Annotated in this window: 185 protein-coding genes and 15 pseudogenes; 106 read left to right on the forward strand and 94 right to left on the reverse strand. The window is 72.3% G+C overall.

What is annotated here, in order from left to right; translation table 11 throughout:
- A partial coding sequence (locus tag IG64_RS02275; protein WP_199811487.1) for a hypothetical protein occupies positions 1-245 on the reverse strand: 245 nt, incomplete at its 3' end.
- Between the two features lie 231 nt (positions 246-476).
- Here IG64_RS02275 and IG64_RS40975 point away from each other — a divergent pair.
- A complete protein-coding gene (locus IG64_RS40975; RefSeq protein WP_037851361.1) occupies positions 477-719 on the forward strand; it encodes a hypothetical protein in 243 nt (80 codons plus the stop codon).
- Positions 720-985: 266 nt separating this feature from the next.
- On the opposite strand, the pseudogene IG64_RS40000 reads toward IG64_RS40975, so the two are convergent.
- Positions 986-1111 (reverse strand): annotated as a pseudogene (locus IG64_RS40000) (IS481 family transposase); the annotation flags it as partial.
- A 776-nt stretch (positions 1112-1887) separates the two neighbouring features.
- On the opposite strand from IG64_RS40000, the gene IG64_RS02290 reads away from it, so the two are divergent.
- Positions 1888-2835 (forward strand): LLM class flavin-dependent oxidoreductase, encoded by a 948-nt coding sequence (locus tag IG64_RS02290; RefSeq protein WP_037851366.1) that lies wholly within the window; start codon positions 1888-1890, stop codon positions 2833-2835.
- Positions 2836-3297: 462 nt separating this feature from the next.
- Here the strand turns inward: IG64_RS02290 and IG64_RS02295 are convergent.
- Positions 3298-3468: pseudogene (locus IG64_RS02295) on the reverse strand (IS256 family transposase); the annotation flags it as partial.
- A 432-nt stretch (positions 3469-3900) separates the two neighbouring features.
- On the opposite strand from IG64_RS02295, the gene IG64_RS40980 reads away from it, so the two are divergent.
- On the forward strand, positions 3901-4263 hold the full coding sequence (locus IG64_RS40980) for a peptidoglycan-binding domain-containing protein (RefSeq protein ID WP_051812266.1): 363 nt from the start codon (positions 3901-3903) through the stop codon (positions 4261-4263).
- 166 nt (positions 4264-4429) lie between these two features.
- On the opposite strand, the gene IG64_RS02305 is transcribed toward IG64_RS40980, so the two are convergent.
- Both IG64_RS02305 and IG64_RS02310 read right to left on the reverse strand, forming a co-directional pair.
- A complete protein-coding gene (locus IG64_RS02305) occupies positions 4430-5290 on the reverse strand; it encodes a helix-turn-helix domain-containing protein (RefSeq protein WP_037851368.1) in 861 nt (286 codons plus the stop codon).
- Positions 5287-6012, reverse strand: coding sequence for a peptidoglycan-binding protein (locus IG64_RS02310; RefSeq protein WP_051812268.1), 726 nt, complete (start codon positions 6010-6012; stop codon positions 5287-5289). The genes IG64_RS02305 and IG64_RS02310 overlap by 4 nt, the downstream gene beginning before the upstream one ends.
- A gap of 386 nt (positions 6013-6398) precedes the next feature.
- Here IG64_RS02310 and IG64_RS02315 point away from each other — a divergent pair, with 386 nt between their 5' ends.
- Positions 6399-6578, forward strand: a complete 180-nt coding sequence (locus IG64_RS02315) for a hypothetical protein (RefSeq protein WP_037851369.1) — start codon at positions 6399-6401, stop codon at positions 6576-6578.
- 193 nt (positions 6579-6771) lie between these two features.
- On the opposite strand, the gene IG64_RS02320 is transcribed toward IG64_RS02315, so the two are convergent.
- Together IG64_RS02320 and IG64_RS02325 are read right to left on the reverse strand one after the other, a co-directional pair.
- Positions 6772-6972: a hypothetical protein gene (locus IG64_RS02320; RefSeq protein WP_037851372.1), complete on the reverse strand. Its 201-nt coding sequence runs from the start codon at positions 6970-6972 to the stop codon at positions 6772-6774.
- 107 nt (positions 6973-7079) lie between these two features.
- Complete coding sequence (locus IG64_RS02325) at positions 7080-7559, reverse strand: hypothetical protein (protein ID WP_037851603.1); 480 nt, start codon at positions 7557-7559, stop codon at positions 7080-7082.
- 91 nt (positions 7560-7650) lie between these two features.
- Between IG64_RS02325 and IG64_RS02330 the strand changes: the two genes are divergently transcribed.
- The 5 genes and pseudogenes from IG64_RS02330 (at position 7651) to IG64_RS41880 (ending at position 14571) form a co-directional block, all read left to right on the forward strand.
- Positions 7651-8550: a hypothetical protein gene (locus tag IG64_RS02330; protein ID WP_234438355.1), complete on the forward strand. Its 900-nt coding sequence runs from the start codon at positions 7651-7653 to the stop codon at positions 8548-8550.
- Between the two features lie 25 nt (positions 8551-8575).
- A pseudogene (locus IG64_RS02335) lies at positions 8576-11427 on the forward strand (Helicase associated domain protein).
- A 644-nt stretch (positions 11428-12071) separates the two neighbouring features.
- Complete coding sequence (locus tag IG64_RS02340; protein ID WP_037851374.1) at positions 12072-13535, forward strand: amidase; 1464 nt, start codon at positions 12072-12074, stop codon at positions 13533-13535.
- A gap of 348 nt (positions 13536-13883) precedes the next feature.
- Positions 13884-14219: pseudogene (locus IG64_RS41875) on the forward strand (transposase domain-containing protein); the annotation flags it as partial.
- Between the two features lie 52 nt (positions 14220-14271).
- A complete protein-coding gene (locus IG64_RS41880) occupies positions 14272-14571 on the forward strand; it encodes a hypothetical protein (RefSeq protein WP_234438374.1) in 300 nt (99 codons plus the stop codon).
- Between the two features lie 109 nt (positions 14572-14680).
- Here IG64_RS41880 and IG64_RS02350 read toward each other — a convergent pair whose 3' ends face one another.
- A complete protein-coding gene (locus tag IG64_RS02350; RefSeq protein WP_037851376.1) occupies positions 14681-15586 on the reverse strand; it encodes an NADP-dependent oxidoreductase in 906 nt (301 codons plus the stop codon).
- A gap of 114 nt (positions 15587-15700) precedes the next feature.
- Between IG64_RS02350 and IG64_RS02355 the strand changes: the two genes are divergently transcribed.
- A complete protein-coding gene (locus tag IG64_RS02355; protein ID WP_051812275.1) occupies positions 15701-16138 on the forward strand; it encodes a MerR family transcriptional regulator in 438 nt (145 codons plus the stop codon).
- 899 nt (positions 16139-17037) lie between these two features.
- Here IG64_RS02355 and IG64_RS02360 read toward each other — a convergent pair.
- The 3 genes and pseudogenes from IG64_RS02360 to IG64_RS02370 form a co-directional block, all read right to left on the reverse strand.
- A complete protein-coding gene (locus IG64_RS02360) occupies positions 17038-17955 on the reverse strand; it encodes a recombinase family protein (protein WP_037851378.1) in 918 nt (305 codons plus the stop codon).
- A 148-nt stretch (positions 17956-18103) separates the two neighbouring features.
- Positions 18104-19147 (reverse strand): annotated as a pseudogene (locus IG64_RS43175) (IS30 family transposase); the annotation flags it as partial.
- A 383-nt stretch (positions 19148-19530) separates the two neighbouring features.
- Complete coding sequence (locus IG64_RS02370; RefSeq protein ID WP_037851380.1) at positions 19531-19965, reverse strand: MarR family winged helix-turn-helix transcriptional regulator; 435 nt, start codon at positions 19963-19965, stop codon at positions 19531-19533.
- A gap of 108 nt (positions 19966-20073) precedes the next feature.
- On the opposite strand from IG64_RS02370, the gene IG64_RS02375 reads away from it, so the two are divergent.
- Both IG64_RS02375 and IG64_RS38210 read left to right on the forward strand, forming a co-directional pair.
- On the forward strand, positions 20074-20988 hold the full coding sequence (locus IG64_RS02375) for an alpha/beta hydrolase (RefSeq protein ID WP_037851382.1): 915 nt from the start codon (positions 20074-20076) through the stop codon (positions 20986-20988).
- An 8-nt stretch (positions 20989-20996) separates the two neighbouring features.
- A pseudogene (locus tag IG64_RS38210) lies at positions 20997-21371 on the forward strand (PPOX class F420-dependent oxidoreductase); the annotation flags it as partial.
- 102 nt (positions 21372-21473) lie between these two features.
- Here IG64_RS38210 and IG64_RS43180 read toward each other — a convergent pair.
- Positions 21474-24170: pseudogene (locus IG64_RS43180) on the reverse strand (Tn3 family transposase); the annotation flags it as partial.
- A 1133-nt stretch (positions 24171-25303) separates the two neighbouring features.
- Positions 25304-26170, reverse strand: a complete 867-nt coding sequence (locus IG64_RS02395; protein WP_037851386.1) for an SDR family oxidoreductase — start codon at positions 26168-26170, stop codon at positions 25304-25306.
- A 120-nt stretch (positions 26171-26290) separates the two neighbouring features.
- On the opposite strand from IG64_RS02395, the gene IG64_RS38220 reads away from it, so the two are divergent.
- Positions 26291-26707, forward strand: a complete 417-nt coding sequence (locus IG64_RS38220) for a winged helix-turn-helix transcriptional regulator (RefSeq protein ID WP_078883735.1) — start codon at positions 26291-26293, stop codon at positions 26705-26707.
- Here IG64_RS38220 and IG64_RS43185 read toward each other — a convergent pair whose 3' ends face one another.
- Positions 26708-27304, reverse strand: coding sequence for a transposase (locus IG64_RS43185; protein WP_078883736.1), 597 nt, complete (start codon positions 27302-27304; stop codon positions 26708-26710).
- A 118-nt stretch (positions 27305-27422) separates the two neighbouring features.
- On the opposite strand from IG64_RS43185, the gene IG64_RS02400 reads away from it, so the two are divergent.
- The 4 genes and pseudogenes from IG64_RS02400 (at position 27423) to IG64_RS43025 (ending at position 30662) form a co-directional block, all read left to right on the forward strand.
- Complete coding sequence (locus tag IG64_RS02400; protein ID WP_037851388.1) at positions 27423-28022, forward strand: hypothetical protein; 600 nt, start codon at positions 27423-27425, stop codon at positions 28020-28022.
- Between the two features lie 441 nt (positions 28023-28463).
- Positions 28464-28696 (forward strand): annotated as a pseudogene (locus tag IG64_RS43020) (IS630 family transposase); the annotation flags it as partial.
- Between the two features lie 272 nt (positions 28697-28968).
- Complete coding sequence (locus IG64_RS02415; RefSeq protein WP_037851392.1) at positions 28969-29394, forward strand: VOC family protein; 426 nt, start codon at positions 28969-28971, stop codon at positions 29392-29394.
- A 227-nt stretch (positions 29395-29621) separates the two neighbouring features.
- Positions 29622-30662, forward strand: a pseudogene (locus IG64_RS43025) (helix-turn-helix domain-containing protein).
- A gap of 156 nt (positions 30663-30818) precedes the next feature.
- On the opposite strand, the gene IG64_RS40995 reads toward IG64_RS43025, so the two are convergent.
- Together IG64_RS40995 and IG64_RS02425 are read right to left on the reverse strand one after the other, a co-directional pair.
- Positions 30819-31277, reverse strand: coding sequence for a hypothetical protein (locus tag IG64_RS40995; RefSeq protein ID WP_158771452.1), 459 nt, complete (start codon positions 31275-31277; stop codon positions 30819-30821).
- Positions 31165-31764 (reverse strand): hypothetical protein, encoded by a 600-nt coding sequence (locus IG64_RS02425; RefSeq protein WP_037851394.1) that lies wholly within the window; start codon positions 31762-31764, stop codon positions 31165-31167. Before IG64_RS02425 ends, IG64_RS40995 begins: the two co-directional genes overlap by 113 nt.
- A gap of 46 nt (positions 31765-31810) precedes the next feature.
- Here IG64_RS02425 and IG64_RS38240 point away from each other — a divergent pair, with 46 nt between their 5' ends.
- Positions 31811-31960: a hypothetical protein gene (locus IG64_RS38240; RefSeq protein WP_199811488.1), complete on the forward strand. Its 150-nt coding sequence runs from the start codon at positions 31811-31813 to the stop codon at positions 31958-31960.
- A gap of 123 nt (positions 31961-32083) precedes the next feature.
- Here IG64_RS38240 and IG64_RS02430 read toward each other — a convergent pair whose 3' ends face one another.
- The 3 genes from IG64_RS02430 to IG64_RS02440 all read right to left on the reverse strand — a co-directional run bounded on the left by IG64_RS02430 (position 32084) and on the right by IG64_RS02440 (position 34323).
- Positions 32084-32575, reverse strand: coding sequence for an RICIN domain-containing protein (locus IG64_RS02430; protein ID WP_037851395.1), 492 nt, complete (start codon positions 32573-32575; stop codon positions 32084-32086).
- Positions 32576-32675: 100 nt separating this feature from the next.
- Positions 32676-33161: an RICIN domain-containing protein gene (locus tag IG64_RS02435; RefSeq protein WP_158771454.1), complete on the reverse strand. Its 486-nt coding sequence runs from the start codon at positions 33159-33161 to the stop codon at positions 32676-32678.
- Positions 33162-33360: 199 nt separating this feature from the next.
- A complete protein-coding gene (locus tag IG64_RS02440) occupies positions 33361-34323 on the reverse strand; it encodes a response regulator transcription factor (protein WP_051812277.1) in 963 nt (320 codons plus the stop codon).
- A 278-nt stretch (positions 34324-34601) separates the two neighbouring features.
- On the opposite strand from IG64_RS02440, the gene IG64_RS02445 reads away from it, so the two are divergent.
- The 3 genes from IG64_RS02445 to IG64_RS02455 all read left to right on the forward strand — a co-directional run bounded on the left by IG64_RS02445 (position 34602) and on the right by IG64_RS02455 (position 35831).
- Positions 34602-34790, forward strand: coding sequence for a hypothetical protein (locus IG64_RS02445; protein WP_037851398.1), 189 nt, complete (start codon positions 34602-34604; stop codon positions 34788-34790).
- A 174-nt stretch (positions 34791-34964) separates the two neighbouring features.
- A complete protein-coding gene (locus IG64_RS37415) occupies positions 34965-35468 on the forward strand; it encodes a hypothetical protein (protein WP_051812279.1) in 504 nt (167 codons plus the stop codon).
- 138 nt (positions 35469-35606) lie between these two features.
- The gene (locus tag IG64_RS02455) at positions 35607-35831 is read left to right on the forward strand and encodes a hypothetical protein (RefSeq protein WP_037851401.1); all 225 of its coding nucleotides are present in this window, start codon (positions 35607-35609) and stop codon (positions 35829-35831) included.
- 12 nt (positions 35832-35843) lie between these two features.
- Here IG64_RS02455 and IG64_RS02460 read toward each other — a convergent pair whose 3' ends face one another.
- The 3 genes and pseudogenes from IG64_RS02460 to IG64_RS02475 form a co-directional block, all read right to left on the reverse strand.
- Entirely contained in the window at positions 35844-36233 is a 390-nt protein-coding gene (locus IG64_RS02460; RefSeq protein WP_037851402.1) for a hypothetical protein, read from the reverse strand.
- A 1006-nt stretch (positions 36234-37239) separates the two neighbouring features.
- Positions 37240-37475: pseudogene (locus IG64_RS02465) on the reverse strand (hypothetical protein).
- A 1018-nt stretch (positions 37476-38493) separates the two neighbouring features.
- On the reverse strand, positions 38494-38664 hold the full coding sequence (locus IG64_RS02475) for a hypothetical protein (protein WP_234438361.1): 171 nt from the start codon (positions 38662-38664) through the stop codon (positions 38494-38496).
- Between the two features lie 73 nt (positions 38665-38737).
- On the opposite strand from IG64_RS02475, the gene IG64_RS38250 reads away from it, so the two are divergent.
- Positions 38738-39115, forward strand: coding sequence for a squalene/phytoene synthase family protein (locus tag IG64_RS38250; RefSeq protein WP_078883739.1), 378 nt, complete (start codon positions 38738-38740; stop codon positions 39113-39115).
- A gap of 351 nt (positions 39116-39466) precedes the next feature.
- A complete protein-coding gene (locus IG64_RS02480) occupies positions 39467-39748 on the forward strand; it encodes a hypothetical protein (protein WP_037851406.1) in 282 nt (93 codons plus the stop codon).
- A gap of 324 nt (positions 39749-40072) precedes the next feature.
- Here the strand turns inward: IG64_RS02480 and IG64_RS38260 are convergent.
- Together IG64_RS38260 and IG64_RS02485 are read right to left on the reverse strand one after the other, a co-directional pair.
- A pseudogene (locus IG64_RS38260) lies at positions 40073-40333 on the reverse strand (transposase); the annotation flags it as partial.
- Positions 40334-40479: 146 nt separating this feature from the next.
- Positions 40480-41166: a TetR/AcrR family transcriptional regulator gene (locus IG64_RS02485; RefSeq protein WP_107474135.1), complete on the reverse strand. Its 687-nt coding sequence runs from the start codon at positions 41164-41166 to the stop codon at positions 40480-40482.
- Positions 41167-41267: 101 nt separating this feature from the next.
- Between IG64_RS02485 and IG64_RS02490 the strand changes: the two genes are divergently transcribed.
- The 4 genes and pseudogenes from IG64_RS02490 (at position 41268) to IG64_RS02505 (ending at position 44343) form a co-directional block, all read left to right on the forward strand.
- The gene (locus IG64_RS02490; RefSeq protein WP_037851407.1) at positions 41268-42278 is read left to right on the forward strand and encodes a hypothetical protein; all 1011 of its coding nucleotides are present in this window, start codon (positions 41268-41270) and stop codon (positions 42276-42278) included.
- Positions 42279-42552: 274 nt separating this feature from the next.
- A pseudogene (locus tag IG64_RS38265) lies at positions 42553-42843 on the forward strand (MarR family transcriptional regulator); the annotation flags it as partial.
- Positions 42844-43175 (forward strand): annotated as a pseudogene (locus IG64_RS02500) (TetR/AcrR family transcriptional regulator); the annotation flags it as partial.
- A 142-nt stretch (positions 43176-43317) separates the two neighbouring features.
- Positions 43318-44343, forward strand: a complete 1026-nt coding sequence (locus tag IG64_RS02505) for an alcohol dehydrogenase (protein WP_037851408.1) — start codon at positions 43318-43320, stop codon at positions 44341-44343.
- A 467-nt stretch (positions 44344-44810) separates the two neighbouring features.
- Here the strand turns inward: IG64_RS02505 and IG64_RS41000 are convergent, their stop codons facing one another.
- Entirely contained in the window at positions 44811-44984 is a 174-nt protein-coding gene (locus IG64_RS41000; RefSeq protein ID WP_158771456.1) for a hypothetical protein, read from the reverse strand.
- 63 nt (positions 44985-45047) lie between these two features.
- On the reverse strand, positions 45048-45899 hold the full coding sequence (locus IG64_RS02510; RefSeq protein WP_037851409.1) for an NmrA/HSCARG family protein: 852 nt from the start codon (positions 45897-45899) through the stop codon (positions 45048-45050).
- 326 nt (positions 45900-46225) lie between these two features.
- Between IG64_RS02510 and IG64_RS43030 the strand changes: the two genes are divergently transcribed.
- The gene (locus IG64_RS43030; protein ID WP_324609551.1) at positions 46226-46609 is read left to right on the forward strand and encodes a transposase family protein; all 384 of its coding nucleotides are present in this window, start codon (positions 46226-46228) and stop codon (positions 46607-46609) included.
- Positions 46610-47271: 662 nt separating this feature from the next.
- Here IG64_RS43030 and IG64_RS02520 read toward each other — a convergent pair.
- Entirely contained in the window at positions 47272-47871 is a 600-nt protein-coding gene (locus IG64_RS02520) for a TetR/AcrR family transcriptional regulator (RefSeq protein ID WP_037851411.1), read from the reverse strand.
- A gap of 118 nt (positions 47872-47989) precedes the next feature.
- On the opposite strand from IG64_RS02520, the gene IG64_RS02525 reads away from it, so the two are divergent.
- The 5 genes from IG64_RS02525 to IG64_RS02545 all read left to right on the forward strand — a co-directional run bounded on the left by IG64_RS02525 (position 47990) and on the right by IG64_RS02545 (position 52531).
- Positions 47990-48736, forward strand: coding sequence for an SDR family NAD(P)-dependent oxidoreductase (locus tag IG64_RS02525; RefSeq protein WP_037851412.1), 747 nt, complete (start codon positions 47990-47992; stop codon positions 48734-48736).
- Positions 48737-48750: 14 nt separating this feature from the next.
- Positions 48751-49500, forward strand: coding sequence for an SDR family oxidoreductase (locus IG64_RS02530; RefSeq protein ID WP_037851413.1), 750 nt, complete (start codon positions 48751-48753; stop codon positions 49498-49500).
- Between the two features lie 175 nt (positions 49501-49675).
- A complete protein-coding gene (locus IG64_RS02535) occupies positions 49676-50254 on the forward strand; it encodes a TetR/AcrR family transcriptional regulator (RefSeq protein ID WP_037851414.1) in 579 nt (192 codons plus the stop codon).
- Positions 50255-50497: 243 nt separating this feature from the next.
- Positions 50498-51379, forward strand: coding sequence for an alpha/beta fold hydrolase (locus tag IG64_RS02540; RefSeq protein WP_037851415.1), 882 nt, complete (start codon positions 50498-50500; stop codon positions 51377-51379).
- 354 nt (positions 51380-51733) lie between these two features.
- Complete coding sequence (locus IG64_RS02545; protein ID WP_037851416.1) at positions 51734-52531, forward strand: DUF1963 domain-containing protein; 798 nt, start codon at positions 51734-51736, stop codon at positions 52529-52531.
- 93 nt (positions 52532-52624) lie between these two features.
- On the opposite strand, the gene IG64_RS02550 is transcribed toward IG64_RS02545, so the two are convergent.
- From IG64_RS02550 to IG64_RS02560, 3 genes are read right to left on the reverse strand one after another with little or no spacing between them, the layout of a single operon-like run.
- Positions 52625-54235: an FAD-dependent oxidoreductase gene (locus tag IG64_RS02550; RefSeq protein WP_199811489.1), complete on the reverse strand. Its 1611-nt coding sequence runs from the start codon at positions 54233-54235 to the stop codon at positions 52625-52627.
- Entirely contained in the window at positions 54232-54960 is a 729-nt protein-coding gene (locus tag IG64_RS02555) for a class I SAM-dependent methyltransferase (protein WP_037851417.1), read from the reverse strand. The genes IG64_RS02550 and IG64_RS02555 overlap by 4 nt, the downstream gene beginning before the upstream one ends.
- Entirely contained in the window at positions 54957-56240 is a 1284-nt protein-coding gene (locus IG64_RS02560) for a lycopene cyclase family protein (RefSeq protein ID WP_078883740.1), read from the reverse strand. Before IG64_RS02560 ends, IG64_RS02555 begins: the two co-directional genes overlap by 4 nt.
- 307 nt (positions 56241-56547) lie before the next feature.
- On the opposite strand from IG64_RS02560, the gene IG64_RS02565 reads away from it, so the two are divergent.
- Genes IG64_RS02565 through IG64_RS02580 form a run of 4 tightly spaced genes read left to right on the forward strand, consistent with a single transcriptional unit; the run spans position 56548 to position 60855 of the window.
- The gene (locus IG64_RS02565; protein WP_037851418.1) at positions 56548-57057 is read left to right on the forward strand and encodes a hypothetical protein; all 510 of its coding nucleotides are present in this window, start codon (positions 56548-56550) and stop codon (positions 57055-57057) included.
- Positions 57054-58820 (forward strand): phytoene desaturase family protein, encoded by a 1767-nt coding sequence (gene crtI / locus IG64_RS02570; protein ID WP_078883756.1) that lies wholly within the window; start codon positions 57054-57056, stop codon positions 58818-58820. Before IG64_RS02565 ends, crtI begins: the two co-directional genes overlap by 4 nt.
- Positions 58817-59851 carry a phytoene/squalene synthase family protein gene (locus IG64_RS02575; protein WP_037851419.1) on the forward strand — a complete coding sequence of 345 codons (1035 nt, stop codon included), beginning with the start codon at positions 58817-58819 and terminating at the stop codon, positions 59849-59851. The genes crtI and IG64_RS02575 overlap by 4 nt, the downstream gene beginning before the upstream one ends.
- Positions 59848-60855, forward strand: coding sequence for a DUF5914 domain-containing protein (locus IG64_RS02580; protein WP_037851420.1), 1008 nt, complete (start codon positions 59848-59850; stop codon positions 60853-60855). Before IG64_RS02575 ends, IG64_RS02580 begins: the two co-directional genes overlap by 4 nt.
- A 515-nt stretch (positions 60856-61370) precedes the next feature.
- Here IG64_RS02580 and IG64_RS02590 read toward each other — a convergent pair.
- Positions 61371-61835: a hypothetical protein gene (locus IG64_RS02590; RefSeq protein ID WP_037851421.1), complete on the reverse strand. Its 465-nt coding sequence runs from the start codon at positions 61833-61835 to the stop codon at positions 61371-61373.
- A 681-nt stretch (positions 61836-62516) separates the two neighbouring features.
- The gene (locus tag IG64_RS02600; protein WP_234438363.1) at positions 62517-63089 is read right to left on the reverse strand and encodes a hypothetical protein; all 573 of its coding nucleotides are present in this window, start codon (positions 63087-63089) and stop codon (positions 62517-62519) included.
- A 480-nt stretch (positions 63090-63569) separates the two neighbouring features.
- Between IG64_RS02600 and IG64_RS43190 the strand changes: the two genes are divergently transcribed.
- The 3 genes from IG64_RS43190 (at position 63570) to IG64_RS02610 (ending at position 65872) form a co-directional block, all read left to right on the forward strand.
- A complete protein-coding gene (locus IG64_RS43190) occupies positions 63570-63665 on the forward strand; it encodes a putative leader peptide (protein ID WP_420709875.1) in 96 nt (31 codons plus the stop codon).
- Between the two features lie 220 nt (positions 63666-63885).
- A complete protein-coding gene (locus tag IG64_RS02605; RefSeq protein ID WP_037851423.1) occupies positions 63886-65304 on the forward strand; it encodes a sulfatase in 1419 nt (472 codons plus the stop codon).
- Positions 65305-65365: 61 nt separating this feature from the next.
- A complete protein-coding gene (locus IG64_RS02610; RefSeq protein WP_037851424.1) occupies positions 65366-65872 on the forward strand; it encodes a GNAT family N-acetyltransferase in 507 nt (168 codons plus the stop codon).
- Positions 65873-65970: 98 nt separating this feature from the next.
- Here the strand turns inward: IG64_RS02610 and IG64_RS02615 are convergent, their stop codons facing one another.
- A complete protein-coding gene (locus IG64_RS02615) occupies positions 65971-68916 on the reverse strand; it encodes a hypothetical protein (protein ID WP_037851427.1) in 2946 nt (981 codons plus the stop codon).
- A gap of 469 nt (positions 68917-69385) precedes the next feature.
- Between IG64_RS02615 and IG64_RS02620 the strand changes: the two genes are divergently transcribed.
- Positions 69386-69823, forward strand: coding sequence for a hypothetical protein (locus IG64_RS02620; RefSeq protein WP_158771458.1), 438 nt, complete (start codon positions 69386-69388; stop codon positions 69821-69823).
- 355 nt (positions 69824-70178) lie between these two features.
- Here IG64_RS02620 and IG64_RS02625 read toward each other — a convergent pair whose 3' ends face one another.
- Positions 70179-70847, reverse strand: a complete 669-nt coding sequence (locus IG64_RS02625; protein ID WP_037851641.1) for a Type 1 glutamine amidotransferase-like domain-containing protein — start codon at positions 70845-70847, stop codon at positions 70179-70181.
- A gap of 75 nt (positions 70848-70922) precedes the next feature.
- The gene (locus IG64_RS41005; protein ID WP_158771460.1) at positions 70923-71084 is read right to left on the reverse strand and encodes a hypothetical protein; all 162 of its coding nucleotides are present in this window, start codon (positions 71082-71084) and stop codon (positions 70923-70925) included.
- Between the two features lie 125 nt (positions 71085-71209).
- Here IG64_RS41005 and IG64_RS02630 point away from each other — a divergent pair, with 125 nt between their 5' ends.
- From IG64_RS02630 to IG64_RS02645, 4 genes are all read left to right on the forward strand, one after another.
- The gene (locus IG64_RS02630; RefSeq protein ID WP_037851430.1) at positions 71210-72079 is read left to right on the forward strand and encodes a TIGR04222 domain-containing membrane protein; all 870 of its coding nucleotides are present in this window, start codon (positions 71210-71212) and stop codon (positions 72077-72079) included.
- A gap of 387 nt (positions 72080-72466) precedes the next feature.
- Positions 72467-73156 carry a hypothetical protein gene (locus IG64_RS02635; RefSeq protein ID WP_158771462.1) on the forward strand — a complete coding sequence of 230 codons (690 nt, stop codon included), beginning with the start codon at positions 72467-72469 and terminating at the stop codon, positions 73154-73156.
- Positions 73153-75285: a bifunctional serine/threonine-protein kinase/ABC transporter substrate-binding protein gene (locus IG64_RS02640; protein ID WP_037851431.1), complete on the forward strand. Its 2133-nt coding sequence runs from the start codon at positions 73153-73155 to the stop codon at positions 75283-75285. Before IG64_RS02635 ends, IG64_RS02640 begins: the two co-directional genes overlap by 4 nt.
- A gap of 1 nt (position 75286) precedes the next feature.
- Positions 75287-77434 (forward strand): bifunctional serine/threonine-protein kinase/ABC transporter substrate-binding protein, encoded by a 2148-nt coding sequence (locus IG64_RS02645; protein WP_037851432.1) that lies wholly within the window; start codon positions 75287-75289, stop codon positions 77432-77434.
- Positions 77435-78500: 1066 nt separating this feature from the next.
- On the opposite strand, the gene IG64_RS02650 is transcribed toward IG64_RS02645, so the two are convergent.
- Positions 78501-79742: an FAD-dependent monooxygenase gene (locus tag IG64_RS02650; protein ID WP_037851434.1), complete on the reverse strand. Its 1242-nt coding sequence runs from the start codon at positions 79740-79742 to the stop codon at positions 78501-78503.
- A gap of 80 nt (positions 79743-79822) precedes the next feature.
- Between IG64_RS02650 and IG64_RS02655 the strand changes: the two genes are divergently transcribed.
- The 5 genes from IG64_RS02655 to IG64_RS02675 all read left to right on the forward strand — a co-directional run bounded on the left by IG64_RS02655 (position 79823) and on the right by IG64_RS02675 (position 87731).
- A complete protein-coding gene (locus tag IG64_RS02655) occupies positions 79823-80449 on the forward strand; it encodes a TetR/AcrR family transcriptional regulator C-terminal domain-containing protein (protein ID WP_051812285.1) in 627 nt (208 codons plus the stop codon).
- Between the two features lie 347 nt (positions 80450-80796).
- Positions 80797-81831, forward strand: coding sequence for an ArsR family transcriptional regulator (locus IG64_RS02660; RefSeq protein ID WP_037851436.1), 1035 nt, complete (start codon positions 80797-80799; stop codon positions 81829-81831).
- A 96-nt stretch (positions 81832-81927) separates the two neighbouring features.
- Positions 81928-84942: a hypothetical protein gene (locus IG64_RS02665; RefSeq protein WP_158771464.1), complete on the forward strand. Its 3015-nt coding sequence runs from the start codon at positions 81928-81930 to the stop codon at positions 84940-84942.
- Positions 84943-85023: 81 nt separating this feature from the next.
- On the forward strand, positions 85024-86625 hold the full coding sequence (locus IG64_RS02670; RefSeq protein WP_037851439.1) for a DUF5722 domain-containing protein: 1602 nt from the start codon (positions 85024-85026) through the stop codon (positions 86623-86625).
- Positions 86626-86912: 287 nt separating this feature from the next.
- Positions 86913-87731, forward strand: a complete 819-nt coding sequence (locus IG64_RS02675) for an isocitrate lyase/PEP mutase family protein (RefSeq protein WP_037851441.1) — start codon at positions 86913-86915, stop codon at positions 87729-87731.
- Positions 87732-87806: 75 nt separating this feature from the next.
- Here IG64_RS02675 and IG64_RS41945 read toward each other — a convergent pair whose 3' ends face one another.
- Entirely contained in the window at positions 87807-88112 is a 306-nt protein-coding gene (locus IG64_RS41945) for a hypothetical protein (RefSeq protein ID WP_158771466.1), read from the reverse strand.
- A gap of 93 nt (positions 88113-88205) precedes the next feature.
- Positions 88206-88772, reverse strand: a complete 567-nt coding sequence (locus tag IG64_RS02685) for a TetR/AcrR family transcriptional regulator (RefSeq protein WP_037851444.1) — start codon at positions 88770-88772, stop codon at positions 88206-88208.
- A 148-nt stretch (positions 88773-88920) separates the two neighbouring features.
- Here IG64_RS02685 and IG64_RS02690 point away from each other — a divergent pair, with 148 nt between their 5' ends.
- Positions 88921-90390 (forward strand): MFS transporter, encoded by a 1470-nt coding sequence (locus IG64_RS02690; protein ID WP_037851446.1) that lies wholly within the window; start codon positions 88921-88923, stop codon positions 90388-90390.
- A 456-nt stretch (positions 90391-90846) separates the two neighbouring features.
- Here IG64_RS02690 and IG64_RS41010 read toward each other — a convergent pair whose 3' ends face one another.
- Both IG64_RS41010 and IG64_RS38275 read right to left on the reverse strand, forming a co-directional pair.
- The gene (locus IG64_RS41010; protein ID WP_158771468.1) at positions 90847-91041 is read right to left on the reverse strand and encodes a hypothetical protein; all 195 of its coding nucleotides are present in this window, start codon (positions 91039-91041) and stop codon (positions 90847-90849) included.
- Between the two features lie 234 nt (positions 91042-91275).
- Positions 91276-91428 (reverse strand): annotated as a pseudogene (locus tag IG64_RS38275) (transcriptional regulator); the annotation flags it as partial.
- A gap of 163 nt (positions 91429-91591) precedes the next feature.
- On the opposite strand from IG64_RS38275, the gene IG64_RS02700 reads away from it, so the two are divergent.
- Complete coding sequence (locus tag IG64_RS02700) at positions 91592-92032, forward strand: VOC family protein (protein ID WP_037851450.1); 441 nt, start codon at positions 91592-91594, stop codon at positions 92030-92032.
- A 146-nt stretch (positions 92033-92178) separates the two neighbouring features.
- Here the strand turns inward: IG64_RS02700 and IG64_RS02705 are convergent, their stop codons facing one another.
- Positions 92179-93108 carry a LysR family transcriptional regulator gene (locus IG64_RS02705; RefSeq protein ID WP_037851452.1) on the reverse strand — a complete coding sequence of 310 codons (930 nt, stop codon included), beginning with the start codon at positions 93106-93108 and terminating at the stop codon, positions 92179-92181.
- Between the two features lie 97 nt (positions 93109-93205).
- Between IG64_RS02705 and IG64_RS02710 the strand changes: the two genes are divergently transcribed.
- Both IG64_RS02710 and IG64_RS02715 read left to right on the forward strand, forming a co-directional pair.
- Complete coding sequence (locus IG64_RS02710; protein ID WP_234438364.1) at positions 93206-94069, forward strand: alpha/beta fold hydrolase; 864 nt, start codon at positions 93206-93208, stop codon at positions 94067-94069.
- A 327-nt stretch (positions 94070-94396) separates the two neighbouring features.
- Positions 94397-95578, forward strand: a complete 1182-nt coding sequence (locus IG64_RS02715) for a serine hydrolase domain-containing protein (RefSeq protein WP_037851456.1) — start codon at positions 94397-94399, stop codon at positions 95576-95578.
- A gap of 167 nt (positions 95579-95745) precedes the next feature.
- On the opposite strand, the gene car is transcribed toward IG64_RS02715, so the two are convergent.
- From car to IG64_RS02730, 3 genes are all read right to left on the reverse strand, one after another.
- Positions 95746-99327, reverse strand: coding sequence for a carboxylic acid reductase (gene car / locus IG64_RS02720; protein WP_324609554.1), 3582 nt, complete (start codon positions 99325-99327; stop codon positions 95746-95748).
- Positions 99328-99519: 192 nt separating this feature from the next.
- The gene (locus tag IG64_RS02725; protein WP_037851458.1) at positions 99520-100335 is read right to left on the reverse strand and encodes an aminotransferase class IV family protein; all 816 of its coding nucleotides are present in this window, start codon (positions 100333-100335) and stop codon (positions 99520-99522) included.
- Between the two features lie 105 nt (positions 100336-100440).
- Positions 100441-101037 carry a TetR/AcrR family transcriptional regulator gene (locus tag IG64_RS02730; RefSeq protein ID WP_051812292.1) on the reverse strand — a complete coding sequence of 199 codons (597 nt, stop codon included), beginning with the start codon at positions 101035-101037 and terminating at the stop codon, positions 100441-100443.
- Positions 101038-101356: 319 nt separating this feature from the next.
- Here IG64_RS02730 and IG64_RS02735 point away from each other — a divergent pair, with 319 nt between their 5' ends.
- From IG64_RS02735 to IG64_RS02765, 7 genes are all read left to right on the forward strand, one after another.
- Complete coding sequence (locus tag IG64_RS02735; RefSeq protein WP_078883757.1) at positions 101357-102742, forward strand: MFS transporter; 1386 nt, start codon at positions 101357-101359, stop codon at positions 102740-102742.
- Positions 102743-103417: 675 nt separating this feature from the next.
- Entirely contained in the window at positions 103418-104686 is a 1269-nt protein-coding gene (locus IG64_RS02740; RefSeq protein WP_234438365.1) for a transposase, read from the forward strand.
- A gap of 410 nt (positions 104687-105096) precedes the next feature.
- Positions 105097-106299: a 3-deoxy-7-phosphoheptulonate synthase gene (locus IG64_RS02745; protein ID WP_037851460.1), complete on the forward strand. Its 1203-nt coding sequence runs from the start codon at positions 105097-105099 to the stop codon at positions 106297-106299.
- Between the two features lie 201 nt (positions 106300-106500).
- Positions 106501-107178, forward strand: coding sequence for an isochorismatase family protein (locus tag IG64_RS02750; protein WP_037851462.1), 678 nt, complete (start codon positions 106501-106503; stop codon positions 107176-107178).
- Positions 107175-109256 (forward strand): anthranilate synthase family protein, encoded by a 2082-nt coding sequence (locus IG64_RS02755; protein ID WP_078883742.1) that lies wholly within the window; start codon positions 107175-107177, stop codon positions 109254-109256. The genes IG64_RS02750 and IG64_RS02755 overlap by 4 nt, the downstream gene beginning before the upstream one ends.
- A complete protein-coding gene (gene aroC, locus IG64_RS02760; RefSeq protein ID WP_037851464.1) occupies positions 109253-110437 on the forward strand; it encodes a chorismate synthase in 1185 nt (394 codons plus the stop codon). Before IG64_RS02755 ends, aroC begins: the two co-directional genes overlap by 4 nt.
- 220 nt (positions 110438-110657) lie before the next feature.
- Complete coding sequence (locus tag IG64_RS02765; protein WP_037851465.1) at positions 110658-111185, forward strand: shikimate kinase; 528 nt, start codon at positions 110658-110660, stop codon at positions 111183-111185.
- Between the two features lie 376 nt (positions 111186-111561).
- Here the strand turns inward: IG64_RS02765 and IG64_RS02770 are convergent, their stop codons facing one another.
- Entirely contained in the window at positions 111562-112113 is a 552-nt protein-coding gene (locus tag IG64_RS02770; protein ID WP_420709871.1) for a transglycosylase SLT domain-containing protein, read from the reverse strand.
- 723 nt (positions 112114-112836) lie between these two features.
- Here IG64_RS02770 and IG64_RS02775 point away from each other — a divergent pair.
- Positions 112837-113826, forward strand: coding sequence for an aldo/keto reductase (locus IG64_RS02775; RefSeq protein ID WP_037851469.1), 990 nt, complete (start codon positions 112837-112839; stop codon positions 113824-113826).
- Between the two features lie 321 nt (positions 113827-114147).
- Here IG64_RS02775 and IG64_RS02780 read toward each other — a convergent pair whose 3' ends face one another.
- The 5 genes from IG64_RS02780 to IG64_RS38280 all read right to left on the reverse strand — a co-directional run bounded on the left by IG64_RS02780 (position 114148) and on the right by IG64_RS38280 (position 118536).
- Entirely contained in the window at positions 114148-115212 is a 1065-nt protein-coding gene (locus IG64_RS02780; protein WP_037851471.1) for a YihY/virulence factor BrkB family protein, read from the reverse strand.
- A gap of 103 nt (positions 115213-115315) precedes the next feature.
- A complete protein-coding gene (locus IG64_RS02785) occupies positions 115316-115969 on the reverse strand; it encodes a maleylpyruvate isomerase N-terminal domain-containing protein (protein ID WP_051812296.1) in 654 nt (217 codons plus the stop codon).
- Between the two features lie 453 nt (positions 115970-116422).
- Positions 116423-117025 (reverse strand): dihydrofolate reductase family protein, encoded by a 603-nt coding sequence (locus IG64_RS02790; RefSeq protein ID WP_037851660.1) that lies wholly within the window; start codon positions 117023-117025, stop codon positions 116423-116425.
- A gap of 2 nt (positions 117026-117027) precedes the next feature.
- Positions 117028-117921, reverse strand: a complete 894-nt coding sequence (locus IG64_RS02795; protein WP_037851475.1) for a metalloregulator ArsR/SmtB family transcription factor — start codon at positions 117919-117921, stop codon at positions 117028-117030.
- Between the two features lie 102 nt (positions 117922-118023).
- On the reverse strand, positions 118024-118536 hold the full coding sequence (locus tag IG64_RS38280) for a MarR family winged helix-turn-helix transcriptional regulator (RefSeq protein ID WP_078883758.1): 513 nt from the start codon (positions 118534-118536) through the stop codon (positions 118024-118026).
- A gap of 132 nt (positions 118537-118668) precedes the next feature.
- On the opposite strand from IG64_RS38280, the gene IG64_RS02805 reads away from it, so the two are divergent.
- Positions 118669-119211, forward strand: coding sequence for a phenolic acid decarboxylase (locus IG64_RS02805; protein ID WP_037851477.1), 543 nt, complete (start codon positions 118669-118671; stop codon positions 119209-119211).
- Positions 119212-119484: 273 nt separating this feature from the next.
- Here the strand turns inward: IG64_RS02805 and IG64_RS02810 are convergent, their stop codons facing one another.
- Positions 119485-119793, reverse strand: a complete 309-nt coding sequence (locus tag IG64_RS02810) for a hypothetical protein (RefSeq protein WP_037851479.1) — start codon at positions 119791-119793, stop codon at positions 119485-119487.
- A gap of 219 nt (positions 119794-120012) precedes the next feature.
- Positions 120013-121716: a RecQ family ATP-dependent DNA helicase gene (locus tag IG64_RS02815; protein ID WP_037851481.1), complete on the reverse strand. Its 1704-nt coding sequence runs from the start codon at positions 121714-121716 to the stop codon at positions 120013-120015.
- A gap of 287 nt (positions 121717-122003) precedes the next feature.
- On the opposite strand from IG64_RS02815, the gene IG64_RS02820 reads away from it, so the two are divergent.
- The 3 genes from IG64_RS02820 (at position 122004) to IG64_RS02830 (ending at position 125784) form a co-directional block, all read left to right on the forward strand.
- Entirely contained in the window at positions 122004-122843 is an 840-nt protein-coding gene (locus tag IG64_RS02820) for an SDR family oxidoreductase (protein ID WP_037851483.1), read from the forward strand.
- Complete coding sequence (locus IG64_RS02825) at positions 122840-123958, forward strand: class I mannose-6-phosphate isomerase (protein WP_037851485.1); 1119 nt, start codon at positions 122840-122842, stop codon at positions 123956-123958. The genes IG64_RS02820 and IG64_RS02825 overlap by 4 nt, the downstream gene beginning before the upstream one ends.
- Positions 123959-124275: 317 nt before the next feature.
- A complete protein-coding gene (locus tag IG64_RS02830) occupies positions 124276-125784 on the forward strand; it encodes a serine/threonine-protein kinase (protein WP_063758750.1) in 1509 nt (502 codons plus the stop codon).
- Positions 125785-126342: 558 nt separating this feature from the next.
- Here IG64_RS02830 and IG64_RS02835 read toward each other — a convergent pair.
- A complete protein-coding gene (locus IG64_RS02835; protein ID WP_037851487.1) occupies positions 126343-127179 on the reverse strand; it encodes a hypothetical protein in 837 nt (278 codons plus the stop codon).
- A 679-nt stretch (positions 127180-127858) separates the two neighbouring features.
- Here IG64_RS02835 and IG64_RS40045 point away from each other — a divergent pair.
- Both IG64_RS40045 and IG64_RS02845 read left to right on the forward strand, forming a co-directional pair.
- Positions 127859-128482 carry a lasso peptide biosynthesis B2 protein gene (locus tag IG64_RS40045; protein ID WP_107474130.1) on the forward strand — a complete coding sequence of 208 codons (624 nt, stop codon included), beginning with the start codon at positions 127859-127861 and terminating at the stop codon, positions 128480-128482.
- A 1-nt stretch (position 128483) separates the two neighbouring features.
- On the forward strand, positions 128484-130301 hold the full coding sequence (locus IG64_RS02845; RefSeq protein WP_051812298.1) for an asparagine synthase-related protein: 1818 nt from the start codon (positions 128484-128486) through the stop codon (positions 130299-130301).
- On the opposite strand, the gene IG64_RS02850 is transcribed toward IG64_RS02845, so the two are convergent.
- From IG64_RS02850 to IG64_RS02860, 3 genes are all read right to left on the reverse strand, one after another.
- Positions 130285-131508, reverse strand: coding sequence for a hypothetical protein (locus tag IG64_RS02850; RefSeq protein WP_037851489.1), 1224 nt, complete (start codon positions 131506-131508; stop codon positions 130285-130287). The genes IG64_RS02845 and IG64_RS02850 overlap by 17 nt on opposite strands.
- Before the next feature lie 434 nt (positions 131509-131942).
- Complete coding sequence (locus IG64_RS02855) at positions 131943-133499, reverse strand: esterase/lipase family protein (protein WP_037851670.1); 1557 nt, start codon at positions 133497-133499, stop codon at positions 131943-131945.
- 147 nt (positions 133500-133646) lie between these two features.
- A complete protein-coding gene (locus tag IG64_RS02860) occupies positions 133647-134387 on the reverse strand; it encodes an AfsR/SARP family transcriptional regulator (RefSeq protein WP_037851672.1) in 741 nt (246 codons plus the stop codon).
- Between the two features lie 334 nt (positions 134388-134721).
- Here IG64_RS02860 and IG64_RS02865 point away from each other — a divergent pair, with 334 nt between their 5' ends.
- Positions 134722-135285: a PASTA domain-containing protein gene (locus IG64_RS02865; RefSeq protein ID WP_078883744.1), complete on the forward strand. Its 564-nt coding sequence runs from the start codon at positions 134722-134724 to the stop codon at positions 135283-135285.
- 63 nt (positions 135286-135348) lie between these two features.
- On the opposite strand, the gene IG64_RS02870 is transcribed toward IG64_RS02865, so the two are convergent.
- Complete coding sequence (locus tag IG64_RS02870) at positions 135349-136212, reverse strand: hypothetical protein (protein ID WP_037851494.1); 864 nt, start codon at positions 136210-136212, stop codon at positions 135349-135351.
- A 408-nt stretch (positions 136213-136620) separates the two neighbouring features.
- On the opposite strand from IG64_RS02870, the gene IG64_RS37420 reads away from it, so the two are divergent.
- The 8 genes from IG64_RS37420 to IG64_RS02910 all read left to right on the forward strand — a co-directional run bounded on the left by IG64_RS37420 (position 136621) and on the right by IG64_RS02910 (position 149293).
- Positions 136621-139731: a hypothetical protein gene (locus IG64_RS37420; RefSeq protein WP_051812299.1), complete on the forward strand. Its 3111-nt coding sequence runs from the start codon at positions 136621-136623 to the stop codon at positions 139729-139731.
- An 18-nt stretch (positions 139732-139749) separates the two neighbouring features.
- Complete coding sequence (locus IG64_RS02880; protein ID WP_037851496.1) at positions 139750-144228, forward strand: peptidoglycan-binding domain-containing protein; 4479 nt, start codon at positions 139750-139752, stop codon at positions 144226-144228.
- Between the two features lie 42 nt (positions 144229-144270).
- Complete coding sequence (locus IG64_RS02885; RefSeq protein WP_037851497.1) at positions 144271-145155, forward strand: peptidoglycan-binding domain-containing protein; 885 nt, start codon at positions 144271-144273, stop codon at positions 145153-145155.
- A gap of 40 nt (positions 145156-145195) precedes the next feature.
- A complete protein-coding gene (locus tag IG64_RS02890; RefSeq protein ID WP_158771470.1) occupies positions 145196-145720 on the forward strand; it encodes a peptidoglycan DD-metalloendopeptidase family protein in 525 nt (174 codons plus the stop codon).
- Positions 145721-145821: 101 nt separating this feature from the next.
- Positions 145822-146268 carry a hypothetical protein gene (locus IG64_RS02895; protein ID WP_037851501.1) on the forward strand — a complete coding sequence of 149 codons (447 nt, stop codon included), beginning with the start codon at positions 145822-145824 and terminating at the stop codon, positions 146266-146268.
- Positions 146269-146427: 159 nt separating this feature from the next.
- Positions 146428-146655: a helix-turn-helix domain-containing protein gene (locus tag IG64_RS02900; RefSeq protein WP_037851502.1), complete on the forward strand. Its 228-nt coding sequence runs from the start codon at positions 146428-146430 to the stop codon at positions 146653-146655.
- Between the two features lie 341 nt (positions 146656-146996).
- Positions 146997-148370 (forward strand): cryptochrome/photolyase family protein, encoded by a 1374-nt coding sequence (locus IG64_RS02905; protein ID WP_037851503.1) that lies wholly within the window; start codon positions 146997-146999, stop codon positions 148368-148370.
- Between the two features lie 512 nt (positions 148371-148882).
- Entirely contained in the window at positions 148883-149293 is a 411-nt protein-coding gene (locus IG64_RS02910; RefSeq protein ID WP_037851504.1) for a hypothetical protein, read from the forward strand.
- 304 nt (positions 149294-149597) lie between these two features.
- On the opposite strand, the gene IG64_RS02915 is transcribed toward IG64_RS02910, so the two are convergent.
- The 4 genes from IG64_RS02915 to IG64_RS40055 all read right to left on the reverse strand — a co-directional run bounded on the left by IG64_RS02915 (position 149598) and on the right by IG64_RS40055 (position 155333).
- Positions 149598-151970, reverse strand: coding sequence for an Orn/Lys/Arg decarboxylase N-terminal domain-containing protein (locus IG64_RS02915; RefSeq protein WP_037851505.1), 2373 nt, complete (start codon positions 151968-151970; stop codon positions 149598-149600).
- 260 nt (positions 151971-152230) lie between these two features.
- Positions 152231-153382: a glycoside hydrolase family 6 protein gene (locus IG64_RS02920; RefSeq protein ID WP_037851506.1), complete on the reverse strand. Its 1152-nt coding sequence runs from the start codon at positions 153380-153382 to the stop codon at positions 152231-152233.
- Positions 153383-153877: 495 nt separating this feature from the next.
- Positions 153878-154798 (reverse strand): NADP-dependent oxidoreductase, encoded by a 921-nt coding sequence (locus tag IG64_RS02925; RefSeq protein ID WP_051812301.1) that lies wholly within the window; start codon positions 154796-154798, stop codon positions 153878-153880.
- Positions 154799-155114: 316 nt separating this feature from the next.
- A complete protein-coding gene (locus IG64_RS40055) occupies positions 155115-155333 on the reverse strand; it encodes a hypothetical protein (protein ID WP_199811491.1) in 219 nt (72 codons plus the stop codon).
- A gap of 198 nt (positions 155334-155531) precedes the next feature.
- Between IG64_RS40055 and IG64_RS02935 the strand changes: the two genes are divergently transcribed.
- From IG64_RS02935 to IG64_RS02945, 3 genes are all read left to right on the forward strand, one after another.
- Complete coding sequence (locus IG64_RS02935; protein ID WP_234438373.1) at positions 155532-155969, forward strand: pyridoxamine 5'-phosphate oxidase family protein; 438 nt, start codon at positions 155532-155534, stop codon at positions 155967-155969.
- Positions 155970-156232: 263 nt separating this feature from the next.
- Positions 156233-156991 carry a MerR family transcriptional regulator gene (locus IG64_RS02940; RefSeq protein ID WP_037851508.1) on the forward strand — a complete coding sequence of 253 codons (759 nt, stop codon included), beginning with the start codon at positions 156233-156235 and terminating at the stop codon, positions 156989-156991.
- Between the two features lie 186 nt (positions 156992-157177).
- Positions 157178-157369, forward strand: coding sequence for a hypothetical protein (locus IG64_RS02945; protein ID WP_037851509.1), 192 nt, complete (start codon positions 157178-157180; stop codon positions 157367-157369).
- 195 nt (positions 157370-157564) lie between these two features.
- Here the strand turns inward: IG64_RS02945 and IG64_RS02950 are convergent, their stop codons facing one another.
- From IG64_RS02950 to IG64_RS02960, 3 genes are all read right to left on the reverse strand, one after another.
- Entirely contained in the window at positions 157565-158269 is a 705-nt protein-coding gene (locus IG64_RS02950) for a DUF899 domain-containing protein (RefSeq protein WP_037851510.1), read from the reverse strand.
- A gap of 596 nt (positions 158270-158865) precedes the next feature.
- Entirely contained in the window at positions 158866-160008 is a 1143-nt protein-coding gene (locus IG64_RS02955; protein ID WP_037851511.1) for an FAD-dependent oxidoreductase, read from the reverse strand.
- 398 nt (positions 160009-160406) lie between these two features.
- On the reverse strand, positions 160407-161741 hold the full coding sequence (locus IG64_RS02960; RefSeq protein WP_037851513.1) for an enolase C-terminal domain-like protein: 1335 nt from the start codon (positions 161739-161741) through the stop codon (positions 160407-160409).
- Between the two features lie 947 nt (positions 161742-162688).
- On the opposite strand from IG64_RS02960, the gene IG64_RS02970 reads away from it, so the two are divergent.
- On the forward strand, positions 162689-163654 hold the full coding sequence (locus IG64_RS02970; protein ID WP_234438366.1) for a glycosyltransferase: 966 nt from the start codon (positions 162689-162691) through the stop codon (positions 163652-163654).
- 66 nt (positions 163655-163720) lie between these two features.
- Here the strand turns inward: IG64_RS02970 and IG64_RS02975 are convergent, their stop codons facing one another.
- Positions 163721-164143: a hypothetical protein gene (locus tag IG64_RS02975; RefSeq protein WP_037851517.1), complete on the reverse strand. Its 423-nt coding sequence runs from the start codon at positions 164141-164143 to the stop codon at positions 163721-163723.
- A gap of 223 nt (positions 164144-164366) precedes the next feature.
- Positions 164367-165245, reverse strand: a complete 879-nt coding sequence (locus IG64_RS02980) for an SDR family oxidoreductase (protein WP_037851518.1) — start codon at positions 165243-165245, stop codon at positions 164367-164369.
- Positions 165246-165334: 89 nt separating this feature from the next.
- Between IG64_RS02980 and IG64_RS02985 the strand changes: the two genes are divergently transcribed.
- The 10 genes and pseudogenes from IG64_RS02985 to IG64_RS43200 all read left to right on the forward strand — a co-directional run bounded on the left by IG64_RS02985 (position 165335) and on the right by IG64_RS43200 (position 177325).
- On the forward strand, positions 165335-165913 hold the full coding sequence (locus IG64_RS02985; protein WP_037851520.1) for a TetR/AcrR family transcriptional regulator: 579 nt from the start codon (positions 165335-165337) through the stop codon (positions 165911-165913).
- Positions 165914-166267: 354 nt separating this feature from the next.
- The gene (locus IG64_RS02990) at positions 166268-167206 is read left to right on the forward strand and encodes an ATP-binding cassette domain-containing protein (protein ID WP_037851521.1); all 939 of its coding nucleotides are present in this window, start codon (positions 166268-166270) and stop codon (positions 167204-167206) included.
- Positions 167203-168054, forward strand: coding sequence for an ABC transporter permease (locus IG64_RS02995; protein ID WP_037851523.1), 852 nt, complete (start codon positions 167203-167205; stop codon positions 168052-168054). Before IG64_RS02990 ends, IG64_RS02995 begins: the two co-directional genes overlap by 4 nt.
- 95 nt (positions 168055-168149) lie before the next feature.
- Complete coding sequence (locus tag IG64_RS03000) at positions 168150-169424, forward strand: sensor histidine kinase (RefSeq protein WP_037851677.1); 1275 nt, start codon at positions 168150-168152, stop codon at positions 169422-169424.
- The gene (locus tag IG64_RS03005; protein WP_037851524.1) at positions 169421-170089 is read left to right on the forward strand and encodes a response regulator; all 669 of its coding nucleotides are present in this window, start codon (positions 169421-169423) and stop codon (positions 170087-170089) included. Before IG64_RS03000 ends, IG64_RS03005 begins: the two co-directional genes overlap by 4 nt.
- Positions 170090-170602: 513 nt before the next feature.
- The gene (locus tag IG64_RS03010) at positions 170603-172801 is read left to right on the forward strand and encodes a discoidin domain-containing protein (protein ID WP_078883748.1); all 2199 of its coding nucleotides are present in this window, start codon (positions 170603-170605) and stop codon (positions 172799-172801) included.
- 150 nt (positions 172802-172951) lie between these two features.
- Complete coding sequence (locus IG64_RS03015) at positions 172952-175129, forward strand: discoidin domain-containing protein (RefSeq protein WP_037851527.1); 2178 nt, start codon at positions 172952-172954, stop codon at positions 175127-175129.
- A gap of 199 nt (positions 175130-175328) precedes the next feature.
- Positions 175329-176423 (forward strand): DUF1996 domain-containing protein, encoded by a 1095-nt coding sequence (locus tag IG64_RS03020; protein ID WP_037851529.1) that lies wholly within the window; start codon positions 175329-175331, stop codon positions 176421-176423.
- A gap of 153 nt (positions 176424-176576) precedes the next feature.
- Positions 176577-177014 (forward strand): annotated as a pseudogene (locus tag IG64_RS43195) (glycoside hydrolase family 3 N-terminal domain-containing protein); the annotation flags it as partial.
- A gap of 8 nt (positions 177015-177022) precedes the next feature.
- Positions 177023-177325: a fibronectin type III-like domain-contianing protein gene (locus IG64_RS43200; protein ID WP_037851532.1), complete on the forward strand. Its 303-nt coding sequence runs from the start codon at positions 177023-177025 to the stop codon at positions 177323-177325.
- 99 nt (positions 177326-177424) lie between these two features.
- On the opposite strand, the gene IG64_RS03035 is transcribed toward IG64_RS43200, so the two are convergent.
- From IG64_RS03035 to IG64_RS03050, 4 genes are read right to left on the reverse strand one after another with little or no spacing between them, the layout of a single operon-like run.
- On the reverse strand, positions 177425-178786 hold the full coding sequence (locus tag IG64_RS03035; RefSeq protein ID WP_037851533.1) for a GH1 family beta-glucosidase: 1362 nt from the start codon (positions 178784-178786) through the stop codon (positions 177425-177427).
- Positions 178787-178813: 27 nt separating this feature from the next.
- Positions 178814-179695 (reverse strand): carbohydrate ABC transporter permease, encoded by an 882-nt coding sequence (locus IG64_RS03040; protein WP_037851535.1) that lies wholly within the window; start codon positions 179693-179695, stop codon positions 178814-178816.
- A complete protein-coding gene (locus IG64_RS03045; RefSeq protein WP_037851679.1) occupies positions 179688-180680 on the reverse strand; it encodes a carbohydrate ABC transporter permease in 993 nt (330 codons plus the stop codon). The genes IG64_RS03040 and IG64_RS03045 overlap by 8 nt, the downstream gene beginning before the upstream one ends.
- A 14-nt stretch (positions 180681-180694) precedes the next feature.
- Complete coding sequence (locus tag IG64_RS03050) at positions 180695-182011, reverse strand: ABC transporter substrate-binding protein (protein WP_037851538.1); 1317 nt, start codon at positions 182009-182011, stop codon at positions 180695-180697.
- 444 nt (positions 182012-182455) lie between these two features.
- Between IG64_RS03050 and IG64_RS03055 the strand changes: the two genes are divergently transcribed.
- Positions 182456-182815, forward strand: coding sequence for a hypothetical protein (locus tag IG64_RS03055; protein WP_037851540.1), 360 nt, complete (start codon positions 182456-182458; stop codon positions 182813-182815).
- 41 nt (positions 182816-182856) lie between these two features.
- Here IG64_RS03055 and IG64_RS03060 read toward each other — a convergent pair whose 3' ends face one another.
- The 3 genes from IG64_RS03060 to IG64_RS03070 all read right to left on the reverse strand — a co-directional run bounded on the left by IG64_RS03060 (position 182857) and on the right by IG64_RS03070 (position 186979).
- Positions 182857-183918, reverse strand: a complete 1062-nt coding sequence (locus IG64_RS03060; protein WP_037851543.1) for a LacI family DNA-binding transcriptional regulator — start codon at positions 183916-183918, stop codon at positions 182857-182859.
- Between the two features lie 218 nt (positions 183919-184136).
- Positions 184137-185648: a glycoside hydrolase family 71 protein gene (locus IG64_RS03065; RefSeq protein ID WP_037851544.1), complete on the reverse strand. Its 1512-nt coding sequence runs from the start codon at positions 185646-185648 to the stop codon at positions 184137-184139.
- Positions 185649-185803: 155 nt separating this feature from the next.
- Complete coding sequence (locus IG64_RS03070) at positions 185804-186979, reverse strand: LCP family protein (RefSeq protein WP_234438367.1); 1176 nt, start codon at positions 186977-186979, stop codon at positions 185804-185806.
- A gap of 362 nt (positions 186980-187341) precedes the next feature.
- Between IG64_RS03070 and IG64_RS03075 the strand changes: the two genes are divergently transcribed.
- Positions 187342-188745, forward strand: a complete 1404-nt coding sequence (locus IG64_RS03075) for an exopolysaccharide biosynthesis polyprenyl glycosylphosphotransferase (RefSeq protein WP_107474133.1) — start codon at positions 187342-187344, stop codon at positions 188743-188745.
- 80 nt (positions 188746-188825) lie between these two features.
- On the opposite strand, the gene IG64_RS03080 is transcribed toward IG64_RS03075, so the two are convergent.
- A complete protein-coding gene (locus IG64_RS03080) occupies positions 188826-189770 on the reverse strand; it encodes a GDP-L-fucose synthase family protein (protein ID WP_078883762.1) in 945 nt (314 codons plus the stop codon).
- A gap of 152 nt (positions 189771-189922) precedes the next feature.
- Here IG64_RS03080 and gmd point away from each other — a divergent pair, with 152 nt between their 5' ends.
- The 3 genes from gmd to IG64_RS03095 all read left to right on the forward strand — a co-directional run bounded on the left by gmd (position 189923) and on the right by IG64_RS03095 (position 194768).
- Positions 189923-190936: a GDP-mannose 4,6-dehydratase gene (gene gmd / locus IG64_RS03085; RefSeq protein ID WP_037851548.1), complete on the forward strand. Its 1014-nt coding sequence runs from the start codon at positions 189923-189925 to the stop codon at positions 190934-190936.
- A 245-nt stretch (positions 190937-191181) separates the two neighbouring features.
- Positions 191182-193908: a DUF7594 domain-containing protein gene (locus tag IG64_RS43035; protein WP_051812305.1), complete on the forward strand. Its 2727-nt coding sequence runs from the start codon at positions 191182-191184 to the stop codon at positions 193906-193908.
- A gap of 128 nt (positions 193909-194036) precedes the next feature.
- The gene (locus tag IG64_RS03095; protein ID WP_037851549.1) at positions 194037-194768 is read left to right on the forward strand and encodes a hypothetical protein; all 732 of its coding nucleotides are present in this window, start codon (positions 194037-194039) and stop codon (positions 194766-194768) included.
- Here IG64_RS03095 and IG64_RS03100 read toward each other — a convergent pair.
- Complete coding sequence (locus IG64_RS03100) at positions 194747-195874, reverse strand: glycosyltransferase (protein WP_037851552.1); 1128 nt, start codon at positions 195872-195874, stop codon at positions 194747-194749. The two genes, IG64_RS03095 and IG64_RS03100, sit on opposite strands and share 22 nt — an antisense overlap.
- A complete protein-coding gene (locus IG64_RS03105) occupies positions 195871-196410 on the reverse strand; it encodes an acetyltransferase (protein WP_037851554.1) in 540 nt (179 codons plus the stop codon). The genes IG64_RS03100 and IG64_RS03105 overlap by 4 nt, the downstream gene beginning before the upstream one ends.
- 120 nt (positions 196411-196530) lie before the next feature.
- Between IG64_RS03105 and IG64_RS03110 the strand changes: the two genes are divergently transcribed.
- Entirely contained in the window at positions 196531-198054 is a 1524-nt protein-coding gene (locus tag IG64_RS03110; protein ID WP_037851557.1) for a hypothetical protein, read from the forward strand.
- Between the two features lie 78 nt (positions 198055-198132).
- Here the strand turns inward: IG64_RS03110 and IG64_RS03115 are convergent, their stop codons facing one another.
- The 3 genes from IG64_RS03115 to IG64_RS03125 all read right to left on the reverse strand — a co-directional run bounded on the left by IG64_RS03115 (position 198133) and on the right by IG64_RS03125 (position 202327).
- The gene (locus IG64_RS03115) at positions 198133-199371 is read right to left on the reverse strand and encodes a hypothetical protein (RefSeq protein WP_037851559.1); all 1239 of its coding nucleotides are present in this window, start codon (positions 199369-199371) and stop codon (positions 198133-198135) included.
- A 62-nt stretch (positions 199372-199433) separates the two neighbouring features.
- Positions 199434-201125 carry an LPS biosynthesis protein gene (locus tag IG64_RS03120; RefSeq protein WP_037851560.1) on the reverse strand — a complete coding sequence of 564 codons (1692 nt, stop codon included), beginning with the start codon at positions 201123-201125 and terminating at the stop codon, positions 199434-199436.
- A complete protein-coding gene (locus IG64_RS03125) occupies positions 201122-202327 on the reverse strand; it encodes a glycosyltransferase (protein ID WP_051812318.1) in 1206 nt (401 codons plus the stop codon). Before IG64_RS03125 ends, IG64_RS03120 begins: the two co-directional genes overlap by 4 nt.
- Before the next feature lie 248 nt (positions 202328-202575).
- Here IG64_RS03125 and IG64_RS03130 point away from each other — a divergent pair, with 248 nt between their 5' ends.
- The gene (locus IG64_RS03130) at positions 202576-203055 is read left to right on the forward strand and encodes an adenylyltransferase/cytidyltransferase family protein (RefSeq protein WP_037851563.1); all 480 of its coding nucleotides are present in this window, start codon (positions 202576-202578) and stop codon (positions 203053-203055) included.
- Here the strand turns inward: IG64_RS03130 and IG64_RS03135 are convergent.
- Together IG64_RS03135 and IG64_RS03140 are read right to left on the reverse strand one after the other, a co-directional pair.
- Positions 203015-203743 (reverse strand): CDP-alcohol phosphatidyltransferase family protein, encoded by a 729-nt coding sequence (locus IG64_RS03135; protein ID WP_420709873.1) that lies wholly within the window; start codon positions 203741-203743, stop codon positions 203015-203017. The two genes, IG64_RS03130 and IG64_RS03135, sit on opposite strands and share 41 nt — an antisense overlap.
- Before the next feature lie 291 nt (positions 203744-204034).
- Positions 204035-205015 carry an MBL fold metallo-hydrolase gene (locus IG64_RS03140; RefSeq protein ID WP_234438368.1) on the reverse strand — a complete coding sequence of 327 codons (981 nt, stop codon included), beginning with the start codon at positions 205013-205015 and terminating at the stop codon, positions 204035-204037.
- Positions 205016-205320: 305 nt separating this feature from the next.
- On the opposite strand from IG64_RS03140, the gene IG64_RS03145 reads away from it, so the two are divergent.
- Both IG64_RS03145 and IG64_RS03150 read left to right on the forward strand, forming a co-directional pair.
- Positions 205321-206139 (forward strand): helix-turn-helix domain-containing protein, encoded by an 819-nt coding sequence (locus tag IG64_RS03145; protein WP_037851567.1) that lies wholly within the window; start codon positions 205321-205323, stop codon positions 206137-206139.
- 355 nt (positions 206140-206494) lie between these two features.
- Positions 206495-207226 carry an SDR family NAD(P)-dependent oxidoreductase gene (locus IG64_RS03150; protein WP_037851569.1) on the forward strand — a complete coding sequence of 244 codons (732 nt, stop codon included), beginning with the start codon at positions 206495-206497 and terminating at the stop codon, positions 207224-207226.
- A 132-nt stretch (positions 207227-207358) separates the two neighbouring features.
- Here the strand turns inward: IG64_RS03150 and IG64_RS03155 are convergent, their stop codons facing one another.
- From IG64_RS03155 to IG64_RS03175, 5 genes are all read right to left on the reverse strand, one after another.
- Positions 207359-208027, reverse strand: coding sequence for an AAA family ATPase (locus IG64_RS03155; RefSeq protein WP_051812307.1), 669 nt, complete (start codon positions 208025-208027; stop codon positions 207359-207361).
- 51 nt (positions 208028-208078) lie between these two features.
- Positions 208079-209455, reverse strand: a complete 1377-nt coding sequence (locus IG64_RS03160) for a diaminopimelate decarboxylase (protein ID WP_037851571.1) — start codon at positions 209453-209455, stop codon at positions 208079-208081.
- A 308-nt stretch (positions 209456-209763) separates the two neighbouring features.
- Positions 209764-211476, reverse strand: a complete 1713-nt coding sequence (locus IG64_RS03165) for a PucR family transcriptional regulator (RefSeq protein ID WP_037851573.1) — start codon at positions 211474-211476, stop codon at positions 209764-209766.
- Positions 211477-211650: 174 nt separating this feature from the next.
- Complete coding sequence (locus IG64_RS03170) at positions 211651-212421, reverse strand: HAD family hydrolase (protein ID WP_037851575.1); 771 nt, start codon at positions 212419-212421, stop codon at positions 211651-211653.
- Between the two features lie 268 nt (positions 212422-212689).
- Positions 212690-213646, reverse strand: a complete 957-nt coding sequence (locus tag IG64_RS03175) for a ScbA/BarX family gamma-butyrolactone biosynthesis protein (RefSeq protein ID WP_037851576.1) — start codon at positions 213644-213646, stop codon at positions 212690-212692.
- Between the two features lie 110 nt (positions 213647-213756).
- On the opposite strand from IG64_RS03175, the gene IG64_RS03180 reads away from it, so the two are divergent.
- The 3 genes from IG64_RS03180 (at position 213757) to IG64_RS03190 (ending at position 216348) form a co-directional block, all read left to right on the forward strand.
- Positions 213757-214395: a ScbR family autoregulator-binding transcription factor gene (locus IG64_RS03180; RefSeq protein WP_037851578.1), complete on the forward strand. Its 639-nt coding sequence runs from the start codon at positions 213757-213759 to the stop codon at positions 214393-214395.
- A gap of 123 nt (positions 214396-214518) precedes the next feature.
- The gene (locus IG64_RS03185; RefSeq protein ID WP_051812311.1) at positions 214519-215391 is read left to right on the forward strand and encodes an HD domain-containing protein; all 873 of its coding nucleotides are present in this window, start codon (positions 214519-214521) and stop codon (positions 215389-215391) included.
- Positions 215392-215613: 222 nt separating this feature from the next.
- Positions 215614-216348, forward strand: a complete 735-nt coding sequence (locus IG64_RS03190; protein ID WP_037851692.1) for a S1 family peptidase — start codon at positions 215614-215616, stop codon at positions 216346-216348.
- A 73-nt stretch (positions 216349-216421) separates the two neighbouring features.
- Here the strand turns inward: IG64_RS03190 and IG64_RS03195 are convergent, their stop codons facing one another.
- The 5 genes from IG64_RS03195 to IG64_RS03215 all read right to left on the reverse strand — a co-directional run bounded on the left by IG64_RS03195 (position 216422) and on the right by IG64_RS03215 (position 221414).
- The gene (locus tag IG64_RS03195) at positions 216422-217327 is read right to left on the reverse strand and encodes a class I SAM-dependent methyltransferase (RefSeq protein ID WP_037851579.1); all 906 of its coding nucleotides are present in this window, start codon (positions 217325-217327) and stop codon (positions 216422-216424) included.
- Between the two features lie 52 nt (positions 217328-217379).
- Positions 217380-218483: an NAD(P)-dependent alcohol dehydrogenase gene (locus IG64_RS03200; RefSeq protein ID WP_037851580.1), complete on the reverse strand. Its 1104-nt coding sequence runs from the start codon at positions 218481-218483 to the stop codon at positions 217380-217382.
- A gap of 2 nt (positions 218484-218485) precedes the next feature.
- Entirely contained in the window at positions 218486-219889 is a 1404-nt protein-coding gene (locus tag IG64_RS03205; RefSeq protein ID WP_037851582.1) for an aldehyde dehydrogenase family protein, read from the reverse strand.
- A 6-nt stretch (positions 219890-219895) separates the two neighbouring features.
- Complete coding sequence (locus IG64_RS03210) at positions 219896-220651, reverse strand: (5-formylfuran-3-yl)methyl phosphate synthase (protein ID WP_037851583.1); 756 nt, start codon at positions 220649-220651, stop codon at positions 219896-219898.
- A 379-nt stretch (positions 220652-221030) separates the two neighbouring features.
- Positions 221031-221414, reverse strand: a complete 384-nt coding sequence (locus IG64_RS03215) for a VOC family protein (protein WP_037851586.1) — start codon at positions 221412-221414, stop codon at positions 221031-221033.
- Between the two features lie 696 nt (positions 221415-222110).
- Between IG64_RS03215 and IG64_RS03220 the strand changes: the two genes are divergently transcribed.
- Positions 222111-223037 (forward strand): CAP domain-containing protein, encoded by a 927-nt coding sequence (locus IG64_RS03220; RefSeq protein ID WP_037851589.1) that lies wholly within the window; start codon positions 222111-222113, stop codon positions 223035-223037.
- Positions 223038-223127: 90 nt separating this feature from the next.
- Here the strand turns inward: IG64_RS03220 and IG64_RS03225 are convergent, their stop codons facing one another.
- Complete coding sequence (locus tag IG64_RS03225) at positions 223128-223400, reverse strand: hypothetical protein (RefSeq protein ID WP_037851591.1); 273 nt, start codon at positions 223398-223400, stop codon at positions 223128-223130.
- Between IG64_RS03225 and IG64_RS40060 the strand changes: the two genes are divergently transcribed.
- Positions 223375-224046, forward strand: coding sequence for a S8 family serine peptidase (locus IG64_RS40060; protein ID WP_051812313.1), 672 nt, complete (start codon positions 223375-223377; stop codon positions 224044-224046). The two genes, IG64_RS03225 and IG64_RS40060, sit on opposite strands and share 26 nt — an antisense overlap.
- Before the next feature lie 117 nt (positions 224047-224163).
- Here IG64_RS40060 and IG64_RS03235 read toward each other — a convergent pair whose 3' ends face one another.
- Positions 224164-224760: a TetR/AcrR family transcriptional regulator gene (locus IG64_RS03235; protein WP_037851593.1), complete on the reverse strand. Its 597-nt coding sequence runs from the start codon at positions 224758-224760 to the stop codon at positions 224164-224166.
- A gap of 147 nt (positions 224761-224907) precedes the next feature.
- Here IG64_RS03235 and IG64_RS03240 point away from each other — a divergent pair, with 147 nt between their 5' ends.
- A complete protein-coding gene (locus IG64_RS03240) occupies positions 224908-225957 on the forward strand; it encodes an aldo/keto reductase (protein ID WP_037851594.1) in 1050 nt (349 codons plus the stop codon).
- Between the two features lie 66 nt (positions 225958-226023).
- On the opposite strand, the gene IG64_RS03245 is transcribed toward IG64_RS03240, so the two are convergent.
- A complete protein-coding gene (locus IG64_RS03245) occupies positions 226024-227583 on the reverse strand; it encodes a UbiD family decarboxylase (protein WP_078883754.1) in 1560 nt (519 codons plus the stop codon).
- Positions 227584-227701 lie beyond the last annotated feature (118 nt).

Below are 227701 nucleotides of genomic sequence, written 5' to 3' on the forward strand. Positions count from 1 at the left end.
GCGAGGTTCTCCTTGCGCACGGGTGCGTATCCGCTGTCGCACAGGGCGAGGAAGCCGGTCGTGGAGATGACGGTGGTCTCCTCGACCTCGTCCCAGCCGTCCTCGGCTCCGGGATCGGTTCCGGCGTAGAGGGTGACGACGGGGTTCTCCAGGGTGCTGCCGGCGTCGATGTGCAGCCAGTCCTTGCCCGCTGTCAGGAGTCCGTGGCCGTGCGGCTGGGGGCCGCCGGTGTCGGGGTCCATCACGGTCAGGTCGTGACGTCGGCCCAGCCGCGGCGATCCCAGCCGTCAATGCGGCCCCAAGGTGGTGCCGGAGCAGCTGGAACGCACGAGCGCTTGCGCCGAACGGGTGACATCTCGCTCTGTGGATGCACGTTCGGGTGCCTGAGGTGATCCTCGATGGTGCGCTTGCCGGCCTGGGCTTCCCGACCGAGGCCCCGGCGCTGGTGGGCGCGCTGGACCGGAAAGGAGCTGCTCATGACGAGTCGCATCGCACGCAACCTCGCCGCCGGGCTCACGGCGACGATGTTGGTCACGGGCGCAGGTGCCGTAGCGACAGGTACCGCATCCGCGGCGCCGTCGACCACGACGCCACGCCACGCCGCGCTGACCGTCGACAAGAAGTGCCACACGGTCAAGGGCCACTACCGGACGGTCACCGCTCACGGCAAGACCAAGCGGGTCTGGGTCAAGCCCCACCAGGTCTGCACCAAGAAGTAGCCGCTCGAGTTGCTGCCGGAGGCACGCCCGCCGACCCAGCGGTCGGCGGGCGGACGCCACTGCACCGCGCCCCCCTCCTGCCCCACCGCCTGGACGCATACCTGATCGGGGTGGGCGAATCGCCGGCGCAAACGTACCGGCGCCCCAGGGGGCGGCCGACTCGCCCCAGACCTGCGCTGCCCGGACACGTGGGAGGAGTTGGGCGCGTGTGCCGCGGGGTCCGCGTGCCCGCGACCGCCCCTTGGCGACCGGACGACCGGCCAGTTGTATTGGCCCGCAGGGTTGTTCACACGGTTGATCGGTGGCTGGCCTCCGAATGCGGTGTGGCAGCGGTGGTGGTTGCAGGTGGGCAGGAAGTCTGCCAGGGCGTCGGTGCGTTCGGTGTTGCTGGAGGGGGACTCGCTTGCGGAGGAGCGCGAAGCCAGCGAGGCCGAACATCTGACGTTTGAGCACCTTGATCCGGCACTCAACGTGTCCGCTTCACGGAGAGTGAGCCAGAGACTCACTTCGGGAGGCACCAAAGAATCGAACGGTCCGCGACCTACGGTCCACAGGACAACTGCTCAGTCCCACCATTCGTTGCCAGTGTGCCAGCGCCGCGCCCGCTCCTCGAAGCCCCATGCCTGGTCGCCAGGCACCAAGGTGGCGCCGACGTAGGCGATCATCCACACCTCGCCGCGACGGAGGCCGCTGGTCAGCAGGAGCCAAATCGATTGCCCGTGGAGGCCGGCGTGAAGATGGAACGCATCGTCGGCAAGGCCGCCGGCTGACGACCCGCGCCGCGCGCCCCGCCCCACCGGCCCTCCGGGCGGCCCGTGCGCGGCGGGGCCGTTCGGCGCACTCGGTGCGGCCCGGCCGGGGGGCGGCGTGGCGGCCGGAGCCCGCGAAGGCGGTGGCCGCGCCCGTCCCGGGGCCCGGGCGAAAGGCCAGCACAGAGGCTTCGGGCCGGCCCGGCCCGCTTCCGTGGCAGCGATCGCCCCGCCCCGCGCGCCTGCGCCGCTGGGGCCGGTCCGCGGACCTTTGCCCCCCATGGCCCGCTCACCGTCCGGGTCATTTCGCCGGCAACGTGACAACCCGTAGGAAATCGCCAGTTGACCTGCCGCACGACTTCGGCCGACTGCCGCTCGGCGAGTGGCGGCGCGGAGCCCGGCGAAGGCAGGCTGTGCCCATGGTGACGATCTCCATACAGGCGAACCTGACAGATGCGAAGTCTTGGACCGCCCTCGCCCAGCGGTGCGAGGCGGCGGGCTTCGACGCACTGCTCGCTCCTGACCACCCGGGTACGGTGGCGTCCCCGTTCGTCGCCCTCGCGGCGGCGGCATCCGTCACAGAACGCATCGGGCTCGGGTCCTACGTGTCCCACGCCGGCATCCGGGAGCCCCTGCTGCTCGCCAGCGACGTCGCGGCCCTCGACGTCCTGTCGGACGGGCGGTCCCGTCTGGCCCTGGGAGCCGGCCACACCCCGGCCGAGTGGGACATGCTTGGGTCGAGCCGCCCGGACGTGGCCGGGCGCGTGCAGCGCTTCACGGCGGTGGCGGAGGCGTGCCGTGCGCTGCTGGCGGGTGACGAGGTGACCGTCGACGGCCCGTACGTGTACGCACGGGCAGCGCGGTTGGACTCTCCCCGGCCCGTGCAGTCCCGGGTGCCGTTCACCTTCGGGGGCGGCAACTCCGCGCTGCTGCGGTGGGCCGGCCGGCACGCCGACGTCGTCGCCCTGAGCGGCCTCGGCCGGACGCTCGCGGACGGACACAGCCACGAGACGCGCTGGCGGGGTGAGGACATCGACTGGCAGGTGGAGCTGATCGAGCAGGGCGCCGTCGACCGGAAGGCCTCGCCACCTCGCGAGGCACTCGTCCAGGCGGTGGAGATCACCGACGACGCACAGGCAGCCGCGCACCACCTCGCCGAGCGGTTCGGCAGCACCGAACGCGAGGTCCTGTCCTCGCCGTACGTCTGGGTCGGTACCGAGGACGAGATCCTGGCGGCGATGGCGGACCACGAGCGACGCTGGGGCATCACCCGGTACGTTGTGCGCGAGCCCGATCTGGACGCCGCCGAGAGCCTGGTCACTCGTCTCCACGGCGGAGGCGGGACGGTTCAGCAGGCCGCGCACTGATCACCCTGAGAACGGGCCTCCTTCAGCACGTCCGGACGAACCTCCCGCCGGACGATCGCCGTACCGGCCCTCGTCCGCAGGTCCGGGCGAAAACCAGTGGCAGCGCACCGGGCCGGGCCGGTGGGAGCACAGCGGGCTCCGCTCCGTGGTGCGAGCGCGGGCGCACGGACCCGGTCGCACCGGCAGGCCGGCCCGGGGACCGATCGCGTCCGCCGGTGCCGACCGGCGCCGGACAGCGGATCTGCGTTGACCGAGCAGCCCAGCTTTCGGTGCCTTCGGTGACGCAGTCCTGCGGGACTACCGGCGTGAGTAGCGCCTTCGTGGCAGTTGTCGACCTCCACGAACAGCAGCGGCACCCCGGACCCGGGTGCGGTGAGCACGATGTCCGGGATCGCGCCGCCCTTACCCGGCGCGGTCCACGTCCCGGTTGGTGGCAGCGGCACCTCGGTTGCGTAGGAGGCGATGGTGCCCAGCCCGCCCGGCCTCGTCCCGCTCGCCCACCAACTCAGCTACGTACTGGTTGACCTCGGCCTCCAGAGCCGCGGCGAGCATCCGACGGGCGCCCTCACGGACGATGTCGTCCATCAGGGAGCCGCTCTGAGTGGTGCCGTCCTCGGTGACTACGCTCAGCACGGGCGTGCCTTCCCGACCCGCGCTGCAACGCGGGCCTACTCGATGACCAGAAGTCGATCACTCGGGAAGGTACGCCCTCCGCGTTCCGCGAGGCACCCCTCCCGAGTTCGATCCACAGGTCTTGAGCATTGCTCCCAACGTGGCATATTCCGCCCCATACCAGTAGTCAACCTGATGAAGCATTGGAATCATCCAGTACCCGCGGGGCCCGACACAGCTGGCCTTCAGGTCACCCGCCTGTCCACCCGGCATCCCAGCCCGTCCCACACACAGAACCATCCCAGCAGGTCAGCAAGTGGGGCGTCCCTTGAAGCCCTCAGTCTCACGCCATTCCTGGCATCCGACATCGACTCCCCGGCAGTCTCGGTGGTGCAAGCCAGGCGGCACGGTCCGCCCCACCCTCAATTGCCAAAGGGGAAAATGATCATGCGAATGCGTAAGTATCTGGCTGCGCTGACGGCAACCGCAGCGCTGGTCGGAGGGGGCACTCTGGTCGGCGTCGCGGGGGCTACCCCGGCCGCTGCGAGCAACACCTGCAACCTGTACGCCAAGGAGTCCACCATCGGGGTCGGCAACGCCGGATCCTCTGTCGAGCGGGCCCAGTGCGAGGTCAACTACGACATGCGATACCACTCCGGTTACCAGGCCATCGCCGAGGACGGCAAGTTCGGCTCCAAGACCAGGGCTGCGGCGCAAGCCTTCCAGGCCTGCGTGGGCCTCACCACCGACGGCATCGTCGGCCCGAACACCTGGTCTTGGCTGGACGCCTACTACATGGAGGGTTCCAGCTGCTGATCGCGACCCACGATTCCTGAAGCCGCCAGGGGCATACCGCCCTTGGCGGCTTCGGGTACTGCGGGGTGTTGCAATGGCAGGGGGCGAAAAGGGTCGAGATTGACCTCCCCGCCTGCGGGCGGGACCGCCTTGCGGAGCCGGCAGGCCCTGGCGACGTTTCGACCTCTCACCGCAGGAAGCATTCGTTGTGTCCGCCGGCCGGTTTGTAGCACGCCTGAAGTCCGGTGAGGTCACTGCCGTCCGTCATGGGAGTGATGAGGGGGCCCTCCGCGTCGTACTTGTCGGAGACTTCGGCTTGCTGGGGTGCTCTGCCGGGGACGGACACGATGAGTGTGTCTCCGACATGCGCGCTCCCCACCACTGCCCACGCCGCACGGCACTGCGTGCTGTATACGACTTCCAGGCGCACTCCGGGAGAGATCTGTTGACCGCGTAGTATTTTTTCCTGGCTGGGCATGGCGCAGCCCATCGCTGTTGGCTGGTGCCCCGCACACGTCCGGGCGTGGCATCCGGGAGCAGCCGGTGCCGAGGACGCCGACTGCGGGGGCTTCTCTGCGGTTGTACGAAGCAGCGCTGCCACACCTATCGCGGCCGTGATCCCGACCATGCACGCAGCGGCGAAGGCGCGCCGGTGCCGCTGGATGCCCCCTCTGCGCGCCGGACCAGGAGTGGCATGGTCAGGAGATGTTCTGGGATCGCTCGGTCGGTTGCCGTGTGAGGATGTCGCGGCTCTCTCGGCAGTGGGGGGCACTGTCCTGTGGGCGCGTCCGCTCCACTCCAGGTCGGCCAGTTCCCACAGTGCCAGCAGACGCCCCGGGGGTTCTTGCGCCATCGTGCACAGCGCTTCGACGGCTTGTCGCGGGGCAAGCTGCTTGCCGTTGAGGTAGCGCTCCCAGGAGGACTTGCTGTACTTGGTTCGCTCGGCCAGGGTGGCCATGCTCAGGCCCGTCCGGGTCCTGAGCACACGCAGTTCCTTTGCCAGCCGTACGCAGACGGGCTTGGCACTGGGCGGTGCGGTGTCCGTCATTTGCGCAGTGCCTGCCAGGTGTGCGGGCCCACTTGTCCGTCGGGAAGCAGGCCGGCATTGTCCTGCAGGCGCTTGACCGCGCGGATCGTGTTCGGCCCGTAGACACCGTCCACGACGCCTGGGTCGAACCCGTGGTGCCGCAGGAGGCATTGGGCCTCGACGACATCCCAGTCCGGTCCGGAGAGCAGCGCGGTGCTGGTGGTGCTGTAGCCCGCGTAGAGCAGTCCGTTGTGGCGTTTGACCACACAGGTGTACGTCTTGCCCGCCTTGTAGGCGAAGGCTGTGTGAGCCGGGGAGGACGGATGCCCGTGCTCCCACGGCGCGGCGACCAGGACCCCGGCGACCAGCCCGCCGAGAACAACGGCCAGCAGGATGCCGATCGACGCCCTGCGCCGCGCGCCCCGCGCCCGAGGTGGTTCTGTCGTTTCCGAATGGCTGGGTTTCTGCCGCCATGCCTCCTCAGCCACTTCGTGGAGAGCCAGAAGCCGTGTCGGGTCGACACCTCCGACCCGCGCCAGCGCTTCCACCGCCTGCCGCGGCGGAAGCGCCTTCCCGTTGAGGTAGCGCTCCCAGGAGGCGCGGCTGTGACCCGTCTTGGTCTGCAACGACGACAGACTCAGCCCGGTGTGGTCCTTCAGCCTGCGCAGTTGAACGACCAGGCTCCGCACCCGCTCGTCAAGAGATTCGGGTAATTCGCGCCAACGTGGCATGTTCCACCCCATACCAGTAGTCAAGCTGATGAAGCATTGGAATTATCCAGTGCAGGCGGACTCCAATACAGGCTCCCGTCAGGTCAGCCGCATCCCATCGCGTCTCACACACAGAACCGTCATAGCAGGTCAGCCAGCGGGACGTCCCATGAAGCCCTCAGTTCCGCGCCACCGCTGGCAGCCGGCATCGGCTCCCCTGCAGTCTCGGTGGTGCAAGCCGGGCGGCGCGGCCCACCCCGCGCCGCCCTCAACCGCCAAAGGGGAGATCGATCATGGGAATGCGTAAGAGCCTGGCTGCGCTGACGGCAACCGCAGCGCTGGTCGGAGGCGGGGCTGCTGTGGCCCCCGCCGCGAGTGCAGCTTCTGGCGGCACCGCTCCCGCCTGCATCCAGCGAACCGTGTACGCCCACCCCGAGGGTTACACACAGGTGTACCTCTACAACACGTGCGGCAAGACCATGCACGTCAACATCGTGGTGAAGTACGGCCCTGACATGGGGTGCAAGGCGATCACGAACAAGCACCAGCTCTACTACGTGATCAACTGGGGGACGTACCAGAAGACCGTCGTCTGCTGATCGAACCCCGATGCCCACCACCGGCTGACCTGCACACGGACCGCGTCCCCCCTCGTACAACGAAAGCGGCACGTGGTCCTTCGGCGTAGCACCCCCCCCTTGACGCTGCAGCTACCCCGTGACTTGGCGCCAAAGAGGTGTCCGCGGGAGCGCTCTGGCGGCGCTCCGCCGACGGCAGGCCTCCGGCAAAAGGTCAGCAGGGGGCCGCGAGTTCCTCGATCTGGTCGGCCAGCCGCTGGTCGGGATGGTGGAACTCGCCGCAGACCTCCTCGACTCTGAGACGCTCTACAGGTCCCCGCAGAGTGGCAGCCTGCGGGGCGCGCGGCCGGTTCGGCCGGGTGCGGTGGTGGGCGTGGACGACGATGTCGAAGTCCAGGTCGAGAGCCTGGCGCATCCAGTGGTCGGCATCGCGGAGTTCACAGCGGCGCAGCGGGGGGCGAGCGGATCTTCGCTGCCGACGGCGGAGCGGCACCACCACAGCGGCTCTTTGCTCGACGACCGCTATGCGGCAGCCAGTGTGGCTTCAGGTCCGAAGACGTCGTCGAATGGGTGTGCTTGCTCTGTGCGGATGAGGTGGAAGGCCCCGCTGTGGTGGCGGAGGGCGTGGGCGGTGTAGTGGACCACTTCGGCCGGGGTGAGCACTTTGAGGTCGCCGAAGACGTAGTACAGCGGAGTGGGGGCGTGGATCGCGGTGAAGAGGAGACCGGCGTTCACCGTGTCGGTGCTGACCGCGTAGCGGTGGGAGTCGGTGCTGGGCATCCGGTCCTTGGCATCGATGGTGACGAGGTCGGCGCCCCGGGCCGCGATCAGGTCAGGGAACTGCCGCAGGGCGGAGCGGGTTCGGCGCAGGGCTTCCTGTACGGCGGGTGGGAAGGTGCCCTGCCCGCAGGGGTGGACGGTCCAGCCGCGTGCCCGTAAAGCGGCTGACACCCGCCGTTCGTGCGCCTCGCCCACTGCCTGGCGGTCCTGCCACTGCCTCACTGCGGCCCCCTCGGCTACGTTCCACAAGTCATCGGCGTGGTACCAAGTGTTCACTGTTCGTACTACCCATCCGATGACTATGATGCCCCTCATGGCGGCATACGTTGACCCACACTTTCGTCCCACGCTCTGGCCGGGGACGCCCGTGCCCGCACCGCAGTTACGGCCGCTGACCGGCGCGCGGGCAGAGGGCGAGTGGATCGTCTGGGAGCCGCATCTGCGCTCCGAGGTGGAAGGCGTTGCGCTGCCGGAGGACTTCTACCTGCGAGAGTTCATGGAGCTGGAGCCCGCAGATCTCGACGCTGCGGCCGCCCTGATGCGCGCCTACGGACACCTCGGCGGCAGCATCGGCACCGGCAGCTGGGACGAAGACGAGTACGAGCGCCTCAAGGAACTCGCCGAAAGCCTGCACCCGAGCAGCGGACCGTTCGCCCTGCGCGGCGAACTGGCAACGCTGTACGTCACTGAGGCGCAGGCGGCCATCACCACCTGGCTGGCCCTACGGCGCGAGGGCGGCCTCGACGCGCTCGTCGAGGCCGAAGTGAGCGAGGAAGAGCTGGCACGGCTGCAGTCCGAGAACACACACCGGGACGAGGCGTGGCCGCGCGACCTGGACCATCTGCGCGAGATCGCCCTGGACATGAGGGTCAGCGACCTGGTGCATGAGCTGAACGCGGCGCTCAAACCGTTCAGCATCGGCATCGGCAGTCTCGACGACCGCTACCCCAGCATCCTCTCGGTCGTCTTCCTCCAGCTGTACAACCACCTCGCCGAAGGCGCCACGATCCGCGAGTGCGCCAACGAGACCTGTCGGCGGAACTTCGTACGCCAGCGCGGCCGCGCCGAATACGGACAGAACCGCACCAGCGGCATCAAATACTGCACCCGCGAATGCGCACGCGCCCAGGCACAGCGCGAACTTCGACGACGCCGCAAGCAGCAGTCCCCGCCCGCAGCGCCCCACCCCACGGTCAGCGCACCCCAGCCGTGAGCCGATACCCCGCAAGGAGCCTGACGTGATCAGCCTGCGAGAACACCAGGCACATCCGTAAATGGGTGGGGTTTCCTACAAGGTCCTCCGTGCCCCCGCAGGGCGCCCGGGCCACGATCGTCTCCGCCACCGGGTCGGGCAAGACGATCACAGCCGCCGCCTGCGCGCTGGAGCGCTTCCGGGAAGGCCGGCTCCTTGTCACCGTGCCCACCCTGGACCTGCTCGTGCAGACCGCCCAGGCGTGGCGCCTGGTGGGCCACCGCGCCCCGATGGTCGCCGTGTGCTCACTGGAGAACGACGCGGTCCTCAACGCGCTGGAAGTGCGGACCACCACGAACCCGATCCAGCTCGCCCTGTGGGCCAGGTCCGGGCCGGTCATCGTGTTCGCCACGTACGCCTCCCTGGTGGACCGCGAGGATGCCGAAGATCCGACCGGACCGCGGAAGGTTCGCGGGCCGCTGGAGGTTGCCCTGGCGCGCGGGGACCGGCTCTACGGGCAGCGCATGGACGGCTTCGACCTCGCCATCGTGGATGAGGCCCACGGAACGGCCGGTGATCTCGGCCGTCCGTGGGCGGCGATCCACGACAACACCCGGATCCCGGCGGACTTCCGGCTCTACCTGACAGCGACCCCGCGCATCCTGGCGGCTCCCCAGCCACGCAGGGGCGCGGACGGCCAGGAGGCGGAGATCGCGACCATGACCGACGACCCGGACGGAAGGTACTGCGCGTGGCTTCCCGGCGCCGAGCTGGGTCTGTCGGGGGCGATCGAGCGGGGAATCCTCGCCGGGTTCGAGATCGACGTCCTGGAGATCCGCGACCCCTCCCCCGTCCTTGAGGAGTCGGAGGAGGCCCGGCGCGGCCGGCGCCTGGCCCTGTTGCAGACCGCGCTCCTGGAGCACGCCGCCGCGTGGAACCTCCGCACGGTCATGACGTTCCACCAGAAGGTCGAGGAAGCCGCCGCCTTCGCGGAGAAACTGCCCGAGACGGCAGCCGAGCTCTACGTGAACGACGCCTCCGACGAGGACCTGGCCGCCGCGGACAAACTGCCGAAGTCCTCGATCGACGCGGAGTTCTACGAGCTGGAGGCCGGCCGCCACGTACCCCGGACCGGGTGTGGTCGGCGTGGCTGTGCGGCGACCACCTCGTAGCCGAGCGGCGCGAGGCCCTGCGCCAGTTCGCCAACGGCATCGACGCGGCCGGGCGCCGGGTCCACCGCGCGTTCCTCGCCTCGGTGCGGGTGCTCGGAGAGGGCGTGGACATCACCGGCGAGCGAGGAGTCGACTCGATCTGCTTCGCCGACACCCGCGGCTCCCAGGTGGAGATCGTGCAGAACATCGGCCGCGCACTCCGCCTCAACAAGGACGGCAGCACGAAGGTGGCCAGGATCATCGTGCCGGTGTTCCTGGAGCCCGGCGAGGACCCGACGGACATGGTCGCCTCCGCGAACTTCAAGCCGCTCGTGGCTGTGCTCCAGGGCCTGCGCAGCCACGATGAGCGCCTGGTCGAGCAACTCGCCTCCCGCGCCCTCACCAGCGGCAAGCGCACAGTCCACGTGCAGCGGGACGAAAACGGGCGGATCGTCGGGGCCGGCGGCGAGAGCGACGGCGAGGACCAGGAGCAGGACGTCACCGACGCCGCTGCCGAGTCGGCCCTCCTGCACTTCTCCAGCCCGCGCGACGCAGCGACGATCGCCGCGTTCCTGCGCACCCGTGTCTACCGGCCGGAATCCCTGGTGTGGCTGGAGGGCTACCAGGCCCTGCTGCGCTGGCGGAAGGAGAACCAGATCACCGGTGTCCACGCCGTGCCCTACGACGTCGAGGTCGAAGTCGGAGCGACGAAGGCCTTTCCGCTTGGCCGATGGGTCCACCAGCAGAGGAAGGCGCTCCGGGCCGGGGAACTGGAGGAGCGGCGCAAGACGCTGCTGGACGCGCCGGAGGCCGGGATGGTCTGGGAGCCCGGTGAGGAAGAGAACAAACTCGCCGCGCTCCGGTCCTACCGGCGAGCCACCGGGCACCTCGCACCGCGCCAGGACGCCGTGTGGGGCGAGGGCGAGGCGATGGTGCCCATCGGACAGCACATGGGCAACCTCCGCCGCAAAGGCGGGCTCGGGAAGGACCCGAAGCGCGCGGAGGAGCGGGCGAAGCAGCTGGCCGAGATCGACCCGGACTGGAACTGCCCGTGGCCGCTGAACTGGCAACGCCACTACCGCGTCCTCGCCGACCTCGTCGACGCCGACGGCCACCTGCCCCACATCACACCCGGCGTCCACATGGACGGCGACGACATCGGCAGCTGGAGGTGGCGACAGCAGGAACCCAACACCTGGACACAGCTCCTCCCCGAACAGCGCAAGCGGCTCACCGCGCTCGGCATCAAACCGCCGGAGACACCCGCCCCCGCGGTGGCGGCGGCCGGCGCGGCCATGGGCCCCGGGAAGGCGAGGAGTAAGGCTGAGGCGGCGTTCCAGCGGGGTCTGGCAGCCCTGGCGCAGTGGGTGGAGAAGGAGGGGCAACGGTCCGTCCCGCGCAGCACGTGGCGGAGATCACGGTCGACGGCGAAGCGGAGCCAGTGCCGGTGAAACTCGGGGTGTGGATCTCCAACACCAAGAGCCGACGGGACAAGCTCACCGCGGAACAGCGCGCCGCCCTCGCCGCGCTGGGCATGGAATGGGCGGGCGCGGTGCCGGCCATCGAGGCCGCCCCGGAGCCGCCCGCCTCGCTGCCCGCGCCGCCAGCGGCCCCGGCGAAGCGGCGGGTACGGGAACACCACGAGGAGTGCGACGAGGAGCTGTACGAGGGCGGAAACTGCACCTGCTCGTCCATCAAGCGGTTCGGACCGCCCTCCGAACGCGAGAACTACTGGGACAACCTCTGACCTGCAAGGACGCCGCTATGCCAGGGCCGCAGCGAGCGGTCGGGCGCAGGCAGAGGCCCGCGCCCGAGCCGAACAGCAGGCAGCCGACGAAGCCGGGGCACCGAACTGTGCGTACGGCGGGGTGGTGGAGGAACTCGCGGTGGAAGTCATGGCGCAACTGCCGAACGATCAGGCCCGCGCCAGGAGGTGACGGTGCTCGTGGAGATCGCGCGACTCGATCCGCGAACCTGGCCGGTCCGTGACCCCGGTTCGGTAGAGGAGATCCGGGAGGCGTTCGGACGGCGTGCTGGATCCAGTTCATGCCGCACGCCGGTGCGAACGAGGTCCGTGACATCGGGTGGGCGGACTGATCTCAGGGCTGTCGGCGGCGGAGGACCTCGCACCACTCCCGGAGCCGGTCCTCGAGGACGAGGTTGTCGCCGCGGCTGAGGTCTGGAGCAGCTGGGCGTACACGGTTGCTTCGGCGGCGAGACCGGCCGAGCTACCCAGGATGGGGAAGGGGGCGCGGACGCGGGCGGCGACGTTGGGCTCGAGGTGTAGGCGTAGAGGGTGACGCAGTCGACGCCCTGGGGGCTTGGCCGGTTGCCACGAGGGTGCTTCGTGACGTTCCCTGGCAGAGGCAGAACCGAGGAAAGGGTGGGCATATGACGGAGAGCCCCGTGTCGAGCGAGGAACTCGCGTGGCTGGACGCGACGGCGCAGGCCGACCTGGTGCGGCGCGGCCTGCTGACGCCGCGTGAACTCGTCGAGGCCGCCATCGAACGGATAGAGCGGCTCAACGGCACACTCAACGCCGTCATCACCCCCTTGTATGAGAAGGCCCTCGCCGATGCGGAGGCGTCCGGGCTGCCCCATGGCCCGTTCCGCGGCGTGCCGATGCTGCTGAAGGACGCCCTGTGCCAGACCGCGGGTGATCCGTACTACGGGGGGATGCGCGCGCTGCGGGACCGCGGCTGGCGGGCTCGTGAGGACTCCACCCTGGCGGCACGGTTCCGGTCGGCTGGTTTCGTCTTCTGCGGCCGGACGAACCTTCCCGAGCTGGCCACCAGTGTGACCACGGAGCCGTTGGCCCACGGGGCGACGCGCAACCCGTGGGCCCTCGATCGATCGCCTGGCGGCTCGAGCGGTGGGTCGGCGGCGGCGGTCGCCGCCGGCATGGTCCCGGTCGCGCACGGCAACGACATGGCCGGCTCGATACGGATGCCCGCCAGCGCCTGCGGCGTCGTCGGCCTGAAGCCCACTCGGGCACGGTCCTCGTTGGGCCCACAGTACGGCGAGTACTGGGGCGGGGTGACACACGAGCACGTGCTGACCCGGTCGGTGCGTGACACCGCCGCCGTGCTCGACGTGACAGCCGGTGCGGCAGTCGGTGACCCGTACGCGGCGGCGCCCCCGACGCGCCCCTACCGCGAGGAGGTCGGAGTCGATCCGGGCACACTGCGGATCGGGTTCCGTACGACCCCGCCGGGTGCGACCGATCCGGCCCACAAGGAATGTGTGGCAGCCGTCGAGCACGCGGCCCGGCTGCTCGACCGCCTCGGCCACCACGTCGAGCCGACACCGGCGGCGGCGCTGGACGCACCCGAGCTGTTCCAGGCCCTGCCCACCCTCTTCTCAGCCATATTGGCCTGGGAGTTGGGGCAGTGGTCGCAGCGTCTGGGCGAACCGCTCGAACCCGCCGACCTGGAGCCGATGAACGGGGCGCTCGCGGAGGCGGGCCGCTCGGTCACGGCCGCGCAGTGGCTCTCCGGCATACAGGCGTGGCAGAAGTGGGCACGAGGTGTGGCCGGCTTGTGGGAGACCGAGGTCGACGTCCTGCTCACGCCGACGCTGCCCACTCCCCCGCCGCGCCTCGGTGAGCTCGCCCCGAACGCGAAAGCTCCGATGGACCTGGTGGCCGATGTCGCAGGATGTATCGCCTTCACCTTGCCGTTCAACGTCACCGGCCAGCCCGCCGTCTCCCTACCCCTGCACCGCACCTCCGACGGACTTCCCATCGGCGTGCAGCTCGTCGCCGCGCACGGCCGGGAGGACGTGCTGATCCGATTGGCCTCCCAGCTCGAGCGGGCCGCTCCGTGGTCCGGCGCGCACCCTCCGTTCTCCGCCTGAGGGCTTGCAGATCATTACTGACAGTGGCGGTGTTGCCTGGCACGTCGAGGATGCGGGTCTCGACCCTTCCTTCACCGACGACGTATTGGACCCTGTTCACGTCAATGCCGGTGACTTAGGGCATCAGTGCAGGTAGAGCGTGTGTGACGACTGTTCTGGTGAGTAGAACCCTGGGATGCACAGGTGGTCGCCACGAACTGATGATGCGCCAGGTGATCTCGGGACAGGGCAACGGGGCTCCCGGTAGGACAGGAGATCGACCAAGATCCGACTGCCTCGGAGGGAGCCCCGTTGGGCGCTCAGTCTGCCATCGCTGTTGCCCCAGCCGTCACCACGGCGGTCCGTCCGGTGCCATCTCGAAGTCCCCGAAGGCGGTCGGAACCGCAGTTCGGCGACCGGATCCGGCTCGGTGTACTCACCGAGGAGATCACACCCGAAGTAGTCGACGAAGTATTGGAGTTGACCGGCAGGGCCGAGCGCCGCCGCAGGCTTCTGCCGGCCCGCGCGGTGGTCTACTTCGTCCTGGCTCTGTGCTTGTTCAGCAGCTCTGACAGCACCGGGCCGCCGGGATACCGGGCGGTCCTGCGGGCCCTGACCGAGAAACTGCGGCACCTGCCGGGCGGGGTCCTTCAGCGCCTGCCCACCAGTTCGGCCCTCTACCCGAGCCCGCCAGCGCTTGGGAGACAAGCCGTTGCAGGCCCTTTTCGAACGCCGGTGCGGCGCCCAGGCGACACCCATGACCCCAGGAGCATTCGCCTTCGGTTTGCGGCTGGTCGGCTGGGATGGCACCGCGCTGGACGTTCCGGACAGCCCCGAGAACGCCGCGACGTTCGGATTCACCGGCCGCGGCGGCACCAACAAGGGCGGAAACCCACAGGTCAGACTGATGGCTTTGATCGAGTGCGGCACCCACGCCGTCATCGACGCGGCCTTCGACTCGATCGCCAGGATATTGGAGCTTCCGCAACTTCGTGAGCACTTCCGCATGATCCTGGGCACTGATCGAGCATTTCCACGCGATCACGAAAAGCGGTGACTTTCAGTAGCTGTCGACGGTCGTGTGCTAGCGATCTTCCGGTTTGAGTGGCTACCGCTGCCCGCCAAGTCTGAGTCCGTCTCCGTCTTCCCTGTGTACGGCAGGTGGATCAGATGGTGACCACGATCTTTCCCTGCACGTGTCCCCACTCGGAGTGAGCATGCGCCTTTGCGATCTCCTCCAGCAGGTAGGTCTGTTCGATACGCGGCACGTAGCGGCCCTGCTCGCCGAGAGCGCCCGCTTCGGCCAGGAGCGTGGCGTCGTTGACCGCGTTGGCCACCCGGACGCCCAGACGCTGTGCGTTCACGTGGTCGGCGACCGTCACCACGCGGTCCGGGTCACCGACGATGTCAACGAGATCGGCCAGGGAGCCGGAAGCGGCGGCATCGAGGACGAGGTCGACTCCGCTCGGGGTCAGGCTGGCGAGACGTTCCGCCAGGCCCGCGCCGTAAGTCACGGGAAGGGCGCCCAGGGAGGTGAGGAACGCGTGGTTGCGCTCACTGGCCGTCCCGATCACGGTGGCCCCCAGGGCGCGGGCGATTTCGACCGCCGCGCTGCCGACTCCTCCGGCAGCCCCTTCGATCAGGAGGGTGCGCCCCTCCAGCTGACCGAGTGCCTTGAGTCCGCCCAGCGCCGTCACGGATGCCAGGCCGGCCGCAGCGGCCTCCGTGTCGCTCCAGTTGGCGGGGGCGGGAGCCCAGGCCGAGAGGACGGCCAGCTCGGCCGTCGCACCCGTTACTCCGCCCAGGCCGAAGACGCGGTCACCGATCTCGACCGACCTGACCCCCTCGCCCGTCCTGTCCACCAGACCTGCGACGTCGCGCCCCGGGATCGCCGGCAGATCGATCGGGAGGAAGTCGCGCACCGATCCATTGCGCACCTTCCAGTCGACGGGGTTGACGCTGGCCGCCGTGACACGGACGCGGATCTCTCCGGGACCGGGCAGCGGGTCCGGGGCCTGCTCGATGACGAGGGTGTCCGTGCCGCCGTACTCGTGGTAACGGGCTGCGCGCATGATGACCTGCCTTGTTTGTCCGGTTGGCCTGGTATGCCTTGACGTCGACTATGCTAAAACCTGACGTTGACGTGAGGTGCAAGTCGACGCGTCAGCCGGGAAAGCGGAGGACACATGCGGATCGGTGAGGTGGCCCGCCAGGCCGGGGTGAGCGTGAGAGCTCTGCGCTACTACGAGGAGCAGGACCTGTTGCAGGCCGAGCGGAGCTCCGGCGGGCAGCGTCAGTATCCGGACTCTGCCGTCGACCGGGTCCACCTGATCCAGCAACTGTTCGCAGCCGGGCTGCCGAGCAGGTCTGTGCGGGAGGTGCTGCGCTGCGTGCAGTCCGGAACGGTGTTGCCGGGCCTGCTGGATCGGCTGGAGAGCGAGCGTGCGCGGATCGACGGACGGATCAACGAACTTCTCGCTGCGCGTGACCGGCTCGACGGCGTGATCGCCACCACGCGCAACCCTCCACCCGAGTGCACCCACGCCCAGACGTTGGACGGCCCGGCTCTCAGTGCTGCACCGAGCGGCAGCCACAGGTCCGCACTCGGAGCGACGGACAGGTGAGAGCCACTCGTACCACTCTGCGCATGATCGACTGTCGAAGACGATGCCCATGGCGTGCGGAAAGCCGGATCGCCGCAGCAGAAGCCACTCTTGAGCCACTGCAGGCGCCAGCTCTTGAGGGAGGCGGCGACAATGGCCTTGCCACTGCCGTCACGGACGATCTTGTTCGGCAGGGTGGCCCTCTGCAGTATCGGAATCGGCGGTGGCGCGCGCTCTCGCCGCGGCCGGCATCCGCATCCTGGTCGCGGGCAGGAACACGAGCCGCGGTGAGGCCGTGATGGCGGACATCACCCGTCATCATGGGGCGGCCGTCTTCCTGCCGAGTGAGCTGGATCGGCGGCCCGCCGAGGTGCGCCGGTGCAACAGGGCCCTTCCCCTGCCCCGACCCTGTCCGTTGTCCGCTCTGCGCCCCGCTCGCCCCTGAGCGGTCCCTCACCCGACCCGGAAAAGCCCCGGACAGACGCACCACATGGGCGGCTGTGCACCTAACGTGGCGATGATGCCCCGGCCTGGACCGCGCACCTGACACAACCCCTCTCTTCATGAGGAGGATCCATGCTGTCAAGGGGCAGTTCGGCGCTGGGGCGCATCGCCGCGCGGGGCACGGCCATGATCACGGGAGCAGCGATGGACGTCATCACCGGCCTCGCCGCCGCTCCCGCGGTCCATGCGTCACCGTCTGCCGACAGGGGCCCTGCGGTGGGCACCGTGTGACGCCCCGGAGAAGCCGGGAGCCGAGTGCGCCACTCTTTCAGTGCCCGTCGACTGGGCCCACCCGAAGGGTCCGAGACTCGACCTTGCCGTGGCCCGCCGCAAGGCCACCGGCCCCGGCGCACGCGTCGGCTCGATGGTGTTCCGGCCGCGGGGATCAATGGAACCGTGGTTATCGATGAGAACGATCATGATTCGGTCGGCGCGAGCGCGCTGACCCGGTTCTCGTACTCGCGGCGGGCTTTGCGCTGGGCGGGGACGCCCTGGGGGCCGTCGAGCGGCTGGCAGCGATCGAGCAACTGGCGGTGCACCGCGGGGGCGGCGGTGACGCGCAGGGTGTAGCCCTGGCCGCGCCGCACCGCGAGGCCCTGGTCGAGGGCGGCGCGGTGGGCGGGCTCCAGGTCGGTGGTGGGGAGGAAGTCGGCGACCTTGCCGGGCATGTCGAGGGCGACCGGCAGCTCGGGGGCGGTGCCGTCTTCGTTGGCGTCGGTGTGGTCGGGCAGGAGGTCTGCGACGGCGGTGCGGATGGCGCCGCGGCTGACGCCGTGGTCGCGGGCGAGGGCAGCGATGGAGCGGCCTTCCAGGTACGCGGTGCGGACGGCGCTGGTCTTGTCGGCCGCGACGGCGGGGCGTCGGCCGCCCTTGCTGCCCTTGGCCTCGGCGGCGCGCAGGCCATCGTAGGTCAGCTCGCGCTGGAGGTCGCGTTGGAGTTCGCCGGCGGCGGCGAGGGTCTGCACCATGAACTTCACGGTGGACAGCAGCTCTCCGGTACGCGGGTGGCGGGCGGTGAGGTCCATCGCGGAGAACGCGCCGTCGTGGATGCGCAAGGCGAGGCGGTCGCGGTGGAGGACGTCGAGCACGTCGAGGATGTGCCCGGTGCCGCGCACGAGGCGGAACATCTCGGAGATGTGGACGGTGTCGCCCGGCCGCGCGTACGCCAGCAGCTCGGCGAACTTCGGCCGCTGGAGGGGATGGAGGCGGCTGGAGGTGCCGGGGGCCTCCTCGAAGACGACCGGGTCCTCGATGTCGGCCTCGTCCAGGACGAGGTTCTGCCGGGCGGTCGACTGCTGGTCGGTCGAGACCCGCTTGTAGACCAGGTTCGCCACCGGGTACCCCCTCCGCACGGAGGATCGGACCCTATCTGTCGTCAAACCCTGTCAGCAATCACCATCGGATCTGATTGGATCGACGTCGCCCCAATACCCCAAATGTCCGGGTTCATTGGACGCGCTGGCCGCCTGTCGTCAAACGATTGAGGTCCGCGCCTGTGGGCAGGTACTGCCGAAGCAGGCGTCGGCAGCCGGTTGGTGTTCTCGTTGGTGCCGCGCTGCCACGGGCCGCGCGGCTTGCAGAGATAGATCGGCATCCCGGTGTCGGCGGTGATGGCCTGGTGCTCGGCCATCTCCCGGCCCCGGTCCCAGGTGAGTGTTCGTCGTAGCTGGGGCGGGATGCCGAGGAGACCCCTGGTGAGGTGCGGAGTGACCTGCTCAGCCTTGACGCCGTCGGGCAGCACGACGATGGCCGTGTAACGACTGGTGCGCTCGACGAACTTGGCGACGGCCGAGGGCCGGGTGCCCATCACGAGGTCGCCCTCCCAGTGACCGGGAACCTTGCGGTCCTCGACCTCGGCGGGGCATGCGGTGATGGACACCATGCCGCGGATGATGCCTCGCCCGGTGGGCCGGCGGGCGATCTTCGGACGGCGCATGGGCCGACCGGACCGCAGGCGCTGGGTGAGGCTGCGGTCGATCGCCTGGCGCCGACGAGGGTCGTAGAGCGAGAGGTAGATCGCTTCGTGCGAGATCTGCATGGAGGCGTCACCAGGGAACTGCCGTCGCAGCCATCCTGCAATCTGCTCGGGTGACCAGCACAGGGCCAGCTTGGCTTCCACCAGGGCGCGAAGAGCGGACCGTTGGGCGAGCTTGGCCCGCTTGGGCCGGCACCCACGCACGTAGGCGGGGCCGCATCGGCCGAGGCGGCTCGGTAGCGGTCACGGCCGCCGTTGCGGGCGATCTCGCGGGAGACGGTCGAAGGCGATCGGCCCAGCCGCTTGGCCAACTGCCGAGCCGATTCCCCGGCGGCGATGCCGCGAGATATCTCCTCACGCTCGCCGCCACTTAGATGCCGCTCTGACCGCGTTTGCGGGGTGAGGCGGACCCCGCCGCTCTGGTACAGGAAGCGACGGGCGTGCTGCATTGGCGCCCCGAGTGGCCGCCCGATCAAGCTGAACGACTGCCCCTCATGCCAGCGTCTCCAGATCTCGTCCTGCTGAGCTGGCGAAAACCCGTAGTCACGCACCTGTGCCTCGACAGGAACACCCTCGGCGGCACCTGCCAGAAATACCTGCCAGTCCGTCGATGAAGCGCAGAGCGCCGCAATGCGGGATGACGAGCGAGGCGGCCAGCGCATCCGTGAGGGACTCGCCCGGGGGCTTGGCGAGGCCAGTCACCGGCGGTCGGGGCTGGAACTGGCACCGTTGGCAGCAGTGGGACTCCTGGCAGGAAACGGGGCTCGTGACGTTCCCGAACCATCCCGGTGAGCCTCAGCATGTGCGCGCGGAATGCCAGTGCACCTGGCACGGCCAGGCGCGACTGGTGGGCAAGGATCCTGCGACCGCCGCAGCCGTGGTCAGGGCCGACTGGGACAAGCGCATCGCAGCAGCAGAGCATCGGACAGACGAATCACTCGCGCATACTGCCTGACGCGGGCGAGGCGAGCATCGCTTTGAGGATGCGTTGCAGCTCAACGCGGTCCTGGGGGGTGACCCTCGCCAGCCTGCGGTCGTACTCCGCCGCGAGGGCTGCAAGTGCTCGATCGCGTGCTTGCGTGCCCTCAGCGGTGAGTACGAGCCGATGGCGCCGCAAGTCTGCCTCGTCGATCTCGCGGCGGACAAAGCCCTTGGTGACGAGGTTGCGAACGTAGACCGTCACGCTCGCTTTGGGCAGCAGCAGCGCTGTCGCGATCTCGGCCGGGTACGGCGATGTCTCCACCTCGGCCAGGACGAAGAACTCCTTCGTCTCCAACCCGAGCTCGGCCAGCTCCCGTGTGCAGGCATCCATCACGACGCCCAGCAGCCGCTGGTTCAGCGTCCACAGCTGCGCCCCGTCGACTGACATTACGATCCTCCATCCATGTGGTACAGTTTCGTATTAGTTCCAGATCGTACAAGATATCACCTTGTACTGGACTCCTGTGGAACAACAATCCCACGAAGGAAGCCAGGCGTGCTTCAACACCTCACGATCCCGCGCGGTCCCATCAACCTCGCTGCGGACCTCCACCTGCCCGACAACGCCGACAGCAGCGCACCGCTGCGCGCCGTGGTGCTCGCCACCCCGGGCAGCAGCGTGAAGGAGCAGATCGGTACCAACTACGCCTCCCGTCTCGCCGCCCGCGGCATCGCGGCGCTCGTCCTCGACCCCGCCCATCAGGGCCAGAGCGAGGGCGAGCCCCGCGACCTCGAAGACCCCTACCGCCGCGGTGAGGACATCTCCTACGCCATCGACGCGCTCGCGACGATCCCCGGCATCGATCCGCAGCGCATCGGCGTCCTCGGCATCTGCGCCGGCGGGGGCTACGCCGTGCACACCGCCCGCACGGACCACCGCATCAAGGCGGTCGGCACGGTCGTCCCCGTCAACATCGGCGCCGCGTTCCGCAGCTTCTCCCCCGACGGTCCGGCCGCAGCACTCGACGCCCTCGCGGACGCACGGACCGAAGAGGCCCGCTCCGGCGAGACGACCCGCGTGAACTGGCTGCCCGACACTCTTGAGGACGCCGCGTCAGCGGGCCTGACCGACATCGACACCACTCAGGCCGTCACCTACTACCGCACCGAGCGCGGCGGCAACGAACACTCCACGAACCGGCGCCTCCTGCGCAGCGACTCCCTCCTGCTGGGCTACGACGCGTTCCACCTGGCCGATCAGCTCATGACCCAGCCACTGCAGGTCATCCTCGCCGGACGCATCGGCAACACCGGCTCCTACGACATGGGCATGCAGCTGTGGAAGCTGGCCCCCAACCCCGTCGACCTCATGGTGATCGACGGCGCCGGCCACTACGAGATGTACGACGAACCCGCATACGTCGACGCCGCTGTCGAACGACTCATCAGCTTCTACGCGAACAACCTGTGACTGCGGGCATGGACGACGCCTCACTGGACCGGCTCGGTACGGGCAAGTGTCTGCTGGTCATCAGCTACCGCAGGAACGGCACCCCGGTCGCCACCCCCGTCTGGGTGGTGCGTGACGGCGACGCGCTCGGCGTCTGGACGGCCGCGGACTCCTGGAAGATCAAGCGGATCCGGGCCCGCGCCGATGCCCTCGTCGGCCCCTGCGATCTGCGCGGCACTTTGACGGGCGACCAGGTTTCCGCCACCGCCGAGACCTGCGACGCCGCCACCACGGCCCGCTATCGGCAGCTCATCGCCCGCAAGTACGGCATCATCGGCCGCCTCAGCCTCCTCGGCAGCCGACTGCGCCGAGGTGAGGCCGGAACGCTCGGCATCCGGGTGACGCCGACGCCGCGACACGCATGCGGAGCGCGGCGAGTGCATGCTGGTCACTGTCGAGCGCCGAGTGGACCTCTGCCGCCGTCCGGTTGTCGCGGACCGCTGCGACTACTCGTCCTCGCCGTCCTCCTCCCCCTTGGCCTCCGCCGGGTCGCGCAGGGGCCGCAGCGCTCCGCCGGCCGGGCCAGAGCCGCGGAAGCTGTAGCGGCCCAGGACATGCAGGTTGGCGTGCTTGAGTGGGGAGAGCCGGGCGACGTCCTCGTCCAGGACGTCGTGCTCGCGCTGGTCGGCGGGCAGGGCCCGCTGCTGCCCGACGGCGGCGTCCAGGTAGCGGGTGGTCCACAGCACCGCGGCGTTCAGCACCAGGCCGAGCGCGCCAAGCTGGTCCTCCTGCCCCGACCTGTACGCCTGCATGATCTGCCCGCGCTTGCCGTGGCAGATGTCCCGGGCGAGCTTGTGCCGGGACTCCTGGACGGTGAGCTGTCGGTTCATCTGCCGCCGGTAGGTGTCGTCCACCGGGTCGACCATCCGCAGCAGGTGCAGCGTCTTGGCGATCCGCCCGTACTCGGCGAATGCGGTGCCCAGCGGGGTGGGGCGACCCTCGCGGCCGAACATCCGCAGCAGGTCGTAGGCACGGACCTGACCGGTCGCCAGGGAGCCGGCCACCCGCAGCATGTCGGGCCAGTGGGTGACTACCTTGGCGAGGTTGACCCGGTTGCGGGCCAGCGGCTCCAGCGGCCCGTAATCACTGGTGGCCACCCCAGGCAGCTCAGCCCGCCAGAACCGCTGGTCGGCCAGGTCCCGAAAGCGCGGCGAGAAATTGTGGCCCTGCATCGAGAACAGCCCGAAAACCATGTCGGAGTAGGACGCGTTGTCGGTGGCCACCATCTCCGGGCGGGCGCTGGCGTCCAGGTTCAGCAGGGTGTCCAGGATGAACAGCGAGTCGCGCGGGGTGCCGGGCACCACCATCTGCCCGATCCCGGCGACCTGGTCGTTCACCGCGTTCAATCAGGTGATCCCGAGCTTGAAGTGGTAGTACTGCGGCGACGGCCCGGCGCTGATCGTGCGCTTCGGCACCACGAACCGCAGCCCGTCCACCGAGGCGAGCAGGCCCTCGCCCCAGTGCGCGAAGATCGGCACCCGGCCCTGGGCGGTGATCAGCGCGGCGTTCGCGGCGGCGATCGTGTCGGCCCGCAGGTGGTGCTGGTCCACGTGCGCCAGCCGGGCCCTCGTCAGCGCTTCGTCGTCCGCGTCGATGACCGGGGTGTAGCCGATGTTGCACGCCTCGGCGACCAGCAGCGCCACCAGCGAGGTCTTCGCCCGCTCCATCCGGGGCCGGCCGCCGTCCAGGTGCACGAAGGCGGCCAGGAAACCGGTCCAGGAGTTCACCTCGAACAGCAGGTCCGGCAGCTCGGTCCGCGGCAGCATCGCCGCGGTGGTCCGGCGCAGCCACCACAGCGACTTCGACTCCCCGAGTGCGCCGAGCCGGTCCACGTTCAGCCTCAACCGGCCGTTCGCTGCACCTCGAAGGACAGCTTCGCGTCCTGCCCGGCCTCCTCCAGCCGCTCGGCCATCAGCCGCCAGGCCGCGTCCAGCGCGCCGACCCGCTCGGCCAGGTGCTCGGCCACCGGCTGATCCAGGCTCAGGCCGTGCAGCACGTCGGCCTGCACCGCCTCCCACTGCGGCCCGTCCAGCAGCCGCGCCCGCGGGTTGGGCCAGCGGACGGACAGGGAGGCGAACACGTCCCGGCGCCCGAGCGCCTTGTAGAGCTGCTCCAGCACGCACACCACGTAGGCGTCGCGGTCCACCGCCCCCTGCGGCAGCTCGGGGTTGGAGAAGACCGCCTTCTTCCACGCCGGCGGTACCGGCTTCTGGTCGATCTCGCGCGGCAGCAGCGGCTTGGCCTTCACCTTGCGCCGGGCCAGCGCCGGCAGCCGCTTGACCGCCTCCAGCACCCGCCGCCCGCCGGAAGCCGCACCGAGCGCGCTCGACTCCCCGAGCAGCGACAGGAACGGGCGCACCGTGTTGTAGCGGCCGGCCAGCGCACGGCGCATCTCCGCCTCGGCCTCGTCGTCGCCCGGTGGCAGCAACTCGTCCAGCAGCCTCGCGGCGGCCTCGACCTCCGCGCGCGGACCCACCTCCTCTTCCAGGGCCCGGTACATCACCGCCGCGTCCAGGTCGGCGCCCGCCTCGGCGACCAGGTCCCGCTGCCCGCTCCACAGCCGGTACGCCGCCCGCACGGTGCGCGACGCCTTCGCCAGCCCGGGCCGGGAGGCCAGCCAGTCCTTGTCCGTGGCCCCGCTTCGCCGCGTTCAGCAGCTTGATCTGCATCAGCAGCACGAACACGTCCAGCGCGTCGTCGATCGCGGACGCCTCCAGGTGCCGCACCACCGAGGCCAGCAGCGCGGTGCGCTTCGGCTCCGGGGTGCGCTGAAGGATCGGCGCCTTCGACCCCAGCCCAACCCGGGCCAGCGTCGCCAGCCGGTTCGGCGGCACCTTGTCCACCTTCACCCGGCCCAGCCGGAACGCGGAGATCTCCTCCACCCGCTCCAGCGCCTTGGCCATGCTGGTGCCGGTCGTGCGCGTCGGCGGCCGGCGCAGCCGCTCCAGCTCCGACACCCGCCGGCCCTCCGGCACCTCCAGCAGCGCCACCAGCTCCCCAGGCAGCGCGCCGTCCGCCCGCCGAGCCGCGTTGGCCACCGTGGCGTGCAGCCGCGTCTGCGCGACCTTGCGCACCGCGGCGACCTGCTTGGCCAGCACCGAGACGCCCGGCAGCAGCACCCGGTGGCGCCGCAGCCACCCGACCACCTGGTGCTGGTTGCAGTGGGCCGCTGCTTCAGGTGATCCGGCTGCCTTCGCACGTGCGGTCGTGTCGGGGGGCCCGGCCGGAGTGCGGCGGTTCGGCTCCGGCGGCGGGCCGGGGCACGCTGTGCGGGTGCGGTGTCACGACTGACGTTCACCGTGGCCGGCTGTCCACGTGAGCGTCGGAAGAACGGCGGCCGGCACACAGTGCACGATCGAAGAGGGCTGTGACGTCCTGGAGCTGCCGCGCGGCGCTGCTTTCCTCCCCCGGCCGGCTGTGCAAGGAGCCCGTGACGGTGGTCCTGCCGTCCGCAGTCGTGGCGGGCCACACCAGGTATCCGAATCCGTCGCCGCTGTGCCCCCAGTATCCGCCGCCGCAGGACAGCGGCGTCCGGTCCAGGCCGAGCCCGTCGCGCGTGCCTCCTGCCGTTCCTCACCGAGTGCCCGCAGCGCGCCGAGGCCCTGCGGCGGGACGGCGGCCAGGTGGTCTCATCCGTCCTCGCCGGCGACGCAACGCCGATCGCCCTGTCGATCCGGGGAACCCTGCATGGGCTCGTGGCTCTCGAACTGGCCGGGGCCCTCGACGCCACCACGGCCGACGCCGCGTTCCGCTCGACGATCCAGGCCGCGCTGCACAGATGGACGGCCCCGGAGTTGCTCCGCAGCCTTCGCCAAGCCGAACTCGCCCGGCGACAGGAGCATGGCCGGTATGCGGGCTCTCCCGAGCATGGGTGAAGCAGGGCTCCGTGGTGAGTGATGACCGGCATGCCGAGGTCAGCCGCTGCGACCGACCATCGTTCGGAGCTGTCCGCGGCTGCTGCGCTTGGCCATCGCTGCGGCAGAGCCGGCCCGAAGCCGTTCGACTCGGCTACGGAGTCTTCCGCGGACTGCACGGGAGCCGCCGGTCGGCGTCTTGCGGACGGATCGCCGCGAGGCGGCACCGGGACGGCGTTCGCCAGTGACCCACGGCATGAGGCGGGGCATGTGACGACCTGTCCGGGGAGGGTCGCCACACCTCCGGCGCCTCCGGCGCCGACCTCACCCGGGCCTGTGTGATCGCCGTGCGGGTCCTGTTCGACTACCCGTATCGGGGCGAAACGGGCGGCACATGGAACGCGTCATGACTGCCCGCCGGGTCACACGTCAATGATGTACTTGAACGCCGTTACGTGATCCGTGATGAAGGTTCGCAGGCTACGGGGATTACGTCCGGTGAGGGTGGTGACGTCATCGGACAGCCACGCGGCATCTCCTTCAGCGATCAGTCCGAAGACCTGGGCGTTGGAGGCGGCGACCGGCCCGGGAAGCCCAGCTCGGACCATGACCTCGCGATGCTGGTCGGGCGTGAGTCGGCGGTACTCGATCTCCTCGCCCAGGGCGCGGGTCAGCTCGGCGGCGACGTCGGCGTAGGTGACAAGTTCAGGCCCGGTCAGCAAGTAGGTGCGCCCCTCACGGCCCGCGGGGTCGGCTGCGACGGCCACCGCGGCTGCGGACACGTCACGTGAATCGATCATGCCGAACTGGCCGTCGCCGGCAGACATCACGAACCCGTGTGTCTGCTTGATCATCGGAGCCACGGAGAACAGGTTCTGCATGAGCAGGTTCGGGGCAAGCAGTGTGTATGTCAGGCCGCTCGCTGCGAGGTGAGCCTCGATGCGTGCGTGATCTCGGCGGCGGTCGACGGGGGAGTCGTCCGTCGCCTTGTGGTTCGTGATCTTGACGACGTGCTTTACAGCCCGGCGGACGGCACTGTCGATGGCCGCGATCTCCTGGGCGGGGACCGACGGGGTGATCAAGACAAGAGTGTCGACACCGGCCATCGCCGCGTCGAGTGTGTCGGGCCGGTCGAAATCGCCCACCGCGATCTCGACACCACTCCAACTACCGTCCTGCGGCGCACGCGCCGCATCCCGCACCAGCGCCCTCACGGGGAGACGCTCGCTATTCAGGAGCCGCACCGCCTCGGTACCGATCTTGCCCGTCGCTCCAGTCACCAAAATCATGGCACCTCCGTCATCAGCATCAAAGGGGTGGTCCACGCCGCAACGCGTCACAGCACCTCCAGCCTGCCCAGGTGCCGTATCGTTTGTGAAGTAGGCACCGTCTGGATATATAGGTACCTGATGGATACCGACTCGAAGATCACCTACTCGAAGGACTGCCCGTCGCGCACGGTTTTGAGTGTGCTGGCGAACAAGTGGTCGCTCTACGTTCTGGGCGTGCTGGGCCAGAACGACCGTCCGCTCCGTTTCACCGAACTGCGCCGACATGTCGAAGGCGTGACCCAGAAGTCCCTCACGCAGGCGCTCCGCAACCTCGAACGCGACGGCCTGATCAGCCGCACCGTCTACCCAACCGTCCCTCCACGGGTCGAGTACGCCCTCACCGGCCTCGGCCACGAAGCGGAAGCACTCACCACAGCCATCGCAGACTGGTCCCGGGCAAACGCAGCCCGCGTGCATGCAGCACGCGGTGCCTACGACGCTCGTACGGGACAGACAGGAGAGGCCGCTGTCACTCAGCGAGTCCGCGGTGGTTGATCAGGCTGGTGGCGATCGCGGTGAAGGCGAGGAAGCGCTCGGCCTTGCGTTCGTAGCGTCGGGACGGTCGCCCGCTGCCTGCCAGTCAGGACATGGTGCGCTCGACCACCCAGCGGGTTCATCGAGGATCACGCGAGGCAGCCGGGCCAGCACGCGGAGCTGCGACCACTGGGCGAACCTGCGGTGGACTGTCGACCACGCCGGACGGAGCACGTGCGGCAACTGCCGCCAGGAACAGCCAGTCGCCGCCGCGAACACGATCGGCGCCGGCACCTCACGATCACCGGCCCGCCGACGCCGTCGCCCTGCGGACGTACCACCACCCGCCCCGGCACCGCCCGCCGAAACAGATGCCCCACGGCTCTGCACGCAGACTCTTGTCGCCATGTCCGGCCCGGCGAGCTCGGCCCCGAGGGGGCTGTGGTAGGAACGCTTGAAGTGGGCAGCGTGGCCTGGAGGTGGGAGATGCACGAGCGGAACTGCGTGGGGAGAGCGCGTGCCCTGCAGCAGCGTGAGACAGCTCGACGCATGGTTGCGGATGCCCGTTGGATGCGCGCAGGTGCTCAGCGGGCCTTGGTCGCGGGCGAGCGAGTTCATGCGGACCAGAGGAAGATGTCTGCGACATGGAGTCCGGCCAAGTAGATGGTGGCCGTCTTAGCTCTGCGCCCCGGTCGTCAAACACCCAGGCGGCGCTTCAACTACACGGAGGTAGCCCATGGAGTGGGGAACTGTCGTCAGCGTTGCCGTCGGCGGGCTTATAGGCCTCAGCGGCGACACCATCGGAAGGATCGGCGCCCGTCGCCAGGCCCAGAGGGCCCGGCAGGAGTACTTGGAGGACGCGGAGGCGGCCCGGCGACGAGCCATCGAAGACGAGAGCAGGGCCGCCAAGGCAGACCGGGAGCGCAGCGCGGTCGAGAACATCCTGGGCGCCTACTTGGAACATCCCATCATGCTTCTCAACCAGCCGTCCGACGACACTGTGGAGAGCGCCACCAAGATATGCGCCACCCTGGGATTCGAGCAGTCGTTCTTGTTGGACAAAGAGCTACGCCTCCGCATCGCGGAAATCTGCTACCTCGTGGACATGGCCCTGTCCGACAGTGTGCCCGGATACTCCCTGCCGGAAGTTGCGTTCCTGTCCCGGAGCGAGACCCGCATGCTGATGGGGGCTTGGTCGAGGGGAGACGCTCTGCCTGATTCGATTGAGGGCTGGCGGCAAATTCGGCAGCTACGTCCCGACATCGAAGCCCAGTGGCAGGCAAAACTACGAGACAACGGTTCATCGATCGTTGTGCCCCCACTCTCCATCTACTGACGCGCGGGGGTCGCCCTACGAACCGGCGCAGGCCGACCGTGGGACTGGGGCCACAACCCAACCATCACGAGGCGGTCGCCTCGTGATGCCGAACACGACCGCGGCGTAAAAGCCGGGGGCGCCGATGGCGACGGTGACCGGCACAGCGAGCGCCGGGCAGCGGTGGACGGCGTAGCCGAAGCCGACGGCCAGGGCCAGGCCGACGAGGGCCAAGAGCAGCGCGACGAACAGCTGCTCCCCGCGGACGCGGAGAGGACAAGCTGTCCCGTGCGGGCCTGTCCCCGTGGTCCGGCTCACCTCCGCTCGCGCGGAGAGGACGTCACCGCGTGATAGAGATCCTTGGCATCGGCCGGCTCACCTCCGCTCACGCGGAGAGGACTCGGTGGCAACCGGCGCTTGGCGTCCATCGCTGGTCCGCCCAGCCGTGAGCCAGCGGACCACGCGACCTGGAGCCTGACCAAGCTGGCGGACTTCCTGGTCGCCGAGGGAGTGGTCGACGACATCAGCCATGAGGGCCTGCGCATCCCGCTCCGCGAGGAAGGTGTCCCTTTCAGCGCCTGAAGACCTGGGAGACCTCCCGCGGCCCTAACTACGCGGCCAAGCAGGCACGAGTGGAACACCTCCATACCATCGCCGACGGCGAGGTCATACCCGAGGACGATGAGCCCGAACTCGGACGTCCCGCCTGGCAGCCCTCCGGCCAGCCGGGTAGAACTCAGGCCGCCCGTCGGGCAACAGTATTTTTGGCATTGCCGTGACGCACAGTGAGGTAGTAACGTTGATCATGTGACTGCCGGGTCGGCCATAGACCATACACCAGTGAGGCACCCGGCCTCGGCGTGAGCACGAGGCGGGCAAGAGCCCCGCCTCTTCTCCTTGTCTTCCCTCCCAGCGCCCACACGCGGCGCTCCACAGCGGATCCCACAACTCGGAGACACGTCCACACATGTCACATTCCCAGCAGCACCAGCATGAACCCGAACTGCTGTCTACCGTCCAGCTGAACCACACCGCGGTCTACGCTACGGACCGGCAGTTGTCGGCCGAGTTCGTCGCCACAATCCTGGGTCTGAAGGTCGGCGCCCCTTTCGGGCCGTTCTTGCCCGTTGACTTGGGCAACGGCGTGACACTCGACTACTACGAGAAGCGCGACGAGCCGGTCCAGCCACAGCACTACGCGTTCCTCGTGCCCGACAAGCAATTCGGCACCATGATCACCCGCCTGGAAACGGTCGGGGTCACCTACTACGCCGACCCCAACCACACCGAGCCCGGCCAGATCAATCGCCTATTCGGCGGTCGCGGCGCCTACTTCGACGACCCGAACGGCCACAACATGGAGATCATGACTCGGCCATACGCCCGGCCGTAACAGGCCGCCGAGCGGGGTCAGGTCCTCCCCGCCCAACGACTCCCCAGCGCCCCGCCCGAACCAACGCCCGGGATACGCGAGGTAGCTGGGGAGTCGCTTGGCGTCGGTGTCCGCTCGCACTCAGTGGGCCGAATTCGCCAACAGCGCCGTAGCAGCGAACCTTCGCCCTGTTCTGACACACCGTCCGGAAGCTGTGCTGGACGACACGTTGCCGTCATCCTGTCAGGGTGGCGGAACGAGTGCGCGTACGCGAGATCGATGATGCCGAGGGCCAAAAGCTGTTGCAGGTCATCCGCAGGGGCACCGGGTCGGTGGTGACCTGGCGGCGGGCCCAGATGGTGCTGCTGTCCGCGCAGGGCATATGCCGGTGACGAGGATCGCTGAGGTGTCGTTCACTAGCGACGACCGGGTCCGGGACGTGATCCACAACTTCAACGCTGACGACTTCGCCTCGTTGTATCCGAAGTACTCCGGAGGCCGGCCGAAGACGTTCACATTGCCCGAGCGTCGTGAGATCAAGAAGATCGCGAAGTCCAAGCCAGCTGAGCACGACCTGCCGTTCTCGACCTGGAGCCTGACCAAGCTCGCGGACTTCCCGGTCGCCGAGGGGGTGGTCGACGACATCAGCCACGAGGGCCTGCGCATCCTGCTCCGCGAGGAAGGCGTTTCGTTTCAACGCATGAAGACCTGGAAGACCTCCCGCGACCCCGACTACGCGGCCAAGAAGGCACGGGTCGAGCACCTCTACGCGATCGCCGACGGCGAGGTCATACCCGAACAGGGCGAGCCCGACGTCATCTTCTGCATGGACGAATTCGGCCCGCTCAATCTCATGCCCCACCCCGTCCGGCAGTGGGCCGAACACGGCGGCAAGCACAAGGACCCCGACCGCGAACCACGCCACCGGCGCCGGGCCACCTACAACCGCTACGGCGGAGTTCGCCATACGCACTCCCTACCCGCCCTCGGTGCGGATCGCGATCGTGGCCGACAACTTCTCCCCGCACCTGACGACGAAGCGATGCCAGCGCGTCGGTGACTGGGCCACCGCGAACAACGTCGAGATCGCCTACACCCCTACCAACAGCTCCTGGCTCAACCGGATCGAGGCCCAGTTCACCGCCCTGCGCTACTTCACCCTCGACGGCACCGACCACACCACCCACAAAGAACAAGGCAGCATGATCCGCCGCTACATCATCTGGCGAAACCACCACGCCGACGACCGGCGCCTACGCGCCGTCGTCGACAGGGCGAACGTTGCCTGACACGGCACTAGAGACCCGCGGGGCCGGCGGCCCCCACGGCGGCGGACCGGCGCATGGGCAGGCGGCCGCGCCGCACGTACCGCGGGCCGCTCTTCCGGGTGGTGTTCCACCCGGAAGAGCGGCCCGTGATTTGGTTCCCGGTGCGCGGCCGCCGCGTCAGCACCCGAGCCCGGCCGGTGCGGCCTCTTTCCGGTCGGGTGCCGTGTCAGGAAGGGTCGCTGATGCCGTCGTCGCCGTTGAGTTCGCCGGGGTCGGCGGTGTAGGTACGGGGGCTGATCCTGTTGCCTCGTCCCGGACGAACAGTTCGATGTTGCCCCTCTTGCGGGAGACGGCCGCGGGGGCGTCGTCGGTGCCGATGACGCCGAGGTCGAGCCACTCGCTCCATGCCTGCCCATTACAGAAGCGGTGCAGGAGGTTGTGGTCCCAGCTCTTGGCGAACACGTCGAGCCGGTTGGGGCCCCAGGTCGAGACGGCGGGCCCGGACAGGAACCGGGAGCCGATCTCACGCCAGTTCTCCCAGGTGTTCCCGTTCTGGACGCGGTGGAAGAGCTTGATGGAGGAGGCGCCGCGGGCGACCAGGTCGAGCCGGTCGGTGCCCCAGGACGCGGCGCCCATCCGGCCTGCATCGTGGCACGATCGAGGCGTAGGGACCCCAAGAGCGGCTGCCCGGATACGTCGCCTGCAGAACGTTGTTGGTCGCGCCGAGGGTGAACAGGTCGATAGGGCTGTAGCTGTTGTTGCCGGCGTCGTTGGGTGGGGCGGCGGCCAGGCCGCCCCACGCCTCGAGGTTCTCGACCGTCTTGGTCCAGCCGCCCCAGCCGGAGCCCTCGGTGAAGTCCTTGCGGTAGGTGATCTGCTTGCCGCCCACCGCGTAGAGGGCGTAGGAGGTCGAGCGGATGGCGACGAGGGCCGGGTCGTAGGTCGAACTGCCGCCGAGGTCCTCCCAGTCGCCCCAGCCGCCCGTCTCGTCCCAGGACCGGAACCTGATCTCGTTCTTCGCTCCACGTCCCACCACGGCCATGTTCTCCGGGACGCGGGAGGCGGCGCTGGGCGCCGAGATGATGGGGCCCTCCAGCTCGTTCCAGTTGCTCCAGGTTCCCATGGCTTTCACGGCTCCTTGCTGTTCGGTCGGAAACGCCGGCCGCCCCGTGGCCGCCATGCACATCGCCCTGCACGCCGCCCACCGCACCCGCGAGGAATGCGTCTCCGTCCTCCTGCCCGCCCTGCGCCGCACCGCCGCCCGCATCGAGGCCGACCTCCGCACGGACACCCGCTTCACCCGCGTGCCCCTCACCTGACCGGGCCGTCCGGCGCGGCACCGGACACGGTCCCGGAAGGCCGCCGGGCATCGAGGAGCCCCGGCCGGCCGAGGGCGACCAGCCGGGGCGGCACGGCACGGCGAGCGGACGCCCGCCGCCTCGTCAGCCGGGGATCGACGTCGTCAGGTACCACTGCTGGTACGGATTGTCCGGGCCGTACTGGTTCAGGTACGCCTTCCCCTTGGCGTCCGAGTCCAGCGCGTTGCCTCCCGGGCTGATGAGGCGGAGCTTGCCGGAGACGAACACCTCGTCCCAGAGTTCGTTGGCGTCGATGTCGCACGGGCGCGTCTCCAGGAGGAGGGAGAAGGGCGTCGTCGGCTTCAGGCACCGGGCCGAGCTCGTGTTCTTGAGCTGGATCTTCCCGTTGACGACGTGGTACTCCCAGCGCTGGCTCGCCGCGGTGGTCGAACAGGACGAGGTATAGACGCCGCCGATGCCGTTGGCGTCGAGGCAGCGTCCGGTCTGGGCGTTCTGGAGCCGCCAGACACCGCCGCCGGGGCCGCCGGCCGCGTGGGCGGTCGCGGTGCCGGTCAGCAGCAGCGCGGCCGCTCCTGCGGTGGCGGCGACGCCGCCGAGAGCCTTCCGGATGTTCATGGCTTTATCTCCTCGGTGAGCGGGTGACGCTGGGTGCGGGAATCGGTGCGGGGGCTTCTCCGGCCCGCTCGGTGTTCGACGGTGCCGGGCCGGTGTGCCGTCACGCGCTCGTGGCGCTGGGGAGCCACTGCTGGTAGGGATTGTCCGGGCCGTACTCCTTGGCGTAGGCGTTGCCCTTGGCGTTCGAGTCCAGCGCCTTGTCGCTGAAGGGGTCGACGAACCGGTACGTGCCGTCGACCACCAATTCCCACCAGAGCGAGGCGTTGGCGCAGGCCGGAGCGGTTTCGAGCTGCTTGTCCTCCAGATTGAGGGGATTCACCCAGAGGCATCGGCGGGTGGCGACATTGCGGAGCAGTACCTTGCCGTCCTGAACCGCCCGCTGCCACTTCTGGTACGGGTTGTCCGCGCCGCAGGCCTTGGTGTACACGTTTCCCTTCGCGTCGGAGTCGAGGCAGAGTTTGGTGGATGCGTTCTTGTACTGCCAGACATCCCCGGCGGCGTGGGCGGCCGGGGCGGTACCCACGGTGAGCAGAATACTGGCCCCCGCGGTGACCAAAGCGCCCGCGAGCTTCGCGTGAGTATTCATACGACCTCTTTCTCGGGTGAATGGAAACATTGAATCCGCTGAATAGGTTGTCCCCGCGAACTAACGTTTCACTAATGCTCCACAGGGAGAACGAAAGGCGCTTCCGGGGCGAAGAAAACAGGCCCTGCGACACCCTGTGTCCGAATTCAGGACGCTGGCTCGGAATTACCCGTCCGCTCGGGCCGGATCGCTGACCCCCTCAGATCCAGCCGCGCTCCCGGGCGCGCAGCGCGGCCTGGAAGCGGTTGTCGGCGTCGAGCCTCGCCATGAGCCGGGCCACGTACTTGCGGTAGGTCCGCAGCGCCATGTTGAGCTGGCGGGCCCCGGTCTCGTCCTTGTCGACGAGGTAGAGGGTCTGGAGTATCTGCCGCTCGACCTCGGTGAGGGAGGGCAGGGCCTCCTCGGGGAGTTCCTGCGACGCCGCCCACATCCGTTCGAAGAGCGAGACCACCGTGCTCACGAGACCGGGCTCACGTGTCAGGAGCGCCCCGCGGGCCGTGTTCTGCGGGTCGATCGGAGTGAGCGCGACCGCCCGATCGCAGATGATCATGCGCTCGATGGGGTGCGGGGAGATACGGATCTCCGCGCCGCGGGCCACGAGTTCCCGCAGGTACACGAGGGTCGTCTCGTCCTGGAGGCAGGCCGACGCCATCAGCGTCCGCATCCGCACTCCCCGGCGCAGGATCCGCAGGTCGATCGGGCGGGAGATCTCGATCGACTCCGGGGTGAGCACCCCGACCGGGTTGGTCGTCAGGTTCTCCGTGCGCGCGAAGAAGGTCACCTCGTCGATGGCGCTCCGTACGGCCTCCAGACCCTCGATCTGCCGGACCGCCGGACCGCCCGGCCCGGCCGCGTCCGCTGAGGCGTCCACCGTGCTCAGGTGCTCGACCACCCCGGCGCTGCGGACGGACTCCTGGAGCTCGTCCTGGAACTGGCCCACCTGATGCTCGATCAGCCTCTCGACCGTCCGCTTCGGGGAGAGCGGCCGCAGACCGCCGGCCGGGGTGCGCACCGCGATGCCCAGCTCCAGCACCCGCGTGACCACGGCCGGATCGTGCCCGCCGGGGTCCTCGCGGTTTCTCAAAAGCGCCCGGTAGAGCTGCTCCTCCGGCTCGGAGACCCCCAGGAAACCGAGGGTGTTGGGGGCACCGTCCGGCTTCATCGCCACCACCGCGCAGTGACGCACCGGCCTGCGTACGAGGGCCGCGCGGCGGTGCGCCGGACCGCGCATGAGGGCCGCGCGGCGGCAGGGCCCCGCGGCGGGGGAGTGCAGGAAAGTGCACGGGAACAGGGTCGTTTGCTGCACGCCCGAGGCCCGCCAAAGGCCCCTCCCGGCGGGCAACATTCTCGGTGTGAGGGCGGCCCGCCAGAACGAGAACGGCGGGCCGGACCGAGCGAAACGAACCCGCCCAGCGACATCGCCCACCCAGGAGGAAACCCGTGAACCGCATCGCGGCCCGCATCGCGTCCGGCACCATCACCGCACTCCTGGTCGTGGGCGGTGCCGGAGTCGCCCAGGCCGACAGCACCGGCGCGGACGGGGTCAGGCAGCCGGCGAGCGCCACGCAGACCGCGGTGCCCGGTCACGAGGCCGCCCCCGTCTCCCCGCTGACCAACGACTGGGGATGACCGGACCGGGGTGACGGCGGCCGCTCCGACCGGCCCCCCGCCCCCCGGACCCGCCGGCGCCTGCGAGCCGTACCCCCCGGCAGGTCTTCCCAGACTTCTCGTTCCACTCTCCACCCCTCCACCCCTCGTACGCCGGGCATCCCCATGCCCGAAACCACCTCGAAGGAGCACACCATGTCGAAGAACCTCAAGCGCGCCGCCCTCACCGTCGTCGGCGCCGTCGCCGCCTCGGCCCTGCTGCTGCCCGCCACGGCCCAGGCCGCCACGCCGGCCGCCGCCGAAGCCCGGACCGCCACCCAGCAGGTGGGCACCATGGACTCCGGCTGGAAGCTCGACATCGCCGTCGACGCCATGGGCTACATCGGCCCGATCATCGGCAACGTCCTGAACGACATCCGCATGGAGAAGGACCGCTCCGGCTTCGTCCACCGGCAGCTGGACGACACCATGGCGGCGTACTCGGGCTACAACGTGATGATCATCAACGACAAGCTCGACTACTCCATGGACCTGCACGGCGTGGTCGCCAACGCCCGCGTCACCCAGGGCAGCGCCACCTACCGGGTGCTCGCCTTCCAGTCGGGCACGATCGTCAACCGCGGCGACGGCGGCTGGATCAACTGGGGCTTCGGCGGCTGGTTCACCCGCGACGGCGGCACGGTGGTCTTCACCAGCTGAGTCCAACCGCACCGTCCGACCTCCTGTATCCCACTCGGGCTTCGCCACCCACGCAGATGGGCCGGTCTCCTCACGGAAACCGGCCCATGCCGCGTCCACCCAGGGCCGCATGGCCCACGATCCGCAGGAGACAAGACCGTGGAGAACCAGGTCCGACTCACCGGGCCGTCCGAAGCCGCCCCCGAACTGGCCTGCTTGCGCGTCATCGCCCAGCTCCCGCCCCGCTGGTCCGTCCGGATCCTGGAATGCGGAACCGGATACGCGGTCCTCGGCCTGTGCGCGGACGCCTCGGCCGAGGAGGTCGCGGTGGAGATCGACGAGGCGATCACGGCGCTTCCCCTACGGGGCTGGAAGCGGAGCTGACCTGCGGACGCATCAGCTGAACTGGACGGTCACCGTCTGGTCGTTCCAGCTGCCGAGCTGGGGCTCCCAGCCCACGAGCAGCCTGTTCCCGTTCCGGTCCCGCAGCCCCATCTGACAGCCGCCCTCCATGTACTGCACGGAAGAGATGGTCCAGCGGTACTTCTCGGGCAGCGGGAACTGGTAGTCGGGGATGTCTTCCTTGTCGCTGTTGCAGGATTCCCCGCGGAACTCGATGCGCGACCCGGAGTAATTGCTGTCCACATAGGCGATTCCGAGGGTCTTCGTGCCGTGCCCCATGGTGAGCAGATCGTACCCGGGAGCCGTCGCCGCACTGGCCGGCGCGGCCACACCGACCGACAACGTGACAGCGGCGAGAACGCCCAGAACCTTCTTGTCCATCATGCAGAACCACCCTCGCGTAACCGAGCTCGACTGACGGCGAAAGCTATCCGGTCGACTCGCCCACCAGAAAGCCCACTCTCCTCGGAATGGCTTATTCCGCCCAGCCCTCGATCAATCATGACCGAATTCCACACCACGCCAATAAAACGTTAGCGAGACGTTAGCAACACCGGTCAAAATGACGGCTTTCGCTCAATTGAATTCCCGGCCCGAATTCAGGACCGCCACGGCCGTGCGCCTGCCACCAGGCCCCCTACCCAGGGCTTCGGCGTAGTCGCGTGAAGCGGACGGGTCGACCGGGCACTCAACTGCCCAGGTGGTGTGTGCCATGCGGTGGGCCCTAGTGGGTGCCCACGCTCCCGTGGCACCGACCGATGACGCAGGGCGGCTGCCGGCGGTGTGACGCGATGCGGTGGCCCGGACCTCCGCCAGGACAATGCCGGTGGCCGGGTCGCGGTGCACAGGCGCGTACAGGCCCCAGTCGGCGTCACCGACCGTGACCTAGCCGCCGGCCCACGGGGCGTCGGTGGGTCTCCGGCTCGCGCCCGGCGAGCGGGCCGCCCGCGAAGCGAACGATCACAGCAGTACCTCCATCCGGCTGGAGCGTCCCGCCTCACCCCTTGGTGGGACTCAGCGCCCGGAGAACAGCACCGAAGTACCGGCGACTTCCGTCCCGGCCCGGCCGCCGGGCCGTCGACGGGTGCGGCGCGGCGGCCCCGGCCGACGCGCAACCGGCTGAGTGCGCCCCGATCCCGGCCGCGGCCGCACCGCCCATCCCGCCCGTCCCTTACTCCTTCACTCCAGCCAGGAGACACGGGCAGAGCAGCCGCAACGGGGATGTCAGCGATCCGACCACGGCGAAATCGGCGTGGTGACCTGCGCGAACGCGGATGCGGTCCGTCGGGTCGCGCAACAGTAGGCGCAACCCCTGGTGCAACCTCCAGCGCAACAACCAGGCGCAACCCCTGTCACCACCCCGTGCTCCTGGTCGACCGAGGCGCCCGGGTCACGCGGCCCGGACGGCTCCCCGAGCGCGGACCATCTGGCGCAGCTCGGTACGCGCGGCCGGCACCGAGGGGGCGGTCTCCCAGTACGGGTGCCACCACAGCCGTACGGACAGGCTCAGCAGGCGGCGGCGAGGGCGGTGGTGTCGCGGGGGCGGGGCGCGGCGAGCGCGTCGTAGGTGGCGTTCCAGGCGGCTTGCGTCTGCACCAGGTCGTCGGGGAAGTCGATCGCGTCCATACCGGCATTAGATCTCTTGTTCGAATTCGGTGTCACATCAGACACGCCCCGACCGGGGCCGTGGTCGGGGTCAGGGTGGGCGTGGTCGGGGTCAGGGCGGGCGTGGTCGGCCTCATGGCCGGGCCTGCGGCCGGCCCCACCGCGGCGGTCCGGGCCGGTGTGGAGCAGTACCCGGGCGGGTGATTTTCCCTAGCGTACGCGGGCGCAGTCCTAGCGGCGTGCGCCCAACTTGCCTGTTTTCAGGGGGCATTGACATGTATTCGCGTGTTCTGTCATGTTCTGTTCCGCCGCTTCCGGCGAACGAGCGAGAGGTGATCTCATGCGACGAACCGAGTACGACGCGGGCCAGGCCGCCAAGCGCCTGAAGGTGCCCGCAGCGGCCTTCCGGTGGGCCCGGCACACCGGCCTCATCCCCGCCCCCGACGTGTCGTCCACCCGGTGGTCCCGGGCCGCTGTGGAGGCTCTGGACGCCGACGCCATCCGGGCCGCGATGTCGTCCCCGCCGATCGGCAGCGGCGCGGCGGCCGACAAGATCGCCGAGGCGCTCGGCACCCCGAACGTGATCGGCGAGAAGGCGAACGTCACGGCCTTTGTGGTACGGCGGTTCGTCGACCGCGGCCTCCTGGTCGACCTGAGCGCGAACCCCGAGGGGACGCCGCACCACCCCGGCCAGGTCGCGGAGGTCTGCCGCCGCGAGGACGTGGCGGACCTGGTCGCCGCCGACACCCCGCTCGGTCCCGAGCAGGCCGCCGCCCGCCTCCGGATCCGACGCGCCGATCGGGATCACATGGTCCGGCTCGGTTGGGTCCGCTCACCGCAGTCGATCGAGGTGCGCTACGGCACCAGCCGAGCCGGGGCCGTCGACGTCGCGCTCACACCACGGCATCCGTCGACGCGATCGTCCCCGCCCACCCCGAGGTCGACTGGAACCAGCTGCGCACGGTGGAGAAGGGCCGGCGCTCGCCGCTCGCCTCCCTGCGCCCGGCACCCGCCTGAGCGCCCCCGCGTCGGAACAGCACTACGAAGGTGCTCCCCCGGCCGCCGCGCCCCAGCCGCCCAGAAAGGCGGCCAGGGCGCGGCGTGGCTCTTCCTCGCGGGCGATCTGCCGGGCGAGGACGTCGCGGTCGACGTACGGGGCGACGGCGGCGAGGACCAGGCACTGGAGTTCGGCCGGCTCCAGCGCTTCCACCTCCCACTGCACCGGGCGGCGGGGGTCGAAGCCGTAGCGGCGGGCGAAGGCCGGCCAGCTCGGGTCGCCGTGCTTGCCCTCGGTTCTCGACCGCGGCTGCCTCTACCTGCCCCAAGACTTCCTGAAGGCGCACGGCGTCGACCGCTCTCTTCTGGAATGGAGCCGTCGCACCGGCCACCGGGACTACCGGATCACAGCGGCCGGGAAGTCGTTCGCCGGTCTCGCGGACACCGCGTACCGGGACGCGGCCTCCAGCACAGCGGTTCTGGCCCCGCACGTGCGGCCCGCTCTCCACGCCGCGCTGGCCCACTACGCCGCCGTCCTCAAAGAGATCACCGAAAAACGGCTACGACGTCCTCCACCAGCGCGCCCGAGTGCCCCGGTACGACGTGCTGCGCTGGCCGTCACGTGCGTCGCCCGCGTCATCGCCGTCCGTGCGACAACGTCGTAGAGGCTGTGAAGCCGACCCCTCCACCTCTCCATACGCAAACGCCTGCGGGCACCGCCCGCAAGAGTGCCTGTCAGTAGTGCTGCCCCCGGTAGACGCGCGCGGCGCTGCCTGCGATGCGCAAGCCGGGGGATACGGACACAACTGGCGACAGCCGCCGGGAGAGCGAGCTGACAAAGGCCACTTCCTGACGTTGCGTTTACGGGTGGCAAAGGTAAGGTCAAGGCATGGCAATTGCTTGGCCTTCGGTCCGTGGCGGTCGGCCATGCGCAGGACGAAGTCGTCATCTCGGGTTTCCGGAACAGACGTTGCGGCCCGGGCCCACCGGAACCCAACTGAACGGCAGGGGACGTCATGAGCAACGCGACGAGTTACCGCACGCAGGCCGTGGAACTGCCCGAGAGCGGCGCGCCGTTCACGCTGAGCGCCGTGCCGATCGACCCCAAGGTGATAGCGAAGCTCGCCGAGGTCAGGGTGCCGATCCCCCAGTCGGTCCTCCTGGGGTGGGTGGACGTGCCTCCCGGCGACCCCCGCGGGGCGACCAACCACGCGGTCTATCTCACTCCCGGTGGCTATGCCTACCGGGTCACAACCTACCTCGGTGACAACCGGAGCAACGGCGCGGACTCCAACTGACCCTCAGCCCCCGCCCAGATCGACGGCTGGATCGCGATCGAGGAACGGGATGAGGCAGAGCAGCGCCGGGCATGGAGATGCGGCCTGCCCCGCCAGACCGGCTGATCCATTACGGCCTCAACCGCACCAGCGTGGATGCGATGCACACCGGCGACCCGCTGGGCGGCGACCAAGAGCGGCCGGGGCCGCCCGGCAATCCGGCAGCAGGCACTCGACGCCCTGCGGCAACGGGTGCCGTCGTACCTCCACTGCCGACCGCTCTGCATCAACGAACTCGGCTGTGCGCCACAAGACGCTGAGGAATCGGGCGGAAGGAGGAGCCCACCAGTCGATCTCACCTGCCGCATCGGCCGCTGCCTGGACCTGTTGGAACAGACGCTCCCACGTGCCGTCGGCAGACCACAGCCGGTGGCGTTCATAGACGGTCTTCCACGGCCCGAACCGTTCGGGCAGGTCACGCCACTGCACCCCTGTCCGCACCCGGTGCAAGATTCCGTCGATCACCTGCCGGTGATCCCGCCACCTGCCACGACGCCTGTTACTGACCGGCAGGAACGGCCGCAACCGTTCCCACTCTCTGTCAGATCCCCCCGTCCCATGTGCACATCAACGACCCGAGCGCGCAGTGGTCACATGATCGGCCGGACAAGTCCTAGTACTCCAGCCGTAGGTCGCGACCTGTTGCGGTGTCACCTTTGTCGACTCGGCTGACTGTCCCAGTCAGGTCGGCTTCACGGCCGGCTGCGTCGCTCGGCGGCGTCGAACGCGGGCGCGAGCGGGGCCAGTGCCGCGCGGAGCTGGTCGGGCAGTGAGCCGGTGGGCACGATGAGTCCTCCGGCGCCGAAACTCTCGGCGGCCTCGGTGTTCCCGGCCGGCCGGAGCCAGCCTTCCAGCGCGATGCGAACCGCCGCGGCCACGCTTGCCGCGAGAACGCGGGCTGTGTGCGCTCCGGTGTCACCTAGGCGTTCGGCGATCGCCGCCGTGAGCGGGGGCTCGATGTCGGCGGTGGTGTCGAGGAATGCGTCGCGCAGCGCGGTCCGGGTGGTGATCAGCAGCAGCAACTGGTGTTCGTGCTCACTGGTGTTCGTGTACTGCTCGACCACTGCTTGGGTGACGGCGTCGGCCAGGTGCACTCCAGCGGGCCGGGCCGTGACCGCCGCCGCGATGCGCGCCTCCCGGTCTGCGGTGACAGCGGAGACGATCGCCTGCTCGCGGCTGGCGAAGTAGTTGTTGTAGGTGCGAGGCGAGACCCCGGCCGCCTCGGCGATGTCCTCGACCCGTACCTGGTCCGGTCCGCGCTCCACGGCCAGGCGCAGGGCCGCCTCGCGTAGCGCCTCGCGTGTGGCCTGCTTCTTCCGCTCCCGCAGTCCTGGTGGTGGTGTCGTCACGGTGTCAGCGTTCCACACAGGGATGCGCATGCGCAAAATTGCGTGCACGAAAACTTGCGTGCACGCACTTTTCCTGTCAGCCTCGACCGACCGAGACCCACAGAAGGGGCGTCACCATGCGAGCAAGAGGAATGACCTACGACACCGGATTCGTCGTGCACGGCCAGATATCCCGCGAGCACTTCGACCCCGCGGTGGTCCGGCGTGAGCTCGCCATCATCCGCGACGACCTGCACTGCAACGCGATCCAGATCATCGGCGGTGACCCGGAACGACTGGAACTGGCCGCCGGTGCCGCCGCCGAACTCGGCCTGGAGGTCTGGTTCTCGCCCTATCCGCTGGAACTGGATCCGGAGCAGATCCTCACGCTCTTCCGTGACTGCGCAGGGCGAGCGGAACGGCTCCGGCAGCAGGGGGCCACCATCGTGTTCGTCGCAGGGGTCGAGCTGAGCGTGATGAACCGCGGGTTCCTGCCCGGAGAGAGCCCCGAGGAAAGGGTCGAGCAACTGATGGGCCGACCCGAGCGGCGGGCCGAAGCGATGCGCCGGCTCGGTGAGCGCGTCAACGCATTCCTCCGCGACGCCGCGGCCACGGTCCGCGAGCGCTTCCAGGGCAAACTCACCTACGCATCCATCCAGTTCGAGCAGGTCGACTGGACTCCCTTCGACATCGCGACGTTCGAGCTGATCCGCTCCGCCGAGATCGCCGACCGGTTCCGGGAGGCGGTGCGCATCCTGGCTCAAGGCCCGAAGCCGCTCGCCATCACCGGGTTCGGCACCGCGGCCTACCGCGGTGCCGGAGACCGCGGTGGACGGGTGCTGGAAGTGGTCGAGCACGACCCTGAAACCAAGGCCCCAGTACGACTGAACGGCGTGTACGAGCGTGACGAAACCGGGCAGGCCACGTACCTGAGCGAACTGCTGGAGATCTTCGAGACCGAGGGTGTGGACAGCGCGTTCGTGTTCCTGTTCGCCTTGCCCGGCTACCCGCACCGCCCGGACGGCGACCCCAGGGACGACTTGGACCGGGCCGGCCTGGGCATCGTCAAACTGCTCGAAGGACGCCAGGGACAGACCTACCCCGACATGGAATGGGAACCCAAGGCCGCGTTCGCGGCAGTGGCGCAGCGGTACAGGAGCTGACAGGCCCCGAGCAGACAGAAGCGGTACTCGCCGAACTCGCCGCAGACCTCGCGCCCGGTCCACCACCGCTGCGACAGGCCCTGACCACGGCGACGGCCAGGTCGGCTACCGCCCACCAGCCCCTTGTGTGACAGCACCCCGGCCTCATGTCCCGGGTCCAGGAGCGGGCATCAACCGGTGTCCTGGGGCCCGGGTGGTCGGGCGAGATGGGGGCCAGGCATCGGGGTGAGCGGGTGCTGTGGTCGGGTGTGGTGTCCCGGGGCGCGGGACCCCGGTCTGTCCCGCCTCCGTCTCCAAGGTGATCACCTTCCTCGAAGGCCTGGATCTCGTGCGCCGCGAACGCGACGAACGCCGCCGCGAGTGATACGTCGTCGACGACGGCCTCTGGTACCGATCCATGATCCGCAGCGCCCGCACCAACGACCAGTTCATCGAAACCGCACGCCAAGGCGCCGCCGTCCTCGGCCCCGGCACCCCGGCCGCCGCCCGCCCCGAAAACGCCGCCCGCTTCCTCGACTTCGTCAGCGAACACCTCGTCCACGCCGCCGAACAAGACCGCGACGTCACCGTGCTCTTCCGCGCCTACGCCCGTAACGTCACCGGCGATCCGCGCCGCACCCGCACCGTCTTCGTCGAGGTCATCGGCGTCAGTGCCCGGCTGGAGCAGCAGCACCTCGCCCGCCGCGCACGCCGGATCGACCTCATCCGCGCCGCGGCGGAGGCGGCCGCGGCCCGCGGGGAGGCGGCACCGCGCGACTACCGCCTAGCGGACACGGCGTTCATCGGCGGCGTCAAGGCCTGCTGCGCGACTGGAGCGCCGGCCGGGTCGGCGCCAGGCTGGAACAGGTCGCGGACGAGCTGGTGCGGCTGCTGGGCATGCTCCGCCCGCTGGGCCGCCCCGAGCCGGTCCGACGCGCTCTGGGAACGGCAGCGTCGTCGCAGTTCAGGGCCGCCCCGGCCTGCTCGGCGCGCGTGATCGGCCGCGAGCTGCTGTGCTGGATCGGGTGGGGGCCGTCGCATCCGTTCTCCGGAGACACAGATGAGTACCTACCGAGTCGCGCAGGTGACCGCCCCGGACGGCGGTTTCGAGCTGGTCGAGCGCGAGGTCCCGCGGCCCGGCCGGGGTCAGGTGCGGATCGCCGTCGAGGCGTGCGGGATCTGCCACAGCGACGCCCTCTTCGTGAGTGGCGGACTACCGGGAGTGTCGTTCCCGGAGGTCCCCGGACACGAGATCGCCGGGCGCCTGGAGGAGCTGGGGGAAGGCGTGGAGGACCGCGGCTGGCGGACCGGCGACCGGGTCGCCGTCGGCTGGTTCGGCGGTAGCTGCGGCCACTGCCGGCCCTGCCGCGAGGGCGACTTCGTGGTCTGCCCGAACCTGGAGGTGCCGGGCTGGGCCTACGACGGCGGCTTCGCCGAGAAGGTGATCGCGCCCGCCGACGCCCTGGCCCGCGTCCCGGACGCGCTGGCCGCGTCCGACGCCGGGCCCATGGCCTGCGCGGGCGTCACCACGTACAACGGGCTTCGGCGCAGCTCCGCCCGGCCGGGCGACCTGGTCGCGGTGCTCGGCCTCGGCGGCCTGGGGCACCTCGGCGTGCAGTACGCGGCGGCGATGGGCTTCGAGACCGTCGGGATCGCCCGCGGCGCCGAGAAGGCCGACTTCGCCAAGCGGCTGGGCGCCCACCACTACGTCGACAGCACCTCCGGCACCCCGGTCGACGAGGCGCTGCGGTCCCTCGGCGGCGCCAGGGTCGTGCTGGCCACCGCCGGCAACTCCGCGGCCATCAGCGCCACCGTGGACGGCCTGGCCCCCCGAGGTGAACTCGTGGTCATCGGCGCGGACACCGCACCGCTCGGCATCAGCCCGGCCCAGTTGCTGATGACCGGCCGCGTCGTGCGCGGCCACCCGTCGGGTACCTCGCAGGACGTCGAGGACACGATGGCCTTCAGCGCGCTACACGGCATCCGTCCCATGACCGAGACGGTCCCGCTGGACGACGTGGACGAGGCCTACCGCAAGATGCTCTCCGGCGGGGCGCGCTTCCGCATGGTCCTGACCCCCGGCTGACACGGCGCCCGGGCCCGCCCGCCCCGCCGTCCGGCAGTTCTTCGCGCGGGAGGGGCATCTGCGGGCGCCCCCCGGAACGCGGTGGAGGTGCTGCCGGACGGGACCGGGAACAAGCTGGGTGCCGTCGTGGACAACACGCACGCGCCGGATTGACAGCTGACCGATGAACAGCAGGCGGAGTGGACCGCGCTCGGGATGCGCCGGCAGATCACCCTGCACGCCGACGGGCGGCCCGGTCACCATCTGGTGGCGACCGGGCCGCCCCTCCCTTCGGTGCGGGGGCCGGTGCCCTGCGGGACTACGGGTCCGGCTGGTGCCTGACGCTCTCCTGTGCCCTGGTCACGACCTTGATGAGCACGTCATCGGCTCCCGCCGGGGTGCACGCGCGCTCCTGGAACACGGCCCGTCCCGTGGCGCTGTCTGCCCCCGCCGCCATGGTCACGCACGGCCCGGGCGTGTCCGGCGGATCAGGCGTGGCGGCCCTGGTGGACGGCCCGGCCGTCGCGGAGGACTGCGAGGCGGTCGGGGCCGGCTTCCGTCCAGGGTGCCTCGAAGGGGGCGCCGCCGTACAGGTCGGGCGGCCCGGCGAACCCACCGGCCAGGGCGTCGTCTGGGGCGGTGTGGTCGACGAGTCGTGGCACCCACGCGTGAGATCCGGGGCGTCCTCCTGCCGGGCGGCTCGCCGGACAGGAGGACGCACCGGATCAGGCCCCGGTGGCCCAGGTGCGCCTGGCCCAGTCGGCGAAGCCGGTCCAGTGGACCTCCGGGTGGGCGGCATGGAGGGCGGGGATGTCGACGCGGTAGCCGGGTCCGTTCAGGAACGTCCACATGGCGTGCATGTCCGGATTGCCGATGGCCGTCAGCGGGACGTACTCGTGGCGGACCTCCCGTCCCAGCGCCGCGCCGAGCGCCGCCGCCATCTGTGCCGGCGTGGGTGCGTCGCCGGCCAGTTCGATGCGCTGCCCGATGTACCGAGCGGGGTCGAGCAGCACTTCGGCCGCGAACGCTCCGAGGTCGGGCCGGGCGAGCTGCTGCAACGGCCGATCGGACGGCAGCGGCAGATCGAGAACACCGTCGAGGATGCGCTCCGCTCCGCCGAGCGCGTTGTCGAAGAAGTACGTCGGCCCGAGGATGGTGTACGGAACATCGCCCGCGGTCAGTTCCGCCTCGATGCGCGCCTTGCTCTCGAAGTGCGGTACGCCGCTGTCCTGGTCGGCTCCGGCGACCGAGCTGAACACGAGATGCGGGACGCGCTCGCGCGCCGCCGCGGTGAGGATGGCCCGCCCCTGTTCCACCTCCGCCTCGACACCGGCCTCGAAGGGCGTGGTGAACGCGAAGACACCGGCCGCCCCCTTCATGGCCGCGGCGAGCGATCCGGGATCGCTCAGGGAACCCGCCACCACCTCGACACCCCGTTCGGCCAGCTTCCGCGCGGCGCTGCGGCCGGGGTCGCGGACCAGTGCCCTGGTCCGGGCCCCGCGGGCGAGCAGCGCCTCGGTCACGGCACCGCCCTGCCCGCCCGTCGCGGCGAGCACCAGGATCGGCTCATGCGCCATGGTTGAACTCCCTTTCCTGCGGCTGGGCATGTGAGTGCAGTCGGCCCAGAGGGCAACCATCCGTCACGAACGATGGCGCCTGACGCAGACTCGCCCGAGACGTGCGCCGACGGACTCAACCCCGTGCACGCACAGTCATGACGCTTCTCGTGCAGGGATCGTCAGCGACCGGAGAATCACGGGCTTGTCGGCTGAGGTGACTGCAGAACTCGTAGCTGAGACAGAGGGCCTTTGTGGCACGAGCAGCACCGGGCCAGGCTTGTCTCGCGGCTTCGGAAGTGGGCCGTGGAGGGCGGGCCGTGGGGGGCGGTGCGAAGCATCGATTGATGTTCATCGTCCGGCTGCTGGCCAGGCTCGTCCATCTCCGCCACGGGGTCACTCACGACGTACTGGCCTGCTGGTTCGACGTGGACCACTCCGCCATCACCCGTGCCATCGGTGAACTGCGGCCGCTGATCGACGAGCGCGGCTGCACCGTCAGTCCCGGTGTGCGCTTGCGGACCGTCGCCGAACCCCGTCCGGACGGTGCTCACCGAGGCCGACGTGCTCGCCGCGGTCGTGGACGACATCGCGAGCCGCTTCCCCCCGATCGCCGGGAAGGCGTCATGCGCAAGGTACTGGCCGCCGCAGCCGCCCATGAACTCGCCGTCTTCGGCCACCCCATGCAATGGCCACGCCCGAATGGAAAGACAACTATCCGACCGACCTGATCGGCAACCCGGTGGAGACCACGACCGCCGTGGCATCGCTGCTCCTGAGCGGCGTCATGGAAGAACTGCCGCACCTGCGCATCTGCTTGGTCCACGGCGGAGGCTGCGCCCCCTCACTGTTCGGACGCTGCGAACACCGATGGCGTTCACGGCGGATGCCCCCCAAGGCAGCACACGCCCATCCTCGGAGGCCAGTCCCCGTCCTGACGGGCTCGACGTAACCGGCGGCCTGGGGTGCCGTGCCGGTGTGCTGTCCGTGCGGGTCCGGCACCAAGCCGGGAGATCTGCCGCGGGTGCCGGCCAGCCGGTCGGGGCGAGACGTACACGACGTTCCTGCCGCCCGGTGAGATCCTCGACGAGATCCGCGCGGAGGTACTGGCCACCGTCGAGAAGTCGCTGCGGCCGCAGTTCGCCCGCCTGACGGCGGTCTCCCACATCTTCATGCAGCCTGTCTTCGACCTGTCCCCGTACCGGATGGTCGCCGGGCCACACCGCGCTGACCGGCGATGCCGCCGGAACGGTTCGCCCCCACACGGCGTCCGGTCCTCCAAGGCGTCCGGCGACGCCGCCGGCCTCGCGGCGGAACCGCGCGGCTGGACACCGGACCAGGAACCGCCCGATGAGGCCGGCGTCCACGGCGGGCCGGCCGATAGGGGGGTCGGTCATGCCCGCAGTCCGTCCAGCGCCGTGTCGATCGCCGCCAGGGCCGTCGTCCTGTCGAGCCCCGCCCTCGACACGAGCGAGAGGCCCTGGACGATGTACAGGAGGAGTTGCGCCTGGGACTCGGGAGAGCAGGTGTCCGTGACCTCTCCGGCGGCCTGTGCGCGGCGGAGCGCGTCGGCGACGATGCCGGTGAACCGGCGGTAGGAGCGGGTGACGATCTCCGTGGCTTCGCTGTCCTGGGGGACGAGTTCGGCGGTCGTGTTGCCGATCAGGCAGCCCTGTGGCACGCCCAGGTCGGAGATCAGTTCGTCCAGCCTGACGGGGTGGGTCAGGATCTCGCGCAGGGCGGGCAGGAGAGGGCTGGTGTCGAGCGCGGCGATCAGATGCCGCTCGTACACCTCCCAGTAGAGCCTGACGGCTTCGAGGTAGAAGCGGCGCTTGTCGCCGAATGCGCCGTAGAGGCTGCCCCGCTCGACCGCCAGCGCGTCGACCAGGTCCTGGATCGACGTCGCCCCGTATCCCCGGGACCAGAAGAGTTCGAGTGCGCGCTCCAGCGTCCGTTCCTTGTCGAACTCGCGGGGGCGTCCGGTTCTTGCCACGCGGCAGATACTACGACTTCTTGACTCGGCGTTCAAGAAGTCGTAGCTTCCGTTGCGACACTTCTTGAACGGCTGCACAGAAGTCGGTCGCTCACCGGCCGGCATGAAGGGCGAAGCAATGGAATTCGCAGGCAAGACGGCTCTCGTCACCGGATCCGGTGCGATCGGCGGACTCGGGCACGTCACGGCCGAGGTACTGGCCGCGGGCGGCGCCGGTGTGATCCTGACCGGCACCGATCCGCAGCGCGGCGCCCAGGTCGTAAAAGACCTCCGCGCAGGCGGCGGCTCCGCCGGGGCGGTGCGTTTCATCGCCGCCGATCTGTCCGACCCGGCGGGCGTGCGGCAGCTGGCCGAGGACGCCGGCCCCGTCGACATCCTGATCAACAACGCGAGCGTGCTGACGTTCTCCCCGTCCACCGGGCAGGACCTCGCGAGCTACGAGGCCGCCTTCGCGGTCAATGTGCGCGCACCCTTCCTGCTCACCGCCCTGCTCGCGGAGAAGATGGCCGCGCGCGGCGGCGGCAGCGTCGTCAACGTCAGCTCCACCGCGGCCGGCCTCGGCATGCCGGGCATGGCCGTCTACGGCGCCACCAAGGCGGCGCTCGAATCGCTCACCCGCACCTGGGCGGCGGAGTTCGCCGGCTCGAACGTGCGGGTCAACGCCGTCGCTCCGGGCCCGATGCGCACTTCGAAGGTGGTCGCGGCGATGGGCCCGGACATGGGTGGCATGGGCCTGACCACCGCACTCAAGCGCACCTCCGACCCGGCCGAGGTGGCCCAGGTGATCGCCTTTCTGGCCAGCGACCGGGCCAGTTACATGACCGGCGCGGTGGTGGCCGCCGACGGTGGCCGCACCGCGATCTGAAGGGAGACAGGACGATGGACCGTCTTGCGGGAAAGCACGCACTGATCACAGGGGGGACGAGCGGCATCGGCCTGGAAACCGCCCGCGAATTCCTCGCCGAGGGAGCGACCGTTGCCATCACCGGCCGCTCGCGGGAAAAGCTGGACGAGGCGGCACGGGTGCTGGGCGGCCCGCTGCTGACCATCGCCAGTGACGCCGGCGACGTACCCGGCCAGGCGGCGCTCGCGGCGCGCCTGCGGGAGGAGTGGCCGAAGCTCGACATCCTGATGAGCAACGCCGCCGACGTCACCCACCTCCCCATCGAGGCATGGACCGAGGAGGCGTTCGACAGGCTCGTCGCGACCAATCTGAAGTCGCCGTTCTTCCTGATCAGGGACCTCCTGCCGATCTTCTCGCAGCAGTCCTCGGTCATCCTCGTCGGCTCGGTCTCCGCGTACATCGGACACGACAACGCGACGGTCTACGGCGCGGCCAAGGCGGGCCTGCTCTCCTACACGCGAGGGCTGACCCATGAGCTGAAGGACCGGGGCATCCGCGTCAACGGACTGAGCCCGGGCCCGACGATCACCAATGCGTTCGCACCCCTCGGCCCCGAGCGCCAGGCCGCCCTGTACGAGGAACTCCGGCAGACCGTGCCCCTGCACCGCCTGGGAACCGCCACCGAGCTGGCGAAGGCGGCGGTCTACCTCGCCTCGGACGAATCCGCCTACACCGCGGGGACGGTGCTGCGCGTGGACGGAGGCATCGGGCAGCTCGCGTACTAGGTTCCGCCTCCGAACGGATCCGGCCCGGAGCAGGAACGACGTGAGTGTGACCGCCGCTTCGCAGAAGGCGGCGGTCCTGTCACACCCGGCGGGTACGCCTGTTCCTCTGACCGCCGCCGTGCGAGACGCAACCACGTTTCTTGAACGCTAGATCCAGATACGCTACGGTGCAGTCATGGCGAGAACCCGGGAATTCGACACCGAGGCGGCGGTCAGCCGCGCCATGAACCTGTTCTGGGTGCGCGGCTACGAGGCGACCTCGGTACGTGACCTGACCCAGGAACTGGGCATCGGACAGGGCTCCTTGTACGCCGCCTTCGGTGACAAGGAGGGCCTGTACCGGGCGGCCCTGGAGCATTACCGCACCACCCTCGCGGCGGACGCCCTGCGCAGCCTCGAGGAGGGGGCCGACACCCGGTCGGCTGTTCGCGGGATGCTGCTCGGCCGGATCCGGCTCGGCACGCAGGACGGCGGCCGGGGCTGCCTTGCCGTCAACGCCGCCTGCGAGCGTCTGCCGCAGGACCCGTCGGTCAGGCGCGTCGTGCGGGACATGCAGGACGCCAGCCGCGACGCGCTCGCCGAGGTGCTGCGGGTCGCGGTGGAGCGGGGCGAGATCACGGCGCGACAGGACCCGTACACACTGGCGGGATTCCTCGTCACGTTCCTCAACGGGCTTCTGGTCTCCTCCAAGATCACCCCGGATGTGCGCACTCTCGAACCCCTCGTGGAGGTCGCCCTGGCCGCCCTCGGCTGATTTTTTTCACGACCGCAAACTGTATCGTGCGATCCACAAAAAGCTCAGGGCCGGCGCGACCCGGAGTCCGGCGACGACGCCCCTCCCCCGGCAATCACCGGAGGAACGCCCGCCGTTCCACCGCCTGCCCGTCACAACCACGGGCCCGCCGCCGGGCCCCATCCGCCCGATGACTCCCGTCGGGCCTTTGCAGACCACTGCTCTCCCCTCCCATCGCGATCCACAACCGAAAGGCAGACGAACATGATCTTCGATCACCAGGGAACGCCCGTCCGTACGGGTCGAGCCGCCGTCAACGGCACGAGTCTGCACTACCGCACAGCCGGGTCGGGCCCCGCGGTGGTGCTCCTGCACGGTGTACCCAAGACCAGCTACCACTGGCGCCACCTCGTCCCGGCACTGACTCCCCGCTACACCGTCGTCGTGCCCGACCTCCGGGGTCTGGGCGACTCCGCCCGGCCGTCGGACGGCTACGACTGCGCGACGATGAGCGACGACATCGCCGCCCTGATGGCCCACCTCGGGCACGAGACATACGCCGTGGTCGGTGAGGACTGGGGAGCGGTGGTCGGCTACCAGCTCGCCGCCCGCCACCGCGACCACGTCACCGCCCTCGTGTTCGCCGAGGCTCTGTTCCCCGGCTTCGGTTTCGAGGACCACACGGCTCTCACCCCCGAGAACGTCTCCAGCGGCATGCACCTGTGGCACCTGGGCTTCTACTTCCAGCCCGACGTTCCCGAGATGCTGATCACCGGGCACGAGCGCGAACTCATCACCTACATGATCAAGAACGAACGCAGCCGCCCCGACACCGCCACCCCCGACGCGATCGACGAATACGTGCGCTGCTACTCCATGCCCGGCGGCATCCGCGCGATGCTCTCCATCTACCGTGCCATGCTCGTCGACGCCGAACAGAACCGGCAGGCCGCACAGAAGAAGCTGGACATCCCGGTCCTGGCGCTCGGCGGGTCCGCGTTCATCGGCGACCGCAACGAGTCCCAGATGCGGCTCATGGCCCACGACGTCACCGGGCACGTCTTCGACGCGGGCCACGACCTGGCGGAGGAAGTCCCCGATGAGATGGCCGCGGTCGTCCTTCCGTTCCTGGCCGCGCATCTGTGACCAGGCCGCCGGACCGAAGCGGCCCGCAGGCCGGGGAACCTCCTGGCAGAGCGGGCCGGCCCGAACGCGCGCCGCCGGGAGGCCCGTTGCTCAGGACGCGCCGGCGCATCGGCGGCCCGGCCTGCGTATCGGTACAGATACGCGTCCGGTATGCAGGTGGGCGGCGGCCCCCACGGCCCTTGCTCTCAGGGCCCTCTGGGGGCGTCGTCGGCCTGCCGCGCCTTCGGAGCCGGTCTCCCGGCGCACGGAACACGGGACTCAGGACCCGCGGCCAGCTCTGTCGCGCGGACCGCGGTGACCCGCTGCCGCGGTTGTGATGCCTGCGGTGTCCTAGGCCCTGGCTAGGGTGTGGCCGTGATCGATGACTGGAACACCGACAGAGTGCACCGCTTCCGCACCGAGGCAGCGTCCCGTGGGCTGCCGGCGGAGGAGGCCGAGGAGTGGATACGGGCCGCTGTGCCGGGCACGTTCTTCACACAGGGCGGTGACGGGCCGCTCGCGGCACGGACGGGTGGTGATCCGGAACTGCCGGAAGACGCCCCGGATCCGCGTCACCCCCTGATCGCCCGCGTCGACTGCGCGCTGATACCCCAGGGCGCCACCGGACTCCCCCTGCCCTCATCCGGCCACCTGCTGTTCTTCGCCGACCTGGAGCTGGGCCTGCACGGCCCGTCGAGCGACGCGGTGTGCCATGTCCCCGCCGGGACACCGGCGGCCGTCCGGCGTGTGGACACCGGGTACGGGCCGTTCGAGCCGCAGGACATGCGCACGATGTGGCACCACTTGTCCCCGCCGATGCCGGAGAGCTTCGCGGAGGCCAGGTGGGAGGCCCCCGACGACGAGGAGTACGAACTCGCCGAGGAGTTGGAGAGCGCCTGGACGCACGTGGGTGGCTCCTGGCCGATCTGGACGTTCGCACTCGGCGCCCACCCTGTCGTCCTCAACGACGACCCTCTTCTCCTCGCCCGGGACGAGGAGCCGGAGACCGGCGACGCCGCGGCGGACACCGACGACTGGGTCCTGCTGGCCACCTGGCGTGGCGGTGAGCAGGTCCGCGAGCTGGACTCGTACGTCGTCAGCTGGATGATCCGCCGCCAGGACCTGGCGTCCCTGCGCTTCGATCGCGTGTACACCCACGTCGACAGGGCATGACGCCCGGCCCTGCCCACAGCCGTCGGCCGCACACGCGGCCGAGGTGACGGCGCGGCGCGGGCCGGGGCCATGGGGCGGTGCGCTTGGTGCGCCCTACTGGCCCGCGCCGGGGACGCGGTGCGGCAGCCCTGTGCCGGGACGGTGCTTCATGGGCGTCCGTCTCCGGGTCGCCAGGGCTCTGTGCAGCGCGTTCCGTCCCCGGTCCGGCACCGTCCACAGCGTCTGGCCGCGCACTCCCCACTGCTCCAGCAGGGCGTTGGCCGCGAGGAAACCACTGGTCGCCGCCCGTTCCATGAGGGCCACGGGCAGGCCGGTGCGGACCATGTCACCGGCCACCACCAGCCGGGGGTGGGGGGTGCGGACGGTGGGGCGGTCGGCGTAGCCGCCCGGTGGGAAGAGAGGGCAGTCCTCGTGCCACTCGTGGCGGGCGTCGACGATCGCGGCCCGGCCGGTCTCCGGGTAGACGCGGTGCAGTTGGCCGAGGAGGCGTTTCTCCTCGACGTCGCGGGCGGCCGCGGGGGGTACGGCGTAGGCGTGCAGCTCGACGACGGAGCCACCGGTGCGCGCGCTCCAGCGGGCTGCTTCGTTCTCGTAGCGGTCCAGCACGCTGATGTTGTCGAGGGACCCGAAGCCGCTGGTGCCGAGGAAGCCTGGCCGGTCGGCGGCGACCGGCCGGTCCAGCCACAGCCGGCTCACCAGGAAGGGCGGGGCGGTGCGCAGCCGTGCGATCCGCTCGCGCCAGGGCGCGTCGCCCAACTGCGGGCACCGCGCGACCAGTGAGCGCAGCCCCGCGCCGTCCAGGGCCAGGACGACTCCGTCGTGGCGGCGCTCGTCACAGGCGGTGGCGACCACGAAGTGACCCTGCTCGGTGGGCGCGATGTACTCGACGGCCGTGCCGGTGCGCACATCGGCGTGGTGGCGGGCCAGGTAGCCGGCGAGCGGGTCCCACAGGGCGGCCGGGAAGGGCGCCCGGGGCACGTCGAACAGCAGCCCTTCGGCGGAGCCGAGGAAGTAGATGTGGAACATCAGTGCCATCTCGGCCGCCGACAGCTCCCGCGGGTCGGCGAAAAAGCTCCGTGAGAACACCTCGAAGGCCAGGTGGCGGGCCTTCTCGGGGAAGCACACGGCGTCGAGGAAGGCCTGGGCGCTGGTGCCGTCCAGGTCGTCGTAGACCTGGGGCACGCGCACGTCGAGCAGGGGCAGGGCCGCCCGCACGTTCACGGCGCGCAGGTCCGCGGGCCGGAACGTGGGGCTGAGCGCCACGAAGCCGAGCGCACTGAGCGGCGGGGTGCGGGGCAGGTGACGGAAGCTGTCGTGCAGGCCGTCGGCGTTGAGCAGGGGGTAGTCCGGCAGGGCGGTGAGCCGCTCCAGGCCGGGGTCGGTCCGGCGCAGCAGTCCGCGCAGGTTGTAGTACTGGCGGAAGAACGCGTGGAAGCCGCGGCTCATGGTCACCGTCGTGCCGTCGCTCAGCCCGGTCGGCCATCCGCCGACCCGCCCTCCGAGGCAGGTCCGCTTCTCGTACACGGTGACGGCCACTCCGCGCTCGGCCAGTGCGGTGGCGGCGGCCAGGCCGGCGATGCCCGCCCCCACCACCGCCACCGACGGCGGGGGTCCTACGACCCGGTCGGCGCCGGGCGGGGCGGGGAGCACGCGGGCTCGCCGGTCGCGTCCCCGGCGTGCGGTGCCCTGGCGCGGGTTCCTCATGCGTCCAGCCCCTGGTCGTACGCGCGGCGGGCGACGAAGGTGTGGGTGATGCCCGTCTGCCAGCCCGGCAGCGGCAGGACGCGGACCTGGTCGAACCCGGCCGCACCGAGGCGCCGCGAGAAGCGCCCGGCGGTGTCGAAGTCCAGCACGCTGCGCCACAGGTGCCGGTACAGCCGCCCGTCCCCCAGCAGGGCCGCGACGGGCTGTACGAGCCCGCGGCACACCAGCGTCCACACCGCGCGGTCGGCGCGCCGGCCGCGGAGCGTGTACTCGTGGACGCCGAGCCGGCCGCCCGGCCGCAGCAGGGACCTGACGGTGGCGAGGACGGCGTCGGGGTCGGTGACGTTGCGGAGGAGGTAGGCCGCGAACACCGCGTCGAAGGGTCCGGACACCCCTGCCTCGCGCAACCGCTCGGCGGGAGCGTGCACGAAGGTCACCCCGTCCGCCCACGGTTTGGCCGCCGCCCGCCGGAGCATGCCGGCGGAGGCGTCCACCGCCGTGATGCCGGCGGCGGGCAGGACGGACCGCAGCGCGGCGGTGGAGGCGCCGGTGCCGCAGCCGAGGTCGAGCAGCCGCAGTCCCCGTCCCGGTCCGGGCAGGCGGAGCCGGCGCACCGAGCGGCGCAGGTGGGCGTGGTAGCCGGGATTGGCGGCCACCAACGTGTCGTAGCTGCGCGAGGCGTGGTCGAAGGCGGCGGCGAGATGTGCGTCGCGCAGCAGTGTCATGCGGTCTCCGTCGGGGGCGGGAGCGGGGCGGACGGGTCCGGGGCGGCAGGCGGCGGGGTGGCACGGGGCGTCGGCGGTCGCGGCGGCGCGGGCAGGTCGAAGGGGCGGCGGGGCAGGCGGGGCAGCTCCACCGCCGAGCGGAGCATGGGCCCGACGGGCGTGCGCAGGCCGATGGACAGGTCCTCGAGCAGGCTGGTGGCCCCGTCGAGGAAGCGCAGCAGCCGCGGCACGGGCACGCGGCCGAACAGGTGGGTGAACAATGCCGGACCGTCGACCAGGCCGCTGTCCAGGGCGCGCAGCAGGACGGCGTCCATCGCCCGGGAGCGCCGCGAGTGGGCGGCCGGCGGTACCGGACGGCGCCCCCGGCGCAGGGCGTCGGCGACGGCCCGGGTCTGGCGTTGCAGCCCGGCGAAGGTGTAGCCGGTGGCGGGACGGGTCGCTCCGCCGGCGGCCCCGATGCGGAACACCGAGGCTCCGGTCTGCCGCGGGACCGGTGCGTCGGTCATCGGGATGACGCCCGTCTCGGTGGCCAGCACCTCCCGTGCGCCCAGTCCCAGCACCTCGTCGGCGTAGTGCCGTACGGCGCTCTCGTAGCAGTCCGGTGTGAGGACGTCGCGGGAGAACTCGGTGTACTCCACGAGGGCCTCGCACGGCCCGGTGGGCAGGACGTAGCCGAAGGACAGGCCGTGGCCGGGCTGCGGGGTGCGGAAGTCCATCAGCTCCACGGTGGCCGGGTCGAAGGCGGGCCGGGCGGTGCGCACGAACCAGCCGTGGAAGTGCTGGAGCAGGGTGGTGCGGCCGGCCGGCAGGCTGCCCGGGGGGCGGGAGTCGAACACCCAGCGGGCGCTGAGCACCCGTGCCCGGCCGTCGGTGTCCCTCAGATGGACGTGTGCGCCGCCGGGCACGTCCTCCACCGCCTCGACGGTCGCTTCGAGGCGCCGCACACCGGGGCTGCGGGCCAGGTCCCGCAGGACCAGACGCTCGAAGTCCTCGGAGCGGATCATGCGGTACCGCAGGGGGCCGGCGTCCCCGCCGACCGGGGCGCCGGTGGGCGGGCGCACCCTCAGCCGCCGCCATTCGGCCCGCACCGCCGCGTCGAACCGGCCGGGTCCCTGCGCCCAGTAGCACCAGGTCCGCGGTGGCGGGCGCAGCGGGCCGGGCGGGGCTTCCACCAGCACCACGGACGGTGTGCGCAGGCCGGGAACGCACCCGGCGAGCCGGTGGGCCAGCGACAGTCCGGCGGCGCCCGCACCCACGATGGCGACCTCCGTCTCCGGCACGGTGTCCTCCCTTCCCCGGTGTGTTCCCGGCCCTCGATCCGGTCCGGATGCGACGCGCCGCGGCCGGTTCCCGCAGTGCCTGGCCTGCGACCGGTGGTCAGGGGGCCGGCACGGTCGTCCGGTCCCGGGTGCTTTCGCCCGGTGTTCCGGATTGTGTACCCCGGTGGACGCAGGACGCCCCCCGGCGGCGAGCGGACGAGCGCCGGGCACGGCACGGTGAAGGGGGCAGATCCCCGCACTCGCCGCGATCGCACGGGTCGACGGGGCGTCCGTCCGCGCCGTCTCAGGCGCAGCAGACGGGTGAGGCATGCACGGACACGACGGAGGGAACGGGGATGCGTCCCAGCCACACGAAGGTTCGCCCGGCGACCGCACCGCCACCGGGGGCTCCGACCGCGTCGGCGGCCATGGGATCACCCACGGGTGGCCGGGCGCCCGGCTCCGGAAGGGCCGAGGCGACGGCGACGGCGCCGCGACCGCCGCGCCGGGCGAGTGGTCCGGTGACGCCGCCCCCGCCGAGCCCGGTCTGCGGGAGGTGCGGGCCGTGCTGACCGGGACGGGGGCGCGCTCCACCGTGGAAGGCGGCCCCGGCCGGCTCGCCGCGCAGGGGCTGCGGCACTTCGGCGGTGCCGTGCTCGACGTGCAGGGCCGGCGGCACTTCGACGGTGCCGGGTTCGACCTGCAGGCGGCGCCACTGCGCCGGCTGCCGCGCGCTGCCGCCGGAGCGCGACCGGACGGGGACGCCCCCCTGTGGCTGCGGCCGCCGCCAGGTCCGTGCACGGCTCGCGTCCGTCACAGCGCGGGGACCGGCCGGTGACCCGCGCCCTGTCCGGGCCCACCGACCACGTGGTGGTCGTGGGTGCCGGACTGGCGGGGCTGTCGGCGGCGCTGCACCTGCTGGGCGCGGGTCGCCGCGTCACCGTCGTCGAACGCGAGGTCCGGCCGGGTGGCCGGGCCGGGCGCCTCGACCTGGCCGGCTACCGGATCGACACCGGGCCCACGGTGCTGACCATGCCGGAACTGGCCGACGAGGCGTTCGCCGCCGTCGGCGACAGCCTGTACGAGCGGGTGGAGCTGGTCCCCCTGCATCCGGCCTACCGTGCCTGTTTCGCGGACGGCACCAGCCTCGATGTGCACACCGGCGCGGAGGCGATGGCCGCGGAGGTGGAGCGGTTCGCGGGAGCGGCCGAGGCCGGCGGCTACCTGCGGCTGCGCGAGTGGCTCCAGCGGTTGTACCGGGTGCAGATGCGGCGGTTCATCGACGCCAACTTCGACTCGCCGCTCGGTCTGCTCAACGCGGACCTCGCGCGGCTGGCCGCACTCGGCGGCTTCGGCCGCCTCGACGCCCGGATCGCCGGTTTCCTGGGCGACGAGCGGCTGCGCCGGGTGTTCTCCTTCCAGGCCCTGTACGCGGGCGTGCCCCCGGCGCGGGCGCTGGCCGCCTACGCGGTCATCGCCTACATGGACACCGTCGCCGGCGTGTACTTCCCGCGGGGCGGCATGCACTCCCTGCCGCGGGCCATGGCGCAGGCGGCCGCCGAGGCGGGCGCCGAGCTGCGGTTCGGCCGGCGGGTGACCCGTCTGGAACGGTCGGGGGAGCGCATCACCGCCGTGGTCACCGACACCGAACGCCTCGCGTGCGACGCGGTCGTCCTCACCCCGGACCTGCCCGTCGCCTACCGGCTGCTCGGCCGCCGGCCGCGCAGACCGCTCCGGCTGCGCCACTCCCCCTCCGCCGTCGTCCTGCACGCCGGCACCGACCGCACCTGGCCCCAGCTCGCCCACCACACACTCTCCTTCGGCGCGGCATGGGGCACCACCTTCGACGAACTCACCCGCACCGGAGAGCTGATGAGCGACCCGTCACTGCTCGTCACCCGTCCCACCGCCACCGACCCCGCACTCGCGCCGCCGGGGCGTCACCTGCACTACCTCCTGGCCCCCTGCCCCAACACCGAGACCGGCCCGGCCGCGGCCGCCTGGTCCGGCCTCGGCCCCCGTTACCGGGACACGCTGCTGCGGGAACTGCAGCGGCGCGGACTGGACGGTTTCGAAGCCGCCATCGAGGAGGAGTGCCTGATCACCCCGGCCCACTGGCACGCCCAGGGCCATGCCGCCGGCACCCCCTTCTCCGCCGCCCACACCTTCGCGCAGACCGGCCCCTTCCGGCCGCGCAACCTGGTGCGCGGAACGGAGAACGCCGTCCTGGCGGGCTGCGGCACCACCCCCGGCGTCGGTGTGCCGACCGTGCTGCTGTCGGGGAAACTGGCCGCGGCCCGCGTCACAGGCCTGCCCGGGCGCGGGACCGGCCGCTCAAGCGTCCTGGCGTCCGCCGGCCGCCCGGGGCCGGCCGAGGCCCCGGGCGGCGGCAACCTGGCGGCCCTGGGCGGGCGGCGGACCGCCGGACCGGATCCGGCGCCCGAACCGCCGGAGCAGGGGGCGCCCGATGACCGCGCCGCCGCCGTGCCGCGGTCCCCGGCCTCCCCGCCGGGCCGTCGCGCCGCCGAGCGGCGGCCCCCAGCGGCTGAAGGATCCCCCGGAGGTCCCACGGCCCCCATGAGCGAAGGCAGGACAGGATGACCGATCGAGAGCTGGACGCGGCGGGGATCACCGATCCGGCACTGCGTGAGGCCTACCGCCGCTGCCGCGCCCTCAACGCCCGGCACGGCAGGACGTACTTCCTCGCCACCCGCCTGCTGCCCGTGGAACGCCGGCCCGCCGTGCACGCCCTGTACGGCTTCGCCCGCTGGGCCGACGACATCGTCGACCGCCTCGACGCCGACGCCCGAGCGGACGTGCGAGAGCCGGCGCTGATCCGGCTCCAGGAGGAGCTGGAGGACGGTCTGCGGCGGGGCGTCAGCCGCGAGCCGGTGGTACGCGCGCTCGCCGACACCGCGCGCCGCTACGGCATCGGGCCCGCCCACTTCCGGGACTTCCTGTCCGCGATGCGCTCCGACCTGGTCGTGACCTCCTACGCCACCTACGCGGACCTGCGCGTGTACATGCACGGCTCGGCCGCCGTGATCGGGCTGCAGATGCTGCCGGTGCTGGGCACGGTGGTGCCCCGGGAGGAGGCCGCACCGTACGCCGCCGCGCTGGGCGTCGCCTTCCAGCTGAGCAACTTCCTGCGGGACGTCGGCGAGGACCTGGACCGCGGGCGGGTCTACCTGCCGGCCGACCTGCTCGACGGTCACGGCGTGGACAGGGAACTGCTGCTCCACAGCCGCGCGACAGGCCGGCCGGACCGCCGCATCACCGCCGCGCTCAGGGAGTTCGAGGCGCTGACCCGGAGCGTGTACCGGGCGGCGACGCCCGGCATCGAGCTGCTCGATCCGGTGGCGCGGCCCTGCATCCGCACCGCGGCCGTCCTGTACGGCGGCATCCTGGACGCCGTGGCCCGCGACGGCTACGCCGTGCTGCACCGGCGGTCGGTGGTGCAGCGACGGCGCCGGGCGGTGGTCGCTGCCGACGGGCTGGCCCGGGTGGCGGCGGCCCGGCTGCGCTCGCGCGGCGGGCGGGGGCACCGGCCGCCCGTTCGTGCCCTTCACCTGCCCGGTACCGCGGTCCTCGCGCCGCCGGCGGCCGTGCGCCCCGCCGAGGAGGCCGTGTGAACCGCCGGCGCCTGCCGCTGTCGCTGCGCCGCTCCGCCGTGCCCTGGGAGCGTCAGCGGCCCACCTGGAGGGATGCGCGGCCCGCGGTCATCGCAGGCGCGCTGAAGCGGGCACAGGCCCTCCCGTCCGGCAACTGGTACGTCCTCGGCGCCTCCCGTGCCGTGCGCGGGGACGGCAAGCTGGCGCGGACCGTGGCGGGACAGGAGGTCGTGGTGTGGCGCGGCCCCGGTGGGCGCCTCGTCGGCGGACCGGGCATCTGCCCTCACCTGGGGGCACCGCTGCGTGACAGTCCCGTGCGCTGCGGCACGCTGGTGTGCCACTGGCACGGCCTGGCCCTGGACGGCCGCCCCTACGCGGGCTGGTCGCCGCTGCCGGTCCACGACGACGGGGTGCTGGTGTGGGCGCGCCTGGACGCGGTGGGCGGAGAGGAACCGACGGACGAACCGGTCGTACCACAGCGGCCCCAGCCCGCACACGCCCTGACGGCCGTCCACACGGACGTGGGTGTGTGCGATCCGGAGGACATCGTGGCCAACCGGCTCGATCCCTGGCACGGGACGTGGTTCCACCCGCACTCCTTCGTCGACCTGACGGTGGTGGACGCGCCCGGCGGCCCGGTGGACGCGGTGGACGACGACCCTCATTCCCTGACCGTCGACGTGTCCTTCAAGGTGGCGGGCCGGCTGGTCGTACCGGTCCGCGCGGTCTTCTCCGCACCCGAACCACGCACGGTCGTCATGCGCATCACCCGGGGCGAGGGTGCCGGCTCCGTCGTGGAGACCCATGCGACTCCGCTCGGCACCGACGCGGCCGGCCGGCCGCGCACCGCCGTCACCGAGGCGGTGGTCGCCGTGTCCCACCGCCCCGGCTTCGCCGCGGTCCGCCTGGCCGCGCCCCTGTTGCGGCCCCTGGTCCGCGCGGCGGCCGCAAGGCTGTGGCGCGACGACCTGTCCTACGCCGAGCGGCGCCGGCAGCTCCGCTCCACAGGGCTTTTCCCGGGCTGAGCAGGGCACGAGGCGGCCGCGATCCCTTCCGCTCCCGGCGATCCGGCTCGGCGTCTGCAAGGGGGCCGGCTCCCGGCCTCGGCACGACACGGCAGAGCGGGCCGCGGAACATCTGGCGTTGCGGCGGACGAGGGAGGCGTTCAGCGCGGTGGCGAACGCGCACCACGCCGCGTACGGGACCAGGAGCCGGGCGGCCGTCGCATCGTGCGTGCGGTCCGGCGGATCAGGTCGGCGTCGCTCAGGTCAGCAGCAGTGTGCCGGCCAGCCCTGCCCCCGGACTGCGCCGGGCGAAGGACAGCGGGCTCCAGCCCGTGTTCAGCGACAGGTTCACCGCGAGGCTCGCGGCCAACGCACGCTCCTCCCGGCGCGTCGTGGGGGCGCCCCGGACGTCGCGGAGAAGCCGGTGACGACTTGGGGCGCCCTGTGCGGGTGCGCGCAGGAGGTCACGCTGCTGCTGCGCGGCTTCGACCACGCCGGAGAGGCGACCGACTCTTCCGGCGCGCAGGGCGGAAGGCCTACGCGTCGAGCGGGCGGGCCGCGTCCGGGCGGGCGGTGTGGTCGGGGTGGCCTCGCGTGCGGCGATTCTCCTTCAGCTCCGCCTCGTACAAGTGGGGCTTGCCCGCCACCAGCTCCCGCCGCGCCTGTGCCTCGACGTCCTTGAACGGCTGGTAGTAGGTGGCGTCGTAGGCCTCGATGATCTGGAACGTCCAGTGTCCGGGGATGACGTTGCGGCCCAGGATGTCCCGCTCCACCCGCTCCGCCCATCCGTGCTGGCCGGACTCCCGCAGGAGCGCCACAGCACGGTCCAGTGCGAAGTCGGCACCTCCCGTGAGCTGGTGGAAGGAGTAGAGGTGTCCGCGGGCGCGTTCGGTCGTCTCCAGCGCCTCCGACAACGCCCCCAGGGCCTGGACCAGGGTGTCCGACACACCCGGCGGGCGCCGGTGCGCACCGTCGGGGCCGTCGACGTGCTGAGTACTCATACCTGACCTCTCCCCCAGCCGGCGGACCGCCCACCAGCGGTCAGCTCCCGGGCAGGGGTATTCCACCCGCGCGGCGGACATGTCCCGTGCACCGTGACGCTCTCCCTGGCCCGGATCCAGGAAGAGGCCACCGCTCCTCGCGCCGGGCCACCCGGTCCCCGCCCACACCGCAAAGCACTCCGTCAACGCCGCCGGAGACCTCGCCCTGGTCCGTGGCCCCTCTCGGTGAGCGGGACCGCTCCGAGCAGCGACGCGGAAGAGATCCGCTTCCGTGAACAGTTCTCCGGGCCGCCCGCCGGGAGCCGCCGGGACACCGCGGAGGCCGGCCTGTGGGGCATGGGCGCGATTGCGCCGACGGTGCTGATGGCGGTGTTCGGGGGACGGCAGACGGCCTTGACCGCAGTTGTGGCGGAGACTCTGCTCGTAGGACTGGTCCTCCTGCTGAACCACCTCCGGCGAGACGTCCACCACGAGCTCGTCGCCAACGGGCACGGCCCCGGCATCGGCCATGGCAGGCATTCCGCTCACGTGCCCCGGAAAGACATCGAGTGCGCGGGCGTCTTACGCGGGGCGCGCGGAACGACAGTCTTCGAGTCCTGGTTACGGTCCGGCATTTACGGCGAGGTAGTGAGCGGATCACCTCCCGTGGCCTACTCCGGTGGCGAGGACGGGAGCCGGTGATCAGGCCCCTGCCTCGGCTTCGGGCCCCTTGCTGAGGAACTGCTTCGCGGCCTCAACCGCTTCCCTTTCGAGTTCCTCGACGGAGACTCCCCAGCCCTCGTCCCAGCCGTCCAGGCTCAGCGCGCAGTGGACGAGGGGTTCCAGTTCTGTGGGGTAGCCGAGGTCGTAGGCGATGTCTGCCCAGATGTGGTGGGTGCCGACGGCGGGATCCAGGGATCCGTCGGCGATCTGACCGGCGACCCAGTAGGCCATGGCCCACTTCGCGGCCCGGGGGTCAGCGGGCGGGTGGAAGAGCAGGCCCAACTCGTCGAGCACCTGGTCGAAGAGTTGCGGGGCCTCGGGCTCTTCGCTCCGGAGCAGGCCGGCCAGCACGGCGAGGGAGGGACTCCGGACCCCGGCGATCAGCGCGTCCGGCCCGGCCTGGATCAGCCGGTCGGACCCGACGTGCCTGCCGAATGCCCTCTCCCGAGCGATGTGGCTGAGTTGTTTCAGAGCGTCGTCGTGGGTCATCGCATTCTTCTCGATCGACATCTGGGAGAAGGAGACTCGCAGATGTCCAGCCGGTGCTGCCATCGAGTTCCTTCTGTCCGTTCGGTGCTCAGGACGGGGGAACCCGGTTTCTCAGGAGGGAGGCCTGCACGGCCGGACACCTGGCGCTTGAACCTGAAGCCGCCGGGCACGTCCTACGGGCAAGGTGTTCACGGTCCAGCGACTGTGCGAGCCCGGTACTCCCTGTGCCCTCGGTGTGCCGCCGGCGATCCGCTTGCAGCGGTGGCGGCGGTCAGCGCACCGGCCGTGACCGAAGCGACGTCGGCGCCGAGGATCCGGTGGACGCGCCGTCTCGGCTTCGCCGGGCGGGTCTGAGTCTCCCTCCGTGGCTACGAAGCCGTTGAAGCTGGGAGGAACCTACTGGTCAACGCGCCCAGCGCCGACAGGGGTTCGCGGGTCACGAGCGGATTGCACTCGTGATGTGGGCTGCCCGCTTTGGCCGTACGTCCCACGGTGCGGACGTCGCTTGACGCGGCACTTCCCCCGCTGGCAGCCTCCCTGCCCATGAGACTGCCCGCCGATCGTCGACGTGCGCGCGCCACGCTCGTGGAGCGGCGGCACGTCGACCTGTGCCGCCAGTCCAGCGCCCTCTGTCGCTGAGCCCACAGAGCTTCTCTCTCCCCGGGGAACCACGGCTAGCAGCCTCCGAACAGCCCCTGGGGATCCGAGATCCCCGCTCACGGGGGCTGTTTCGCACGCCCCTTCCGCGTCCCTCGTGCGTGCGCGGTCGCGTGACCGCCGACACCGTGAGGTGTGCGAGGTGGTGTGCCGTCCGCTGATCCGCGTCCCGCCACGAGGGCCGCCCGAGCAAGGATGACTCATGCCCGACATATCACATGTTTCCCGTCGCGCCTTCGGCGGTCTGGTGGGTGGCGGTGCGCTCACCGCCGTCGCCGGTCCCGCCGCCGCGGCGTCGTCCCCGGCCGCGCGTGACGAGGCCGAGCGGCCCTTCCGGGCCCGGAGCGGGTACCGGCCCGGACGGCGGCCCAACTTCCTCTTCATCCTCGGCGACGACATGGGCTGGGCCGACCTCTCCTGCTACGGCGCCCCGCACATCCGCACCCCGAACCTCGACCGGCTGGCCCGCCAGGGGGTGCGCTTCACCGACGCCTACTCCGGCTCGGCGACCTGCTCCCCCACCCGGTTCAGCCTCTACACCGGCCGCTATCCGGGCCGCACCGAGGGCGGACTGGCCGAGCCCATCGGCAGCAGAACACAGGGTCTCGACCCTCACCAGCCCACCGTGGCCTCGCTGTTGAAGCGGTCCGGATACGCGACCGCGCTGATCGGCAAGTGGCACTGCGGCTGGCTTCCGGACTACAGCCCCACCAAGTCCGGCTGGGACGAGTTCTTCGGCAACTTCGGCGGCGCACTGGAGTACTTCTCGAAACTCGGCCAGCTCGGCGACTACGACCTGTACGAGGGCGACGCCACCTACAAGGACCTGCGCTACTACACCACCGTCCTGACCGAGCGGGCGGTGGACTACGTGGGCCGCCGCCACGACCGGCCCTGGCTGCTGAACCTCAACTTCACCACCCCGCACTGGCCGTGGCTGACCGAGGAGGACGAGGAGACGGCCGCCGGGATCGCCGCGAAGATCCGCGCGGGGAACGTCCTCGGTGCCCTCCAGCACACCGACGGCGGCTCGGTGGAGAAGTACAGGGAGATGGTGGAGAACCTGGACGCGTCGATCGGCGAGGTGCTCGCCGCGCTGCGCCGCTCCGGGCAGGAGGAGAACACCGTCGTCGTCTTCGCCAGCGACAACGGCGGCGAGCGCTTCTCCTACCAGTGGCCGCTCAGCGGCGGCAAGTCCGAACTGCTGGAGGGCGGCATCCGGGTGCCCACCGTGCTGCGCTGGCCGGCCGCGGTCGACGGTCACCAGGTCAGTCACGAACCCGTCTACTCACCCGACTGGACCGCCACTCTCCTTGATCTGGGCGGCGCCCGGCCGGACCCGGCGTACCCGCTGGACGGGCACAGCCTCGCCGGCTATCTGCTGCGCGGGGAGGACGTCCCGCAACGCGACCTGTTCTGGCGGGTGCGCGGCAACCGCGCGCTGCGGCGCGGCGGCTGGAAGTACTACCAGGACGCCCAGGGCAAGGACCACTTGTACGACCTTGTCACGGACGCCCGCGAGCAGGCCGACCTCGCCGCCGACCGGCCCGCGCTGCTCGCCGAACTCAAGTCGGCCTGGGAGCGGATCGACGGCGGACTCCTGCCGTACTCGGCGGCCTGACCGGGCGGTCAGGGGCGGAGCGCGACCCGGAGCGCCCCGCCCCGTCCCGGACAATGAGCACATGGACATTCGATCCCCGCGCGTGAGCGAGCTGCCCGTCCTCCAGGACATCGAGAGGGCCGCAGGCCAGCGGTACCACGACATCGGGATGCCGGAGATCGCCGAGGACGAGCCGCTTGCGCTGGACGAGCTCGCCCGGTACCAGCGCGACGCAAGGGCCTGGGTGGCGGTCGATGCGGCCGACGTGTCGGTCGCCTACCTGATCGCCGACCGCGTCGACGGCAACTTCCATGTCGAGCAGGTCTCGGTGCACCCGGACAGCGCCCGGCGCGGGGTGGGCAGGTCCCTGCTGGAGCATCTGGCCGACCACGCCAGGAGCCGACGGGCGCCAGCCCTGACCCTCACCACGTTCGCCGACGTCCCGTGGAACGCCTCCTACTACGTGCGCTGCGGCTTCCGGGTCCTGGCGGAGAGCATGCTCACGCCCGGCCTGCGGGAGATCCGGGAGCGCGAGGCGGCCCACGGCCTGGACAGGTGGCCGCGCGTGTGCATGCGCAGAGATCTGTGACGCCGGGGGCGGCCGCCGCGGGCAGGAGGCTGCCGCTCCGCCCACCGCGCCGTCCCGGTGCCACCGCACCGCCCGTGAACCGCTGGGGCGGCCCAGGGTCAGCTCAGGCGGCAGATCGTGTGCGGGTCGGCTCCCTCGGGGCCGGGCGGTGCGGTGAGCGGCGCCTCGCTGCCCGCGGGCCGCCCGCACACGTTCACCGACCGCACCTCACCGCCGTCGTAGCTCACCCGCACGATCTCGTAACCGTGGCCGCGCTGGTCGGCGTAGGGGCGGCTGCCGGCGAAGCCGACCGTGCCGACCGGCAGGTTCGGGTTGGGGTGCCAGCGCAGGTCGGCCCAGGTCTCCGCGGCGGTCTGCGGTGCGTCCCCGTTGCGCGCGGCCCGGTACAGGACGGCCGTGGCGCTGTAGGAGAGCACCGTCTGCCCGCTGGAGAACAGCGCGTCGGTCCAGGGCCGGGCGGGGTCGGCGAGCGCCGTCCGCCGTGCCCCGGCCGGCCGCAGCTCCGTCAGGACGCGGTGGGCGTCGATGTAGAAACCGGTCGTCGCCGCCAGGTCCATGGGCGCGAGGGCGAAGTGGTAGAGGGTGACCTCGTCGGGGATGCGGAGGGCCTCGCCCTCCTCGTAGTTGCTCTTGGTGAGGTCGTCGCCGGTGAACACGGTGATGCCGCGTCCCGAACAGCCGGGGGTGGAGCCGAGTTGGGACATCAGGTTGGGCACGTCCTCGACCCGGCCGGCGAAGTAGAGGGCCTTCGGCACGGGCCGACTGCCGCAGATGTCGCCGATGGGGGTGGTCAGTTCGGGTTCGCCCTCGGCGCTGAGCCGGTACGTCCGCGAGGGCGCGGGGGCGAAGCCCGCCTCGGCCAGCATGCGCTTGCCCACCCTGGCCTGTTCGGTGGTGTAGAAGTCCTTCTCGCTGCCGACCGACCGGGACAGCACGACGCCCTGGGCACCCTTCTCCCGAGCGGCCAGCTGGCGGGCGACGACCCGCAGGGCGTTCGCCTCCTCCTCGTCGGTGGCGGCCAGCCCGAACCAGTTGGACAGCCTGCGCGCCAGATGGCTGCCGGAGTTGGTGGTGCTCACCACGGGCAGACCGGCTCCCTTGAGGATGCGGGCGGCCTGCTCGGTCTCGGTGGTGTCGCGTCCCATGCCCACGACGCCGACGACGGAGCGGTCGCGGCGCGCCAGGTCCGCGATGTGCCGGGCCATCGGGAGTACGTGCAGCATGTTCTCGCCGGCGTTGGCGAGCAGGACCTTGATCTTGGTCGGCTGATCGGTGCTGACGTTGGCGTAGTGCTGGTAGAGGTACACCCCCGTCATCTCCTCCAGCCCCTTGCGGGTGTCGGCCTGTCTGGCGGCGGTGACCGGACCGGCGTAGACGATCGTCACATGGGCGTCGCGCGGTCCGATGGCCGCGTTCTCGGACCTGATCGCCCGCTCCACCGCCTCGGCGGTGACGCCCTTGCCGGCGCCGGACAGACTCAGTGTGTTGCCCTGCGCGAGCCGTACGTTCCCGGTGGCGACGCCGACGCACTGGCCGTCGTAGAGGACGGAGGCGGTGTTGGAGCCGAGCAGCCGGCCCTCGCAGTAGCGCCCGGCGAGGTACCGGTTGCCGAGGAAGCCCGCGGCCAGACCGAGGGCGAGGACCACGGCGAGGCAGGGCCGGGACCACAGGAGCCAGGCGGGCGTCCGGCGGATGCGGTCGGTGGAGTGCTGTGCGGAGTGCCGGTGGCGCAGCTCGTCGCCGGACATCGGGATGTGCAGGATCCACGGCAGGGTGGCGGCCCGGCCCGGGGACTGGCCGGCGTTGAGGTTGGTCACCCACCGCTGGTACCTGGCGTCCGCCCCGAAGGCCCCTTCCTCGTCGTCGGAGCCGGGGCGGCCCGGCGCGGCGGCCGGTTCCGGGCCGGGGGGAGCCTGCGGCCGCAGGCGTTCGGCCGCCGGGACAGCGGCCAGCACGAGCAGCGGATCGACCTCGCTGCGCCGGCTGCGCACGTTGCTGAGGGTGCGCAGCAGGAGCAGACCGCCGTCCTCCTCGGTGGCCCGGGGCAGATACACCACGGGGGGCACGGTGCGTTTGCGGCGGCGCAGGTCCAGCGCCCGCGGGCGGAAGTTCTCGCGCAGGTCCTCCAGTAACGCCAGCACGCGCAGCTCGACGTGGAACTGACGCGCCGTCGGGTCGCCCGCCTGTGCCGCGACCACCTGCTGGGCGACGGCGAAGGCGCGGCCGCGGATGGTCTCCCAGGACTTCGCCGGCCGCCAGCGCGACCAGTCGGCGGCCGCCGGCCGGTCGCTGAGCGGGGCCAGGAAGGTGGTCGTCGCGAACCAGCGGGTGGCCCGGCGCAACCACAGCAGCGGCGGCGCGCTGCGCGCGAGCAGGTGCACCAGGCCGAACACCGTCAGCGCCAGGGCGCCGCCCCACACCGCCGTGCGCCAGCCGCCCTCGCCCAGCAGCACGCTGAGGCAGGCGATGAACATCGCCCCGACGAATCCGGAGGGGTTGACGACGGCGCCGAGGGTCTCCGCGAGCACCGGCACGCGGCGCCTGCCCTCCTCGCCCTCGGGTCCGCCGCCGGGACGCCAGCGCAGCTCGGCCAGTCGGCGCATCAGGCGCTCCCGGCGCTCCGCCGCCGTCCACACCGTCGTCACCTCGGCGCCGACCTCGGGCGCGGCCTGCTCGATGGCCCGCAGCAGGCGTGAACGCGGGAAGCTGAAGGGTTTGTACTGCGACTGCCGTGCGTTGTCCCAGGAGTGCTCGCACAGTTGGCGCACCATGTCGACGGCCGAGGAGTACGGGTCCGGGCCGCCCCCGCCGTCGAGCCGCTTGGCGATCAGCCCCCTCGGCTGCTGGCTCTGGCGCACGAACTCCACCACCTGGGCGACCCGCCGGTCAAGGGTGCCGGTTTCGTCCTCCTCGGTGGCCTGCAGCACTACCAGCGGGGTCACCGGAGGGTTCGCCCGGAAGCCGTCGATGAGCCGTCTCATCAGCGCGAAGACCGCGTCGGCGGCCTCCACTCCGGCACTGCCGGTCCACACCCGTCTTCCCATGTGCTCCGCCCCCGTCGCATCGGCCTGATCGAACATCGAGTTCGATGGGGATACCCGGACCGGAGCGCCGCTGCACCCCTGGCGCCCGGTGAATGTCGGGGCGCCCCGGGGCCGGTCCGGACGCCACCGTTGCGCGGTTCGCGCCGCATCGGCCGGTGCAGCCTTCTTCCGGCTGCTGCGCATTTCCGCGCGCCCGGGGAGGGGGCCGGCCCGCTGCGGGGTGCTCGTCGAGGCCGTACAGTGCCTTCGCCCGTCCGTCAGCGCCGGCGGCAGCGCGGTGATCGCGGCCGGCGTCGCGAGCACCGGCACCGGCAGGGCCACACGCCCGCGGACTCCTTCCTGCCCGTCACCGCGCAGCACGACGCCGAGAGGACGATCCCCGCCCACGGCGTGCTGAAGCTGACCGCGGCCACCGTGCACGCCGACCCCGACGGCGTCGACGCGGCGCGCCTGCAGGTCGTCACGAGCGGTGCCAAGGCGAGGGACACCCTCACCCTCTTACACCGACGGCACCACCCGGCCGGGCACCTCCACCATCGGCTTCGAGCCCGGCCGGAGGGTCTCCGACCAGGCCACGGTGAAGGTCACTCCCACCGGTGCGATCGACCTCTGCAACGGCAGCTCCGGCCCGGTGACCGTCAACGTCGCGACGCTCGGCCTCCAGCCGCACGCGCAGTCCGGCCGTACCTACCATCCCGCCACGCCGATCCGTCTGCCCGACACCCGCGGAGCCACCGGCGGTCACACCGGGGCGGGCGCCGGCGGTCACTCGGTCACCCAGACCGTCTCCGGCGCCCACGGCGTCCCGGCCGACGCGAACGCCGTGGTACTCAACATGGTGGCGCCCCCACCAAGGGCTCAGGCAGCCTCACCGCCTCCCCCGCCGGAACCGTCGACTCCGGTGTGAGCGGCCCGTACCGGGCCACGGGGCAGACCGCCTCCGCCCAAATCGTCGTCCCTTGTTCCTGAACGGCGGCGGCCCAGAGGCGAGCGGGCGCGGGGCGTCGTGGCCGGGGATGCCGGATCCGGCGCTCCAGACGGTCTGGGTGAGGCCGGGCCGGGCGGGCAGGCACATGGCGTCGGAGTCGAGGGTGCTGTCGCCGATGGCCGGCTGGTGGAAGGGTTTGCGGCCAGTGGGGTGCAGGCGCACATTGTGACTGGCCAGGCGGAACGGAACTGACGCAGGTGCCTCCCCCGGCGGCTCCGCATCAGTGCACCCCTGGGTGCCGAACTGCCCTGTCCGGGCCCCAGCGCACGTCGAGTCACGGATGGAACCGCCACCGGCCTTCAGAAATGACATCCACTTCGCCGTCCCTGACACGAACAGCCGTCTCGTCGTCGATGAAGTAGATCGGGAAGTCCGCCCGCGCAGCGATGCGATCGGCCCAGGCGTCGTCCCGCTCGGGGAAATCCGGTGAGTACAGGTGCGGCTTGAGATACCAGTCGAAGAGGCCGAACGGCGGCTCCACGGTCGTCGCGCCGAGCACGTGGAGGTCCGTGGTGTCCCCGATGACGTCGGCAGAGTGTCCGGTGAGATTGCGGCTGAAGATCATTGATCCGGCGCTGAACCCCACATAGACCCGGCTCTCCAGCGCCTCCAGGAAGCCGTCGGCCAGGCCGTTGCCGGTGATGCTGCGTGCGAGGTGGTAGTGGCTGCCGCCCCCGACATGGATGACGTCGGCGTGCAGCAGCCGGTCGAGCACCATCTGCCGGGGCAGGCCATTCAGCTCCAGGACGTCGAACTCCCGCCAGCCGAGGCCGTGCAGCCGGTTCATGTCCGCGAGGAACCACCCATGGTCCCCGGGCTCGGCGAGCGATGCCGTGGGAATGTACACGACGTTCGCCGATCCGAACGGCCTGCCCAGCATGTCCCGCAGCGCGTCCCGCTGTGTCTCGTTACGCAGACCACTCGCCGTCAACAGAAAGTTCATCGGGTGAGCCAAACACGACTCACGCACCCGCGCAACAAACCCGGGATCCATCGGCACGGTCATGGCATGGCCGCATCAGAGACAGGCGCTCACGGCGTGGCGGCCGGCCGCCACCGGGCCGGTGTCGTGCAGGGCGCGGGTGAAGCCGGGTGCGGACCGGTCGCCCGTCTCCAGGCCGCGGTGATCAGGAGCCTTGACCGTCACGGTGACGATGTCGGCCGAGGGGGCCTGGATCACGGCGAGCGGGCCGGTGTGCCAGGTCTGCCGCGGGAACCGCCCGGGTGCCCGTCGGCGTCGTGTTCGACGCCATTGCCCGCAGCGCATCGCCCGACAGCGCTTCGACACCGTTCAAGGAGGCAGCGATGGACGCCCCCTGGGGTTTCACCGGCCCCGAGTTCCTCGGCGTGTACGCCGCAGGTTTCGTGGTCGCCGTGCTGCTCGGCGTGGCCGTACGGAAAGCAGCCCGCCGCTTCCGCCCCGCCACGGAAACGGCCTTGGCACCGGACGTCTACACCATCGCCTGGATCGTCGGCGGGGCGCGCCAGATGGCGAACACCGCCGTCTTCGCCCTCATCCAGCGCGGACATCTGCGCAGAGCCCTGGACGGCACCCTCACCTTCTGCGGCGGCCTCCCCGACGAACCGGTGCAGCGGGCCGTCCTGGAGGCCGCACGGACCCAGGGGGCCACCAGCACCCCGCTGGTGCACGAGGCCGCCCGACAGCTGCCGGAGATCCGCCGGGCCGGGGAGGCCGCGCGCAGGCTCGGTCTGCTGCCCAGCCGCCGACGCCGTCTGGCCGGGCGGCTGGCCGGGCTGCCGATGCTGGTGCTGACCGGGGTCGGCATCGCCCGGGTGGTGAACGGCGTCCGCCTGGGCCGCCCGGTGGGCTGGCTGGTGATGTTCCTGCTGGTCTCCCTCGTGGTCGCGGCGGTCTTCGTCTGCACACCGCCCCGGATCACCCCCGCGGGCTGGTACGCGGTGCGCAACTCCGGAAGGTCGAGCCACCCGGTGCACTGGGGACCGGCCGGCGACGGTCCGAAGGTGCCGGCCTCGATAGTCGCCGTCGCCATGGCAGGCTGGATCAACATCCCCGATCCGACACTCGGCTCGTCCCTCTTCAGCGGGTTCTCCTCCTCGTCCTCCTCGTCCTCGTCGTCCTCCGGAGGCGGCTGGGGCGGCAGCAGCTGCGGCGGTGGCGGGTGCGGTGGTGGCGGAGGAGGGTGCGGCGGATGACGGCGCGGCCGGGTTCCGGCATCGGCCGGCGGCTCGAGCGGCCGGATGGCCGGATGGCCGGGCGGGCGTCGGGGACGATTCCCGTGGGCGCGCCTGTCCCCCGCCGCCCGCGCTCACGGAGCCGCCCGGTGACACACCGGCACTTCGGGCAACGTCACGTGTCATGACAACCACCCACGGTGCACAGTGAGTTGGCCGAGACCCCCTAGACTCGCCGCAGTCGCACACTGGCGCAGACACATGGTGAGTGGGGGTTTCATGAGGTACGCGGCGACGCGCAGTCGCACACGGTGGGGATACCCGGTACTGACCGTGTGCGGGGTACTGCTCGCGGGCTGTTCCGGCTCGAGCGACGGCGCGCACCGTCCGAGCGTCTCCTCCCCCGCCGTGTCCTCACCGGCCGGACAGCGCGGGACGGGTGACGCCACCGTGCGCTTCACGGTCGACCCCACGCGCGTTCCCACCACCCCGTCCGCCGCCCTTGGCCTGGTCCGGGCCGTCACCGCGGGCCCGGACAGCTATGGCCCGGGCTACGTCAAGCGCTCTCCGTACGAGAGCGACCCGGCCGCCTGGCCCGTCCTCGGCACCGACTGCGTCTGGCGGCAGAGGTCCCTGCCGGACGACGTCCTGGCCACCTTCACCCGCTACAGCCGGCTGCCCGCGGCGGGCTCGAAGGGCGAGGTCCGCACCGCCGCCACCGTGACCCTGCACCGCACCACCGCGCAGGCCGACCAGGAGATGGCCGAGACACTGGAGGAGGTGCTGCGCTGCCCCGACCAGCAACTGCGTGCCACCGAGCGGATCAGCGGCCTGAATTCGGTGGGCTCCGGCTACGGCACGAACGGCAACACGTCCGCCGACGACTACCTCATCGAGATGGGCACGTACGACGATCCGGCGCTCGGCAAGGGGTCGACGTACTACATCTGGAACCAGGTCCGGCTCGGTCCGGTGACGATCGCCGTCGTCGTCGAGGGCGGCAAGGGCTTCGGCCAGGGCGACCTGCTGACCGTCCAGGCACGGGCGGTGGCCGGGATGGAGACCAAGCTGCGCACCGCACTGGGGGTCCGGAAATGACCGACGACCGTTCCCTGCACCCCTCCGACCCGACGTTCGTCGGCGGCCACCGCCTGCTCGCCCGGCTCGGCGAGGGCGGCATGGGCGTCGTCTACCTCGGCCGTGCGGAGTCGGGCGCGCTCGCCGCCGTCAAGGTGATCCGAGCCGGGTACGCGCACGACGAGGACTTCCGCGCCCGCTTCCGCCGCGAGGCCGACGCCGCGCGGCGCGTGGACAGCCCGTGGGTGGTCAAGGTCACCGGCGCCGATCCCGCCGCCGAACAGCCGTGGCTGGCCACCGCTTTCGAGCCCGGGCCGTCCCTCGCCGACGCGGTCGGCCGGCACGGCCCGCTGCCCGCCCGGACGGTGCGTCTGCTCGGCAAGATGCTGGCCCGCGCGCTCGCCGCCGTGCACGACGCCGGTCTGGTGCACCGGGACGTCAAACCGGGCAACGTCCTGCTCGCCGCCGACGGCCCCCGTCTCATCGACTTCGGGATCGCCCGCTCGCCGGACGACACCGCGATCACCGCCGCGGACCTCGTCGTCGGCACCCCCGGCTTCCTCTCCCCCGAGCAGGCCACGTCCGGCGGCGGGCGGCTCGGGCCCGCGAGCGACGTCTTCTCGCTGGGCTGCGTGCTGGCCTACGCGGCGACCGGCCGGCCGCCGTTCGGCGCGGGCGCCGTCGACGCCCTGCTCTACCGCGCCGTCCACGACAGCCCCGACCTCGACGGCGTGGACGAGGAGCTGGCGGCCGTCCTGCTGCGCTGTCTGGCCAAGGACCCCGCCGACCGGCCCACCGCGGCCGAACTGGACGCCGCCCTGGTGGAGGACGCGGCTTCGGGCACCGCCGAGTGGCTGCCCGCCGGCATCGTGCGCATGGTCGCCGAACGGTCGGCCGAGATGCTGGCCCTGCCCGGGATCGAGAACACGCTCGCCCAGGCGCCCCCCGGGGCCGCACCGTCGCGCCGCAGGTTCCTCGCCGTCGCCTCCGGCGGGGCCGCCGTGCTCGCCGCGGGCGGGGGCGTGGCCGCCTGGGCCGCCCGGCGCCACGACGGCGGCACCGGCAAGAAGCAGGCCGCCCCGCCCGGTTGGGCGCTCGGCGTGCAGGCCGACCTCAGCGGTGCCGGCCGGGCGGCCGGGCGGGCCCAGGAGCAGGGAGCACGGCTCGCGGTGGAGGAGTTCAACGCCCGCCGCGACGCGCCGTTCACGCTGGAGCTGAGGACCTCCGACGACGCGGGCCTGGCCGGCCGTGCCGCCGCCGCGGCCCAGCGGCTCGTGGACGACCCCGACGTGCTGGCCGTGCTCGGCTCGAGCACCGACGAGACGACCCAGGCCGCACTGCCCGTCTACGACACGGCCCTGCTGCCCGTGATCAGCATGTCCGCCGGGCAGAACCTGTACCAGAACATCCGCTCCTTCGTCCGCGGCCGCCCCCTGCACGGCACCGTCGCCATGAAGCTGGCCTTCCATCTGGAAGCGACCAGTGCGGCCACCCCCGTCGGCATCCTGCTGGACCGTACCGCCGGTGACGTGTCCTGGCAGACCGTCCAGATGGTCAACTTCATCGTCCGGCAGTACCGCGGCGCCACGCACCCCCGCGTCGTTCCCGCCGGCACGGCCGACTTCGGGCCCGTCCTGGACGACATGCGAGGGGCCGGCATCGACGCGTTCGTCTACGCCGGGCCGTTGGAGGGGGCGATCCGGGCGGCCAAGGGGCTGGCCGGCTTCGACGGGCCGAAGTACGCGGCCGAACCCGCGCTCGACCCGCGGTTCGCCGCCGAGGAGAGCGCGGCGGGCTGGACGGTCGTGGCCGCAGCGATCGGACCCGGCGCGGCCCAGGTCCGCTCCTTCGCCCAGGCGTTCCGCAAGCGGTACGGCCGCCCGCCCGGGTTCTGGGCGGCCGAGGGCTACGACGCGGCGAACCTGCTGATACGGCAGCTCACCGCCGCCAGGGGCGAGCGTCCGGCGCGCAAGGCGCTGCTCGCCCCGCTGAAGGCCGCCAGGTACCGGGGGATCACCCGGGACTTCGCCTTCGACCCGAAGCTCTCGCAGCTCAGCACCCCCGCGAGCTTCGTCCACCGGGTACGCGACGGTGCCTTCGACTACCTGGGGCCCGCCCCTGACAGGGCACCGCGGCCGAAGGGGAGGTGACGTGCGTCCGCTCACCGCACAGGACCCGGAGTCGGTCGGCGGGTACCGTCTGCTCGCGCGGATCGGCGCGGGCGGCATGGGCGTCGTCTATCTCGCCCGTTCCGACGGCGGTGCCCTGGCCGCCCTGAAGGTGATCCGCGCCGAACACGCCGCCGATCCGGCGTTCCGGGCCCGTTTCCGCCGGGAGGCGCAGGCCGCCGCACGGGTCGACGGCCGCTGGACCGCGCCCGTCACGGCCGCCGACCCGGAGGCGGCCGAACCCTGGATCGCGACCGCCTTCGTTCCCGGGCCCTCGCTCGCCGAGACCGTCGCAGAGCACGGGCCGCTGCCCGCGGACACCGTACGGGCGCTGGGGGCGCGGCTCGCCGAGGCGCTCGCCGCCGTCCACGCGGCCGGACTGGTGCACCGCGACATCAAGCCGGGCAATGTGCTGCTCGCCCTGGACGGGCCCCGCCTCATCGACTTCGGCATCGCCCGCGCCGGCGGAGCCACCGCCCTGACCGCGACCGACGTGGTGATCGGCACGCCCGGCTATCTCTCACCGGAACAGGCCCGCGCCCGCGACGAGGAGGTGGGCCCGCCCAGCGACGTGTTCTCCCTTGGCTGCGTCCTCGCCTACGCGGCGTCCGGCCGGCCGCCCTTCGGCGGCGGAACGGCGCCCGCCGTGATCTTCCGCACCGTCCACGAGGACCCCCGCCTCGACGGCATCACGGAGGACGGCCTGCGGTTCCTGGTCGCCCGCTGTCTCGCCAAGGACCCGGCCGCCCGCCCGGCCCTCGCGGAACTGCGCACCGGACTCGGCGACTTCGGCACCGACGACTGGCTGCCGCCCGGGCTGCCCGCGGTGATCGCCGAACGCTCGGCCCAGGTGCTGCACCTGCCCGAGCCCGAGCGGCCGACGGTTCCTGGGACGCTGGTGGACGAGCCGCCCGCGCCGAGCCGCCGGCGCCTGCTGGTCACGGGCGGCGCGGCTGCACTCGTGCTGGCCGCCGGCGGCTCCACGACCGCCTGGCTGACCGGCCGCGGCAACGGGCCGTCCACCGGCGCCTCCCGGCCACGCCGTACCGTCGCCGTGCAGGCCGACCTCTCCGGTCCCGGCAAGGCGCTCGGTACCTCGGTCGAGCGCGGCGTCCGGCTGGCGGTGGAAGAGCACAACGCGCGCGCGGACCGGCGCTTCGACCTGGTCCTCACGGTCCTCGACGACGCGGGAGACGCCGGCCGGGCCGAGGAGGTGGCCCGGCGCGTCGTCGCGGACCGCCGCGTGTGCGCGGTGATCGGGCCGACGTCCGATGCCACGGCCCTCGCGGCCGAGGACCGGTACAAGAAGGCCCTGCTGCCGATGGTCACGGCCTGGGCGGGCTCGGACACGCTGTACGCCGCCGTGGACACGGAGAACCCCACGTCGTCCGTGTTCCAGCTGCGCCCCTCCGACACCGCGATCGGCGCGCCCCTGGTCCGCTATCTCACGAGCCTGCGCCCGGCCCGCCGCATCTTTCTCGTCGAGGATCAGGCGGCCCGGGACTACAGCTGGCTGATCGCCCACACCCTGGTGGCGAACCCTCCCGCCCACGGCAGGGTCACCCGGTACCAGGTCACCGCCGGCACCGGTGACTTCGGCCCGGCCGTCGCCGCAGCCCTCGCGGCACGCGCCCAGGCCGTCGTCTACTGCGGCGACTCCTCGCGGCGCGCCGCCTCCTGCGCACGGGCGCTGCGGGCGGCGGGGTTCACCGGCACCCCCGCCGCGACCCAGGCCGTCCTCACACCCGAGTTCCTGCGAGCGGCCGGCGCGGCGGCCGAGGGGTGGGTCTTCTCGGCGACGTTCGTGGATCCGGCACGTCTGCCGCCGGCCGCCGGATTCGTACGGTCGTTCAAGAAGCGGTACGGCGTACCGAACGTCGGTCGGGGAGCGGTCGAGGCGTACGACGCCCTCGGTCTCGTCGCGCACGCTCTCGCCACCGTCGGATCGGCCCCGGGGGACCGCAGCGGCCTCACCCACCTGCTGCGCGCCGTGTCCTACCGGGGCATCACCCGGACGATCGCCTTCCGACCCCGCACCGGGGAGGTGAAGGAGGAACCCGGGCTGTTCCTGTGGCGGGTGGAGCACGGGACGCCGCTCTTCCTGGGCCAGTACCAGGAGGTGAGGGTCTAGCCAGGGGCCGACGACCACCGTTTCCCTCGTCGTCGTCCATGTCCTCGTCGGCCGGGCGGGTCCGGTCCTGCCGCTCGGCATGACGCCCGCCCTGCTCCAGTGACCAGCCAAGTCGCTCGAACCGGCTCTCGACCGACGGCGGGCGGGCCGGCTGCCAGGGGGGCCGCCCGCCGGCGGGCGGGCCGGCTGCCGGCCCGCCCGCCGGTCGATGCCCGCGGGCCGGGCCCGGCAGTCCGGCTTCCGCTGCTGTGACCCGACCGGAGCCCGGCCCGCGGGCAGAAGGCCGGGCCGGCGTGTTCCGGGGTTTCGGCGGCGCGACCGTGTGAGGGGGCGGCTGAGCCGAAGCACGATAGTTGTCACTTAGAGCTGCGAACAAAAGTGGGCCCCGGCGGGCGGCGCCCGGCACGCGCCCTCGCCGCGTTGCCGGAAGGCCCTGGTAGCTCCGCTACAAGGACCTTCCGGCGCCTTGCGATCGCACGCACCGGACACCGCCCGCTGATCGGAACCCACTTTTGTTCGCAGCTCTTAAGGCAGGCTGGTTGTCACCGACGGCGTTGTGGGCGATTGAGCCCGAGCGCGGCTGGTTGTCCCATCTCCCTGTAGTTGGCGGCATCTCACTCGGTCTCATCCGGGTTGTCGGATTCTCGAGTGGCCTCGTCGGGCAGGACCGGCGTGTCTGGTCTTCACCGGACTCTGCTGGTCGGGGAACGCGCTCCTCGGCACCTTCCTGCCACTGGGCCGGACTGAGGGGTGAATCTTCGCCGCACCGGCCGGCTGCCTGCGAACGCGGCACGCCGCGGCGCCCGGGAGCGTCGCTGTGGCGAGGGAGGCGGCACCTGGGGGCCCATCCGAGATCACGGCTCCTGATGAGGCTGTGTTCCCGCATGGCTTTGATGCGTGGCGTCAGTGCACGGTGCTGGAGAGTGCCGCTTGATCTGCCGTCTTCCAGCACCACACGCGCCCCGTCACCGCGCCCGCTTGGACGGGTGCGGTGACGAAGCGTGCTCACTGCTCGACCGGCCCGACGGCACCGGCGGCGGATGACCGGCATGCAGAGCGGGCCGGATCAGGCGGCTTCGGCGTAGGTGGGGAGCTGCCAGTCGCCGCCGCGGTCCTCCTTGGACGTGCGGGCGACCAGGTCGGGAATGTGCAGGAAGCAGGCCAGCGCCGTGACGTTCTGGAACGCGGTGATGGCGTGCTTGCTCAGCGGCATGCCCACGCGCAGGATCTTCGGGTTCACCTCGCCCTGGATCTCGTCGACGAACGGACGCAGGACCCGCTCGTAGTTCGCCAGCGCCGACGCCAGGTCGCCAGGGCTGTGGTTGATCTCCCCGGCCAGGACGTAGGCGCCGACCAGGCTGCCGGAGATGCCCATGCCGCTGTAGGGGGAGGCGCAGTGCGCGGCGTCACCGGCCAGGACGACCCGGCCCTTGGACCAGCTGTCGATGCGCACCTGGGCGATCTCCTGGGAGTAGAAGAACGGGCTGTCCTTCATGCCGGCGACGAACCGCCCGGTCTGCCAGCCCGCATCCTGGAACCGCTCGGCCCAGAACCTCTGCTGCTCCTCGACGGGCGTGCGGTGGATCGCGGAGGCTTCCTTCGAGTCCTCGCGCATCACGAAGTACACCTGTGTCTCGGTCGCGTTGTGGCTGCGCCGCATGATCTGCCGACCGCCCGGGACCATGTAGGTGTCGCGGATGTTGGTGTCGGAGGCGATCCGCGGCACGAACCAGTACGCCATGTGGATGCCCACCCGCCAGTACGGGTCGAAGCCCTCGGGCAGCAGCGCCCGCCGCGTGCGCGAGCCCTGCCCGTCGGCGCCGATCAGCAGGTCGTACTCGCCCGAGGTCCCGTCGGAGTAGTGCGCGGTGACCTTGTCCGCGTGCTGGTCGAAGCCGTCGACGCTTCTGCCGAAGACGTACTCGGCGCCGTCCTTCGTCGCCTCGTGCAGGATGCGCACCAGGTCACCGCGCATGATCTCGTACTCCGAGGTCAGCGTCTGACGGCCCTTGCCGGAGGTGTTCGCCATGATCGTCGCCTTCGGCTTCCCGCGGGAGTCGACGAACGCCACCCCGGCCTCGTCCACCAGCCGACTGCGCACCTCCTCCAGCAGCCCCATCCGCTCCACCGCCTCGATGCCCTGCCCGCGCAGGTCCACCTGCGCCCCCGAGGCGCGCAGCGCCGGGAACCGCTCGACGACCGTCACTTCGTGGCCGCCGCGCGAGAGCCAGAAGGCCAGTGCCTGGCCGGCGACACCGCCGCCGGCCACCAGGATCCGCAACGACCGCTTCACGTTGTCGCCCGCCATGACCCACCCCAAAATCTATCGGTGATTGAATCCGCCTTTCCAGGGTTCTCTATCAGCGATAGATTGTCAACGTGACCAAGATGAACCGCGAGACCGTCGTCGCCGAGGCGCTCGACCTGCTGGACGAGGTAGGGCTGGAAACCGTCAGCACCCGGCGGCTGGCCAAGCGCCTGGGCGTGGAGCAGCCGTCGCTCTACTACCACTTCAAGACCAAGAAGGACTTGCTGGCCGCGATGGCGGAGGCGGCCATGGCCCCGCACTCCACCGCGCCGCTTCCCCAGCCCGGGGACGACTGGCATGCCTGGTTCCTGGACAACTCCCGAAGCTTCCGCCGAACCCTGCTGATGCGCCGTGACGGCGCCCGCCTGCACGCCGGCAGCACCCCGGTCGGCGACCTGGACCGCATCCGCCGCAAGATGGCCTTCCTCGTCGCCTCAGGCGTGCCCGAGCAGCATGCGCAGATGGCGATGCTGGCCTCCAGCCGCTTCACCGTCGGCTGCGTACTGGAGGAACAGGCCGACACCGACGCGCCGGACCCCGCAGGCCTGCCGGACGGCGTTCCCGCGCTCGATCACGAAGCAGCGTTCGAGGCGGGCCTCGCGCTCATCCTCGGCGGCCTCGACCAGCACACCACCGCCCCCGGCACCACGACCACGCGCTCGACCACGGCACCCTGCCCCGCTGGGTCACGGCCATCCGTCGGCTGAGCCCGCCTCCGACGTTGTCCGGCTGCTCGTCAGGCCGGGGCTGCTCGTGGAAGCGCCGTGGAGAATCTCAGGCTCCCGATCTTCGTTCCTGGTGACAGAAAGACTGCTCAATGAGCGTCTGTGCCAAGTCGGATGCCTCGTTGGTGACAACCGGGCCGCTTCGGCCGTCCCGGTTCACCAGCTCAGCCGGTACCGCTGGTGACAGCTCCTGAGCTTCGGCACAGCGGCTCCGGGCAGGTGCGGTCAACCTTCCCCGGCTCTTCGCCGTCGATCACTGTGGGACCCGGCGGGGCGTGCGAGGCCATGACCCCGCGGAGTCCGCACGCGCGTCGAACACGGGGGAACGAATGCTGCGGATACATTTCACGGACGCCGACTACGCGGCCGTCCGGCTGCGTGAGGGCCCGGATGCCATGTGGGAAGTCCTGCTGAGTCTCCACGTCCTGCAACAGACGGACGAGACCGAGGAGTTCGCGCACTGGCGGGCGACGGTCGCCCGAGAACTCGACCCGGTGGCCGCCGGGGGCCTCTTCCCGCTCACACCGCCGGTCGGTTACTCGCCCGACTTCCTCACGCCGACCGGGGCCGAGGGATTCGAACCGGGCCTGGAACAGGTGCTGGCGACACCGTCCCGGCGCATGGTGCGCGAACTCGGCCGGCTCCGTCCCCCGCGCGCGTCGGCACCGTACGTACGAAGTCTCGCCGCCGCGGAGGCCAAGCCGCTCCGGCTCCTGGGACACGCCCTGCACCACTACCACGAAACGGCCCTCCGGCCCTACTGGCCGCACATCCGGCAGTGCGTCGGCGCGCAGTCCGCGCTCCGGTCACGGGTGCGCGAGGAGGGCGGGGTCCGAGAACTGCTGGGCGGCATCCACCCGGCCGTCCGTCTGCACGGCGACGTGCTCCGGGTGCCGTATCCCGGACCCGACCGCGATGTCCACCTCGGCGGACGGGGACTGCTGCTGATCCCGTCCTTCTTCTGCCGCGGGCGGCCCATCTGCCTGCGCGATCCGGAGCTGCCCCCGGTCCTTGTCCACCCCTTCGAACGCGAGGCGGGCTGGCGCGTGCCGACGCGCGGCGACGGCCGGCTGCCCACCCGTGCCCAACTCGCCGCGCTCACCGCCCTGCTGGGGCGCACGCGCACCCGCGCCCTGGCAGAGATCGGCTCGGGGTGCACCACGGGCGAGCTGGCCCGGCGGCTGCGCGTCTCCGCGGCGGCCGCCAGTGAGCACGCCACCGCGCTGCGCCGGGCGGGCCTGGTGTCGACGGTGCGCAGCGGGCGCACCGCTCAGCACGCGCTCACGGTGCTCGGGGAAGACCTGCTGCACCAGAGGCACCGGCCGTCGCACCCGCGCGACCCTTCGGCCACAGCCGAAACGTGAGCAGGCGGGTTGAGCGGCCGTCGTCGTGCCGGGACAGTGACCCCGGGGCTGTCCTGACGAGACGGGACAGCGTGTCGTACGGGGGGTTCCATGCACGTGGCCGTCATACGTGCCGGCCGGGTCTGTGCGGCGGTGCTCGCCGCGCTGGCCTCGGTCCTCGTCGCCGGAGCAGGGCAGGCGGCAGCGGATGACCTTCCGCCGCTGCCGTTGGGCAACAACTGCAACGTGGTCAGTGAGACCCTGGCCGGTCCCGGCACCATGGACTTCAGACCCACCGCCCTGCAACCGACACGCATCGAGGCGCCCGGCGGCACGGCCAAGACGAGCATGACGGGCACCCGCACCGAAAGCGTGACGACCACGGCCACGATCAGCGTGAGCGCCAAGCTCTCGGCCGCCGAGTTCGAGGCGTCGGTCTCGACCGGGCACACGGCCCAGGAGAGCCTCACCTACGGGACCGAGGTCCAGCAGAACGTCTCCGTGCGGCCGGGCCAGTACGCCTTGGTCTCCTACGGCGTCTACTTCTGGAAGACCCTGTACGCGCGGACGTACACGATCCCCGGGTGCAACAAGGACTCCACCTTCGTTCCCTGGTTCGCCGACTACTCTTACATGCTGGTCCCGATGTACGCCGGCTGGAGGGTCGAGTACTTCCCGCCGGGCGGCGGGAGCGGCAGCGGCGGCAACCCGCCCGGTCCTGTCACCGTGCCGACCAAGCCCCAGCTCGTGACGTCGGTGTACGGGCTGGCCGACGGCACCGTGCTCAGCACCAACGACACCCACCGCGTCTACAAGATGGCCGGCGGCGCCCCGATCTGGCAGTCCACCTGCGACGGCGGCCTGTGCCCCGACGCCAGGCCCACCACTCAGGCGGTCATCGACGCCGGCCCCTCGACACCGTCGGACGGCGCCACCGTGCAGGACCAGCAAGGTCAGATCTTCAAGTTCGTCGGCGGCGCACCCATCCACCTCGCGACCTGCGACGGCGTCGGCTGCGGCACCCCCGTCAAGGTCTCCACCTGGAGCGTGGCCGCGCTCGACCACATGCGGCCCGAGCCGTCGGACGGTGCCACCGCCCAGGACCAGCAGGGGCAGATCTTCAAGTTCGCCGGCGGCGCACCCATCCACATGGCCACCTGCGACGGCAGCGGCTGCGGCACCCCCGTGAAGCTGTCCACCTGGAGCATCTCGACGCTGGAGCACATGAGGTCCGTGCCCGCCGACGGTGCCACGGTGCAGGACCAGCAGGGGCAGATCTTCAAGTTCGCCGGCGGCGCACCCATCCACATGGCCACCTGCGACGGCAGCGGCTGCGGCAGCCCCGTGAAGGTGTCCACCTGGAGCGTGGCGACGCTCGACCACATGAATCCGGCACCGGTGGACGGTGCCACCGTGCAGGACCAGCAGGGGCAGATCTTCAAGTTCGCCGGCGGCGCACCCATCCACATGGCCACCTGCGACGGGGTCGGCTGCGGCAGCCCCGTGAAGGTGTCCACCTGGAGCATCTCCTCGCTGGAGCACATGCGGCCGTATCCCACGGACGGGACGACGATACGGGACCAGCAGGGGCAGATCTTCAAGTTCGCCGGCGGCGCACCCGTCCACCTCGCGACCTGCGACCCGGGCTGCGGTGCTCCGATCCCGGTGTCCACCTGGAGCATCTCCCATCTGGACCACATGCTGGCCGTACCGATGGACGGGACGACCGTGTCCACCGAGAACGGGACCGTCTACAAGTTCGCCGCCGGATACCCGTTCCGGCTGTCGGGCTGCTCCTCGGACTGCGGCTTCCCGGTGCCGGTCACCCAGTGGAGCGTGGACCACCGCGACCACATGGCCGGCACGCCGGTCGACGGCATCAGCCTCGTCGCGGCGGACACCGGCACGCTCTACCGGACGAGCGGCGGGTTCACCGACCCGGTGGGGCCGTGTCCGCAGACCGGCGGCTGCCAGTGGGCGCCGCGTGTCGACCAGTCCTCGGTCGAGTTCCTCACCGACCCGAGTGCCAACCACGGACCGCTCTACGGCCAGCTCACCCGGTACGTCAACGGCAGCGGCGACCACTACAGCACCACCGGATCCGTGCCGCCCGGTTACCGCGCGGAGGGCGCGCTCGGCCAGCTCGACCTGGTGCAGGAGCCGGGCACGCACCCCCTGTACGCCTGCCAGAACGGCGCCGAGGAGTTCAGCTCGGTCCGGGACGACTGCGAGGGCTCGTCTCGCATCGGACTCCTCGGCCACCTCTACGACGCCCCTGCCCCCGACGGGGCGCCGATGCTCGCGGTGTACCGGTGCAAGGACGGCACGGCCGGAGAGCACTTCGACTCCACCGACCCGAAGTGCGAGGGCAAGGTCCAGGAGAGCCTGCTCGGCTACACCATCGGCTACGGAGCGCTGACCCGGTACGTGCACCAGGGCGCGCCCAGCGACCACTGGACCACGACCCGGGCGGCCGGGGCCGGTTACCGCCCCGAGATCGCCATGGGCATGGTGTCGCTGGTGGGCGGCCCCGGTACCCGGGCCCTGTACAGCTGCCGCAGCGGGAGCGACGAGTTCACCTCGCTCCAGGCCGACTGCGAGGGCGCGGCGAAACTCGCCGAAGTCGGCTGGGCCTGGGATGCTCCGGTCGCCGGTGTGCCGAGCCTGCCGCTGTACCGCTGCCGTATCGCGGGCGGCGAGCACTTCCTCTCGCACGACCCGAACTGCGAGGGCATGCAGAAAGAGACCCTGCTCGGGTACGTCGTGGCGCGGGCCGCCGTCACCCGCAGCACCCGGGGCACCGACCATGCCGAGGGCACGGCGGGCCTGTCCGCCGGATACCGGGCCGAAGCCGTGCACGGCTACCTCTCCCTGGTCGCCGAGCCGGGCACCAGGGCGCTGTACCAGTGCCGCGCGGGCGGCGACGACTTCACCTCGCTCGACTCCGGGTGCGAGGGCCAGACCGTGCAGGGGACCCTGGGTTACCTCTGGAGCCAGCCGCCCGCCGGCCGGCCCAGCACACCGGTCTACCGCTGCAACACCGGCGGCGGGGACCACTTCGACTCCCTGCGCGAGGACTGCGAGGGACAGCACGCCGAAGGGCTCCAGGGCTACCTGCTGACCAGGCCCTGACCCCTCCGGCCGACCTCCTCCCCTCCCGCGACCGGGACCGACACCTGCACCGACCACCCGTCGTACGGCAAGGAGACCGTCATGAGAAGCGGGGCACGCGCCCGGTGGACCTGGCCGGCCGTTCTGTGCGCCCTCGTCCTGCTGCTCTTCCCCGGCACCGGGACGGCGGCGGCCGGGCCGCACTCCCTTCCGGCGGCGCTCGCCTATCCCGAGCGCGGCGACTACCGGATCAAGGCCGTCCAGCCCGACGACTGGCCGGACAAGGACGAGATCGCCGGCAACAACACCGGTGGCGTCGCCATGAACCTGGTCTGGGCGCAGTGGCAGCCCACTGTGCAGTCGCCGCCGTGCTCCACCGGCCAACAGCCGTACGACGGCCAGTGCTTCACCGTGCCCGCGCACCTGGACGATGACATCCGGGCCTGGACCGAACGCGGTCTCGTCGTCACCGGCGTCGTCTACGGAACACCGTCCTGGGCCCGGACGGGCAGGACGTGTGTGCCCTCCGCACCGGGCATGGAGATCTTCTGCGCCCCGGACCGCGCGAGCGACTACGCCCGTTTCGCCGGCATGCTGGCCCAGCGGTACGACGGACTGCACGGCCACGGCCGTGTCGCCGACTTCGTCATCGGCAACGAGGTCAACACCAACACCTGGTTCAACATCGGCTGCGGCCACGGCACGGCGTGCGACACCACCGCGTGGCTCGACGAGATCGCCGCACTCTACGACGCCGCCTACGACCGGGTCGGCGCCGAACAGCCCACCGCCCGCACCTATCTGTCGCTCGACCACTCCTTCGGCACCGCGCTGGACGCCCCCGCCGCAGCGGAACCCGTCCTGTCCGGCATGACCGTGCTGCGCGGCCTGGCCGCCCGCGCCGGAACCCGCCGCTGGCGGGTGGCCATGCACCCCTACCCCCGTGACCTGCGCAGTCCCGTGTTCGGGCCCGACGACACGCCTTACGTCACGTACGGGACGCTCGGTCACCTCGTGGGCTGGCTGCACCAGAACTTCCCGGCGAACACCGAGGCCTGGTCGGACGTGCAGCTGACCGAGAGCGGCATCACCTCGGCGGGATCCTCCTCGCCGGAGCGGCAGGCGCAGGCCGTGTGCGACTCCTTCCGGGACGTGCTCGGCACGCCCGGTATCACCAACTACGTCTACCACCGCATGCTCGACAACCCCACGGAGACCGCTGCCGGACTCGCCCTCGGGCTGCGGGCCGCCGACGGCAGCGCGAAGCCCGCGTGGCGGACCTGGGCCCTGGCCAACCGCGCGGACCTCACGCCCGCCCAGTTGTCCTGCGGCTTCGAGAACCTGCCGTACACGCGCCTGGTCCGCGCCCACTCCCCCACCCGCGGCCACTGGGCCTCCACCCGCGGACTTCCCGCCGGGTTCACCGCCGAGAACGCCTGGCGGCTGCTGCGCCACGAGGCGTCCAGTACCCGTCCGCTGTTCGAGTGCCGGGTCGGCGGGCACAACATGATCAGCACGGAGCCCGGCTGCGAGGGCCAGGAGCCGCTCGGCCCGGTCGGATTCGCCGCAACCGCTCCCGCGCCGGGCACCGTCGCGCTCTACCGGTGCCGCGTCCCGTCCTCCGGGGACCACTTCGTCTCCGAGCAGCCCGCCTGCGAGGGCCAGCAGACCGAGGGCCTGCTCGGATACGCCTGGCGGACCTGACAGGCGGTGGGGGTGGTGTCCAGTGCGCGCCGGAAGTGCGGGCGCAGGTCGGCTGTCGCCGGAGAAGGACGGCACCGCACCGGCTGACGAGCTTCTTCCTGCCCCTGCCCACGAATGTTCTTCTCGAGCGGTGAGAGCGCTGCGTTCGGCAGGAGAGAGCGATGTCGCCGTGCCGTCCACGGCGGCGGCCGGCCGGGAAGCCTGTCGCATGCGACGGGCCAGGGCTGGGTGACCATGGTGTCGGAATCCTGCCGGACAGAACCCTGGATCGTTGGTTGGCTGACCGCATGATCAGAGCGCAGACGGACAAGGCCCTCCTCTTCCGTTCCCTCCACGATTGCGCGAGCCCCCTCGCGCTCGCCAACGCCTGGGACGTCGCCAGTGCACGTGTCATCGAGGCCGCAGGGGCTCCCGCGATCGCCACCACCAGTGCCGGGATCGCCTGGTCACTCGGTCATCCGGATGGGGAGAACTCCTCTGTCGACCATGTGGTGGAACTGATCGCCCGTATCGTGGCGGCGGTCGGGACACCGGTCACCGCGGACATCGAGGGCGGGTACGGACAGGACGCGGCCGGTGCCGGTGAGACCGTCGCACGGGTGCTGGAAGCAGGCGCGGCAGGCGTCAACATCGAGGACGGCGCCCGGCCTCCGGCCGAGTTCAGGGCACGGCTGGCGGCGGCCCGACGCGCGGCCGAGCGAGCAGGTGTGCCCCTCTTCCTCAACGCCCGCACCGACACCTACCTGTTCGGCCTCGGCGACCCCGCCACCCGGTTGAAGGACACCCTGGAACGCGCACGGGGGTACGTGGAGGCGGGCGCCGACGGCATCTTCGTGCCCGGGGTCACCGATCCCGCCACCATCGCGGAACTGGCTGCGGGCATCTCCGTACCGCTGAACATCATGGCCGGCCCCGGCGCGCCGGATGTCGCCGAGCTGGGCCGCCTCGGCGTCGCCCGCGTCAGCCTCGGCTCAGGCGTCGCCCAGGCCGCCTACGCGGCCACGCGTCTGACCGCGCAGCAGCTGTACGGCACCGGTGACTACCACCCGCTCACCGACGCCCTCCCCTTCTCTGAACTCAACGGCTTGTTCCTCGGCCACCACTGACCACAGGGCTCGAACCCTTCGAGAGGGCGCGCCGGCACCGTGGACGGCCGAAGCGCGGGGGAAGGCACGTGAGCCTCACGCCATCGCGGCGGATCGCGACGCCATGACCGCCTGGGTGACGCGGGCCGTCGGCTCATGCCGGAGCAGACTGAGCCCGGATCCCGTACCGTGTGCGATCAGCCGAACGGACCCGCTCGTCGGGTGACAGAGCTGCGGTCCGGCGAGGAGGATGCGCCTGCGCAGCAGGCCGAAGCCGGCCCGGCCGTGCATCTGGCCCTTGAGCATGTCGATCCGGTGGACGTGGCCTTCGACGACGGCGGAGTTCCAGGTCGATGTGAGACCGGCGACGTGCGGTGTTGCGGAGCCGCGTGGACCGGCCAAGGGCCGGACGGCGAGCGGGCCGTGCGCGCCGGCGAGCACCTCCCGGTGCCGCGCCGTCGCGGCCGAGGGCTGTTCGCGGGCACCTGGCTGAGGTCACAGCAGCCGGTCGACCAGCCCGTCGACGTACTCCGGGGTGAGCGGGACCATACCGAACAGGACGCGGATGTACATCGGGGCCAGGATGTGGTCCAGCACGTCGAACACGTCGGGTGCGTGCTCGCCACGGTCGCGGGCGCGATCGAGCATGGACTGCAGCTGCCGGGTGCGTTCGGCGCGCAGGTCGGCGCCGGCCTGCAGTCCCTGCTGACCGCTGCTCGACAGGGCGACGGCCAGGTGCAGCACCGCCGGGCCGTCAGGTCCGGTGATCTCCCTGGCCACTTGGGCCGCGTAAGTGCGCAGGTCGCCGACGAGGCTCCCGGTGTCGGGCATCGGCGACTGCGCGTTGAGGCGAGTGAGCGCCACATCGGTGAGCAGGCTTTCCAGGCTGCCCCACCGACGGTAGATGCTGCTGTCGGCCACGCCTGCGCGGGCTGCGACCTCACCGACGGTGAAGTTGCCGTAGCCGCGCTCACTGATCAGGTCGGTGACGGCCTGGTGCACCTGCGCGCCGACGCGTGCGCTGCGCCCGCCCGGCCGCCGGGCTCGCTGTCGCTCGTTCATGCCTCCACCTTAACGCAGTCAACACTTGCGTTTATAAGGCGGTCTCCCTATAGTCGCCTAACGCAGTCACCGACTGCATTAGAGCGCTCAAGCGTGTCGCCGCCTCCGTCGGCCGCGACCGGGCGCAACGGACGATCGAGGGGATTCCATGGCTGCATCGCGTGCGACCGCAGGCGGTCGATCAAACCGGGCCGCGCTGCTCACGGTGACCTGCCTGGGCCAGTTCATGGTCCTGCTCGACAACACGATCGTCGGAGCGGCACTGCCCGACATGCAGCACCGGCTGCACACCCAGCTGACCGGCCTGCAATGGATCGTCGACGCGTACGTACTGCTGGTGGCCATGCTGCTGCTGTCCGGCGGTGTCTTCGCCGACCGGTTCGGCCGCAAGCGGGTGTACCTGACCGGCGTGGCGGTGTTCACCGCCGCCTCACTGCTGTGCAGCGTCGCGCCCTCGCTCGGCTGGCTGGTCGCCGGCCGGGTGCTGCAGGGCATCGGGGCCGCGGCGCTGAGCCCTGCCTCGCTCGCCCTGCTCGCCGCCGCCCATCCCGTGCCGAAGGAACGCGTCAAGGCGATCGGGTTGTGGGCCGGACTCAGCGGGATCGGTCTGGCCGCAGGTCCCGTGGCCGGCGGCGTGCTGACAGAAGCCTTCGGCTGGCCCGCCATCTTCGTGGTCAATGTGCCCATCGGCGTGATCCTGCTGCTGGTCGGCCTGCGCCACCTCGGCGAGTCCCGCAACCAGGGTGCCCCCGCTATCGACGTCCCGGGCACGGTGCTGTCCGTTCTGGCGGTGGGGGTGATGACCTACGGGCTGATCGAGGGGGGTGCCCGCGGCTGGACCTCACCGGTCATCCTGGGCAGCTTCGCCGCCGCGGTGATCCTCCTCGCCGCCTTCGCCGCCGTCGAAGCGCGTCGCTCCGCTCCGATGCTGCCGCTGCGGCTGTTCCAGCGCCGCCTGTTCACCGTGTCCAACACCGCCATGGTGGTGGTGGGGTTCGCGCTCATGGGCTCGTCGTTCTTCTTCTCCCAGTTCTTCGTGTACGTCCAGGGCAGCTCGATCCTGCGCGCCGGCCTGCAGACGCTGCCGGTGTCCCTCGCCATGGTGATCGTCAGCCCGTACGCGGGCCGGCTCGCCGCCCGGTACGGCTTCCGCATCGTGGTCACCACCGGTCTGGCCCTGGCCGGCCTGGGGCTGCTGGCGCTCGGCATGGTGCACGCCGACACGGGCTACGGGAACGTGTGGTGGCGGCTGGGACTCGCCGGCATCGGCTTCGCCCTGACCATGTCGCCACTGACGGGAGCCGCCATCCAAGCGGTCAGCCCGCAGGAAGGCGGCCTCGCATCAGGCATCAGCAGCACCACCCGGCAGATCGGCGCGGTGCTGGGCGTGGCGCTGCTCGGAGCCGTCGTCCGCACCCGGCAATCCGGCGGCGCCTCCTTCGAGACGGGCCTCGACAGCGCCTTCCTCGCCGCCGGCACCGTCACCGTGATCACCGCCGTGTTCACCGGCCTGTGGCTGACGAGGTCCGAGCCCGTGGAAGGCTCCGCGGTCCCGCGGCGTCCCACCGATCCGGATGCGGTCGTCACCTCGAACAGGACACCCGTGAGCGGCCGTTGACAACAACGACCGCCTCGGCCCGGAGGAGCGGCTGCGTGTCTCCCGCCGCCCGCTGCCCGCCCACGAACGCGTGGTGTTCCTCAGCCCACTGGTCACCTCACCGGACATCACCGAGCGGCCCCGCCTCCGTGTGCGCGGAGAAGGGCCGCCGCGGCGGGCATCGAGGCGGTGGCAGACGGGGTGGCGCGTTCCGGCGTCCGGTCCGGACGTAACGAATCGGTCCGCGCCCGCTGCGCATCGACAGGCACACCTGCCCCGACGACCGGCCGATCCGAACGATGCGGCCGGCGGCGCCAGGTGGGCCGCAGAGGTCGGATTCGGTCGACCGGAAGATCGGGCGCGTTCGACGAACGTCCCCCTGCGGGCGGGCGGCGGGCGGAGGGGAAGGGCCGCCGGCCGGGAGGCCCGCCGGGCCGGTTCACTGCCAGGCAGGTCGACGCCCGGTGCTGAGCCCGCTCAGACCCAGATGGACAGGCGGGCGGTGGTGGGTGTGGCGTCACAGAAGTAGCTGACCGCCTGACCGCCGGCCACGTAGGCCTTGCCCGCCGCGTCGCAGGCGGCGGCGCTCGGGTACATGCCGACGTAGACGTACCCGGCGGCCTGCGCGGAGGGAGCGAGCAGCAGGGCGGCCGCGGCCAGCAGTCCGGTCAAGCCCAGGGTTGAAATCGCTTTGCGCATGGGTGTGTTGCTGCCTTCCTGTTCCGGTGACGAGCGCTCCGGTCCTGGTGATCCGGTGCCTGGTGAGCAGCTTCCTCCACAGCCGGACCGAAGAGCAATGGTCTGGACCAAACCAATTCCACCGGCGAAGCGAGGAGATCGTCCGCGCGGTCCACAGCCGTCCGGACCCGGTGGGCAACTTCTTCCGGACGCCTGAGGTCACTTGGCCTTCGCAAGCCCCACGCGCTCGGCGCTCCGCGTGATCGTCGCCGGCTCGCAGCGGAGCACGCCGGTGATCCGGTGGCGCGTAAGGCGGGAGACGGCGCGCAGTCGCTCTTGCGTGATGACGTGGAAGGTCTCGGTAAGGTCATCGGCAGGCACACGAGCAGTGGTCAACGACTCTTGGCCGTGGGACAAGGGGATTTGCGGGCAATCTGCCGTTGAGGTCGTCGGCCTGCGAGGTCGAGGACGTGTCACCGGCCATGTCCGCGCGGAGGCCAGGGGCCGCCGCCGGCCGCACGGGAAAGAAGAAGGAGCGACCAGCATGGCGATTCAGCGGATGGACAACGTCGGCATCGTCGTCGAGGACATGGACGCCGCCGTCGCGTTCTTCGTGGAACTCGGTATGGAACTGGAGGGCAGGGCGCAGGTCGAGGGCCGCTTCGCCGACCAGTGCACCGGACTCGACGGCGTCCGCTGCGACATCGCGATGCTCCGGACACCGGACGGTCACAGCCGGCTCGAGCTGGCGAAGTACCGCAGCCCCGCGGTGATCAGCGCCGAGCCGCGCGACCGGCCGCACAACGTCCTGGGCACCCACCGCGTCATGTTCGCCGTCGACGACCTCGAGGGCACCGTTGCCCGCCTGCGACCCCACGGCGCCGAACTCCTCGGCGAGGTCGCCCGTTTCGAGGACAGCTATCTGCTCTGCTACCTCCGTGGCCCGGCAGGCATCATCGTCGGACTGGCCCAGCAACTGCGCTGAGTCTTCGCTCCGGGCCCGGCTCATCCGTCAGCCGGACGTCCACAACCTTCCCGGTCCGGCTGTGGTGGGCGGGCACCTGGCCTGGACCGGTCGCGGTGCGCGGTGGACACGGTCGAAGAGCGCGGCAGGCGGAACCGCGTCCGGTCTCACGGGTGGCCCAATCGGCGATCGAGCGCGGCACCGACGTCGGGGCAGTTCCTGCGGACGCAGTCGAGGAAGGCACCCAGCACGGGCGAGCGGTCCCGGTCGGCAAAGGACAGGACCAGGTCGGGGAGCGCCGTCGGCGGGGTCACTTCACAGAACCGGACCCCCGGGCGCGGGGCCGACAGCATGCGAGAGGGCCCGAGGCCCACGCCGACCCCGCAGGCGGCCAGGCCGATGATCGTGTGCACGTCCCTGGCGGTGGTCGCACCGTCCAGTGCGGCGGTGTCCTCGTCCAGCAGGGTGCGCAAGCCCGCGGCGACCGCGGGCTCGTCCTCTCCGGCGGCCACGATCAGCGGCTGCCGCCGCAACTGGTCCACGCTCACCGACGCCTGACCCGCGTAGGGATGCGCGCTGCTGACGACGGCGATCAGACGGTCGTGCCCTACCGGGACGGACACCAGGTGCTCGGCCCCGGCCCCGCGAGGCGGTCCCAGGGTGACGGCCACGTCCAGTTCTCCGGCAATGAGTGCGGTGGCGCTGCGGCCGGATGCCATCTCGTGCAGCTCCAGCCGTACATCGGGCCGCTCGCGGCCGAACCGGCCCAGGACGTCCGGCAGCGGGTCGAGCAGTGCGGAGGCCACGAAGCCCAGGCGGAGCCGGCCCGTCTCGCCGCGCGCGGCCCGGCCTGCGTCGGCCGTGGCCGCCGTCATCTCCTCCAAGGCCCGCCGCGCCCGGGCGAGGAACGCCTCGCCCGCTGCGGTCGGGAACACCCCCTGGCGCGTACGGTCGAACAGCCGGGCCCCGGTCTCACGCTCCAGGTCGGCGATCTGTTTGGACAGCGGAGGCTGCGCGATGCCCAGCGCGCGGGCTGCCCGGCCGAAGTGTCCGTGCTCGGCGAGAGCGAGCGCATACCGAAGGTGCCGCGCCTCCATGACCGCTTGACCGCCCTCCATACACAAAAAGTATCGCCGACAAGTGTGTCATCTCTTCCACTGGATGGCCCAGCCGTCACCGACTGGGATGGGTGCCGTGACACCCTCTGTGAACACCGCGGACACCGATCTGCACACCACCGTCTTCGTTCTCGTCCACGGCGCCTGGCACGGCTCGTCGCAGTGGGCGGCGACGCAGCGCGCACTCGCCGGTCTCGGGGCCGCGAGTGTGGCCGTCGACCTGCCCGGGCACGGCTTCGACGCTCCTGTGCCCAGTGGATACCTGCTGCCTGGTCGGCCGGGTCTGCTGACCGAGAGGTCGCAGCTCGCCGACGTGACGATGGACGACTGCGCCGATGCCGTCCTGGACACGCTGCGCCGGGTCCGCCGCTACGGCCGTGTGGTGCTCGTCGCCCACAGCGCGGGCGGCGGCCCGGCGTCGCTCGCCGCGGAGCGCGCGCCCGAGCTGGTCGACCGCCTCGTCTACCTCTCCGCGTTCGTCCCCGCCGGCCGCGCCCGGTTCTTCGACTACCTCGGCGCCCCGGAGAACTCCACCGCATGGGGTCAGGGCCTCAGCCTGGGTGATCCCCAGGCGCTGGGCGCCGTACGGATCGACCCCCTTTCGCCCGACCCCGTCTACGTCGAGGAGCTGCGGCAGACCCACTACCACGACACGCCCGCCGACCGCTTCGACCGCTGGCGCTCCGCGCTCAGTCCCGACCTGCCGCTGGCCGTACCGGCGACCCCCGTGATCCTGACCGCGGGACGGTGGGGGCGCATCCCGCGCACCTTCCTGCGCTGTGCGGAGGACCGGGCGCTGCCGACGGCCGTACAGAATCTGATGATCGCGGAGGCCGACCGGGCCATGCCGGGCGAGCCGTTCACCGTCCGCACCCTGCCGGGCAGCCACAGCCCGTTCGCCGCCCGGCCGCGGGAACTGGCCGAGGCCCTGGTCGGGTGAACGGCCGCCGCTTCTGCCGCCGGTGGGGCTGAGCGCCGCCTCTGTGCAGGGGCTCGACGTCACGAGCGCGCGGATCTCCGCTCCGGCCATCCGGTCCGGCGGGGGCACGAGCCCCGGCGGGAGCGGCTCGTGCCGGCCGGGTGCACCGTCGCGGCGGGCCACCGCCGTGGCCGCGACGGCGTCCGGCGGGGCCACCACGGCGCCGCGCGTGCCCGTGGTCGATGTGGTGATGCCGGACCGGCGACGGCCCGCGCTGGGGGTATCCCCCCTTCCGGTCCTGGGGTGCGCCGCATCGCGCCCGTCGGGGGGCGGAACTAGCGTCCAGCCATGACTTCGACTCTGCGAAAACACCTGGTCATGGCGCTCGGTGTGGCTACGCTGCTCACCGCCGGGGTGGTCCCCGCCGTCACTCAGTCCGCCGGCCCCTCCCCTGCGGAGCGGTTACGCCGTGACACCGAGGCGATCCACGCCCTCGGTGTGAGTGGGGTGCAGGCCCGCGTGATCGCGCCCGACGGCCGGCAGTCGGTCGCCACCAGCGGTACCGCCGACCTGAAGACCGGCCGCCCGGTCTCTTCCGGCGGTTACTTCCGCATGGCCAGCACGTCCAAGACGCTGGTCGCCACCGTGGTCCTGCAACTGGAGGCCGAGGGCAGGCTGTCCCTGGAGGACACGGCCGACCACTGGCTGCCCGGGGTGGTGCGGGGCAACGGCAACGACGGCAGCCGGATCACCGTCAGCCAGCTGCTCCAGCACACCAGCGGCATCCACGACGCCCTGCCCGGATACACCACGCCGCAGGAGTACCACCAGCAGCGCCACGACGTCTACGAACCCGGGCAACTGGTCGACCTCGCCATGGCCCACGAGCCGGACTTCCCGCCCGGCAAGGGCTGGGCGTACTCCAACACCGGCTACGTCCTGCTCGACATGATCATCCAGAAGGTCACCGGGCGCCCCGCTCACCAGGAGATCGAGAACCGCGTCCTGCGCCCGCTGGGGCTCGGCCGGACGCGGTGGACGGGCACCTCCTCCACCCTGCCCCGGCCCCACGCCCAGGCTTACCAGCTCTTCGGCCCCGGTTCCCGGGTGGACGTCACCGATCAGATACCGGTGGACCACGAGAACCTTTCGTGGGTCACGACCACCCGGGACGAGAACCGCTTCCTCCGCGCGCTGCTCGGCGGCCGCCTGCTCCCGGCACGGCAGCTGGCCAAGATGAAACACACCCTTCCCGTGAGCGCGGAGGTGGAGCGGCTCTGGCCCCACGGCCGGTACGGGCTCGGTCTGGTGGAGCGGCCTTTGACCTGCGGAGGAACCTACTGGAGTCATGAGGGCGGGGACGGCGGCTACATCACCCTCAACGGTGTCACCGAGGACGGACGCCGAAGCGCTGTGGTCTCCATGTCCGAGGCACGCGGCGACACCCCGAAACACATACTGGAGCAGGAGAACGCGGCCGGCATCCTGATCGACCACGCGCTGTGCGCCGGGGGCTCCGGCACCCGGTGAGCGCGGAGGTGTCCTCGCCGTGGGCGGTGAACACGGCGAGGCGCTCGCTGGTGCCGCAGATCAGCGCCGCGTGCCCCTGCCTCTCATGGTCCCTTTTCGGCTGGGTGTCTGCGCGGCGGGCGGCCGCAGCCGCCCGGAACGCGTCATGGGTTCGTCCGGGGTTCCCTTCAGTCCTGTGCCGCGGGGGCCCGGGTGGTCATCAGCGGATGGAGGTCCGTTGCGTATTTGCGGATGAGGCCGGGTGACAGGTGCGGGATGTCGTGGGCCGTTCCCACTCCGGTCCGCCGGACGGCTGCCTGGAAGCGGGCCGAGGGGATGACCGAGCCGGGGTACGGTCGTTCGGGGGTGCGGTAGCCGTGCAGCAGCGGCAGGACGGAGTGTCGGCGCTGGGTCTCCGGGAGGGCGCGCAGGGCCGCCTCGAGTCGGACCAGCCAGTCGTCGTAGTCGGTGATCCGTTCGATGCCGTGGCCGTCCGCGGCCAGCCAGTCCACGAAGGTGTCCAGGCAGACGCCGTCGTCGTGCGGGTTCACCAGGCTGTAGGTGCGGTATCCCGAGGCGGCCCCGCCCAGGGCGGCCACGGAGGCCGCGGTGAAGTCCACGGGGAGGCCGTCGTAGTGCGGCCGGGCCGCGCCGTCGCCGTCGGTGCGGTAGAAGGAGCGCGGGGCGAGTCCTGTGACAAGGACGCTGAACAGCAGCCGGCTGAACATGTCGGGCACGTTCAGCTGTCCGGCGTACCGGCTGTGGGCGAGGATCATGTTGGAGCGGAACACCGTCACCGGCAGGTCGTGCAGCTCGTAGGCCTCGCGCAGCAGCACCTCGCCCGCCCACTTGCTGGTGGCGTAGCCGCCGGCGTAGCCGTCGTCGACGGGCTGGACGGGCAGGTCGGTGCGTACGTCGCCGTCCTCGTCCAGGGGGTCGCCCGCGGGGGACGTGGACACGGCCACGCTGGAGATGTACGTGACCGGTTTGAGCTTCGTGGTCAGGGCGAGCCGGATCACCTCCGCGGTCCCCACGACGTTGGCCTCGAAGAGGTGGTCGTAGGGCAGTACGTGGTTGACCAGGGCGCCCGCGTGGACGATCAGGTCCACGTCGGCGGCGAGGCGTTCCCGGTCCGCCGCGTGCAGTCCGAGGCCGGGTTCGGCGAGGTCACCGGCGAGGACCTCCAGGTGTGCGTCGGCCAGTGTCGCGAAGGTGTGTGTCAGTTCCGCGTCCGCGCTGCCGTAGGCGTCGGTCAGCCGGCGGCGGGCGGACGCCGCGTCCCGGCCGCGGACCACGACCGTCAGCCGGCCGTCCACGGGGGCGAGCCGCTGGAGCCACTCCAGGGTGAGGAAGCGTCCCAGGTATCCGCTGGCGCCGGTCAGCAGGACGTGGCGCGGCTCACCGGAGGGCCGCGGCAGTTCGCGGGTGGCGTCCAGCAGGCCTGCGTCGAGGAACCGGTCGAGGGTGAGGTCCTTGGCGTGCACCTGGGTGGCGCCGGCGCCGTGCACCGAGGCGAAGGTCGGCCGGTTCGCGGTGGTGGTGCGCCTGGCCTCGATGTAGGCGGCGAGCTGCCGCAGATCGTGCGCGGGGCTGATGATGACGTCGACCGGCACCCGGAATCCGAAGGTGCCCTGGAGCAGGTCGGACAGGGACACCGCCGACAGCGAGTCGCCGCCCAGGTCGCGGAAGTGCGCGTCGGGGCTCACCTCGGCCGAGGTGCCGGCGAGGACTGCCCGCGCGGCCCGCTGGACGGTCTCCAGCACGGGCCGGGCGGCACCGGTGCGGCGGACCTCGTTCAGTTCGTCGTCCTCGCGGGCGGCGATGTCGGCGTACAGCCGCTCCAGGCGCTCGCCGTAGCGTTCCAGCAGCTTGGGCCAGAGCAGCTTGCGGTGGTCGGAGAGCAGCCCGTTGGCCTGGCTGAACGGCTCGGTCTCCAGGAGGAGGCCGCGGGGTATCTCGTAGGAGTTCAGGCCGCGTTCGCGGGCGATGTTCCGGAAGGAGGCGTCCAGGAGCTGTTCGAGCCGCCGCGGGTCGTCGCCGTACCGGGCCAGGGCGTCCTCGGTGGGGACGACGACGGCGAGCAGGTAGGAGCGTTCGCTGTTGCCGTGGACGAAGATCTGCCGGACCAGCGGGGCGGCGGCGAAGACCGCCTCCAGGCGCGCGGTCGCCACGAACTCGCCCTGGGAGAGCTTCAGGACGCTCTTGCGGCGGTCCACGACGGCGATCCTGTCGGGTGCCAGCTCGGCGACGATGTCACCGGTCCGGTAGTAGCCGTCGGTGTCGAAGAGTCCGGCCGTCAGCTCCGGCTGCCGGTAGTAGCCGGGGACCACGGAGTCGGATTTGAGCAGCAGCTCACCGCGCGGGTGGGGGGTGTCGGTGCTGAAGTAGCCCAGCTCCGGTACGTCGGCGAGGCGGTAGTCGGTCACCGGGGGACGCAGCAGCTCGCCGTCGACGGAGATGCCGGCGGCCTCCGTCGAGCCGTACACGTTGTGCAGGGGGACGCCGAGCAGGGACTCGGTGAACTCGGTGAGTCCGGCGGACAGGGGGGCCGAGCTGTTGCTGGCCCAGGTGACGCGGCCGCCGAGCACCTCCTCGCGCAGATGGCGGCGCACCTCGTGCGCCGCTGCCTCGGGGGGTACGCCCTCGTCGACGCGGCGGCTCAGCTCGCTCTGGTAGCGCTGGTGCAGCAGCTCGCACACGCGCGGCACCAGGGACAGTTCGGTGGGCCGGATGAGCGCGATGTCCTCGAAGAACGTGGAGAGGTCGCTGGAGGCGGTGAAGCAGGTCGTTCCGCCGCGCACCAGCGCGTTCTTGAGCGAGGAGTGGCCGGCGACATGGCTCATCGGCATGTAGTTGACGGTGACGACGTCGGTGCCGGCGAAGAGCTTGGACCAGGCGCCGCCCCACATCGCCCGGGCCAGCCTCTCGGTGTACATGGCACCCTTCGGGGTGCCGGTGCTGCCGGAGGTGTAGATGAGCATGGCGAGCGGGTCCTCGTCGTCGCCGGGTGTGTACAGCGGGGCCGGGAGCAGGGTCTCGGCGCGGTCGAGGAGGTCCGTGAGTGCGGTGACGTCGATGTTCCGGCCGGTGCCGGTGAGGCGTTCACGCGCCTCAAGGAAACGTTCCTTCTCTTCGTCGGCCCCGGGGTGGTGGTCGAAGACGACGAGGCGGCGCACCGACGGCGTCCTCAGTGCCAGTTCCGTTCCCTCGGCCAGTCGCTCGCTGCTCGCGGCGATCAGCGTGGGCTCGGTCTCGGCGGTGATCGACGCCAGTTGGTCCAGGGGCGCGCTGGTCTGCAACGGCACGGTGACGGCGCCGAGGTGGATGCAGGCGAGATCGAGGGTGGCGTAGTCGCGGCTGGTGAAGCCGAGCAGTGCCACGCGGTCGCCGGCGCCCAGCGGGTGCTCGGGGTGGTGGTGCCATTCGCTCGCCACCGCGCGGATCCGGTCCCACAGCTCGCGGTAGGTGGTGGTTTCGTAGCGGGGCAGCAACCGGGCGGACACGCGCCCGGTCCGGGCGTCGCGCACGAATTCCCTGGAGCGTTCACCGACCGCCGGCCGGTCCGCGTGGCGCTCAAAGACGTTTTCCATGACTTGCGCGAGTCGCAATGTGGTCTCCGCGTCGCATAGGTGTACGGACGTGTGGGGCGTGCACGGACGTGTTCGGAAGCTGGAGAGAGGCGCGGGGTGCGAGGCAGGGGGACGCGCGTCGTGTGAGGGACGGCCCCGGCGGGAGGCTGCGCCGCACCGGGGAACCTGGCGCGATGCTATGCGCGGGGAATCGGATGCCGTGAGAAAGACGGTGAGGTTCTGTCAGGTCGTCCGCCCGGCCCTCCCGTGACGACGTGGGTCCGGTGCGGCGCCGGCTCGGGAGGCCGGAGCAAGCACCGGTGGACGAGCGGGCTCCCGCAGGCGTGCCGCGCGGGAGCCCCGGGCCGGTGGATGCGGGGAACGGACGGGGCGCTAGACGGCGGTGAGGGGTTCGCGGCCGTAGGCGTCGTGCAGGAGGTCGAGGAAGGCCTGGGCCCTGGGCAGCCGGACTCCGTCGATGCGGTGCACGGCGACTCCCGGGGTCCAGGAGTTCAGCAGGGCGCAGCCGGCCAGCTCGGGCAGGTCGTCCACGGTCAGCTCCGCCTCGCGCTGCGGGACACCGAGGCGGGCGAGCTGCCGCCGGACGATGCCCATGGTGACGCCGCCCAGCATCTCGGCGGTGGGCCACACCACGGCCGAGCCGTCCCAGAAGGCGAGGTTCCAGATGGAGGCCTCGCTCAGCCGTCCCCGGCGGTCGAGGAAGACGGCGTCGTCGAAGCCCTGTGCGGCGGCCTGCCGCAGGAAGTACGTCTTGGCCGGTTCGCCGACGTGTTTGACGGACGGCAGGAAGCGTTCGTGCGGTACCGCCATGAGGGCCAGCGGGCCCTCGGGTCCGTCGGAGGGCGGTGCGGTGCGGATGAGCAGGGCCGGAGCGGTCTCGGGGCCGGCCGCCGTGAACTCGCCGCCCGGGAGGTAGCACGTGGCCACGAGCGAGGTGTCGGCGGGCGCCTCCTTCAGCGCCACGCGCAGCTGGGCCAGGACCTGGTCGTCGGGTAGGGCGTGGCCGTACAGCTCGAGCGAGCCGCGGCGCAGCCGCTCCAGGTGGAGGTCGAGTCCGCGGATCCGGCTGTCGCGCACCTGCATGGCCGTGAAGTGGGCGAATCCCATGAAGGCGAGCGGGACGAGGTCCGCGGCGGTGGGCGTTACGCCGTCTCGCCATGCGAGGTGACGGGGGGTCGTTCGGGTCATATCCCCGAGAACGACGCCCATTCCGGGAGGACACGATCAAGCGCCGTACGGGTGAAGCGAATTGATCGTACGTCAGGTGCGGGCCCCTCCGGTGTCACTCACCGGTCACGCTCCCTTCGCCTGTCGTTCGAGCCCGTCGAGGAGCACTTCGAGACCCGCATCGACATCGGCCTCGGTGGGCCGGATCGGTGACTGCGCGGCCTCGTCGTCCCCGGGGAGCAGCTGCTGCGCGACGCTCTGGATCGAGGCGCCCTGGACGTAGGACCACACGGTCAGCGTCAGCGTGCGGGCCAGTTGCGGGTCGTCCGTGAGGCCTGCCAGGGCGTCCGTCATCCAGTCCAGACACGTCGTGTCGCTGAAATGACGGGCGGAGGCCTGGGTGACCAGGGTCCAGGGATGCTTGCGGTAGACCTCGCGGTCGAGAGCGACCGCGAGCCGGACCGCGTCGCGCCACCGCGGCGGGGCGGGGGTCGGATAGGGGTGCTCCTCGCAGACCGCGCGGGTGATCGCGGTGAGCAGTTCGTCCTTGTTGGCGATGTGCCGGTACAGGGACATGACGCCCGAGTCGAGGTCGTTCGCGAGCCGGCGCATGGACAGCGCCGCGATGCCCTCGGCGTCGGCGATGCGGATGGCGGCGTTGATGATGGCGCGCCGGGTGAGCCCTGGTGAACTCGCCTGACGGCCTTGCGTCTTGATGGCCATGCTGTAGTCTAACCAGCGGCGTGGGTACGCTGTACGCACTCACACGCGTACACCGTACGCACCGTGTCTCCCGTACGGTGCGCACGCCCGCCCGGCACCCGCCGGACGCTTTTTCCGACGCACCTCGCGCACCCCTTCGCACACCCTTGTGCGTACAGCGTACGCATCGTATGCCGAACGAGTCGACCACGGTGCGCACCACCGCGCACCGCCTCCTGAAAGGTTCCCTGTGACTTCCCTGGACTTAGTCGCGGAGCGCGCCGACCGGCGCGCCTGGCTGGGCCTGCTGATCGTGCTCGGCCCGGTCGCCCTCGTCGCGATGGACGGCTCCGTGCTCTACCTCGCGATGCCGAGCATCACCTCCGCGATCACCCCCACCACGGACCAGGCGCTGTGGATCCTCGACATCTACGGCTTCGTGGTCGCGTCGCTGCTCATCGCGTTCGGCAATCTCGGTGACCGCTACGGCCGGCTCAAGTTCCTCCTGGCGGGCGCCGCGGTCTTCGGGGCCGGTTCAGTGGGCGCGGCGCTCTCGCCGACCCCGGAGGTCCTCATCGGCTGCCGGGCGCTCATGGGGCTCGGCGGCGCGACACTGCTGCCCTCCGGCCTCGCGATCATCAGCAACCTCTTCCTCAACCCCAAGCAGCGGGCCCAGGCCATCGGCATCTTCGCGGCGACCTTCGCGGCCGGCTTCGCGATCGGCCCCATCGTCGGCGGACTGCTGCTCAACCACTTCTCGTGGGGTTCGGTCTTCCTCATCAACATCCCGGTCGTCGTCCTGTTCCTCGCGTTCGCGCCCTTCCTGCTCAAGGACGTGCGCGAGTCGAGCCCCGGCCGGGTGGACGCGCTCAGCGTGCTGCTGTCCGCGGTCGGCATCCTGCTGACCGTCTACTCTGTGAAGTCGGCCGCCGCCTCGGGCCTGTCCCCCACCCAGCTCGGCACCGGCATCGTCGGCGTCGCGATCGTGGCGCTCTTCGTGCGCAGGCAGTTCGGCCTGCCGCAGCCGCTGCTGGACCTGCGGCTCTTCCGCGACCGAGTGTTCACCGTCGCGATCCTCACCGGCCTGCTCTCCCTGGTGGCCTGGGCCGCAGCCGGCTATCTCAGCGGCGTCTACCTCCAGTCCGTCCTCGGGCACAGCGTGCTGAGCGCGGCGCTGCTGGCGGTGCCCGGCGCGACCGTGCTCACCGTGACCTGTGTGGGGACCACCGCGATCGTCGACCGTGTCGGCAAGCGCGCGGCCCTGATCACCTCGCACTTCGCCATGGGCATCGGCCTCTCCCTGATGCTGCTCACCGGGGTTCTCGGCGGGGTGACGGCGTTCGTCGCCTCCACCGTGATCGCGGGCATCGGCTACGGCCTGTCCTTCAGCCTCGTCGCCGAGACGGCCGTCGCGGCGGTGCCCGCCGAACGGGCCGGATCGGCGGCCTCCATCGCCGAGATGAGCAACGAACTCGGCAACGCGCTCGGCATCTCGCTGCTGGGCTCCCTGGCCGCCGTGTGCTTCCGGCTCCTCGGCCCCGACCTCGCGGGGACGCTGCCCGAGACCTTGGAACGGCCCGGCGTCAGTGCGGCCGCTGTCGAGGACGCCAAGAACGCGTTCGTCTCCGGCATGCACGTGGCGATCGCCGTCGCGAGTCTGCTCTCACTCGGGCTCGGCTACCTCGCCGTGCGCTGGGTGCCGCGCGAGAAGGCGCCGGCCGCGTAGACGGCGCGCCGCCGGGTGCGGCGTACCGCCGGGTGCGGCACACCGGCGGGTGCGGCGTACGGCGGTAGGCGGGGCACGGCGGGAGGCGGGGCACGACGGGCGGCGGCTGTCGGCGGGGCACGGCGGGAGGCGGGGCGCGACGCCCGGTGGTATGCGGCGGGCGGCGCCCGTGGCATATCCCGGACACCGCTCGCGGGGGCGGTCGGCGCGGCAGGACGCCGCCGGGAGGCAGCCGCTCGCGGGTCACACCGCCGGCCACCACCTGGGCATCCTCACCACCACCCCGGCCGCCCGGCGTCCGCATCGCCGCGGCTGTCGCTCCCACCAGACTGGCGCGATAGGAACTTGACCGACGCTTGAGGCTCAATTTACTCGACGACGACTTGACACTCTCTCTCCGTACAGTGGTCCTCACGGTGGGCGACCATTACAGTCGGCAGGGCTTTCGTGGGAGGGCGTCACGACGGTTCATGGAGGTGGGGATGGCATCGCGCGTCGAGCGGAGGGCGCCCGGACACCGGGTGTGCGCGACGTCGGCGGCGCGCGCCGGGCGGTCCGCCCGATGTCCCCGCCCGCGGCGCTGACTCCCCCAGGTCGCCGAATCCCGTACCCGACTGCCCGCCGCGGCACTCGCGTGCGTGTCTTGCGCGTCCCAACCGGATCCCAAGGAGACCCATGACCTACGCCGACGTGCATCCCGAGATCTCCGGACGAGCTGTTCTCCCTTCCCTGGCGCCACACCCGCGAGACGCGGTGTTCGACCAGTTGACGCCTGGCCTGTTCGCCTCCCTGATCCGCAGCGACCAGCACCGCAAGGCTCTGTACTACTTACGCGGGCTGCTGGAGGCAGAGGGACGCAAGTCCATCCGCGCCATCGCCGCGCTGTTCGGCGACGACGTCTCCGAACAGAACCTGCACCACTTCGTGTCGTCCTCCACATGGGACTGGATGCCCATGCGGCGAGCGCTCGCGGACCATCTGACGGGCGTGACGCACCCGCAGGCCTGGGTGGCCCGGCTCATGATCATCCCGAAGTCCGGCCGTCATTCCGTGGGCGTGGGCCGGCACTTCTTCCCGTCACTGGGCCAAGTCCTCAACGCGCAGCGTGCCATCGGTGTCTGGGCGGCGTCCGAAGAGGTGACGGTGCCCGTCAACTGGCGACTGCACCTGCCCAGGACCTGGCTCAAGGACCACCAGCGCCGCAGTCAGGTCGCGATACCCGACGGAGCCGGTCCGGAGACCCTGACGGAGTCCCTCGCCAGGGTCTGCGCCGAGACGCTCCTCGACTGGAACCTGCCCCGGCGCCCGCTCGTCGTGGACAGCGACGAAGTGCAAGCGGCCACGCTCTTCAGGGAGTTCGCGGACTCGGGCGTCCCGTTGCTGGTGCGGGCCTGTGACGGTCTGGGCCTGACCGTCACCGACCCGCTGCTGCCGGCCGGCGAGGGCCAGACGATGCCCGCGGACCAGATCATGGGGATGGCCCGGGACCTGCGGCGGCCCGCCAACCGGGGCGACGCGCATGCGGACACCACCCGTCACACCCACCTGGCCGCCACCGTCCGCGTCGCCCTGCCGGACCCGGGCGGGTGGGCCGCGAGCCAGGGCGAACTGGCCCTGCTCGGTGTGGAGGACGCACGCGGGCGCGGACGGACGCAGCTGTGGCTGACCAACATGACCGGTGTGCAGCCCGCCCTGCTGGTGCGGCTGACCGGGCTCACCGAGAAGGTCGGCGCGGACTTCACGGAGATCTCCGAGGAGGTCGGCATCCGGGACTTCACAGGGCGCTCCTTCGGCGGCTGGCACCGGCACGTCACCCTGGCCTCGGCGGCGCACGCGATCGTGGCCCTGGCCGGCCGCGCCCGCCGGGGGGCTTCGTCCGCGTCAGGCCGAAGCAGGGAGCGCGGTCCGGTGGCGTGCGTCGAAAGCCACCGGAGGGTGTCCTGAAGGAGTCTGTCCCGACCGGTCCTCGCCCCTTTCCTCCTTTCCGGTCTCCGCTGCCTTGACCGCCCTTCCGTTTTCCCCCCGCATTTCCCAGCTGATTTCGTCGCCGGTCAGGCGGCCGCATTCGGCCGCCTGACCTTTTCCGTTCACCCCTGCGTCACCGCCGGACTTGACGGATCACGGAACACCTGACACATCGCGGCGCAAATCATTGGCACGGCATTCACACACCGACAGGATCAGTCGTGCCGATGAGAGTCGGCCTTCGGACGGGGGTAGTCTCAGCACGGCGTCACCGCCGATTTCTCATGCTCACTTTTCTTTTTCCCCGTCCACCGCTCTTGATCCCACGTGAAGGGAACACGGCGCGCGAAGGCTGTGGCCCATGCCGACGATCCGTGATCGGAGAACCAGTGGACGACGTACTGCTCGACCTCGAAGACGAGAAGGCCCTCCATCAGCCGCCGTGGGAGGACAGCGCACAAGTGGCCGAGGTCCGCGGCGCGCTCATACGGCGTAACCCGCTGGTGGCGGCCGAGGACGTGGACCGGCTGCACACCCTGCTCGCCCGGGTGGCGGCCGGCGAAGCCCATGTGATGCAGGCGGGCGACTGCGCCGAGGACTTCGCGGAAAGCACCGCCGACGACGTGGCGCGCAAGACGGGCCTGCTCAACATGCTGGCAGGTGCCCTGGAGATGGAGAGCGGCCGGCCGGTGGTGCGTGTGGGCCGGATCGCCGGCCAGTACGGCAAACCCCGCTCGCAGCCCTTCGAGCGCGTCGGCGGCCTCGAACTCCCCTCCTACCGCGGGCACATGGTCAACAGTCCCGTCCCGGACGCGCAGTCGCGCAGGCCCGACCCGCTGCGCATCCTGACCGGCTACGACGCCGCGCACCGGGTGATGCGCCACCTCGGCTGGCACGGCCCCCGCAGCAGCACCCCCATCGCCGCGCCGGTGTGGACCAGTCACGAGGCGCTGCTGCTGGACTACGAGCTGCCCATGGTGCGCCGGCGGGAGGACGGGCGTCTGCTGCTCACCTCGACGCACTGGCCGTGGATCGGGGAGCGGACCCGGCAGACCGACGGCGCGCATGTCACTCTGCTCGCCTCCGTCACCAACCCCGTGGCGTGCAAGGTGGGTCCCGCCATGACGGCCGGGGAACTGCTCGCGCTGTGCGAGCGGCTCGACCCGGCCCGCACGCCGGGCCGGCTGACCCTGATCGCCCGGATGGGCGCCGACGCGGTCGCCGGGCGGCTGCCCGGACTGGTCGCCGCGGTGCGTGCGGCCGGGCACCCGGTGATCTGGCTGAGCGACCCGCTGCACGGCAACACCGTCACCGCGCCCGGCGGACTCAAGACCCGTCTGGTGCGTACGGTCACGCGGGAGATCGAACGGTTCCTGGCCGCGGTCATGGCCGAGGGGGGTGTCGTGGGCGGACTGCACCTGGAGACCACCCCCGACGACGTCAGCGAGTGCGTGACGGACGAGTCCGCCCTCGACACGGTCGGCACGGTGTACACCACCTTCTGCGACCCGCGGCTCAACCCGGCCCAGGCCCTCGCGGCGGTCGGTGCCTGGTCGGCGAGCCGGGCGGGCGCCTCGCCCGTCGCCGCCTGACTCCGGCGCGCACCGGCCCCGGCGCCTCGCCGGCTCCCGTCGCGCCCCGGTCCCGGCCTCGCGGTCCCGGCCCCGGGTGGACTCCCCGCCCCGCCGCCGCGCGCGCCGACGCCGGTGCCTCACCCGCCCGGCACGTCGCGGGGCCCGCGCATCGCACCGCCCCGCAGTCCCAGGATCCCGCACTCCCAGGAAAGGAACCTCATGGCGGGCATACCCCCCATCGAGTCCTACTCGCTGCCCTCGGCTCACGAACTGCCCGGCAACACCGCGCACTGGACCGTGGAGCCGGACCGGGCGGCCCTGCTCGTCCACGACATGCAGCGCTACTTCCTGCGCCCGTTCCCCGAGGCCGTCCGCCGCCCGCTGGTGGACAACGCCGCCCGACTGCGGCGCCGGGCCGTCGCGCTGGGCCTCCCGGTGGCGTACACCGCGCAGCCGGGCGGCATGACCGAGCGCGAGCGCGGCCTGCTGAAGGACTTCTGGGGGCCGGGCATGCGCGTCGACCCCGCCGACCGGGAGGTCGTGGAGCCGCTGGCGCCCGCGCCGGGGGACGCGGTGTTCACCAAGTGGCGTTACAGCGCCTTCTTCCGCTCCGGGCTGCTGGACTGGCTGCACGCGAACGGCCGCGACCAGCTCATCGTCTGCGGCGTCTACGCGCACGTCGGGGTGCTGATGACCGCGGTGGAGGCGTTCACCCACGACATCCAGCCGTTCCTGGTGGCGGACGCGGTCGGCGACTTCTCCGCCGCCCGGCACCGGCTCGCCCTGGAGTACGCGGCCCAGCGCTGCGCGGTGGTCACCACCACGGACGCGCTCACCGCGGCCGCTCCGCCCGCCGGCGTCCGTCCGGCGCCCGGGGCCCGTGAGGCGGCCGCGTGAGCGGGCGGCGGACGTCCGGGGGCCGGCCGGAGGCACCGGCCGCGGAACTGCTCGACCGCGTGCTCGCCTCCCGGCCGCCGGCCTTCGCGCTGCTGCACCGGCCGGAGGCGACCGGCCCGGCCACCCTGGACGTGCTCGTCGGCGACATGTCCGCCCCGGAAACCCTCGCCGATCTCCCCTTCCCCGCCCGGCCGGAGGCCGGCGACGGCGCCGCCCGGCACGAGGTGCTCGCGCTGGTCCCCTACCGGCAGATCGGCGAACGCGGCTTCGCCCACGTGGACGACGGTGCTCCCCTCCTCGCGATGACCGTGACGGGCCAGGGCCGCCTGCCGGTGGCCGAGGTGCTGGAGCGGCTGCCGGACGATCCGATCACGCTGACCGGCGAGCACTTCGACGTCCGCGACGACGAGTACGCGGACATCGTCCGCCGGGTGATCGCTGACGAGATCGGCACCGGCAAGGGCGCCAACTTCGTCGTCAAGCGCTCTTTCGTGGCCGACATCACCGGCTACACCCACCGCAGCGCGCTGTCCCTGTTCCGGCGGCTGCTGCTCGGGGAGACGGGCGCGTACTGGACGTTCGTCGTCCACACCGGCGAGCGGACACTCGTCGGGGCCAGCCCGGAGCGGCACGTCAGCATCACCGACGGCACCGCCGTCATGAACCCGATCAGCGGCACGTACCGCTATCCGGCCACCGGCCCCACCCTGACCGGCCTCCTCGGTTTCCTCGCCGACCGCAAGGAGGCCGACGAGCTGTACATGGTGGTGGACGAGGAGCTGAAGATGATGGCCCGGATCTGCCAGGACGGCGGCCGGGTGGTGGGCCCTCAGCTGAAGGAGATGGCCCGGCTCGCGCACACCGAGTACTTCATCGAGGGCACCAGCGCGCTGGACCTGCGGCTGATCCTGCGGGAGTCCCTGTTCGCCCCGACGGTCACCGGCAGCCCCCTGGAGAGCGCCTGCCGGGTCATCAGCCGGTACGAGCCGCACGGCCGCGGCTACTACAGCGGCGTCCTCGCCCTCCTGGGACGCGACACGACCGGCGCGCCCGCGCTGGACTCCTCGATCCTCATCCGGACCGCCGACATCGACGCCGGGGGCAGGCTGCGGGTCGGCGTCGGCGCCACCCTCGTACGCCACTCCGTCCCGGCCTCCGAGGTCGCCGAGACGCGGGCCAAGGCAGCCGGCCTGCTCGCCGCCCTGCGCTCCGGCACCCCGCCCGCGCCCCGCGCCGAGGGGGCCGCGCCGGACGGGGCGCGGACGGCGGCGGGACCCCGCTTCGCCGCGCATCCGCGGATCCGGGCGGTGCTGGAGCGGCGCAATGCGACGCTCGCCGGGTTCTGGCTGGCGAAGGACACCGCCCGGCGGCATCCGCTGCCCGAACTGGCGGGCCGCAAGGTGCTGGTGGTGGACGCCGAGGACACCTTCACCTGGATGCTCGACCACCAACTGCGCTCCCTCGGCCTGGAGGTGACGGTGCGCCGCTTCGACGAACCCCACTGCCTCACCGGCCACGACCTCGTGGTCATGGGTCCGGGACCCGGCGACCCCCGGGCGGCGGCGGACCCGAAGATCGCCCGTCTGCGCGGTGCCGTCGGCCGGTTGCTCCGGGACCGCAGTCCGTTCCTGGCCGTGTGCCTGAGCCACCAGGTGCTCAGCACCCGGCTCGGCCTGCCGCTGGTCCGCCGGCACGTCCCCCACCAGGGCGTCCAACGGGAGATCGACTTCTTCGGCGGCCGCGAACGCGTCGGTTTCTACAACACGTTCGCGGCCCACAGCCCCGCGGACGAGATCCACTGCGCCGGGGTCGGCACGGTACGGGTGAGCCGTGACCCGGGGACCGGCGAGGTGCACGCACTGCGCGGGCCGCACTTCGCCTCGATGCAGTTCCACGCCGAGTCGCTGCTCACCGAGGACGGCGTCCGCCTGATCGGCACGCTCGCGAGCGGCGTCGTCGCCCCGCGGGCCACCACGGGCGGCGACCCGGAAGGCCGCCCCGGCGCCGGCCCCGTGCTACGGCCCGCCCCGGCGGCCGCCCGGAACCCGCGCACCGGACCGGCAGGGGAGCCGCGGTGAGCAGGCTGCGCTGGCTCACCGCGGGCGAGTCCCACGGTCGCGCGCTCGTCGCGACGCTGGAGGGCCTTCCCGCCGGCGTGCCCGTCACCACCGCGACGGTGGCGGACCACCTGGCGCGCCGGCGGCTCGGCCACGGCCGCGGCGCGCGGATGACGTTCGAGCGGGACGAGGTCACGTTCCTGGGCGGGGTGCGCCACGGGCTGACCCTGGGCTCCCCGGTGGCCGTGATGGTGGGCAACACCGAGTGGCCGAAGTGGGAGCGGGTGATGGCGGCCGACCCGGTCGGGGCCGAGGTGCCGGCGGGGTCGGCCCGGGCCGCGCCGCTCACCCGGCCCCGCCCGGGGCACGCGGACCTGGCGGGGATGCAGAAGTACGGCTTCACCGAGGCCCGCCCGGTCCTGGAGCGGGCCTCGGCGCGGGAGACGGCGGCGCGGGTGGCGCTGGGCGCGGTGGCCCGGTCGTATGTGAGGGAGACGGCCGGTGTCGAGATCGTCAGCCATGTCGTCGAGCTGGGCGGAGCCAGGGCGCCCGACGGCATTCACCCCTCCCCCGCCGACATGGCCGTGCTGGACGCGGACCCGGTGCGCTGTATGGACGCGGACGCCTCGAAGGCGATGGTGGCACGGATCGACCGGGCCCACGGGGAAGGCGACACCCTGGGCGGTGTGGTGGAGGTGCTGGCCTACGGCGTGCCGGTGGGACTGGGTTCCCATGTGCACTGGGACCGGCGGTTGGACGCCCGTCTGGCGGCGGCGCTCATGGGCATCCAGGCGATCAAGGGTGTGGAGGTCGGTGACGGATTCGGCCTGGCGCGGGTGCCGGGCTCCCGGGCGCACGACGAGATGGTGAGCACGCCGGAGGGCATCAGGCGGGCTTCCGGGCGCTCGGGCGGGACGGAGGGCGGTCTGAGCACGGGCGGGCTGCTGCGGGTGCGGGCGGCGATGAAACCGATCGCGACGGTGCCGCGGGCGTTGAGGACGGTGGACGTGGCCACCGGCGAGCCGGCGCGGGCCCATCACCAGCGGTCCGACGTGTGCGCGGTGCCGGCCGCCGGCATCGTGGCGGAGGCGATGGTCGCGCTGGTCCTGGCCGACGCGGTCGCGGAGAAGTTCGGCGGGGACAGCGTCACCGAGACCCGCCGCAACGTGCGGTCGTACCTCGACGGCATGGCGGTGCGGTGAGCGGCCGGCCGGGACCGGCGGGACCGCACGACGAAGGGAGGCCCCTGTGACGGCGGGCACGCTGCACGACGGCGAGCGGCCGGGGTCGGAGCCGCGGACAGCGCCACCGCCACCGCCACGGACAGTGCCTCAGCCGCGGCCGGTGGCAGTGCCGTTGCCGGTGGCAGTGCCGTTGCCGGTGGCAGTGCCGTTGCCGGTGGCAGTGCCGTTGCCGGTGGCCATGGGACCGCTGGTGGTGCTGGTGGGGCCGATGGGCGTGGGCAAGTCCACCGTCGGCCGCCTGCTCGCCGAGCGGCTGGGGGTGGCGCACCGGGACACCGACGACGACCTCGTCGCCGGGCAGGGGCGAAGCGTCGCGGAGCTGTTCGGTGAGCACGGCGAGGCGGGGTTCCGGGCGCTGGAGAAGGAAGCCGTGCGGGTGGCGCTGGCCGAGCACGACGGCGTCCTCTCGCTCGGCGGCGGCGCGGTCCTGGAGCAGGACACCCGGTCACTGCTGGCCGGACGGCACGTGGTCTGGCTTTCCATGGCCGGGACGGAGGCCGTGCGACGCCTCGCGGACGAGGGGACGCGCCCCCTGCTGGCGGGCGGCGCGGCAGGGCGCTGGGCCGCACTGGCCCGGGCCCGGCGCCCGCTGTACGAGGAGGTGGCGGCCTGCAGCGTGCCGACCGATGGCCTCACGCCCGCGGAGGTGGTGGCGGCCGTCCTGGAGACCCTGCCGCGGCGCAGTTCCGCCCTGCCGGAGCATTGAGCCGCCCGTCCGCCGTGCGAGGCGGGTGGCCGGCGCGGTGGGGGTTCGCGCGGGACCCGGGCACCGCCTGCGCGGTGCGTGGTGAGCGCCGAGCGCGACCCCGGCCCGGAGCGCAGGCTCGCCTCCGAGGCGGTGGGCTGCTTCGGCCGGCCTGCGCAGGCGATCTCCCGCAAGCCCGGCGCACACGCGTGACCTGACCCGGCACGCGGAAGGTGGACACCGCGTCGTCGGCGGGGCGCTCCCTCTGGCGCGGTCCCTCTGGTGCGGACCGCATCCCGGACCGCCCGGCAGACCGGCCAGGGGCCGTCTTCGCCCTGGCCTCGACCGGACGCCCTGGGCGGACGGCCTGGGCGGACGGCCTGGGCGGACGGCCTGGTCAGTAGGCGGAGTTGACGTTGTCGATGGATCCGTAGCGGTGGGCGGCGTAGTTGGCGGCCGCGGTGATGTTCGCCACCGGGTCGGTGATGCTCTGCGCGGTACCGGCGACGTGGTAGGCGGTGAAGGTGGGGTCGATGACCTGGAGCAGGCCCTTGGACGGGACACCGTTCTTGGCGTTCACGTCCCAGTTGTTCTGGGCGTTGGGGTTGCCGCCGGACTCGCGCATGATGTTGCGCTTGAGGCCCTCGTAGCTGCCCGGGATTCCCTTGGCTTTCATGACCTTCAAGGACTCGGTGATCCAGCCGTCGAGATTGCTGCCGACGCCGGCCTTCTGCCGGTCGGCGGAGTGGCTGGTGTGGGTGGAGGCCTTGGCCGCGGTGGCGGCGGGCACCCGCGTCGTCATCTCGGCGGCCTGCGCGCCGGTCGGCATCAGGGTGAGGGCGACGGCCGCGACGCCGGTCGTGGCGAGGCCCGTGAGACCGAGGGAGCGCAGGCGGGCGGTGCGGGTGGTCATGGTCATGCGAAGGCAACCTTCCGTAGGGGGCATCATCAGTGCCGGCCGCTGTCGTGCTCGCGGCGGCGTCGGGGCAGCCGCGATCACGAGCAGCGGGCCCCGCAGGGAGTCGCCGGCGTCCGGTCGTCCGGCTCGCAGCGACGACAACCATGGTTAGCGGCGGCCGACCCGGGACGCAATGATGTGACCTACTACGCATCTACGGAGAAATACGCCAAAAGGGGCTCTTGAGATACATACGCCCTTTTGGTGGGGCTTCCGCATGTACGATCGCCTTTAGGATGTGATCCCCCTCGCATGGCCGGCGTCACGCTCTCGTGCTCCGGAATCCCTCCCCCGCCGCCCCGGGTCGACCGCGAAGCAGCAGAACGCGCTGCCGGCCGAGACCGGGGACCGGGTCTGGCCCCCGTCCCCGGGAAGGCGGCGCGAGGCGTGATTTGACTTCGAGCGCGCTCAAGAGCTGCGAACAGGAGTGGGCCCCGGCGGGCGGCGCCCGGCACGCGCCCTCGCCGCGTTGCCGGAAAGCCCGGGCAGCTCCGCTGCAAGGACCTTCCGGCGCCTTGCGGCCGCACGCACCGGACACCGCCCGCTGACCGGAACCCACTTTGTTCGCAGCTCTGAGCCCGTAGCGTCGCGGATGCCCGGCGTGCCGGGGCACCGGAGCAGGGCGCCTGGCGCAGGATGCGGAGGGAGATCGGCCGCCGGCCGGAAGAAGGCCCTCGCGCCGGACGGACGACGGACAAGAGTGAAAGGACCCTCATGCGGGAGCGCAGTCTGCGGGACCTCCAGGTATCGGCCATCGGGCTCGGATGCATGGGGATGTCCGCCTTCTACGGCACCACCGACCAGGACGAGGGCATCGCGACCATCCGACGGGCCCTCGACCTCGGCATCACCTTCCTCGACACCGCCCAGATGTACGGCCCGCTCACCAACGAGTCCCTGGTCGGCGAGGCGATCAGGGGGCACCGCGACGAGTACGTCATCGCCACCAAGTTCAACTACCGGATGGATGACGCCGTACCGGGCGACATGAGCAGCATCGGCCGCCAGGACGGCTCCGCCGAGCACGTGCGCAGCTCGGTCCACGGCTCGCTGGAACGTCTGGGCACCGACCACATCGACCTGTACTACCAGCACAGGGTCGACCCCAACGTGCCCATCGAGGAGACGGTCGGCGCGCTCGGCGAGCTGGTCGCCGAGGGCAAGGTAGGGCACATCGGGCTGAGCGAGGCGAGCGCGGCGACGATCCGCCGGGCCCACGCCGTGCACCCCGTCACCGCCGTGCAGAGCGAGTACTCGCTGTGGACGCGCGACGTGGAGGCCGAGGTGCTGCCGGCCTGCCGGGAGCTGGGCATCGGATTCGTGCCGTACTCGCCGCTGGGCCGCGGCTTCCTGGCGGGCCGCTTCAGCTCCCCCGACGAACTGGACGAGAACGACTTCCGCCGGCACAACCCGCGCTTCACGGACACCAACCTGGAGGCGAACCTGCGGCTGGCGGCGAAGGTCAAGGAGATCGCGGCCGAGAAGGACGCCACCCCTGCCCAGCTCGCGATCGCCTGGGTGCTGGCGCGGGGCGAGGACCTGGTGCCGATCCCGGGTACCAAGCGCCGCAGCTACCTGGAGCAGAACGCCGCCGCGGTCGGCATCGAGCTGACCGAGGAGGACATGCGCCGCATCGACGCGGAGCTGCCGAAGGCGGCCGGCGAACGGTACGACGAGGCGGGGATGCGGTCGGTCAACCGCTAGTCGCCGTGACCGGAAAGGATGGTCAGGCCGCCGCCCGGGGCGGATCCGTCAGCCGGGAGCGCCCTGGGCGCGGCGGCTGCCCGGTGGTCCGGCGCCGGTGGTCGCTCCCGGCGCCGGGGCGCCGACGGAACCGTTTCCCGCGCACCGAGCCACGTGGCGGCCCGGTGCGCGCCGCTTCTCCGGACGGCCGATGCCGTGCTGGACGCGGACGCGTCGCGGCGGCCGGACTCTGCGACGGGTCCTGCGCCGCCGTGCCCTCCGCCCGCCGCAGGATCGAGTCGATCGGGGTGCCGGCGCGACGGTGGAGACCGGAGCACCGGATCAGCGCTCGCCCAGGCGCCGCCGGTCGTCCTCGTCCCATTTACGGGTGTCGCGGGGCTGGGTGTAGGGCTCGGTGTCCGGTGGCAGCCCGCCCGCGATGGACCGCTGGCGTACGGTCTCGGCGTCGAACTCCAGGCCCAGGAGGATGGCCAGGTTGGTGATCCACAGCCAGACGAGGAACACGATGACCCCGGCCATGGTGCCGTACGTCTTGTTGTAGGAGGCGAAGTTCGCCACGTAGAACGCGAACCCGGCCGAGGCGATCATCCAGATCACCAGGGCGAGGAAACTGCCGGGGGTGATCCACCGGAACCCCTTCACCTTCGCGTTCGGGCTCGCCCAGTACAGGATCGCGATCATGGCGGTGACCAGAACCAGCAGGACGGGCCACTTGGCGATCGTCCACACCGTCAGCGCCATGTCACCGATGCCCAGAGCGGCACCGGCGCGGTGGGCGAGACCGCCGGTGAACACCACGATCAGCGCACTGGCCACCGCCAGCACCATCAGCACGACCGTCACGCCCAGCCGCACGGGAACGATCTTCCACACCGGGCGGCCCTCCGGCATGTCGTAGACCGCGTTCGCGGCGCGGATGAACGCTGCCACGTAGCCGGAGGCCGACCACACCGCCAGCACGATGCCGACGACGGCCATGACGGAGCCGACGCCGGCGCTGCTCTGCAGTTGCTCCACGGCCCGGGTGATGATGTCCCGGGCCGAGCCGGGAGCGAGTTTTCTGACGTTGGCCAGGACCGCGTCGGTCGAGGACCTGCCGGTGATGCCCAGCAGGGACACGAGCACGAGCAGCGCCGGGAACAGAGACAGCACCCCGTAGTACGTCAGAGCTGCCGCGCGGTCGGTCAGCTCATCGTCCTTGAATTCCCGCAGCGCCCCCTTGAGCACACGGCCCCAGGCCCGCTTGGGCAGCTCGGTCGGCGTGTCCGGTGCCCGGCGCTCCACCTCTGGCCCCGGCCCGGCCTCCTCGGGTGCCGGCACCTGGTGGGCCGGCGGATCGTCGCTGTCGTGGTGCGCCTTGCGCCCTGGAAGATGCAGCTTCGCCATACCTGCCGAGTAACCCCTCGCGGTCCCGGCTACGCCACCCGAGACCGGCCGGCGCCTGCGCGCAGCGTCCGGCGCTGCCGGCGTCTCGGAGGCTGGGAGCCGGTCACCGGGCCGGGCGGGGGGCGCCGTACCAGCGCCAGTTCTCGCGGCGGGGCCGTCCAGGGCCGCCGATGCGTCCCGTGGCCCACAGCAGAGTGGAGGAGGCGTCCTCGGTGAGGGGCACGTCGGGGAAGAGCCGGACGAGGGCCCTGCGGCTCAAGTCCTCCGGCGGTTTCGCACCGGTCTGGACTCCCTGTGCGATGTCGTAGGTGTGCACGAGGGTTTCGACGACGCCCATGGCCGCGAAGCCCTCCGGGTCGGAGGCGCCGAAGACGTGCGGTGCCAGCACGGTGGGCGGGGTGCTGTCCACCACCGCCGCGAGCAGACCTCCACACGCTTCGACGACCGTCAGCAGCCCGGCGGGGCCTGCCGCCCTGTCACCGAAGATGACGTTGACCGGCCCTTCGGCGCGGTCGCCGGACAGGCGCAGGGGCACGCGCGGGACGCCCATGGGCTCCGCGAGCCCGAACCGCAGCGCGTAGGTCAGCAGGTCGTCCGCGAGGTGTTCCAGGGTCTCCCAGCACGTCCACTCCAGGTCACCCGCAGGAGCGCTCCACCGGGGATCGGGAACAGCGGAGAGAGTCTGCGTGCAGTGAGCGACCGCCTCGCGCACATGTTTCCCGCTCACCAGCACATCTGTCATTCCGGAACTCGGCATTGCGGCAGGTTACTAGGCCTTGTCCGAGGGACGCGTGACGGGCCGAAGCGGCCTCCGCGGGGCCCGCGCCGGCGGAGTCGGCCCGCCCAGCAGCGGGACGACGAAGATCTGGCGGCTGCTGCGCGCCCGAGCCCCTCCCGCGTACGTCCGCTCAGCCCTGGCCTGCCGCCGGCGACGGCGGCCGACGTCCCCGTGACAGCCCTGCCTCTGCGTCCAGTTCACCGCGGGGGGCATCACAGGGCCCCATGTCAGCCGGGGTGGACACCCCTGCTCCCGGCTCGTCGGACAGGACCTGGAGGGCGTCTTCCCCGGCTTCACAGCCCGACTCGGGCCCGGATCACGGTGCGGGTGACAGGGGCAGGCACCGACTCACCTTTCAGGGACGGGGGTTGCCGACTGGGCCGACGCCGGGAGCCACGACGGGCCGACCGCTCGTCGCCGGCCGGGCGGGGCTCAGCGGACCCGGTCGTAGACGACGGCCAGTGTGCCGTGCTCTCCGGCAGCGTGACTGCTGAGTGCCCACTTCCCTGCGGGCAGACCTTCGTCGAAGAGGCGCGGCCCCCCGCCGAGGAAGACCGGGAAGACGGTGAGCGCCAGCCTGTCGACCTGGTCCGCCGCCAGCAGTGCCTTGATGACGCCCGCGCTGGAGAGGACGAGGATGTCGCCGCCTTCGGTGGCCTTGAGGTCCTCCGCGACCTCGGCGGCCGGCTTGTCGACGATCGTCGTCCGTTCCCACGGGGCCTCGCCGAGCGTCGAGGAGAGGACGACCTTGTCCGTGTCGACGAGCCATTCGGCGAAGGCCTCGTCGCGGGGGTCGGTGTCCTGCCTGCCGATGACGGTGGGCCAGAAGCCGAGGAAACCCTCGGCGTTGACCCGTCCGAGCAGGGCCGTCGTGGCCGGCTCCCACAGGCTGGTCAGGTGGTCACGTGCGACGTCGGTGTGGGCGTAGGGCATCACCCAGCTCATGTCCTGGGAGTCGCCCGGGGCGGCACAGCGGCCGTCGAGGGAGAGGCTGATGTTCGTGACGATCCTGCGGCCGCCGGGGTGCTCGGTCACGGTCACTTCGCGCTCCTCGTGTCTGCGTCACCGTCGGTGGCGCCAGGGGTGTCGGTGATGCCGGTGGTGTCGGTGTCCTGCGGATACGTGTCGAGGGTCCTCGTGAGCCGGTCGAGGCTCTGTCCGAAGCCGGTCCCGACGCCCGCGACGAAGTCGGCGGAGTCCACGGTGCTGTCCGTGATCCCGTAATGGACGTCGAGGTCCGTACCGGTGCCGGTGGACCTGATGACCATCTCGACGTGGGCGGTGAAAGCCGGGGAGCCGTCGGCGAGCAGCGGGGACAGCCGGTAGGCGAGCCGCTCCCCGGGACGCACGACGTCGACGGTCCCCTCCGCGCGTCCGGCGACCCGGTCGGTGCCGTCCGTGTCGTCGGCGTCGCGGTACTCCTGGACGATCCGGCCGCCCTCGCGGGTCTCGAAGAGGAGTTGGGAGACGCGGAGGTCGTCGGGTGTCCACCACCGGGCGAGCAGGCCGGGGTCGGTCAGGTGGCGCCAGACCAGCTCGGGGCGCCCGGCCAGCGAGCGGTGGAACCTGAAGGAGCGGCCGTCGGCCCATCCGTCCGCCTGGGCGGCGAGCCGTTCCGCGTGGAGGCCGAGCCCGTAGGCGTCATGGGTCGCGCCCGGGCCGCCGGCCTGGTCCGCGGTGTCGGCGAGCCGGCCGAGGACGGCCGCCATCTCCCGCAAGGGTGCGGCGCGGAGCGCGTAGATGCGGCGCTGGCCGGTACGCCGGGAGGTGACGATGCCCGCGCGCTCGAGAGTCTGCAGGTGCTTGGTGGTCTGCGGCTGACGTGCCTCGGCGAGCTGGGCGAGGACGCCGACCGAACGGGGCCGCTCGGCCAGCAGGTTGACGAGTCGCCAGCGGACCGGGTCGCCGAGCGCGGTGAAGAGTGCGTCCATGCGACAGAGTATTCCTCAAGCAGAATATTCACGTCAAGGAATTTTCCCTGTTCCAAAGTCCGCAGGACTTCAGCACCTTCCTGGGCCGCTCGGACGCCGGGGCTACGCGGTCGTGCCGTTGTCGGCGCCGTGGGCGGCTTGCAGCGCGGCCACCAGCCGGTCCAGGGCGGGCAGCGCCCCGTTGAGGGCCACGCGGTCGGCGTCGGGCAGTTCCTCGACGACTCGGGTGAGCGCCGCCGTGCTGGCCCGGTCGTAGCGCTCCAGGAGGTCCAGGGATTCCCGCGACGCGGTGAGCACCACGCTCCGCTGGTCGTGCTCGGGCCTGACCCGCTCGACCAGCCGCGCGCCGGACATCGTCCGCACCAGGTTGCTCACGGTGGAGGGAGCCACCCGCAACCGCGCGGCCACCGCGCCGGGACTGAGCCCCTCCGGCGACGAGGCCAACGCCCGCAGCAGCTCGATCTGCGCCTCCGGCAGGTCCGGCAGCCCCTCGGCGCTGCGGGTGGCGCGCAGGACCGCGCGCCGCAACGGCCCCAGCAGTCCGCCGAGTGCGACGGCCACCCGTGCAGCTTCTCCGCCGAACTTCCCGTCCCCTGTGCTCTCCGTGTCGCGCATGCCCTCATTGTGGACCGTCACCATAGACTTTTGCTCCCGCACATTTTTGTGTCAAAATAGTTTTTGGCGGTGCGCCACCGGTGTGAACCGGACACCGGACGGCCGCCGCCGGGCACTACGAGGAGCACCACCATGACCACTGCGCACATGACCCCGACGACCACCGTCGAGAACCCCGTCCCGCCGCAGGACCTGTCCGGCGTCGTCGGGCACCGGTTCATCTACACGTATGCCAACGGCTGGCAGTACGAGATGTACGTGAAGAACGCCACCACCATCGACTACCGCATCCACTCCGGCATGGTGGGCGGCCGCTGGGTGAAGGACCAGCAGGTCGACCTGGTCCAGCTCGGCGACGACGTCTACAAGGTCTCCTGGAACGAGCCGACCGGCACCTCCGTGGTCGTCAACGTGCTGCCCCGCCGGCGGGTCCTGCACGGCACCATATTCTTCCCGCAGTGGATCGAGCAGGACGGCAGCAGGACCGTCCTCTTCCAGAACGAGCACCTGGACGAGATGCGCGCCTACCGGGACGCCGGCCCGACCTATCCGATCTACGTCGTCCCCGAGTTCGCGCGCATCACCCTCTTCGAGTACGTGGGGGAGAACGACGAGAGCGTCGTCGCGGTGGGCCCGGACGAGCTGCCGGAAGGCTTCGCCGACCGCGCCAACTGACGGGCGGGCACCCCCGCGCCCCCCGCGTCGTCATCGGTCTGCGGGCGTGGACGCCGGGTTCCGCGGTGTGTGGCGGTGACCACGCCGGCGGGGGACGTCCGACCGTCGTCGTGCGCCCCCGGCCGCCCGGGCACCGGTTCCCGCCCGTACCGAGACGGAACCCGGTGGCGTCCGGTCCGTGCAGGCGGCCTGCGCCCGCGCCGGTGTGGCCGGGTTCCCGCCGGCGGCCAGGCGGAACCCGGGAGGGCCCGGGGCGGAGCGGACGGCCCCCGGTCACGGCCGGGGGTGGGTGCGCTGCCACCCGGGGCGCGCGTCGCCGCCGCGGCGCCCGGCGAGCGAGGCGCAGCGCGGACAGACGCGCCGTACCCGGTCGGCCGCGCCTCCCGATGCCGGGAACGTGTCGGTCCAGGTGATGTGCGGGAAGCGGGTCAGCCGGGAACGGCTGAGCGAGAGACCGCAGACCGTCTCGTTGCGGCCCGGCTCCCAGGCGTGGACCTCGCCGGACGGCAGCCGGCGGCGGCCCTCCTCTTCCTCGGTCCACTGCCCGGAGGCGGCGACGGCGTACTGCTTCGTGCGAACCATGGCGCGTGCGGCCCGGCGGTCAGCCGGCCGCGGCCTCCGTCCTGATGTCGCGGGGGTGTCAGAGCTGCGAACAAAGGTGGGTTCCGATCAGCGGGCGGTGCCCGGCGCCTACGATCGCGAGGCGCCGGAAGGTCCTTCTGTCACGCGTTTCCCCGACCGTTGCCCCAGGCCGCCTCGCGGCACGGCGGCGGTGGCTCCGTGCGCTCTCCGCGCCGCGCGTCACGGTGCCGTCCCGTGATCGCCCGGCCGGCGCGCCACGGTCAGCAGCCCGTGCCGTTCGGCCAGCGCCGCCAGGGACAGCGTGTGGTATCCGGCCTGGTCGAACAGGACGGTGATGCGGTCGCCGTCCTGGCTCAGCACCGTGCCCTCGCCCCACTGCCGGTGCCGTACCTCGCTCCCGACCGGATACGAATCCGCGTCGGGATGGGCGGCCGGTTCGGTGGTCCCGTTCTCGGAGCGGTCCTCGTCGCAGCGGTCGCAGTTCCCGCACGGCGGCACGTACTCCTCGCCGAAGTAACCGAGCAGGAAGCGGCGCCTGCAACCGGTCGTCTCGGCGAACGCACGGGCCATGTCGACCCGCGACCGGTCGGTGCGGCGGTGCGCCTGCGCCGCCCGGGTGGCCTGTTCGGCCGCTTGACCGGCAGACACGCCGGGGACCGGCCGCACCTGGCCGTCGTCCCCCGTGGCGACGGCGTCCGCCTCCTCCAGCAGGTTCACCGCCGCGGTCACCCGGTTCCTGGACAGGCCCGTCTCCGCACGCAGTCCGTCCAGGCCGGCGGGCTCTGCCCGGTGGTGGTGAACGGCCTCCGCCACGTCCAGGACGGTGCCGCGGCTCGGAGCACGGCCGGCGAAGTAGGTCTGCATCCCGGTGTCCTGCGGCCGGTGGTGGAGCACGGCGAGTGCGGGGCGGCCGTCCCTGCCGCAGCGGCCGATCTCCTGGTAGTAGGCGTCGAGGGATCCCGGCAGCGAGGCGTGCAGGACGAAGCGGACGTCCTCCTTGTCGATACCCATCCCGAACGCCGAGGTCGCCACCACGACGTCGGCCGCGCCGGACAGGAAGGCGTCGTGGATCCGGGCGCGCTCGCCGGCGCGCAGTCCGGCGTGGTAGGCCTCGGCCGCCAGTCCCAGCGAACCCAGTTCGCGGGCGTAGTACTCGCAGTCCTTGCGGGCCGCCGCGTAGACGATGCCGGGCTTGGGCTCGGCGGCGGCCCGCTCGACCACGGCCCGGCGCCGGTCGTCCTCGCTCTGGAAGCGGCAGGCCTCCAGCCGGATGTTCGGCCGGTCGAACCCGGTGACCATCAGGCGCGGGCGGTGCATGCCCAGCCGCTCGGTGATCTCCCTGCGCACCGGTGGAGCGGCGGTTGCCGTCAGCGCCAGGACCGGTGGCCGGCCCACCCGCCGTACCGCCTGGGCCAGGCGCAGGTAGTCGGGGCGGAAATCGTGGCCCCAGGAGGACACGCACTGGGCCTCGTCCACCACGAACAGGCAGGGGCGTGCCTCGGCGAGCCGCTGGGTCACCTCGTCCTTGGCCAGCTGTTCCGGCGCCAGGTACAGGTAGCGGGCTTCCCCCCGGCCCACGGCCTGCCAGGCGGCCTCCGTCGTCGCCGCGCCGAGGTCCGAGTTGACGGCGACCGCGCCGGGGACGCGCGAGTCGTCCGGCAGACCGGCGATCTGGTCCCGCTGGAGCGCGAGCAGCGGAGAGACCACCACGACCGGTCCGCCGAGCAGCAGAGCGGGGACCTGGTAGACGGCCGACTTGCCGGAGCCGGTCGGCATGACCACGAGGACGTCCCGTCCCTCCAGCACCCATTCCATGGCCGTGAGCTGTTCGGGCAGGAGCGTGTCCCAGCCGAACACGTCCGAGGCGATCTCGCGCAGGCGCCCGGCCCTGTCCTCGGCCTCCGGCGGCCCCTGGCGTGTCATGACCCGCTCTCCCTCGCTCCTCGTGCGGACGTGCGGGAAGGAGCGCGCCCACGGCCCCACCTGGGTACCCGCCCGGTCGGCGGGCACACCCCGGCGGGGGATCGAGGACGCTGTCGCCCGCCCCGTGCGGGTGCCGGACCGGGGGTGACGAACGGACCGTGACGGGCGCGAGCGGTGCGCCCGGATGGACACCGGCGCGACGGGGTACTCGCCGCCTCGACCCACCCCGGGCGCCGGTCCCCCAGGCGACGGGCCGCGCGCGTTCGAACGATCTCAGGGAGCTGCCCATGTCCCAGCCTCGTCAGCAACAGGTCCCGCCGGGCGTCACCGCCGCCATGACACCGCGGCCCGATCACGGTGAGGAGAGTTACCGGGGGTCCGGACGGCTGGCGGGCAAGGCCGCGGTCATCACGGGCGGGGACAGCGGAATCGGCCGTGCGGTGGCGATCGCCTACGCCCGTGAGGGCGCCGACGTGCTGATCTCCTACCTCGACGAGCACGAGGACGCGCGGGAGACGGAGCGGTGGGTGCGAAAAGCCGGCCGCAGGTGCGTCCTGGTGCCCGGGGACGTGGCCGACCCGGCGCACTGCCGGTCGATCGTCGGCAAGGCCGTGGAGGAGTTCGGCCGGATCGACGTGCTGGTGAACAACGCCGCGTTCCAGATGACCCGCGACTCCATCGAGGACATCCCCGAGGAGGAGTGGGACCGCACGCTGGCGATCAACCTCAGCGCCTTCTTCCACCTGACGAAGGCCGCCGTCCCGCACATGCCTCCGGGCGCGTCGATCATCGGCAGCACATCGGTCAACTCCGACAGTCCGCCCCCGCAGCTCCTGCCCTACGACGTCACCAAGGCGGGCATCGCGAACATGGTCGGCTCGCTCGCCCAGATGCTGGCTGGCAAGGGCATCCGCGCCAACAGCGTCGCGCCAGGCCCCATCTGGACACCGCTCATTCCGGCGACCATGCCGCCGGAGCAGGTGGAGAGCTTCGGATCGCAGGTGCCCCTGGGGCGGCCGGGCCAGCCGGCCGAACTGGCGCCGGTCTACGTACTGCTCGCCTCGGACGAGGCGAGCTACGTGTCCGGGGCCCGGATCGCGGTCACCGGCGGACAGCCGATCCTGTGAACGCGGACCGGACACCGGCGTACCCGCTGCGGCTCTCCGTCACGGCGAGGCCCCTGGTGTTCGGCGGGCACGCGATCGCCCGCCGCCTGGGCAAGGCGGGGCTGCCGGACTGGAGCATCGCGGAGACCTGGGAGTGCAGCGACGTCGACGGCTCCGTCAGTGCCGTGACCGACGGGCCACTGGCCGGCCGGTCCCTGCGCCGTGTGGTCGCCGATCACCCGCGTGAACTCATGGGCCCCGGGTGGTCCGGCTCCCGCTTCCCGCTGCTGACGAAGTTCATCGACGCCAGCGGTGCGCTGCCCGTCCATCTGCACGCCGACGACGAGTCGGCCCGGCGGCTGGAGGGCAGCCCCAACGGCAAGACCGAGGCGTGGCACATCCTGGACGCCGCTGTGGGCGCCACCGCCCTGTGCGGTGTCAAGGCCGGTGTGACGGGCGACCTGCTGCGCGCCGCGCTGGAGGCGCAGGAGTTCGACTCCGTACTGCGGCGCCTGCCCGTGCGCGCGGGAGAGACGCTGTACGTGCCCGGCGGCACCCCGCACAGTTTCGGACCGGACACCCTCGTCTACGAGATCGAGCAGACGTCCGACATCCAGCAGCACGCGATGCGCTGGAACATGGAGGACGGCTCCCCGGTGGGCGACGCGGAATTCCACTGCCACCTCGACATGCTGATGCAGCAGGTCGACCTGGAGACGCGGCCGGACTTCACGCCCGGACTGAGCATCGCCGTCGGGGACGGGGTGGAACGGGTCTTCCTCTGCGCCGGCCCGTACTTCGCCCTCGAACGCTGGCGCGCCGGGACCGCGGAGCCGTTGCGCCACTCCTTCGCCACCGCGCAGATCCTCTCCAACGTCGGCGCCCCGGTCCGGGTGCGGACGGGCACGTGGAGCGGCGAACTCGGCCGGGCCGAGACGCTCCTGCTGCCCGCTGCGTGCGCGGAGGTCGAGATCGCCGGTCCGGCCGACGTCCTGTTCGGCTACCTGCCCGACCTCGACCGGGACGTCCGGGCCCCGCTCCAGGCCGCCGGCTGCTCCCTCCCCCTCATCGCCTCCCTGGGGCCGGGCACGGATCCCGGGACCCGCGGGGCGGGGGCTGCGGGCCGGAAGACGTGACGAACGGTGAGCCAGGGGGTGAGCAGGGGAATGCGTGCCCGTGCGCGCCGCACGGCGGCACGCTCGGACTCTGCGGACGGCGCGCCGGTCACGGGTCCGCCCGGCAACCCCCCTCCAGCAGACTCTGCTTGCGGCCGTCGGCACGGACCCGGCCGGGCCGGGTGCGGCGACCGCAGAACCCAGGCGGACGCTGCGGACCTCTCCTGCCCGGCAGGGGCGGGCGGCGGCTTGCTGGCGCTGTTCTCGTTCAGTCCTCGGGGCTACGATCGCGCCACAGCGCAGAGCGGTCGTACGGACGGATCGAAGCGGGGGCGGTCATGGAGGATCTGGGCACGAGCGACCCACGGCGGATCGGCCCCTACACGCTGCGGGCGCGGCTGGGGCAGGGCGGGATGGGCCGGGTCTTTCTGGGCCGGTCGCCGTCCGGCCGGGCGGTGGCGGTGAAGGTGATCCACGAGCACCTTGCGCGGCAGACGGACTTCCGGCGGCGCTTCGCCCGGGAGGTGGCCTCGGTCCGGGCGGTGAGCGGCGCGTTCACCGCGCCGCTGGTGGGTGCCGGGCCGGAGGACGACGCGCCGTGGCTGGCGACCGTGTACGTACCGGGGCCGAGCCTGGCCGAGGCGGTGGCCGAGGCCGGCCCGTTCCCGCTGGAGTCGCTGTGGCCGCTGGCCGCCGGACTCGCTGAGGGCCTGCAGGACATCCACGCCGCCCGGGTGGTGCACCGTGATCTGAAGCCGGCCAACGTGCTGCTGGCCGCCGACGGCCCGCGAGTGATCGACTTCGGTATCGCCCGTGCCCTCGATCACGCGTCCCTGACCCCGGACAGCGTGGTCATCGGAACCCCCGGCTACATCTCGCCCGAGCAGATCGGCAGCGACGAACTCGGTCCCGGCAGCGACGTGTTCACGCTGGGCCTCGTCCTCGCCTTCGCCGCCACCGGACAGAGCCCGTTCGGCGAGGGCCCGCCGCTGGCCATGCTGCACCGCATCCTCCACGACGACGCGCGGCTCGACGGCGTCCCCGCACCGCTCCGCGGCCTGGTCGCCGCCTGCCTGGCCAAGGAACCCGCCGGTCGGCCCACCCCGCCCGAGGTCCTGAGAACCGTCACCGCGTCCTGGCACGCGCCCGAACAGTGGCCGGGCGGCACTCCGTGGCCCGCCCGCGTGACCGAGCTGCTCCCCCGTCACCGCCTCACCGACCCGGGTCCGCGATCAGCCGGCGCGCTCCCGCCGACCCGTGAGGAGCTGACACTTCGGTACACCCGGATCCGGCAGAACGAGCGCGATCAGGATCCGACGGCCGCGGCGCGGCAGATGGAGCAGCTGGCGGCCGATCAGGCCCGGTTCCTCGGTCCGGACCATCCCGACACCCTCCAGAGCCGCCACATGCACGCCTTCTACCTCGACATCGCCGGGCAGCCCGCGCAGGCCGCGCGGCTGATGGCCGGAGTGCTCGCGGACCGGAAGCGGATCCTCGGGGCCGACCACGAGGAGACCCTTCGGAGCGGACAACTCCACGCGCTTTCCCTCGGCAAGGGAGGCGACCATGCGGAGGCGGCCCGGCTGTTGGCGCAGAACGCACTGGACCGGGCGCGGGTCCTCGGCCCCGACCACAGATCCACCCTCTGGAGCCGGCACCTGCACGCGGAATTCGTCCATGCCGCCGGGGACCACGCGCAAGCCAGGCGGCTGATGGCCGGTGTGGTCGCGGACCTCACACGGGTCCTCGGCCCTGACCACCCCGCCACCCGCTCCAGCAGACACGTGCTCGAAAACCGTCTCCCCGTCGACCAGTCGCCCACCACGGCCGGTCAGCAGCCCTCCTGAAGAACTCGCCCGCACAGGTCGCTCACCGTTGCGTGAGGGGCCGGGTACGGCGTGCCGACGCCAGCCTCGCCTTCCACCCCCGTCCGCCCCTCCGGATCCCCCTGGAAGGGAGGCGGCATCTGCCACAGCCTCCCCCACGCACAGGACCATCCGCCGGTGCTCGGCGCGGCCGGCTGTCACACCGAGTACGTGACGTTCCAGTCGCGCGGCAGCGACGGCGGCATCACCGAAGCGATGGAGAACTGCCCCTTCCTCGCTCGTGACCGGCCCGTGCGCCGAGCACCCCTTCGTCGAGGACGGCCGAGCCCTTGTCGGGCAGGCCTCACATGGCGTGCCCCGCACGATGCCGCGGGCCACTGACAAGCCGCTGGCAACGGGGCTCCTGAATCCGGTGGGGGCGTCGGCGGCTTCCGTTCCGGCTCCGCCGCGGTGACAGCGGCGCGGCGGCCCCGGCCGGCGCGCGACCGGCCGAGCGCGCCCCGGTCCCCGGCCGCGACCGCGCCGCCCGGCCGCCCACCGGCAGGAGACGGAGCCGCTGGAAGGCTCAGGGGACGTCGACTACCGCGCCGGTCCGGGCCGGGAGGTGTAGAGCACGCTGTGGTAGCGGCCCTCCTCCTCCCGCCCCGACGGGTCACCGCCGAGGGCCCGCACCGCCTCGATCGCGTGCTGCCGCTCCCGTTCGTCCGTGAACCGCCGTTGCGGGTAGGTCCGGGACCCATCCACCGTGGTGTGCAGTCCGTGTGCGGCCAGCGTCCGCACGACAGGCTCGTACGAGACGGTCCGCAGCACGAACGCGCTCACCCACACGGGACGCCGGACTCCGTCGAGCAGCGCGGCGAACGTCCGCTCGGTGATGTAACTGCCGCCGCCCGTCAGCGTGATCAGCCCGACCTCGGCCAGGGCGCCGCGCAGGGCCGGCCCGGGCGGCACCCGTTCCAGGTCGTCGGTGAAACCGGCTTCCAGCAGACCGGCTTCCCGGGCATAGCGCACCGCCGGGGCGGCGATGTCCAGGCCGTACACCGGCAACGCGTCCGGCCGCCGCCGCTCCGCATAGAACTCACGGTCCCACGCGGCCAGTTGCGCCGACGTCATCCGCCGGGCGGTGTCGGACATGTACCGCTCGTACAGCTCCGCGAGCGTCACCTCGTGATTGAGCAGGGCGGCGTTGATGCCGTAGGAACAGCACAGGTCAAGCACCACCGGGCCGCCGGGGCGCCCGTCACCGTGCGCCGCCCGCTCCGCGGCCAGCCGCCGGAACACCGGCTGGGCGTGGTGCGGGATCTCGTAGTCCAGCGGGGCCAGCCGCGTGAAGTAGGCACGGGGGTCCGGCTGGATGTACACGTCGTCGAACCGGGACTTGCCGTGCGTCGCACCGCCGGAGCCCAACCCGCCCACACCGCACTCTCCTCGCACCGCTTCCGTGTCCCCATCATGGCCCCTTCCCCGGCCCCGCGGACGTCCGCCACGCGCGGCGGTAGGGCACAGGGCCGGCCCGGCCGTCGGACACCGGCCCCGCGTCCTACGGGGCGACGCGGCGGTGTCGGCTGAGCGGTGCCGGGTTCTCGGTGCGGGACGCGGAGATCTTCGGCCGGGGCAGGACGCGGTGGCTCGTGCACCCGCGCAGCAAGCCGGTGGTGAGGCGTCTGGCGGCGGTGTCCCGGCGGACCGGGCGGCCAGGCCGGGCCGGCCTGGCCGCGGCCTCCGGCCGAGGTGGATGAGCGTGCGGGTCCGGGCCGGAGGCGCGCTCGTGAGCCGGTGACGGAACCAAGCGGCCGTCCCCGTCCGACACGCGGACACCCAGACACCCAGGCACCCGGCAAGGAGTCACGCGGGCACGCCGTGCGGGACGTGCGGCCCGGTTGCGGAGCATTCGGGGCCCGGTAGCCTGGAGTTGGCAGATCCTGCCCTATTTCGGAGGTAGACCATGTTTCTCCGATTGCTGCGGATCCGTACGCCTCGTCGCCTCGTTCTTCTCGGTACCGGCCGTTCGATCCGGGGCTTCAGCGGCGGTTTCTACGACGGTCACGGATACCAGTCCTGACACCGTTCCCCACCGGACCCGGGAGGAGGCGCGGTGGCGGACGAGGCCGATGCCCTGGCAGCCCTGGAGAAGATCCTTGCGCCGCACTGCCGCGTGACCCGGCTGTCCGGTGGAGCGCTGATCGCGGACTGGAAGCGGACACGCTTCCTCGGGATGACACCGACGGACATGTGCGTGCTCACCGAGGGGAACGCCCAGGAACGCGCCGAAGTCGTCACCGGTCTCGTCCGGGCCGGCTGCGCCACGGAGCGCCGACGGGAGCACACGGACGCCGGCGTCCGGCTCTGGTTGCACGGTACCCACCTGCTGATCCGGACCATGGGATTCGGACGGGTGCTGCGACTGCTGCCGGTGGCCGCCCCGGACTACGCCCGTACGGACGGTCCCCCGGCGGAGCAGGTGGGACGGCTCAAACGAGCGGTGCAGTCGCAGAGCCGCGGGAGCTGGCTGGTCAACGGTGACTGCAAGTCCGAGGCCGTGACGGCGTTCGTGCTGCTGCGGCGGCGCGGCTGGGAGGCCGTCCTGCACGTGGGTGTACGCGAACACCCCTTCGCCATGCACACCTGGGTCTCCTCGGCCGGTCTGTGCATCCCGGACGCCGACCCGCGCGGACACGCGTTCACCCCCGTGCTGTCGATCGGCCGCGGAGGTCCGTGACATGGATGCGCTCCGCCTCGAGTGGGCCGACGGTGCGCCGAAGCTCTGGACCGCCGGGGCGATGGAGCGCGGGGGACTCGTGACGACGGTCTCCTCGCCGGAGGGCACCGCGGCCGTCGTCGGCTTCGTCGGCCCGGCCCGGGACCGGGTGGCGGGCGCCCGCCGTCTCCTGGACGGCCTCGGCCGGCGGGGAGCCTCCGCGCCGCTGCCGGCCGGCGACTACGCGGCCGTTGTGGTGTACCGCGACCGCGTCCTGGTGATCCGCGACGAGCAGGCACGCGTGCCGCTGTTCTTCCGCGAGTCGGGTGGCCGCGTGAGCGCCGTGAGCACCTCTGTGCGCGGGCTGGGGAGCGGCTCGGCGCTCGAACCCCGCTACTTCTGCCGGTATCTCACCGGCAACATGGCGCAACCGCACGCGGACCTCACTCCCTTCGCGGGGGTCCACCGTGTCCTCGGCGGTGAGGTGCTGGAGCTCTCGGTCACCGGGCGAATGCGCGGCCGGGGGCCACGACGCGTCCGCCGGGCCCACGACACGCCCGTGCCGGCAGCCGACGGGCCCCACCGCCAGGGGGCGGCGAAGGAGCTGCGCCGGGTGCTGGAGGAGGCCGTCCGGCGCCGCCTGGGCACCATGACGGCGTGCCATGTCTCCGGCGGCCTCGACTCCACCAGCGTGGCGTTGCTCGCGGCACACCTGCTGGCCGGGGAAGGGAGCGGTACCGGGAACCTCCTGCTGCTCGCCGGACGCTTCACCGAGGGTGAGCTGGCCGGGGAGCAGCCGTACCTCGACGCGGCGGTGGAGCAGATCCGCCGTCTGGCTCCCGCGGCCCGCCCGGTGATCGTCGACGCCGACGGTGTCGCCGACTTCGACGACTTCGAGCACCACGCGGGAGACGCGGACGAGCCACACGCGCACGCCTTCCGCGCCCCGTTCTGGGCCAGGCTCCACACCGCCGCCGCCGAACTGGGCTGCGACACCGTCCTGACCGGCTGCGGCGCCGACCCGGTCGTGGACGCCAACCCGTTCCACCTGCACCGGCTCGCCCGCACGGGGCGGTTGCGGGAGCTGGCCAGGCAGGCACGCTCCTGGGCCGAGGGCGGCGAGCGGGGGCTGCGGGAGACCGTCCACGCCTACGTCGTACGGCCGGCCCTTCCGCTGGCCGCCGAACGGGCGGGGGCCCTCGTCCGCGGCGGAACCGTGCTCGGCGGCCTCGGCTCCTTCAGCCGTCCCCCCTGGCTGCGGACCGCGTTCGCGCGGGCGCACGGCTACCGGGAGGCCAGCATCGCGGAGAGCCGCTTCATGTACGGGCGCAGGCCGGAGCGCTCGCTCTACGAAGCGGCCAACTACCTCGCCGCTCCGGATCTGCTGTCCTGGCAGCGCGCGCGAGAGGACGGGTTCTTCCTTTCGCACCCCTTCCTCGACCCGGAGGTCGTCGCCACGATGCGCCGCCTCCCCGCCGAGGACGTGTTCGATCCCGGCCGTCCGAAGGCGGTGCTGCGCGAGGCGATGGCGGATCTGCTGCCGGCCCGGATCAGCCGCAGGACGGCCAAGGTCCCCTTCGACGGTCTCTACGCCCGCGGTCTGCGGACTCACGGCGGTGCGCTCATCGACCTGTGCCGCACCGCCCGGCATCCGCTGGTCGCGGAGATGTTCGACGTCCCGTTGCTGTGCCGGGCGGTGCGGGAGGCCCGGTTCGGACTCGGAGACGCGCACTCCTGGGACCGGGTGAACAGTTCGCTGGCGCTGGTGGCCTGGCTGGAGCGTCTGGAAGGGCGCACCGGCGGCTTCGGCGAGGCCCGGCCCGTCAACGCCGGCTCTTGATGTCCCACAGGGACCGTTCGATCGGGCCCGTGAGGACGTCGACGAGGCCGTAGCGGCTCACCAGCTCGCGCTGCTCCGCTCCGGTGGGGATGCGCTCCTCATCACGCCTGCGTGCGACGTTCGTCGCCACGTTCGCGCCGTGCGTGCCGAACCTCCAGTAGACGGTCACGTACCGGGGGTCGCGGGTGCGCTCGTCGATCGCGTTGTTCTCGTGCACCCTGGCGCGGTAGATGATGGAGTCCAGGCCCTGCTTCTGCTGCTGCTTCACCCAGGCGGGGACCCCCTTCCCGTTCCAGGAGTACGCCTTGAACTCGAGCGGCGGCTCCAGGGCGAGCCGGTCCTTGCGGGCGAGGCTCGCGGTGGCGTAGAACGCCAGCTGGTCGTACGGGGTGTCGACGGGCAGTTGCACCACCACTCGGGTGGCGAACGTGTCGCTCGACTCGATCCACTGCCCGTAGGGCATCCAGGGCCGGGCCTCGACCAACTCGCCGGGCTGATGGATCTCCCTGCGGGAGAGCGGATTCACTTCCTGGGATTTGCTCCACTGCTCCGCGTCGGTCCGCCATTGCCGGCGGAGCCGGTCCTTCGCGCTCAGGGGCACCCGTTCCCCCATGGCGTGGAATTCCGTGCCGAGCACGTAGAAGCCGACGTCACCGTGGTTCTCCAGGGTGATGTCGACGGGGATGGCGAATTCCTTCCGGTTCTGACTCAGCACAGGATTCCCCAGGGACAGTCCGATGAGCGGCCTGGTCTCACGCTGGTAGGGCTGATAAAGGTTCTGGTAGCCGAAATTGGCGACGGCGATGGCCGAGGAGACGACGATCGCCGCGGCCACCCGCTTGGGAGCGGGGATCGTGACCGCTGTCCGCCACACCGCGAAGACGGCCCATGCCGCGCCCGCCGTGAGCGCGGTGAACAGCGCCAGGTAGACCGCGGAGTCGCCCCTGGCCGTCTCGATCACGAGCAGGGCGTTGGTCAGCAGGGCGGCGAACGCGCCGATCAGCGCGACCATGCCGGAGTAGGGGAAACTGCGCCACCACCAGTGGTCCACGACGGCGGCGGCGCCCAGGAACGTGGTGAAGGCGACCGCGATGAGGACGGCGCCCGTGAGACGCCCCGGGAAGGTCAGGGCGTGGACGAAGTCCTCGAGGCCGAACCACCCCATGACCAGTGTCGTCGTGAGGAGGACCAGAAGGATCACCGCCATCGCCACACGGGACCGCGGGGTTCTCGGCGGGGGGCGCCGCACTTTCAGGTGCGAGCGGGGCTGATGCCTGGGGGAAGTCCTCACTTGATCACCTCCTGGGGGCCACCGGCCGTCCGCGGTGTCAGGGCCGTGCCGGCGCTGAGGACCGGCTCGGGCCGGCGGTCAGCACCGAGTGCGTGCCCGGCCGGACGATCTTGCGCGGTGACCAGCACACCACCTTTGCCGCGCGGCCGCCGACGGCCGCGCCGAGCCGCCGGGAATTCCCACGTCCGGAGGCACGCGCGTGGTGCTTCCGCGGCCCCGGCTCCCGCCGCTCTCCGAGGGGCGGGACGGCGTTCGCGGGTGACGGGCGGACGGGCCGTGCCTCGCGCGTCGGCGTCCATGGGGACCACCCGGAACTCCGGCCGGCCGGGAACGGCCACACGCCGGCCGCCTCAGCCCCAGGGAGCCACGGTGAGCCGGATCCGCGCGTCCTCGCCGAGGATGGGGGCGGCGGTGGCGGGCAGCGCGATGTGGCTCACCCAGACGCCGGGAGCGGGGTTCTCGTCGCCGAGGAAACGGCCTTCGGGCCGGTAGGCGCTGATCGGGCCCTGGATGGCGGAGTTCCAGGTGGCCGAGAGCGCGGGCACGTCGCAGGCCGGATCGGCACCGACGTCGATGACCAGGGTGTCGTCGAAGTCGGCGGACTGTTCCAGGTGGTCCCGGAAGCTCAGCACCCCCTCGCACCGGTGCAGCGACAGGAGCCGCAGATGCAGCGCGTAGCGCAGGGCGCAGGAGTCGTCCGCCCTGAGACCGCTGCACAGGAAAGTGCTCACCAGCGGGACGGTCGCCCCGTCCGCGTCGCCGGCACCCGTGCCGGCCTGCGGTGACGCGCCGGCGGCGCCCCGCGCGCCGTCGCCGAGCTGGATGGGGCACCAGTGGGCGCTGGTGCGTTCGTGCGTGACGATCTGCAGGCCCCGCACCGACAGCCGGACCTCGGCCTGCCAGACCGTGCCGGCCGGCTGGGCCAGGCGGACGCCGACGAGTCCGGCCTCCACCCGGCGGTCCCCGAACAGGAAGCGGCGCAGATTCTGGTACCCCTCCTCGGAGTTGACGAGGCCGTAGCTCCCGCTGTGGCTGCGGTGCACGTACGCCTGGTGGGCGCCGGGGACGCAGGCGTCGTCGGTCCGCACCAGACCGTCGCTGCGGGGCCCCACGCCGGCGGCCGAGAGGCCGTGGGCGACGTCGTAGTCGGTCGGGTCGGTGCCGATCAGGCAGAAGACGCGGTCGTGGGGGAAGGCGGACGGCCCGTCGTCCGGCATGGCGCGGCTGTCCCATCCCTGCGGAGGGCCGTCGGGGTCGGTCAGCTTCGCCGGGGTCAGATACGCGTACATCCGTTCCGGGCCGAAGACGTCCGCGCCGTTGACGCCGGTGAGGTCGCGCAGCTTCTCCAGCACGCCGAAGCCGACGTCGAAGGCGATGCCGCCGTGCGGCGTGCCGTAGGTGAAGAGCTTGCCGACGTGGTCGGCCGGATCGAGACCGAGATCGGGGAGGACCTTCTGGATGAGGCAACGGCACACCAGGCCCCCCATGGAGTGGGCCACCAGGTGCACGCGGGGTGCCCCGGACTTGTCCCTGATCGTCTCGATCAGCCGGTGCAGATCCTGCGCGGCCGTCTCCATCCGGAACTCGTGCGGGGTGCCGTCCCAGGTGGTCGCGGCGGTGTCGTAGAAGCGGTGGATCCAGATGCTGTCCGGCGGGATCGTGTCATGGGTGGCGAGGTAGAGTTCCTGGCCGCCGTCGACCAGGATGTGGTAGCCCTCGTCCAGGTGCAGGCGCAGCAGGGGGCTCTCGAACTGGTAGAAGCACGGCTCGTCGTCCGGGCCGATACGGATGTGCGTGGAGCCCAGGTTGAAGCCGTAGAAGGGGTCAGTGACCGCCTTGTCGATGCCGGCGGTCCCGCCCGCGTATCCCCGGACGTAGACGATCGGCAGCTTCTGGGTCGGTGCCATGCGGTCCTCCCGGGTCACCGTTCAGCGCCTTCCGGGAGCGAACGCCCGCAGGGCCGACGGCGACGCCGGCCGAGTGGGGTTTCCTCAGCCTCCCGTTGCGGCTCGTCGAGTCTACGGACCTGCCGTCATCCCGGCGTCACTCCGGTGTCACCCCGCCACGGGGACCGTCACCCCGCCACGGGCGAGCAGCCGGGTGAACCGGGCGGAGGGTTCGACGCCCAGTTCCGCGTGCAGCAACCGCCGGAAGGAACGGTAGTGGTGGACCGCCTCACTGACGTTGCCCTCCGCCAGGTGCGCGGAGACGGCGGCCCGGTGCGCGCTCTCCCGCAACGGCTCGGCGCGCAGGCTCTCCCACGCCGCCTCCAGCGCGAGCGCCGGTCTGCCCTCGCGTACGAGCGCCTCGGCCAGCGCGTCGAGGGCGTGCAGGCGCAACTGCCGCAGGCGTTCGCGCTCCAGCAGTACCCACTCCTCGTCCCAGCCCGGCAGCAGGTCCTCTCCGCCGCAAAGTTCCCGCGGGAGCGGGCAAGGCGCTCGGCCCGCGGCGGGCGGCGGACCACAGTCCTGGACGACACGGAGCGCCGTCTCGGTGAAGGCGTGCACATCGACGTGCAGGCCGGGGGCGGCCACGAGCGCGTCACCGGAGCACCTGATCAACGGCTGATCGCCGCGCGGCAGTTTCCACAGGGTGGTGCGCAGGCTGCCTCTGGCCCGCTCCTCGGTGACCTCGGGCCACAGCGTCCCGGCCAGGACCGTACGCGGCACGCGCCGCCGCAGGACGACGAAGGCCAGCAGGCGCTGCCCGTTGCGGCACAGTTCGACGGGCCCGGCGTCGCGTTCCAGCCGGAACTGGCCGAGCAACCGCAGTTCAGAAGGGGAAACCACCTTGATCGTCCGCTCACCTGGTCCGGTCGAGCGCGCCCCGTGAAGGCGAAGCCTCTCCTCACCAGTCTGGGTCGGTGCCACCGGGCCGTGCAACTGCGCTGAACAGCACCCGCGTGATCACCGCCAGGCCGGGGGCGGGCGGGGCGGACCCCTCAACTCGCCCGGTCCGCACACCGGTCGAGGAGGAACGGGCGCGTTTGCGTCCCGCGCGGAGCGGGGGCGAGACTCGAAGTCGGGGAGGGCGGTGGGGCCGGCTCGTCACCGGCCGGCGGCCGCGCCCGCGCGGTGCCGTGACCACCAGGACGCGGCAGGGGGCCGGTGACCAGCGAGGGGCCCCGCCATGGGAGTCATCCAGCCTCAGCCGAACGTTCCGGCGGAAATCTCCTGGGGGCACGTCCAGGTGCTCCTGGTGATCATCCTGGTCGCGATCGTGGCCATCGGGGTCGTCCTGGTCGCCGCCCGGCGCTTCGTCCCGGGCCGTTCGGCGTCCTCGGACAGCAGCATCGTCCGCAGTTGGATCGCCCTGGCACTCGTCACCGGCCTCGTGGCGTTCTGCGCGGTGGCCTTCGCGGTCCGTGACACCAACCTGCGGAGCACGCTGATCGGGGCGCTCGCCGCGGCTGTCGGGTCGACGGTCGCCTTCTACTTCTCGGGCAAGGTCGCCGCCGATGCCCGCAGGGATGTGCTCAGCGCCGCGTTCGGCGGCCAGGAAACGGTCCCCGACCTGATCCACTGCACCATGGACGAGGCTGCGGCCAGACTGGGCACGACCACGCTCAGGCTGGAGCTGGCACCGGACTCCGGCCCCTCGGCGGCGCCGGCCGCCATATCCCGTCAGGACCCGCCGAAGGGGACGGCGGTGCCCAGAGGGACCCCGGTGAGGGTGACGTTCCCGCCTCAGTGACCGCCCCTCGTCACGCCGTCACGCCTCGTCTCCTCACGCCTCGTCTCATCACGCCTCGTCTCATCACGCCTCGTCGAAGACGAGGTCCTCGGGCGGCTGCGTCATCCGCACCGTCCGGCCGTCGGTGACCTCGACGACGGCGTGCAGGCCCGTGCAGCGCCGGCCGGTGGACAAGATGGTGAAGTGGTCCCGCACTCCGGCGAGGTAGGCCGGGAAGCAGGTCAGGGAGGGGGTGCCGAGCTGGAGGAAGTCGACGAGGCGGCGGAACAGCTTGGGGAGGATCACGACGTCGTCGGTGAGCGAGGAGAGTGCCGTCACCTTCGCCCCGGCCGTCGTCACGTCGCCGGGCCACAGCCCCTGGCCCGGTGCCGTCCGCGCCTGCCGGGCGGCGGCGGTCAGCTCCTCGCGCAGGCTCGGGAGCAGACTGCGGTAGAAGGTGGGGTAGACGAGGCCCGCCGTGAGCAGGTGGTGGTTGGCCGTCGTCCTGAGCAGGGCGGCGTCGACGTCGGCCTCCACTCCGCCCGGGCCTTCGCAAGCACCGCGGCCCACCAGGGAGACGCACCGTCCGTGGACGTCGGCCCCGCTGGTCAGGACGGAGCCGGGGACGGTGGCCGGTGTCGTGGCGGTCACGGTCTCGTCCGGGCCCTGCCGGACGTTCTCGAAGCCCAGCCAGCCGAGCAGTTCGTCGCGCGCCGCGTGCGCGAACCGCAGGGGCTGGTGCACGCGGTTCGCACCGTAGTGGGTCTCCAGCGCGTCGATCGCGTCCAGGCGGAGCGTGGCACGTCCGAGCGCATCGTGCTTGACGGCGTGACCGCGCGTGCCGAGGAGTTCCCACGTGTTCGGGTCGGCAGGGGTGAAGTGGACGGTGTCACCGTCCGGCTGCGTGCCTTCCACCTGGAACGATCCGTTGATGAGCAGCATGGTCATGGCGGCTCCCGACGACGTGTACGGATTTCGGGGTGGCGGGGGGCCGGACGTAGTCGACGCTATCCCCGCCCCGCACGGGGTGCAACGGCGGTGCGAGGAGGGCTGCTTCGGGCGCATCGGCCGGTCCGCCCACCCGAAGGGACGAACCGGACTCCCGCCGGGTGAGCCGGACTCCCGCCGGGTGAGCCGGGCTTCCGCCGGGATGAGCGGAGCCCCTTCCGGTGGGCGACGATGCGCCCGCGAGCTGCCGTCGGCCCCAAATCGGTTGAGGCGTATACGAAATGGCCGCGCGCCGCGGCTGAACCGCGCGCCCCGCCCGGTGGCGTGGCACCACCATGAGGGTGAACATGGAGGAGAGGTCGGTGGTTTCATGCCACGCCACGACGCTCCTCGGATGAGGCGTTTCCCATGTCATTCGGCATCGCCCGCCGCCCTGGCTCTCCGGGGCTGTGGAAAGATCTGCGACACCATCCTGGCGACGGCCGCTTCGACGGCCCCGGTGACGACCACGACGGTGACTTCGGCGGGCACGGGCCCCCCGGCAGGGGCCGGCCGTCGCGGTGCGACGGCCCCCGCCCCGGCGGCCCTCCGGACTCCTGCCCGCCGGACGACGACGTCGTCGCGGGTCCGTTCCGCGTGGTGCGGCCGTCGGACATGCTCGTCCTCGGCATATCCCTGGTCAACCTGCGCTTCGACGGCCACCGCCTGGTGCGGACGGACCCGGCCGCTCCCACGCTCGTGGTCGTCACGCTGCCGCCCCAGCATGTGCTGGAACCGGCCTTCGAGCAGCTGCCCGCCGCCGGCACCGTGTCAGCGGTGACCGCCTGGACGAGCACGTTGTCCTTCTCGGTCCCGGCCACCCTGGAGGGCCTGGAGCTGTCGTTGGAGTCGCTCCTCGACTGGTCGCGCCTGGTGCCGATGACCGTACCGGTCGGTCAGACGCAGCCGGACCCCGGCGGGCCGGCTCTCTTCCAGGGCCTGCCCAGAAGCGTCATCGAGTTTCCCACCCGGTTGCTGATCACGTACGACGAGCCGGTCGACTGGGTGGGCCGGACCGGCCCCGAGCAGGCGGACGGGCGCACCGCCCTGTGGCACGCCCGGCTGCACGGCACCCAGGACGGCCCGGTTCTGCTCCGCGCCTTCGCCGCGGCCGGGGACCGGGGTGACCTGCCCGCCGGCAGTCCGCTCACGGCCGAGGACCTGGCGGACATCGTCACCCTCACCAGCCGGAACGAACAGGCCGTCCCCGGCGGCCCGCCCCCCGAGATCCCCAGCGCACCGCTGCGGTCGGACCAGTTCATCATCACCCCCCTGGGTGCCTCCGCCCATCTCCACGGCACCTGGCCGCCGGCGGCGGCGAGCGGGGGGCTGGAGGCGTACGACCACGTCACGGGCCTGGGACGCGACCAGTTCGTACGTGTGGTACGGCACGGCCGGTTGAGCACCGGCCACGAGGCCTCGCACGTCAAGGAGTTCAAGCGGGTGTTCGCCGCCCACCCCGACGGCGGCATCGTCGCCTTCCTGCGACGCGAGGACCGCATCATCGTCAAGGAGCCGGAGGTCCGTTACGAACAGAGCGGCTACACGCACGGGGGCCGTGAGATGCCCTTCCGCACGCTGCGGATCACGGACCGCACCACCCCGCCCATCAAGCCGCCGGTGCCCCCCTCGCAGGAGGAGAAGAACAAGCCCCTCAAGGACCTCACCGCCTTCTGGGTGGTCCTCCGCAACACCGACGTCGATCACGAGTTCACCCTGATAGGGACGGACAGCGAAGGCCGGAACGTCAGTTTCACCATGCCCCTGGTCTTCGTGCCCGACGGGCTCCCCGATCCCGACGCGAACTTCGACGGCGTCTACCGTCAGCCGGACCCGCGCCCCGATGCCGTCCCCAACCGCCGGGTGCGGGAGCTGCACGGGCAGACGATGGCCATGGCCCAGCCCCCGGCCGAGGCGCCCGGCAGCACCGCCCACGCGGTCGAGACCCTGACCTTCGGCCTGGGAACCACGGACGCCGAGGGCCGGGAGGTCCCCGCGGTCGGTCTGCCCTATGTCTCCGCCGGAAAGGTGCGGGTGCCCGCGGTCGAACAGTTCCTGCCGAAGGCCGAAGCGCTCACGGTGACGTTCGACACCACCTACCTGCTGCAGGGCATGGAGAGCCACCCCGCCGGGGCCTATCTCAAGCTCGCGGAAGCCCTCCCCCTCACCCTGGCAGCGGAGAAGGCCGGCGGACTCGCCAGTCCCCGGGCCGCACTGCAACTCATCACCAGTCAGGCAGGGGTGGTCCCGGACGTCTTCGCGGCGGGCACCACCGATCCGCGCCAGCTCATACAGACGGCCTTCGGCGGGGCCAAGCTGCTCGGTCTGATCGACCTCCCCAAGGTCGTGAGCAACATCGTCAAGGAGGACCTCGGACAGCTCCGGCAGCTGGGTGACGACCAGATCGACGCCATCCTGAAGGACTCGCAGCGGATGCTTCCGGCGCCGGTGCTGCGCATCCGCGACCTGGCGGACGGCCAGGGCAAGGAACTGCGCTACGTGTGGAAGACGAAACTGACGAAGCCCGGTTCCGCCGCGGAGGACGACCCGACACATTTCCTCGACGTGACCGATGCCACGCTCACCCTGGACGCCAGGACCACCCGTTCGAAGGACGCCGTCGACAACGCCACCGTGGCGGGCGAACTGACCGACTTCGCCCTGGACTTCGGTGACATCCGGGTGAACGTGGCGGACCTGAGGTTCCGCACCGGCCCGGGCCGGAAACCCGACGTCACGGCCTCCGGCCTGGCAGTGAGGTTCCAGAACGACCTGGAGTTCGTCAACACCCTCCGCAGCGCGCTGCCCTCGGACGTCATCGGCCCCGGTGCCTACGTCGACGTCCGGCCCGCCGGCATCGTCGCCGGCTACAGACTGGCACTCCCCTCCATCGCCCTGGGCGTCCTCACCCTGACGAACCTCACCCTGACGGCCGAACTGACGATCCCCCTCGACTCCTCCCCCGTCTCCTTCCGCTTCTCGGTCTCCGAGCAGCAGCACCCCTTCAACGTCACGGTCTCCCTCTTCGGCGGGGGCGGCTACTTCTCCATGTGCGTCGACGTCAAGGACGGTCTGCGGGAGGTCGAGGGCGCCCTGGAGTTCGGCGGCGGCGCCGCGATCGACGTCGGCGTCGCCGCCGGGGGTGTGACCATCATGGCGGGCATCCGCTTCAAGGTCGTGGGCTCCCGGAGCGTCCAGTTGAGCGGCTACCTGCGGTTCCACGGCTTCCTCTCCGTACTGGGCATCGTGACCGTGTCCGTCGACTTCTACGTGGAACTCAGCTACACGAAGGACCGTGACCGGACGGTGATCCGCGGCAGCGGCAGCCTCACCGTCAGCGTGCGCATCGCCTTCTTCAGCAAGTCCGTCTCGATCCCCTTCGAGCGGTCCTTCTCCGGCTCGCCCGCCGACCCCTCCTTCGCCCTCTGCATGCCCAAGGACCCGCACTGGCGCGCCTACTGCGAGGCCTACGCCAGGTGAGCCCGGTGGGAGACGACCATGCCCATCGACCAGCACATCAACTGGACCGTACTGCCGGCGGGCCTGTCCGACGACGGCACCCGCGCCAGGGTGTCGGTCTTCGTCGCCCCCCGGCTGACGCCCGCGGGTGATCCCCCGGCGGAGGGCACACTGGGCCAGTTCGAGGACTTCCTCGACTGGCCGGGGAAGATCGCCGGGGCGACCTTCCGGTTCGCTGCGGAGGGCGGCACCCCGTCCGCGACCGCCGTCTTCGCCGACGGCCTGCGGCCGCAGGGTCCGGCGCCCGATCCGGCGCTGTGGGCGAGCGTCTTCCCCGCCGGCACGCGCCTGGAACCGCACACCTTCAGCACCCCGGAGACCAGCTCACGGGACGTGCGCACCTACTCGGTCGCCGAGGTGCGGGACTTCACGAAGCGGACCTACGCCGGTGCGGGGCGGATGTGGCCCGACCGGCCGCCCCCGACGTGGGGAGCGCTGAAAGCCCAGAGCCCCGCCCCGAGAAGCCCGCAGGACGTGGTGTCCGGGACGGCGGCCGCGTCCCGGCCCCCCGCGCTGCCGCAGCTCTTCTCGCTGGCCTCGTTCCACTCGCACACGGCGCAGCACACGCCGCTGGAGACGGTCGCCGCCGGTGCGGACGGGGACGCGCCGCAGCCGGTGACCGCGAAACCGCCCGACTTCCACGAACTGCTCACCCATCTCGGCGACCACCCCGCCCTGCTCAGGCGGCTCGGGATCGTCCTGGACTTCCTGCTGCCCGCCGACCGCCTCCCGGTCTCCTCGGGCGAGCGGCTGCTCACGGTCGTGCCCCTGTGGCCGCCCGGACCCCAACCGGACCCGCACGACGTCTCCTCCCGCACCCGCTACGTCTTCCTCCCGGACCGGCACGTCTTCGTCCCCGCGGCCAGGGCGGCCACACCCGGTGATCCGCTGCCGCCTCCCTCCCGGGGCCTGGAAGCCCTGGGAGCGGTGGACGAAGCGGGAGAGAACCGATACCTCCTGGAGCAGACCGACTTCGACTCCGTCGCGCTCGGCATGCTGGCCGCCACCGAGAACTCCGTCGGCCTGGGCCCGGTGCGGGCGCCCGGGATCTCGCTGTTCCGCAACCAGCGCCTGTCGGCCCTGACCGGGGACTTCGCCCGCGCGGGCGAGCAGCACAAGGCCTTCGCCACCGTGCTCGCGAAGAACAACCCCGAAGTCGCCCCGCCCGACGGGCGGCCCCCGGACGCCGACGCGGCAGGCCCCGAACTCTTCGCCGAGGACGTGGTACGCGGCCACCGGATGGACGTCTGGGACGACCGGCGGCACACCTGGTTCTCCCTGCACGAGCGCGACGTGGAGTACCGCGCACCGGGCTCCGGACCGCTGCTGTTCACCGCGTCGGACGAGGGCTTCTTCCAGGAGCACCTGGTCTCCTCGCTCGACGACTCCACGCTCTACGTGCCCGAACAGCTCGCCACCTGGGACGGATGGGCACTCGGCGCGCCCCGCCCCGGCCTGGTGCTGGACCCCGGACCGGATGAGCCCGGCGAACCCCCCAAGCCGCCCATGCCGCCCAAGAACGACGCCGGGCCGGGCGTACCGCTGGAGATCACGATCAGGGCGCGGCCCGGGTCCCTGCCCAGGCTGCGCTTCGGAACCGGGTACCGGGTACGGCTGCGCACCGTCGACCTGGCGGGCAACGGCATCGACGCCACGCAGGCCACGGCTCTGACGGACCCCCCGCAACCGGCCCCGGCCGACCCGGAGGACCTGACGCTCCCCGCCGCGGGACCGCTGCGGTTCCAGAGGTTCGAGCCCGTCCTCTCGCCGGCCGTCGTCCCCCGGCTGCCGTTCCAGGAGGGCGCCTCGCCCTACCGGATGGTGATCCGGAGCAGCCCGGGCCCCACGCCGCCGCCGGCCGGCACCCCCGGCGCACCGCCGGCCGCGCAACCGGTCCTGCTCTCCCGGGTGCAGTTGCGGCTGACCAACGACGACGTCCGCACCGTCCAGCAGGCCCTCATCGCCGAGGGCCACGCCCTTGCGGGCGGCGCCGACGGCTTCTTCGGCGATCTGACCCGGGCCGCCTACGCCGAGGAGCAACGGGCTCAGGGATTCTCCGGGAGCGACGCGGACGGCAGACCGGGCTGCCAGTCCCTCACCGAGCTGGGCCGCAAGAACGGCTTCACCGTCGACTGCGGCACCGGTGCGCCACCGGCGGACGGCACCACGGCCGAGGAGTACGCCGCGGACTTCGACCGTTCGCCGCTGGTCACCGCGCAGGGCCACGCGCCGTACCAGGGAATCGACGAACGCCATCTGGTGGCGCCGAAGGCGTCGCTGGAGTGCGTGGAGCGTCACGGACTGCTGGACGAGGCCATCGGGTCGAGCGACCACGGCGTCCAGGACGCGGTCTACGACCTGGCCGTGCGCGAGAGCGGCTCGCTGAGCGACGTGACCGGGCCGGACGTGCGGACCGTGCCGATCACCTCACCGAGCGCGGACCCCCTCCATCCGCCGGTGACCGCCGTGCACACCGGGGAGCAGGTCGAACTGCCCTACCTCCGTGACCCCCTGTCCTCCGGCGCCGTCTTCCACGGGCTGCCCGGGATGCCCGCCGGCCGGCCGTTCTTCGTCCCCTGGAACGGTGCGGTCTGGCACCGCCCCGAGTCCTTCCGGCTCAGGCTCGCCGAGGGCAGCGGGCCGCCCCGCTTCGACGACGCGTCCAGGGTGCTGACGGTCCTGCTGCCCAAGGGCACCGTGGCGGTGGTCCAGGTGTCCTCCGGGATCGACCTGGACGAGGACGTGATGGGTCTGGCCGCCTGGTGCAGGAACATGCCGATGCCTGCGCCGGGATCCGGTCCCGAGCCCCGGCCGGCCGACGAGGTGCTGGCGCTGGCCGCGGCCGGAGGGCACTGGATGTTCACCCCCGGGCAGGAGCTGACGCTCGTCCACGCCGTGCAGAAGCCGCTGCGGACACCCGTGCTGGACCTGGCGCAGGAGCCGGCCCCGCGTCCGGAGAAGGCGACCGCCCAGCATCTCACCGGCACCATCGCGCTCGACGAGGACAGCACGGGCCGGATCGACCTGGTCGCGGAGTGGACGGAGGTGACGGACGCCGGTTTGACGGGCCGGGACAGCCGCACGATGACCTCCCCGGTGTTCGGACTGCTGACGGCCCGGGCGAGCCGGACCGGGACGCCCGGCACCGAACCCGCGCTCCTCAAGCACGGTGTCCTGTCCTTCAGCACCCGGGCGGCCGAGGACAGGGCCGTCGCCGACGGGACTCCGCCCCTCATCGAGAAGCACGAGTTCGGCGACACCCGGCACCGCACGGTGCACTACCGGCCCCTGGCGGGCAGCGGGTTCGGTGACTGCTTCCCCGCGCAGTTCGCGGACCCCGGCCGGGACGACCTCACCGTGCGGGGGGCGGCGCAGGAGTACTCGGTGCTCAGCAGCGCGCGGCCCACGGCACCGCGACCGCTGTACTGCATGCCCACGCTCTCCCTGGAGCAGGACGACGGGCCGTCCGGCGCCCTTGTCAGACGTCGGCGCGGGGGCGGTGTCCGGGTGTATCTGGGGCGCCCGTGGTTCTCCTCTGGTGACGGGGAACTGCTCGGCGTGGTCCTCGGCGAGCCGCCCGGCGGCGACCCGGATTCCGTCCGCGACGCCTGGGTCACCCTGATGGGCCGCGACCCCCTGCACCGCTCGGCCCCCGTCGTCGCCCCGACCGCGCAGATGTTCACCAACGCCGCGGGGCCGCCCGCGAGGTTGTCCCTGGCCACGCCGACCGGCGCGCTGCCCGTCACGGTCGTGGGCTTCGCCCCGCGGTTCGACGCGGCGGAGGAGGGCGGGCGCTGGTTCTGCGACCTGGAACTGGACACCGGGGACGCCTGCCTGCCGTTCGTCCGGCTCGCTCTCGTCCGCTACCAGCCGGAATCGGTCCCCGGTGCCGAGATCTCCCCCGTCGTCCTCGCCGACCTGGTGCGCGTCCTGCCCGACCGGGAGCTGACGGTGAAGCCGGGCCGGCCGCTGACGGTGAGCGTCACCGGCCCCTCCTGGGACCCCACCGGGGCGCCGCCGCCCGAGATCACCGCCGTGCTGCAACGCCGGCACGACACCGTCGCCGACGAAGACCTCGGCTGGGTGTCCCTCGACGACACCCTCACGACCCTGACCTCGATCGACGCGGAGTCCTCCCACCGGCCCTTCTACACCGGCCAGGTCCCCGTGCCGCCGGTACGGCCGGGCGCACCGCTGCGTCTGCTGGTCGTGGAGACCGAGGGCATCCCGGCCGACGGGCGTCCTCCGGCCCCGGGGCCGGGGAGCACACCGTCCCCTGCGCCTCCTGGGCCGGTGATCTACTGCGACGCCGTGGAGGTGCAGCCAGGCGCGGGAGGGCATGACGACGACGATGACGGACCGGGCGGGGGCGACGGCGACGACAGGCACGACGGACGGGAGGACGACGGTGACGATCACGACGGGGACGGCCGGCACGGCGGGTTCGGCCGCCGCTGACCGGGCGGCGGGCGAAGCGACAGCCAGGACGGAGAGAGCACCATGTTCGACAGCGTGCGCGATTACTGGATCGCGTTCAACGATCCGCTCGAAGGCCGGGTGGCCTTCATGTACCTCGACCAGAAAGGCTGGGTGAGCACCGGCATCGGCAACAAGATCGACGAGACGGAGAAACCCGACTCGGCGCCGACCGCCGACGAACGCGAACGCTCGCTGGCCGAGGCGCGGCAGTACCGCTGGCTGGTCAACGACGACGGTTCGGAGGCCACCGCCGACCAGATCGCCGCCGACTGGGACACCGTCAAAGGACATCTGGAACTGGCCCCGCAGGGACACAACGCCTTCCGGCCGCCGTTCACCTCCCTGCACGTGGACGACGACGAGATCGACCGCCGTGTGTTCGCCAAGCTCGACCAGATGGAATCGACTCTCCTCACCCGTACGGAGTTCAGCGGCTTCGCCGCCTGGCCGGCCAATGCGCAGCTGGCGACCCTGAGCATGTGCTGGGCGCTGGGACCGACGCTGAACGACTTCCCCATGTTCCGGGCAGCGGTCGCCAGGAACGACTGGAACACCGCCGCGGACGAATGCCACTTCACACCGGACGAGGGAACCATCCGGATCCGCAACAGACTCGACCGGGAGCACTTCGTGCTGGCCCAGGCGGTCGCGGACCAGGGGCAGCCCGTGGAGCAGATCGCGATGCGGTTGGCCGACGTGTTCGGAGTGCAAGGTGCCCTGCTGGCCCTCGGGTTCAGGCCGGGCACTCAGGACGGCGTGGACGGTCCCGGTACGCAGGCCGCGGTCCGGGCGTTCCAGGACGCCAACGGGATCGACCCGGCGAACGGGCAGTTCGACGACGCCGCCACGGTCGGCGCCCTGGGCTCCCAGCTCGCGGGCGCGGGCTTCAACGTTCTTTCCGTGTGATCCGTCACCCGGATCCATGAGCAGTCGGGAGGTGGCCACCATGGCTTCGTTCGACATCGACCTTTCCCATCCGTTCCCGTCGGGCTTCACCGGCGGGCTCGGAGGGCCCAACCAGGGGGGCCACCAGCCGCCGAACTGGTACATCCAGTTCGGCATGGACCTGGGCGCGGACGAAGGGACACAGATCTTCGCCGCCTTCGACGCGCACATCACCAAGCTGGTGCCGCACGACCCCGACGCGGACACGCAGAAGGTCTACGGAGCGCAGTTGTTCATGCGTGCCCCGAACGACATGATGGGCGGTTTCTACACCCACCTGACCGATGTGCCGCCCGAACTGGCCGTCGACTCCACGGTCAGCAGAGGTGACCCGCTGGGCACCGTGCTCCGGTTCGACCCGACGCCGCCTCATCTGCATCTGGCGCTGGTGGAGATCATCGGCGGTGCACCGGGCGGCACCTACCAGGGCGTCGACCTGTACAAGCTCTTCCTGGACACGGGCAACACGGACACCGTGACCACGGTGACGTTCATGCAGGACGGCTCGCCACCAGCGGTCGGCTGACCCGCTGCCCACGGGGGACGCGGACGGCGGCGGGCGGGACCCTCGCCCGCCGCCGAGCGGCACGGACCGTCGCCTCATCCTGCCGAAGCGAGGAACCCACCATGTCCGACGAAACGATGCAGGACACCCTGCCCGACCCGCAGACCGATGCCACCGACAGGTTCGAGGCGGCTCCTGATCCTGACGGAACCCTGATCGCCATCCCGAAGGAGGCCCCGGCCGGCAACCCGATCCGCGACGACGCGACGATCAGCGTCAGCCCCCGCCAGAACAGCGGCTACTACGTGACCGTCTACAACGGCCCGCCCGAGAGTTCCGGCGACCTGAAGGACTTCGTCGGGGAACTGCTCACCGAGGCGTCCCTCGCGCGGCTGGAGACGTTGTTCGCCCGGACAGCGGCCGGAGGCGTCATCAAGTTCCTCTCGGCTCCGGTCGGCGTGCTGATCTCGCTGCTCACCTCGAAGCCCACCATGAACGAGCAGTACATCCGGACCAGGCTGGACGACGGAACGCAGGTCACCTACGCGGTGCTGTCACCCGGCCAGTAGTGCTCCCGGGGCGCGGCCGTGCGGTCCCGCAGGAGGGGGCGTGCGGGCCTGCGGCCGCCCGGCGTCCGTGCCGCGATTTCGGCCCCCGGGTGCGCAGGACGTGCTCTGCGGGGTAGACGACGATCACAGCCGGACGCCGAGCAGCGAAGGAGACGATTCGTGGACAAGGGCAAGCAGATCACCGGCGCGGCCCGCGCGCAGCTCGCGCGGGAGATGCGGGAGCAGTACGAACGCGGCATGTCGATACGGGCCATAGCCGAGGCCCACGGCCGGTCGTACGGGTTCGTGCACCGGGTGCTGACCGAGACGGACGTCCCCCTGCGCGGCAGGGGCGGCCCCCGTCCGGGCGGGCGCCGCGAAGAGGCCGGCCACGCACACGCCCGCTGACCGCCTGGCGCCCCGAACGCCTCTGTCCGGGGGCGGCGGCCCCAGGGAAGCAGGAGCGCGTGAACGGCGGGTCGCGCTCGCGCGCGCGGGCCCTGCGGCCTGCCGTCCACCCTCCGGTCGTCGAGCGGGGCGAAGAAGACCGGCCGCCCTCACCGCCACCCGCGGACATCCGCCGGCCGGGGCGGTCGGTGAGTGCCGTCCTGAGCGGCCCGGTGGCCACCCGTGGCGTCCGTGGCACGCACCGCCGGAGCCCCGCTCCGGCCCTTGGGGTCCCCCGTCCGGGAGAATGCGGAAAATACGGACATCGGAGAGTGTCCCCACCCGCAGCGGAAGTGAGCCCCATGCAGTCCTCGGTCGTCGTGTTCACCTGCGATCTGCGCCTGTCGGACCACCCGCCGCTGCGTGCGGCCCTGCGCGGAGGACGCCGGGTGGTACCGCTGTTCGTGCGTGACCCGGCCGTGGACGCAGCGGGTTTCGCCGCGCCGAACCGGCTCGCCTTCCTCGCCGACTGCCTGCGGGATGTGGACGCCCGGCTGCGGGCGCGGGGCGGGCGGCTGGTGGTGCGCGAGGGCGACACGGTCACACAGGTGTGCCGGGTGGCCGCCGAGGCGGACGCCGACGAGGTGCACATGGCCGGCGACGTGAGCGCCTTCGCGCGCGGCCGCGAACGGCGGCTGCGCCGGGCGCTGGAGGCCGGTGGGCGGCGTCTGTACGTGCACGACACGGTGAGCACCGCGGTGGCGCCGGGCGCGGTGGCACCGGCCTCCTCCGACCACTTCGCGGTGTTCACGCCGTACTACCGGCGCTGGTCCGCGCAGGGCCTGCGCGACGTGCTGGACGTGCCGCGCGCGGTCACCGTGCCGCCGGAGGTGGCCTCCGCCCCGCTGCCGGAGCGCGCCGCGGTGAGCGGTGTGTCGCCGGGACTGTGCGCCGGCGGCGAGACGGAGGGGCGGCGCAGGCTCACGGCGTGGCTGCGCTCGGGTGTGCAGGCCTACGAGGAACGGCACGACGACCTGGCGGGCGACGCCACCTCGCGGCTCTCCCCTCACCTGCACTTCGGCACGCTGTCGCCGGTCGAGGTCGTGCACCGGGCCCGCAGGATGGGCGGCGCGGGCGCGGAGGCGTTCGTGCGGCAGATCGCCTGGCGCGACTTCCACCGCCAGGTGCTCTCCGCACGTCCCGGCGCCGCCGCGCACGACTACCGCACGCGCGGCGACCGGTGGCGCGCCGGGAAGGACGCGGAGGCCGACGCCGAGGCGTGGCGGGAGGGCCGCACCGGCTATCCCGTCGTGGACGCGGCGATGCGGCAGCTGCGCCACGAGGGGTGGATGCACAACCGGGGGCGGCTGCTGACCGCGAGCTTCCTCGCCAAGACGCTGTACGTCGACTGGCGGCTGGGTGCCCGGCACTTCTCGGACCTGCTCGTCGACGGCGACGTGGCGAACAACCAGTTGAACTGGCAGTGGGTGGCCGGCACGGGCACCGACACCCGGCCCAACCGGGTCCTCAGCCCGGTCGTCCAGGGCAGACGCCACGACCCGGAGGGGGCGTACGTGCGGCGCTGGGTGGCGGAACTGGCGGACGTGCCGGGGGCGTCCGTGCACGAACCGTGGAACCTTCCGGGCCACGAGCGCGCCAGGGCCGCTTACCCCGAGCCGGTGGTGTCCCTGGCGGAAGGACTGGACCGCTTCAGGCGGGCCCGGGGGCGCGCGTGACAGTCTGCCGGGGGGCCTCCGGGCGCCGGACACCACCACGGCAAGCTCGCGCGCGCACACCGCGCCCTGTCCGGGGCACGGATGCCGGACGGCCTCGCTCCCGGTTCAGCGCACGGCACCGGCCCGGGCTGCCCGACGCGCGGCGGCCCGGAAGAGCGGATCGGTCGCGTCAGTGACGGTCACGGCTCTTGGAGCCCGGTCCGGTCGTCGGCACCGGAGCACTGAGCCGGCACCCGCGGGCGGTGGCGTGCGGCTGCTCCTGCAACGCTTCGGTACGGCCCAGGACGAACGCCTCGGGCGCGCCGGGGAACGCCGTGGGGGCGGGGCGGCCCTCACCTCTCCGCCCCGTTCGTGCCCGTCACTCGCCTGCGCTGCCGGAAGGGACGGCGCGCCGCCGTCCGTCGAAGGTGGTACCTGACAGGGGCACGGCCTGCCGCCCTGTTCCGGACGATCCGGTGAACGGCATCCCGGCGCGGCAGGTCGCGCGGGTGGAGCGAGGAAGGTACCGCGGCATGTCAGACCGCACCGTGACGGAGCCCGAGCCCGCCTGGGCGGCCAGGTGGGCGGGAGCCTTGTTGTGCCTCGTGGTGGCCGGCATCCACGTCGTGGACCAAGGCGGTGTCACGGCGACGCGCGACCCCACTTACGTCGGCATCGCCTACCACGTCCTGGAGATCGCGGCCGTGGTCGCCGCCGTGCTGCTCCTCATGCGCCTCGTCCGCCCCGGCTGGCTGCTGGCAGCCGGGGTCGCCGCCGGGCCCGTGCTGGGTTACCTCCTCTCCAGGGGCCCGGGACTTCCCGACTACAGCGATGACGTCGGGAACTGGACGGAGCCGCTGGGCCTGGCCAGCCTCGCCGTGGAGGGAGCGCTGCTCCTGGTGTCGGTACCGCTCCTCGCATGGAGTCTGCGCCCCCGATCCTGAAGACAGGGACGGCCCCCTGGCGGGGAGCACCACGAGAGGTCGCTGACCGGAGCGGCCTGACGGAGGTGACGGAGGCCTCCCGCCCCTCCAGTCCGGTACATGTGGGGGGCGTGCCGTGTCGGCGTGGGCCGTGCGCACGGCAGCTCGGGCCGGCCCGGTCAGCGCCGTGACCGCCTCGGTCAGCGCTGCCCGGCGCCGGAGCCGAAGGAGGAGCTGCCGGCCGACGACCGACCGTGAGGAGCGATGCCGGGGCAGGCAGGGCAGGCGCGGGCCGGCCGCCCTTCCCCCGCTTCGCGGGCTCGCCTCACCGGTCTGGCACCTGCGCTCCGCGCCGCTGCGCCGGCGTCCTGCCACCCGCGTTCCCCTGCTCCTCGTCCGGACGCAGGCACTCGATCAGGTAGTCCCCGGTGCCGGGAGCGCGGGTCACCCCGTGCGTCTCGCTGCCGAAGCCGGGGAAGCGGCGGTCGAAGGACTCCAGGGCGCTCAGGTAGCGCAGCAGGGGGCCGTCCGCCTCACCGACGCTCTCGCCCGGCATGAGGACCGGGATGCCGGGTGGCGTCACCGTCACCATCGCCGCGGCGACCCGGCCCGGTGCGTCCGCCAGGCGGATCCGTTCCGTGCCGCCGCGGACCAGGCGCTGGTAGCACAGCTGGGGCGGGGCGACCGGCTCCGGGAGTTGCTGGAAGGCCGCGTCGAGCAGCTCGACCAGGCGGGCCTCACGCAAGTGGTCGTGCATCTCCTGGCACAGGTCGCGCAGGCCCCGTCCGCAGTAGCGCCGAGGGTGCTCGGCGATCAGCGCGGGCAGCACACGGTCCAGCGGCGCGTCCCCGTCGTACAGATCCTTGAAGTCCATCAGCGCGTCGAGCAGCGTGCCCCACTTGCCTTTGGTGATGCCCATGGAGAACAGCACCAGCGTGGTGTAGCTGTCGGTCTTCTCCACGACGATGCCGCGCGCGGTCAGGTAGGCGGTGAGCACACGCGCCGGGACGCCCCAGTCGGCCGTCGCACCGGTCGCGTCGAGCCCCGGGCAGGTCAGGGTGACCTTGATCGGGTCGAGCATGCAGTAGCCGTCGGTCAGGCCGGGGAAGCCGTGCCAGTCCGCGTCGGGTGCGAGGTGCCAGCAGGAGGGCTCGGTCCGCAGCAGGTCCGCCGGGGCCTCGTCGAACGGCAGTCGTGCCCCGCTCACCGGGTCGGTCACCTCGCGCGGCTGCCACACGCCGAAGAACCAGGGCGGCCGGTCGGCGGCCGACTCGATCCGCCGCCCGATCCGCACCATCTCCTGACGGAACCGCACCGCCTCCGTCACCGCCTCGTCGACCAGCCACCGCCCCTGCGGGCCGTCCATCATGGCCGTGGCCACGTCCAGGGAGGCGATCATCGGATACAGCGGCGACGTCGTGCCGTGCATCATCAGCGCCTCGTTGAACCGGTCGTGTTCCACCGGCGCCCGCGGCGCGGACCGGACGTGCACCATGGCGCCCTGCGACAACGCCGCCAGCAGTTTGTGGGTGGACTGGGTCGCGAAGATCGTCGGCCGCTCGGGGCCGGGGAAGACCTCCTCGTCCACCGCCATGCCGTAGCGCCCCGCGTAGAGCGGATGGAAACGGGCGTACGCGAACCACGCCTCGTCGAAGTGCAGGCGGGGCGTGCCGGCCGCGAAGGCCCGGGCCGCCGTCGCCGCGTCGTAACACAGGCCGTCGTAGGTGGAGTTGGTGAACACGGCGTACTGGGCGCGCGAGGACACCGCGTCCTGCGTGAGGGGGCTCGCCGCGATCCGTGCCGCCACCGCGTCGGCGGCGATCTCGGTCGGCGGCAGCGGTCCGGCGAGACCGTAGCCGTTGCGTGTGGGGACCAGGTACACCGGGCGGGCGCCGGAGACGACCAGGCCGTGCAGGACCGACTTGTGGCAGTTGCGGTCCACCAGGGCGATCTCGTCGCGGGTCACGCTGAAGTGACCGACCAGGCGGTTGCAGGTGGAGTCGCCGTGCAGGACGAAGTACGTGTGGTCGGAGCCGAAGACCCGCGCCGCGTTCCGCTCCGCCTCCCCGATCGGGCCGGTGTGCTCGAACAGCGAGCCGAGCTGCTCGACCGAGATCGACAGGTCGCTGCGCAGCAGCCGCTCCCCGAAGTAGTCGTGGAACGCCCGGCCGACGGGCGACTTGAGGAAGGCGACCCCGCCGGAGTGCGCCGGGGTGTGCCAGGAGTACTCGTGCGCGTCGTCGAAGCGCCGCAGCGCCTTGAAGAACGGCGGGAGCAGGGCCTCCTGGTAGGCGCGCGCGGCAGCGCCGATCCGCCCCGCGATGAACACCGGCGTGTCCTCCAGCGGCCACACATAGCCCACCACCGACTGCGACACCCACAACGGCAGCTCGCGCAGCCCTTCGCCCGCCATGACCAGGTACACCGGCAGGTTCTGGAACCGCTGCCCGATCCGGCGCAGCACGGCCGCGCCGCCCGGTTCGTCCTCGCCCCCGGGCGGCAGGTCCCAGGCGACCACCGCGGCGGCCAGACCGGCCTCCGTCCTGAGCACCGCCTCGGCGTCGCCGGCGCTCACCACCCACCGGACCTCCAAGCCGCGCGCCCGGATCCCCTCGGCGATGCGCGCGAGCTGCCCGGCGGTGGCGCTCCTGTCCTCCGGATGCTCCGCCACCGCCACCAGAACCGTGCCGTCGGCCATGCCGTCCGCCTTCCCCCGAGGTCCGTGCCGCCCCTCCCTTCAGTGTTCGCCTCCTCCGCACGCACGATCGGCCGGCGAACGGCCAAACCACCCCTTCGACGTAGCGCGCGAACTGCGCCTTGACGCCCCGGCGTCAGCGGTGCGGCATCCCGTGGCGCCCGGCTTCACGGCGCCGGGAGTGCGCGGCAGTCGCGCGGTCTGCCGGGCTCTTGCGTGGCGCCGTGGCCGGTCCGGTGCCACCGTACGTTCGCGTGCGCTGGTCAGCGCACCAGCCGGGGGTTGGCGCCGTGCACCAGCTCCAGGGCCTGCTGGGGGAACCATCTGCCGGCCGCCGGGTCCGGGTGGCCCCGCTCGGGATCGTCGGGCCCCGCCGTGCCGCGCGTGCACTGTCCGTCCGACTCACCGGGGATCTTCACCCACAGCTCGGCGTCGGCCAGCGGGTCTCCCGTGTCGAGGGTCGGCCGGGCACCGGTGCCGCGGCCGGGCGGGTTGCACCACTCCTGCGGGTCGGAGTAGACGCCGGCCGGCGCGGTCCACGGGCCCTGGCCGTTGCGGCTGGTGTCGGTGACGAAGTGCTTCATGGCGGACGGCGCCTCGTGCACGTGTGCGTCGAGCCATGCCTGGGCGTCGTTCACCGGCCACCACTGGTCCGGGCAGTCGGCCGCCGGGCCGCCGGCCGACACGTAGCTCAGGCAGGACGAGATCAGCTTGCCGTACCAGGCCAGTTCGCTGTCGGTGCGGTAGTTGGAGATGTTCAGGAAGAAGCCGGTGGCGTCACCGACGCCGCCGGTGACCAGGCGGGGCACGATGTCGCTGACGCTGTGCCAGCCGCTGTGCCCGGCGTCCAGGTAGACCTTGGTCCCGGCGAGCGGTTCCAGGGCGTCCACCGCGTAGTGGATCTCGGTGTAGCGCTCGGTGGTCCTGCTGCCCTGCGCGTCGTCCTGGCCGCAGTCCGAAGGCAGCAGCGACAGTGAGTCGGGCTCCAGGATCACAGTGGCGGGCAGTCGTCCGATGCCCGCGCGCACGGCGTCGATCCACGCCTCGTACTGCGCCGTGCCGGCGGCTCCGCCGGCCGAGTACTGGGCGCAGTCGCGGCCCGGGATGTCGTAGAGCGCCAGCACCGGCAGCGCGTGGCGGCGGGCCGCGTCCTCGACCGTCCTGCGCACCGACGCCCGCACCTGGTCGGGTGTGCCGTCGCCGAACCACACGGCCTGCGGGGTGAGCGTCATCGCCAGGACACCGGCCGCGTCCCTGATCCTCCCCTGCCCTGCCAGCTCCAGGATCTGCCGGTGGGCGTCCGGGTTCGCGGGCGGGGTGTACAGGGTGGTGGGCCGGGGCACCTGCGCCGGCGCCGCCGCCGCTGTCTGCGCGGGAGCGGCGGTGAGTGCGGCCGCGGCCAGCGCGGCGGCCACGGTGACGGTGAGCGGGCGGAGAGTTGCGCCGGTTCCTCCGGCTCCTCCGGTCCGCCCGCTTCCCCCGGCTCCTCTGCTTCTTCTGCTTCTTCCGGTTCCTGCGGTCCGGTCGGCTCTGCCGGGTGTTCCAGTGCTTCCGGCATGGTCGCGTGCGCTCATGCGGATGGCTCCTCGGATACGTAGGGGTCGCGTGCGCGTCCACGATGGCTTTGGGAGCGCTCCCATGTACGGCACCAAGGAATTAACCCCTCATACGGGAGCCGCGTCAATCCCCCTGTCAGGCTCCGGGAAGTGAAGGTTCAGGAGAGCGTCGCGCTCACCGCCCACTGCCCTGTTCGGGACATCGACGGGGCGCCTCGACACCGCGCCCGTCGCCGTCGTCCTGGCGTGGGCCGGCTGACCGGAGGGCGGGCAGGCCGTGGCCGCGGGCAGCGTGGCCACGGCCGGAAGGCCGGCGGCGACCGGCCTCCGATCACGACCGGTCCGGTCTCCTGTTCATTCTTCCGTGACGCGGATGATCGTCCTGCCTGGGCCGTGCTTGCCGGGGGCGAACGCGGCGAGCGCCTCGGTGAGCGGCCGCACAGCCCCCACGACCGGTGCGAGCCGGCCGTCGCGCACGCGCCCGGCGAGGCCGGTGAGCCGGGCGCGGTCGGGTTCGACGACGAAGAAGACCGCCCGCCCGTCCTCGGGCCGGACGCGGGGCGGCTCGACGACGGTGACCAGCGTGCCGCCGGGCCGGACGAGCGCGGCCGAGCGGTCGAGGATGTCGCCGCCGATCACGTCGAGCACGACATCGACCTCACCGGCGTCCTCCAGTTTCTCGGTCTGCGGATCGATGAAGGTGTGAACGCCGAGGGCGAGCGCCCGGTCCCGGTCGGGGGCCCGGCCGGTGCCGATGACACGGGCGCCGGCTTCACGGGCGAGCTGTACGGCGATCGAGCCGACGCCGCCCGCGGCGCCGTGGATCAGGACGGTCTGGCCCGTGGTGAGGTGGCCGTGGTCGAACAGGCCCTGCCAGGCGGTCAGTCCGGAGACGGGAAGGGCCGCGGCGAGCGTGTGGTCGATGTCCGCGGGAAGGGGGGCGAGGTTGCGGGCCTCCACCGCGGTGTACTCGGCGAGGCTGCCGTCGCGGGTCCAGTCGGCCAGGCCGAACACCCGCTGGCCGACACTCAGACCGGTGGTGCCGTACCCCAGTTCCACGACGACACCGGACAGCTCGTGACCGGGCACGCTCGGCGTACGGTCGCGGCCGGCGCGGTCGGTCCAGGTGGCGGGCCAGTCCAGCTCACCACGGGTGAAGCCGGCGGCGTGCACCCGAACGATGACGTCGTTCTCGGCCGCGTGGGGATAGGGAATGTCCGTCAGAGACATGCCGGCAGGACCGGCGTCACGGTCTCGCACGATGATGGCTTGCATACGGCTCCTCACTGGAGACAGGGCGACGCGGGCACACAGCCCGCTCGCTCGCGGGACTCGGAGCGGCTTCAGGTCCATGTATGCCGTTCTGCGTGACCGTCATCACCTGCTCTCGCAGGAGACGGGGTGCCGTGGGGGCGACTCGCCCGGCTCGCCACGTCGTCTCTCCTCGCGTACCGGTCGTACTGGCCCGGAGAGCGCCGGTGGTGCGCTCGGCCGTGGTGGTGCGGCGGTGGCCGAGGACGAGGTGTTCCAGCACCTCCGCGCGACGCCGGCCAGTTCGCCTCCGCCGGCATGACGCCGGTGGGCGGTGCCGTCAGGACCGGCTCGGCCGTCGAGGCCCGGCCCTCGGCCCGCCGTACGGCCTGACCCGGCCGTCACCGATGACGTGGACGCCGCCGGCGTGCGTCTCGGTGATCGCCTCGCGACGGCCGGTGAGGACCACCGCCCCGCCCTGCGCAGCCGCTTCGTCGAGGAACTCGGCGAGGACCTTGCGGGCGGGAGGCGTCCGGACCGTGCCAGGGATCCTAGACACCGGCGGGTCGGGCTGGACGAGCAGGCCCCGGGCGAGCGCTGACGAGGAGGGCCTGGGCGAGCGCTCGGGAAGAGCGGGGGCGGGCGCGAAAAGAGGCTCCCGGACGGATGCCGCAGCCGGGCCGGCAAGGCTCACTGCCGAAGGGGGACTTCCTTCGGACCGCGGGACCTAGGCCGATGGTCCGACGCGTTGCCCGATGTGTTTCATCACGTCCGCTGGTCCGATAGCGGAATGAGTGATCTTGTGAAGGAGCCAGGGCCGGACGTCCTTCCGCGCTTGGCCGAGGAAAAGAACGTCTGGCTGTGCACGGTGCGTCCGGATGGCTCCGCCCACGTCACACCGGTCTGGTTCGTCTACCGGAACTCCCGGTGGTGGATCGGTACGGACGACAGCTCCGTCAAAGTCAGGAACATCCGCGAGGAGCCCCGTGTGTCCCTGGCCCTGGAGGACGGCCGGTTTCCGGTCGTCGCCGAAGGAGACGCATCACTGATGCGTGAGGGCTTCCCCCAGCAGGTCGTGGCCGCGTTCGAGCGGAAATACGGGTGGGATGTGTCCGCTCCCACCCGTCCCGGCAGCGAGCGAGTGCTGCTTGAAGTGCGCGTGCGCCGCTGGCTGTCGGCCGGCACGGCCCGGTGACGGCGGCGGCAGGAGCCGGCCTCGGCCATGAGCCGGCGAAGGTGCCCGGGCTTCCCAGCTCGGTGCATCGGCCCGAGGGGCGCTGGAGGGACGCGTCCCGGTGACGTCAGGCGCTGCCGCTCCGCGCAGGCGGCGCCGTCGCGCGCCCGGGACCGTCGAGGTGGTGTTTCGCGAGGGGTTGCGGTTGCCGCTGCGGCAGCTTCTACGGTCATGACCAGGGCCGGAGAGACCGGCCCGGTGAGGTGAGCGTGAGGGAGACGGTGATGGACTGGCCGATCGCGGAGGTGGCCCGGATGTCGGGCGTGACCGCCCGGACGCTGCGGCACTACGACCAGATCGGCCTGCTGCCGCCCGCCCGCATCGGGGCCAACGGCCACCGGTACTACGGCGAACGCCAGCTGCTGCTCCTGCAGCAGATCCTCGTCCTGCGGGCGCTGGGTCTCGGGCTGGAGGACATCGGCCGCGTCCTGGCCGAGCAGGTCGACGAGGTGGAAGCCCTGCGCGGCCACCACCGACGGCTGCTGGCCGAACGGGACCGGCTCGACACACTGGCCGCCACGGTCTCCCGCACGATCGCCGAACTGGAGCAGTCCAGGAAGGACGACACCCCCATGACCATCAACCGCCCGGAGAACCTTTTCGAGGGCGTCCAACCCGACCAGTACCAGGACAGCCTGCGCGACTTCCCCGCCCACGCCGAGCGGGTCGCCCGCCATGTCGCGGGCATGAGTCCGCAGGACATCGAAGCCGGACAGCGCGAACGCACCGCCCAGATGATCCGCCTCGCCGAACTCCTGGCCGCCGGCCACCCGGCGGACTCGGAGCCGGTGCAGAGCGAGATCGACGCCCAGTACCGGGCCCTGACCGCCCTGCGCCCGGTGTCGGCGGAGGAGCACCGGGCCATGGGCCGGGCCTGCGTCGACAACCCCGCCTGGCGCGCCGCCTACGAGGCCGTCGCACCCGGCCTCGCGGCGTTCCAGCGTGACGCCGTCGAGGCCTACGCCGCCGAGCGCCTCACCTGACCGACGGCCAGGGCCTGTCGTCACCGGCCGGGTGCGCGAAGCCCTCGTCGGCGAGGGCCGTCCGTGGGCGCGGCGGTGGTCATGCCGTGTTCGTGGGGCACGCCCGGTGGGTGGCGACGTGATGCCGGACGGCCCGAGCGGTCACCGCCCCCGGTTCAGGGCACGAAGACCAGGCGCTCGTCGGTCTTGCCGGTCCATGCCTCGGAGATCCGGGCGAGCGGTACAGCCACCCAACGGCTGGACGGCGAGATCCGAGACGCCCTGGCACCGGCGACCGGCCGGCTCGACCCGCAGCAGCGCCGTCAGCTCGCCCGGCTCCTGGAACCCGTCGTCACCCCGCCGCTGCCGGTCACGCGGCGCACCCCGGCCCAGCGCTGAGCGGACTTGCCACCCCGGCGCCCACGTCCTGGGCCTCGGACCCCCACTCACGTCCCGGACGGCGAGCGAGCCGTCCCGCCCTCGCGGTCACCCGTCCCCGGCCCCAGGGCGGGGACGGGCCGTCAGCGCTTGGTCCCGGCGCCCGGCCCGGCCCACGCGTCGAGCCTCATGCCGCGACGCGTGGGAGACGTCAGGTCACAGACGCTCCGCCCCGTCGGTGCCCGTGCCGTAGAGCGCGGCGATGTCCTCGGAGCCCGGCCAGCGGCTGTAGGTGGGGGACTGCGGCCATCCCTCGGGCGAGTCCTGCCATTCCTCCTGCCGCCCGTACGGCAGGAGGTCGATGAGCGCGAAGGTGTGCGTGAGCTGCTCGGTACCCCGACCGCTGGTGTGCCAGGTGCGGTAGACGGTGTCGCCGTCCCGCAGGAACACGTTCACCGCGAACGCTCCCCCGGGCGGTGCGCCGACATCGGCTCCGAAGGAGCTGCCGGCGGTCGAGTACCAGGTCATCCGGTTGCCGACCCGCCGCTTGTACGCGAGTGCCTCGTCGATCGGGCCCTGGGTGACGATGACGAAACGCGCGTCATAGCGATCCAGGAATTCCAGGCGGGTGAACTGCGCGGTGAAACCCGTGCAGCCCGGGCACTGCCATTCCTTGCCGGGGAACCACATGTGGTTGTAGACGATCAGCTGCCTCTTGCCGTCGAAGACGTCCACCAGCCGGACCGGCCCGTCCTCGCCTTCGAGGACGTAGGGGGGCATCTCCACCATCGGCAGGCGGCGGCGTTCGGCGGCGATGGCGTCCAGCTCCCGGGTCGCGGCCTTCTCCCTGGCACGCAGTGTCTGGAGCCGGTGCTCCCAGGTGGCGGCGTCGACGACGGGCGGCAGTGGATGAGTGGTCATGGTCCCTCACAGAGTTCAGGCGCGGCTGTCACTGGCCACAGGGGTGGACCGGTCCGGGACCCGGAACTCATCGCTCCCCCCTCCGTCCGCTCACGCCGGGGCCGTCTCCGGCCGCGGCATCGCGGGCTGCGCAGGGCCGGACTCGCCATGGAGGAGGAGAACCCCGGGCGCGCCCTGTACGAGCGGCCGGGTCACGTCCATGCGGCCGTGAACCGGACGCCTGGGAAGGGGGGCCCGACGGGTCGGTCCGTCGCCGCGAGACGATGTGCGTTCTCCTGCGAAAGGGCCTCCTGTCCCGCCGCCACGCCCCCGCGGTCGTGTCAGGACCGAGCCGCACGGCCAGGGCCGGGCGGTCCCGCCTGGACTTGCCCTCACGGTGCACTGCCCTTCGTCCTTCCCGCCGCGCAAGGCCGTAGCCCGCTCTGCTCGGTCCGCCCCGATGCCCTGACAAGCGGGTGACCGTTCCCGCGCGTCACGGCCGTCCGAGGACGATCACTCCCACGAGCGCATGCCCGTGCGACGCCCGGGCGAAGGCCCTCGGCCCCGGCGCGGTTGCCCGGCGCCGGGGCCGGCGCATGGACGGCCCGGGCGATGCCTTACCTGGCCCGGGGCGGTTCGTGCCGGGTGAAGGCGGCGACCAGTTCGTGAGGGGCGGCGTTGCCGGAATCGGCCGCGTGGGCCTCGGCGGTCGCGAAGTCGGCGGCCTCGGCGCTGCGCGGGAACAGCTCACGCTCGTACACGCTGAGCGCGGCCTCGACGTCTCCGGGGTGTGCGGCCAGGGCCTTGCCGAGTTCGGCGCCGTCGAGCATGGCGAGGTTGGCGCCCTCGCCGTTGGGGGCGGCGAGGTGGGCGGCGTCGCCGAGCAGGGTCACCCCCGGCACGCGGTCCCACCGGTGCCCGGTCGGCAGGGCGTAGAGGGGGCGCAGCACCGGAGCCGTGTCGGCCTCGGTGATCAGCGCGGTCAGCTCCGGCGCCCAGCCGTCGAACTCCTGCGCGATCCGTGCGGTGGCCGCGGCGGAGTCGGTGAAGTCGATGGTGTCGAACCAGTCCCGCGGTCGGCGCAGCCCCACGTAGGCGTGCAGGGTGTCGCCCTTCTCCCGGTGGGCGAAGATCTCCCGGTCCGGCGTGACGGCGATCATCGACCCGCCGCCGACCGCCTTCGCCGCAGCCGGGTGCCGGACACCGGCGTCGAACAGGTAAGTGTCGACGACCGACCTGCCGGTGTACTCGGGGGTGACGGAGGAGAGCAGCGGCCGGACCTTGGACCACGCGCCGTCCGCGCCGACCAGCAGCCCGGTGACGACGGTGCTGCCGTCCGCGAACGTCACCTCGTGACGGCCGTCGCCGAGGCTCCGGGCGCCGATGACCTTGTGGCCCCACCGGACGGTGCCGGCCGGCAGCGAGTCGAGCAGCATCTGCCGCAGTTCGCCGCGCTGCACCTCGGGGCGTCCGCCCGTGCCGTCGTCGGCCTTGTCGAACAGGACGGTCCCGTCCGGGTCGAGGACCCGCATCGCCTGCCGGCCCTCCAGGATCAGCGCGCGGAACTCGTCCGTCAAGCCGGCGGCTTCGAGGGCGATCTGCCCGTTGTAGTCATGGATGTCGAGCATTCCGCCCTGTGCGCGGGAGGCCGGGGAGGGCTCCGCCTCGTAGACAGCGGCGGGGATGCCGTGCAGGTGCAGGACGCGGGCGAGGGCGAGGCCGCCGAGGCCGGCGCCGATGATCGTGACATCGCTGGTCATGGGTACGTTCTTCCTGGTCGTGGACGACCGGACGGGCTCCCGGCTGGTCATGCCGGGAGCCCGTCCGGCGGGCCGGGACGGTGGTGCCGGTGACCGGTGCCGCTGACGAGCGGCGCCGGACGACTCCACTGTGCTGGCGTCCGGCGACAGACCACCGACAGGTCACCGACCCCCGCCGACAACCGGCCTACAGCGACCGACGGCTGAGCCACAGCCACCGACGGCCGGCCTGCACGCGGCCGTCGGGCCGGCCTGCAGCGGCCGGCCGCCCGGCGGCGGCCCACCGGCTAGCAGGAGGGGCGGACAGGGCCCACCGGCCCTCGTTTCCGGCCGGCCGGAGCGCCGGGCGGGTCCCGTGGAGCGGATGCCGTGGGGAACAAGTGCTGCGACCGTGCGGTCTACCGGACCAGGCAGGGTCGCTTGGCGTCGAACTCCCAGCCGGGGACCAGGTATCGCATGCCGGCCGAGTCGTCCCGCGCGCCCAGCGCCTTCTCCTGATACAGCTCGTGGGCGGCGAGGAGCCGGTCCATGTCGATCTGTACGCCGAGACCGGGAGCGTCGGGGACGGCGATCTCGCCGTCGACGATGCGAGGCGGCGCCACGGTGAGCTGTTCCAGGCCCTCCTGCCAGATCCAGTGGGTGTCCAGGGCGTTGTACTCCCCCGGTGCGGCGGCTCCGCAGTGGGTGACCATCGCCAGGGAGATGTCGAAGTGGTTGTTGGAATGGCAGCCCCAGGTCAGGCCCATGGCGTTGCAGAGCTGGGCCACGCGCACCGAGCCCTGCATGGTCCAGAAGTGCGGGTCGGCCAGCGGAATGGAGACGGACTGCAGAGCGATGGCGTGGGTCATCTGCCGCCAGTCACAGGCGATCATGTTGGTCGCGGTGGGCAGGCCGGTGGCGCGGCGGAACTCGGCCAGGATCTCGCGCCCGGAGTAGCCGTCTTCGGCTCCGCAGGGGTCCTCGGCGTAGGCGAGGGTCCCGGTCAGGGGCCTGCACAGCTCGACGGCCTCGCGCAGCGACCAGGCGCCGTTGGGATCGAGGGTGATGCGGGCCTGGGGGAAACGCTCCTTGAGGGCGCGTACCGCCTTGACCTCCTCGGCGCCGTCGAGGACGCCGCCCTTGAGTTTGAAGTCGCGGAAGCCGTAGAGCTCGTAGGCGGCCTCGGCCTGGCGGACGATCGCCCCGGGGGTCAGGGCCTCCTCGTGGCGAATGCGGTACCAGTCCGCCGGTGCGTCGGGGGCGCGGTGGTAGTCGAGGTCGGTGCGGTCGGGGTCGCCGACGTAGAAGAGGTAGCCGAGGACGCGGACCGTGTCGCGCTGCCGGCCGTCGCCGAGGAGGGCCGCCACCGGTACGTCGAGGTGCTGGCCCAGGAGGTCGAGCAGTGCCGACTCGACAGCGGTGACGGCGTGCACGGTGGTGCGCAGGTCGAAGGTCTGGGCGCCGCGTCCGCCGGCGTCCCGGCCGGCGAAACGGTCCTGGATCTCGCGCAGGATCCGCTTGTAGTCGCCGATCTCGGACCCGGTCACGAGGGATTCGGCGTCGCGCAGGGTCTGGGTGATCTTCTCGCCGCCGGGCACCTCCCCGAGGCCCGTGCGTCCTTCGGAGTCCGTCAGGACGAGGACGTTGCGGGTGAAGTGCGGGGCGTGGGCTCCGGAGAGGTTCAGTGCCATGGAGTCGCGGCCCGCCACGGGGTAGACGGCGAAGGCGGTGACGGTCGGCTGCTTGGTGTTCATGCTTGTCTCGGACTCCTTGTGGAAGGTGTCGGCTCGGGCAGAGGATCGGCGCGCGGTTCAGTCTCACAGGCCGAGGCCGGTGACGGTCCACTGGCCGGCCAGGACCCCGCGGAGGCGGAGGACGGCCGGCACCGTGATGACATGCCGCGGCCGCCCCTCGGTCCGAACGCCCAGAGGTCACGGGGCCGGGGCCGTCTCGAACGGCTGGGAGCGTGGGGAGCGCTGCCTCCACACCACCGCCGGGTTCCGCACCGAGGGCTCGTCGTCCCCGACGCCGGGCACGTGGTGCGCCTGGAACGTCCCGCGGAGTTCGGCGCGGCCCTGCCGGCCGTCCTGACGGTCTGACGGCCTCTCGGAGGGCCGGCGGTGGCCGTGTCCGGGGCAGGCAGGGCGGCAGGCACGGGGCGAGCGGGCCGTCGACGCGGTCCCGTCACGGCCGAACCGGCGGCCGTGGGCGTGGCAGGGGGCGTGCCCGGGCGGGATGCCGGCTCGCGCCGCGCCGTCCGGTACGGCGGTTGTCACCGTCCCGTCACAGTCACCGCCCGGTGAAACCCGCCCGCGGGGCCCGCTGTCTGTCGGGGTGTCAGCAGATCCCCGCGGCCGGGGACGCGCGTGCACCGTCTTCGCGTCCCCGGCCCGGCCGGGTGGCTGCCCCGGGGACCGACGGGCGCTGCGGGCCCGCGCCCGGGCGCGGCACGATCAGAACAGTGAGACACACGTTGCCGAAATCTTCCCGAGCACCCGCGGCCTTACGGGTGGCCGTCACCGCCGAGCCGATACCTTCCCATGTGTCCGCCCTGGATTTCGTCATCGGCCCGGCCCTCGCACAGGGCCATGAGGTGACGCTCCACGCTCCCCCGATGTTCCGCCGTGAGGCGCAGCGGCGGGGTGTGCGGTTTTGCAGGGCCGGATCGGACTGGACCTGCGATCCTGAGGTGCAGCGGGCGGTGAGCGAGATCTGGAAGGAGAGCGGGAACGGCCCCTTCAACCGGTATGTCTTCGGCCGGCTCTGGCCGGACCGGGCCGGCGCGAAGGCCCGCGATCTGATCACCGCGTGGACACGGGAGCGCCCCGACCTGGTGATGGCCGAGTGCAGTGATCTCGGCGCGCACCTCGCGGCTCAGGTCCTGCGGCTGCCCCTGTTCGCGGCGGACAACGGCCTCGGCCCGCTGCTCCTGGATCTGTGGGACACCGACGTCCGGCCCGCGTTGGCCGGCCTCTACGGACGGCACGGTCAGGACGCACCGGCTGCTTTGCCGCCGCTCCTGGTCCCGGCGCCGCTCGACTGGTTCTACGAGACGCCGCCGTCATCCGCCCGTGCGGTGCGTCGCTCCGTCGCGCGACACCGCAGCGCCCTCACCGGCCGGCCGGTCCCCTCCCCCGGCTCCCGCCCGCTCGTGTATGTGAGCCTGGGCACGCTGACCACCGCGATGCCCGGTCTGCGTACCGTCACGGAAAGCGTGTACGGGGAGATCATCGCGGCGCTCGCCGGGACCGACTGCGACGTGATCGTGTCCGCGGGCGATCTCGCGGAGCACCTGCGGAGCCCGGGACCCCGCGTCAGGGTCGTCGAGCATGTTCCGCAGCCCGTGCTCCTGCACCGTGTCCACCTGTTCGTGACGCACGGGGGACGGGCCTCCCTGCTCGACGCGGTGGAGAGCACGACGCCGGTTCTGGGGATGGGTGTTCTCGGTGACCAGCCCGGCAACACCGCCGCGTTCGCGCGGCGCGGCCTCGGTCCGGCGCTGGATGTGGGGGCGCGGCGCGAGACGATCGCCGCCGCGGTGACGGCCGTCCTCGGTACCCCGCACCACGCTGACGCGCTGCGTTCCGCGCGTGCCGAGCTGTCCCGGCTGCCGTCGCCCGACCTCACGGAACTGCGCGACACCGCGGTCTCGGGTGCCGTCGGCTGACACGTGGTCGAAGCGCGTTCGGCCGCGGGCAGCGGCTGTGCCACTGCCCGCGGCCGGAGTGCCGGATCAGCGGACGTGCACCGTCACCACGTCAGAGGTGTGCAGGCGCTTCGGATGCCGGTCGTGCTTGCTGGTCAGGCCGTACAGCACCGCGCGGAACTTCAGGTCCCCGCGGCGCGCCGACGTGCCGTGCGCGGTCACCCGCACGTCGCCGGTGCGGACGGCGCTGCAGTTCTCCTGGTGCCAGCCCTGGCCGAAGCCGTTCTCCTCCAGGCACAGCTGGTGCAGGAAACCGGCGCTGTCGTCGTCGCCCTGCGCCGTGACCGTGATCGTCTTGCCGACGTGCGCCGTGCGGGGCGCCGTGACGTCCGCGTCGCCCTTGGCGAACGCCGGAACAGCGGCCAGTGTCACCGAGGCCAGACCCAGCGCGCCGATCACGGCCATCCGGCCGTAGCGTGCCTTCGTCCCGGCCTTCTTCGTCCTGGTCATGGACTTCCCTCCTGCGGGTCTCCCCCATGGTGAGGCCCGCTCCCCTGTGTGCGACGGCGCCCTGTCGCGCCCTCGCCGACCAGTCAGATGGACACGATCCGCGGCTCGTTGCGCCCGGCGGGCGCCGTTACAGATCCAGGACAAAGCCTGTCGGCCGGCCCGGGGCGGGGCCGGTGCGGCCGTTTCGGGTGAGCGTTCCGCCGTCCCGTCCGGGTCACCTGTGTCAGGGCTGGAGGTTCTCCAGGTCCTCCAGGAGGGCGGAGTGGGTCGGCTGCCAGCCGAGGGCGTCGCGGGTGCGGGCGCTGGACGCGGGCTGGTCCATGGCGAAGATCGGGCCGAACGGGCCGAAGGTCTCCTGCGGAACCTGCTCGACGGGCAGGCCCAGGCGCCGGCCGATGACGGTGGCGATGTCCCGCACCGCGTCGCCCTCGTCGGCGACCGCGTGCCAGGACGTCCCGGCCGGTGCCGACTCCAGGACCAGACGGAACAGGACCGCCGCGTCGAGCGCGTGCACGGCCGGCCAGCGCTGGGTGCCGTCGCCCGGGTAGCCGGCGACCCCCGTGCGGCGCGCCGCCTCGGCCAGCAGCCCGGCGAATCCGCCCTGCCCCTGGTTGTGCACCGTGCGCGGCATGCGGACCGCCGCGCTGCGCAGACCGCGCTCGGCGAGATCCAGCAGCGCCGTGACCGATCGGCCCCTGCCGCCCACGGGCCCGTCGGTCGGCAGCGGATCGGCCTCGGTGGAGGCGCGCCCCGGCACCCAGGGCGTACCCGAGACCGTGACGATCGGGCGGTCGCTTCCGATGAGTTCCTGCCCGAGCGCGGCCAGAGCTGCGCTCTCCTCGGCGACGGCCCGCGCGAGGGCGTCCGGGCTGCTGTAGTCGCGTCCGAACGCCAGGTTGATCACGCCGTCGGACTGCGCGGCGCCGGACCGCAGGACACCGAGGTCCGCCAGATCTCCTCGCAGCACCTTGGCTCCGGCGCTGCCGAGGGCCTGCGCGGAGGCCTCCGAGCGAGCGAGTGCGAGAACGCTGTGACCGTTGCCGAGCAGTTCGGCGACCACGGCGGAGATGGTGCCCGTGCCGCCGGTGACGAAGACGTGCATGAGTGCTCCCCTGAAAGTGATGGGACTCTTGTCCCATCACTGACACTACACGGTGACGGGACAACAGTCCCATCACCTATCCTGTCCTCATGGCTAGATGGCAACCAGGGGCGACCCAGCGACTCGTCGTCGCGGCCGTCGACCTGTTCACCGAGCAGGGGTACGACGCGACCACGGTGGCGCAGATCGCCGAGCGCGCCGGCGTCACCAAGAGCACCTTCTTCCGGCACTTCTCCGACAAGCGCGAGCTGCTGGTCGCCGGGCAGGAGACGCTCAGCAGGCTGCTCGCCGACGGCATCGCGGAGGCACCCGCGGACGCCAGCCCGCTGCAGGCGGTGGCGGCCGGTCTCGAGCGCGCGTCGAGCGCCATGGGACCGGCCAACCGCGAACTCGGCCCCCGCCTCGAGGCCGCCGTGGCGGCCAGCACCGAACTCCAGGAGCGCGACGCCCTCAAGAGCGTCGGTCTCGCGGCCGCGATGACGGCGGCGCTCGTCGCCCGCGGTGTCCCCGAGCCGACGGCGCACCTCGCGGGCGAGCTGGGAGTCCTCGCCTTCAAACGCGGCTACGCCCGGTGGTGCGAAGGCGACCGGGACGACACGCAGGGACTCGCGCCGCATGCCCTGGCGGCCCTGGACGACCTGCGCGCGGCAACGGCGTCACTGGGCTGACCGGCGCGGCCCTCCGGCCCGGCCCGGGGCCGCGGCCCCGGGCGGGCGGGGCACGTCCCTCCGCTGCCACGGACCGGGCGCGTCCCCTCCGCACCCCGCCGCAGCGCCGCCCCACCGTCGCTCCCACCGCCCCGCCGTACCCCACCCCCGCGCCGCTGCCCTCACCGCCCCGCCGGACCCCACCCCGCCGCACCGCCCGGCAGCCCTGCAGCCCGGCCGGGCCGTAGTACCCCGGTATCACCGGACCCCCGGGTTTCAGCCCGCGGTACCACCGGATCGGGCGGATCACGGACTTAGCGTGAGGCAGGAGGCGTCGGGCGTTTCGGGCGCCGGAGCCCGGAAGAGGGAACGCGAATGATCGAGGCACAGCAGCTCACCAAGAGGTACGGGGAGAAGACCGCCGTCGACGGACTGGACTTCACCGTGCGGCCGGGCACGGTGACCGGCTTCCTGGGGCCCAACGGCGCGGGCAAGTCCACGACGATGCGCATGATCGTCGGACTCGACGCGCCGACGAGAGGCTCCGTCACCGTGAACGGCCGGCACTACGCACGCCACCGGGCACCGCTGCAGGAGGTCGGGGCGCTGCTGGAGGCGAAGTCGATCCACCCGGGCCGCTCGGCCCACCACCACCTGCGGGCGCTCGCGCTCACCCACGGGATCCCGCGCCGCCGGATCGACGAGGTCGTCGGCCTCGCCGGTCTCGGCAGCGTCGCGAAGAAGCGGGCCGGTGCCTTCTCGCTCGGCATGGGCCAGCGGCTCGGTATCGCGGCGGCCCTGCTGGGCGATCCGCAGACCGTGATGCTGGACGAGCCGGTCAACGGGCTGGATCCCGAGGGCGTCCTGTGGATCCGGAACCTGCTCACCTCCCTCGCGGCCGAAGGACGCACGGTGTTCGTCTCCTCGCACCTGATGAGCGAGGTGGCGCTGGTGGCGGACCACCTGATCGTCGTCGGGCGCGGCCGGCTGCTGGCCGACACGACCGTGCGGGACCTGGTGCGCGAGGCGGGCGGCGACACCGTGAAGGTCGCCACGAACGACCCGGCGCGGCTGCGGGACGTGCTGGCCGGACCGGGCGTCGACATCACCGGCCGCATCGGCTCCGAGGAACTTCAGGTCACGGGGGTGTCCGCCCGTGAGATCGGCCTGAAGGCGGCCGAGCACGGGATCCCCCTGTTCGAGCTGACCACCAAGGCGGTGTCGCTGGAGGAGGCGTTCATGGAACTGACCCGGGACGCCGTGGAGTACCACGGTTCCACGACCCGCGTCGAGACTTCCGGGAGCGCCGCATGAGCACCCTCACCGCCGCACCCGAGACCCCCGAGTCCGCCCCCGCCGCCCCGGCCCGCCCCGCCTACCGGGTGACCGGCCGGCGCGTGCTGGCCTCCGAGTGGGCCAAGCTCTGGTCCCTGCGCTCCACCTGGATCACCCTCGGCCTGGGCCTGCTGTTCCTCGTCGCCTTCGGTGTCATCGCCGCGAGCCACTACAAGTCCGGCGTCGGCTCCGGCCGCCACCTGGACCGCGACTTCGCCACGTCCACGGCGCTGAGCCTGTCCCTCTTCGGCACGAACTTCGCCCAGCTCGCGCTCGGCGTGCTCGGCGTGCTGGTCACCGCCGGCGAGTACTCCACCGGCATGATCCGCTCCACCCTGGCGGCGGTGCCGCGCCGGCTGCCCGTGCTGTGGTCGAAGGCGGCGGTGTACGGACTGGTCGCCCTGGTGGTCGCCACGGTGGGCGCGTTCGCCGCCTTCCTCGTCGGCAGCCGGATCGTGTCCGGCACACCCGCGGCCATGGGCATCGGTCACGCCGGTGTCGTCCGCGCCCTGCTGGGCGCCGGGCTCTACCTCGGGCTGGTCGGGGTGATCGGCACCGCCCTCGGTGCGCTCCTGCGGTCGGTCGCCGGCGGCATCTCCGTCCTGGTCGCCGCCCTCATGCTGGTGCCCGGACTGGTCTCCCTGCTGCCCACGTCATGGCAGGGGAACATCGACCCCTACCTGCCGAGTCACGCGGGCGAGTCGGTCTTCGCGCTGACCCATGACCCGACAGCCCTTTCCCCCTCCGCGGGACTGCTGGTCCTCCTCGGCTGGACGGCTGCGGCGCTGGCCGGTGCGGCGTACCGGCTGGTGCGCAGCGACGTGTGAGCGGCGGCAGCCCGCATCATGGGCTGGTGACATCAGTGACCGCCGGCACCCCGGTGCCCGCCGCGCCCACCGTGCCCGCCGACGATCTCGGCGGGATGGGACCGCTGGTCGCCCGGCTCGGCCGGGCCGGCCAGCGGCTGCGGCACGCCGACCGAGCCCGTCCCTGGGCCCTGGACACCGCGGTGGTGGTGCTCGTCTTCCTGCTGTTCTGCGTGCCGGACCTGCTGCACGCGCTCGGCGTGATCAGCGGTGGCGGCGACGGGGACGGCCCGCGCCGCTTCCGCCTGCTGTTCACCCGGTTGCCCGTGGCGGGCATGCTGGGCCTGCAGACCGGGCTGGTGCTGCCGCTGCTGTGGCGGCGCCGGGCACCCGCCATGGCCTTCGGCGTCGTCACAGCCGTGTTCGTCCTCCAGTGGTCCCTCGGCGCCGCGCTCCGTGCGGACGTCTCGCTCTTCGTCGCCCTGTACAGCCTCACCCTGCACGGCCGGCTCCGGCAGCTTCCGTGGGCCTGCGCGGCCATGGCGGGCGCGTTGAGCCTGGTCGCCGTGCGGGTCTCCGCGGTGATCTCGGTCTGGGACGCGCTGTTCTTCCTGCTCAGCACGGCGACGGCGGCGCTTGCCCTGGGCCTGGTGGTCCGCATCCGGCGGGCCCAGCTGGCGGGGCTGCGAGACCGTGCGACCCGGCTGGAGATCGAACGCGACCAGCGCGACAGACTCGCCGTCGCGGCCGAACGGGCACGGGTGGCCCGCGAGATGCACGACATCGTCGGGCACAACCTGTCCGTCATCATCACGCTCGCCGACGCGGGCGCCTATGCCACGGCCACCGCTCCGGCGCGAGGGGAGGAGGCCCTGCACCTCATCGGCGACACCGGCCGCCAGGCCCTGGGCGAACTGCGGCGGGTGCTCGGCGTGCTCCGCGAGGCGGGTGAGGCGGGCGGCGAGCCCGAACTGCGCCCGCAGCCCCGGCTCGCGGACATCGACGCGCTGTGCGAGGGCGTGCGCGCCGCCGGGCTGGAGGTCCTCTATCGTACGGCCGGTGATGTCGACGCCCTCGACAGCGGGGTGCAGCTGACCGTCTACCGCATCGTGCAGGAAGCCCTGACGAACACGCTGAAACACGCCGGCGCGGGCGCGCGGGCGACCCTGGCGATCGTGGCCGAGGACACCCGGCTGACCGTCGCCGTCCAGGACTCCGGCCCGCCCGGACCGGCGGCCGGCCCCGGCACGACGAACGAGGAAGGACACGGCCTGGTGGGCATGCGGGAACGCGCCGCTCTCTACGGCGGACACGTCAGCGCGGGGCCGGCGGGCCCGGGGTGGACGGTGCGCGCCACCCTCGACCTCACCCCCCGGGGCGGTGCGCGATGACCACCGTGCTCGTCGTGGACGACCAGCCGCTCCAGCGGTACGGCTTCCGCATGCTTCTGGACTCCGTTCCCGAGACGGATGTGGTCGGCGAGGCCGGGCACGGGGCCGAGGCCGTGCGCAAGGCCGCCGAACTGCGCCCCGACGTCGTCCTCATGGACGTACGCATGCCCGGCATGGACGGCATCGAGGCCACCCGCCGCATCGCCGCCGCGGGTGACCGTTCCCGGGTCCTCGTGCTGACCACCTTCGACCTCGACGAGTACGTCTACGCGGCCCTGCGCGCCGGGGCCAGCGGCTTCCTCCTCAAGGACGCCCGCCCCGAGGAACTCCTCGCGGGCATCCGTGCCGTGGCGGCCGGCGACGCGGTGATCGCTCCCGCGCTCACCCGCCGTCTGCTGCACGAGTTCGCCCGCATCGTCCCGCCCCCCGCCGGCGGGTCCGCCGAGGACCCGCGCCTGAGCGCCCTCACCGACCGCGAACGCCAGATCCTCGTCGCCATGGGCAAGGGCTGGTCCAACGGTGAGATCGCCACGCGGTTCGTCCTGTCGGAGTCCACGGTGAAGACGCACGTCGGCCGCGTCCTGTCCAAGATCGGCGCGCGCGACCGCGTCCAAGCGGTGATCTTCGCCTACGACCACGGCCTGGCCCGGCCGCACGCGGACTGAGCCCACACGGCGACGACAACCACGGACCCGGCCCGAGCCGGCCCGACGCGGACCCGACCCGACCTTGACCGGACCCGGTCGGGCGGGACGGGGCGGGACGGGACCTTCGCGGACCCGGTCGGGCGGGACGGGACCTGAGCGGACCTGACGTGGCGGGACGCGGTGTGGCCGGCCCGATCCGGCGGCACCACCCCTCCGGTGTCCCTGACCGGCCATCACCAGCGCGGGAGCGTGCGCCGGGCGATGGCCGGCGCACGCGCGAGCGCAGGTGCGGCGTCGCCGCCTTCCTGCCGAGCCACGCGCCTTTCCGGTTCACGGCGATGACAACGGCCCCGCGGACCGGCGTCCCTCTGGTGATCTCCGCCCGGACCCTCCCCCAGGCACCTGCTTAAGCAAAGCCGAAAGAAAAGCCGGTTGAACTTCTTGACCGCGACATGACGGCCGGGCATGGTTCCGGAGAGCGCTCTCCCGACTCCGCGCTCCTCACAACTCCCCTCCCCAGGAGACGACTTCATGTCCCCACATGCCAAGGACACAGTGCTGCCCCCAGGAAGAAGACACTTCGCTCCCGCGCGCCCGGTCACCGTCGGCGCGCTGGTGACCGCACTGGTCGGCGCCCTGCTCGTCCTGCTTCCGGCCCCCGCGGCGCAGGCCGCTCCCGTACTGCTGTCCCAGGGAAAACCCGTGACGGCGTCCAGTCAGGAGAACTACGGGACCCCGGCCGCCGACGCCGTCGACGGCGACCTCACCACCCGCTGGTCGAGCGCCGGCTCCGATCCGCAGTGGATCCGGATCGACCTCGGTGCGCCGGCCGCCGTCAGCCAGGTGGTGCTGCGCTGGGAGACCGCGTACGCCAAGGCCTACCGCATCGAGCTGTCGGCCGACGGCACCAACTGGAGCACGGCCTACTCCACCACCACCGGAGCCGGCGGAACCGAGACGCTCGATGTCTCCGGCACCGCCCGCTACGTGCGCATGTACGGCGTGAGCAGGGCGACGCAGTACGGCTACTCGCTGTGGGAGTTCCAGGTGTACGGCGGTAGCGGTGACGGCGGCGGCCCGACGCTGCCCGGCGGCGGCGACCTCGGCCCCTACGTGCACATCATCGACCCCTCGACCCCCGACATCCAGGGCAAGCTGGACGCGGTCTTCAAGCAGCAGGAGTCCGCCCAGTTCGGCACCGGCCGGCAGGCGTTCCTCTTCAAGCCCGGCACCTACGACGGCATCAACGCGCAGATCGGCTTCTACACCCAGATCGCCGGTCTCGGCCTGCGGCCCGACGACACCACCTTCAACGGGGACGTGACCGTCGACGCCGGATGGGCAGGCGGCAACGCCACCCAGAACTTCTGGCGTTCGGCGGAGAACCTCGCCCTCCGTCCGGTCAGCGGAACGGACCGGTGGGCGGTCGCCCAGGCGTCCTCGTTCCGCCGGATGCACGTCGAGGGCGGCCTCAACCTCGCGCCCGCCGGCTACGGCTGGGCCAGCGGCGGCTACATCGCCGACAGCAAGGTGGACGGGACCGTCGGACCGTACTCGCAGCAGCAGTGGTACACCCGGGACAGTTCCGTCGGCGGCTGGACCAACGGCGTGTGGAACATGACGTTCTCCGGTGTCGAGGGTGCGCCCGCCACCAGCTTCCCCACGCCCCCGTACACCACGCTCGACACCACTCCGGTCTCCCGCGAGAAGCCGTTCCTCTACCTGGACGGCAGTGAGCTGAAGGTGTTCGCACCGGCCAAGCGCACCAACGCGCGCGGCACCACGTGGGCGAACGGCGCCACGCAGGGCCAGTCGATCCCGCTGAGCAAGTTCTACGTCGTCAAGCCGGGCGCCACCGCTGCCACCCTCAACGCCGCGCTCGCCCAGGGCCTGAACCTGCTGTTCACCCCCGGCATCTACCACGTCGACCAGACGATCCAGGTGAACCGGCCGGACACGATCGTGCTCGGCCTCGGCCTGGCCACGATCGTCCCGGACAACGGTGTGACGGCGATGAAGGTCGCCGACGTCGACGGCGTGCGGCTGGCCGGTTTCCTCGTCGACGCCGGGCCGGTCAACTCCCCCACCCTGCTGGAGATCGGCACCTCGGGTGCCGGCGCGGACCACTCCGCGGACCCGACCACCCTCCAGGACGTCTACTTCCGCATCGGCGGCGCCGGTCCGGGCAGGGCCACCACCAGCCTGGTCGTCAACAGCGACGACACGATCATCGACCACACCTGGGTGTGGCGCGCGGACCACGGTGACGGCGTGGGCTGGGAGACCAACCGGGCCGACTACGGCGTCCGCGTCAACGGCGACGACGTCCTGGCCACCGGCCTGTTCGTCGAGCACTTCAACAAGTACGACGTCGAATGGCACGGTGAACGAGGCCGGACCGTCTTCTTCCAGAACGAGAAGGCCTACGACGCGCCCGACCAGGCCGCGGTCCAGAACGGCACGACCAAGGGGTACGCCGCCTACAAGGTCGACGACTCGGTCACCACCCACGAGGCCTGGGGCCTGGGCAGCTACTGCAACTACACCGCGGACCCGTCCATCCGGCAGGACCACGGCTTCGAGGCACCCGTGAAGCCCGGGGTGAAGTTCCACGACGTCCTGGTGGTCTCCCTGGGCGGCAACGGCCAGTACGAACACGTCATCAACGACACGGGCGGGCCGACATCGGGCACCTCGACCGTTCCCTCGAACGTCGTGTCCTACCCCTGATCCCCCCCTCTCATACCGGTCGCCGGGACCGTGCCGCCCGGGCACGGGCCCGGCCACGGCTCCCCCGCCGGGCCGGCCGCCTGCCCCGCACCCCGGCCCTGCGGGGCCCCGCCCCCTCCCGCAGCGAATCCAGCCGTCAGGAGCACACCCGTGTCCAGACCACCCTCCGCGACCGTCTTCGCCCCACGCCGGGCAGGTGTGCCCCTGCTCGCGCTCGGCGCCCTCCTCGCCTCCTCGCTCACCGTCGCGCTCGCGCCGGCCGCACACGCCGCCGGCACCCTCCTGTCCCAGGGAAGGACCGCCACCGCCTCCTCGCAGGAGGGAGCGGGCTACTCCGCCGCCGCGGCGGTGGACGGCGACCTCACCGGGACCCGGTGGGCCAGCCAGTGGAGCGACCAGCAGTGGCTCCAGGTCGACCTGGGCCAGGAGTCCAGCCTCGACCGTGTCGTCCTGACCTGGGAGAGCGCCTACGGCAAGGACTACGAGATCCAGGCGTCCGGCAACGGCACGGACTGGCACACCCTGAAGAAGGTGACCGGCGGCGACGGCGGCACCGACGACCTCGCCGTCTCCGGGACCGGCCGCTACGTCCGGATGCAGGGCCTGGCCCGCTCCGGCGGGTACGGGTACTCGCTGTGGGAGTTCCAGGTCTACGGCTTCGCGGGCGGCACCACACCGCCGCCGGCCACCGGCGCCGTGAAGGTCGAGGGCGCCCAGGGCGACTGGCGGCTGACCGTGGGCGGCCAGCCGTACACCGTCAAGGGAGTCACCTGGGGCCCGGCGATCTCCGACGCACCCGAGTACCTGGCGGACGTGAAGGCGATGGGTGCCAACACCATCCGCACCTGGGGCACCGACGGCTCCAGCAAGGGGCTGCTGGACGCCGCGGCGGCCGACGGCATCCACGTGATCAACGGCTTCTGGCTCCAGCCGGGCGGCGGGCCCGGCGCCGGCGGCTGCGTCGACTACGTGACCGACACGACGTACAAGAACAGCATGCTCACCGAGTTCGCCAAGTGGGTGGACGCCTACAAGAGCCATCCGGCGACGCTGATGTGGAACGTCGGCAACGAGTCGGTCCTCGGTCTGCAGAACTGCTACAGCGGCAGCCGGCTGGAGGCCGAGCGCAACGCCTACACCAGCTTCGTCAACGACGTGGCGAAGAAGATCCACAGCATCGACCCCGACCACCCGGTCACCTCCACCGACGCGTGGACCGGCGCCTGGCCCTACTACAAGCGCAACGCGCCCGACCTCGACCTGTACGCGATGAACTCCTACAGCAACGTGTGCAAGGTCCGCCAGGACTGGATCGACGGGGGGTACACCAAGCCGTACATCGTCACCGAGACCGGGCCGGCCGGTGAGTGGGAGGTGCCGGACGACGCCAACGGCCTCCCCGACGAGCCGACCGACGTGCAGAAGGCGGACGGCTACACGAAGGCGTGGAACTGCGTGACCGGACACCAGGGCGTCGCCCTGGGCGCCACCCTCTTCCACTACGGCACCGAGCACGACTTCGGAGGCGTGTGGTTCAACCTCGTACCCGACGGGCTCAAGCGGCTGTCGTACTACGCCGTCAAGAAGGCGTACACCGGCTCGACGGCCGGTGACAACACGCCGCCGGTCATCAGCGGCATGACCGTCTCCCCCGCCCACTCCGCCCCGGCCGGCGGTGAGTTCACCGTGCACGCCGACGTCCGCGACCCCGACGGCGATCCGGTCACCTACAAGATCTACCTCAGCGGCAACTACGCGAACGGCGACAAGCGGCTCGTCGACGCGCAGTGGCGCTCCACGGGCAACGGCACCTTCGCCGTCACCGCACCGCAGAAACTCGGCGTGTGGAAGGTCTACATCCAGGCCGAGGACGGGCACGGCAACGCCGGCATCGAGACCAGGTCCGTCAGGGTCGTCGCCCCGCCGGTCGGCGGGACCGACCTCGCGCTGAACCGGCCGGTGACCGCCTCCTCCTTCCAGCAGTCCTACGGCGACTGCCCCTGCACCCCGGCGATGGCCGTCGACGGGAACACCGGCACCCGCTGGGCCAGCGACTGGAGCGACCCCCAGTGGATCCAGGTCGACCTCGGCGCGTCCAAGGCCCTGCACACGCTCCAGCTCGTCTGGGACCCCGCCTACGCCAAGTCCTACGAGGTACAGGTGTCCGACGACGGCAGTACCTGGCGCCCGGTGCACACCACCACCGCGGGTGACGGTGACGTCGACACCTTCGGCGTGTCGGCCACCGCCCGCTACGTGCGCCTCCAGCTGACGGCGCGCGGCACGAGCTGGGGCTACTCCCTCCATGAGCTGGGGATCTACGGCTGACCGCTGTGCCCCGGACGCCGGTGGCGGGGTCCGGCCGGCACCGTGTCCCGCCACCCCGCACCGATCGCACCACCCGCGCGACACGTTCGGCAGGTCCGGCACGTGCGACACCTGCGACACCTGCGACACGCATGTGTGGCACATGTGACCCGCGTGCGTGCGCGCGGGCCCTCTTCCCACCCCACGGGCAGGAGACCCCATGAGATCGAGCCCGAAACGGCTTCCCGCACTGCTCCTCGGCACCGCGCTCCTCGCCAGTGCCCTGGGCGCCGGCACCATCGCCTCCGCCTCCGCCTCCGGGGACGGCGGGCGCGAGGTGCCCGTCGCGGCAGCCGTCGCCCACGCCGGGCACCCGGTGGCGGCGTCCACCCGGACGTCCGCCGACGACCCGGACGGCGACGGCTACATACCGGCCCCTGTGCCCGTCACCGGCGTCACACCGTCGTCGGCCGACCCGCCCCACCGCTACTTCCACGAGTTCCAGGCCAACTGCTCGGTCACCCACACCGCTCCCGACGACCCGGTCGTCTACCCGGGCCAGCCCGGCAGGTCGCACGACCACACCTTCATGGGCAACACCTCGACCGACGCCTACAGCACCACGGCCTCCCTCGACGGCGGCGCCACCACCTGCAAGGCGCCCGGTGACGCCTCGGGTTACTGGATGCCATCGCTGTTCAAGGGCGACCGGAAGATCCTGCCCGTCGGACCGCAGACGATCTACTACAAGTCCGGTGTCACCGACTACACCAGTGTGCGGCCCTTCCCCAAGGGGCTGCGGTTCGTCGTGGGCGGCCCGATGCAGAGCGCGGACGAGTTCCGCCACCACCCGGGCTTCGTCGAGGGCTGGGAGTGCGGTGACAGCTACTTCAACGTCGACTTCCCGGCGAGCTGCCCCGACCGGGCCGACGTCCAGCTCAACATCCGTTTCCAGGCTCCCAGTTGCTGGGACGGCAAGTACCTCGACACACCTGACCACATGAGCCACATGGCCTACCCGGTCGTCAGACCCGGCACCAACGACAACGTGTGTCCCGCCGGTCACCCGGTGGCGGTGCCGATGATCGAGTTCAAGATGGCGTTCCCGGTCAACGGTGACATGAGCCAGGTGCGCCTGGCCAGCGGCCGCGGCTACTCCTTCCACTACGACTTCTTCGACGCCTGGGACGACGCCACGCTCAAGGCGCTGGTCGGCCACTGCGTCGTGGGCGGCCTGCAGTGCGATGCCCGCGGCTACGACCAGACGCACCCGGAGGCGGGTGCCGCCCTCGACGAGAACTACCGGCTGCCCTGAGCGCCGGCCCGGTCCTCGCGGCCCGGCCGGGTTCCGCGCGCCACGTGCGGGGCCCGGCCGGGCCCTCTGCCTGCTCCCGCCGAGGGGGACGGCCGCCCCAGCACACCGAGGGGTGAGATGAGCGACGACAGGGGCACGGGCCCGGGCGACGGCATGAACGGCGACGTGGACGGCGACATGATCGACCGGCTCGACGGCAAGCTGAGCCCGGCGCGGAAGGTACGGCTGCTCACCGGCGCCACGACGTGGCGCACGGCCGCGGAACCCGGCATCGGGCTGCGGCAGATGGTCTGCTCCGACGGGCCGGCGGGCATGCGCGGGGAGAGCGGGGACGAACGGCGGACCTCCGCCCTGCTGCCCTCGGCCTCGGCCCTCGGTGCGCTGTGGGACGAGGAACTACTGACGGAACTGGGCACACTGCTCGCCGCCGGGGCCGTCCGCAAGGGGGTGGACGTGGTGCTCGCCCCGACGCTCGACCTGCCCCGCAGCCCGCTGGGCGGGCGGCACTTCGAGTGCTTCTCGGAGAACCCGGAGCCGGCCTGGCGCACCGGCGCCGCGCTGATCAGGGGCATCAAGGCGCGGGGCGTGGCGCGTTCACGGTGCGGGTCGGGCTGCGCAACACCGGGCGGCGCACCGGCCGGGAGGTCGTCCAGGTCTACCTGGCACGTCCGGGATCGGTCGTGGAGCGGCCGGAGCGCCGGTTCGCCGGGTACGCCGCGGTCCGCGCCGAGGCGGGCGGGACGGTGGCGGCGGACGTGGTCGTACCGGCCAGGGCCCTGCGGTACCGGTCCGAGGCGGACCGTGCCTGGCGCACGGAGCCGGGGACGTACCGCCTCATGGTCGGGCGCTCGGCCGGAGACCTGCGGTGGGAGGGCCCGCTGACGGTCACCGGCGGGCCGTGAGGCGGGGTTGACTTGCCGCCGGGCCGCCGGGCCGTGCGGCACCGGGCGCCGTCCGGCGGACGTGGTCCGGCGGGCGGGGCCCGGTGCCTGCGGTGCGGGTCAGATGGTGGCGAGGCCCTCGCGGTGCGCCCGCACGATCTCCGCGTAGCGCCGCCCGCTCGTCTTGACGGTGCGCTTCTGGGTCTCGTAGTCGACGTGGACGAGCCCGAAGCGCTTGTCGTAGCCGTAGGCCCACTCGAAGTTGTCCAGCAGCGACCAGGCGAAGTAGCCGGCCAGCGGGGCGCCCTTGCGGACGGCGCGGGCGCAGGCCGCCAGGTGCTGCTCCAGGTAACCGGTCCGGCCGGGGTCGTCCACGCTGCCGTCCGGGGCGACGGCGTCGGGGAAGGCCGACCCGTTCTCGGTGACGTACAGACGGCGGACGCCGTAGTCGTCGGTGAGCCGCATCAGCAGGCTCTCCAGGCCGTCGGCGTCGATCTGCCAGTCCATGCCGGTGCGCGGGACGTCGGGCAGACGGACTTCACGGGCGTACGGGGCCGGGCCGGTGGGGTCGTCGGTGACCGTGGCCGGGAAGTAGTAGTTGAGCCCGTGCCAGTCCAGAGGTGTGGCGATGGTCTCCGAGTCGCCCGGCTTCTCCGGGAGTTCCACGCCGTACAGCTCCCGCATGTCGGCGGGGAAGCCGCGGCCGTGGACGGGGTCCAGCCACCAGCGGTTGGTGTGGCCGTCCATCCGCGCCGCCGCGGCGACGTCCTCCGGCCTCGTCGAGGCCGCGGCGACGGTGGAGTGGTTGGTGACCAGGCCGACCTGTGCGCCGGGGACGGCCGCCCGGACGGCCTGCGCGGCCAGGCCGTGGGCGAGGAGCAGGTGGTAGGAGGCGCGGACGGCGGTGGTGAGGTCGGTGAGTCCGGGGGCCATCCGGCCTTCGAGGTGGCCGATCCAGGCGGAGCACAGCGGCTCGTTCAGGGTGGCCCACTGGGTGACCCGGTCACCCAGGCGTTCGGCCAGGACCGAGGCGTAGCGGGCGAGGTGTTCGGCGGTGGCGCGTTCGCTCCAGCCGCCGCGGTCCTGGAGGGTCTGGGGAAGGTCCCAGTGGTAGACGGTGACGCTGGGGGTGATGCCCGCTTCCAGCAGACCGTCGACCAGCCGGTCGTAGAAGGCGAGGCCCCTGGCGTTGACGGGGCCGTCGCCGCCCGGGACCACCCGGGGCCAGGCGACGGACAGCCGGTAGGCGTTGGTGCCCAACCGCCGCATCAGGGAGATGTCCTCGGGCCAGCGGTGGTAGTGGTCGCAGGCCGTGTCGCCGTGGTCGCCGTTGTCGGTCCTGCCGGGGGTGTGCGAGAAGGTGTCCCAGATGGACGGCGCGCGGCCGTCCTCGGCGACGGCGCCCTCGACCTGGTAGGCGGACGTGGCGGTGCCCCACAGGAAGTCCCGGGGGAAGGCGGCGAGGTCGATCGAGTCGGACACGGAGAACCTTTCGGAGGAAGCGGGGCGCTATTTGACCGCGCCGGCGGTGAGTCCGGTGACGAGGTAGCGCTGGAGGAGGAGGAATCCGGCGACCACGGGGACGCTGACGACGAGCGAGGCGGCCATGATCTGGTTCCAGTAGACGTCGTTGAGGGTGGAGTAGCCCTGCAGGCCCACGGCGAGGGTGCGGGTGGCGTCGTTGGTCATGACGGAGGCGAACAGCACTTCGCCCCACGCGGTCATGAAGGCGTAGACGGCGACGGCGACGATGCCCGGTGTCGCGGCCGGTACGACGACGCGCAGCAGCGCGCGCAGTGGTCCGCAGCCGTCGACGAGGGCCGCCTCGTCCAGGTCGCGTGGCACCGAGTCGAAGTAGCCGATGAGCATCCAGATGGAGAAGGGCAGGGTGAAGGTGAGATAGGTGAGGATGAGGCCGCCCCGGGAGCCGAACAGGGCGATGCCGGTGGCGTTGCCGATGTTGACGTAGAGGAGGAAGAGCGGGAGGAGGAAGAGGATGCCCGGGAACATCTGGGTGGACAGCACCGTCACGGTGAAGACACGTCTGCCGCGGAAGGAGTAGCGGCTGACCGCGTAGGCGGCGAAGACCGCGATCACCACCGAGCCGGCGGTCGCCGCACCGGCCACGATCAGCGAGTTCAGGAAGTACTTCGCGAGCGGGATCGTGGACCAGATGTCGATGTACGGGCGGACGGTGAGTCCGCTGGGCAGCCAGCGGAACTTCCCCGAGACGTCCTGCAGCGGCTTGAGCGAGCTGGACACCATCACGTAGACGGGCACCAGGACGAACCCGCCGAGCAGGGTGAGGAAGATCCGCCGGGTCCACAGGAAGGAGCGCGGCGGGGCCATCGGCGAACGGGCCGGCCGGGGCGCCCGGAGGGTGTCAGACATCGGCCGTCTTCCTTCCTCGGGAGGTCAGCAGCAGGTAGACGCCCGTCACCACCAGCAGGAACAGCAGGAGCAGGACGGACATGGCCGATCCGGTGCCGAAGTTCCAGGTGACGAAGGACGACTGGTAGATGTGGACCGAGACGAGGTCGGCGGCCTCGGGCGCCGACTTGCCGAACAGCACGTACGGTGTGTTGAAGTCGTTGAAGGTCCACAGGAACAGCACCAGGACCAGCACCTGGTTGACCGGCCGCAGGGACGGCAGGGTGATGCGGCGGATCTGCTGCCACAGTCCGGCACCGTCCAGGGCGGCCGCCTCGTACAGCTCCTTGGGGATGTTCTGCAGTCCGGCCATGACGATGAGGAAGGCGAACGGCCATCCCTTCCACACGGAGACGGTCAGCAGGGCGTAGAAGCTGTTGTCGCCGATGAGCCAGAAGGACGGCTTGCCGGTGAGGTGGAGCTGGTCGTGCAGGAGGTGGTTCACCAGGCCGTTGTCGTGCTGGAACATGAAGGCCCAGGTGATGACGGCGGCGTAGACGGGCAGCGCGTAGGGGATGAGGAAGACGGTGCGCAGCAGGCCGCGCCCGCGGAAGGTGTCCTGCATGAGGACGGCGGCCGCGGTGCCGACCGCCCAGCACAGGGCGACGGACAGGAGGGTGAAGCCGACGGTGACGAGGAAGGAGTGCAGCAGTGCTTCGCCGACCGGGCCGTCGACGTCCACCGACAGCTTGTAGTTGCCGAGGCCGGACCAGGGCGCGGTGCCCCAGTCGCGGATGTAGAACTGGGTGAGTTCCTTGAAGCTCATCACGGCGCCGATGACCATCGGCACCAGGTGGACGAGGAGTTCGAGGATCAGCGCGGGCAGCAGTAGCAGGTAGGGCAGGGCGATGCGCTTGATCCGCCCGGTGCGGCGCGGGCCGTGCGCCGCACCGGGCGGAGCCTCGTGCGCCGGCCGTGTGCCCGTCTCGGGGACAGTGGTCGTCATGAGGGTGTCCGTGCTCACTTCGCCGGCATCTGCTGCTGGGCCTTCTGGAGCTTGGCCTTCACCGACTCGGTGGTCACCGGGCGGCCGTCGGCCGCGTCCGCGAACAGTTCCTTGACGGCCGTGCCGACGGCCGTCTCGAACTGGGACTCGTCGGCCACCTGGGGCAGCGCGGCGGCGCTCGTGGCGAGGGTGCGGCGGAGCACCGCGGTGCCCTGGGAGTTGAACGCCGGGTCCGCCTGGGCGGACTTGACCGGCGGGATGGAGCCGTAGGCCGTGTTGAGGATCTTCTGCTCCTCGTCGCTCGTCATGAACTTCACGAACTGTGCGGCGCCGTCGAGGTTGTGGGTGTTCTTGAAGACGGCCAGGTTGATGCCGGCCACCATCGAGTTGACCTGCGTTCCCGTGCCCGGAGCACCCGACTGCACGGGTGCGGGGGCGACAGCCCACTGGGAGTCCTTCATGCCCAGCGACTTGAAGGTGGCGGAGGCGGTCTGCCACAGCACCATCGCCGTCCTGCCCTTGGCGAAGTCGCTCAGCGACTGGTTCTGCGCGTACTCGGCGTTGCCGGCGGGAATGACCTTGTCCTTCGCCATCAGGTCGACGTACTGCTTGACGGCCGCGACCGCTCCGTCGCCGGTGAAGTCGGGCTTGCCGTCGGCGGTGAAGAAGTCGGCGCCGTGCTGTTTGGCGAGCACGAAGACCTGGTGGATGTTCTCCGAGAGGCTGGACCCCTCGGCCCCGATGACCTGCTTGCCCTGGGCCTGGATCTTCTTCCCGTCGGCGGTCAGTTCGGCCCAGGTGGCCGGCGGCTCGGTGATCCCGGCGTCCGCGAAGATCTTCTTGTTGTAGTAGAGGGCGTACGACATCGAGTACAGCGGGACGGCCGCCGGGTCCTTGCCCGGGACCCCGGTCGAACCGAGGGCGGAGTCCACGAAGCGGTCCTTGCCGCCGATCTTGGCGAAGTTGGCCGCGTCCCACGGCAGCAGCGCGCCGGTCGCCTGGAGGGAGGCGCTCCAGGTGTTGCCGATGTTGAGGACGTCGGGTCCCTGCCCGGAGGTGGTCGCGGTCAGGATCCGGTTCAGCAGATCCGACCAGGGCACGACTTCCAGCTTCACCTTGATGCCCGTCCGCTTCTCGAACTTGTCGAGTTCGGGCTGCAGGACCTTCTTGTCCACGGAGATGCCGGCACCCTGGTTGGAGGCCCAGTAGGTGAGCGTCTTGGGCGAGTCGTTGGACCCGCCGCCCGTGGACGAACCGCCTCCGCAGGCCGTGGCCGCGAGGGCGAGAGACAGGGTGACGGCGCCTACGGCCGCGGCTCGGATGTTGCGCATGGCTCCTGGTGTCCCTTTCCGGGAGTTGACAGCCGTGGACCACCTCGAAAACGCCGGGAGCGTTCGACTTCTGAAGGGGCGGGCGGCTTAATTTAGAATGTGAGTTAAGCCTCGCAAGAAGAAGGCGTCAAGAGGTTCGACCAGGGACCTTGCGCGACCGGCCGGCGAACCTGGGGACCAGGCGGCGGGGCACGGGGACTGCACGGTCCATGACCTGCGGCGCAAGAGCCCGGACGGCGTTTCGCAACAGTTGTGTTGCGACGCGTCGAGGGGCGGGCCGGGCCTCGACGGCGAGCCGGTGCTCGTCGGTCCGCCCGTGAGCCGATGCCGAGGATGCCGGCGACGATGTCGTGCGCTCCCGGCTCCGCAGCGGTGAACACCGTGAGGGGTGCGGCGAGTCGAATGCGCTCGACGCGGCGCGGCCCCGGTCAGGACAATGGGCGTATGACCCTCCTTGTGCACACCTTCGTGTACGACGCCGACGGCGGCCACCACTTCCTGGACGACCCGGAGCACGGCGACACCCTGGCGGGTTTCGAGAGCACCCGCGCCGGGCTGTGGGGGTCCGAGGCCTTCCGGAGCCTGGGATCCCGCTTCTTCCCTCGGCTCGACGGCGACAACCTCTGTGTGGAGCGGGAGGAGATCGACGACTTTCTGGCGGAGTGCGAGGCGATCCGTCCGCACCTCGCCCACCTCGCCGTACAGACGGGTCACGACACCGGCTACGTCACCAAGCGCTTCGACAACATCGTCGCCGCGGCGTTGCGCGCCAAGGCCGAAGGCGGCGGGATCCTCGTCTGGTGACCACGGACCGGACGATCCGCGATCTCCGCCGGCGGTTCAGCTCATGCCGAGGAGGGACGTGGTCGCGTGGTGTCCCGCACGACCAGTTCGGGGTCGAAGACCACGGACGTGGGTTCGATCCGCTCCTTGCGGATGTGTTCGTCCAGGAGCCGGGCCATCTCCGCCGCCATCCGCTCGACCGGCTGGCGGACGGTGGTCAGGGGCGGCACGCAGGACAGGGCGATCCCGGAGTCGTCGAAACCGATCACCGCGACGTCGTCGGGCACCCGTCTGCCGCGCTCGCGGAGCGATCGGCACACGCCCTGGGCCATCAGGTCGTTGGCCGCGAACACCCCGTCGACCTCCGGGTGTCCGGCGAGCAGCCGCTCCGCGGCCGCGATCCCGCTGCCGAGGGTGAAGCCGCCTTCGGCGACGGGCACGTGCGGAAGTCCGTGCGCGGCCATCGTGTCGCGGAAGCCGGCGAGCCGTTCCCGGCTCGCGGACACGGCGAGCGGTCCGGCCACGGTGGCCGGCCGGCGGCAGCCGCTCGCCAGGAGGTGCTCCGCCGCGAGCCGGCCGCCGTGCCGGTGGTCCAGGTCCACGTAACTCAGCGGGAGGAGGCGTGCCGGGCGGGCGAACAGCACGGCGGGCAGCCCTGCCCCGGCCAGGAGCGCGGGCAGCGGGTCGTCGGCGTGGGTGGAGACGACGAGCGCGCCGTCGGCGCGGCCCTGGCGCAGACAGGTGAGCACCTCGCGCCGGTCCTCGGCGGACTCGGCGAACATGAGGACGGGGTGCATGGAGCGGGGGCGCAGGAAGCCGACGACGCCGGCGACCACCCGTCCGAAGAACGGGTCCGCGAAGACCCGGGCCACGAAGGCGTCCTGGCCGCCCTCCGGAGGGCCGCCCGCTCCGGAGACGACGAGCGCGATGGTCTCGGCGCGCCGGGTCACCAGCGCCCGGGCGGCCCGGTTGGGGGCGTAGCCGGTCCGCTCGATGGCCCGGTTCACCAGCTCCTGGATCGCGGGGTCCACATTGCGGACGCCGTTGACGACCCGGGAGACGGTCGCCCGGGAGACACCCGCTTCCCGGGCGACATCCTCCAAGGTCGGGGCCTGATCGCTCATGCCCGCACCCTAACGGCCCACCGGAAACACCGTACAGAAGCGCTCTCGCGCCTCCTGCCGGCCGCGGTCGTCACTGTCCCGGCCGGCGTGCCTCGGCCACCGGGACGGCCGCCGCACGCGCCGCGAGCCAGGTGCACTGCACCCGACGGACCGGTGTCCCACGGGTGCCGTCCACCGGGTGCCCGTCCGCAGGGTGGACACCGCCCCGCGGGCGCGGGTCAGCGGCGGCTGGAGACCCCGTAGTACTGGAGGTCCTGCACGGTGACCGTGCGCCGTGCCGGGTAGCGGGTGGTGACCTCGGTGACGGTGGTGTCCCCGCGTCGGACCACGGCCTTGGTGCGGCCGGGGCTCAGTTCCAGGTACCGGGCGTGTACGCCGGCGGGCGCACGGTAGGTGTGCGGCACGGTGCCGGCCTGCGCGAGGACCGTGGCGGGCGCGGTCAGGAAGGTGAGGACCTCCACCTGGTCGCGCGGGGCCGCGGTTCCGGGGCGGGGGCGCATCAGCCGGGGCTGGAGCGGGGCGCTGCGGGTGTCCGTGAACTGGACGCGCGAGGTGACGTACACCGTGTCGCGGACGATGCGCGGCCAGGCCCCGGTCTTGAAGCGGGTCAGGTAGTAGGAGGAGATGTCCAGGTAGGTGTGGCCGTTGTGCAGCGAGGGGGCGAACTGGCTGCCCTCCGAGTAGTCGTTCCAGGTGGTGAGCTGCACCCAGTCCGCACCGTCGCTGATCGCGTGGTTCCAGGTCGACCGGAGGGTGGCGGTGTTGCCCGCCTCGTCGTAGACGCCCTGGTTGGGCCGGGCGTCCTGCACGGAGACGGCCTGCATCCACTTCTTGCCCAGGGCGTGGGCGAGCCGGACGTCCCCGGGGACGTCCCCCTGGCGGGTGTAGCTGCGGTTGCCCCAGGAGGAGAAGGCGTAGCTGATCGGGGCGAACCGCTCGGCGTTGGCGCGGAAGTCCAGGAAGACCGGGACCAGGGCGGTGCGGATGCCGTGGTCGCGCAGCCGCGCGGTGACCTGGCTCCACCAGGCGGGGTCCTGCGCCTCGGCCTTGAAGGGGGAGACCACCAGGCGTCCGTCGGCCAGCCGGTGGGCGGCCGGGGACGCGGCGAGCCGGGCCAGCGCGTCGGCCAGGGTCCGGGGGTCGGTGTGCAGGGAGGTCATGTCCGGCATCAGCACGATCCGGAAGCCGGGGTCGACGCGGTGCGCCGCGCGCAGCAGCAGGTCGACGCGCTGCCGGTTGGGGCCGGCCAGGGAGAGGAGGTCGACGGTGAAGCCGTCGAGGCCGGCGTCCCGTGCGGTCCTCACCTCCTTCTCCAGATCGGCGAGTTGCCAGTCGCCCGGGGACCGCGGGACGGGCAGGGGCCGGTCACGCAGCAGTCCGCCGTAGGCCGCGTGCCTGCCCTGTTCGCCCTGGGGCGTGAGGTAGTTGCGTGCGTAGTAGTCGTGCGCGGCGGGCTGGTTGTCCAGGGAGAGCGGGTACGGCGGGAAGTAGTGCGCGAAGACCAGGTGCGGGCCGGCGCGCAGCACCTGGGCGGCCGGCAGGTCGAAGGGGAGCGCCGTGGTGTCCGCGCGGTCGGCACGGGACGCGGTGCCGCTCCGGTCGAGGGCCAGGCCGGTGCCGGCGATCACGCCGATGAGCAGCAGGCCGGCCAGCACACCGAACAGGGTGCGCCGCCTGCGGCGCGTGGGCCTGCGGTGCGGGTGCGCGGGACGAGCGGGGTGGTCCGTCATGGGTTTCCTCCGCGGACGCCGGTGGGCAGCCGCTGCGAACTCTAGTGCAGGCGCGGTCGGTTGTCCGGTGAACGGGCCCCGCGGGGACGTGCCGCCCGCCCTCGGGGACGTGCGGCCCTCTCGTGGGGACGTGCCGCCCGGTCGCGGCGGGCCGGTCAGGGTGTCGTACCGCCCAGCACGTCGGCGTCGTGCGACTGGAGGTAGAGGTCGAGGGCGTCGTCCCGCATGGCCTGCCACAGCTCGGTGCCCGCACGCGGGTCCAGGAGGACCACGGACTGGCCGGAGATCATGCCGGTGCCCTTGGCGGGGGCGTTCATGAACACCATGTCCCCGGGGCGGACCTTCTTGTTGTCCCACAGCAGGGCGCGCAGGTCGCCGTCGCCGAGCCGGTCGTCGACGCTCACGGCGGCGGTGAGGTCGTCCAGCACCCCGGCCGCCTTGAGGGGGTTGGAGAAGGTCGAGGGGCGCATCACCTTGGCCATCAGCGTCCGCAGGAAGTACTGCTGCCGGTGGGTGCGGTCGAAGTCGCCGCGCGGGAGGTGGTGGCGTTCCCGGACGTAGACCAGGGCCTGGGTGCCGTTCATGTGGCGGCGGACGCCGTCCACGACGAGGTCCACCCCGCCGACGGAGTCGGTGAGTTTCTTGAAGCCGTCCCAGTCGATGACGGCGAGGTGGTCGACGCGCACCTTGGTCAGCCGCTGTACCGTGTCGATGAGCAGCGGCGGTCCGCCCCAGGAGAAGGCGGCGTTGAGCTTCGCCCTGCCGTGCCCGGGGATGTCCACCCAGGCGTCCCGGGGCAGGGAGACGACGTACGCGCCCGAGTGGTCGGCCGGGAGGTGGACCAGCATCATGGTGTCGCTGCGCTGGGCGCCGTACTTCCATTCGGGGGCCTCGGCGTCCCGTCCGGTGGTCGGCAGGTCGGAGCGGCTGTCGACGCCGACGAGGAGGAAGGTCTGTCCCCCGGCGGAGGGTGCCGGCTGCGCCGCCGCCGGGACGTTCGTCGGGAAGGCGCCGGAGACGCGGTCGACCTTCCCGGTGTAGTGGTCGACGGCCCACCAGACGACACCGCCCGCCATGAGCAGGCCGACGGTGAACAGGGCGAGCGCCCCGAGGAGTACGCGGCGTGCCCGGCTCCTGCGGCGCTCCGGCCGCGCCCGTGTGGTGCGGGACGCGTCCTCGTCCGGCCGCGTGGGGCCGGCCGGGGATTGCCGGGGTCCTGCTCCCTGCCGGGGGACGCCGGCCGGTGAACCGGCTCCGCCCGCTCCTTCGTCCGCCTCCGCCATGACGTCCCGGCCCGCCGGTCCGCCACCGGCCGTGCTGAAGTCCCCCACCGCGCACCCCCACGATCGATCCGGCGCGGCCCCTTCCGCACCGGGGCGCTCACTGTAGCCAGCGTGTTCGACGTCCGTGCCGTTTTCCGCAGGACCGTGACGGGAGGTGGTCAACCGGCGTGCTCCGCAGGGGATTTCGCCCGGCGCGGCACTTCTCGGTGACGTTCACGTAAACCCTCCCGTCGTGCACAAGTTTGCCGTACTGTTCACCATCGCGCCGCATGTTCGACGGACGAACGTTCGCGACATCCGACGCGTCATGCCGCAGAACGTGCCTGGGGGGGTACATGTGGGATGTTCAGGCCGCTGATTCCGACAGAACACGCACGGCGCGCTCGCGGGGGCGCGCCGCCTCGTTGTGGATGGGGCGCAAGTCCCACTGGTACCTTCCCGCTTCACTGATCGCCGATCTCGTCGGCGCCGGGGTGCCGGTGACGCTGGTGCTCTCGGCCGCGCGGCAGCCGTGGGCGGTTCCGGGCGGCATCGTCGCGGGGCTCGCCTGGGCGGGCGTGCAGTTGTTCCGCTCGCGGTACGCGGGCCGGGCCATCGGCGAGAGCCGGGGCACGCTGCCGGTGCTCCACGACTGGTTCATCCTGCTGGGCGTGCTCGCGGTGGCGCACGCCGCGGCGGGGGTCCGGCTGGCGGCGCTGCTGTGCCTGGTGGCGCTGCTGCCCTGCCTGGTGCTGACCCTGGTGTGCCGCAAGGCGGTGCACCGTCACCTGTCGGCGGTGCGCCGCAGGGCCCAGGCGGTGATCAAGGTCCTGGTGGTGGGCGAGCCCGCCGCGGTCGACGGGGTCACCGCGCACCTCGCCGCCCGCACCGACCACCCGTACGTGGCGGTGGGCGCCGTCCCGGTGGGCAGCGGTCCGGTCGCCTCGGGGATCCGGATCGGGGAACGCCTTCCCGGCGCCGCGCCCGAGGCTCCCGCCGCGGACGCCGATCTCGTCGTCGGTGAGGTGCACCGGCTCGGCGCCGATCTCGCGCTGGTCGTCCCGGGGCCCGGGCTCGCCGGGGAGCGGCTGCGCCGCCTGTCCTGGGGGCTGCACGACGCGGGCCTGGAGCTGTTCGTGGCGCCCGGCCTGGTGGAGGTGTCCGTCAAGCGGCTGGAGACCGGGTCCGCAGGGGGCATGTCGCTGCTGCGGGTGGCCCCGCCGGTACGGGAGGGGATACAGCCCCTGCTCAAGGGGGCCCTGGACCGCAGCACGGCCCTGCTCGGCCTGCTCGTGCTGGCGCCGGTGCTGCTGGTCGTCGCGGCCGCGGTGAAGGTCTCCTCGACGGGACCGGTGCTCTACCGCCACGAGAGGATAGGCCGGGCCGGGCAGCCCTTCGTGATGTGGAAGTTCCGCACCATGCGGGTGGGGGCCGACCGGCAGAAGGCCGCCCTGACCCAGGAGAACGAGCACGACGGCCCGATGTTCAAGATGCGCCGCGACCCCCGGGTTACCCGGGTCGGCCACTGGCTGCGGCGCACGTCGCTGGACGAACTGCCCCAGCTGGTCAACGTCCTCAAGGGTGACATGTCCCTGGTGGGTCCGCGGCCGCCGCTCGCCGAGGAGGTGGCGCACTACACGCCCGTGGAGTGGCGGCGGCTGTCCGTACGGCCGGGGATGACCGGACTGTGGCAGATCAGCGGCCGCTCCGACCTGTCCTGGGACGAGACGGTGCGGCTCGACCTCGCGTACGTCGACAACTGGTCGTTCACCAGTGACGTGGACGTCATGGCCCGCACGTTCCGCGCCGTCCTCGACGGCCGCGGGGCGTACTGAGGGGCCCGCCGGTGTCCGCCGGGTGCCCCGGCGTGCGCTGCGCGCCGCCGGGGCCCCTGCTCGTGCCGGTGCCGGCGGCCTCAGCCGCCCAGGCCGTCGCGCCAGTGGGCGTAGGTCGCGGCGATGCCGTCGCGCAGGGGGATCGCCGGCTTCCAGCCGAGCCGGGCGAGCCGGGAGATGTCGAGCAGCTTGCGCGGGGTTCCGTCGGGCCGGGTCGTGTTCCAGGCGATCCGGCCCGTGAAGCCGGTGACCTCGGCGACCGTGGCGGCCAGCTCGCGGATGGTGAGGTCGGTCCCGCAGCCGACGTTGACCGGGTCGTCGCCGTCGTAGGAGCGCAGCAGCACGGCGCAGGCGGCGGCGAGGTCGTCCACGTGCAGGAACTCCCGGCGCGGAGTGCCGCTGCCCCACAGGACGACCTCCTCGCGCCCCTCGGCCGCCGCCTCGTGGAAGCGGCGGATCAGGGCGGGCAGGACGTGGGAGGTCTCCAGGTCGAAGTTGTCGCCGGGTCCGTAGAGGTTGGTCGGCATGGCGCTGATGTAGGAGGCGCCGTACTGGCGCCGGTAGGACTGCACCTGGACGATGCCCGCGATCTTCGCGAGGGCGTAGGCCTCGTTGGTGGGCTCCAGCGGCCCGGTCAGCAGTGCGTCCTCGGAGATCGGCTGGGGGGCGTGCTTGGGGTAGATGCACGACGACCCGAGGAAGAGCAGGCGGCGCACACCGGCGGCGTGGGCGCCGGCCACCACGCTGAGCTGGATGCGGAGGTTCTCCTCCAGGAACTGCACCGGCTGGGTGCTGTTGGCCATGATCCCGCCGACCTTGGCGGCGGCGAGCACCACCGCGTCGGGGCGCAGGGCGGCCAGTTCGGCCGCTGTGCGAGCGGCGTCACGCAGGTCCAGTTCGGCGCGGGTACGGGTGAGCACCTCGTGGCCGTCGGCGGTGAGCCTGCGGGCCACGGCGGAGCCCACCAGGCCCCGGTGGCCGGCGACGAAGACACGGGCACGTTCGGGCAGCAGCGATGCGGTCATGGGCCGGATCATGCCAGGAGGCGTGTCATGGGAGAGCCCGCATCGTCAACTCTGCTGATTTTTCGTGTTGTTCAGGACATGCGGCCCGCGTACGGCGGGCGCAGGGACCGGATCCGTCCGAGGGACGCGTCCGGCAGGGAGGGGAACACCGCATGAGCAAGACGGCGCTGATCACCGGCGTGACCGGGCAGGACGGCTCGTACCTGGCGGAGCTGCTGCTGTCGAAGGGGTACCGGGTGCACGGCCTGGTGCGGCGGTCGTCCAGCTTCAACACCGAGCGGATCGACCACATCTACCAGGGCCCCCAGGAGGCGGAACGGCGCTTCGTGCTGCACCACGCGGACCTCTCCGACGGCGTCGCCCTGGTGAACCTGCTGCGCGACATACGGCCCGACGAGGTGTACAACCTGGGTGCCCAGTCCCATGTCCGGGTCTCCTTCGACGCGCCGCTCTACACCGGCGACGTGACCGGGCTGAGCACCCTGAGGCTGCTGGAGGCCGTCCGGGCGAGCGGGGTCGAGACGCGGATCTACCAGGCGTCGTCCTCGGAGATGTTCGGCTCCACACCGCCCCCGCAGAACGAGGAGACCCCCTTCCACCCGCGCAGCCCCTACGGCGCCGCGAAGGTCTTCGCGTACTGGGCCACCGTCAACTACCGCGAGGCGTACGGCATGTTCGCGGTCAACGGCATCCTCTTCAACCACGAGTCCCCGCGCCGCGGCGAGACCTTCGTGACCCGCAAGATCACCCGCGCCGTCGCCCGGATCAGGGCCGGCCTGCAGGACCGCCTCTACCTGGGCAACCTGGACGCGGTCCGCGACTGGGGGTACGCCCCCGAGTACGTCGAGGCGATGTGGCGGATGCTGCAGCACGACGTGCCGACGGACTACGTGGTCGCCACGGGGGTTCCTTCCACGGTGCGGCAGTTCGTGCAGACCGCGTTCGCCCACGCCGGCCTGGACTGGCAGGAGTACGTGCGCTACGACCCCAAGTACGAGCGGCCGAGCGAGGTCGACGCGCTGATCGGCGACGCCTCCAAGGCGCGCGAGACGCTGGGCTGGCGGCCCACCGTCCTGGTGGACGAACTCGCGCGGATCATGGTCGACTCCGATGTGCGGCAGGTGGAGGACCAGCTCGCGGGCATCGCGGTACGCATCGACCGCTGAACGCGGGGTGCCGTCGGGGGGAGGGCCCGGTACGCCGCGGGCGCGTGGTCGTGCGGCCCGTGGGACGGCCGGGGCGCGTGGATCCTTCCTCTTTCCCACGGGATGAGTCAAAAGCGTTCCATGGCGTGTCATGTGCTCGTATGGTTCGCGAGCGAACATGTTGATTCGGTCCCGTCCGGCCCGGGGAATCACCGGGCGGGCCCGAGGCAGAGGGCCCGTGAGCGGGCCCGGGAGCCGGGGGGTTCATGCAGAGATCCAGGCGGTTCAGCGCCGCCCTAGTTCTGTCCGCCGCGGCGGGTCTGGGTGTGGTGGCCCTGCCACCGCAGCCGGCCGCCGCCGTGACGGCGCCCGTCGCCTTCACCGCCGACGACCTGCCCACCTGGCAGACCAACGGCATCGTGTGGGCGCTGGCCCAGGCGCACGGCACGGTCTTCGCCGGCGGCACCTTCTCGCAGGTGCGCCCGCCCGAGGGGGCGAGCGGCACCGCGCAGGACGCGGTGAACTTCGTCGCGCTGGACGCGGCGAGCGGCGCGCCCACCTCGTGCAGACTGTCCTTCACCGTCGGCAGCGGCACCGCGACCGTGCGGGCGCTGGCCGTCTCACCGGACCAGAAGACGCTGTACGCGGGGGGTTACTTCGGCGCGGTCAACGGCACGCAGGTCTCCAGCCTGGCCGCCATCGACATCGCCACCTGCACGCCCAGGGCGGACTTCCACCCGAGCGTCTCCGCCACCGTGCGGGCGCTCGCGGTCACCGCCGACACCGTCTACCTGGGCGGTGACTTCTCCACGGTCGGCGGCAGCGCGCACGCGCGGTACGCGGCGGTGGACGCCGGCAGCGGCGCGGTCAAGCCGTTCCAGGCCGACGTCGACGAGCCCGGCCGGGCCGTGGCGGTCACCCCCGACGGCAAGAACGTGATCCTCGGCGGTGACTTCTTCACCGTCAACGGCGCGAGCTCGCACGCCCTGGCCGTGGTCGACGCCGACACGGGCGCCAACGTCCGCACCTATCCGGGGTTCATCGAGACGAACTCGGTGGTCAAGGCGCTCGACACCGACGCCACCGGCTTCTACACCGGCAACGAGGGCACCGGCGGCGGCGTCTTCGACGGCCGGATCGCACTCGACCTGTCGACGCTGGACCAGCGCTGGCGCGACACCTGCCTGGGCGCCACCCAGGCCGTCAAGTCGTACCAGGACGTGCTCTACAGCGCCTCGCACGCCCATGACTGCTCCAGTGTCGGGGAGTTCCCCGACGGGCGCCGGCACCACCTGCTCGCGGAGCCGACGACCGGCACCAACAAGCTGGGCTGGTTCCCGGACACCAACGACGGGCTGGGCGAGGGCATCGGGCCGCGCGCCATGGTGGTCTCCGAGACCGCCGACAACAAGTACATGTGGGTGGGCGGCGAGTTCACCACCGTCAACGGCTCGGCGGCCCAGGGCCTGACACGCTTCGCGGCCTCCCCGGACACCGGTGCGCCCACGGTGCCGTCGGTCGGCGCCGACGCCGTCAAGCCGACCGAGACGCACGTCCGCTGGCGCGCCAGTCTGGACACGGACGACACGAAGCTGACGTACAAGGTCTACCGCAACGGCGGCTCCACGCCGGTCTACACCGTCGACGGCGACTCCGTGGAGTGGTCGCGCCCGCAGATGTCGTTCACCGACAAGAACGTCACCGCCGGGTCCGCCTACAGCTACCGGGTGACCGCCTCCGACGGCGCGGGCAACACCTCCGCGCTGTCCGCCGCGGCCACGGTGACGGTGCCGGTCTCCGCCCAGAAGTACGCGGCGAAGGTCCTCGACGACGGCGCCGGCCTGTACTGGCGCTACGACGAGTCGGCCACCCCCTACGTCAACGACACCTCGCCCGGCGACCAGAGCGGCATCCACGTCAACGCGCCCGCGCTGCGGCAGACCCCGGCCGCCGTGACCGGTCCGTCCACCGCCATCGGCTTCAACGGCCGCAACCAGTACGTCTACAGCGACAAGCGCACCACGGTGCCGGGCCAGTACTCGATCGAGACCTGGTTCAGGACGACCACCACCCGGGGCGGCAAGCTCGTCGGGTTCGGCAACAACACCACCCGGACCAGCAGCAGCTACGACAAGCACATCTACATGCGCAACGACGGCCGGCTGGTCTTCGGGGTGTACACGGGCAGCACCCGCACCGTCACCTCGCCCGGCAGCTACAACGACGGCTCCTGGCACCAGGTGGTCGCCACGCAGGGGCCTTCCGGGGTGGTGCTGTACGTCGACGGAGCCCGGGTCGGCACGCTCGCCGAGACGGGCAACCAGAGCTACAGCGGCTACTGGCACGTCGGCGGTGACAACCTCAGCAACTGGCCGAACCAGCCCTTCAGCAACTACTTCGCCGGGCAGATCGACGAGACGGCGATCTACCCGTCGGTCCTGAGCGCGGACCAGGTCAAGAGCCACTACACCCTGGCCTCCGCCCCGGTCGACACCGTGCAGACCGTCCCCGCGACGGCCGACACGTACGTCAACGCCGGTGCCGCCGGCACCGCCTACGGCACCTCCACCTCGCTGGCGGTGCGCGGCAGCGCGGCCTACGAGACGTACCTGCGCTTCGAGCTGCCGCCGGCGCCGGCCGGGACGGTGCTCAAGAGCGCACGGCTGGCGGTGAAGACCACCACGCTGAGCAGTGCGGGCAGCACGGACGACGTCTCCGTGCTGCCGGTCACCGGTGACTGGACGGAGGCGGGGACGACCTTCGCGACCCGGCCCGCCGTGTCGCAGACCGTGCTCGGCACCCTGAGCGGGGCCGCCGACGCCTCGACGCCGTACTCGGCGGCGCTCGACACCTCGGCGCTCTCCCCCTCGCTGGGCGGCACCTATGACATGGCGCTCACCAGCACCGGGACGGACGCGCTGTGGCTGTGGTCCAGGGAGGCCTCGGCCGCGGAGAACACCCCGCAGCTGGTGCTGACGTTCGGGACGCCCTGATCCTCGCGGCGTCCCCCGTGCGCGGGGCGCCGGACCGTACCGTCCGGCGCCCCGCGCAGCCCATCCGGGCCCGCGCCCACCGTGCGGGCCCGCCACCGTACCCAGGTCCGCAGGGCCCAGGAGCCACCATGCGCACTCGCCCCACCAGGCCTCTTCGACAACTTCCCGCGCTCCGGGGCGGTGCCGTCGGCGCCGTCGCCCTCACCGCGCTCCTCGCGCTCGCCGGCTGCTCCTCGCACGGCGGCACGCAGGCCGGCCCGCAGCCCGCGCGCAGCCTCTCCGACGCACAGGCCGCCGCCGTGCCCGACGAGCGGGCGACCCCCGCTCCCGCGGGCCCGTCGGCGCGTCCGCAGACGCCGTCGAAGGCAGCCGCGGGGCCGGTCGTGCCCGACGCGAGACTCACCCCGGCGACCGGGTCCTTCACCGCCGAGGAGAAGAAGTACCTGCACGGCCGGGTGCCCGCGCACATGGACCCGGCCGCCGTGCTCCAGGTCGGCCAGGAGGCCTGCCAGCGCATCGGGCGCACCGCCGCCCACGACAAGGACGCCGCCGTCGGCGCGCTCATCACCGGGGAGGTGCCGAACGCGGACGCGGCGATCGGCCAGCTCTGCCCGACGCTCAAGCCCCTGCTGGCCACGGCCGCCACCGGCTTCCCCGACGGCACCCGGAAGGACCCGCGGCCGGGCAGCTACCGGGCGCTGACCGGCACCGGCGGCTGCACCTGGCAGGCCCTGGGCGCGGACGGCGAGGTGCTGGCGTCCGGGCCCGGCACGGGCGGCGCGAAGAAGGTCACCGCGAAGGTCCCGGCCGGCACCCGCGCCTTCGTCACCTCCGGCTGCTACGCCTGGCTGCCCGCGTAGGACCGCTCGTACACGTCGAGGAGGGTGCTCAGCACCGCGTCCATGGAGAACGCCTCGGCGGTGAGCCCCCGGGCCGCCGCCGACGCGGAGCGCCGCGCGGACGGGTCGAGCAGGTCGAGCACCGCGGGAGCGATACCGTCCGGGCCGCTCACCACGCGCCCGGCTCCGGCCCGCTCCACGTCGCGGGCCAGGCCGTTGGAGCCGGTGACCACCACCGGCGTGCCGACGGCCATCGCCTCCAGCACCGACATCGGGAACGGCTCGTCCACCGAGGGCAGCACGTACACGTGTGCGCGGCGCAGTTCCTCGGCCATGCGGGTCCCGGTGAGCGGACCCGGGCAGCTCACCCTCCCGGCGAGACCCAGCTCGGCGATGCGCCGCCGCACGGCGGCGAGTTCGCCCTCGTCGGGACCGGCCACCACGAAGGTCGCCTCCGGGTGCCGGGCCAGGACGGCGGGGGCGGCGTCCACCAGGTCGACGGGGCGCTTGCGCGCCTGCAGCCGGGCCGCGTACAGGACGCGTGGCGGCCCCTGCGGGCCGGGACCCTCGGGCTGCGCGGGGACGCCGTTGACCAGGCGGACGGCGCGCGCGAGGCCCGGCTCGCCCACCACCGCGTTCAGATCGTCCAGTTCGCGGGTGGTCAGGTGCAGCACGGCGGCGGCGCCGCGCAGCACCCGGCGCACCGCGACCGCGTCCAGGAGCCGGGCCGAGCGCCGCTCGCTCGGGTCGACCATGCCGTGCGTCTGCAGGACCAGGGGCCGTCCGGCGCGCAGCGCGGCGAGCGCGACCGGCAGCGTCACCAGGTCGCGTGCGAGGTGCACGTGGACCACGTCGGCCCGCCTCACGAGGCGGTGCGCGCCGGCCAACAGCGAGGGGGAGGTCAGGCCGCTGAACCCGAGCGGCAGGACCCTGCGCGCCTGATGGAGCCGGGCGGGCACGCCCTCCACCTCCTCGGGCAGCCGCCGTCCGAAGCCGTCGGCCAGGGCGGTGAGGCGGGCGTCGTGTCCGCGGGCGCGCAGGCCCTGGCAGAGGTTGAGGGCGACCCGGACCGGGCCGCCGAAAGCGTGGTTCGTGCTGTGCAGGGTGACCGCGTGCAGCACTCTCACGCCGGCTCCTCGACGGGTCGGCGCCGGTTGTCGGCGGTGTGCAGGGTCCGTTCGGGCAGGTCCTCGTGGAGGACGGCTCCGGCGCCGACGACGGCGCAGCGGCCGACCGTCACTCCGGCCAGGACGGTGGCGCGGGCGGCGATCCAGGCGCCGTCGTCCACGGTGACGGGCGCGTTGCGGTAGCGGAAGTCGGCGGCGCGGTGGTCATGGCCGCCGGTGCACAGCAGGGCTTCCTGCGACACGCACACGTGGGCGCCGAGGGTGACCGGCTCCAGGTTGAGGATCCATGCCCCCTCCCCGATCCAGGTGTGGTCGCCGACCGTCAGTTTCCACGGCCACAGCACCCGCACCCGGTGCCGGACGAGCACTCCCGTCCCGATGTCGGCGCCGAACGCGCGCAGCAGGGCCGTCCGGACGCGGGCCGGGGTGAACCATGCCATGAAGACGGTGTTCATCACCGCGAACCAGAGCGCCTGGACGAGCGGGCCGCGGCCCTTGTCGTAGCCGGCCAGTGTGAAGGCCGTGAGATCACGCATCGATCCAACCCCCCAACGGCGCCTCCCCTGACACCGTTCGGTCCACTCTAGTCGCTGACCGTTCCCCGCAGGGCCGCCGTCAGTAGACTGCGGCGGGGATCTTCTCGGGGCGGGGGCGCCATGACGCAGCAGACGGACCGAAGCGTGACGGCGGCACCGCGGACGCCGGTGGAGCGGACAGCGGACCGGGGTGGGCGCGGCTCGGGCCCGCTGCCGCCGTTCTCACCGCGCACGCTGCTGTCCCGGGCGCTCTCGGTCCCGCTGGTGCTCGGTTTCTCGGTGTTCCTGCCGCTGCTGGTACTCGTGCAGCCGGGCTCGGGCCTGCGCGACTCCGCGCTGTGGATGCAGCTCGCGCTGACGGTGTACGCGGGCGTCCGGCTGTCGGCGATGATCCTCACCAGCCGCCGCAAGCTGCTGGCCGGATCGTTCTGGCTGTTCGTCTACATGGCGATGGGGGTGGCGCCGCTCGCCCAGGCGGTCCTGGGACGCACACCGACCCCGGTGGTGGGGGCGCGCACCGATCTGGCCGAGGCCGTCTCGCTGGTCCTGATCGGCTGCGTCGCCTTCGACATCGGTGCGCTGCTGGCCCGCCAGCGGCCGCGCCGGGAGCGGGAGGAGGGGCGGCGCCCGGCGCTGGTGCACCGCCGCCGGCTGTACCTGCTGACCCTCCTGGCCTTCGCCGGCTCGGCGCTCCTGGTGGTCAGGCTGGGCGGGCCCGCGGTCTTCTTCACCAGCCGTCAGGAGATCATCAGCAGTGTCCAGGAGGCGGGGCTCTCCCAGGAGGACTCGCAGGCGGGCCAGGCCATCGTGCGCGGGCTGGGCACCGTGCCCGTCCTGATCGCCTGGCTGGTGTACACGCGGTGGCTGGTGACCTCGCGGCGGGCCCGCCGCTCGCTGGTGGTCATCGCCGTGTGGCTGGCGCTGGCCGCGGTGAACGCGGTGGTCAACAACCCGGTCTCCAACCCGCGGTTCTGGTTCCTCACCGTCCTGTTCTCGATGCTGTTCACCCTTTTCCCGGTGAGCGCGGCGCTGTACCGGACCGCGCTGAGCCTGGGTGTGGTGGTGGCGCTGATCGTCTTCCCGTTCGCGGACCGGTTCCGCTACGACGACACCAACTACCGTCCGCTGCAGACGACTTCGCCTCTGGAACCGCTGGCCGTGAAGGACTACGACCAGGTCGGCATGTTCGCCAACACGATCACCTTCGTACGGTCGGGGCGCGGCCACACCTACGGCCGCCAGCTGGCGGGCTCGGTGCTGTTCGCGGTGCCGCGGTCGGTGTGGCCGGGCAAGCCGATGGACACCGGCGTGGTGGTCGGCCAGTGGATGGGGGCGACGAACACGAACCTGTCGTCGCCGGTGTGGGCGGAGCTGTGGATCGACTTCGGTCCGGCCGGCATGGCGGCGGGGTTCGTGGGGCTCGGGTACGCGGCGGCGCGGGTCGACCGCCGCTATGCGCGCCGGGCGGTGCGGCGGGCCGCGCCGGGCAGCCTGATCGCGCTGACCGTGCCCCTGGTCGCCGGGTACTCCTTCATCCTGCTGCGCGGGCCGCTGCTGCAGGCGTCGGGACGGGTGGCGATCGCGGTGTGCTGCATCGCGCTGGTCACCACGTTCCGGCAGGACCGGGCGGCCGGGCTGCGCTGAGGGGTCCGGACGACTCGTGCGCCCGGCTCGCACCCCTCTTCTTCCGTTCAAAGCTCCGAGGCGGCCCGCCGGGCGTGCTCAGGGGGTGGGGACCGCCGGGGTGGCCGCGGCGGGGGACGGCTCCCGGCCGGGCAGGCGGGCGACGCGAGTCCAGGCCGCCGCCGCCTTGAGGGCGGACCCCGCGGCCAGCCCCCAGGCCGCGCCGAGCGCCGACCCGCTGAGCAGGTAGCCGCCGAGCATGAGGACGACCGAGAGCAGGGAGAACACCACCTGCACCGACAGGGTGGCGCGCGGACTGAGCACGCGCAGGGTGACCAGGGCGCAGGTGCCCAGGCCCATCACCGCGTACTGCGCGCCCGAGGCGGGCAGCAGCGCGGAGGCGGACTGCCAGGTGGCGCCGAGGAGTTGGTGTCCCGTTCCGCCGGGCAGGGCGTGCAGCACCAGCCCCCAGGCGAGGCCGACGGCGCAGAGCGCGAGGCCGAGCACGGCGGCGGCGCGGGCGGTGGCCCGGCGGCCGCCGAGCCGGCCCAGCAGCGGCGGCCCGAACGCGTTGACCGAGTTGAACAGGACGTTGAGCGGGCCGAAGAGCGTGGTCGCCCCGCGCAGTGCACCGACCGCCAGCGGGGCGGCGAACAGGCCGAGGCCCAGCACGGCGAGCTGGCTGGAGGCGTTGCCCACGGCGAACTCCACCACGAAGCGCTGTCCGAGGTGGCCGCGGCGCGCATAGGGCCGCAGGTCCGTGCGGGTACCGCGCACGTGGGGCCGCAGCAGGCGCAGGCCGAGCAGCAGCGCCGGCACGGCCGACAGGCCCCACAGGGCCACGAGCAGTCCCGGCGCGGTGTGCCGGGGCTGGAGCAGCAGGACGGGCACCACGCACACCAGGCGCAGGGTGTCGGCGGCCAGGGCCAGGACGGGACGTTGCAGCGTGGAGAACGCGTACCGCAGCACGTCCTGCACCAGGACCAGCGGGAGGACGGCTCCCAGGGCGAGGAAGGCTCCGCCCGGCCCGGCCCAGCCGCCGCGGGCGGCCGCGGTGACCGCGCCGGTGGCGGCGAGCAGGGCGCCGACTGCGGTGGCGGACAGCGCGGTGAAGGAGACGGCGGACCGGCAGGCGGCGCCGGTGGCCGTGCGGTCGCCGCGGGTCAGGACGACGACCTGGCCCGCGTACGCCGTGTTGAGGCCGAGCAGCACCGTGAAGGTCAGGTAGACCATCGAGAAGGTGGCGAAGCCGTGCGCTGTGGAGACGCGGGCGGCGATCACCAGCACGGCGATGTTGGTGAGGCTGGACGCCGCCTGGTCGAGCACGGAGGCGAACACGGCCGTCGAACTCCGCGGCGGGCGGGGCGGACGGGTGGTCGCCGGCTGCTCGCCCCGGGCCGTCACCGGTCCCCCGAGCGGACGGTACGCAGCGCGATCGTGGTGCTGCCGTCGTCCTCCGGGTGGTCCACGGGTGGAGTGCGGGGGCCGGCCGCGACGGGCCGCGGCGGCGCACCGCGCGGCCCGTGGCGCCGGTTCCCGCGGCGGGAGGCGGGCGCTTCGGCCCGGCGCGAGGGCGTGTGCGTCACCGCACCGAGTACGGTGCCGCCCGCCCCGACGATCAGTTCGCGGATGCGGACGAGGTCGGCGCGGTGCACGGTGCGCGGGTCGCAGACGATGAGCACTCCGTCGACACGGTCGACGAGGGCGAGGGCGTCGGCGTAGGCGAGGACGGGCGGGGCGACGACCACGACGGTGGCGTCGGGGTCGTCGGCCTCGGCGATCAGCCGGGTGGTGCGCGCCGAGGTCAGCGCGCGGGCGACGTTGCGCACCCGCTCGCCGGGGACGAGGCCGAAGGCACCGGACTCGCCCGCGTCGGCCACGAGCTGGCCACGGCCGGGCCACTCGCCGTCGGCGTCCTCGCCGGCGCGGCTCCAGCGGGGCCGGGAGGCGGCGGAGACGTCGAGGCGTTCGGCCAGGGAGGGGGTGCGCAGGTCGGCCTCGACGAGGGTGACGTCCTTGCCGGTCTCCGCGAAGGAGGCGGCGAGGTTGACCGCGACGGCCACGCTGGACTCCATGGAGCCGCGCGGGGCGACGACGAGCAGGCGGCGCCGGTCGGCGAACCTGTCGTCGTAGGCGAGCCGGAAGGCGATCGAGCGGTACTCCTCGGCCGCCCGGGAGTCGGTGCGGCCGACCACGAGGGCGCCGCCCGAGCCGCGCGGCAGCGCGCCGAGGACGGGGCCGCGCACCGCGCGGGCGACGTCTCCGGCCGAGCGGGGCGCGGGGTCGAAGACCAGGCGCACCCAGGCGCCGAGCAGGCCGAGGCCGATCCCGACGAGACCGCCCAGGCCCAGCGAGAGCGGCAGGCCCGGCCCGTCGGAGGAGGTGGGGATCGTGGCGTTGCGGATCACGTTGCCGGGCGTCATGTCGAGCGCCTTCAGGCTGGTGATCTTGTTGCGCAGGTCGGTGATGCGGTTGAGCAGGTTGGCCTGCACGGCGTAGGCCGCGTCGGCGGCGGAGCCGTTGGGCAGTTGCTTGATCCGCCTGGAGAGTTCGTCGTTCTGCTTGGCGACGGGATCGAGCTGGTCCTGCAGACTCTTGAGCATCGAGCCGCGCACGGACTCCCACTGCTGCTTGCGCAGGTCGATGTAGGACTGGGTGAGGGCGTTGGCGCGGCGCGCGGCCTCCTGGGGGCGGGACGCGGTGTACGTGAAGTGCAGCACGAGGGTCTGCGGCGGGTTGGTGACCTGCAGCCCGTGCTGGAGCCGGTCGATGCCGTCGGCGCCGATCCCGAGCTGTTTCGCGGCGCCTTCGGCGACCTTGCGGCTGAGCGCGGTCTGGCGCTCGGAGCCCATGTTGATCGTCTTGTCGCTGGAGAGGGTCGGCGCGAAGGGGTCGCTGGTGGGGGCGCGCAGCACGATGTCGGTGGTGGCCGCGTAGCTGTCGGCTCCGGTGATCCCGAGCCAGGCGCCGGCCAGCAGTCCGGCGCCGACGCCGCCGCAGATCAGCCAGCGGTAGCGCAGCAGTTGGCGGAACTGCTCGCGCAGCTGCTCCGGCTCGTCCTCCCCCCGGAGAGGAACGTGTGTGTCGCTCACCTGACCAGACCCCCCAAAGCCTCGTCGATCAGCGCGTCGATGCGCGCGAGACCCGCCTCCCGCGACAGGTGCGCGGCCACATGGCGCGGTCCCGCCGTCCCCAACTCCTCCGCGGCAGCCGGATCTTCGGCGAGTCTACGCACCGTGGAGAGAAACTGATCGGGATTCTCCGGTTCCACGACGATTCCGGCACCGGAGCGCAGCACCTCGCGTGCCGTGCCGCCCTCGGCGGCGACGGAGGCGATCACCGGGCGGCCGGCCGCGAAGTAGGAGGTGAGCTTGGAGGGGACGCTCATGTCGAGGACGGAGGCCCGCTGGGTCACGGCGAGCACGTCGGCCGCGGCGAGCACGTCAGGGAAGTCGGCGTCGTCGGCGGGGGGCAGGAACCGGAGGTTGGGCAGTCCGTCGGCGCGGCGGGCGAGGTGCTCGCGCTGGTTGCCGTCGCCCATCAGCACGATCAGGGTGGCCGGGTCGCGGCGGGCCGCCTCGACCAGCACGTCCAGCCCCTGTTTGAGGCCCATGTTGCCGGAGTGCAGCACGACGGTCTGCTCCGGGCGCCAGCCCAGCCGCTCACGGGTGCGTTCCCGGGGCGCGGCAGGGGCTTGTATGTGGGACCAGTTGGGCACCAGGCGGATGCGTCCGGGGTCCACGCCCATCGCCCGTACCCGTTCGACGAACGTCTCGTGGATGACGCCGACCAGGGTGGCACGGCGCAGCACCCAGGACTCCGCGCGCTCGGCCAGCTCCGCGCTGCGGCCGCCGCCGCGGATGCCGGACTGCGCGGCGGCGGCGCCCATGAGGTCCTGGACGACCGGCACGTACGGGGCTCCGTGCCGGGCGGCGATCCTGGCCGCGAGCACTCCCCCGGCCAGGCTGGGCAGTTGGGCGAGCACGGCGTCGACGCGGCCGGTGCGGGGCGGGGCGACCAGACCGTGGGCGAGGATCGAGCCCTCGAACAGGGCCCTGCGCAGGGCGCTCTGGCGCGCGGGCACGCTGTGCCGGCGGCGGTGCACGGTGACCCCGGCGCGCTGCTCGGTGGTGCGCCACACCCCGCGGTAGGCGGGGTCCAGGCGCCAGGCCGGGTAGTGCGGGAGCCCGGCCAGGACGTGGGTGGCGTGCCCGCGGCTCGCCCAGTGCTCGGCGATGCCGGTGGCGTACGGGCCGATACCGGTGTGCTCGGGCGCGTAGTTGGTGGACACCAGGAGCAGCCGGCGTCTGCGGTGGTTCTGTGTCACGCGACGAACCCTTCCCCCCGGCCGCCTGGGGCGGCCTCCCCTGTCTGTCGGCGTCTCGCGGGCCCCCCGGCCCTCGCCCTGTCGTGCAGTGAACCAGGAATCACCCTGATTGTTCACCCTTCCTGCACCGGACATGAACGCTATCGTCAAAGTTCGCGCGCCCTCCCGCACAGGGGGCGCGCCCTGGGGGCCGTCATCGAACGAGGGGGGCATCTGTGCCGTCGAGCAAGCCGTACCGCGTGGGCTACGCACCGGGCGCCTACGATCTTTTCCACATCGGGCACTTGAACATCCTGCGTCACGCACGTGCCCGGTGCGACTACCTGGTGGCAGGGGTGGTCTCCGACGAGATGGTCGCGCAGGCCAAGGGCAGGGTGCCGATGATCCCGCTGGTGGAGCGGCTGGAGATCGTCCGCAGCATCCAGTACGTGGACGCGGCGTTCGTCGAGACCGTGCCGGACAAGCTCCAGACGTGGAAGCAGGTCCGCTTCGACGTGCTGTTCAAGGGCGACGACTGGCGCGACACGCCGAAGGGGGAACGGCTGGAGCGGGACTTCGCCACGGTCGGCGTGGACGTCGTCTACTTCCCGTACACCGTGCACACCTCGAGCACCCAGCTGCGGCGCGCCATCGACGCGCTCGGCGGTACGCGGCTCACCGCCGAAGCGCGGACAGTTCCCGGAACCACTTGGTGAGGAAGGCGGCGAGGAAGAGCGCGGCGGCGACGGCCAGGGCGGTGTAGGCCCACCGGAAGGCCGTGCCACCGCCGAGCAGCAGGAAGACCAGGCAGAACACCCCGTGATCGACGGGGAGCAGGGCGACGGCCCGCGCCGTGGAGGGCTCGGCTCCGCCGCCCGGGGCCGCCTTGGGCTTGAGCTGCTCGGTGAGCAGTCCGCCGAAGAACGTGACGACGGCGGCGAGCTGGAAGCCGAGCGGCACCAGCAGCCAGCCGTCGGCCGCGGTCCCGAAGTGGCCGGGGTGGCGGTAGAAGGAGATCAGCACGGCGGTGTGCAGCGCGGTGATCTTGGCGCAGTCGACCACGTGGTCGAGCCACTCGCCGGCCGCGCTGCCGCCGCCGCGCAGCCGGGCCAGCTGTCCGTCGGCGGAGTCGAAGGCGAAACCGACCGCGAGGCCGAGCCACACGACGGCACCCGCGCTCCAGGTGGGCGCGGCGAGCGCCGCCACCGCGACCGCCGCGAAGCTGAACGCCGCGCTGACCAAGGTGACCTGGTCGGGCGTCAGGTTCAGCCGGTACGCCCCCGCGGCGAGGTAGCGGCCCGCGGGCCGGTTCACGAACCGCGAATACAGCGAGACGCCCTTGGCGCTCTTCTGCGCGGACTTCAGCCGCGTCAGCGCCGACGTCGCACCCGTCATGCTGCTCATCGATCCCCCCGGACCTCACGACCCCACCGGTCGCTCCCCTGCGCCCATCATCACAGGCGCCGGGGCGTGCGCGGAAGATCGGGGCCGAAGCCGCGCCGCACCGGACGGCGCCGCCGCGCTGCCGCACAAAGGCGCTTCCGGACGCGGTGCGGTGCACGGGCCCACTCCCGAATCTTGGTGGGGCGCACGGGCTCACCCCCGGTGGGGGGACGGCGCACGGACGCGCCCCCGGTCGCGCATCGCCGCACGGACGCGCCGCCCGTCGGGCCGCCGGTCGGCCCGGGGCCCGGATCAGGGGCGCAGGAAGGGGCGGTTGAGGTGGGCGGTGGCCAGGAGGTCGCCGCGGGCGCGGGCGTCGTCGAGGAGCCTTCGGCGGGTGCGGCGGGCCGTGGCCTGGTCGCTCTCCAGCCCGTACGCGACGCTCGGCGCGACCAGTTGGACGGCGTGCACGAGGACGTCACCGGTGATCACGACGCGTTCCCGGCCGCCCTCGACCAGCACGGACTGGTGTCCGGCGGTGTGTCCCGGTGTCGGTACGGCGGTCAGTGCAGGGCCGCCCGGCCCGCCCTGCACTCTGACCCGCCCGTCGATCCCGTGGAGCAGACCGGCCCGGCGCAGAGGCTCGACCACGTAGGCCATGGCGCTGTCGTCGGCGGCCAGGGCCGCGATCTCCGTCCGCTGGACGACATGGCGGGCGTCCGGGAACACCGGGGTGCCGGTGGTGTCGACCGTCCAGCCGTAGTGGTCCTCGTGGAGGTGGGTCAGCACGACGGTGTCGACGTCGTCCCGCTCGATGCCGGCGTGCGCGAGGACCGCGGGCAGGTGGCCCGGCACCGGCGCCCAGGGCGACGCGGGGCTGCCGGCCGGGCCGATGCCGGTGTCGACGAGGGTGACCCGGCCGCCGGGCCTGCGGACGGCGTAGCAGCGGAAGTCGAGTTCCCACGTGTCGTCCGGACCGAAGGCGGCGGGATCGAGCCGTTTCGCGCGGGCCCAGTCCGCCTCGCCCGCGTCGGGGAACCAGTTCTGCCGTTTGCCGGGGAAGGTCCCGTGGGCGTCCAGCAGCGCGAGCACCTCGTAGGGGCCCGTGCGGCGGGCGACGATGTGCGCGGTGCGCGCGGCACGGCGGGGCTCGGCCGCGTCGGCGGAGCCGCCCGCGCCGGCCCACGCGGTGAGCGCGCCGATACCCGCGGCGGCACCGCCCCGCAGGAGTCGGCGGCGGCTCGTGGAGGGGTGCGTCGTCTGGGCGCCGTCCGGAACGCGGCGGTCGGTCATGGTCTCTCCCTCGTGGCGTCGGTGCATCCTGTCCGACATCGTGCGGCGGGCCGGTGCACGCAGGCTTGTACGTTCGTGTCCGGTTCGCAGGGGGGCGCGCAAGGGGCGGGTCCAGGGTCTGTCCGGCGGACCGGACCGCAGCGAACTCAGCCCGGCCGGTCCAGGCCGACGGGCGCTGGTGCTTGCAGCCGCAGGGCGGAGGGGAGTCGACAAGGAGCGCCGGCGAGTGACGACAACGCCGCAGGCGGGCTGCCGGCCCACGCGCCCGGGGCATGATCCGCCGGACAGGGGCCTAGGCTGTCCCCATGTCCGGGGACCGGCGGGTGTACCTGCGCGAGGACGACGTTCATCTCGCCGACGTGCGCTGCGGCAGTACGACGCGCGGCTGGTCGCCGCTGCGTCCCGCCCCCGTGTTCGGTCTGGTGCTGGTCCGGGACGGGGTGCTGCGCGGCCGGTCCGACGGGGTCGAGCACGTGCTGGACGCGGCCAGCGTGTTCGTCGAACGCCTCGGTTCGGAGCAGCAGTTCGCGCATCCCCTGGGCCCCGACACGTTCACCGAGATCGTCCTGTCCGAGCCCCGGGTCGCGGATCTGCTGGGCGGCGATCCCACGGTCCCGGAAGGCCTGGTCATGGTGACGCCGGAACTCGCCCTCGCGCACCGGCTGCTGCTGTCCCGTGCCCGCCGGGACGCCGACGGCTTCGAACTCGCCGAGCGGACGGCCCTGTTCGCGGCGGCGGTGTTCGCGCGGCTCGCGCCGGACCGCGTCGCCTCCGGCCGGCCCGCCTCCGCCGCCGCGCGCCGGCGTCTCGCAGACGACGCCCGTGCCGTGCTGGCAGCCCGGCCGACGGTCGGACTGGAGGCGTTGAGCCGGGTCGTGGGCGCGTCACCGCACCACCTGAGCCGGGTCTTCACGGCCGTCACCGGCAGCACGCTGTGCGCCCACCGCGACCGGTTGCGCCTGGCCCGGGTCCTGGACCGGCTCAACGAGGGCGAACGCGACCTGGCGGGGCTGGCCCGCGAGCTGGGTTACACCGACCAGTCCCACATGACCCGCGCCGTCCGCCGCGCGGTGGGGATGCCTCCCGGCCGGCTGCGCACCCTGCTGACGTCCGGCGGAGCGTGACGCGCGGCCCGCCCTGCGTCGCGGGCGGGACCGCGGTCGCGTGCACCGGTCGGCGGGACATCCTGGCCGCCCCTGCGCCCGCCCGCCTTTCCGCCCCGCTTCGCCGGGGCGGAGAACCAGCGCGACCCCGCCCTCTCCGGCCTCCCCGGCCCGGCTTCCCGGGGTACCCGCGAAGCCCCGCCCGCCCAGCACTCTTGGGCGTGCTGAGGAATCCTGGCGGGGAACGGTTCCACCGGGCGGCTCCACGGGCGCGCGGTGGGAGCGGCCGGAGAGATCGCGAGGGAGACCAGCGGATGACCGCCTGGACGAGCCACGGACCGACCCGCGTCGGGCATGCCGACGCACTGCCCGGCTCATGAGCCGGATCCTGGTGACCGGTTCCACCGACGGACTGGGGCGCGCCGCGGCCGAGGCGCTGCTGTCCGAGGGCCATGACGTGGTCGTGCACGCCCGCAGCCGCGAGCGCGGGGCGGTGCTGGACCCGCTGGTCGGCCGCGGGGCGCACCTGATCGTGGCCGACTTCACGCAGCGGGACGCCGTGCGCCGCGTCGCCGCCGAGCTGAACGACGCCGAGCCGCTGGACGCGGTCGTCCACAACGCCGGCGTGTGGAGCGGACCGGCGGTCATGCCGGTCAACGTCGTCGCGCCCTACCTGCTCACGGCCCTGCTGCGCGCTCCACGCCGGCTGGTGTACCTCAGCAGCAGCTCGCACTTCAGCGGGCGTCCGTCGCTGGAAGGGGTCGACTGGACAGGCGCGAGCGCGGGCTCGTACGCCGACAGCAAGCTGTTCGTCACGGTGCTCGCGGCGGCGGTGGCACGTCTGCGGCCCGCCGTGCCGAGCAATGCCGTCGATCCGGGCTGGGTGCCCACCAGGATGGGCGGACCGGGCGCGCCGGACGATCTGGAGCTGGGGCACCGCACCCAGCAGTGGCTGGCCGCCGGGGAGGACCCCGAGGCTCTGCGCACCAGCGGTGGGTACTGGTACCACCGCCGGCTGGTGCGGCCGCACCCCGCCGTCCACGACGAGACGTTCCAGGACCGTCTCCTGCGGACACTGGCCGACGAGACGGGCACCGTACTCACCTGATCCTCCCCCGCCCGAGCGGCGCCCGCGCCGCACGATGCCCCGCGCCGGCGCCGGCACCCTGCCCCCGCCGCCCGCCCCCGCGATGCGGGTGACCGGCCGGAGGCGGAGCGCGCGGGACGGCCGGGCTCGGCGTCAGAGGCGGAACGACGCGGAGACCCGCTCGGTGAGATCGTCCTCCGTCATGGTGGTGTCCACGTCGATGGCGCGCAGCCTGAGCCGTGCCGTCTCCTCCTTGAGGCGTCCGGTGAACAAACGGTCGCGTTCGGCGAGGTTACGGCCGGCTTTCGCGGGGTCACCGGTCCTCCACACGAACCCCTCCCCCGGCACCGACCGGCTCCGGAAGGCTGATGCGCGGAATTCGGGCGTGGGAAGCAGCCAGACGGCGTGTTCGGGGGCGGCCAGCAGGGGTTCGACTAGGTGCGGCAGCAGGCGGAATCCCTCGACGACGACGCACGGCTCCCGCGGCAGGCGCAGCAGGTCCTCGACGATCAGGCCGAAGCCCTCGCCCCTGAACCAGTGGAACGTCTCGAGCATGACGTGCGGAGTCCGGTTCACCCATCGCTCGTCCATGTCCATGGCGATGAACCGGTGCAGCCAGGGCGCCTCTTCGGGAGTGGTCCGCCCGGCGTGGTCCCGCATCACGTCGTCCGTCGCGTACAGACGCCAGCCGTGGCGGCCGGCGAGCCGCCGGGCGACCGTCGACTTGCCCGCACCGCTCCCCCCACCGATCCAGAAGACGTGCCGCAGCCGGGCGGCGAGCCCGGCGGCTTCGGCGCCGACTTCGTACGGTCCTGACTGCATCGTCCTCCGATCCGAGGGGGAACCTGCGTCGGGGCCACGGCCCCGGCCGTTTCAGACGGCGGCCCCGTCCGGGTGTCCGGGACCGTTCGCGCCGAGCAGGCCGACGAGGGCGTCGGCGTGCGCGGCGCCGCTCTCCTCGACGACCTGGCGCACGCTCTGCGCCTCGCGTACGAGGGCGAAACGGATCCGTCCGTCCGCGTCCGTACGGTAGCCGTGGACGGCCGGACGCGGCAGTGAGTTGTAGGCGAAGTGGGTCGAGAAGTAGTAGGCGCCGGTGTCGTAGAGGGCCACGATGTCGCCGGGATCGACGGCCGGTAGTTCGCGTCCCACGGCGGTGAGGTCACCTGCGAAGCAGCAGGGGCCTGCGATGTCGACGGTCTGCGTCGCCCCTTGCTTGGGGCGGCCGGCGGCGTCGAACACCCCGGCCCGCAGGGGCCAGGAGCCGGGCATGAACACGGTACGGGTGGCGACCTGGGCGCCCGCGTGGGTGACGGCGATGCGCCGTCCCCCGGCGGACTTGGTGTACTCGACGAGCGAGGCGATCGTGCCGCTCTTGGCGAGCAGCGAGCGGCCGAACTCGGTGACCAGGCTGTAGCGGCCGTCGAACAACTCGGGGACGGCGGCGCGCAGTTCGGTGACGTAGTCGGCGTAGGCGGGCCGGTCCTCGTCGCTGTCGAAGTCCACCGGCAGCCCGCCGCCGATGTCCAGTCCGGTGACCTGGCGGCGGCCGAGCGTGGCGTTGATGTGCTCGGCCAGTTCGTGGGCCGCGCGCACGCCCTGCGCGATGAGCGGCAGCGGGCAGCCCTGGGAGCCGACGTGGGCGTGCAGGCGGGTCAGCCAGGGGCGGGCCGCGAAGGCTTCGGTCACGGCTCGGACGGCTCCCTCGTCGCGCAGGGCGATGCCGAACTTGGACGTGGTGGTCGCGGTGCTCATCGCTCCGATGGCGCCCGCCCCCACCTGCGGGTTCACCCGCAGACCGATCGGTCCGGCGGGCGGTCGGCCGGCCAGCAGGGCGTCGACGCGGGCGAGTTCCTGGAAGTTGTCGAGGTTGACCGCGATGCCGTGGTCGAGCGCGAACCGCAGTTCGGCGACCGTCTTGGCCGGGCTGTCGAACACCAGCCGGTCGGTGCGGAAGCCGGCCTCCAGCGCCAGCTCCAGCTCGCCCGGGGACGCCACCTCACAGCCCATGTGGGCCCGGGCGAGCAGGCGCAGCACCGGCACCAGTGAACACGCCTTGGCGGCGAAGGTGTGCTGGACGGGGGCCGGGCCCCGGAATGCGTCGCGCAGGCTGTCGACGGCGGCGAGGACACCGTCCACGTCCAGGAGGCCGATCAGGGGCGACCGGGCGTCCAGCAGTCCCTGCCCGACAGCCGCGGCCAGGGCCGCCTCCCGGGTGGTGCGCCGCCGTCGGGCCGAAGCGGAAGTCACGTGGAATCACACCTCACAGATCCGTGGTACGACGGGCCGCGGCCGCGCGCCACACGTCCCGCCGGTCCACCGGGCGCGCTCCGGCCGCAAGGGACAGCTTGCGGTGCGGCGGCCGGACGCGTCATCGTCCGCCGCGACCAGGAACGGCCTCGGTGTCGTCGCGTCCCACGAAGGAACGATCACCGCCGGGCGGCGGCCGCCCGTCTCCTTCGCCGTCCGTCCGCGACCGTTGCAGGAAGCCGCCGGCCGCCGTCGTCGTCCCCCGTCGCCGAGGAACCCTGCCGCCGCGGCGGCGTCAGGGCGCCGGGTCAGCCGTCGCGGCGGGCGAGGCGGAGGCCGAGGTCCGCCAGCAGCCGGCCCGCCGGGTCGCTCACGTCGACGCCGAACAGTTCACGGGCCCGGCGCAACCGGTAGCGCAGGGTGTTGGGGTGCACGTTCAGGCTGAGCGCGGCGGCACGGGTGTCGCCGAACTCGGCGAGGTACGCGGCGACCGAGTCGCCGTACGCGGAACCGTGCGCCCGGTCGTGCGCGACCATCGCGTGCACCGGGCTCGGCGTGCCCTGCCACAGGGGCTCGATGCGGTCGAGCACCTGGAGCAGGGCGGCCTCGGCGGCGACCTCCTGATAGGCCGCGCAGGCCGACGCCGGGGAGCCGCCGGGCGCCCTGGCCGCCCGCTCGCGCAGGACCCGTACCACCAGCTCGGCGGACGCGCGGGACGCGGCCACCTCCGACAGGTCCGCCGCCTGCCGTCCGGCCCCCGCGAAGACCACGCTGTGCGGCAGGGAGCGGACGGTGGCGGCCAGACGGCGCGCCGGGTTCGCCCCGGCGCCGCCGGGGGTGGACACGAGGACGAACAACCTGCCGTCCGAGCGGGTGGTCACACAGCCCGGCAGGTACGCGGCTGCCTGGAGGGCGAGCATGTCCAGCACCCGGTGGCCGGTGGCGTCCCCCGGCGGTGCGCCGGCCGGCGCGGCCGGGCGGGACCGCCCGGTGCCGGTCGGACCCGTGGGCGCCGGGCCGGCGGGGTCCCGGGTGCCGTGGACCTCGACGACGAGGAGCGTGTACGGCCCCTCGGGCGGCACGCCGAGCGCGCGCGCCGTCCGCTGCGCGCCGGGGCGGCCCTCCAGCAGGTCCCGTACGGCCTGTTCGCGGCGCCCGGCCTCCTCCCTCCCGCATGTCTCGTGGTGCACGAGGTGCGGCACGGCGGCGCGCGCGGCCGTTCTCAGCGCCGCGGCGGCGTCCGCGGCGAGCGGTCGCCCGTCGGCGGCGGCCCACAGGGACCCGAGCACCTCACCACCGTGCTGGACCGCGATGGCCAGCCGCTCGGCGTAGCGGTCGTCGGCGGGCAGGCGCACCACGTCGCCGCTGCTCCACAGCGCCTGGAAGAAACCCCGCTCACGGAGTTCCGCGACCCTCCAGCGGGGCACCTCCTGGCCGAGGATGGTCAGTGTGCGCAGCGGGTCCGCCCCGTGCTCCAGCCGCGAGTAGGCCAGCACCCGCGACCGCGGATCCTCGATGGTGATGGCACCGCCGACCAGGTCGGCCACCGTGTTGGCGAGCCCCGCCAGGTCGCCCAGGCGCAGGCCATCCGCCGGGGGCGGGGCGGTGGCGTCGCCGGCCACCAGGGCCGTGCGCAGCCGGCCGAGCACCTCGGTCCAGCCGGTGTCCGGGGAGCGGATCAGCAGGGCGGTACGGCCCTGGGCGGCCGCCTCGGCCAGGGCCGTGCGGAGCCTGCGGGCGCCGGGGCGCAGCACCAGGGCGGCGGCCCCGGCCCGCTCGGCGGCGCGCAGGACGTCCACCGCTTCCGGGGAGTCGGCCGGTGTTCCGGGAGTGAGCAGGACGTGGCCGGGCGCCGTCCAGCCGTCGTCGCGCTCCTCGCCGACGTCGTGCACCGTCACGTCGGCGACCGGGACGTCGGTGCCGAGCGGTGCGGCCACCACGTCGAGCAGCCCGGGTCCGGCCAGCGTGAGGAGGTGGGCCAGCGTCGGACCGCCGGGGTGCGGGGTCGGCTCGCGATCCATCCCCCCATTATGTTGCGGCCGGGAGGACGGAGCGTCGGGGCCGCTTCACCGCGCACGGCCGCCGCACTCGGCCGCCGCGCCCCGTCACCGGACTCGGCCCGCGCACGGTCACCGCGCCCGGACGCCGCGCACCGTCGTCACGGCCGGGGCGGGGGCGCCCGGCGGCCGGACGCGTCAGCGCAGGGCGCCGGCGTCCGTGTCGGGCGGGCCGCCCGGCGGTGGCACGTTCGGTTCGAACGGGGCGCGCGAGCGCCTGTGTGCGGTGTTCGGAAGACCGCTGGCCCAGGCCAGGAGGCCGGGGTCCTCCAGGTCACGGACCCACAACGTGGACAGGCCGAGGGCGTCCGGACTGGGGCGGGAACCGACCCCCACCACGCGCAGTCCGGCGCGTTTGGCCGCTCGGAGCCCGTTGACCGAGTCCTCCACCGCCAGCGCGTTCGCGCCGTCCGAGCCCAGACGCCGTACGGCTTCCGCATAGGTGTCCGGGTACGGCTTGGGCCGGATGGGCCCCTCGGGGACGACCACGTGCTGGAAGTGGTGGCGCAGGCCGACCGACTCCAGGCTGAACTCCACCAGGTCGGCCGGGCAGTTGCTGGCCACGGCGAGGGGGGCCCTGCGGCTCAGGACGGTGACGAGTTCCCGTGCGCCCGACATGGGCGCCGGGTCGCGTGCGACGAGGGCACGGTAGGCGGCCAGGAGCTGTTCGGCCAGCTCCTGCGCGCAGTCCGGTCTGCCGATGAACTCGGCCATCAGGGCTCCGCACTCGATGTAGTGCAGGCCCTTGGTCCGCTCGGCGAACTCCGGTCCGGGCGCGTGGCCGAAGCCGCGCAGGACGACGCCGCGGGCGCGTTCCCAGTGCCGTTCGGAGTCGACGAGTGTGCCGTCGCAGTCGAAGACGACGGCGTCGGGTGCCCAGTCGGGGTCGAGCGTGTGGTGTTTCGTCATGTGCTTCGCCGTTCTTGGCGTGGGTGCCATCGGGATGGGTGGGGGGTGAGGCGCCCGTGCGCGGGCCCGGGCCCGGCTGCCGCGGGGCTCCGCCGGGCGAGAGCGCGAAGCCGGGCTGTCGCAGCCGGCCGGCGGCCGTGACGGGCGGGAGGACGGCGCGGTGGGAGAGCGCCGCCCTGTCTCCGCATCCGGAAACATAATGAACGTTACGCTCGACCGGCTCGCCGGTAGGAGTGTGCCGGTGCAATACGCACATGTGGGTGACGTCTCACGGGTAGCGGAGCACGCCCTTGGCCGTCACCGCGCCGTTCTGACGGAAGCGGAAGACCGCGACACGGCCCTGGACGGCGCCCTGCACGACGGCCGGCGGGGTGTGTTCGGTGAACCGCGAGGCGGTCATCCGCCCGCCGACCGGCCGGGTCAGGCGCCCGCCGCTGCGCAGGGCGACGGCCTGCCGTGCCGCCTCCAGCAGGACCATCCCGGGGACGTGGTCCGTCTCGTGGTCGAACAGGAACGGGTGGTGGGTGTCGGCCGGGTCCACCACGAGGGCGCCGTCGTGCAGAGCGATGAGGGCGTCCGCCTCCGACGCGGTGCCGAGCAGGGCCGGCTGGGGACGCGGGCGGCCGGTGGCGGACCGGGGCGGACCGGGGTCCGCAGACCGGCGGACGGCGGCGTACCGTTCGGCCGTCAGGAACCGCGCCCCGCCGTCCGCACGCGCGAACACCTGCCGCCCGGTGAGGAAGTCGGCGCGCAGCCGCATCCCTGCCACCCGCCCGGAGCCGGGTGCCTCGACCAGGTCGGTGACGGTGACCCGGCACGTGATCTCCGAGGCACCGTGGGGCGCTCGCGGTTCGCGGGCCGGGTCGATCCGGTAGGAGACGTCGTCGATCAGGGATCTGTCGGTGGCGGGGACGCCGAAGTGGCGCCGCGGGACGTAGAGGCCGAGCTGGCGCACGGTCTCGACGACCATCCACGGGCTGTGCCTGCCGTCGGGCCCGCGGGGGAAGGTCGGGTGCGAACGCGGCCACACCGCGGCGGCGCAGAAGGCACGGCGGCCGCAGGGCCGTACATCGGTCAGGAGCACTTCGGCCACCGAGACGCGGTGGACGAGTTCGCGGGGGACGGTACGGGACCAGCTGGACGGCGTCAGGCACGTCTCACCGGCGCCACAGTCCTGTGGCCCGTCCGAGACACGCGGCGCGCGCGAACTGCGTCCGGAGCCCATGACGGAATGCTAATAAGACGATTGTGCGGTGTGCACGTCGAGCCTTCCCGGCATTCCCGCGAATGGGCTATATTCCCCCTCGCGATCTCCCCCAAGGGCAAGGAACACGCGTGCACGAACGGGCGGAAGACACCCGCAGGGCGGTATTGCAGGCAGCCGCGCACCTGTTCTTCGAACGGGGGTACGCGGCGACCAGTATCGCCGACATCAGCGAACGCTCCGCACGGACCAGCGGCGCCATCTATTTCCATTACGCCGGCAAGGAGAAACTGGCGCGTGCGGTGGTCGAGGCGCACTTCGCCACCTGGCCCGTCCTGATCGCCCGCAACGAGACCGCGGGCGCGCCCGCGCTGGAGAACCTCGTCCGCCTCAGCTTCGCGGTCGCACGGGCGTTCCGTGACGACGTGCTCGTGCGCGCCGGCGCGCGCCTGTGGGCCGAACGCCGGTCGATCGACGTGGAGATGCCCCCTCCCTTCGTCGACTGGATCGCCACGGTGGAACGCCTGCTCACCGGCGCCCGTGCGGAAGGAACGCTCGCCGCCGCGGCCGATCCGGGCCGGGACGCCGCGACCCTGGTCTCCGCCTTCTTCGGCGTGCACACGGTGTCCGACGCGCTCGACGAGCGGCGCCTGATCGAGGACCGTCTGACCGCCTTGTGGCACCTGGTCCTTCCGGGCCTGCAAGCCGTCCCGGCGCCCGGCGCCCTGCTGGCCCGGGTCAGGGACGACTCCGCGTCCCTGACCCGGTGAGGGACGGCCCCGCGCCTGGCGAGAATCAGGGGGTTCTCGGCATTTTCGCCTCTGTCGGCTGTTCGACGCCCTTCCTAGGCTTTTCTCATCAGCTGCCCGACCGCCGATGAGAAGGCCTTTCACATGTCTGAGAAGAACAACACGGAAAAGCGCGACGGGAACAACGGCAGGGAACACGACGGGAACAACGTCTCTCGGCGCACCGCGTTGGGGCGCGGCGTGGGGGCCGGGATCGGGTTCGCCGCGATCGGCCTGACGTCCGCGTTCGCCACCGCGGTGTCCGCTGCGCCGGCCGCGGCGGCCGCGCGGCCGGCGTCGGCGCCGGGTGGCCGTGGCACCCCGCAGGACGCCGGCTCACTGCCCCGGACGGTGGCGGGCATCCGCATCCCGCGCAGCGAAGTGGCCCAGAAGGCCGCGGCGTTCGCGCAGAGCGCCTCCTCCCCGACCCTCTTCAACCACGTCGTGCGGACGTATCTCTACGCCTGCGTCCTGTTCGACCAGCGCGGGGTCTCCTACGACCGCGAACTCGCCTTCGTCGCCGCGGTCCTCCACGACCTGGGGCTGGTCGAGGCGTACCGGACGCCGTCCGAGCGCTTCGAGGTCGACGGCGCCGACGCCGCCCGGCGCTTCCTGCGGGAGCAGCGCATGCCGGCCTCGCGCGTGGAGGTCGTCTGGGACGCGATCGCCCTGCACACCAACGTGGGCATCGCGACGCGCAAGAGGCCGGAGATCGCCATGGTCTCCGTCGGGTCCGGGCTCGACTTCGCCGGGAACGACCTGCAGAAGATCCCCTCCGGCACCCTGGAGGAGATCCTCGACGCGTTCCCCAGGGAGGGCTTCAAGCAGGACGCGGTCAGCACCATGCTGTCGCTGTGCCGCACCAAGCCCATGTCGGTCCTGATGCATCCCTTCGCCGAGGTCGGCCGCCGCCACATCCCCGGCTTCCCGGTGCCCACGGTGGAGGACCTGGTGCTGGCCGCGCCCTTCGCGGAGTAGGGCCGCGCCCATTTGCCGGAGACGGCCTGGGGAACTCCCTTGCCGGGTAAGGCCGTTCGCTGGGCGGGCGTCCTCAGAGCGATCCGCCGGCACCGAGGCACTCGCTCCCGGACCACCCCGGCGCTCGTCCGGGTTCTTCGGCGCGCGAAGCGGAACCCCCCGGCCCCGCAGGGCATCTCACCACCCGTACGGGCCGTGCGGCGGTGAGAGGGGATGTTCCTGATGGTACGCCGAGTTCGGGTGCTGCTGTCGATCGTCCTGGTGCTGGTGGCGGGATCGGTGGCGGTATCCGCGCCGGCCGGTGCCGTCATCGGCGGGTCCAGGAGCGGCTACGGTCCGTGGGCGGTGCGCATGCTCGTCGACGGCGCACCGGTGTGCACCGGGACAGCGATCACACGGCAGTGGATCATCAGCGCCTCGCACTGCTTCTTCGAGCAGGGGCAGCCGGTCGCCGACAAGCGGATCTCGTTCCGGGTCGGCAGTCTCGACATGCGCAAGGGGACCACGGTCCGTCCGCTGCCCGGCAGGCGCGTGGACAGTGCGCACGCCGACATGATGCTGATCAAGGTCCCGCCGATGAAGGTCCGCGCGGCACGCCTGGCCACGGCCGGGGTCCGCCGGGGGCAGGTGGTGCGGCAGTACGGGTGGGGAGCCACCTGCACGGGGGACGAGAACGCCTGCCAGTCCCCCGTGCTCAAGCAGTCGGTCCTTCGGGTCGTACGGCCCGACGACCCGCGCTGCGACGGCTTCACCGCCCCCGGCGGTTCCGACTTCTGCATGGAGAAGGTGTCCGGCATTCCCGCCGGGGGCGACTCCGGTGGCCCCGTGATGAGCGCCGGCCCCCGCGGCAGCGAAACCCTCCTCGGCGTCTTCGACGGTTCCGACCGGCAGGAGATCGCCGAGGCCGGGGAGGTCTCCCGGCAACTGGCCTGGATCCGCTCGGTCACCAGGCGTTAGCCGCCTTGTGACGGGGCCGGGCGGCCCGCGCCGGGTGCGGTCCGGACCGGTCTCCTCCGCGGTCCGGCGGGTGTCACGGCCGGGTCTTGTGCGCGAACACCCACCGGTTGCCCTCCAGCGCGTCGTTCTGCTCGGGGAGCGGGCCGCGCCCGTGCCGGTGGGTGAACTCGAAGGGGGTGTGGACGGACGTGGACCAGCCCCTGCCCGCCAGATCACCCGCGGAGTCGGGCCGGGGGCCCTTGTCGAAGAGGTGGAGCAGGTCGATGCCGATCTGCTGCCGCGTCGCCGTGTAGAGCGGGCTGTCGCGGTACTCCAGCAGGTCCTTCTCGAGTTTGACCTCGTACGCCAGGGCGCTGCCTGGGGTGCTCAGCCGGTCCACCATGTCGATGAGGTACGTCTCGGCGGCGCTCGGCAGGTAGAAGAGCAGTCCCTCGGCCAGCCAGGCACTGGGTGCGGCCGTGTCGAAGCCCGCGTCGGTCAGCGCCGCGACCCAGCCGGCCCGCAGGTCGACCGGCACCGTCACACGCGCCGCCTTCGGGGCGGCCGACACCTCCGCGAGCACCTTGTGCTTGAACTCCAGCACGCCTTCCCGGTCGATCTCGTAGACCACGCAGTCGGGCGGCCAGTCCAGCCGGAAGGCCCGCGTGTCCAACCCCGCCCCGAACAGCACGACCTGGCGGGCTCCGGCGCGGACCGAGTCGAGGAGGAAGTCGTCGAGGACCCTCGTGCGCAGACCGAAGTACCGCGCGAAGCGCCCCCACAGCGGGTTCCCGTCCCCGTCCGGTACCTGGTGCGTGCGCACCGGCCAGGCCGCGCACGCGGGCGCGGCGCGCACGAAGTGCTCGGCGTAGACGTCCCGTGCCAGGCTGTCGGGGCGGTAGGTCTCGATCGCCCGTGCCGCGGCGACCAGGAGTGCGGTCAGGCCCACCCCCGCGTCCACGCCGTCCTCGCCGGTGTTCTGCGGCGCCGTACCGACCATGTTTCCTCCGTTGACGAGAGTGGTGGGCCCGTCTGCTGCCCGGGACCGCCGTTCACCGGTTTCTTCTGTGCGGGATCAGGACGGGTTTGACCACGCGACCCGCCTCGCAGTCGCGTTCGGCCTCGTTGATGTCGGCGAGCGGGTAGGTGCGGATCAACTGGTCGAAGGGGAACCGCCCGGCCTGCCACAGCCCGGTCAGGCGGGGGATCAGCAGCCCCGGCACGGCGTCCCCCTCGCAGATGTGGGAAATGCCGCGGCCCCGGTCCAGTGTCCCGGGTTCGAGCGGCAGCGCGGTGTGCAGCCGTGCCACCAGGCCGAGGCGGCCGGTGGGGCGCAGCGCCCGGAGGGCGTCGTTGATCAGGGCGGCGGAGGCCGTGGTGTCCAGCGCGTACTGCGCGCCGCCGTCGGTCAGCCGACGGATGCGGTCGGGCAGCCCGGCCGACGCGGCGGACAGCGGGATCGCGCCGAACCGCTCGGCCAGGGCGAGCCGTTCGGGGTGCCGGTCGACGGCCACGGTGAACGCGCCGGCGGCGGTGGCCGCCATCACCGAGGCCAGGCCCACCGCTCCCGCGCCGTAGACGGCGAGGGTGTCACCGGGGCCGATGCCGAAGACGTTCAGCACCGCTCCCGCGCCGGTGAGGAAGCCGCAGCCGAGCGGTCCGAGCAGTTCGACGGGCAGGGCGGGGTCGACCCGGACGGCGTTGCGGGCCGGGACGAGGGCGTACTCGGCGAACGAGGACTGGCCGAACCAGCGGGGGGCCAGTGCTCCCCCGGCCCCGTCGGTGAACCGCGGCGGGTCCTGCTGGCGTCCTCCGAAGAGGTTGAGGGAGGCGAAGGAGTCGCAGTAGGCGGGGGCGGCTGCCCTGCAGTTGCGGCAGTGTCCGCAGGAGTCGAAACTCAGCACGACGTGGTCGCCGACGCTCAGCGCGCTGTCCGGGCCGCCCGTCCGCACCACGATCCCGGCGCCCTCGTGGCCGAGGACCGCCGGCAGCGGGCTGCGGCCGGCCGAGCGCCGGACGGCGAGATCGGTGCGGCACATCCCGCAGCCCGCGATCTCGACCAGGATCTCGTCGTCCGCCGGGCCTTCCCGCAGGACCACCTCCTCGACCTCGAACGGTCTCTCGTACGACCGCAGTACGGCCGCGCCGAATCTCATGGTCACGCCTCCCGCGGGCGGTGCACGACGAACGGCCGGAGGTTCCCGTAGAGGCCCCACGGTCCGCCCGCGACGCCGACGCCGCTGTCCTTGGCGCCCGCGAACGGCTGGGCGAGGGAGAGTTCGGCGTGGTGGTTGATCCATGCCGTCCCGCACTCCAGACGGCCGGCCACGGCCTCGGCCCGGTCCAGATCGGTGCCCCACACCGAGCCGCCCAGCCCGAAACCGGTGCCGTTGGCCGCCTCGAGGGCCTCGTCGAGGTTCCGGTAGGGCAGCACCGGCAGCACCGGACCGAACTGCTCCTCCGTCACCACGGGGCTGGTGGGCGGCACGTCGGTGAGGATCGTCGGAGCGAAGAAGTAGCCCGGCCGCTCGAGCCGGTGGCCGCCCGCCACGGCGCGGGCGCCGTCCGCCAGCGCCTTGCCCGTGTAGGCCTCCACCCGGGCCAGCTGGGGGGCGTTGTTGACCGGACCCAGCTGTGTGTCCGGGTCGAGACCGGGGCCGACGGTGACGGACCTGGCGCGCTGGGCGAGGCCTTCCACCACCTCGGAGTGGAGCCGGGCCGGGGCGTAGACGCGCTTGACGGCCATGCAGACCTGTCCGCAGTTGCGGAACGCGGCCCAGAACAGCTTGTCCGCGATGCGTTCCACGTCGACGTCCTCCAGGAGGAGCGCGGCGTCGTTGCCGCCCAGTTCCAGGGTGACCCGGGCGAGCGAGGCCGCGGCGCCCTCGGCGACGGCCCGGCCGGTGGGGACCGAGCCGGTGAAGGTGACGTGGCGGATTCCGGGGTGGGACGCGAGCCGGGCACCGAGGGGTTCACGGCCGGTGACGATGGTCAGTACGTCCTTCGGCAGGGCCTTGGCGAGGACGGAGCCCAGCAGCCGGGTGGCGAGGGGCGTGAACGGGGAGGGCTTGAGCACCATCGTGTTCCCCGCGGCGAGCGCGGGCGCGAACTTGGCCGCCGCGAGCTGGAGGGGGAAGTTCCACGGCACGATGGCGGCGACGGGCCCGAGCGGCCGCCAGCGGATCTCGCTGTGCACCGGCCGGCCGTCGTCGATCCGCTGGGGCTGCGGTGCCGTTTCGGCGAAGTACCGCAGGCGGGCCGCGGTGCGGGCGATCTCCGCGGACGACTCGGCCAGGGGCTTGCCCTGTTCCCGGGTGAGCAACCGGGCCAGTTCGGCACCGGCCGCCTCCACGGCGTCGGCCGCCGCGCGCAGCGCGGTGGCGCGGGCAGCGGGCTCGTCCCGCCAGCCGAGCCAGGCCCGGTGCGCCCGTTCGACGACGGCGTCCAGCTCCTGCGGCCGCTGATCGGGAGCCTCGCCGAAGGCCTCACCCGTGGCCGGGTCGACGACGGCGAGACACCCGCCCGGGACATCGGCCGGAGGACGGCGCTCCAAGGTCGGCATGCCGGATCAGTTCGCCGGGGTGCCGGCGACCGCGTGCTCCCGGGCCTGCCGGTCCATCTCCGCCCGGAAGGCGGCCACCAGGTGGGGCTGGATCCTCCCGGCGGTGCGGTCGCCGCCTTCGCAGACCGCCCCGCGCACCCCGACGATGTCGGTGCCGATCCGGGTCAGCGGGCCGAGGTCGGCCTGCTTGACGCTGCCCGCGAGAGCGGCGAGCAGACCGTGCTCGTGGGCCAGCCGGACGAACTCGGCGCAGACGTCCGGCGGGACGTGGTCGAACAGCCGTGTGCCGTCCTTGACCGCGGTGTCGAGCATGGCCGCGTCGGCACCGGAGCGGTGGGCGATGCCGGGCAGCGCGAGCGGGTTGACGCAGCCGATCCGGTGGGCGTCCGCGTAGCCCGAGGCGACGACGAGCGCCTCCGGCCGGTGGTCCTTCACCGCCCTGACGACCCCGCGCATGACCTCGACGGCCTGGTCGGGCGTCGTGCAGCCGTAGAGCCCGACCTTGATGTACGTGGCTCCCGAGACGACGGCGCCGAGCGCGGCCTGGGCCACCGTGCCGGGCTTGTACGGGACGTCCCCCACGGTCGCGGACACCGGCTTGTCCGCGGGGACCGCGTCGCGGATCTCCCTGATGACCCACGGGAAGTTGGCGCCCAGCGAGCCCTCGTCGGGCTTTTTGACATCGACGATGTCGAGGTGCTCCGCCGCCTTCGCGCAGTCGAGGGCCTCCTCGACACTGTCCGGGGAGATGAGAAGCAACAACGTGGACTCCTTCCACCGCGGGTCCGCCCGGCCGGGGCTCAGATGTGCGGCTCGTCCGGTTCCCGTGCGGTGTGCTCATCATTTCCCGCGTCCGTGGGCACCGGTAGGGCGCGCGGAGTCCTCTCGGGGCGCCCCACGGCGCTCGCAGTGCGCCGTGCGCACCGGCGGGAACCGGCCGGCGGCCGGTACCGGCACCTGCCGCGGCCCGCGCCGGAGCGGTCCCGGCGCTCCGGCGCGGGCCGGACCGGTCCGGGGTGCTCCTGCCCGCGAGGGGTCATCGGTCCGGAAGAGGTCACCGGCCTCGATGGGTCGCCGCCCCGCAAGGGGGCACCGGCAGGGGCGGCAGCGCCCGCGGGCCGCCGAGGTGGGAGGGGTCCGGTCAGAGGGGCTTGAGCCGGGTGCGCAGGAGGCAGAACTCGTTGCCTTCCGGGTCGGCCAGGACGTGCCAGTTCTCGGTGCCGCTCTGGCCGACGTCGGCGGGCCTGGCGCCCAGGGCGAGCAACCGCTCCAGCTCGGCGTCCTGGTCGCGGTCGGTGGCGTTGACGTCGATGTGCAGCGGGAGCTTCCCGGGCCGCGGGGCGCCACCGGGGCTGAGGACGAGGGTGGGCTGCGGACCGCCGAAGCCGACGCCGGGCGGCCCGATCTCGATGCTCCCGTCCTCCTCACGGCCGAGTTCGACGTAACCGAGGACCTCGCTCCAGAACGCGGCGAGCCGCTCGGGGTCGGCGCAGTCGAGAACCAGTTCGCTGATGCGGCATGCCATGCCCGCCAGCGTACTCGGCCGCCGGGGGCGAACACGGCCTTGTTTCCCGGGGGGTTGGCAGTAGGCCCGCCCCGCCCCGGGCGGGGGCCGCGACGGTCGCCGTCGGCAGGCCCCCGGTCGTGCCGGTCAGCGGTCGAGGACAGCCGGGGCGACAGCGCCCGGGGTGCTTGGCCGGTCCCGCCCGGCATCGAGCGGCCGGCCTCAACTCGCCCTGCCCGCCGCCCGGTCGACTGACCGCGTCCGCGCATCGCCTCCGAGCGCCTGACTTTGCCCGCCACTCTGCGGCACGGCCACCGCTACGTGACATCGATCACAACGCATTCCGCTACTACGCACCAGCGATAGTAGTGGACGCTCTGGCGACATGGGGGACTTGTCCGGCTTGGTACAGGTGCTCGGCGCGGTCGCCAGGGGCGCTGACCACCGCTCAGCCCTTCTCTTTCTTCTCCCGCCCGGGAGGGGCTCCTGACGCCGGGCCAGGCGTGCGCACCTGGGCGGACGACGTGATCAGCATGTTCCCCTTCGGCTCCGCAAGGACCGCGACGATCTACGAGCCGGGGTAGTAGCGAAGACCTTTGCGTCGCCGCTCACCGTCGTCCCAAGATGACGACCCGAAGACATCGCCGCAGTTCAGGGGCGGACTCCCGAAGAGCCGCCCGGTCGAAGGCGCTCGGCGACCACCGAGTGAGGTCACGCATGGGCAAGCATCGCAAGCATCAGCAGTACCGGCGGATAGCCATCGCCGCCGTCGCCGCCGTCGCCGCCGGAGCCGTCGGCGTCCCGTCCGCCGCACTGGCCTGCGGCTGGCCGGGCAGCGGAACACACCCGTCGCAGCACGTCGCGGACAGGACGGCCGAGGTCCAGTGGAATCCGAGCGCGTGGGACGACGCCGGGAGCGGTACGCGGGGCGGCGGGACGACGCCCTCGAAGACACCGACCGCGACCGCCCACGAGGACGGGGCCTCCCGGCACACCGCGACCCCGTCCGGCCCCAGGAGCGTCAGGGGCACGGCTTCACCGCGCCCGCGGAAGACAGCGGTGAGGTCCGGCAAGCCCCTCTCCCTCGGCACTCCGCACAGGAGCACCGCGTCCGCGGCCCCGACCGCGGCCTCCACGGCCCCCACCACGGCCTCCGCCGCACCCACGGCCCCCACCACGGCCTCCGCCTCCCCGGCACCCGCCACCGCGCCCGCCGGCGCTCCCCCGGCCGCCTCCGCCGGCCCGCAGACCGGTACGACGGCGCCCACCGCCGTCGCCGCCCAGGTCCTGGAACTCGTCAACGCCGAGCGGGCGAAGGCCGGTTGCTCGGCGCTGACCGCGGACCCCACACTGGCCGCGGCCGCCCAGGCGCACAGCGAGGACATGGCGGCGCACCAGAACATGTCGCACACCGGCTCCGACGGGTCCGCCCCCGGCGACCGCATCACCGCCGCGGGTTACGCCTGGAGCACGTACGGCGAGAACGTCGCCTACGGGTACTCCACCCCGGAACAGGTGATGGCGGCCTGGATGGCGAGCCCCGGCCACAAGGCCAACATCCTCAACTGTTCGTTCAAGGAGATCGGTGTCGGCCTGGCCCAGCCCGGCGCGTACTGGACGCAGGACTTCGCGACCAGCCGCTGAACGACGCCCGTCCGGCGGCCGCGCGGGCCGGCGAGGGCCTGGCCCGGCGACCGCCGCCGCCCGGCCGGCCCGGCGCCCCGCCCCCGGCGCTCAGGCGCTGCACTCGGCGCGCACCGCGTCGACCGCGTGATGCGCGTCCGTCGCGCCCGAGGAGTTCCAGTCCTTGCCCCGGTCGTGCAGCTTCACCGCGAGGACACCGTCGGTGATCCTCACCGCCGGTGACGCCACCCACTGCCCCCGGTGGCCGACCTGGTCGACGCTGAACCCGGTCAGTGTCGCCGCGCTCGCGCTCGACCCGTTGTGCAGGGTGTAGTACGACGGATCGCCGCCGACGTGCTTGAGAGCCGCTGGCGCGGCGCTCACGGCCGCCGTCCGGGACGCCACCCGGCGCGGCGCGCTCGTCGTCGCGCCCGCCTGCGCACCGCCCGGCCCGTCCGCGGGCACCGCCTCGCCGGACCCGGCCCGGCCCGCCTATCCCGCGGCGCTCCCGCAGGTCGTGGCGGTGGCGTCGCTGGGGCCCGGCGGCGTCCCCGGCCTGCGGACCGCGCCGAGCACGGCACCGGACATCGCGGCGCCCGGCGAGGCGGTGATGAGTGTCGGACCGGGAGGTCCGGGCCACTTCACGGGCAGCGGCGCCGACCTGGCGACGGCGTTCGTGGCGGGCACGGCGGCCCTGGTCCGCGCGGCGCACCCGGAGTCGACGCCCGCCCAGGTGCGGGCGCGGCTGCTCACGACGGCGTACCCCATGGTGACGGCGGGCCGGGCGTTCGTGGGCGCGGGCACCGTAGACCCGTCGGCAGCGGTCAACGCCCCGGCCCCCGGCGCCGCCACGCCCTCCGCGGCCACGTCTCCCTCCTCCTTCGCGCTTCCCGCCCGCGCCTCCCACCGGGGCCGTGGCACCGCCGTGGTCGTGGCGGTCGCCGCCGTGGCCGCGATCCTCCTGACCGCCCTCGCCGGGTTCACGTTCGCCCGGGGCCGGCGCAGGGGCTGGCGCCCGGGAACGCCCTGACGCTCGGCCCGCGTCGGGCGCGCACCACCCGGCCGCCGCCCGCCGGGCCGGCGAGCCGGCGGGGCGGCGAGCCGGCGGGGCGGCGGGGCGGGTACCCGCCGTGCGTGCGACGTCCCGTCAGGACCCGGTCGCTGCGCGCCACCGGCCGGGGCGGGTGATGCCGTCCATGAGCAGGTCGAGCAGCCGCTCGGCCTGTGCGCGCTGGCGGACGTCCCCGGCCGCGAGGGTGACACCGGCCAGGGCCATGAGGATGTCGGAGGAGGCCACGTCCTCGCGGACCGCTCCCTGAGCGACGGCGGCGAGACGGAACTCCTCGACGGCGTCCGTCAGTTGCGCGCGCGTCTGCGAACCGAGCCGTTCGTCGTCCCGCAGGAGTGCCTTGAGCGTCTCCGCCATGCCGTGCTTGGCGGCGAGGTAGTCCAGCACCTCGGACATCCATGCCCGCAGCGCCCGGTCGGCCGGCAGGTCGCGCAGGAGCGGCGAGGTCCGGGCGCACAGCCGGGCGGTCTCGTAGCGGTAGGTGGCGTCGACGAGCTGCTCACGGGTCGGGAAGCGCCGGTAGAGGGTGCCGATCCCCACACCCGCGTCCTCGGCGATCTGCTTCAGGGTCGCGGCGGCGCCGTCCCGCGCGAACGCCAGGGCGGCGGCGGCGAGCAGCTTGTCCTCGTTGGCCCGCGCGTCGGCCCGGACGCGACGGCCGGACGGATCAGGCATGCGGTTCTTCCTCTCGGCTTGCTGTCCGGAGCCGACTCCGCTTACGGTGGCGGCCAAGCGGAGTCGACTCCGCTTGTGTCGGACGGTAGCAGATTGCCGCCGTCCGCCCGTCGCACCGCCGCGACCACGAAAAGGGGCACCCACGTCATGCGGTACCGCACGCTGGGCAGTACAGGAGTCCAGGTCAGCTCGCTCTGCCTGGGCGCGATGATGTTCGGGAAGTGGGGGAACCCCGATCACGACGACTCGGTCGGCATCATCCGCACCGCGCTCGACGCGGGCGTCAACATCATCGACACCGCCGACGTGTACGCGGACGGCGAGTCCGAGGTCATCGTCGGGAAGGCGATCGCCGGACGGCGCGACGAGGTCGTCCTGGCGACCAAGGTGTCCAGCCCGATGGGTCCCGGCCCCGGCCGGCGCGGCGCCTCGCGGCGCTGGATCACGCAGGCCTGCGAGGAGAGTCTGCGCCGGCTGGGCACCGATCACATCGACCTGTACCAGGTGCACCGGCCCGATCCGGCGACCGACGTCGACGAGACCCTGGGCGCGCTCTCCGATCTCGTCCGCGCGGGCAAGATCCGCTACGCGGGGTCCTCGACGTTCGCGCCCTCGGCGATCGTCCAGGCGCAGTGGACCGCCGAACGGCGCGGGCGCGAGCGCTTCGTGTGCGAACAGCCGCCGTACTCCCTCCTGGCCCGGGGTGTGGAGGCCGAGGTGCTGCCCACCTGCGAGACGTACCGGATGGGGGTGCTGGCCTGGAGCCCGCTGGCCGGGGGGTGGCTCTCCGGCCGCTGGCGCCGCGACGGGGCCGGTCCGTCCAGCCACCGCACCCGGACCATGCCCTTCCGCACCACGCTCTCCCACTACGACCTGGACGTGCCGGGCAACCAGGCCAAGCTGGACGCCGCCACGGAACTCGCCCGCACGGCCGACGAGGCCGGCCTGACGCTGATCCAGCTGGCGCTGGCGTTCGTCACCACGCACCCCGCGGTCACCGCGGCGGTCGTCGGCCCCCGTACCGCCGCGCACCTGCGCGACCATCTGAGCGCGGCGGACATCGTCCTGGAGCCCGCCGTGCTGGACCGCGTCGACCGCATCGTGGCGCCGGGCACCGACCTCAACCCCGAGGACACGGGCTACCACGCGGCCGTCCTGGCCGACCCGGCACGCCGCCGCCGCACCGCCGCCCGGTGAGCCACCCGGGTCGGCCCGTTCGTCCCGCCCCCGCCGGCCCGGCACGGCCCCGCACCTCACGGAACGTCAGGCGTCGTAGCCGTAGCCCGTCCAGTTCTCCAGCACGCGCTCGCGCAGTTCGCGGGGGTACGACGTACGGAAGGAGGCGGTGGTGCCGCGGAAGCCGTCCGGCAGCAGGCAGTCCGTGACCGACTTGCCGCCCCGGGCGGCGCGGACCTCCTCGGGGGTGAGGTAGGGGACCATCGGGATGCCGGGGGCCTGCGGGAAGGTGTGGTGGCCGGTGTCCGGGTGGCTGCGGGTGGCGAGCGCCCAGACGACCTGGCCGATGTCGGTGACGTCGATGTCGTCGTCGACGACGATCACCTTGGGCACCAGCCATCCGGCGTGCGAGGCGAACAGCACGTCGGCGATCGAACGGATCAACGCGCCCCGGCCCAGGCCGAGTTCCACGCGCTGGGCGCGGTCGACGGAGACGGCGAGCCAGCAGGTGGCGGCCTCGTAGGGGCACCACGCCAGAGTGATCGGCAGCCCGGCGGCGCGCAGCACGTCCAGGGCGGCGGCCGCGATCATGGTGCCCCAGATCGTGTGGTTCTCCTCCGGCGGCACCCCGGCCGCGCAGACCGGCAGGATCGGGTCGTCGCGGTAGGTGACCGCCTCGACGTGGAAGACGGGCTGCTCCTTGCCGTCGGGGAACGCGTACCCGTGGTACTCCCCCATCGGCCCCTCGGGGGCGGTCTCGTCGCTGCTGAGGTAGCCCTCCAGGACGATCTCGGCGTTGGCGGGCACGTACAGTCCGTTCGTCTCGGTACGGACCACCTCGACCGGGCTGCCGGTGAGCGCGCCGACGTAGCCGTCCTCGTCGACGTGCGCCGGGAGCGGCATCCCCGCGGCCGCGAGCGCCGCGGGCGGGGCGCCCAGGACCATCGCCCACGGCGTGTGCCGGCCCTCCTCGCGCCACGCCTCGCGGATCATGCCGACGTGTTGCTGCGGCATGGCGGGACCGACCAGGGTCGTGCGGTCGCGCAGCATGGTGCGGGCCACCGACCAGCTCGTCCACGAGCCGTCCGGGGTGCGCACCACGTGGAAGCCGTAGGTGCCGAAGTACCGTCCGCCGTCCTCCTGGTGGAGCAGGGGTACGGGGAAGAGTTCCAGGTCGACGTCGTCACCGGTGCGGACGTTCTGCTTGCACGGCCCGGTGGCGACCTCGACCGGCGCGACGGGGTCCGCGTGCAGGGCGGCGACGAGGTGTTCCACGATCCGCCGCGGACCGGCGTCGCGGGGCAGCCCGACGTGCGCGGCGAGCCGCGCGTGGGCGGCACCCGACCGGGGGTCGCCCAGTCCGGCCGGGGCGCCCAGGACGCGGTGGCCGGGGGCGGCGCCGGTGAGGGAGGTGAACAGGGGGGCGGGTGCGCCGGTCTCGTACGCCCGACGGGTCACGGCGCCCACTTCGAGGTGCGGATCGACGCTCCTGCCGATCTCCACCGCATCGCCGTCGGCCAGCAGCCGTGCGACGAAGGCCCGGAAGTCGAGGGCGGGGTCGGGAGCGGGGCGCTGGGAGGCGCCGGGGGCAGGGTCGAGGTCACGGCCGGTGCGGGGGGCGGGGCCGGGGAAGGAATGGGTGGTCATGGCGCGGGCGGGCTCCTGTTCGTCTGGATGTGAGGCCGGCCAGGGGTGGCCGGTCAAGGGTCTGTCTCTTATACACATCTCCGAGCCCACGAGACTCCTGAGCATCTCGTATGCCGTC

Source organism: Streptomyces sp. NRRL S-340 (assembly GCF_000720185.1).
In the GTDB taxonomy this organism is placed as follows: domain Bacteria; phylum Actinomycetota; class Actinomycetes; order Streptomycetales; family Streptomycetaceae; genus Streptomyces.

Coding starts and splice junctions, on each gene's coding strand:
- IG64_RS40975 (WP_037851361.1), top strand. CDS start 477: ATGACGAGTCGCATCGCACGCAACCTCGCCGCCGGGCTCACGGCGACG.
- IG64_RS02290 (WP_037851366.1), top strand. CDS start 1,888: ATGGTGACGATCTCCATACAGGCGAACCTGACAGATGCGAAGTCTTGG.
- IG64_RS40980 (WP_051812266.1), top strand. CDS start 3,901: ATGCGTAAGTATCTGGCTGCGCTGACGGCAACCGCAGCGCTGGTCGGA.
- IG64_RS02305 (WP_037851368.1), bottom strand. CDS start 5,290: ATGACGGACACCGCACCGCCCAGTGCCAAGCCCGTCTGCGTACGGCTG.
- IG64_RS02310 (WP_051812268.1), bottom strand. CDS start 6,012: ATGGGGTGGAACATGCCACGTTGGCGCGAATTACCCGAATCTCTTGAC.
- IG64_RS02320 (WP_037851372.1), bottom strand. CDS start 6,972: ATGCGCCAGGCTCTCGACCTGGACTTCGACATCGTCGTCCACGCCCAC.
- IG64_RS02330 (WP_234438355.1), top strand. CDS start 7,651: ATGGCGGCATACGTTGACCCACACTTTCGTCCCACGCTCTGGCCGGGG.
- IG64_RS02340 (WP_037851374.1), top strand. CDS start 12,072: ATGACGGAGAGCCCCGTGTCGAGCGAGGAACTCGCGTGGCTGGACGCG.
- IG64_RS41880 (WP_234438374.1), top strand. CDS start 14,272: ATGACCCCAGGAGCATTCGCCTTCGGTTTGCGGCTGGTCGGCTGGGAT.
- IG64_RS02350 (WP_037851376.1), bottom strand. CDS start 15,586: ATGCGCGCAGCCCGTTACCACGAGTACGGCGGCACGGACACCCTCGTC.
- IG64_RS02355 (WP_051812275.1), top strand. CDS start 15,701: ATGCGGATCGGTGAGGTGGCCCGCCAGGCCGGGGTGAGCGTGAGAGCT.
- IG64_RS02370 (WP_037851380.1), bottom strand. CDS start 19,965: ATGTCAGTCGACGGGGCGCAGCTGTGGACGCTGAACCAGCGGCTGCTG.
- IG64_RS02395 (WP_037851386.1), bottom strand. CDS start 26,170: ATGATTTTGGTGACTGGAGCGACGGGCAAGATCGGTACCGAGGCGGTG.
- IG64_RS38220 (WP_078883735.1), top strand. CDS start 26,291: ATGGATACCGACTCGAAGATCACCTACTCGAAGGACTGCCCGTCGCGC.
- IG64_RS43185 (WP_078883736.1), bottom strand. CDS start 27,304: ATGAACTCGCTCGCCCGCGACCAAGGCCCGCTGAGCACCTGCGCGCAT.
- IG64_RS02400 (WP_037851388.1), top strand. CDS start 27,423: ATGGAGTGGGGAACTGTCGTCAGCGTTGCCGTCGGCGGGCTTATAGGC.
- IG64_RS02415 (WP_037851392.1), top strand. CDS start 28,969: ATGTCACATTCCCAGCAGCACCAGCATGAACCCGAACTGCTGTCTACC.
- IG64_RS40995 (WP_158771452.1), bottom strand. CDS start 31,277: ATGGGCGCCGCGTCCTGGGGCACCGACCGGCTCGACCTGGTCGCCCGC.
- IG64_RS02425 (WP_037851394.1), bottom strand. CDS start 31,764: ATGGGAACCTGGAGCAACTGGAACGAGCTGGAGGGCCCCATCATCTCG.
- IG64_RS02430 (WP_037851395.1), bottom strand. CDS start 32,575: ATGAACATCCGGAAGGCTCTCGGCGGCGTCGCCGCCACCGCAGGAGCG.
- IG64_RS02435 (WP_158771454.1), bottom strand. CDS start 33,161: ATGAATACTCACGCGAAGCTCGCGGGCGCTTTGGTCACCGCGGGGGCC.
- IG64_RS02440 (WP_051812277.1), bottom strand. CDS start 34,323: ATGAAGCCGGACGGTGCCCCCAACACCCTCGGTTTCCTGGGGGTCTCC.
- IG64_RS37415 (WP_051812279.1), top strand. CDS start 34,965: ATGTCGAAGAACCTCAAGCGCGCCGCCCTCACCGTCGTCGGCGCCGTC.
- IG64_RS02460 (WP_037851402.1), bottom strand. CDS start 36,233: ATGATGGACAAGAAGGTTCTGGGCGTTCTCGCCGCTGTCACGTTGTCG.
- IG64_RS02480 (WP_037851406.1), top strand. CDS start 39,467: ATGAGCAACGCGACGAGTTACCGCACGCAGGCCGTGGAACTGCCCGAG.
- IG64_RS02485 (WP_107474135.1), bottom strand. CDS start 41,166: ATGCGCATCCCTGTGTGGAACGCTGACACCGTGACGACACCACCACCA.
- IG64_RS02490 (WP_037851407.1), top strand. CDS start 41,268: ATGACCTACGACACCGGATTCGTCGTGCACGGCCAGATATCCCGCGAG.
- IG64_RS02505 (WP_037851408.1), top strand. CDS start 43,318: ATGAGTACCTACCGAGTCGCGCAGGTGACCGCCCCGGACGGCGGTTTC.
- IG64_RS02510 (WP_037851409.1), bottom strand. CDS start 45,899: ATGGCGCATGAGCCGATCCTGGTGCTCGCCGCGACGGGCGGGCAGGGC.
- IG64_RS43030 (WP_324609551.1), top strand. CDS start 46,226: ATGTTCATCGTCCGGCTGCTGGCCAGGCTCGTCCATCTCCGCCACGGG.
- IG64_RS02525 (WP_037851412.1), top strand. CDS start 47,990: ATGGAATTCGCAGGCAAGACGGCTCTCGTCACCGGATCCGGTGCGATC.
- IG64_RS02530 (WP_037851413.1), top strand. CDS start 48,751: ATGGACCGTCTTGCGGGAAAGCACGCACTGATCACAGGGGGGACGAGC.
- IG64_RS02535 (WP_037851414.1), top strand. CDS start 49,676: ATGGCGAGAACCCGGGAATTCGACACCGAGGCGGCGGTCAGCCGCGCC.
- IG64_RS02540 (WP_037851415.1), top strand. CDS start 50,498: ATGATCTTCGATCACCAGGGAACGCCCGTCCGTACGGGTCGAGCCGCC.
- IG64_RS02550 (WP_199811489.1), bottom strand. CDS start 54,235: ATGAGGAACCCGCGCCAGGGCACCGCACGCCGGGGACGCGACCGGCGA.
- IG64_RS02555 (WP_037851417.1), bottom strand. CDS start 54,960: ATGACACTGCTGCGCGACGCACATCTCGCCGCCGCCTTCGACCACGCC.
- IG64_RS02565 (WP_037851418.1), top strand. CDS start 56,548: ATGCACGGACACGACGGAGGGAACGGGGATGCGTCCCAGCCACACGAA.
- IG64_RS02575 (WP_037851419.1), top strand. CDS start 58,817: ATGACCGATCGAGAGCTGGACGCGGCGGGGATCACCGATCCGGCACTG.
- IG64_RS02590 (WP_037851421.1), bottom strand. CDS start 61,835: ATGAGTACTCAGCACGTCGACGGCCCCGACGGTGCGCACCGGCGCCCG.
- IG64_RS02600 (WP_234438363.1), bottom strand. CDS start 63,089: ATGGCAGCACCGGCTGGACATCTGCGAGTCTCCTTCTCCCAGATGTCG.
- IG64_RS43190 (WP_420709875.1), top strand. CDS start 63,570: ATGAGACTGCCCGCCGATCGTCGACGTGCGCGCGCCACGCTCGTGGAG.
- IG64_RS02605 (WP_037851423.1), top strand. CDS start 63,886: ATGCCCGACATATCACATGTTTCCCGTCGCGCCTTCGGCGGTCTGGTG.
- IG64_RS02610 (WP_037851424.1), top strand. CDS start 65,366: ATGGACATTCGATCCCCGCGCGTGAGCGAGCTGCCCGTCCTCCAGGAC.
- IG64_RS02615 (WP_037851427.1), bottom strand. CDS start 68,916: ATGGGAAGACGGGTGTGGACCGGCAGTGCCGGAGTGGAGGCCGCCGAC.
- IG64_RS02625 (WP_037851641.1), bottom strand. CDS start 70,847: ATGAACTTTCTGTTGACGGCGAGTGGTCTGCGTAACGAGACACAGCGG.
- IG64_RS02630 (WP_037851430.1), top strand. CDS start 71,210: ATGGACGCCCCCTGGGGTTTCACCGGCCCCGAGTTCCTCGGCGTGTAC.
- IG64_RS02640 (WP_037851431.1), top strand. CDS start 73,153: ATGACCGACGACCGTTCCCTGCACCCCTCCGACCCGACGTTCGTCGGC.
- IG64_RS02650 (WP_037851434.1), bottom strand. CDS start 79,742: ATGGCGGGCGACAACGTGAAGCGGTCGTTGCGGATCCTGGTGGCCGGC.
- IG64_RS02655 (WP_051812285.1), top strand. CDS start 79,823: ATGAACCGCGAGACCGTCGTCGCCGAGGCGCTCGACCTGCTGGACGAG.
- IG64_RS02660 (WP_037851436.1), top strand. CDS start 80,797: ATGCTGCGGATACATTTCACGGACGCCGACTACGCGGCCGTCCGGCTG.
- IG64_RS02670 (WP_037851439.1), top strand. CDS start 85,024: ATGAGAAGCGGGGCACGCGCCCGGTGGACCTGGCCGGCCGTTCTGTGC.
- IG64_RS02675 (WP_037851441.1), top strand. CDS start 86,913: ATGATCAGAGCGCAGACGGACAAGGCCCTCCTCTTCCGTTCCCTCCAC.
- IG64_RS02685 (WP_037851444.1), bottom strand. CDS start 88,772: ATGAACGAGCGACAGCGAGCCCGGCGGCCGGGCGGGCGCAGCGCACGC.
- IG64_RS02690 (WP_037851446.1), top strand. CDS start 88,921: ATGGCTGCATCGCGTGCGACCGCAGGCGGTCGATCAAACCGGGCCGCG.
- IG64_RS02700 (WP_037851450.1), top strand. CDS start 91,592: ATGGCGATTCAGCGGATGGACAACGTCGGCATCGTCGTCGAGGACATG.
- IG64_RS02705 (WP_037851452.1), bottom strand. CDS start 93,108: ATGGAGGCGCGGCACCTTCGGTATGCGCTCGCTCTCGCCGAGCACGGA.
- IG64_RS02715 (WP_037851456.1), top strand. CDS start 94,397: ATGACTTCGACTCTGCGAAAACACCTGGTCATGGCGCTCGGTGTGGCT.
- IG64_RS02725 (WP_037851458.1), bottom strand. CDS start 100,335: ATGACCCGAACGACCCCCCGTCACCTCGCATGGCGAGACGGCGTAACG.
- IG64_RS02730 (WP_051812292.1), bottom strand. CDS start 101,037: ATGGCCATCAAGACGCAAGGCCGTCAGGCGAGTTCACCAGGGCTCACC.
- IG64_RS02735 (WP_078883757.1), top strand. CDS start 101,357: ATGGACGGCTCCGTGCTCTACCTCGCGATGCCGAGCATCACCTCCGCG.
- IG64_RS02740 (WP_234438365.1), top strand. CDS start 103,418: ATGACCTACGCCGACGTGCATCCCGAGATCTCCGGACGAGCTGTTCTC.
- IG64_RS02750 (WP_037851462.1), top strand. CDS start 106,501: ATGGCGGGCATACCCCCCATCGAGTCCTACTCGCTGCCCTCGGCTCAC.
- IG64_RS02765 (WP_037851465.1), top strand. CDS start 110,658: ATGGGACCGCTGGTGGTGCTGGTGGGGCCGATGGGCGTGGGCAAGTCC.
- IG64_RS02770 (WP_420709871.1), bottom strand. CDS start 112,113: ATGATGCCCCCTACGGAAGGTTGCCTTCGCATGACCATGACCACCCGC.
- IG64_RS02775 (WP_037851469.1), top strand. CDS start 112,837: ATGCGGGAGCGCAGTCTGCGGGACCTCCAGGTATCGGCCATCGGGCTC.
- IG64_RS02780 (WP_037851471.1), bottom strand. CDS start 115,212: ATGGCGAAGCTGCATCTTCCAGGGCGCAAGGCGCACCACGACAGCGAC.
- IG64_RS02785 (WP_051812296.1), bottom strand. CDS start 115,969: ATGCCGAGTTCCGGAATGACAGATGTGCTGGTGAGCGGGAAACATGTG.
- IG64_RS02795 (WP_037851475.1), bottom strand. CDS start 117,921: ATGGACGCACTCTTCACCGCGCTCGGCGACCCGGTCCGCTGGCGACTC.
- IG64_RS38280 (WP_078883758.1), bottom strand. CDS start 118,536: ATGCGCGACACGGAGAGCACAGGGGACGGGAAGTTCGGCGGAGAAGCT.
- IG64_RS02805 (WP_037851477.1), top strand. CDS start 118,669: ATGACCACTGCGCACATGACCCCGACGACCACCGTCGAGAACCCCGTC.
- IG64_RS02810 (WP_037851479.1), bottom strand. CDS start 119,793: ATGGTTCGCACGAAGCAGTACGCCGTCGCCGCCTCCGGGCAGTGGACC.
- IG64_RS02815 (WP_037851481.1), bottom strand. CDS start 121,716: ATGACACGCCAGGGGCCGCCGGAGGCCGAGGACAGGGCCGGGCGCCTG.
- IG64_RS02820 (WP_037851483.1), top strand. CDS start 122,004: ATGTCCCAGCCTCGTCAGCAACAGGTCCCGCCGGGCGTCACCGCCGCC.
- IG64_RS02830 (WP_063758750.1), top strand. CDS start 124,276: ATGGAGGATCTGGGCACGAGCGACCCACGGCGGATCGGCCCCTACACG.
- IG64_RS02845 (WP_051812298.1), top strand. CDS start 128,484: ATGGATGCGCTCCGCCTCGAGTGGGCCGACGGTGCGCCGAAGCTCTGG.
- IG64_RS02850 (WP_037851489.1), bottom strand. CDS start 131,508: ATGGCGGTGATCCTTCTGGTCCTCCTCACGACGACACTGGTCATGGGG.
- IG64_RS02855 (WP_037851670.1), bottom strand. CDS start 133,499: ATGGCACCGACCCAGAAGCTGCCGATCGTCTACGTCCGGGGATACGCG.
- IG64_RS02865 (WP_078883744.1), top strand. CDS start 134,722: ATGGGAGTCATCCAGCCTCAGCCGAACGTTCCGGCGGAAATCTCCTGG.
- IG64_RS02870 (WP_037851494.1), bottom strand. CDS start 136,212: ATGACCATGCTGCTCATCAACGGATCGTTCCAGGTGGAAGGCACGCAG.
- IG64_RS37420 (WP_051812299.1), top strand. CDS start 136,621: ATGTCATTCGGCATCGCCCGCCGCCCTGGCTCTCCGGGGCTGTGGAAA.
- IG64_RS02880 (WP_037851496.1), top strand. CDS start 139,750: ATGCCCATCGACCAGCACATCAACTGGACCGTACTGCCGGCGGGCCTG.
- IG64_RS02885 (WP_037851497.1), top strand. CDS start 144,271: ATGTTCGACAGCGTGCGCGATTACTGGATCGCGTTCAACGATCCGCTC.
- IG64_RS02890 (WP_158771470.1), top strand. CDS start 145,196: ATGGCTTCGTTCGACATCGACCTTTCCCATCCGTTCCCGTCGGGCTTC.
- IG64_RS02895 (WP_037851501.1), top strand. CDS start 145,822: ATGTCCGACGAAACGATGCAGGACACCCTGCCCGACCCGCAGACCGAT.
- IG64_RS02905 (WP_037851503.1), top strand. CDS start 146,997: ATGCAGTCCTCGGTCGTCGTGTTCACCTGCGATCTGCGCCTGTCGGAC.
- IG64_RS02910 (WP_037851504.1), top strand. CDS start 148,883: ATGTCAGACCGCACCGTGACGGAGCCCGAGCCCGCCTGGGCGGCCAGG.
- IG64_RS02915 (WP_037851505.1), bottom strand. CDS start 151,970: ATGGCCGACGGCACGGTTCTGGTGGCGGTGGCGGAGCATCCGGAGGAC.
- IG64_RS02925 (WP_051812301.1), bottom strand. CDS start 154,798: ATGCAAGCCATCATCGTGCGAGACCGTGACGCCGGTCCTGCCGGCATG.
- IG64_RS02940 (WP_037851508.1), top strand. CDS start 156,233: ATGGACTGGCCGATCGCGGAGGTGGCCCGGATGTCGGGCGTGACCGCC.
- IG64_RS02950 (WP_037851510.1), bottom strand. CDS start 158,269: ATGACCACTCATCCACTGCCGCCCGTCGTCGACGCCGCCACCTGGGAG.
- IG64_RS02955 (WP_037851511.1), bottom strand. CDS start 160,008: ATGACCAGCGATGTCACGATCATCGGCGCCGGCCTCGGCGGCCTCGCC.
- IG64_RS02960 (WP_037851513.1), bottom strand. CDS start 161,741: ATGAACACCAAGCAGCCGACCGTCACCGCCTTCGCCGTCTACCCCGTG.
- IG64_RS02975 (WP_037851517.1), bottom strand. CDS start 164,143: ATGACCAGGACGAAGAAGGCCGGGACGAAGGCACGCTACGGCCGGATG.
- IG64_RS02980 (WP_037851518.1), bottom strand. CDS start 165,245: ATGCACGTCTTCGTCACCGGCGGCACGGGCACCATCTCCGCCGTGGTC.
- IG64_RS02985 (WP_037851520.1), top strand. CDS start 165,335: ATGGCTAGATGGCAACCAGGGGCGACCCAGCGACTCGTCGTCGCGGCC.
- IG64_RS02990 (WP_037851521.1), top strand. CDS start 166,268: ATGATCGAGGCACAGCAGCTCACCAAGAGGTACGGGGAGAAGACCGCC.
- IG64_RS02995 (WP_037851523.1), top strand. CDS start 167,203: ATGAGCACCCTCACCGCCGCACCCGAGACCCCCGAGTCCGCCCCCGCC.
- IG64_RS03000 (WP_037851677.1), top strand. CDS start 168,150: ATGGGACCGCTGGTCGCCCGGCTCGGCCGGGCCGGCCAGCGGCTGCGG.
- IG64_RS03005 (WP_037851524.1), top strand. CDS start 169,421: ATGACCACCGTGCTCGTCGTGGACGACCAGCCGCTCCAGCGGTACGGC.
- IG64_RS03010 (WP_078883748.1), top strand. CDS start 170,603: ATGTCCCCACATGCCAAGGACACAGTGCTGCCCCCAGGAAGAAGACAC.
- IG64_RS03020 (WP_037851529.1), top strand. CDS start 175,329: ATGAGATCGAGCCCGAAACGGCTTCCCGCACTGCTCCTCGGCACCGCG.
- IG64_RS03040 (WP_037851535.1), bottom strand. CDS start 179,695: ATGTCTGACACCCTCCGGGCGCCCCGGCCGGCCCGTTCGCCGATGGCC.
- IG64_RS03045 (WP_037851679.1), bottom strand. CDS start 180,680: ATGACGACCACTGTCCCCGAGACGGGCACACGGCCGGCGCACGAGGCT.
- IG64_RS03050 (WP_037851538.1), bottom strand. CDS start 182,011: ATGCGCAACATCCGAGCCGCGGCCGTAGGCGCCGTCACCCTGTCTCTC.
- IG64_RS03055 (WP_037851540.1), top strand. CDS start 182,456: ATGACCCTCCTTGTGCACACCTTCGTGTACGACGCCGACGGCGGCCAC.
- IG64_RS03060 (WP_037851543.1), bottom strand. CDS start 183,918: ATGAGCGATCAGGCCCCGACCTTGGAGGATGTCGCCCGGGAAGCGGGT.
- IG64_RS03065 (WP_037851544.1), bottom strand. CDS start 185,648: ATGACGGACCACCCCGCTCGTCCCGCGCACCCGCACCGCAGGCCCACG.
- IG64_RS03075 (WP_107474133.1), top strand. CDS start 187,342: ATGGGGCGCAAGTCCCACTGGTACCTTCCCGCTTCACTGATCGCCGAT.
- IG64_RS03080 (WP_078883762.1), bottom strand. CDS start 189,770: ATGACCGCATCGCTGCTGCCCGAACGTGCCCGTGTCTTCGTCGCCGGC.
- gmd (WP_037851548.1), top strand. CDS start 189,923: ATGAGCAAGACGGCGCTGATCACCGGCGTGACCGGGCAGGACGGCTCG.
- IG64_RS43035 (WP_051812305.1), top strand. CDS start 191,182: ATGCAGAGATCCAGGCGGTTCAGCGCCGCCCTAGTTCTGTCCGCCGCG.
- IG64_RS03095 (WP_037851549.1), top strand. CDS start 194,037: ATGCGCACTCGCCCCACCAGGCCTCTTCGACAACTTCCCGCGCTCCGG.
- IG64_RS03105 (WP_037851554.1), bottom strand. CDS start 196,410: ATGCGTGATCTCACGGCCTTCACACTGGCCGGCTACGACAAGGGCCGC.
- IG64_RS03110 (WP_037851557.1), top strand. CDS start 196,531: ATGACGCAGCAGACGGACCGAAGCGTGACGGCGGCACCGCGGACGCCG.
- IG64_RS03135 (WP_420709873.1), bottom strand. CDS start 203,743: ATGAGCAGCATGACGGGTGCGACGTCGGCGCTGACGCGGCTGAAGTCC.
- IG64_RS03140 (WP_234438368.1), bottom strand. CDS start 205,015: ATGACCGACCGCCGCGTTCCGGACGGCGCCCAGACGACGCACCCCTCC.
- IG64_RS03145 (WP_037851567.1), top strand. CDS start 205,321: ATGTCCGGGGACCGGCGGGTGTACCTGCGCGAGGACGACGTTCATCTC.
- IG64_RS03150 (WP_037851569.1), top strand. CDS start 206,495: ATGAGCCGGATCCTGGTGACCGGTTCCACCGACGGACTGGGGCGCGCC.
- IG64_RS03155 (WP_051812307.1), bottom strand. CDS start 208,027: ATGCAGTCAGGACCGTACGAAGTCGGCGCCGAAGCCGCCGGGCTCGCC.
- IG64_RS03165 (WP_037851573.1), bottom strand. CDS start 211,476: ATGGATCGCGAGCCGACCCCGCACCCCGGCGGTCCGACGCTGGCCCAC.
- IG64_RS03170 (WP_037851575.1), bottom strand. CDS start 212,421: ATGACGAAACACCACACGCTCGACCCCGACTGGGCACCCGACGCCGTC.
- IG64_RS03175 (WP_037851576.1), bottom strand. CDS start 213,646: ATGGGCTCCGGACGCAGTTCGCGCGCGCCGCGTGTCTCGGACGGGCCA.
- IG64_RS03185 (WP_051812311.1), top strand. CDS start 214,519: ATGTCTGAGAAGAACAACACGGAAAAGCGCGACGGGAACAACGGCAGG.
- IG64_RS03190 (WP_037851692.1), top strand. CDS start 215,614: ATGGTACGCCGAGTTCGGGTGCTGCTGTCGATCGTCCTGGTGCTGGTG.
- IG64_RS03195 (WP_037851579.1), bottom strand. CDS start 217,327: ATGGTCGGTACGGCGCCGCAGAACACCGGCGAGGACGGCGTGGACGCG.
- IG64_RS03200 (WP_037851580.1), bottom strand. CDS start 218,483: ATGAGATTCGGCGCGGCCGTACTGCGGTCGTACGAGAGACCGTTCGAG.
- IG64_RS03205 (WP_037851582.1), bottom strand. CDS start 219,889: ATGCCGACCTTGGAGCGCCGTCCTCCGGCCGATGTCCCGGGCGGGTGT.
- IG64_RS03215 (WP_037851586.1), bottom strand. CDS start 221,414: ATGGCATGCCGCATCAGCGAACTGGTTCTCGACTGCGCCGACCCCGAG.
- IG64_RS03220 (WP_037851589.1), top strand. CDS start 222,111: ATGGGCAAGCATCGCAAGCATCAGCAGTACCGGCGGATAGCCATCGCC.
- IG64_RS03235 (WP_037851593.1), bottom strand. CDS start 224,760: ATGCCTGATCCGTCCGGCCGTCGCGTCCGGGCCGACGCGCGGGCCAAC.
- IG64_RS03240 (WP_037851594.1), top strand. CDS start 224,908: ATGCGGTACCGCACGCTGGGCAGTACAGGAGTCCAGGTCAGCTCGCTC.
- IG64_RS03245 (WP_078883754.1), bottom strand. CDS start 227,583: ATGACCACCCATTCCTTCCCCGGCCCCGCCCCCCGCACCGGCCGTGAC.